Origin of the sequence: Chryseobacterium sp. 22532 (genome assembly GCF_052044665.1) — a bacterium.
In the GTDB taxonomy this organism is placed as follows: Bacteria; Bacteroidota; Bacteroidia; order Flavobacteriales; family Weeksellaceae; genus Chryseobacterium; species Chryseobacterium lathyri.
In genome coordinates this window covers 510207-740892 of sequence record NZ_JBQENJ010000003.1, presented here as the reverse complement: position 1 = coordinate 740892, position 230686 = coordinate 510207, and the positions used below count along the sequence as shown (strand labels likewise).

Genomic DNA, 230686 nt, shown 5'->3' with positions numbered 1-230686 from the left:
ATCACGCCGTCACAGAGATCGTTCATTTTTGTTTTTCTTTCGTGCATGGTTTCTACGAGGATGAGTTCGGTAAGTTTTTTATGGGCAATTTCTTTGGATTGCAGGAAGTGGGGAAGAACTCCAACGACTTTCCCCTTTTCATTTAAAGCTCCATCCGCAACGGCTCCCATCAAACCAACATCTGCACCGCCGTAAATCAGTTGAATGTCTTGTTTTGCCAATGTTTGTCCCAGAAGGAAAGCCTGTTCTTTAAAAATATCATCTGTGCCGAAACTTGAGCCGCAGAATACTGTTATACTTTTCATTATTGTAAATCTTGTTAAATGATTTTTGAACCATTAAGGCCAATGAAGTTATTAAGGAAAGTTAAGTAAAATATTAAAGATATTTTTAAGCCTAATATCTGTAAATTCTTAATGATCTTAACGACTTAAAAAACTTAATGGTTTAAATTAAAAATATCCAAAATCATACGACTTTGGATATTCAATATAATAATTTTATCTTCTTATTTTAAAGGAATATTCGCTAAAATTTCTTTAGTGAAACTCCAGAATTTCTGAGCAGAAGGAATATTAGCTTTCTCGTCCGGAGAATGTGCTCCTCTGATCGTAGGTCCAAAGCTTACCATTTCCATTTCAGGATAATTGGCCCCGATGATTCCGCATTCCAGTCCTGCGTGACAAGCTACCACATGAGGCTTTTCGCCAAATTTTTCTGTATAGATTTTTTCCATCAGCTGTACGATCTCAGAACCAGGTTTTGGCTTCCATCCAGGATAAGAACCACTGAATTCAACGTTCATTCCTGCTAATTCTGCTACAGATTTTAACTGTTCTGCTACCGAATATTTAGATGAATCCACAGATGATCTGGTTAAGTTTAAGATTTTAAGCTCACCGCCTTTTAATTCCACTCTGGCTACATTGTTGGATGCTTCTACAAGATCTTTTACGTCCGGGCTCATTCTGTAAACCCCATTGTGAAGAGATTTTAAAGCAAGGATAATCTTCCTGGAATCTTCTTCGGAAACAGCTTTGTCAGAAGTCGTAGAATTTTCAATATTGATATGGATACTAGGTTCTACTGTAGCAAATTCTTCTAAAATTTCTTTTTTAAGAGCTGTAGCCGTTTCAATAAATTCCTGAGCATTTCTCACAGAAATAAGTGCCGTAGCTTCTCTTGGAATAGCATTTCTCAAGCCGCCGCCGTCAACCGTTACCAACTGAATATTCTGGTTAGTTAAGCCACTGTAAAGAAGTCTTCCCAGAATAATATTGGAATTACCGAAACCTTTATGAATATCCATTCCTGAATGACCTCCCTGCAGGCCTTTTACTTCAATTCTTATAATCTGTCCTTTTGCTGCTTCTGTGTTGTAATTTTGTGTAATGGTTACATCTACACCCCCTGCACAACCGATATCGATCTCATCATCTTCTTCGGTATCAAGGTTTAACAGGATTTCTCCAGTCAACTGTCCAGGCTTTAAACCTAAGGCACCGGTCATTCCCGTCTCTTCATCAATGGTGAAGAGAGCTTCCATAGCCGGATGTGGAATATCTGAACTTTCAAGAATAGACATGATGGTTGCTACTCCTAAACCGTTATCAGCACCTAAAGTTGTTCCTTTTGCCTTTACCCAATCTCCATCAACCTCCATTTTGATACCTTCTGTATCGAAATCAAAATTTACATCACTGTTTTTCTGGCATACCATATCCAGATGTGACTGAAGAACGACGGATTTACGGTTTTCCATGCCCGGAGTTGCAGGTTTCTTGATAATAACATTTCCTACTTCATCTACCGTAGTTTCCAATCCTAAATTTTCACCAAATTCTTTGATGAAAGCAATGACTCTTTCTTCTTTTTTAGATGGTCTTGGAACTGCATTTAATTTGGAGAAATTTTTCCAGATAATTTGCGGTTCTATATTAGATAATTCCATGAAATTTTATTTTTATCAAAATTACAAAATAAAAAATGCTTCCGTGAATCCGGAAGCACTTTTTATGTGGAGACTAGAGGTAAATTTGTTTTTTACCTCTAGTGTTTTTTAACATCCGCATTCGCCGTAAATAGGTAATGTTTCTACAGTACCATCCGGTTTTTCAATCGTCAGGGTACCTTCGAATAATAAAGCTTCTTCGCTTTTTATTTTTTTTCCTTTTACAGAAATCTTGTAGTTGTCGCTTTCAATTTCTTTCGTCAGCTCCTCGTCAACTTCCATATCACTTGACGAGATAAGATTCATTGTCAATCTTTTACCGTCAAGTTTCATGTAGGCTGTTTTTCCTGCATCATCAGCATAGATGTATTTTTCTGCTTCAAAATCAGCCTTATTTCTTGCAAAATAGCATGAGCATTCTTTGATCTCTTTTGGAAAAGGGATAATGTCTACTAGAACTTTTCCTGGTGCCGTTTCTGTTTTTGCAGAATCTTTAACAAGGTTTAAAGAATCTGTTGAGGCACTATCCTTAATGACTTCCTTATCTTTTTTACAGGCGGTCAAAAGAAGTGCTGAAAAAAGAATGATTAAATATTTCATTGTCTGTGGTTTTTATGTTTAGCCTCTTGCTCTTTCCAGAAGAACCATCATCAGTAATGATAAGATCACTAAACTTTCGTCTTCGTCATCAATATCGATCATTCTGTCAAGCTGGAATCTTCTTCCGAAGAACGAAGGCATTTTTTTAAGTTTAAAATATTCCTTTCCGTCAATACCTCTTACGGTATAAGCGGGGTTAAGAAAATATCCTGTGAACATTCCTATAATTGGAATCTCACTCACCATTCCATCAAAGAATTTTGTCCATGCATTATCCTCTGCAACCGTGAATTTGGGTTGGTCATTTGAATCCAGGATGTCATAAGTAGATTTCCACAGAGAGCGCATCCCTTTTCTTGCCAGTCTTCCGTAATTTTTGTTGTCGGTAAGGTCATTTAAAGAATAAGAAGCATTGAAATCGATCCATTGATTGGCTTTGATCCTGAAAAGCTCTTTAGATTTGCTTTCGTCATTGAAAACAATAACATCTTCCTTCAGCTTGAACATTTTCTGACGGACATACGCTACATAGTTCCCGTTTCTGTCAGTAATATTGAAATCACTTGCCAGAGTGGAGATTTTAAATTTGAAATCCAGAGGATAATTTAGGTTTTTAAGTACCATTAGTTTATTTTTTTCATATTAGAACCCCAAAGATAGAGGTTTTTTTTAGAACTAAGAACCAAGAACCAAGAGTCAAGAACCAGGATTTTAGATATCAGATGCCAGATTTCAGACATGAGACTTTAGGGTAAGGCTGAGATTCAGGTTGGAAAATGCCAATGGTGAATTTTGCCTTGCAAGTGAATGGTGAGTGAGCGAACCACGATATAAGAGTCAAGAATCAAGATGCCAGATTTCAGATTATGAGTATTGGTGGCTTCGGTGCCTCAGCCTCCAGATATTGTTTTTTTTTATTTTATATTTCTGAACATGTCAGGTTTTAGTTTATTAAATACGGGCCTTAAATAATATAATCATCAACCCTTTTATACCTACATACTCTAAACCCCTCCAACGCTCAAACCCGCATCCCGGAATAGAGCCCCTGAAACTTATAATTCCACCATGTTAAAACCCTAAAAACTCTCCGACTCTCTAACTCTGAAACACACCCAATTCTCAACAATATTCCTTATTTTTGTAGTTATGGATTACCCTAGTAAAGTTTTAGCAAAAGCCGTAGACGAAATTTCAGGGCTGCCCGGAATCGGGAGAAAAACAGCGCTGAGATTGGCATTGCATCTGTTAAAACAACCCAGTTCCAGAGCAATAGGACTTGGAAACTCATTAATCAACCTTGTTAACGAAATAAAATACTGTAAAGAATGTCATAATTTTTCAGATTTTGACGTTTGTGAGATCTGCAGCAATGAGAAAAGAAACAGCGAGCTGATCTGTATCGTTGAAGATGTACGTGACGTAATTGCCATTGAAAATACAGGAAAGTTTACAGGGAAATACCTAATCTTGGGTGGGAAAATATCACCGATGGAAGGCGTTGGACCCAATCAGCTGAATATACCGAGTATTGAAAGAAAAGTGAATGAAGGCGGGGTAAAAGAATTTATTTTTGCGTTAAGTGCCACAATGGAAGGGGATACAACAGCCTATTATATTTACAAAAAATTTAAAAACTTTAAGGTTAGTTTTTCAAGCATTGCCAGAGGAATCTCAGTAGGAGACGAGCTGGAATATGCGGATGAAGTATCTTTGGGAAGATCCATTATTAACAGGTTGCCATACAACGAAAAGGACTAATATGAAGCTGTCGATAATCATTGTCAATTATAATGTAACCAGGCTGCTGAGAAATTGCCTTCTGTCTGTTCAGAAATATACAGAAGGAGAGGATTATGAAGTAATTGTTATAGATAATGCATCAACAGATACTTCCTGGGGAGATCTTATTCCGGAATTTCCCAAGGTACATTTTATATCTTCTGAGCATAATGAAGGTTTTGCTGTTGCCAATAACAAAGCGATAAAAACAGCAGCCGGAGAATATGTTCTTCTTTTAAATCCGGATACCGAACTGGAAGGATATTATATGAAAGATATTCTTGATTTTGCTGATTCTAAGCCGGATTTCGGATGTCTTGGAGTAAGAATGCATGATGCAGAGGGGAACTTTCTGCCTGAAAGTAAACGCTCAGTACCGGATATGTTCAATTCTTTTGAAAAACTGTTTACGAACTTTAAAAGAAGTAATTCAAAATCCTATTACAGAAGTGATATTGATGAAACTGCAGTTGCAGAAGCAGATGTGGTTACCGGAGCTTTTTTATTGATCAGAAAGGAGGTCTACGAAAAAATTGGTGGGCTGGATGAAACATATTTTATGTACGGGGAAGACATTGATCTGTGCTATACGCTGTTGAGAAACGGTTATAAAAACTATTATTATGGAAAGGCTTCCCTTCTCCATCATAAAGGAGAGAGTACTATTAAAGATGAGGTGTATCTTGACCGGTTTTATGGAGCTATGCAGATCTTTATTGATAAATATTACAGAGAATCTAAGCCTATGCAGTATTCATTCTTAAAAGCAGGACTAAGGCTTCGTCACAAGATCGAGAAGATCAAGCTAAAATAAAAAAGCAGTTCAATTTGAACTGCTTTTGTTATATATAAGATAAATCTGTTATTATTTTGCCGGAGCTACAGGTGTCTGAGCCGGAGTAGTGGTAGTAGCCGCTGGAGCAGATTGTTTAGCCGGAGCTGTAGTTTCTTTCTTCACTGGCTGCTGCTGTGTAGGAGCTGCTGTTGTAGGCTTACCTGTGATCACAACGCTTATAAGGATAAGAACGATGATTACTGCGCCCAGAGTCCATGTTGCTTTTTCCATGAAATCATTGGTTCTCTGTACTCCGAACTGTGCAGGTGATGCACCTCCGAAAGTACTGGAAAGGCCTCCTCCTTTAGGATTTTGAGCCATAACGATGATTACCAATAAGATGCTGGCAATCATAACAAGAACCATCAATAGTGTAAATATAGTATCCATTAATTCTGATATCTTTTTGAATGGGCAAATTTAATCTTTTTTTACCGAATGGCAAAGAAGATCAGGGTAAATGTTATTAAAAATAAAAACGGCAGCGCCAGCTGCCATTTTTTCTATAAAAAAGACTATTCTTTATTTAAAATCAGAATCTTTAGCCTGGTTCACTTCGTAAGATTTTACATTCATAACCATGTCCATGCCCATTTGATTTATTGAGATCGTATATGGCATTTTCACACCATTTACATCCTTGTAATTAGAGAAAGTGGTAGGGATGGTTACTTCCTGTCCCTGCGCTTTCGCAGTTCTGGTTTCTCCTGTTTTCAATCCCGTAGCTACACTATAGTAATACGTTACATTGTTCCCTTTTACAGCGTAGGAATCTTCACCGCCTATTTTTTCAATTCCAGCTACTTTGTAATCTGAAGATTTTGCGAAACCCAATTCTTCAAACAGTTCAGTATTTTTCTGTTTTTCAACAATTTGTTCCGGTTTCATAGGGGCTTTCTGTCCCATTTGCTCAGAATATCCTTGTTTTCCATCAAAAACCTGCTTTTGAACAACCTGTCCCATAGCAGTAACTGATGTCAGTTCCTTTCCACCCTGAGCTTTTATGATTTTAAAATCAATATTCTGTCCCTGCATAGACATCGAAGCGTTCATTGTATAAGAAGAAATTTTTGCAAGATTTGCTTTTCCTCCTATTGCATTGATGTATTTATCAGCAATAGAAGCGACACTTACACTGGCATCAGCTTTTTGTGCAGTCGGCTTTGCTACCGGATTGGCTTCTTTATCGTAATATTTTACAGGATAACCCAGTTTTTCAAGCCCTTCAGAAATATCAGAAGCCTTACCGGCTATGAAAATTCTGCTTTGGTTTGGTAAAATAGTAGCTTTTACAGCATTGGAAATATCTGCAGCAGTCACTTTATCAATCGACTTTAAATAATTGGTGTAGAAATCAGAAGGCAGATCCTGAACCTTTTGGTTTAAAGCAAATTTTGCAATTGTTTCCGGCTTTTCCAGAGACATGATGAAAGATCCTTTCAGCTTAGCCTTGGCATTTTCCAGTTCTTCGGGTTTTACGGTAGAAATAGCATTAAGCTCATTCATAAATTCCTTAACCGCTTTATCCGTAACCTCATTTCTTACACTGGCATCAGCAGAGAAATCAGAAGAATATTTACCGGCATTCATACTAGAATAAGCACCATAAGTGAATCCGTTCTTTTCACGAAGGTTCATGAAAAGTCTCGCTTCACCGCCTCCACCTAAGATATAATTGGCCATTGTAGCAGCAAAATAATTCGGATCTTTCATTTTAAGATTGTTCAGGTTATTCACCGAAACCACAGACTGTACAGCCGAAGGAACATCTACTACATTAATCTCTGTTTTAGCAAGATTGGAAGCCGGTTCCAGTGCAGTTGCCGGTGTGTTGGCCTTTTTCCATCCGCTGAAAGCTTTTTCTACCAGTGATTTTACCTTATCAAATTTCACATCACCTACAATCACTAAATAAGCATTGTCAGGAGCGTAATATTTTTTATAAACGTTTTGTACGTCAGCTAACTGGATCTTGTTGATCGTTTCCACGGTTTCAAATTCACCTCTGGCTGTATTTTTACCATACATTAATGCATTGGAAACTTTAGAAGCGATAGAAGAAGCATTTTTCTCTTCAGCTTTTAATCCTTCTACAGCTCTTTCTTTTGAATTTTGAATTTCTTCCGCAGAAAATTTAGGATTAATAATTGCATCGGCCATTAAACCCAATACCTCAGGGAAATATTTTGAAAGAGAGTTTGCAAAAGCACCGCTGGAAGAAAAGCTTAAGTTAGCTCCCAGATAATCTACTTTTTTATTAAAATCCTCTTTGCTCAGATTGGTTGTTCCGTTTTCAAACTGCTCAGCCATGATAGAGCTTACTCCGGTTACGCTTCCTTCGAGGAAAGGCGGTCTGTCCATAGAAAGAGTAGTGTTTACTCTTGGTAATTTATTGTTTTCCACAACCATTACCGTAAGACCATTGCTTAGCTGGAAAGTTTTTGGTTTTGCAATGTTGATCGCAGGAGTAGGTCCCGGTTTCGGCATTGCATTAAGGTCAATTTTTTGTGCTGAAACCGTTCCTGCGAATAAAAACGCTGCAGCTATATATGTTAATTGCTTTTTCATTTGTAAAAATTTAATTTTTAATAATCATATTTCAAACCTGAGTTTTAAATGATTACTTTTTTTCAGGAACGTAATTAATGATTACTCTTTGATTAGAATTCAGATACTTTTTAGCCGCATTCTGCAGATCCTGTCTCGTGATCGATCTGTAAATGTCGATTTCCTTATTGATCAGGTTGGTATTACCCATCAGAACATGATTGGTTGCCAATGAAGCTGCAATTCCCTGAATACTTGAGTTGGCATTTACGAACTGGTTCTCATACTGGTTCTGAAGCTTCTGATAATCTTCCTCGGAGATCAGGCCTGTCTGCAGTTTTTTGATTTCTGCATCAATATCAGACTGTAAAGTCTGCTTTGTGGTCTGCCCCATCGGGATTGCGAAGAATGCGAAAATACTGTAATCTTCAAGTCCTTGATTGAAGGCCTCTACAGCAAGCGCTTTTTTATCCTGGTCAACTAATTTTTTGTATAAAACTGAAGACTTACCATTGCTCAGATAAGATGAAAGCATATCAAGAACATAGGCATCTTTTTCTTTATTAGCCGGAGTTCTGTAAGCAAAAATATATGCCGGAAGCTGGATGTTCGGATCCGTAGCCGTTACTTCCTTTTCCTGAGTGATAGGAGCATCTTTCGGGAAATCTTTAGGATAAAGCGTTCCTTTTGGAATTCCCCCGTAATATTCCTGGATCCATTTTTTAGTCTGCTCAGGCTTGATGTCTCCTGCAACTACCAATGTAGCATTGTTCGGAACATAATATTTTTTATAGAATGCCTGGAACTCTTCCAGTTTTGCAGAGTTAAGATCTTCCATAGAACCAATTGTAGGCCAGTTGTACGGGTGATTCGTAAATAAATTCTTCTGAATGGTAGGGAAAAGGTTTCCATAAGGCTGGTTATCCATTCTTAATCTTTTCTCCTCTTTTACAACCTCTCTCTGAGTATCTACTCCCACCTGGTTAATGACAGCGTGACGCATTCTTTCAGCTTCCATCCAAAGACCAAGCTGCTCGTTGTTGGAAGGGAAAGTCTCATAATAATACGTTCGGTCATTCGTCGTGTTCGCATTATTTTGACCTCCGTTTGAAGAAACGATCTTGAACCAGTCCCCTCTTTTGATGTTGGGTGTTCCTTCAAATAAAAGATGTTCAAAGAAATGGGCAAAACCTGTTCTTCCCTTTACTTCATCCTTCGCACCTACATGGTACATTACCCCAGTAGTGACTACCGGTGCAGAATTGTCCTGATGAAGAATTACGTGAAGGCCGTTTGGCAGGTCATACTCTTCAAATTTAATTTGCTGTGCATTCAGTACCATTCCGAAGAAAGATGCTGCTGCCACAGAAAGAAGTCGCTTTTTCATAAAGTAGAAATTGTTTTGGATAGATTAGTAGAGAAAACAGAGTATTTGTTACATAATTACTCCACTTTTTTTAATTTTTTAATTTATTTGTAAAACTTTATAAATCCACAGTTTTGTCAACAAGAATATAATTTATACGGAACGAAAAATAGTTGGTGTGAAAAACCCTAACAATTAAAACTGTTCTGATGCCGAAGAAAACCCCGATTCAATTTTTTACTTTCTTTAAATTAAACTCATAATTTGAATTGTCCTTTGAATACATTAATTTTGTGTTCCCAAATTTTTTTGCAGTATGGATTATCTGAAAGGACTCAATGAATCACAATATGAAGCCGTTACCTCTCTACAGGGACCTTTGATGGTGCTTGCAGGCGCAGGTTCCGGAAAGACACGTGTGCTTACCATGCGTATTGCCCACCTGATCCACAACGGAATTGACCCTTTCAACATCCTGGCATTAACCTTTACCAACAAAGCGGCTCGCGAAATGAAAGACCGTATTGCAAAAGTAGTGGGAGACAGCAATGCAAGAAGTTTATGGATGGGAACTTTTCACTCTGTTTTTGCAAGAATCCTGAGAATTGAAGGGCATTACCTCGGATATCCTTCCAATTTTACGATCTATGATCAGCAGGATGCCTTAAATGTTATCAGAAAGGTACTCAAAGACATGAATATCGATGCCGATCTTTACAAACCTAAAAAAGTCCAGGCAAGAATTTCAACATACAAAAACAATCTGATTACGGTAAAAGCTTATTTCAACAATCCGGAACTGATGGAAGCTGATGAAAAAGCCAATATGAAATTCATCGGGAAGATCTACCAGAAGTATGTGGAAGCATGTTTCAAGAACGGGGCGATGGATTTTGATGACTTACTGCTAAAGACCAATGAATTACTGACCCGTTTTCCGGAAGTGCTAGCCAAATATCAGGACAGGTTCAGGTATATCATGGTAGATGAGTACCAGGATACCAACCATTCCCAATATCTTATTGTAAAAGCGCTGGCTTCAAAATTTGAAAATATCTGCGTAGTAGGGGATGATGCCCAGTCCATTTATTCTTTCCGTGGCGCAAACATTTATAACATCTTGAATTTTAAGAAAGATTATCCTGATGCGATAACCGTTTCCCTGGAGCAGAATTACCGTTCAACCCAGAATATTGTGAATGCGGCCAACGTTGTCATTGCGAAAAACTTACAGCAGTTCAAGAAGAATGTTTTCAGTGATAATGAAGAAGGGGATAAGATCAAAATATACCGTTCCCTTTCCGATGCTGATGAAGCGAATTTTGTAGCCGGAAACATCTGGGAACTCAGAAACACCGACCAGAGAAAGTACAGTGATTTTGCAATTTTATACAGGACCAATTCACAGACCAGAGCATTTGAAGACGCGCTGAGACGTAAAAATATCCCGTACAAAGTTTACGGAGGGCTTTCTTTCTACCAGAGAAAGGAGGTGAAAGATCTTATTGCCTATCTGCGTCTTCTGGTTAATGAAAATGACTCGGAGGCATTGATGAGGATCATCAATTATCCTACAAGAGGAATTGGAGAAACCACACAGAATAAGCTGATCGTTTTTGCAGATTCTCATAATGTGACTATTTCACAGGTACTGAGTAATCTGCCGATGTATGCTCCGCAGTTGGGCTTAAACAACGGTGTTTTAACCAAACTGAATGATTTCTGGTCCATGATCAAAGCCTTCCAGGTATTGCTGAAAACCGATACGGCTTACAGTGTTGCTATGGAAGTAGCCAAGCGAAGTGGACTGATTAAATTCTTAAAAGACGACCAGACCCCTGAAGGAATTTCCCGGGTAGAGAACGTACAGGAATTGATGAACTCTATGCAGGGATTCATTGAAGAGCAGATGCAGCTGGAAGACGGAGATCCGAGCCTTCCGAATTTCCTTGAAAATATTGCCCTTTCTGCGGATACTCAGGATAAAAATACAGATGAAGATATGGTTTCTTTAATGACCATTCACCTGTCCAAAGGTCTTGAATTCCCCGTAGTACACCTTGTGGGTCTTGAGGAAAACCTTTTCCCGAGCTTTATGAGCTCAGCAACAAGGGAAGATCTGGAAGAAGAAAGACGTTTATTTTATGTGGCACTGACAAGAGCTGAAAAACAGGTGTTTTTCTCCTATGCCGTTTCACGTTTTCAATGGGGAAAAATTACAGATGCAGAGCCTTCAAGATTCTTAAGTGAAATTGATGATGAATATATTGAATTCCTAAATCCGGCTCTGGAAAAGAGATTCATCAACAATACAGGGATAAAATCCAATATTTTTGATGAGCATCCTTCCGAACAAAAAGCATTTAGACGGGTTGAAAAGAAAACCATTGACAAAGGAGACAGCTCAAAACCTGCACCGGAAGTCAGAAAACTGAAGCCGGTAAGTACGGCGAAAATTATCAATCCAAGTGGAGCTTCTTCACAGGATATCGAAGTAGGAGACAAGGTAAGACACGACCGTTTCGGAATAGGGGAAGTTTCTTTTCTGGATGGTACAGATCCCCAGAATATTAAGGCCAAAGTAATTTTCATACATGAAGGAGAGAAAAACCTTATCCTGAAATATGCTAAGCTTACAAAAATATAACGTTTAATTTTCAGCATAGAAGCTGATGATAATATTTTTATAACGGGTTCCATCTTTGGATTCCGTTTTTTTTATTCAAACACAAATGGCAAGAGTGTACTTTGTGATCTTGGTAACATTTGTGAAAAATTAGTGTTATTCATATTTAAAGAACAATAGACCAGAACTATCTTAAATTTTCATAAAATTAAAGTCTATTAATTTTGTAGACTAATGAATTAGTTTTACATTTGCCACTCAAAAAAACATAAACTATAAATTGATGTAAGGGTATGAAAAATAAAAAGACTATTTTATCAGCTTCAGTTCTTTTTTTTCTCGGAACTTATGCTTTCGGGCAGGAAAAAGAAAAAGACAGCGTAAAAACCAATAATGTAGAAGAAGTCGTGGTGCTGGGTTCAAGAGCCGGCGCACGATCCAAAACAGACAGTCCGGTTCCTGTGGACGTCTTCAATATAAAAGAATCATCAGTAGTGCTTCCGCAATCCAGTATAGGACAGATTTTGAACGCAATAGCGCCCTCTTTCACCTCTACCATTCAAACCAATTCCGATGGAACAGACCATTTAGACCCTGCCCAGCTGAGAGGATTAGGCCCGGATCAGGTGCTGGTTTTGGTGAATGGAAAAAGAAGACATACTTCAGCATTGGTCAATGTGAACGGAACACCGGGAAGAGGAACAGTAGGAACCGATTTGAACTCCATTCCTTCGTTTGCTTTAAACAGGATTGAGGTGTTGCGTGACGGAGCTTCAGCCCAGTATGGATCAGATGCCATCGCAGGGGTAATCAATCTTGAACTGAAAAAGGATATCGGAAAACTAACCGGCCAGGTAAGTTATGGTGGAAATTTAACTCCGACAGCCAATGACCATACCGGGAATTTTGATGGACAGAATATTCAGGTAGATCTTAATTACGGAAATAAGATCGGGAATAAAGGTGGTTTTTATAATATTACATGGTCTTCACAATTTCGAAATCCAACCTTCAGAGCCGGCACCGAAAGCGGAACGATCTATAATGCGTATAATGCTATTGAAAAACGTGCTCTGAATGACGGGGTGAATCTTTCCTCACTTTTCTCCAATATTAACAATGTTCCCAATCCGCAGCAGCTTATTAATTATATTCATCAGTATGCACAGGGTGTAAGCTATTTTTCTCCTCAGTTTCAGAATCAGATTCAGACTGCCAATACGATCGGTGCTTTGCAAGGTTTATTAAAAGGAGATGTTACAGATCAGGAGCTGGCTTACAGAGGACTGGACAGAAAAGATTTCAATATGCAGGTAGGACAGTCGAAACTGAACAATCATCAGCTTTTTGCCAATATTGAAGTTCCTATTAATGATAACTGGAAAGTGTATACGTTCGGCGGATACAGTTTCAGGCACGGAAGCTCAGGTGGATTCTACAGAAGGCCTAACCAGAGCAGAACTTTTACAGGGCTGTACCCAGACGGTTACCTGCCGCAAATCGGAACGGATATCCAGGATCTGTCGCTTTCAGCAGGAATCAAGGGGAACTGGGACGGCTGGAATATTGATTTCAGTAATACATTCGGACAGAATTCATTCACCTATAATATCAGCGACACAGGAAATACATCTTTACGCTTTGCGTCTCCTAATGAGTTTGATGCAGGAGGTTTAAGATTTTCCCAGAATACCATCAATTTAGATTTTTCCAAAAAATACGATGTCTGGAATGGTATCAATGTGGCTTTCGGGGCAGAGCACCGGTATGAAAACTTTAAAATCACGCAGGGTGACGAAGCTTCATATACCACTTATGATGCGGCAGGAAATATATGGAATAATACCAGCCCGAGAGGTACGGATTTCTTTGGAAATACACTTCCCGGAGGGTCACAGGTTTTCAGCGGGTTTAAACCTGTCAATGCCGTAGACAAGAATAGACAGGCGGTAGCAGCGTATGCAGATGTTGAATTCAATTTTACCAACTGGTTATTGGTAGATGCAGCAGCGAGATATGAGAACTATTCAGATTTCGGATCTACATTCAATTATAAGCTGGCTTCAAGGATCAGAGTGGCTCCCAATTTTAATGTAAGACTGGCAGGTTCTACAGGGTTCAGAGCACCATCCATCCACCAGATTTATTATAATGTAACCTCTACTTTGTTTACAAACAGCCAGCTTCTGGAGGTAGGAACCTTCAGCAATGATTCAGACATTGCAGGATTGCTGGAAATGCCAAAACTAAAGCAGGAAACTTCCAAATCTGCCAGTGTAGGATTTACTTACAGGATTCCTTCCGCAAGCCTTACTTTTACAGCAGACGGTTATTTTACAAGAATCAACAACAGGATCATTCTTACGGATCAGTTCTTAAGAGCAGATGTACCTGCTGCTGCACAGGCTGCTTTTGATGCCCAGGGAGTTAATGCGGCTCAGTTCTTCACGAATGCTATAGATACGGAAACAAAAGGAATAGACCTTGTGATTTCTCATAACGTAAGATTTTCCGGCTTAAAACTCGATAACAGCTTTGCCGCCAATATCAGTGAGACCAGGAAAGTAGGGGATATTCATTCCTCAGGACTTCTACAGTCTCCGAATCTTGAGAAAATCTATTTCTCTGAAAAATCCAGAGTATATCTGGAAGAAGCGGTTCCAAGGGTAAAAGCAAGTTTGTCGCATACGCTGGCCTGGAAAAAAGCAAGTGTCTATCTTAGAAATACCTATTTCGGAAAAGTGACAGGTGCAGATATTATTGATGTTAATGGTGACGGAGTCGTAGGGTTCAATGAACATCAGCAGATCGGACATAAAATCATTACTGACCTTTCACTGGCCTATCAGTTTACAAAGAATGTAGGGCTTACACTGGGAGTAAACAACCTTTTTGATATTTATCCCGATAAAAATCTTACAGCATCTACCAACAATGACCAGTTTATCTATTCCCGTTCAACATCCCAGTTTGGCCAGAACGGAAGGTATGTGTTTACAAGGCTCAACTTCAATTTTTAAATAAATAATAATTAGTAAAAAACCAGTCCGGGACATCCGACTGGTTTTGTTTTTATGTTAGTTTTATTCTGGTTATCTTTCTACAAGCTCTTTTACAGGCTCTCCGTAATAATCTATCTCGGTGGTCTTAATCTGCAGAAGCTGGTACCATTTGATAAAAGCCCCAATGAACACAATAAGCATCAGTACCATCGCCGTAACTGCTAAAGTGGCCAGTAGATATTGTTCTTTGGGAAGATAGATTGCTGTGACCTGAATATAACCGGCCCAGAAAGTAATTCCAGCCATGAACACTCCGGGGATTGCAGAACACAGGGCATATTTGCCTCTTTTCATCCGGATCAACATCGTCGTACAGACAATCAGTCCGCAGGCTGCCAACAGCTGGTTACTGATCCCGAACAGCGGCCAGATACTGCTTACATTCCCCGTAAATACCAGATAGCCCCAGGCAAAAGTAAATAAAAGGCTGCTGATAATAATTCCGGGAACCCAGTTCTTATCATTGAATTTTGGAATGACTGAACCCAACATTTCCTGCAAAAAGAAACGGCCCACCCTTGTTCCTGCATCAATGGCAGTAAGAATAAATACAGCTTCAAACATAATGGCAAAATTATACCAGTATGCAGTCAGCTGGTCCATATATGGGATCTTATTAAAAATATGAGCCATTCCCACGGCTAGAGATACAGCCCCGCCGGTTCTTCCGTGAAGTTCGATGCCTATTTTCTGTGAATAATAATCGATATCTACACCATGGAGGGAAGGGTGTGCAGCAAGGAAAGCATCATAAGATTCCTTCGGAGTATTGATGGCGAAATAATCACCGGGCATTAATGTACAGGCAGCAATCAAAGCCATTAAAGCTACGAAACCTTCTACAAGCATGGCTCCATAACCTACAAATAGAATTTCCTTTTCTTTATTAAGCATCTTGGGAGTTGTCCCTGTTGCAATTACTGCATGAAAGCCGGAAATTGCTCCACATGCAATGACTATAAAGATAAAAGGAAGCACAGGACCTCCTATAACAGGACCTCCACCTTTTACAAATTCCGTAAGAGCAGGCATTTGAATTGTTGGATGAATGACAATCACACCCACTGCAAGCATAATGATGGTTCCTATTTTAAGATAGGTCGAAAGATAATCTCGAGGAACCAGAAGAAGCCATACAGGCAGTACGGAAGCGAGAAAACCATACAATGGAATGGCAATAGAAATGGTTTTAATATCCCACGAAAACAGATTATTCATTGTTGCGTTCTGCATCAAACTATGGCCGCCAATAATGCCTGCCACCAAAAGTATACCTCCTAAAATACTGGCGAAAAGAACACTGTTTTTTCTGTATCTCATGATAAGGCCCATGATCACTGCAATAGGCATAGTGATTACAACGGTAAAAAGAGACCATGAAGCCTCATGCATTGCATTGATACAGGCGAGTGACAAACCAGCCAGTGTAAGAATAAGGATAAATAAAATAGCAAAGCCAGCAACCGTTCCTGTTGCTTTACCTATTTCTTTGGAGGCAATAGTAGCCAGACTCTGTCCTTTATGCCGTACTGAAGCAAATAAAACCACCATATCATGTACGCCTCCGCCAAGTACACATCCAATCAGGATCCATAATGCACCGGGCAGATATCCAAACTGAGCAGCCAGTACAGGCCCAACCAAAGGGCCGGCAGCAGCAATCGCAGCAAAATGATGGCCGAAAAGTACATTCTTATTGGTAGCTACATAATCTTTACCGTCGGCAAATTCTACTGCAGGAGTAGTGTTTTTATCATTAAGTCTGAGCACTTTATTGGCAATGAAAATACCGTAAAAGCGATAAGCAATTGCAAAGACAAGTACTGATACAAAGATCAGGGTGAGTGCATTAGTGTTATTCAGAAAATCCATATCATCTGTTTTTTTTGGAGTGAATAATTAAAATATTGGATATTTTGTTAAGAATAATTTAAACAAAAGCCAAGTTAATTATTTTATGAGTAAAAAAGATGAAATATATATTAATCTTGCAATTTTTACGTTTGCTATGAATATTTATAATTTAATGTATTGATTTATAATATTTTATATTTTATTTTGTTTCAGGATATATATGTGTTATTTTCTTTGAGAAATGATAAAATCCACCATCTGGTCAGTAAGGCTGTCCATATAGCCCTTATCCGTTGTTCCGAAACCATGAATGCCATCTTCTACGATGACCAGGCTGTTCTGAATGTTTTCTCTTTTGAGCTTTCTGTGAAGCTTTTTAGACTGTTTCATAGGAACTACTTTGTCTTTATTTCCTTGGACGATTAAGGTAGGGACGCCACCTGAAGCATAGGTAACCGGAGAAATGGTTTTAAAGTATTCTATTGTTTTAGCTTTATCTTTTTTAATATCATACCCTGACAATCCTCTTACAAGATTGGTTCTGAGATCTACGATTTTCTTTGCTGCCAGCCCGAAAAAAAAGACAGGCACTTTTCCGAGTCGGGTATGAAGCAGCTTATTCATGTCTGAGGGACCATAATGATCCACCACATAATTTACCTTTGCAGAATAAGAAGAAAGTTCTGGGCTTCCGGCAAACTCGTTGTCTGGCGTATATGCCGCGAGCATTGAGAGATGTGCTCCAGATGAAGCCCCAAAAAAGCCAATATTGTTCGAGTCGAATTTATATTTTGCTGCATTTTTCCTTACCCATCTTACTGCATCTTTAGTATCTTCTACAGGAAGCGGGAAATGAATGCTGTCATTCAGAAGCGTATAATTGATACTGATTACCGCATATTTTTTATCCAGGAGCTTTGAAATGAATGTTTCAATATAGCTTTCATCTCTGATGGTTTTATCGCCTTTTACCCATGCACCTCCATGTACATAGACGACGACGGGCATTTTGTCGTCTGAAACAGTTTTGGGAGTATAGAGGTCTAGTGAAACAGGATTTCCTTTTGCATTGGTTTTATAAACAATATTTTCTGAGACTGATGATATTTCCGGCAGAAGACTGCTTTTTGTGGAATTTGATTCAGGTTGATTTTGTGAATAACTTAAATTAGATAAACCTAAGGAGAAAACAAAAAACAGGTTTATGAAAAACCTGTAGATTGATATGTTGTTTATTGATGATTTCATAGAATACTTTTTGTGGTGGAGTGTTATTTTACTAACTCCTCAAAAAGTTTACCAAACGTCTTTTCCAGGTCTTTGGATTTTCCCGGATGAGGTCTTGAAGTCTGAACCACAGAACTTCTTACAGCGGTCAGCCAGCGGAAACGTTCCGGAATATCCATCAGAGCGATAGGACCACCTTCCTTATCTCCATTAGCGATTTTTTGAAAGCTTTCAAGATTCTGGATGACGTCATCATAGTCCAGTTTGCTATGCATGAGTTTGAATTTATCGGGACATAAGTAAAACTCCACGCGGATGAATTTCTCCTTTTTGGAAAACATCACAAGGCCTATATTGAAAAATTCTTCTCTTTCAACTTTTGGTACCAGGCGTATAACAGCGTATTCGTATATTTTATCCTCTTGCATTTTTAGCTTCGTTTACAAAGATTTGAGAATTTTCTAACCTTGTTTTCAGGAACTGGAAGTAGATTTCACGGATCTCTTCAGGAGTTTCATCGGCGTCATCCCAGTGGAGCCAGTCCTCAGGAATTAAATTGACAATCTCCCTGAACAGTTTATCATTCAGTACCTCATGAGCAAATCGATCGGCTTCATCCAACATTTTTGCTTTCGGGAGCAGTACATGGTCCTTCACGTATTTGAACGGGGTCTTTGCAGCCGTATCAAAATTCTGCCACGAATGATGGAAATAAAAAGAAGCACCATTATCGATGACCCAAAGCTCTTTATGCCACATCAGGAGATTTGTATTCTTAAAAGTGCGGTCAATATTAGTAATGAACGCATCCAGCCAGACAATTTTTGAAGCCAGAAGAGGATCTATCTTTACCCCCGGATCATAAGTGATGGAACCCGAAAGATAATGCAGCCCCAAATTCAGGCCTTCTGAAAATTTCAGTAAATCCTGAATTTCCTCATCTGCTTCTGTTCTTCCAAAATCGGCATCCAGATTTACAAATACCAGCTCTGGAATCTTCAGTCCCAAAGCCTCCGTGATCTTGCCGCCCAGAAGTTCGGAGATCAGCATCTTTACTCCGTGGCCTGCACCCCGGAATTTCAGTACATATTTAAAATTATCATCAGCTTCTGCCAAAGCAGGAAGAGATCCGCCTTCTCTTAAAGGCAGAATGTAACGTGTGACGGTTACCGTTCTTAAATCCAGCATACTGCAAAAATAAGGTTATTTTGATAACTATTTAAGCATTTCCGGGGTTAACTTTTCTAGATGAATTTTTTTTATTATATTTAGATTAAAGGGAAATATTGCTGGTCCCTGTTGTTTAAGAATCGTAATCAAATTTTTTATATGGAATTGATAAAAAACCTTAATATAAAACTGGAAAATGCAGAAACCCGGGATTTTCTGGCTGACACAGTTTATCCTGAAACCAATGGAAAGCTGCCATTAGTGATCTTTGTTCATGGTTATAAAGGGTATAAAGACTGGGGAGCATGGAATCTAATGGCTGAAAAGTTTGCTGAAGCGGGTTTTTTCTTTGTGAAATTTAATTCATCCCATAACGGAACTACTGTTAAAGATCCTTACAATTTTGGTGATTTGGAAGCTTTCGGGAATAATAATTATTCAAAAGAGCTTTCGGACCTCGGTGTTGTAATCGATCATTTTGTGAAAGATCCCAACGTAGACGACCAGAGAATAATTCTGATCGGGCACAGTAGAGGAGGAGGGATTTCCATTATAAAAACATTTGAAGACGAAAGGATCAACGGACTTATCACTCTGGCAAGTGTAGATACTTTAGACCGTTTCCCTAAAGACGGAGCTCTGGAAAACTGGAAAAAAGAAGGTGTGTATTATGTGCTGAACGGAAGAACAAAACAGGAAATGCCTCACTATTACCAGTTTTATGAAGATTATGAAAAGAATGTTCACCGTTTTGATGTGGAAAGAGCGACAGAAATGGCCAAAGCTTATGTGCTGATCATTCACGGAACCCAGGACGAAAGTGTTAGTGTGAAAAATGCGGAACATCTTCATATCCTGAATCCGAATTCAGAATTGTTCCTGGTTGAAAATGCAGATCATACGTTCGGATCAAAAGAACCGTGGACTGAAAAAAATCTTCCCCATCACCTGAATATCGTTACAGAAAAATGCATTGATTTTCTGAATAAGAATATGAAGTAATGTTGAAGGAAACTTTTTTGAGATTGCTTCGTCACAGTGACATGAGGTATTTTTTATCGATTTTTTTGATGCAAAGTTTTAAAATAACAGAACATATATTTAAGAGAGCAAAGAAGAAATCTACAAGTTGATTTGATGAAGCGTGTCGTTTAACAATTTAATTTTATAGCTAATAAATAAAAAACCAGCCTTTGCAGACTGGTTTTTATTGTGTAGAATTATTGTATTATTAAAAGCGCCCAGGCTTCTTCAATTTTACTCTCAAGAAGAAGTTTCTGAGCATCCAGGTGAACGTTCTCATCTGCATGAAAATCTCCGGGAGGGAGAATTTCTACATTGGCGAGCATCCCCAGGTCGTTTCCTGTAAATACTTTACTGTACTTAATGGAATCCGGCAGAAGGTCAAACCCGATTCCTTTTGTAACCAATGGTTTCGGAACTTCAAAAAGACTTTTCTCATTGCTTCTGGAATACCAGTTACCTCCTAAACGGGCTACCATATCCAGCTTTTGCTGATCCAAATTTCCAGCCTCGTTCAGATATTCTTCCCTGATGTGGATTTTCTGCACCTCACAGATCACAAGATTTCCTGCACCGCCCTGATCTCCCAGAGACTTCACTTCTAAAACTTTACATTCAAAGTTAACAGGACATTCTTCAATAAGCTTGGGCTGTACAAGGTCTGCCTCTTTCATGGTCAGACCGGATTTAATGAATTCATTGACTCCGGTTTCATATTCTGTAGAAGCCAAAGAAATCTGCTGCACAATAGGAAAATTCACCGTTCCGATCACTACTTCCGGAACTTCCAAAATATTTTCCAGGGTATGTTTAGTGGTATTGTCTCGTACTCGTCTGGAAGGTGAAAAGATCAGCACAGGTGGAACCGTACTGAACATATTAAAAAAGCTGAATGGTGATAAATTAATATTTCCGTTTTTATCTACTGTAGAAGCTAATGCGATCGGACGCGGTGACACGGCAGTCTGCATGATGGTCTGGAGCTGTACGGGGGATAATTCGGAGGGTATTACTGTTTTCATATTCTGTTTTTTAACACTCAATTAAGCTTAAGTGTTCAAATTATGTAAAAAGATGCTTCGACTTCGCTCAGCATGACATTTTTAATACTAGCCGTTTTTATTAGCAATTAATTTTTAATGATGTCATGCTGAGCGAAGTCGAAGCATCCGGATTATTTATTTAAAATTGAATTAAATTGAAGGAATAATTTTACCAGAAACCTCACCAAAACCTACTCTCACGCCATCTTTTTCAGCCCAGGCTTTCATGGTAACTGTATCGTTATCTTCAATGAATTTTCTTTCCTGGCCATTGCTTAGCTGTAAAGGATTTTGTCCTCTCCAGGTCAGTTCCAGCATAGATCCGAAAGATTTCGGATCGCTTCCTGAAATGGTTCCGCTGGCGTATAAATCTCCAACTTCCACGTTACATCCGTTTATCGTATGATGTGCTAATTGCTGAGCCATATTCCAGTACATAAATTTATAATTACTTTCTGAAATCAGGTTTTCTTCACCGTTTTCAGGCTGTAAATACACTTCAAGATTGATATCGTAATTTTTATCACCCTCAAACTTTAAATAGTCTAAAACTTCAGGGTCCTGCTTTGGAGAGGCTGTTCTGAAAGGTTCTAAAGCTTCAAGGGTAACTACCCACGGAGAGATAGATGAGCCGAAATTTTTACCAAGGAAAGGTCCCAGCGGAACATACTCCCATGCCTGGATATCTCTTGCCGACCAATCGTTGAATACCACCATTCCAAAGATTGCTTCCTCAGCATCCTTTGTAGAAATGCTTTCACCCATTTCTGAGTTTCTGTTAAGAATGAAGGCCATTTCCAGTTCAAAGTCAAGCTGCTTGCTTGGTCCGAAAACCGGTTTTTCAGCGTCTGCAGGTTTTGTCTGACCTTTCGGACGGTTGATTTCTGTTCCTGAAACAACGATGGATGAAGCTCTTCCGTGATAACCTACCGGAAGGTGTTTCCAGTTCGGAAGCAGCGCATTGGCCGGGTCACGGAACATTTTTCCAACATTCGTTGCATGTTCAATGCTGCTGTAAAAATCCGTATAATTCGGAATGTGCACAGGCATCATCATTTTTACTTTATCAAGGTCGTAGAAAGCATCTGCAATAGTTTTTTCGTCCTTTGAAAGGATAGAACCTTCCTGTAGGAGCTCCTGAATTCTTGTGCGCACTACATTCGTTACAGGTTTCCCCAGTTCAATAAATTCGTTGATGGTGTAGGCTTCAAAAACATTATCATCCAGTCCTTCAATATTTTCAAAATATCCAAGATCATAAAGAGTGGCAAGATCGATGACCTGATCTCCGATCCTTGTGCAACATCCGATATATTCTTTGTTAAAAACTGCTACTCCGAAAGGAATATTATGTATAGAAAAGTCTGAATCTGAAGAATATTCTACAAATGATTTCATAATTTTTTGGAATTAAATTAAAAATGGTAAGATAGCGAATCCATAAAGATCCGTAATCATGATTCTGTGGGAATTATTTCTTTTTGGAATAAGAAGCCTCATCTATCCACCTGTCTTTGGTATTGACATCAATAAGATACAGGATATTATCCTGCTTAGTCAGCAGCAAAGTTTTGGTTACAGGCATTGGAACTTTTTTATTTTCAAGTTTATCTGCTCTCAGAGAAAGAATGTTTTTTTTCCTGATGATATCTCCTGTAAAAACATTTGAGCTGCTTTCGCCGGTAGCTTTATCATCAAAAACTTCTACATAGGTAGCATCTTTTCCTTTAATAACAATAAAATCTCTTTCTGTATGATCCTCTGCATCTTTAATGAAGATAAACTTCTTGTTGTCAATATTTACATTTTCAAGATGCTGATTGATGCCTTTTCTTTCTTCCAGACGATTAAGAATTTCATTAAGAGTTCCATACTGAGCATTTAGCCCTAATGTTCCGAAAAATAAAATCCCGATAAAAAATTTTCTCATAATGTGTTTTTTAAAAAAAAGTTTTGCCAAGACTCCTTCATCCTGACAAAACTTAGTATTCTATATTTAAATTAAAGATTTCCTCTTCTTTCTTGTTCTCTTTCTAATGCTTCAAATAACGCTTTGAAATTTCCGGCACCAAAACTCTGTGCACCATGTCTTTCAATGATTTCGAAGAATAGAGTAGGACGGTCTTCTACAGGCTTCGTAAAGATCTGAAGTAAGTATCCTTCTTCATCATGATCAATAAGGATGCCTAAGTCTTGTAATTTTTTAAGATCTTCATCAATATGGCCAACTCTTTCAGGAACCATATCGTAGTAAGCCTCTGGTGGAGCGGAAAGGAACTCTACCCCGCGTTTTTTTAATTCGGTTACTGTGTGGATAATATCTTTTGTAGCCACAGCGATGTGCTGTACCCCTTCACCTTCATAGAAATCAAGATATTCTTCTACCTGAGATTTCTTCTTACCTTCTGCCGGCTCATTGATCGGGAATTTTGCAAATCCGTTTCCATTGGACATTACTTTAGACATTAATGCAGAATATTCTGTATTGATCTGCTTGTCATCAAAAGAAAGGATGTTCACAAATCCCATTACTTTTTCGTACCATTCTACGGTAGGGATCATCCTGTTCCAATCTACGTTTCCTACACAATGGTCTACGTATAATAAACCTGTTTCTTCAGGCTTGTAATCGCTTTCCCATTTTTCATATCCGGGCATGAAAGCGCCTTTGTAGTTTTTTCTTTCAACAAACATATGGATTGTTTCTCCGTACGTATAAATTCCGGACATTCTTACCTCACCGTTCTCATCTGTTAAAGTTACAGGCTCCAGATATGGTTTTCCGCCTCTTTCAGTAGTTTCTTCAAAAGCTTTGTAAGCGTCATCTACCCAAAGTGCCAAAACTTTCACTCCATCACCATGTTTTTTTACGTGCTCGCTGACAGGTGAGTCGGATTTAAGCCCTGTTGTTAATACCAATCTTATTTTCCCCTGCTGAAGAACATAAGAAGCGCGGTCTCTTACTCCTGTTTCAGGACCAGCATATGCTACAGACTGAAAACCGAAAGCGGTTTTGTAATAATGGGCAGCCTGTTTAGCATTTCCTACATAAAACTCAATGTAATCTGTACCGTTGATAGGTAAAAAATTCTCAGCTTGAGCAATTTTTTCGGCAAATGTAAGTGTTGACATATTTCTATTTTTACTTTTATTTTTATGAATGCAAATTACAAAAATCTTAGAAATAGTGAAAGCATTGAAGTGGATTCCTTAAATATACTTAACATAATGTTAAAGAAGAGTTCATTTAAGTATATTTAAGTTTCTTTATAATAAAACTGGATATCTATCTTTGATACACCAATAAGTGAAAAAAAAATATTTTCGAAAAAAGAAAGCCGTAGAAATTTCTACGGCTTTCTCTATTTTTTATTTAGGCTTTTCTATTTAATCTGCCAGCATCGGGATTATAATTATCCCATATTTTCCATGTATTATTTATTTTACGGATAAAATAAATCTGGGTATTAAGCTGATTGACAAAATGTTCCTCTCCGGTTTCACCTACTTTGAACAGAAGATTCCAAAATTCCTGGGTTTCCAGTATTTTTTTGTCAGGTTCGTCAGTAACCAGGTGAATATCAAAAACCTCGTAGTTGGAACGGTTGTTTTTAGTCACCAGATGAAAGTCTCTTTCGCATAATTCTTTGCTAAACCCGGAAGCTCTTTCCAAAAACGGAGAACCGTCAAATACCAGATCTTTAAAAACTTCGGTTTTATGCTCGGGAAATTTTTTGTAAAATTCAAATGCTGTAGCACAATAATCATATACCATTTGGGTAAGAAATTCAAGGTCGCCTTCTACAGGTTCCTTTTCCGGACGTTTTAGCTTCATGGACTGTATATAGTCGTTAAGGTCTTTATAGCCCAGAAAAATACAGATTTTATCCAGTGTTTTCAGAAATCTGAGGTCATTATGCGTTTTGTCCTGATAATCGTTTTCAAAAAAACGCTGCAGGGTGACATGTGATATTGTATTTCCTATTTCAAATTTTTTCCCCCCTTTTAGTTCTTCAGCTTCAGATAATTCATCTTTTATAATTTCAGAAAGAATAATATAATGGCTCCTTTTCCATTCATTCACATTCCCCAAAACAGAATTTCTTACTTTTTCATGCTTTCCAACTTCTTCTCTTATCGAATTATATATAGTTTTCAATTTCCTTTGGTTTTGAATGAGTTTATCAAAAACATTGCCAAAATGTTAAAGTATTTCTAAGACCAGTTTTCGTTTTTAGTTATTAATATACTGATTATAATTTATGAAAAAATAGCCAGACAAAATAAAGCTGCGATCTTCTTAGTGTTTAAACCGTTCATAAGCAGCTCGTTCCAGCATTTCTCTATCATCAGGGTGTGCGATGCTGATAAGCTCCTGGGCCCGCTGGCGGAGATTTTTACCATATAAATAAGCTGTACCGTATTCTGTAACGACATAGTGGATATGCCCTCTTGTTGTTACAACACCGGCTCCCTGTTTAAGAAAAGGAACGATCCTGGAGACTCCTTTTTTTGTTCTTGAAGTGATGGCAATAATCGGCTTTCCGTCCTCACTTAGTGCTGCACCTCTCATAAAGTCCATCTGGCCTCCGATTCCGCTGTACTGCAATGTCCCGATGGAGTCTGCACATACCTGTCCGGTGAGGTCAATTTCAATGGCAGAATTGATGGCTACCATTTTTTTATTCCTCATGATATTGATCGGGAAGTTCACGTCGCTTACATCTTTGAATGCGAAAACAGTATTGTCATCCACATAATTGTAAAGCTTTCTGGTACCAAAACAGAAACTTGTGATGGTTTTATTATCGTTGTAGCCTTTGTATTTATTATTAATCACATCATTCTGGATCAGGTCTATAACACCGTCACTCAGCATTTCTGTATGAACACCAAGATCTTTATGATTGGTTAAACATTTCAGAACAGCATCTGGAATAGTTCCGATACCCATCTGTAATGTCGATCTGTCTTCGATAAGTTCTGCTACATTTTTTCCCACAAGCATTTCCTCAGGGCCTACTTTTGAGCCGTAATCCACAGTTGGGAGTTCTTCTTCGTGCCACACCAGCTTATGGATCCTGCTGATGTGAATCATTCCGTCTCCGTGTGTTCTTGGCATTAAAGGATTGACGATGGCCACAATAATTTTGGCGGTATCAACGGCTGCTCTTGCTACATCTACTGAAGTTCCCAAAGTACAGAAACCGTGTTTGTCCGGTGGAGAAACGGTTACCAAAGCCACATCCAGCGGAAGTATGTTTTTTCTGAATAGAATAGGAATCTCACTTAAGAATACCGGAACAAAATCCCCTCTGTCCGAATTCACTGCATCCCGAACGGGTGTTGATACGAATAGAGAATTAACAAAAAAACTATCCTTGTATTCCGGTTTTGCAATTTCAACGTTTCCCTGTTGGGTGATGGAAACCATCTCTACATTTTGCAGACGCTGAGATTGTCTCGCTAGTTCGTCAATAAGATAATTCGGAGTACAGGCACTTCCATGGAAAAATACGCGGTTTCCGCTTTTTATAGTATATATCGCTTCTTCTGCACTAATATAATTGTACATAATGAAATTTTTTATGGGTGAATTTTTTATTCCTGGGAACGGTCTTCCATGGTTTTATCTGATTCTTCCAGCCATGAAGTTTTATAGGAAGGGTCTTCTACTTTCAAAGCTTCTTCTGTAATTTTCAGTGGACGGAAAGGGTCTACCATTACGGCATATTCTTCTGTGAATTTTTTACCGATACTTCTTTCCATGGCTCCCGGGTGAGGCCCGTGTACGATTCCTCCGGGGTGGAGAGTGAAGTCCATCAGGTCGATGTGGTTACGGCTCATAAAATCCCCTTCCGTGTAGAATAAAACCTCATCAGAATCAATATTCGAATGGTTATAAGGAGCGGGAATAGCTAATGGATGATAGTCGTACATTCTGGCACAGAACGAGCATACAACGAAATTATGGCCTTCAAAATTCTGGTGTACCGGTGGCGGTTGGTGAATTCTTCCAGTGATTGGCTCAAAGTTTTTAATATTGAATTTATAAGGATAAAAGTATCCGTCCCATCCTACGACATCAAACGGATGTGTTGCGTAGATGAAATCTGTGATCTGGTTTTCTTTTTTTACTTTGATTAAAAATTCTCCTTTCTCATCTTTAGGCTCTTTAAAAACCGGAGGAATCATGTCTCTTTCGCAGAACGGAGAATGTTCCAATAGCTGCCCGAATTCATTTCTGTATCGTTTCGGAGTGTAAATAGGAGAGTGGCTTTCAAGCACAAAAAATACGGTGTCTTCTGATTTCAGTTCCACTTGATAAATGGTTCCTCTAGGAATAATAAGATAGTCTCCGGTAACAAATTCCAGGTCTCCTACAAAAGTTTTCAGAACCCCGGTTCCGTTGTGAACGTATAAAAGCTCATCACATTCAGCATTTTTGTAGAAATAATCCATAGATTTTCTGGGTTTTGACAATCCCATTTTCAGGTCATTGTTCATCAGAAGGATCTTTCTGCTGTCCATAAAATCGTCCTCAGGCGTTACATTCATCCCCTTAAACATTCTCGGAGCAACGTTTTTTTCCACCGCGATCTTTGGGGTTACATCTTTTGCAGGTCCAATTGATTTGATCTGTGTGGGTCGGTGCGTATGATAGAGCAATGAGGAAATTCCGTGAAAGCCTTCTGTTCCGAAAAGCTGTTCATAGTAAAATTTATCTTCCGGTGATTTGAAAATCGTATGTCTTTTTGGTGGGATATTACCCGCTTGATGATATCTCATTTTACTTTTTATATCTAGTTTCTCAAATTTAATCATTTTTCGTGAATTCATTCCAACAACATTTGTCATGGTGTTTTGTAATTCAAAAATAATTGTTAGATTTGTCTAACAATTTTAATTTCATGAAGCGAATACTATTTTCTGTTACTCTTTTATCTTCTTTTTGTTTTTCCCAGGAAACAGACAGCCTGAATATACAGGAAACTATAAAAACCGATTCAGCAACAATTCCAAAAGCAAAAATCAGAACGAGTACTATTGAAGATGTTGTCATTACCGGAACTATAAAACCTTTCAGCAGATCAAAAAGTCCTGTAGCCGTAGAGGTTTACAGTCAGAAGTTTTTCCAGAAAAATCCGACTCCGAGTATTTTTGAAGCCATTGCGATGGTCAATGGGGTAAAACCACAGCTCAATTGTTCAGTATGTAATACGGGTGATATCCATATCAACGGGCTCGAAGGACCTTATACGATGATCCTGATCGATGGAATGCCCATTGTAAGCTCACTTTCCACAGTATATGGGTTGAGTGGAATTCCCAACAGCCTTGTCGATAGAATTGAAGTCGTAAAAGGTCCTGCTTCTTCTATTTACGGTTCTGAAGCAATGGGTGGAGTGATCAACATTATTACCAAAAACGCACTGACCGCTCCAAAATTAAGTGTAGACCTGATGACGAGCACCTGGAGTGAAAATAATCTTGATGTTTCAACGAAATTTAATATTGGAAAGAATGCTGCATCTTTACTGAGTTTCAATTATTTCAGCTTTAAAGAGAAGATAGACCAGAACAAAGACAATTTCACGGATGCGGCATTGCAGAGCCGGATTTCTGTTTTCAATAAATGGAATTTTAAAAGAAAAGAAAACCGTCAGGCAAGTTTTGCGTTGAGATATTTATATGAAGACCGTTTTGGCGGGGAAATGCAGTGGGACAGATCTTACCGCGGAAGCGGAGATGTGTATGGAGAAAGTATTTATACCAACAGGGCGGAAGTGTTTGGACTGTATCAATGGCCTTTAAAAGAATATATCGTTACCCAGTTTTCTTATAATTATCACGACCAGAACTCTTTTTACGGGAGTAATCCCTATGATGCTCTTCAAAAAGTGGCTTTTGCACAGACCTATTGGAGTAAAAAAGTCGGACAGCACGATCTGACAGGAGGAATTACTTTTAAAAGAACATTTTATGATGATAACACACCCGGGACATTATCCGGAGACGGAATCACCAATGCACCGATGAAATCGCCGATCTGGGGAGCTTTTATACAGGACCAGTGGGAAATTAATGATAAACATACTTTGCTGGTTGGCTACCGTTTTGATTATGACAAAATTCATCATGAAGTACATTCACCAAGGTTGGCATGGAAATTTTCCCCGAATCCCTATCATACACTAAGATTCAATTTTGGAACTGGTTTTAGGGTAGTCAATCTCTTTACAGAGGATCATGCCGCACTTACCGGCTCCCGTGAAGTATTGATCAAATCAGATCTGAAACCCGAAAGATCAGTCAACGGAAACCTTAACTATATCTGGAAAATTCCGGTGGGAACCCGCATGCTGCAATTGGATGCTTCTGCATTTTATACCTATTTCAGCAATAAGATTGTAGGAGATTTTGATACCGATCCGGATAAAATTATTTATGACAATCTTAACGGATACGGAATTTCGAGGGGAGCTTCACTGAATGTAGATTTCAGCTTCAGTTTTCCTTTAAGTGTCGGCTTGGGAGTGACCTATCTGGATGTTTATCAGAAATTTGACGGAGACAATAAAAAATCGCAGCAATTACACGCACCGAAATGGAGCGGAACTTATAACCTTTCCTATAAGTTTCCGAATGATCTTAGTGTTGATTTCACAGGACAGTTCTACGGACCTATGAGACTTCCGGTATTGCCTAATGACTACCGTCCTGAATATTCACCTTTTTATTCTTTAGCCAATATTCAGGTGTCAAAAAGCTTCAGATCCGGATTCGAAGTGTATTGCGGGGTGAAGAACCTGTTCAATTTTACACCAAAAGATCCTTTGATGAGACCCTTTGACCCGTTTGATAAATATGTAAATGATCCGGTAAATAACCCGAACCATTATACTTTTGATACTGCTTATGGATATGCACCCATGCAGAAGATCAGAGGTTTCCTCGGGATAAAATATACTTTAAAATGAAAAATTTTATTCTATTTTTAATGTTAGTGCCCTGTTTTTATCTGTCTCAGATGAAGACAGGCACTTTTTCTGATCTTGAAACATTGATGAAAAAAGATCCGAAACCCACTATTATCCATCTATATACAGACTGGTGCTCGGTCTGTAAAATGGAAAAGCATGCGTTGAATAAAGACAGGGAAACCGTGGACTTAATCAATGAAAATTTTTATCTGGTCAATTTTGAAGCTGAAAAAATGAAAGAAAAAATACGGTTTCAGGGAAAAGAATTTGGGTATCTGCCGAATGGAAATTCCGGAATTCATGAATTGGCTCTTGCTTTGTCTAAAAATAAGAAACAGCCTGTTTATCCCTTGTGGATTGTTCTGGATAAGGATCAGAAGTTAGTATATTATCATGAAGGTCTTTGGATGCCGGAAAATATGAAGCAGAAACTTCTGGAAATTTCTGCTTTGTAGGTGTTTTTTCTCTCGCAGATTGTGCAGATTAAGCAGATTTTGCTTTTTGTAAAATATGTAATACAGAAAATCTTTAAATTGAATTATCAGCATCAATAAGTACCGCGAGCTGAATACATGGCTCATCCGACCGGTTGCTCCAGGCATGATTGGTTCCTCTCTGTATGACAATGTCTCCCGGTTTAAGCAAAGTCTCACCCTCTTCCATGATCAGGTAAAGTTCACCGGAAAGGATGATGATATAATCTAAAGTCTGCGTCTGATGCATCATGGGATGAGGTTCTCCAGCTTTAAATTCCATTCCGAGATCTTTATCGGGAGGAATGACAACGTAACGGAAATAAGTCCCGTTTTTTGGAGTTTGTGGAAATCCTGTGTTAGGAATTTTTGCTTCAAGATCCAGTGCTGCCGGCATTTTCTGCGTGTTCCAAATATCTGAAATGATAAGCCCCGGAAGATGTTCCACTACGTTTTCTGCCTGCTGGTCTTCTATAATAACTGATTTCCTGTTTTTGATTCCGGTGACAACGCGTCTGGGTATTTTATTCATGTTTCATGATAAGTTTGTGACCTTGGGTCTGGTTATTTTTAAGAATGGAATGGGCTTTCAAAACTGTTTCCAGAGAAAGATTACCGATTGTTTTGTATTGAGGCGGGCTGATAATTCCGGTCTCAATAAGGTTAGAGATTTCCTCCAGATTTCCTTTGTAATATTGATAATCCTTGCTCATGGTGTAGGAATAATTGGAAATATTCACGATTACAGTTCCTTTGTTAAAAAGGGTTTCATGGGCATCTTTTGTGATAAGGGCGGTAACATCGGCATAGGTACCATTAATTTTTAAGACATCTGCTGTGACCTCGGACATATAATTCCCGACGAGATCGATTCCAAAATCGAAAGGCTTATTGTTGTTGGCTTTTAAAAGATTAGCAACAAGATTTTCTTCTTTATAATTGATGATTTGATGATTTTGTAAACCAATTTTCAATAAAATCTGTCTGTTTTCCTCACTTCCAACAGTTGCCACAACATTGTGGAAATCATTTGCCGTTAAGTATTTCATCACAAAAGAACCGACTCCGCCCGTTGCTCCGGTTACTAAAATTGTATCATCAGTGTTTAATTTCAAACGTTTGAAGGTCTGCAGTGCGGTAAGTCCTGCCGAAGGAATGGCAGCGGCCTGCTCAAAAGAAATGCTTTTAGGCTTCAGTGCGACGATGGCTTCCGGAACGGCAATATATTCGGCATAAGAACCATTGCTTCCCATGGATCCGCTTCCACAGAATACTTCATCTCCGATATTGAACTGATGGGCGGCAGCTCCTTTCTCCACAACAATACCGGACAGCTCACGGCCTAAAATAGGTGAACTGACCAGCCTTCGTTCAAGTTCATTCTCAATCATCTGGTAGTCAATCGGGTTAAAACCGCTCGCTTTGATCTGAATTAAAATTTCGTGATCTTTTGGAGTTGGTTTTTCGAACACAGCATTTTCAAGCTGGAAATTTTTATTTAATGCAATAACTTTCATATCAGTAAATTTGATACACAAATGTAAAGTGAGAATGGTTTATATTTGCTACCAGTTAACTATTGGTAACTAGTTACCTTAATGAAACTATTATGGCAAAAATTATTGAAAACGGCATAGAAAGAGAAGCAAGCTGCACAGAAGAACTGTTTGCAATGCGTGACAGCCTGGATGTTTTGGGTGGAAAATGGAAGCTGATGATTTTACGCTATCTGACGAACAGGACAGACCAGCAGATTCATTTTAAAAAACTGCAACGGGGAATTGATGGAATTTCTGCCAAAATGCTCAGTAAAGAATTGAAAGAGCTGGAAATCAATCTTCTCATTACAAGAACAATCCAGGACACAAAACCCATTACAGTAGTGTATGCGGTTACAGAATACGGAAAATCAGTTCTACCGGTCACTGAAACGCTTGTGAATTGGGGGATTATTCACAGGGAAAAGATCAAAGAATCGATGAGTTAGTTGATTTAAAGATTAAGTATTTAAAAATTGAAAAATGATCCCACTACAGAAATATTCGGCAAATAAAGAAATCTACTCAATCTGCGAGATAAAAAATATTAAACAAAAAAGTTTATTTATCACTATACCTTAAGGTAAAAACAATCTCAAAATAGTATTTGTTTCTGAGATTGCTTCGTCGCGTTGCTCCTCGCAATGACAATTTTAAGACTATTTCAAAAGCACAGCAATAATAGCGAGTATCGCGGGTAAAGCCTGCACAAAAAATATCTTCTTTGTTGCAGAAATGGCTCCATAAATTCCGGCTACAGCTACACATCCTAAAAAGAATAATGCTATATTATCCTGCCACTTCGGATCATCTATTAAAAATGACCAGATTAATCCTGCGGCAAGAAAACCGTTATACAACCCCTGATTGGCAGCCAATCCTTTCGTAGGTTTAAACATTTCTGCCGGTAATGCAGCTTTGAATACTTCTTTCCCTTTGGTTTCCCAGGCGAACATTTCCATCCACAGGATATAAATATGTTCCAGCGCAACGATGGCGATCAGAATTTTAGCAACAAGTTCCATGATTTTAATGTTTTTGACATTGTAAAACTAAAAAAATAAAGTTAAGTTTGGTTACTTAATTGCAAACATGGACAGTTTCAAAGCACATTTAAACAAATTTATAAAGGTTACGGATGAGGAATTTGCTTCCATATTTTCTTTTTTTAAGGAAGTGGAAGTGAAGAAAAAGCAGAACCTGATGCTTAATGGGGAGATCTGTAAATCGATGTATTTTGTGTCTGTAGGCTGCCTGAGGAAATTTTTTATCAATGAAAAAGGGGCGGAGCAGACCACTGAATTTGCCATAGAAAACTGGTGGATCACGGATACTTTCGCCTATGAAAGACAGATCAAATCAGATTTTTGTATCCAGGCGGTGGAGCGTTCTACCATTCTTATGATAGACAATCAGCAGCAGGAGCTTCTGCTGAAAAAACATCCCGTTATGGAACGCTACTTCAGAATGATCTATCAAAGAGCTTATGCAGCTTCGGAAAGACGGATCCGTTATTTATATGAGATGTCCAGAGAAGAATTATATGTACATTTCAGTACGCTTTACCCTTGGTTTATCCAGAGAATTCCACAGTATTTAATAGCTTCTTTTTTAAACCTTACTCCGGAATACCTGAGCGAAATCAGAGCAAAATTACGTTCTTAAACCAGTTTAAGATTTTTACCGATTATAAGTCGGAGATTTGTCATGTTATTAAAAGCCAGTATCATGACAAACAAAAATATCAAGTTTCCACAGCTGTTTTTAAGACTTGCTCTTGCTGTAACCATGCTTTCTGCCGTGGCGGACAGGTTCGGTTTCTGGGGTGCCAATTCAGCCTGGGGAAACTGGGCAAATTTTGAGACATATACAAGAAAACTCACCTTTTTCCTTCCTGAATCTTTAAGTATTGTTTCGGCTTATGCTGCTACTTTTTTTGAAATTATTTTCCCTTTAATGCTTCTCGTGGGTTGGAAAATCAGGATTGCAGCCTATGGGGCGGGTTTCTTACTGCTGGTATTTGCACTGTCCATGACCATCGCACTGGGAGTTAAGGCACCGCTTGACTACTCTGTCTGGGTAGGAAGTACCGGAGCATTTTTACTGGCGGTTCAGCCAAAATATTTTTTTAGTATAGATCATTTAACCCATAAATAATAATAGTATGAGCGCAAGATTAAATATTGCCAACGTAGATTCAGCGGCTTACAAAGCTATGCTTGGACTGGAAGGATACCTTCAGACCATTTCACTCAACCACATCCAAAAGGAGTTAATTAAGATCAGGGCTTCACAGATCAACAAATGTGCTTTCTGCCTTGATATGCACACAAAAGATGCCCTTAAATATGGTGAAACAACTCAAAGAATTTTCATCCTTAACGGCTGGAGAGAAGCGAAAGATTTTTTCACAGAAGAAGAACAGGTTCTTTTGGCGATGACGGAGGAAATTACCCTGATCAGCGATAAAGGCCTTACAGAAGAAACATTTCAGAAGGCAAAACAGTACTTTGATGAGGCAGCCATTGCACAGATCATCATGGCTATTGTGACCATTAATGCATGGAACAGAATAGCGGTAAGTACACATCTGGAAGTTCCAAAATAATTTTTGGCAAAACTTATGATCAAAATAGCCTTTCAAAACTGAAAGGCTATTTTATTTTTATGGATCAGGATTCTAATAGACTGCAACAGGATTGATATTTACCTGTGTGGATCCCACATACAATGGCTGTCCCAGAACAAACAGAAACTCCCAGATCCTGTCTTTTACCAATGGACGGCTGTCAATCAGTTCAAGATTGTAAATTCCCTTTTTGGCCAGCATGAACTGGTTGATGGGAAATTCTTCCTTGGATTTCGGATTGGGATAGACTTCTGATGCCCAGGTATCTCCTCCGAAAGCAACAATTCCCTGCTCAGCAAGCCATTGCGCAGCTTCCATACCAATTCCCGGTTCGGTTTCTAAAAACTTCTGATTATCCTTTCCGATCAGTTCCAGCCATCCGGTATTGAACAGCACAATATCTCCTTTTCTGAGGGTAATTCCCTGTTTCTTTAAAACGGCTTTAATATCTGATGCTGTAAATTCCGTACCACCCGGAACTACTGCTTTTCCATAGTGAGCGGTCATATCTAAAACCACACCCCGGGTAACAAAAGGAGGCACTTTTTCAATACCAAGTTTCTTTACTCCTTCTACAGTTACAAAATCAGTGGCTTTATTTCCGTTATAATACGTATTATCAATTCCGATGTGGCCGATGCCGTTCAGCTGGGTTCCCACCCCGGTCCATCCATTCACAAGCTCATCATTGAAAGTGAATTTATTCGGTCCAAGGCTCTTTCCGCCCTGTTCACCAGGCTGGATATTGTATAAATTAAAACTTCTGTGTCTGAAAGCCGGAAGATTTTTATCAATAGCTACAGCCAAAGGAAGTGTTTTACCCTGTTTTACTAATCCTACGGCTTGTTTTACAACTTCCGGGGTCAGCAGATTGGCAGCTCCTATTTCGTCATGTGCCCCATAAACAGAAGGGTACCATGATGTATCGTCAGGATTGATGCTTTGGTTTTGCGCTTTTAAAGCGATGCTGGTAATGGTCAATAGAGTAACCAATCCGAACATTTTGATCAGATTCTTTTTCATTTTTTATCAGGTATGGGGTGAAAGAAAGAAAAGCAGCAAACTGTTTCATCTGAAAGAGTTCACTTGCTGTATCAGATTAAATTTCGCTCAATGCTGTATTGATGAAATTCAATTCGTCCTGAGAGAGCTCAATGGACATAGCCTGGGCATTTTCGATAGCCTGCTGAGCATTTCTGGCTCCTGCCAATACAACGGTAATTGCCGGCTGCATGGTAGTCCAGCGTAATACCAGCTGTGAAAGGGAGGTGTTTTTTTCCTTAGCAATAGGTTCTATTTTTTCCAGGAAAGTTTTCACTTTATTTAAATCAAACTGTGAAAAATAGCCGTTTCTGTGGTCGTTATCCTTTAATTTATCTTCTTTGAAATATTTTCCGGTCAAAAGACCTCTTTCCATCGGGCTGTAAACAATAATTCCTGAATTATTTTCTAAAGAATAAGGGACCAGATCGCCTTCAATAGCTCTGTTCAGCATACTGTAAGAAACCTGGTTGCTCGCCAGATGAAGAGTTCTGTTAGCTTCCTGCATTTGTGAAACGGTATAATTGCTGACTCCTGCTGCAAGAATTTTTCCCTGCTGGATAAGAAGTTCCATAGCTTCCATTGTTTCGCAGATCGGGGTGGTGCTGTCCGGCCAGTGAAGCTGTAAAAGATCGATATAATCTGTTCCCAGTCTTTTTAAACTTTCTTCTACTTCTTTTATTACATTGGCTTTTGAAGCATATTTATATACCGGGAAGGTTTTTCCTTCATCCTCAGCATCAAAGAAAAATTCTCCTTTTCCGTTGTTGCTCCCGTCCCATACCAGCCCGAATTTGGTCAGCAGCTGGATTTTTGTACGGTCTTTTCCTTTAATAGCTTCTCCGATCATCTCTTCGCTGAGTCCGAATCCATAGAAGGGTGCCGTGTCAATAGAAGTTACGCCGTGATCCAGAGAGGCATGAATTGAATTGATGGAATCCTGTTTTTCATTTCCGCCCCACATATTTCCCCCGATGGCAAATGCTCCGTGAGTAATAGCAGACAGTTCCAGTTCTGTATTTCCTAATTTTCTGTATTCCATTTTTTGTTTTTGGATAAGTTGTATTTAAAAATTTAACCACAAAAGAATAAAGCTTTTGTCTTTTGTGGTTAATGAATTGATTATTTAGTAAGTTCTTTTAAAATAGCTTCACCTACGCTTTTTGCAGACTGTGGATTTTGTCCGGTAATCACTCTCTGGTCCGTTACTACATGGTTCTGCCAAAGCCCTGATTTTTCAAATTTTGCCCCTCTTTCTTTCAGTTTTTCTTCCAGAAGGAAAGGAACTACATTGGTAAGCTTTACTTCAGCCTCTTCTTCATTGGTAAAGGCATTGATTTTTTTGCCGTCTACAAGGTATTTTCCATTGTTCAATTTAATGTTCACAAGACCGGCCGGACCGTGGCATACTGCCGATACAATACCGCCATTCTCATAAATTTTTGAAGCAATACCTGCCAATTCTGTATTATCTGCGAAATCCCACATGGCGCCATGACCTCCTGCGTAGAAAATTGCGCTGTAATTGTCTGGATTTACCTGAGAAGGCTGTAAAGAATGATCGATTTTGTTTTTGTATTCTGTATTTTCCCAGAATTCTTTGTTTACGGGATCTTTTAAATCAAATCCGTCTACCGGAGGAGTTCCGCCTTTTGGGCTTACAAAATCAATTTCATATCCTGCTTTGTGAAGCACTTCCCATGGATGGGAAACTTCGCCAAGATAATATCCGGTGTCCTCGCCGGTGCTTCCTTTTTTGTCATGACTTGTTACGACAAACAAAATTTTCTTTTTCATAAGTTTAGATTTTTGGTGTTGTGCCTGTATAAACCCCACAGTAAGTAAGGCTAAAAATAAAAATGCTAATTTTTTCATATTAAAGGATATGGGTGGTATAAATTTGCGGTTGTTCCTGTAGTTTCTCGTCAATAATAGCTCCAAAAGCCTGAATATAAGGCTGCTGGTTATGCTGTGCCAGCCCTTCTTCGCTTTTCCAGATCTCATAGAAAATAAACTGGTTTTTATCTTCAATTCCCTGGTGAAGGCTGTAAAGTTCACAGGCTTCTTCTTTTCTTGTTTCCTGAACCATATTCTGAAGGGTTTCCAGTACTTCCGCCTGATATTCTTGTTTGGCTTTGATAACTGCCGTAAGATAAATTTTCATATTAAATAAAATTTTCGATGGATTGATATTGGGGATTCCAGCCCAGTTCTGCTTTGGCCTTATCCGAATTACACAAACTGTTTGAGGCAAATCCAAAATACCCTCCCGCAGGACCAAATGTATTGACTGCCTCCTGTATGCTGACAGACTGTGCCGGTTGTAAATTGTATTGTCTGCTTATATTTTCTGCCAGATTTCTGATCGTGGAAGAACCGTTTTCTGCATAATAAAGAGAACCTGCTTTTGCCTTTTCCAATGCAAGTACATACAGATCTGCAAGGTCCTCGATATGAAGGTTCGACCAGATATTTTCGCCTTTCCCAAAGTAAGCTCCAAATCCTTTGCCTTTAGAAAAATTGATCAGAGCCGGAAGCTGAATGCTGTCTTTTTTTAAACCCAGTCCCTCGCCATAAACCATGGTAGGTACAATGACGATGCTTCTTATATTTTTCTTGGCAGATTGAAGTATGTATTGATTAATCAGCACTCTTGATGCCATTTCAAGCCTGGGATTCAGGGGAATATCTTCTGTGTAAACAAAATCATTTTTTTCTCCGTTCTCTTTTCCTCCGAAAATAGCTGAACCTGAAGTAAAAATAAACGTTTTACCGGTTCCTTCCAGCGCATTGATGAAACTGTCTGCTGCATAGGCATCATCCGCAGAATCTGCAGTATGGATAATGGCATCAGCATTGGAAATGGCGGCATTCAAAACAGCTTCGTCATGTATATTGCCTATAATGGATTCAATTCCTGCCTGCTTTAATTTTTCTGCTGCCTCTGCATTGCGGACAAGCCCTGTAACACTGTAGCTTCGTTCTGCCAGCTTTCTGGCTACGGAACCCCCGATATAACCGGTGATTCCAGTTATTAATATCTTTTTCATTAGGCTAATTGTGGTTTAAGTTCTTTTTCAAAAACCTGCTCAATATGGTCTCTGTAAAGTTTCATATCACGTTCTATATTGGCGTTTTTCTCTACGTCGTGGAAGTGAAAACTTCCCATTTTTTCCAAAGAAACAAAAGCATTCATTTTATGGAATCCAAATAGTGGTCCATTATCTACACTGGTCTCATTGAAGAATTCTCCGGGAAGTGTAAAGGCAGTTTCAGGCGCATTCCAGCTGGTGGTTACCATATATTTTCTTCCGCCCAGCATTCCTCCGGTCCCATAGTTGATTTCCGGGTTTTCAGCTTTTCTTCCGTCGCTCATGTAAATTCCTTTGGCATGACCGGCTGTGAAAACTTCATCAATATATTTCTTGAATCCGTTGGGAAGCTGGAACCACCAGATCGGAGTGTGGTAGATAATAAAATCTGCCCAGACAAATTTCTTTACTTCTTCATCCTTATCGAAACCATTTGCAATTTGAGTGGTTTTTACTTCTATATTTTCAAATTTCTTAAGTACTGCAAGTGTATTTTCTGCAATCGTGTCATTATATTTTCCTCCGGAATGTCCGAAATTTTGCCCTGCGTTAATGATCAATACTTTTTTCATTTTATGATTGTTTAAATTTTATGATGCAAAGTTACATTCAGGTGTTGTATAATAAAAATAGTATAAATTATAAGTAACTATTAGAATAATGATAGTTGGATGTCTCATTCATGGTTAAATATCATATAGCCGGTTGAACCTGTTGTCAGACTTCTCCTGTAATTTTGTTATGAAATAGAATGAATATGATACGGATTGCCATTTTTAGTGATGTACATGGAAACCTTCCCGCATTGGATGCTGTGCTCGGGGATATGGAGAAAAGAGGAATTACACAGAAATTCTGCCTGGGTGATCTGGTTGATTTTGCCCCCTGGGGAAATGAAGTGATTGAAAAGATCAGATATCTGAACATTCCTTGTCTTATGGGAAATCATGACGAAAGAATTGCTTTTGATATCCCTGTTGTCCCTTTACCTAAACATTCACCGGGAGAAACAGAAGCCAGATTTATAGCTATTGGTCACTCCAAAAAGCATATTACAGACAAGAATAAAACGTTTTTATCAGGATTACCTTTTCACATAAAATTAAACTATAAAGTAGGAAAGCGGCACTGGAATATTCAATTGGTACATTCAGGTCTCTTGAATAATGATATTTACCTGTATGAATCTGAGAATAATAAGGTTTTTCTAGATATGCTGGAAGAATCCCAGTCTGATATAGTTGTAATGGGACATACTCATTTATCATTTAAAAAATATTTTGAAACTAAAGGATGGGCTGTTAACTGTGGATCTGTAGGCCGTTCCAAAGAAGAAAACCGCCTGGCATCCTACCTGATTCTGACGATAGAAGAAGATTGTATGCTGCCGGAGATTATTCAAATTCCTTATCCTATTGAAGAAACTGCTTTTGCTATCGAAGAAAGCGGGATTCCCGATTATTATGCATCCTTTCTAAAGAATGAAAAAACATCAGTATTATAATTATTTTGTAATTTTGTATCAGAATATTTATAATTAAAGTTATGGTCAATTTAGAATGGTACCGCACTTTTAAAGCGATATACAAAACCGGAACCCTCACAGGAGCAGCAGATTCCCTGTTCATTTCACAACCTGGCGTGAGTCTCCATTTAAGCTCATTGGAAGCGTATGTAGGATATAAATTATTCGACAGAACCGGAAGGAAAATGATCCCTACCGAAAGAGGAAAAGTATTATTCAATGCTGTTTCTGAACCGATTTCCAGGCTGGAAGATGTAGAGAAAAACTTTCAGAAATCCACTGAAAAACTGACTCCTACCATCAGTGTGGGAATGTGTTTTGAGACCTTCCAGACTACACTGGAGCAGTATGTTTCTACTTTACCTTTTAATCTGATCATCAGCTTTGGAGAATATCCCGAAATGCTGGATCAGCTGGATAAAGGGATTCTGGACCTGATTATTACACCCAAAAAAGGAGTTTCACCTAATATCGAACATGAGGCATTTTCTTCCGAGCAGATCATTCTTGTAGGCGGAAAAGACATAGATACGGAAAGCTTCCGGAAAACACTCGATACCAAAGGAATAGAGCATGCCGAAGAATGGCTGAAACAGGAAAAATGGTACGGAACGACAGGTGATATGGAGCATCTTTTCCAGTTCTGGATCATGAATTTCGGGCATAAACCGAATTTCCGTCCCAATTATATAGTCCCGAATTTAAATTCCATCATCCGCTGTCTGAAAGGCGGAACAGGACTGGCTGTTATTCCTAATTTTCTGTGTAAAAATGAAATAGAGAACGGGGATGTCAAAATGATCTGGGAAGGTGAAAAAAAACTGGAAAATACGCTCTATTTCGGCTGCAGAAAAAAAACAAATTATCAGTCTGAAATCGATCATATTAAAGGCTTATTCAGAAAGGTCATGGGCAAGAACAACCATGTCGCGCATCTGTAATCCATTTTCATAAATAGGGAATGGGTAATGGTCTGTAAAGAAATCTTTACGTATTCCCTTTTTTATAAAGCCGTTCTTTTCGTAAAATTTAATCTGTTGGAAACCTGTATCTGAAGTTCCTACAGTTAAAATTGCATAGCTATTTTCTTTGGCTATTTCTTTCGCTTTATTAATAAGAATACTGCCAATTCCCTGGCTTTGGTAGCTTTCAATAACTGCTATGTTTTTGATTTCCAATTCTGTACTGCTGTTTGGATGCAGCGCCATTACAGCAATATTCTGAAAGCCGTCATTTAAAACATAAACGATACAATCAAAAATATACTGGTTAATGGCTTCAATAGTTTCATCAGCAAGTAACAGTAATTCATACGGAATATTCGTTCCCGGTTCTAGCTTATTAAAAACGAGATTTTTCATTACAGACTCATATGAATAAGTGGATAATCTTTTCCTGAGCCATCCTTCTCCGATCTTCCAACCCTTTTGAAACCCATTTTTTCATAAAACCCAATAGCTTTAGGATTCTGTTCGTTGACATCCACTTTGGTCAGGCCTGTAGTCTCCTTCATAAATTCGTAAAGTTTTTTGCCATATCCTTTTCCCCGTACATCATCATGAATAAAAAGCATTTCCAGATTATCCTCAACTACAGAGGCAAAACCTTTTGCTTCACCATCTTCCGAAATCAGATAAACATCAAGATGCGGGAGGTAGTCTCTTGGAATAGCTTCTTTAAAATAATTAAAATCTTCGTCAGTAAGGAAATCATGGGTTGCTTTTACAGCAGATTCCCAGATTTCCATAATTCTTGGATAATCTTCAGCTGTAGCCAGCCTGATTTGATGGGACATTGTTATGAGTTTCCTGCAAAAATAGGGAAATTAGGTTAGAAGTTAGAAAGAGTTGTGAAATGGAGAAATATTATCAACAGCCTCTAATTAGTTTAAAAACAGTAAAAATGGTAAGCAGGATTCCAATTTTTTATTGCAAATTTGTTAGGCTTTACATTAATATCAAAAATTAAATTAAAGAAATTATGCAAAAGAAAACATATGCAGGGCAGCCTGTAGTGACCTTAAATAACGGAGTGGATATTCCGGCTTTGGGCTTTGGAGTATGGCAGATGGAAAATCTGGATGAATGTGAAAAAGCAGTGGTAAAAGCCATTCACACAGGATACAGAATGATTGATACAGCAGCTATTTATCAGAACGAAACAGCAGTGGGCCAGGCGGTGAAAGACAGCGGAGTGAACAGAGATGAGTTGTTTATTACTTCAAAAGTCTGGGTTCAGGATCATGGTTATGAAAAGGCAAAGAAAGCCTTTCAAAGAACTTTGGACAGGCTGCAGATGGATTATCTGGATATGTACCTGATCCACTGGCCTTATGGGGATTTCCTGGGAACCTGGAAAGCTCTGGAGGAATTATATGCAGAAGGAAAGATCAAGGCTATCGGCGTATGTAACTTTACGGTAGAGAAGTTAGAAGAATTGAAAGCCAATTCAAAGGTTCATCCTGTAATCAATCAGATTGAGCTTCATCCGGTTTTTCAGCAAAAGGAGCTTCAGGTATATGACAGAGAAAACAATATCGTAACGCAGCCATGGAGCCCTCTTGGAAACGGAAATGCAGATCTTTTAAACAACTCCCAGCTAAAAGCGGTTGCTGAGAAATACAATAAAACTGTGGCTCAAGTGATCCTGAGATGGCACCTTCAGGAAGGCTTTGTTGTCATTCCGAAATCTGTAACGCCTTCAAGAATTGAAGAAAATTTCAATGTTTTTGATTTTGAACTGACTGAAGAGGAAATGAATATTGTCCGTTCTTTAGATACAGGCAAAAGATTGTTCTTTGATCCTAAAGACCCTGAATGGGAAGAAAAGATGTTGAAATCCGTAGCGGATATTTAATATAATATTACCCCATTTTCTCCCGCAGATCAAACGGAACACAGATTTAATACAACAATCTGCTGAATCAGTTTAATCTGCGGGTGTTTTTTTTTAATTAGATAAAATCATGACTGCAGCACAATTCATAGAAAAACTGTCCACTTTCAGAAATGAGAAAGAAATAGGCAAGGTTGAAAAATTTTTTAAAGGAAATGATGATAGTACAAAGCATTTTGGGGTTAAGTTCGGGGATGTTTTCAAAACGGCAGAAGAATTTTCTGCTTTGCCGCTGAAAGAAATTAACAAGCTTCTCGATAATGATTTCTACGAAGTAAGAATGGGTGCAGTGAGTATTATGAGTTTTCAGGCGGGGAATAAAAAAACACCGGAAGAAAAGAAAAAAGAACTATTTGATCTGTACTTACAGCGTCACGACCGTTTAAACAATTGGGATTTTGTAGACCGTGGAGCCAGGAATATTATCGGAAACTATCTGATTGATAAGTCAAGAAATATTTTGTACCAGCTGGCTGAATCTGAAAACCCTTGGGAAAGAAGGACGGCCGTTGTCAGTACGCATGCTTTTATCAGAAAAAATGATGTTGAAGATACCTTTAAGATTGCAGAAATCCTTATTCATGACCCTCATGAGCTGGTAAATAAAGCAGTTGGAAGCTGGATCAGGGAAGCCGGAAAGAAAAATCCCAAAAGACTGTATGATTTTCTTGATCAGTATGCGAAAGCAATGCCTGCTGCTACTTTTTCTTATGCTATAGAAAAACTCGATCCTGAAATGAAAGAGCAATATAAGGAACTGCGTAAGGAGAAGTAAAAGATTCATCTGTAGGTGTTTGTGAGCAATATCATGCTTTATAAACTTAACATATCATCAGATTTTTGTAAATTTTACATAAAAATAATTCTTATGTTTTGGCCGGATACACTCAATAAAATTTTTGATGTAAAATATCCTGTAATTCAGGCTCCGATGTTTGGGGTAAGTACTCCGCAGATGACTGCTGCAGCTTCAAAAGCCGGATGTCTGGGATCGCTTGCATTAGCAGATCTTTCTGCAGCTCAATCTGCTGAGCTCATCAGAGAGACCAAAAAACTGACAGATCAGCTGTTTGCTGTCAATATTTTTGTCCACCATATTCCTGAGCTGACAGATTCTTTGAAAGAAAAATTTGTTAAAACCAAACAGTTTATTACCCAGCTTGCAAAAGAAAATAATATAGAAGTTCAGCTTCCTGATCCTGAAGAGATCAGAGTGAATGGCTATCTTGAGCAGATAGATGCTATTATTGAAGAAGGCTGTAAGATTCTGAGTTTTACTTTCGGAAATCTGGATGGTAAAAGCATTCAGAAGCTAAAAGAACATGGAATAATCCTTATAGGAACCTGTACTTCTGTAGAAGAAGCTTTAGTCCTGGAGAAATCTGGAACTGATATCATTTGCGTGCAGGGAATTGAAGCCGGAGGTCACAGAGGATCTTTTGATGCCGATATTATTCCTGAAATTGGAGGAATGTCTTTATTTTCTAACGTATATAATCATGTGAAAGTTCCGCTCATTTATGCAGGCGGTATTTATAATGGAAAAACTTTAAGGGCAGCAAAAGAACTTGGAGCACAGGGGTTCCAGGTTGGAAGCATCTTGCTGGCATCAGAGGAAAGTGCTTTGCAGCCGTTTGAAAAAGGAAGACTGAAAAATGTAACAGAAAAGGACATTGTCCTGACAAAAAGCTTTTCGGGCCGGTATGCGAGAGGAATCAAAAATAAATACATCGAAACTCTTGAAAACTCAGCCTACATTCTGCCTTATCCCTATCAGAATAAGCTGACGAATGAGTTGCGCAGGGTTTCAAAAACATTGAATGATCCTGATTTTGTAGGCATCTGGGCTGGACAATCAATTCACGATTACAGTGAACTTTCTACTGAGGATATATTAGAAAAGCTTATTCATCAAGCTGAAATTATTTCCTAAAATTATTTACATATTTAAACACTGTAAATAATGAAGGAATACCCTGAATTGTTTTAAAAAAACCACCTTTAGGAATGTTCCAAAGATGGTTTTTGTATTTCTGATCAATAATAAGAGGTGATAGAGGCAAAAATAACCCTATATTCTGCTAAAATATTAATATTCTGCTGAAGCGGTAAGAATCTGTCCAATATCTATGCTTTTTTTTACCAAAACTCCATTTACATAAATCTCAACATTCAAAGTGGAAGTGTCATTAAGACCTATTGCCTTTGCTTTAATTTTTGTAGGGAGGCTAACGTTGCCAGGTGCCGGGGCTATTGTCTTATACTCAAATTCTGAACTCGTCCATGAAGTACTGTTAATTCCTGTAACTGAAATAGGCTCGACACCATTAGGGTTAGGATTCTGATAAATAATATTAGTTATAACAGAACCAGGAGATGCTTTTACTTTGTAATACCATTTAAAATTAAATTCTTTAAGCTCTGGATCATCATCTTGATGACATGAAGAAAGGACTGAAAATAACCCCATTATTATAAAAAAAATAATTCCTTTGCTCTGTCTTTGTGTGTTGTTTGTCATTTATATTTTCTTTGCATAATTGTGATGCAAGAATACTTGTTTTAGACAAAACAGTAATAAAAATAAAGTGTTACATAGATATGACATCTACTTAATAATATAATAATGTTCTGTAATTATTTTATTTTGAGGATGATATAAAATAAGTAGATTGTTTCCAAAGATAGGGAATACTAATAAAAATTAAAATAAAAAAACGTTCTTCAAATAAAGAACGTTTTTAATTGATGTGGAAAATATTATTTTGTAAGATCTAATCCTCCGAAGTTGCCGGAACTCATCATCAGGAAAACACCGTTTGTTTTATCCAGAGTTTCCCAATAGGCATGCAGTTCTTCGGCATTGGTAAATACCCTCAAGGCATCATTTTTGAATTTTTCTTTAATGAATTCCGGAGAGATAGGTTCCATTCTTTTGATCTTTAACGCATCTTCAGAATAGAAGACTATGGCTTCATCCAAGCCGTCCATAGCATGATCATATTGTTCAAGGAATAATGGATTTAAGCTTGAATAGGTGTGAAGCTCCAGGAATCCGTATTTTTTTTCTTTTTTAAACTGCTCACAGAAAGCTTTTACCGCAGCTTTTACTTTGCTTGGCGCATGGGCAAAATCTTTGTATAGAACTCCCTGATCTTCTCTTTCTACTTTTTCGAGACGTTTTGAAGCTCCTTTAAAACTCATAATGGCTTCGTAGAAATCTTCATCCATAATACCCAGCTGACGGCAGATATGCCTTGCCCCTTCCATGTTCAGCAAATTGTGAGCGCCAAAAACGGAAAGAGGAACGTCTCCCATTTCAGTTTTTAGATACACTTTTCCATTGCTGATCTCATATTCAGGAGTTTTGTAAGGGATTTTTCTGAAGTAGTTTTCGGCCGCTTCCACTACTTTTACCACTTCTGCATCTTCTTCATTGTAGACCAGAACACCGCCGGGAGTAATGCTTGCAACGAACTTTCTGAACTGATCTATATAATCGTCAAACGTTTTGAATACATTGATGTGGTCCCAAGCAATGCCGCTCATTAAAGCAATATTCGGCTGGTACAGAAGAAACTTTGAACGGAGATCAATAGGAGAGGAAAGGTATTCATCACCTTCCAGCACCATAAAATCATTCTCCTGTGTTAGCTTTACCATACAGTCAAAACCTTCCAGCTGTGCACCCACCATAAAATCTACATCTTTCCGGTGAAAGTTCAGCACATGAAGAATCATGGAAGTAATGGTTGTTTTACCGTGTGATCCGGCAATGACCACTCTTGTCTTATTTTTTGACTGTTCGTAAAGGAATTCAGGATATGAATAAATTTTTAAACCCAGCTCTTTTGCCTTTGCCAGCTCAGGGTTATCCTGATGCGCATGCATTCCAAGGATAACTGCATCAGTATCCGTAGTGATCTTTTCCGGGAACCAGCCCATTTCCTGTGGCAGAATTCCTTTCTTTTCCAGTCTGGATCTTGAAGGCTCAAAAATAGCATCATCCGAACCTGTTACCTGATATCCTTTGTCTTTTAATGCAATAGCAAGATTATGCATGGCGCTTCCGCCGACAGCAATGAAGTGGGTTTTCAACTTTATTTATTGTTTTTTTTAACATTATTATTAATGACCTCCTGGAAAGCATTCAGAATATTGTCCCAGTTTGTCGTAAAGTTCGGCATCATCATGCTGGCGTCAGACTTGCTGCCTTCATTTGGTCCTTTCTTTACATTGATGGAAGTGGTTACATGATCATACAGCTTTTTGTGGTCTTCCTGTATCCTTCTGAAATTGTTCTGGGAAAGGGTATGGTCCAGTTTCTTTAAATCTTCATCAGAAATTTTAAAGTCCTGTTTGTATTTTTTTCCCGACTCCTCTAGAGAGTAATGTGCATTATTACCTTTGATGAGTAAATTCTCGTATCTGGGAGCATAGCCTCCGCTTCTGGAATAGCTTATATCAAAATCTGAATATACTTTCTGACTGTTACACGAAACTAATACCAAGACCGTGAATAAGATCCCTAATATTTTGTTCATAATTTTCTACTTACTTTAATTATTTGAATCCTTTTGTTCTAATTTTTTAGCTTTAAGTTCTTCATCATAATTGTGTAGTACATTGAAATCTTCCGTCTGCTCAATAGCAGTCATGATCTTCAATAAAATTTCAGGCGCCTTTTCGTTGTCATAATCTATATCCAGAGGTGCTTTAAACTCCATGGTAGGTTTTACGCCTGTAACCTTAACACGGAGGCCCTTTTTGTCAAATGCCCTTCTGAACCCGTTGATCTTGATAGGAATCACAATCGGGCGCTGATTTTTGACCAGTTTGGCTGTACCTCTTCGTCCCTGAGCAAAAGCAGATGTAGTACCTTGAGGGAAAGTAGCTACCCAGCCGTTGTCCAGAGCTTTCATAATATTGTCAACTTCCGTAAGATCTACCATTCTGTTGACTGTTTTACCCTCCGCTCTCCAGGTTCTTTTTACCGTTACGGCCCCTGCAATTTTGAAAATTTTAGGAAGAATCCCTTTATTCATGGTTTCTTCTGCTGCTACATAGTAAAAATCGATCTTTGGGTTCAGCAGGTAGATGGGGTTTTTAATGGTGTCCAGATATCCGTTGTTCACAGCGCAGAATGCATGATACATGGCAGCTACATCTGCAAAATAAGTTTGATGGTTAGACACAAAAAGCACGTTGGAATCGGGAAGATCCACAAGGTGTTCCGTACCGGTTATCTTCAATTTATTAAAGCCGTTGAACCTTCTGTAGGATACAACTCCTAAAATAAAAATGATAAACCTTTTTAAAAAATAAGGTGTTCCGAATGCATCGGTGAAAATATTTTTCTTCGCCATCTCTTAATTAAACACGGTAGTGCAAAGTTACATTTTTTTCAACAACTGGCTAAACTCGCTCAATATCATTGCTGTAGCGCCCCAGATGATATATCCGTTGAAATTAATAACCGGCACTTCATGTCCGGCAGCACTTGGCAGGGCCATAATTTCAGGATTATCCGGCAGGCTGAGAAAAGAAGTGATAGGGAATTCTATAGTTTCTACCGCTTCACTCTGCTGAAGAACGAAAAGCGGGTTCTTTTTAGTATATGAAATGTAGGGATAAACATAAAAATTACTCGGTGGTATATAGATAGGAGACATCTCCCTGATTACCCTTATATAGTGCTTGTCTATACCAATCTCTTCCGAAGTTTCACGTACTGCGGTTTCAGCAAAATCCCTATCCATTTCCTCACGCTTGCCGCCGGGTAAAGAGATCTGTCCGCTGTGTCTGTCGTGCTCGTTAATGGTTCTTTGGATCAGCGGGAAATACCATTCATTATCTTTTAAGTAAAGTACAATATTAACAGCTGCAAATTTTGGATTTTTTGCCAATACTTCATCATACGTAAATACAGGACGGGAAGGGGGTGAGAATACTCCATGGGCATTTATTCCCGGGAGCTCTACATTTGTAATTTTCCTCAATAAATCTTTTCCAAAACTTTCCATACCTCAAATTTAGTAATATATAGTGAAGAAAAGAATAGGCATTAACATTAATTAACCATTGAAAAGGATTAAAAGATTTAATAATTCAGGAATTTTAAAATTAAGGGATTGATAAAATAAGTGTTTTTGTTATTCTGTATAATTAGAGTTATTTTATGTATTTATTTGAAAATCAGTATTATAATATACCGTGTTTTTACGTAACTGAAACACGTTACACAGAGAAAACGGTAAACAGTTACATCGGGAACGGTAAACCGTGATTTTGAAAATTTACACTTTAGCAGTGGTTTTTCATTTTGGTTTAGCATATACCTTTGTCATACTATTAACCAATTAATTTTTATCAAAATGAAAAACTTTATTACTGGTGTTTTTACGCTAATGGCCATGAGTTTCAACTTCGCACAATCAAACATTGATGTTACTGCCCAGATTGGAAACTTGAATACTGCTACTGTTGATCAGACAGGGCTTTTCAATATCAACTCTCTTGCACAGGATGGAAACCGGAATACGGCAGACATAGATCAGGTGGGTGTTCTGAACATCAATACTGCTGAAAGTATCGGGAACAGAAACTCAATCGACGTAGACCAAACAGGTCTTGGCAATACCAATGAAGTAAGCCAAATGGGAAACAGAAACTCTGCAGTTACCTGGCAGCTTGGTGCATTTAACTCTACAGAACAGACTCAGATCGGAAGAAGAAATGAAACATCTTCTACACAGCTGGGTTTAGGAAATGCTGTCGTACAATATCAGGATGGAAGAAGAAATGATGCATCTGCTATTCAGTTAGGTAATGGCAATGATGCTTACCAAATTCAGCTTGGAAGAAGAAATGACGCAAGTGGTCTTCAGGTAGGTAATGCTAACCTTTTAGTACAATATCAGGACGGAAATGATAACAGTGCCACAAACGATCAGGTAGGTAACAATAATATTGCTGCTGCAGTTCAGATTGGGGATGATAATATGTCTGTGGGAGTACAGGTTGGAAACAGCAACCAATTATATCAACTTCAGTTAGGGGATTCCAATACCGCAATCGATGTTCAGATGGGTAACAGTAACTTTAGCTGGGTAGCCCAAAGCGGAGATTCTCACATTCATGTAGGAACCCAGCTGGGCAACGGAAATTCAATGGTTATTAACCAATCCAATTAATATGTATTGTAATCTAAAATAAAAGGAGGGGCCGCAGTTCTCTCCTTTTTTAAGCTTTTCATGATAAACATACCCACAAACCGTTATTTTATATTTCTACCTGCTGGGCGTGTTTTTCCGGATACTCTATTCATATACCTTTATTAAAATTAATACCATGCTTAAACTGGGATGGGGTGCCTTTACACTTTTTGCGGTACTGTACATACAGGCACAGCAAGTAGACTGGGATAAACTCAACAGCAATACGGTTCTTTATCTTATCGCAAGACAGCAGACAGAGCAGCAGGGACTTTACGGTTCCAGTATTATCCAGATAGGAGATTACAACAATGCGGAATTTTCTCTTAATGCCAGAACATATGTTGCCGTATGGCAGATGGGGGATTTCAATACACTCTATTTTATCAATTCTTTTACAGATAAAGAGACCAAAACAGCAGTTACCACTCAGGGAAATAACAATATCATCGATATTACAGGAAGTAACACTGTTTCAGACGGAATGCAGATCAATGTAAAAGGTGACAACAAAACCATTTTCATGAGAAATTATTAAAACACAAGTGATGAAATTTTCGTATTCCTTAAGACTGTGCACTTTATTTATCTTCCTGTCTGTAATAATTAATGGGCAGGAAGATAGAAAAGTGAATGCAAAGATAGAAAGCAGTATCCTTGAAAATCAGATCAGGCTCAAAGCAGTTGTTACCAATAATACGGCAGTGTACAAAGAACTGAATTACCTGTTGATCTCCATTAAAAAAGGAAGTGCCGGAAACCTGTCCAATAATCAGCAAAGCGGAAAATTCTCCATTAATCCCAATGAAGTAAAAGTTTTATCCGAGATCAATGTTAATCTTGAAAAAAAAGATGCTCTGAAAGTTTTTCTTTATGTAAAAGATGAGGAAACCCAGAAACTGATTGCGAAAGACAGCCTGGAACTCAATAATGACCTTTTCAGAAAAAAAACGGCTAAAGTAGAAGAAGATGCAGTTTTTGAATTGAAAGGACTTACTATTGATGAGACTAAAACAAAGGTAGGAAAAGACTTTTATGATCTGTTTTATATTCAGTACAGCCAGCTTCCTGACAAAAGCAATGGTGCAGTTACCATTTCCGAACTTCCCCTTCGCGGTACCAGCGGGCAGATCAATATCCAGATCGATGATAAGGTAATTTACAGCTTTATGACCAATCCAAACGAAGATTACCTGAATGAACAGCTGGCAGCCAGCTTAAAATATATCAAAGAATTTAATGCAAAGAAAAATCTTATTAAAAATGAATTTATCTACTAAAAACGTCCGCCATGAAAACTTTTATCATTATTTTAATCTTTATTGCGGGTATTTTCTCCGGAAAATCTCAGCAGCTCGTTTATAAGCCTGTCAATCCGGCATTCGGAGGCGATACTTTCAATTATCAGTGGCTTTTAAGTTCAGCAAATGCTCAGAATCAGTTTGATGAAAAAAATGATTACAGCAGTTTGCTCGATAATGTTAATTCTCTCGACAGTTTCAGCCAGAGTCTGAATAGGCAGATACTGAGCGAGCTGTCCAGAAAATTATTTGAAGATCAGTTCGGGGAGGGTAGTTTAAAGCCCGGGAATTATCTTTTCGGATCACTTTATCTGCAGATTACTACTACAGCCCAGGGACTTTTGATCAATATTTTGGATACCAGTTCAGGCGATCAGTCCGAGATCGTAATTCCAAAATAAAAAATAACTAAAAAACCAAACTTACCATGAGAACTTACACTTACACCAGAATTTTTTTCTGGACACTCCTGCTATGCTTAATGCAGGCCTGCAGTTCTATCCTGGGACTTCCTTCCGATCCTGAAAGATCTACTATGGGAGAACTTACAGCTTCTACTGCAGAATTGAGGAACCTTCCTCTTCCCAAAGAAAAAATTGTCATCGGCGTGTACAAATTCAGGGACCAGACCGGCCAGTATAAACCCTCCGAAAACGGGAACAACTGGAGTACGGCTGTTCCACAGGGAACTACCACCATCCTGATCAAAGCACTAGAAGACAGCCGGTGGTTTATCCCCATTGAAAGAGAAAATATTGCCAATCTTTTAAACGAGAGACAGATCATCCGGTCCACAAGACAGGAATACATGAAAGATGCTGATAAAAACAGTCAGTCCCTTCCACCTCTTCTCTATGCAGGAATTCTCCTCGAAGGTGGCGTGATTTCTTATGACAGCAATGTCATGACCGGAGGGCTGGGTGCAAGATACTTCGGAATAGGAGCTTCTACACAGTATCGTCAGGATAGAATCACTATTTATCTGCGTGCCGTCTCAACCCTTAACGGTGAAATTCTTAAAACGGTTTATATTTCTAAAACCATTCTCTCCACCAGCGTGAACGGAAGCTTTTTCAGATATATTGATACGGAAAGGCTGCTGGAAGCAGAGGTTGGTCTTACACAGAACGAACCTGTACAGCTTGCAGTAACTGAAGCAATAGAAAAAGCAGTGAGATCTTTGATTGTTGAAGGCATCAGAGATAAAATATGGGGTAAATCATCTGAAAACTTAACGGGTTATCAGAATTTGATCAATGATTACAACAAAGAGCAGGAAGAAAATGTAGGAAGAACGGTTGGTAATAAATTTCCTGAGAATTACAGAAAGAAAATTTCGTTTTTTGCCAATATAGAAGCTCAGAAAATCAAAGATGATTATGTAAATCCTAAAATGAATGTCGGCGGAAAAGCAGGCGTAAAATATTTTATAAACCCTAATTTAAATATTGAAGCCAGTGGTAGCTATTTCACTTTAGAAAATCAAAATATTATTAAAAGAAATTATATCGTTCCTGAGCTTAATCTTGAATTTCTTCTGTTTCCGAAATACAGATTCAGCCCATACATTTACGGTGGAATGGGAGCTATGCTTTCAAAATACAAGCCTCAATACAAAGGCCAGGTTGGTGGCGGGCTGGAATATATGATAGGAAATAACACGGCAATCCGGGCTTCATCTCAATATGATATTGGTTTTAAAGATGACTGGGAGGGGATGGTAAACGGGAAAAGAAAAGATCAGGCACTTCGGTTTGCTCTTGGAATCAATTTTTACCTTGGAAACAAATAAAACATGAACTATGAAAACTTTAATTAAAATACTCAGCATATTCATCCTTACTTTTTGTCTGTTTTCATGTAATGAAGACCTTATAGAACAGGCTCAGACAGGATCATTGAAAGGAAAAGTTGTAAAAAGAGGTACCAATGTGCCTATTCCCAATGTGAAAATTTTTACAGCACCTACCACACAGACGGTTTTCAGCGGGACAGACGGCACATTTGAAATTGCCGCGATGCCTGTTGGGAATTATTCTGTGAAAGCAGAACTATCCGGCTATATCACCAATTTTCAGGGTGTTAATATACAAAACGAAAACCAGGTTGTCACCGTGGTTTTTGAAATGGACGATGATGAATCGCTCAACTCTCCTCCTTCTGCACCGCAGATGCTAAGTCCGGTAGACAATGCGGTGAATCAACCCTTAAATGTTGAGCTAACGTGGACCGCTACTGATCCCGACACAGCCGATGTTTTAAAATATAGTTTAACAATTAAAAATAACCTTGATACGAATGTAATCCAGGTTAATGATTGGGCTGCGAATCATTATTCGTTGTCCAATTTGAAGTTTGGTGTTAGTTACTTCTGGCAGGTGTCTGTTTCGGACGGCATTCACCCGCCAGTTTTAAGCTCTATCAGTAAATTTACCACCAATACGGTTCCGGCCAACCGGTATCATTATGTACAGAAGCAGAACGGAAATTTTGTAATTATGTCAAGCGATGCAACGGGGAACAGCTTCCAGTTTACCAACTCATCCTATAACAGCTGGAGACCAAGGAAAAATAACAATGCCGGACTGATTGCATTTCTGCGGACGGAAGGCGGAAGTACCCATATCTACACAGCGAATCCTGACGGATCGAATCCTTTTAAGGTTACTACAGTGCCTGCTGCAGGATTTAATAATTATGAAATGGATTTTGCCTGGAGTACAAACGGTCAGGAAATTCTTTATTCAAACTTCAATAAATTATACAGGATCAATAAGGATGGAAGTGGATTGACGCTAGTTTACACAACTCCTGACGGAAGCATGATCTCTGAATGCGACTGGAGCTATGATGGAAGCAGGATTGCCTTAAAAACGAATGACTACAGCGGCTACAATACAAAAATATATGTGATTGATATGACCGGAAGTATCTTGAAAACTATTGTGTCAGGATTATCCGGAGCTGCAGGCGGACTGAATTTTTCTGTGGACGGCCAAATGCTTGTGTACACCAGGGATATGTCAGGATATCAGGATGGTAGCGGAAATTACCGCCAGCTGGATTCCCATATCTTTATCTATAATCTGGTAAACGATACCGTTTATGATATTTCTGCGGAAAGCGAAAAACCGCTTGGAACCAATGACCTTGATCCGAGATTTTCTCCGAATAATGCCCAAGTGATCTTTATGAATACTTCCAATGACAATATCTCGCAGAAGAATGTAATGGTCATTGATCTCAACAGTTCCATGACCGATCTTTCAAGAACATCTCTTTTCACCAACGGCGAAATGCCGGATTATGAGTAGGGAAGAAGAGCAATTAAGTGTGAATTGTGAATGGTCAGCTGTCAATTAGTAGTTGGCCATTCATTTTCACGGTTCAGAATGTGAGGTTACGATATAGTGTTAAAGTATTGGAGAGGTTGAGAGCTCTTTATCTTGTGGTACATTGCTGAGAAAATCATAATATATGGCTATATCTTAAAATTTACTATTCACTTGCAAAGCAAAATTGAAGATTCACTTCACTTCACCCCGAAAAAATTCCAAACCTTCAGGTTTGGAATTTTTTCGGGGTGAAGTGAAATTGTTTTCATCAGTCGATAATGTGGTTTTCTAAGGCGTATTTTACAATTCCTACGGAATTTTTGGCATTTAATTTTAAGAGAATTCTTTTGCGGTGGGTTTCTACAGTATTGATACTTATAAAAAGCTTTTCAGAAATATCTTTACTGCTGAATCCGTCGCATATCAGTTTAAGGATTTCCATTTCTCTGCGCGTAAGGGGTTCTTTCATTTGCGGGTTCGGTTTTCCTTCCTCGCTGCTCATAAAGTTGATCATTCTTTCTTTGGCATTGTCACAGATGTAGATTTCGTTCAAAAGCAGAACATTAATAGATTTTAGAAATTCATTATATGTGCTGTTTTTGTCAAGGTAGCTTTTTATGCCTTTGTTAAAAAGCTTCCGGATGTCTGTCATATCGTAACTATTGCCTATGACAATAATTTTGATTTTTTTGTTTGTGGAGGTAATGTCTTCTACAAGTCTGAAAATATCTGTAAGCATCAGCATATTGGAGCTTATGACCAGAATTTCCGGAGGGTCTTCTTTTAATTGTTCAAATAAGCGTTCATAAGAATTACAAATGTCAATCGTGTTAAAAATTTTGCTCTGTGAGAGCAGTTTTGATAAACCTTCAGTATACAGTAGCGGCTCATCAAAAATGATTAGTCTCGGTTTCATCATGGTTAGTTTTATTTATATAAAAATATAAAAAAAACTTTACATTTTAAATAAAAATAACAATTAATTGTATTTTTTTACATATAAAATGATGATAAAATATAATTTTTATTGATTATTTGATAAATAATTCTCTTATTGTGGAATTTTGAACATTAATTTTAGAGTTATTGTAGTTAAAACTTAGTATTAATGGTGTTTTAATTGAATTTAAACCAGACTAAAAATTATTTAACTAACACGGTAGGGATATGTTGTACCAGAAAATTGACTGACTTAGCAATAAAGCAAAATTGTCCTGCCTTGTGATGGAGTTCTTTTGCTTTTTCGATCATTGATTCTTCCGCTACAATCACTGTAGGATGTAAGGTGACTGATGTAAAGTGGCCGCTTCCATCCGTCGTTTCAGTCATAGTTCCTGTGGCTTCATCCGTATAACTGGTAACGATAATACCTTCTTCTGAACAGAAATGAAGATACCATAGCATATGGCAGGAAGAAAGAGAGGAAAGGAAAAGATCTTCGGGATTATGTTTGGTTTTGTCTCCACGGAATGCAGGATCAGAAGAACCTTCAATGAGTGCCTTGTCTGCAATCTGAATCGTATGACTTCTTTCGTAGGTTCTATAGCTGCTGGTTCCTGTTCCCTTGTTGCCCGTCCAGACAATTGTTGTTTTGTAATGGTGTTCTTTGCTCATTTTAGTAGGGAGATAAAAAAAGTATCTGCTAAAATTAAGCAAATACTTTTTAATATATTTTATAAGATAGTTTGAATCCTAATCTTTAATAAGTTTCCTGGAAATAATTTTTCCATTTTCAAAACTGATTTTTGCAACATATACTCCTTTCGACAAATCTAAAACAGTTGAATTGTTTTCTTTTATGGTTTTTATAAGCCTTCCATCAACAGAATATATCTCTATTTTAAGCACTTTTTCTTTTGAAGAATAAACAAGGTTTTTCTTAACAGGATTTTCAAATGAAAAAGCTGAAGTATCCTTTGCTGTATTTGCGGTCGCCAACGAGTTATTTAGCAAGAATTTCAGTATACTATTTCCTCTTACTGCAAAAATATTAGTATCATTTATGATCATATCACCTATGAAAACCAATCCATTAGTTGTTTCAGAATAATAATTGAAAACAGGGTCAATGTTCCCGGTTGAAGTAAGTTTGGAAATAAAAAACTTTTCCATCATAGAACCAGTTATTCCTGAAATATAATAATTGCCATTTTTTTCGGTTATTGGTAAAGATAAGTTAGCACCCTCTGTACTGGTGAAGGGGAAAGCATTGATATCAAATATAAAAGAACTGTCATAAACTCCATTGGAATTTATCCTGAAAATTTCATTATCAATGTTTGAACAAATAATATTGTTACTGCTGTCCATAAAAACTGCATTAATGAGCCCTGGTGAAGAAGGAAAAGCTAGAACCCCATTGTTGCCAAAACTTGTAAAAGGCTGCCCGTTACTATTATATTTTTCTATTGCTCCAGTTGGGTTACTTTGGCCACTGATAAGACTTATAATATTCGATTGGTTGTCTAAGAAAACATTAGCTCCTGCAGTTTGGATAGCTCCGTTGTTACCAAAGGTATTATCAATAGTGCCATTTTCATTTAATCTATATACAAGAGAATAGCCTAAAAGTGATCCAAAATTATTAAAAGCTGCCCCATAAACAATTGGTTTATTGTTTTGTAAATATAAGCCGTATCCCAAAGTATTTGAATCCGATCCAATATAAGGGATAGTGCTTATTCCATTAGTACCGAAAGACGGGTCTAATTGCCCATTAGGGAGAATCTTTGCTACAGCGGTGCCATCATCATAAAGACATACTATAAAAAGTTTACCGTCGGTATGTTTTTTCAATTGGGTATCATATGAGTTGTATGGAATTATAGTTTCCCCGTTATTTCCAAAAGATAAGTCAACAATTCCGCTAGGCGTAAGCTTTGATAATGCAGTTTCGGGATTTCCTGAAATGTTGTCTTTGAGATAGGTGAAATAAATACTCCCGTCAGTGTTCTGAATAATCTGTGTGTTGGAAGAACTACTGGCGGTGGGAATTAAATATTTACCATTTAATGCAAAACTGCTGTCATACGAAATAATCTGTGCGGATACACTTTGAATTACCATAAGTAATCCCAGTAATAAAATTTTTTTCATTATTTATATTTAAGATTTTATATTAATCTACTGTAACCCAAATGACTTTTTTCAGTTCTGAAAGTTTTGCCCTTTAGTTTTGCAATTTTATCAAGAAAGTTGATTTAATGCAAAATAGCAGCTATGACATAAATATGACAAGAATTTAACTTACATGTAGTCAGATTTTTAATTTGATACAAAAACGTTGAGTCTTAAATATGTTTAATTGATTGTCTAAAAGTGTAGCATGTCTTAAATATAATTACTCCAATAGAATCAGAGGCCGTTTCTTATATTTATGAACGGAAATAATAAAAAAAACCTCCAGACAAGCTGGAGGTTTAGAATTTTGTGTTAATTAGAATATCCAACCAATTCTTCTTTTTTCGAATTGTAAATCTTGTATTCTAAATATTTGAAAGAATCCCGTGGAATGATGGTTACCCATTTTTTATACTTGATGAACCATTTCATCTGGATGCTTTTGATTCCTTTGGTAAGGTAGGCTTCAACGAAAGGGTGTACATGCAGGTAAAGTTTTCCTTTATCCTTCTGTATAATGTTTCTTATGGTTTCCTCCATTCTTTCCACGATTACAATCGGAGCTATAATTTCTCCGTCTTTGTTCGGGTTTTCTTCTTTGGTTTCGATCTGTTTTTCCGGGCGGTTTCTTTGTCTGGTAATCTGGATGAGTCCAAATTTGCTCGGTGGAAGAATCTTATGACGTGCTTTGTCGCGCTTCATTTCTTCTTTCAGATGTTCGTACAGATCCCTTCTGTGTTCAGGATTCTGCATATCGATGAAATCGATTACAATGATGCCTCCCATATCACGGAGACGAAGCTGTCTGGCAATCTCGGTGGCTGCCATTTTGTTTACCTTCAGAGCGTGCTCTTTGTTTACAGAGGCTCCGGTTGTGATATTATTTCCGGAGTTTACATCAATCACGTGAAGTGCTTCTGTATGCTCTATAACAAGGTAAGCACCTTTTGAACTTGGAATATTAACGTGTTTTCCAAAACTCTGTTTGAGTTGTTTTTCAACGTTGTAATATTCGAGAAGAGGAATGTGGGAACTATAAAACTGGACAATATTCTTTTTTTCCGGAGCTATGACCTCCACGTAGTTGGTCATTTCGTCTGCCATCTGTTCATCATCGCAAATGATGCTTACGAAATCCTGGTTGAAATTGTCTCTTAAAATAGCTGAAGCTTTGTCTTCTTCGCTTAAAACTCTGGCCGGAACCTTACTTTTCTGAATATTTTTGAATGTGCTTTCCCATTTTTGGATCAGCTGATTCATATCATTATGAAGGTCTGCTACTTTTTTTCCTTCCGCTACGGTTCTTATGATGACACCGAAACCTTCAGGCTTGATACTGTCAATAAGTGTTCTCAGTCTTTCTTTTTCCTCAGTAGTCCTGATTTTTTTAGAAATGGAAACTTTATTGTCGAAAGGGATCAGGACCAGAAAACGTCCTGTTAAAGAAACCTGGGTAGAGATCCTGGGACCTTTAGTGGAAATGGGTTCTTTAGTAATCTGAAGCAGAACAAGATCATCTTTTGCAATGACTTTGTCTACGGTTCCGTTTTTGTCTATTTCGGGTTGTATCTCGAAATTCTTTAAGCTTGAAGTGTTCTGTTTTTTAGAAATAGTATCTTTTAAAAACTTTCTGTAGGTGAGGTACTGTGGTCCCAGATCCTGATAATGCAAAAAAGCATCCTTATCGTACCCAATATTTACGAATGCGGCATTCAGGTTAGGTGCCAGTTTTTTTACTCTTCCTACAAACAGATCTCCAACTATAAATTCGCTTTTGTCCTCTTGCTCATGAAGTTCACATAGTCTTCCGTCTTCCAGTAGTGCAATCTTTGTAAGATCATCTTCATGCGAAACTATTAGTTCTTTCTTCATTTTGTATAAGATAAAAATTTATTAAGATTATAGGAAACTGGCGTATTTTTTAGCAAATAAATAATTTTAAATATAAGAATTTAGAATGAAATTGCTCTATCTTTTTAAAAATATCTGCAAAAGCCTTTTTTTCCTTGGGAATCTTATAGTTGCAAACAAAAATATAGTCGGTGAACTCTAAATAAATAAAACCACCAACTATATTATTATATTGTAAACCTCGAAAAAAAGAGATTATTTTTTCTTATGTCTGTTTGCTCTTCTTCTTTTCTTTCTTTTGTGAGTTGCAACCTTGTGTCTTTTTCTTTTCTTTCCGCTTGGCATAATTTTAATTTTTTAGTAACTAGTTAATATTCAGTTAATTTTTATTTTACTGCGACTTTTGTTTTTACTTTCTCTACAAAAGATTTTGAAGGTTTGAAAGCAGGAATGTTATGAGCAGGAATTTCAATTGCAGTGTTCTTAGAAATATTTCTTCCTGTTTTAGCAGCTCTTGTTTTAATGATAAAAGATCCAAAACCTCTCAGATAAACGTTATCCCCATTATACATAGAAGTCCTGATCTCCTGCATAAAAGCTTCTACAACTTTCTGTGTTTCATTCTTTTCTGTTCCCAACTTATTTGAGATGGTGTTTACCAATTCTGCCTTTGTCATTTCCTTTTTTAATTTTAAATTTTAGGTGTGCAAATTTAGTTAAAAAAATTGAATACTAGCAAATTAGTGGCAAAATATTTTTGCTTAAAGAGTTGGAGTTTTTATGTTTACTCTATATTAATATTACGTTAAATCTTTCTACATGCTGGAATTGTAGTAACCATTTTCCACGCAGAAACGGATAAGATGCAGCTTTGTTTTCAGCCCCAGCTTTTCCGTAAGCCTGTTAATATAAGTATCAATTGTACGCGTGCTAAGATTCAGTTTTTCAGCAATTTCCTTGTTGCTGTAGCCTTCGTAGCAGAATTTCATAAGCTGTATTTCGGTGGGGCTCAGTTCTTCCTGGCCCTTCTTCTGTCTTTCCATATAGTTCTGTACTGCCAGCGGCTGCTGTTCCCATTCCTTAGAATACTTTTCGTAATCAAAGCCGTCAGATGCAATACTTCCTTTAATGAGATCTTTTATAATAGTGCTCTTTTTCTGGCAATAATAGATATTCGGGATTTTGGAAAGGATTTCAGCCATATCCTCCTGGTAGGTGCTGGAATACGTTACAATAGGAGTTTCCGTATTGTTTTTCCTGATGTATTTTATAGCCTCTATCCCGCTTAATACCGGCATAAACAGTTCTATGATAAACACATCTTCCTGTCTCCTGTAAATCCTGTTCACAAGTTCATGGCCGTTATTACAGTCATTCAGAAGCATATAGAAAGGGTTTTCCATAAGTGTTTTGATCATGATCTTCTTAAAGTAGAAGTCACTGTCAGCTATAGAAAACCGGACTGTGTTTGATAATAATTTACTCACTTTTAATATCGATTTGGTATTTGATATTTAAAATTCAGAGGCCTAATTTAGGAAAAACTTATGAAAGGTAAAATTAATCTTAACTTAATTAGGGTTTTCACGAAATTACATTAGGGAAAATACGTATTGTGCATAAATTTTTTTTTTTATATTTTCACAGGCCAAACAAATCACAAACATATGTCTTCTAACAGGGAAAAAAAACTAAACAAATCTGATGTCAGAGCAGGCATTTGGAAGTTTATTCTGTCTTTCACCGTTTTGTCGGTGGTATCTTTTCTGTGTTTATTCTTCTTTTTTAAAAGCTACAGTATACAACGGGAAGGAATCGTGCGAGAAGCTGATGCCTATAAGGAACTTATGATGAGGGGTGACGTTCTCAGGGATCATGTAGATAAAATATATGACCAGATGAACCAGCTTAACATCAATAAGGTAGAAAATGATGTTTTCCTCAGAACCAGAATTATGGATGATGTGATGGAGGCGAAAAACATTATGGGCAAAGACAGTGCTGATAATTTCAAGCATTATGCCGTTCTGATGAAACAGATAGAGCCTATGCTGAAATTGAAGAATGATATTATAGGAGTAGAATCGCAGAAAAAGATTGTCCTCAGGGATCTTGAGGAATGTATAGCAAAAGTAGGAAGGGCCAACGGCCAGCTTAAAAAAGATCCTACAAGGAATTTTACAGGAGGAAGAAGAAGATAATAAAAAAATAAAGCATATGCAGGGATCTATTACATTATCTAAGAAAGAAAGGCATTATCAGTTTTTTTATTTAATACTGATGCTTTTAGCAGCTATGATATTCTTCGGAATTATCTTTTTAAAAGGTTACGATTCCCCATTTTCGGAAGAAGATGTAAGGGGAATACAAAGTCTGGAGCAGAAGGCAGCATTCGAAAGCCAGCAAAAAATCTTACAACCCGAAATGGACAGTACCTATGTTCTCATCAGTAGAATTGCAGACAAATCCCCGGAACCTTTCGCCGAAAACAATATTTTTAATGGAATTAACGGCCTTGCGAGTCATTTTCAAGGTAATAGCAATATCATGGATATCCGTAAAGATGCATATCCGCAGATTGCTAAATTCTACAAAATGTATTTTGAGGACAAAAAAGTTATTTCTACCACTACAGAAGATGTAAAAAAATTCGAAAAAGAAGTGGAAGACTGCAGAATCGGTTTTAAAGATAAACAAAACCGCCTTTATGAAAGAGAAAATGCGCTAAGGGCAAGAACCCAGTAAAAGAAATAAACATTAAAGGAATAAACACATCACAATCACTTAACTATGAATTATTTTCAAAAAAACAAAAAGAACATTATTATTGGTGTTATCGCAACGCTGCTTATTGCGGCACTCATTGCGTTATGGCTGCAGAAAAAGGTAATCCATTCTTCCGATGATATTGTAGGAGTAGTCTATCCTTCATCACTCTCTGTAGGAGATACCCTTTTATTTGAGGATAAAACCCAGTTCGCAAAAACCAAGAGATGGAATTTTGGGGACGGAACAACTTCAGACAAAAGTACCGGAATACACTTTTATAATAAACCGGGCTATTATTCGGTAAGCTTGATTATTGATAACAAATATAGCAAGACTTTCCCTGTAATGGTTTCGGCCAGATACCAGAAGCCACAAGACAGTGCGAAGATCAGTACCGTTATTGAAGCTCCTGCACAGGCAATGCAGAACGAAAATGTACAGTTCCGTGCCGTTTCGGAGGCTACACAGTTTGCTTGGAAGTTTGGCGAAACAGGCAATATAGATGCTAAAGAGAAGATGGCCATTTATTCTTATAAAAAACCGGGAGATTACCGTGTGGCATTATTCACAGAGGAAAGTCAGGAACCTATTTACCACCTTATCAAAATTCTTCCGGCTTACAACTCTTTGCAGGAAGATGAAATACCTGTAGAAGATTCCTATAAAAAGGTTGATGATGACTTCAAATATCACCTGCAGCAGATTGCCAACGGGAACAGTTTTAATATGCATTATAACTATCTGTTAAGAACCTATCTGTGCAACAACGAAAACACGGTAGTGAAAGTAAGCGACAGTAAAGCGAATAACTTCTATATGTACTGTGCAGGGCTTCAGTTTGACAAAAACGTTGTCATCCAAAGTGTAAAAGTGAACTTAGATGATAAGCAGAACTGTGTAACGAAGGTAGATATAAACCAAAGCAAATAATAGAGTCCGGCACCCGGATACACCAATCATTAAAATAAAATAGGATGAAAAATAAATTTCCTCTAGCAGCATATTACATAGGATTATCAGTATTGTTGGCAAGCTGCCAGGTCAAGCTGCCGTCTAAAAGAACTCCTGAGCCGTCGCAATACGGGCAGGTAGACAATTCGCCGGTAGTGAACGGATATCCAAAAAAGTCGGTCCCATGGATCGTTATTTCAGACAGGTCCAGAAATACGGCCTATCTTGATAAAAGTGACGAAAAATCTTACAAAGAAGTTAAGTTTCTTGAGCCTTTAATGGTTCTGAAACATAGAGACGGAATGGTAAAAGTAGCGGAATACGTTCCCGATGCCCTGATGAAAAAGGTTTCATCAAAATCCATTAAAACCTATGGCTGGATCCCGGAATCCGATCTTCTTTTATGGAACAATTCTTTGAAAAGCGAAAAAACAGGTTTCCCTGTAAGAGTCGCTGTAGTCCCGAATCACAGCGAAGTCATCAGAAGTGCAGAAAGATACTATAAGAATGATTCCATCATGGTATTCAATTCACCAAGCCTTATAGAAGAAGCCAAGGTCAAAATTCCAAACGGACAGATGGTATATGTTTACAAACAGGCCGAAAATAATAAACGTTTTCTGGTAGGTAAAAAGCCTTCTGTTGATATAGACAGTATCGGCACCAGTTTATACGGATGGGTAAATGCCAACGTAATCTCTGCATGGGGTGAACGTTCTGCCGTAAAACTCAAAAATGATACGCAAGTTACAGAGTCTGCGTTAGGAATACATGAAGGATATCCTGGTGCAGCAGACGCAGAAAGCAGAACCGCAATTCTTCTTACGGATACCAATAAGAGAACGCCTCTTGAGAATATTTATCCGGTAAATTTAGCATTAAATGAAGCTCCCACACCGGACTCCAAAACGAAATACTTCACCAATATTTTAGATTACAGTAAAAATTATGTATTCAATGTTTTGGGAGAAGAGATTTATTTTGACCGTTACAGAGAAATCACGGAAAGAGATAAAAATATCAACATCGTTTTTGCTCTGGATGTAAGTGCTCCAAATGCTCCGTATGCCCCGATCGTTAAATCTCTTCTTCAGGATCTGCAGCTTAGATTTGAAAAGCCGTCTTATTTCAATGGCGTAAAATACGGCGTTGTTTTATATAAGAACAATCCGTGTGGAGAAAATGTAATGACTTCTAATTTAAGTACAGATTACAGTAAAATTACAAAGTTCATTGACGAAAAAACCAATGAAATGAATTGTGCAAGCAACAGCGGATATCAGCCGGTTGGCGAAGCGCTTTCTGCTGCTGGAAACCTGCTCTCTAATGTTCCGGATGAAACCAATATTGTCGTAACAGTAGGAACCTCTGCCGATCAAAGTGGAAACATGTACAACGTGATCAGCTCCCTTACACAGGCACAGGCCAGGGTGATTATGTTTCAGACCAGTGCAAGATCATCTGATACCTACAACGATTTTGTATTGATGTCTGAAAATGTAGTGACCAATACTGCTAAAAATATTGCTGAACTGAAAAAACAGAAAATCATCAACCAGAGTGATGTTCTTACCAAAAATAACTTTAACCTTGTGGAAGGCGATGCCGGATTCTTCTCACTGGATTATCCTAAGCAGAGTATGTCCCAGGGATTCGTTATCTTCCCTAAAAAAGGCGATGTTGCAACACCTGGATACCTGAAAAAATCTGTGGACAGCCTTATTGCACAGGTAACTCTAGACAACGAAACGATTGATAAATCCCTGAATGAGTATTTCCACTCCTCGGTAGGAGCGGGAAGAACAGATGTAGATCTGAAATATAAATATCTCTTCCCAGGTCTTACCAATCCGGTTTCTGCAGGAATTGCAGCACAGCTGATCAATTATGGAAACCCGTTCCTTGTAAAAGGATATATCCCGAAAAATTTGAAAGAATACAAACCGGGCATAGAAAAAGGGATTCTTATCTCTGAAACGGAATATGATAACTTAAAGAACTTCTATACCGAAGTCTATCATAAGACCGAACCTGAAAGAGCGGATTTTAGCCAGTCAAGAGCCATTAAGGAATATATCAAACTTCTGAAAAAATATAATCCTACCTTAACATTCCTGGATAAATCTGAACTGTATGAAAAACCAATGGCTTATGCAGTCGGATTAAGTACCGGTTTTGATAATTCTGAAGATGAGCTGATGTCAAAATACAAGCTGAAAGGCTGGAAAAAATCTAAAATTGTTTTAAAAGAAACAGTAAGAGCATATTTCAAGAATTATAAGAATCTGGCAGAACATATGCTTTCCCACAGAAGCAATCCGGCAGTGAAAATCCAGCAGAACGGACAAACCTTCTACTGGCTTAATGAGTACTTTATGCCGACCACTCAGACCATTGAAGAGCCGGAATACACAAAACATTAATCATTATTAATAATATCATATCAAAAGCAGGAGTATAACTTCTGCTTTTTTTGTGTCTAAAAATTATATTTTCCTTAATTTTTTTAAACAACAGGTTCACAAACTCTCATTTTAGAACTCAAAAACAGAACCCGAAAACTTCTCTATTTCTCATTTAAGTGTAAAATCTCTCTTTTTTCTCTACAACCCAAAAGTTGTAAACAGTGTCCTGGTGACTTCTAACAGTGATTCTTAAATCCAAAGTCGTAGAATTACTACAAAATGTGAAATTTATATCGAAATATTTTTAGAATAGAAATAAGCTCTATATATTTGTTAAACAAACACCACATCACAAAAATATTAATAGTGAAAAAATTTACGGTTATGGCAGGGAATTCAGAGCTCATAATGTTCAATGACAAAAAATAACAGAAGTTGTTGAAATTACAATACAGATGATCACCGGGTTGCAGCCATATAACGAAGACACACTATTACACATCAACATTCATAAAAAAGATCGTCCTCTAAAGACGGTCTTTTTGCTTAAAGTATTAGCTGGTTACTTTTATATTGACAGGCATACAGCAATATGAATAAAACAGAATGTCGCAAAAAAAATAATTTCAACGAACATAAAATGTTAGCGGAATTTCAGAAATATTTGATTTCATCACCAGAAAACTTATTACATCTCTAATTAAAGAATTAACTATCTTTATCCAACATACATTTTATATAAAAAAGATATATTTGTAAAAGGTATATTTTGACAGATTGCACCAAATAATCTAAAAAATTAAAAGAAACACAACATATTAATATTAGAAAATTATAATGGGAGTACTAGTAACCAACGAAACAGTAAAACAGCTATTTCATATTGCTCAGTCAATAGCAAAGGAAAACTATAATGCTACATACGGCGGTCCGCACATTCTGCAGGCCTTGATGCATAAAGATATCGGCCTCAATGAATTCCTTAAAAGTATTGATAAAGATCCCGGCTACTTTTATGAATGGGCAGACGTCCGCATTGAAGATTATCCAAAAACAGCCCATCTTCCGGATGATGTACGTCAGGATGAAGCTGTAGATACCCTTACAGAAGAAGCAGACGATATACGCTTAAAATTGGGACTGGACGAGATCACGCCCATCTGTATTCTTACCGCTATCGTAAAACCTCAGGTCGTTTTTTCACTGCAGCAGCTGAAGTCGCTTCCCCTGAGAGAACATGAAATTTTCAACTTATATAGAAAAGATACCCCTTTCACTGTATCCGAAGACGGTGATTTTTCATCACTTTTTTCAAACGGGTCAGATTTTACAGACTCCTCATTCCCGTCAATCAAAAGCTACTGTGTAGACAGAACGGCACAGGCCAGAAAAGGCGACCTTGAAAACATCATAGGAAGAGATAAAGAGCTCAGAATGCTCGTTGAGATCCTTTGCCGAAGAAGCAAGCCGAATGTTATTATCATTGGCGAGCCGGGTGTAGGAAAAACAGCTTTAGTAGAAGGTTTTGCCATAGAAATCACCAAAGGAAATGTTCCTGAAATGTTGAAAAATGCAACCCTTCTCGAACTTGACACCGGAGCATTATTAGCCGGAACTTCTTATAAAGGTGAAATTGAAGACCGACTGAAAAAAGTCATCACTGAATGTAAAAAAATCGAAAAGGCCGTTCTTTTTATTGATGAAATTCATACCCTTCTTGATCCGAAAGGAAGCATTGGAAATGTGGCCAACCTCCTTAAGCCTGAACTGGCAAGAGGTGAAATTACCGTAATAGGAGCCACAACACAAGAAGAATACAGAAAGATCATTGAACCGGAACAGGCTTTCAACCGTCGTTTTGAAGTTCTGACAGTCAATGAGCCGGATGAGCAGACCTGTGTGAAAATGATAGATGTCCTTCTTGACGGCTACAAAAAACATCATGGCATCGAAGTAGAAAAAAACTCCATTCCTGAATGTGTACGCCTGGCAAAAAGATATGCAAAAGGCAAAAAACTGCCTGATGCAGCCATTGATTTGCTGGACCGTACCATGGCTGCCATTAAAATGCTGGATGAACTTTCAGAAAAAGAACTGGCAGACTGGAAAGAAACTTATGAGTCTATTTTAAAAGAAGAATTTACCGACAGCAAAGACCAGGCTAATGAGCTCATCTGGAATTATAACCTCCTGAGAGATAAAATAAGTCCTATTCTTTGGGGATCATTAAACGAACAGCCGGTTATTGACAATTCCATGCCTGTTGATCAGATCCACAAGATCATTGATGATACCTATGCAGAGCTTTTACAGCATGCAGCTGTAAAAAGAGAAAAAGTAGACCGTCTGGAACTGGCAGCAGTAATGGCGGCAAAAACAAATATTCCAATAGGGAAGATTCAGGCTCAGGAAAAAGAAAAGCTCCTGAATATGGAATCTCTTCTACTGAACAGGGTAGTAGGTCAGGATCATGCTTTAAAGATCCTGTCAGACGCCATTGTTGAAAACCGAAGCGGACTGAACAAGCCGGGACAGCCTATCGGGTCATTCTTCCTTCTGGGACCTACCGGTACAGGGAAAACCGAGCTGGCAAAATCTATGGCAGAGCTCCTCTTCAATGATGAGAAAGCCATGGTACGTTTTGATATGTCCGAATTTAAAGAAGAACATTCCGCAGCATTACTGTATGGAGCGCCTCCGGGTTATGTAGGGTATGAAGAAGGAGGAATGCTGGTTAATAAAATCAGACAGCAGCCTTATACCGTTGTCTTATTTGATGAAATTGAAAAAGCCCACCATTCCGTTTTTGATGTATTCCTACAGATCATGGATGAAGGAAAAGTTCACGATAAACTGGGAAAAGAAGGCGACTTCAGCAATGCCCTGATCCTTTTCACTTCAAACATCGGAAGCGAAGAGATTGTAAAACAGTTTGAAGAAGGAAAAGTTCCGGAATCTTCCACACTGATGCAGATTATGTCCAATTCAGGGAGGTTCAGACCGGAGTTCTTAGCCAGGATCACAGAGATTATTCCTTTTGCACCGATCACAGAATCTATTGCAGAAAGAATTTTCAATATCCAGCTGAAATCACTTCATACTTCACTGACAAGGTTGGGAATGACCTTAAAGATCAGCGACGAGGCTGTGAAGAACCTTGCATTGGGAGGCTTCAGCAGCAAATACGGGGCAAGACAGATCTCCGGAGTAATCCGTGCACAGCTGGCAAGACCGATTTCTAAAATGATCGTAAGAGAAGAAGTGAAATCCGGGCAGACCATCCATGTAGACTGGAATAATGAAGAAGAAAAGCTAAGCTGGAAAGTAGATTAAAAAATTATAAAGGAAGCCTGTTTGGATAAATAATTTGCCTGACAGCTTCTTTGTCAATAACCATAAGGAATTAAAATGAAAACTGTATTCAAAACCATTTTTACAGGACTGTTGCTTGCAGGGACTTTTGTAACAGTGAACGGACAGTTTCTTGCAGCTTCCGATACTTCTGAAAGCAGCGTGAAAAAGTACAATAATATTATCAATGCGAACAAGGAAATCGTTGAATTTATTGAATATTCATTGGTACAGAAAGGACTGCCCAGACATTTGAGAAACCTGGCCCTGATTGAGTCGCATTTCAACAGAAATATAACCTCAGGAGCCGGAGCAGTGGGCATATGGCAATTTATGACCTCCCATGCCAACCAGTACGGACTTACAGAACAAAACCGGACGGATGTGTATAAAAGTACAAAAACAGCTGTAATTTCCCTGGCCAATCTCTACAGAAAGTATGGCGACTGGATTACGGTTGTCGCAGCTTATAACTGTGGCGAAGGAAATATTGCCAAAGCGATGCAGAATGCAGGTTCAACACAATACCATGTGTTTTCTAAATACCTTCCCGGTGAAACAATCAATCACGTTAAAAAATACCTGAATGCCTGCTACGCAACCGGTGAGCTGGAAAGTGTTTTGAATAACTATAATTCTTCAAGACTCAACAAAATTTTCTTTACCGAAGGAGGAAGTGGCAGAAACAGTGCTGCACCTCTTCAGGAAACCGAAATTAATGCAGGATTCAATCTGGATGTCATTGCTGATGAGCTGGATGTAGAGATGAATGAAATTCTTGCCTGGAATCCCGGAATCGTTGAGGAACTGCAGAAAAAAGGGGAGAGTCCTCTTTATCTTCCTACCGACCTTATGCCGGATTTTCTTTTGAAAAAAAATAAAATTCTTTCCCGTTCTATAAAAGAAGGAAGCCGTGTACAGCAGCAATAAATCTGTGCACATTATAATTCTTAAAACCGTAACTTTTAGTAACGGTTTTTTTGTTAATAGATTAATTTAATCCTTATTAAACACCTGCTAATGTTCTTAAAAACTCTTAATATTTCTCTTTTAAGTGTAAAATTAATGTTGTGAGTGTTGTTTTTTATTTATTTTAAGTTGTTTTAAATCAGTTTTTTATGTTTTGTTTTAAGTCTATTATCGTAGAATTACTACAAAATTTCAGATTTATATCCAAAAGCTTTTTTATCAAAATAGGACGTTATATATTTGTTATACAATCAATCACCAAATCACAAAATATTAACGATTAAAATTTACAAATCATGGCAGCAAATTCAAGAGGAATCTTAAAATTCAACGGAGGAGAAGGTCAGAAGCTATTAAAGCTTAACTACAGCGTATCAAGATCTACGGACGTATCAGGACGTGTAGCATCAGACCCTTCCAATGCACTGATCAAAGTTACAGTAGAAGCTACTGAAAAATCGGACATCCTTGAAAGCTTACTGAACGGAAAGTATAAGCCTACTACAGGCGAAGTTACTTTCAACAAATCTCACGAAGAAGGTACATTAACTACATTGAAGTGGGAAAACGGATATGTGATCCAGCATGAAGTAGACTTCGACGCTGTAGACGAAAACAGTATGCTGATCAGCTTCGTCGTGAGTGCAGAAGTTATCACGTTAGGTAACTCCGAGTACCGCGGAATGTGGCCTGCATCAGGTCATTAATCCTGAACAATCATCTTAGTAAAAATAAATTGGTACAGAATAGTGTATTCGCAAGAATATACTATTCTGTTTTTGCCATATTTGGACAAATCACGTCCAAAATGGTCCTTCGGAACCTTATGATAAGCGTTACGTAAGGATTGGAAGCTGCCTCCGTATTGCTGGAAGCTATTCAGAATTTATTATAATTTAAACAAAACACTTATTATGTTTAAAGATGATCAACCGATAAAAGTACAGGGCCCGAAAGGAAGTATAGAAGATACAGCAGCAGAACAGCTTAACAATGCTGAAGATATTGCTGTACAAAAAGTAGATGCTAAGCTTCAGAAAGCAGATGAAGCCATCAAAAAATCTGCAAAAAACGCACAGAACATTTATTCAGGCCCTTCCCAGAGCACTAAAATGTTTATGAACCAGACTATGGTTCCCAATAATCCATCCGTCATCGAAAACAAGGTATGGTCCAAACAGCCCACTTCCAAAATACATAACGCACAGGCTATCCCGGAAAGCATTATTGCAGGAATTAACCGGGTTGTCATGCTTGATATTGTAGTGGAGGGGCAGGTAATCAGGCACTTCAAACATTTTAAACTGGTTCAGAGTGCTTCAAAGCACCACGAATTCAGCCTTATTCTCGCCCATGATACTTTAGGGGGTGCAGAAAACCATAATTTACAGGAAGCACAGGGCTTTTTAGGAAAAAGAATTACAGTAGTATTTAAATATAAAGATATCGAACAGGGACCTGAGCGTAACTTTGTGGGGGTTATTACAGAAGTAGGATTCAGTCAGGAAAAAGGAAGCCTTGGAAATATTGTCCTTAAAGGATTCAGTCCGACTGTGCTGTTGGATGCTGCACCCCACATTCAGAGCTTCGGGGGCGGGCAGGAAGTAAGCTTGAACAGTATTGCTGATCATGTCATCAAAGAGGGATTAGGACAGAACAAGTTCGATTTCAGGGTAGATGCCCAGCATGGAAACGTTCCTTACAGCTCTCAGTATGAAGAAACTCATTACAACTATCTGGCAAGAATTGCTGAAGCTTACGGCGAACAGTTTTATTATGATGGTGAAGTTCTGCATTTCGGAAAACTTCCACCACAGGAAAAACCTGTTAAACTTACCTACGGAAGCAGTGTAAGTGATATTGCGATAAGGATGAAAGCTCAGCATGTAAGCCCAAGTTTTTATGGCTATAACAGCAGTAAAAATGAGAAGCTCGTTACAGGAAGCTCGAAGATCAATCATACTTCGGATATTGCCAAACGTGCTTATGAAATATCAGAAAGAACCTTTAAAACACCTTCTTTACGGGTAGCGCCTATTAAAGCCACATCATTTATGGATATTGACGCCTCCCAGAAAGGAACAGCAGGCAGCAAGGCATCAGAGGTTTTCATTACTTCAGGATCTACAACGGTTCCGTTTTTATATCCCGGATGTACGGCAGATATTGAAATGCGTAAAACAGATACTAACGATACCTCTTATTTTACCAAATTAATGATCGTGGAAGTTACCCATGAAGTCAATGCAAGAGGCTATTATGATGGGAATTTTGAAGCTATTGCTGCAGATACTGGGTTTATTCCCCGTCCGGAATTTGAAACTCCGAAAGCAGAACCGCAATTTGCAAAGGTTATTTCCAATACCGATCCTTTAAACCAGGGAAGGGTAAAAGTTCAGTTTGACTGGCAGGGTGGCCCGGACACTACAGAATTTGTACGTGTGATGACTCCGGATGCAGGAAGCAGTGACAAAGTAAGTAAAAACAGAGGATTTATGGCTGTTCCGGAAATTGGGGACCAGGTTATTGTCAATTTTGTGCATCAGCACCCGGACCGTCCGTTTGTTATGGGAGGAATGTTCCATGGCGGAATCGGAGGCGGAGGCGGAACCGGTAATAACATAAAAAGTTTAAGCAGCAGAAGCGGAAATAAATTAGAATTGAATGATGGTGAAGGTTCTGTTTTTCTGACCGATCAGGGCGGTGCCAATATGAAATTTGATGGGGCAGGAAATGCGCAGACCAATGCTAATAATAATAAAACTGTCAACGTAGGGAACAATAATACGGTCAATGCCGGAAGTACGAGTTCTATTAATGTAGGTGGAAAAGACGGCGGAGCGGCTAATTCGGTTTTAAAAATGGATGCCAGTGGAAATATATCTGTAGAAGGAAAAACAAAAATTGAATTAAAAGTAGGCGAAAACAGCATAACCATCACCAAAGAAGGAATCACTATTTCTGCCAAAGAAGGAATGCTGGATTTGAATTCGTTACAGAATGCTTTACTAGTAACACAGGATAAGCTGAGCATTCACAGTAAATCGATCACTTCAATTAATGCAACAGGAGATCTTTTTATTACCGGAAGTAAAGTTGATATTAACTAGTGTTGGGGCAATTTATTCTAAAAACTTAGCAAAGCATGACATTGGAACCGAATAATGAAGAAAATAATGACTTATCAGGATTTAAATATGCCTGGTATAAAAAAGCAGAATATCATATCAATATAAAATCCTATCTTACATTAGGTACAGGAAAAGCCAACCAGACAGAAATAGAGCAGGACTGGACCCTATTACCGGGTGAATACAACCACATCACTGTGGAGTCTTCTACCCAGCGGTATATTCAGTCAGACGGGCAAATGCAGCCTTTTTATGAAATCCTTGAGAAAATAAATAAGGCAACAGAGGTAGTAGAATTATCTTTGAATACGGATAAAAGCATTAATGAAGTCACCAACAAAAATGAAATTTTAAGTAAATGGGAGGGGATAAAAAAAGACTTACATTTCTTTGAACTGGTAAAAGAGAGTTATAAAACTTTTATTCAGATTTATGATAAAGAGTTTAATAACATAGACCGTAATATTGGGCGGAATTTATTGTACCAGATTATGTTTTACCCTTTACCGGTATTCGCAGGAGGGAGTTTTACAGATGAGATTCCTGTAAGAACCACTTTATCAACGCTTTTTCCCGGAGAAGAACTGAATTACAGCTCTGCCTACAGAATTTACGGAAACGAAGAAGGAGGATATACGGTAAAGCTGGAAGGAAAAAGTAAGGAAAGCCAATCCCGGTTTGAAAATGTATACAAAGAAAAGTATCAGAAGACCTTGGTCAATGCTTTGGAATACAAGTATGCAATAGAAGGAGAATACATCTATAATCAGGATTCGGTACTGTCAGAAGTCATATTTCACGTGAAGGAAGAGCTTAATGAAAAAATGATATATGTCTGCAGATATCATATAAGGTTAAATAAAAAGTAACAATTAATTCACGATCACTATGAGTCAATTATATATCGCACAAGGCACTCCGCTTATCTGTAGTAAAGGCAGAAGGTTGATAGGAATTGGAGTCAGTTCCCAGTCTTCGGTAAACTTGAAAAAAGGGGCCAAACTAATGGCTACGGAGGATGACCGTTTTAAAGACAATTTTATTTGTCCTGAAATGATGATAGCCGGAGCTTTAGCTGGAGTTGCTGTAGCAGCAGCTTTTTCCGGTGGACTTTTGGTTTTGGCTGCAGCAGCCTGGGCAGGAAGTGCCCTTATTGATGACTGCCTGAATATCTGCTCATTTTTATGCAAAGGAAGCGATTGGAAAAATACCCATCCAAAAGTAAGAATTGAAAATAAAAAACCTTTACTGCAAAATTCCAGTTTACATTGTTTCATAGGAGGAGAGGTTACTTTTCATCTACCCATTGCTCAGCTTCAGGAAGCAAGTACAGCCAGCCAGATGGCACAAAATTCTTATGAAGATGGATATAAGGATAAAGACGGAAATAATACAACAATAGATGGATATACCCGCATTAATACAGATGATCAGGGTAAATTAGACGAATTGTTTGGACCGGGAGTATTGAAGAAAGAAGATTTTAATACAAATAATGACAATGGTTTTTATGCATCCTTATATCATAACAAAGAAACAGGAGATTTTTTTGTGGCGTTTAGAGGTTCAGAGCCGAAAGGGATGCAATTCTATCATGACTGGTTTATTGAAGATGGAGGACAGGCCTTTGGCTTTGCTACTCCTCAAATAGAAAAAACCAGAAGCCTTGCTGAGAAAATGGATTATGCAACCAATGGAAATGTGAAATTTACAGGACATTCTTTAGGAGGAGGAAACAGTGCAATGGCCTCCTACTATACAGGACTTCCGGGGTATACCTTTAATACAAGAGGTGTCCATCAAAATACCTTAAATTATCTTGATGAAAAAGGAGCTGTAAAGTCAACCTCAAATATTATTAATTATAGTACAAGTAATGACATTCTTAATGGATTGCAAAACAATAGAGAAGGCCTACTCTCCACATTAGCGTTTTCAGGAATTCCCGGATTGAATTTACTTGCAGGAGCCGGAGGCCTTACCGGAGGTGTTCCCCGTGCTTTAAATGAACAACATGAAATTTACGGATATATTGAAGACAATGAAGGGCTTGGTATAAAGACCATTGGAAGTGGCCACAGTGCTTATAATGATGCATTTCAGGCTATGATGAGCACAATCAATACAGACGTTGTAGCAAATAATATATAATATGAAAGCAATTATTTTAATACTTCTATCCATTATGACACTTAACAATTGTTCAGATTCTGTTCTTAGATCCCGTAAAAATGTAAATAGAAGAAATCTTCCGCCTGGAAAACTATTTGAGGGCCCACAGCTTAAAGCCGCACAAAGTATTTTTGATGAAAACAATGTTGAACTTACAAATGTCATTAAGGCTCATCCGGAAATAATTAACCAGTTGAGTGATAAAGAAGAAGATAATGGGTACACCTTATTGCATTATGCTGCATTACTTGAAAATATGAAAGCAATGGAATCCTTACTGCAAAATGGTGCTGATCCTAATATTATTATGCCTCAAGGTTTGCCGGTTAAGCATGCCGTAGCCCTTAATGATTATAATATGCTGGACTTATTATTAAAATACCATGCAACACTTAATCCTGCAGTTGGCGTGAATCCGCTTAGTGACGCGATGGTGCTGGGAGATGAAAATGTTGAAAGAAAAATGATCAACTATTTGCTTGAACATGGGGCAGATATTAACCATGTATCTTACAATGGAGGCAATATTATGGAAGATGCTACAAGAGATGATTTGGATTTGGCCAGCTATTTTCTGGAAAAAGGAGGGCAGCCGGTTATCGCCGGAACAAATCTTTCTCCAATGGCCAATTATATTCAATATAAGGAAAAGCAGAAAAATGAACGTAGTTTACCGGATTCTCCATATTATCAAAAATTATTTGTACTTAAAAAACAGCTGACTGAAAAATACAATGTTCAGTTTCCTTACCAAAAAGATACAATAGAAGAGGCGAAACTCAGGATCAAGCTTTATGAAAATCTGAGCCCTAAAGATAAAATATCAGTCAATTTTAAAAAGAATTACGGTGAAAACCGCTATCAGGAAGATTTGGCTATTGTAAAGGGAAAATAAAGACAACTGGAAACAATACTTTTAATAAATATAAAATCAGATCGGACAAGGTCTGATTTTATATTTCCCATAATAGTGTGAAATATAAAGAAATTAAACCTTCTTAAAAGCATCATTTCTACTTTAAACAGACATTTTCAGCGTTATGCTAAGTCAAAAGTCGTAGAATTACTACATCAAATCGTAGAATTACTACAATATTTCAGATTGGCACTCAAAAACTTTTTCTTTCCCCATATCGATTTTATCTTTGCTCTGTAATCAATCACTATTCACATTATATATAACAAATTAAAATTCACCAATCATGGCAGCAAATTCAAGAGGAATCTTAAAATTCAACGGAGGAGAAGGTCAGAAATTATTAAAGCTTAACTACAGCGTATCGAGATCTACAGATGTTTCAGGACGTGTAGCTTCAGATCCGTCAAATGCATTGATCAAAGTGACAGTAGAAGCTACTGAAAAATCTGATATCTTAGAAAGTTTATTGAACGGGAAATATAAGCCGACAACAGGAGAAGTTACTTTCAATAAATCTCATGAAGAAGGTACACTGACTACTTTGAAGTGGGAGAACGGATATGTGATCCAGCATGAAGTAGATTTCGATGCGGTTGACAGCAACAGCATGCTGATTAGCTTCGTAGTGAGCGCAGAAGTTATCACTCTTGGTAACTCCGAGTACCGCGGAATGTGGCCTTCATCAGGTCATTAATAAGACCCAAGTCTTTTAGTAAAAAAATAACATCAGGACAGAATAGCAGAAATGCTGTTCTGTTTTTTTATGATCTCTATAGAACACTTTGAGTATATATCATAAAAACTTATAACTCATAATTCATCGCTTATAACTCAAAAAAATATTCCTATTTTCTTATATTTGTTCATTATAGACATTATGGACGCAACACAAGATAAAAGACTCTTTCTCATCGATGCTTATGCGATGATATTCAGAGGATATTACGCATTGATCAGGAATCCCAGGCTCACAAGCAAAGGTGTGGACACCTCTGCTATTTTTGGGTTTACCAATTCCCTGATCGAACTGATCAGAAGAGAAAAGCCGACCCATCTGGCCGTTGTTTTTGATGTAGGGCAGGCAAGTGTAAGAACGGATGATTATTCAGATTACAAAGCCAACAGAAGCGAGACTCCTGAAGCGATCAAAATAGCTGTTCCATACATTCACCGGATATTAGAGGCGATGCATATTCCCATCTTAGGGGTAGAAGGTTATGAAGCAGATGATGTGATAGGCACCATTGCCTGCAAGGCAGAAAAAGAAGGGTATACCACTTTCATGGTAACACCGGATAAAGATTTTGCCCAGCTGGTTACAGATAAAATTAAAATTTATAAACCCGGTTTAAAAGGAGGGGATATAGAAATCCTTGGAGTAGAAGAAGTAAAAGCAAAATACGAGATTGAGGACCCTAAGCAGGTTATTGATTTCCTGGCAATGATGGGAGATGCCGTGGATAATATCCCCGGACTGGATGGAGTCGGAGAAAAAACTGCGATGAAATTCCTTAAAGAATTCGGTAATATCGAAACCCTGCTGGCCAATACAGATAAGCTGAAAGGAAAGCTGAAAGAAAAAGTGGAAGCTTCGGCAGAACGCGGAATTTTATCCAAAAAGCTGGCAACCATCATCTGCGATGCACCTATAGAATTTCATCAGGAACAATATGATCTTGATACCCCGGATTTCGAAAAAGTAAAAGAAGTTTTTGACGAAATAGAATTCAGGAGATTATACGAAAATCTTTACCGGGCATTTGCTTCTGCACCTACAGAAACTGTGATCGTAAGTGAGGTTGAAGTAACAAAGACTCCTGCCGGCACTGAAATAAAAGGACAGGTGATGCAGCTTGACCTGTTTGCCAATTTTGAAGAATTGGATCAGGCGACTTCTACCAAAACTTCCATCGACAAGAACGACCATCTATACCAGTTTGTGAATAATCCAAAAGCACAAAAAGTATTGGTCAGTAACCTGTTAAAGCAGAAAGCAGTCTGTTTTGATACAGAAACCACTTCACTGAACGAATTGGAGGCAGAGCTTGTAGGAATGAGTTTTTCCTATAAAAAAGGGCTGGCGTACTACATCCCGTTATCCGAAGATAAAGGAGAAGTGCTTCAGACACTGGAAATTTTCAGACCGTTCTTTGAGAAAGAAGACCTGTTGAAAATTGCTCACAATTTAAAATTCGATTATAAAATATTAAAGCAGTACGATATTACAGTAAAAGGGGCCATGTTTGATACCATGATTGCCCATTACCTGTTGAATCCGGACGGAAGACACGGAATGGATTACCTTTCCGAAGTCTATCTCAACTATAAACCGGTTTCCATTGAAACCATTATTGGGAAAAAAGGAAAGAACCAAGGAACTTTCAGAGATGCGGACCTGAGAACGCAAACCGATTATGCAGCAGAAGATGCTGACGTAACGTTCCAGCTGTACGAGCTTTTTGCCCCGCAACTGAAAAAAGAAAACCTGGAAGACCTTTTCTTTAAAATAGAAATGCCTCTGATGGAAGTCCTTGCCAAAATGGAGCTTGCCGGTATTTCACTCGACGAAAAATGGCTGGCCCAGGAAAGTATCGATCTTGAAAATGACCTGAGACAGCTGGAAACTAAGATTTTTGAACTTTCCGGAGAAGAATTCAACATGAATTCACCCAAACAGCTTGGAGAAATCCTCTTTGAAAAAATGCAGCTGGACCCCAAAGCAAAGAAAACAAAAACAGGACAGTATGCAACTTCAGAAGATGTTCTTCAAAAGCTGAGCTCAAAACATGAGATCATCAAGCATATCCTAGAATACAGGACCTATCAGAAATTAAAATCTACCTATGTAGATGCTTTGCCTTCCCAGATCGATAAACACGACAGCAGGGTACATACTAATTTTTCCCAGACTACGGCTGCTACAGGACGTCTGGCAAGTGTAAATCCCAATCTTCAGAATATCCCGATCAGGACACTGCGTGGGCAGCAGATCAGAGGAGCTTTTGTTTCAGGAGAAGGAAAAAAAATCATTTCTGCCGATTACTCTCAGATCGAACTTCGTTTGATTGCCGAGATATCAGGAGAAGAAAATATGATCAAAGCTTTCCAGGACGGAGAAGATATTCACGCTTCAACAGCGGCAAAACTGTTCAAAATTCCTCTGGAAGAAGTTTCCAAAACCCAGAGAAGCCAGGCGAAGACCGTGAATTTCGGAATTATTTACGGACAGGGAGCTTTTGCATTGGCAGAGCAAACTGGCCTTTCAAGAACCGAAGCCAAACAGATGATCGAAGCCTACTTTGAAACCTATCCGAAACTAAAAGAATATATGGCAGAGCAAGTCAGCAAAGCCCGTCAGATAGGATATGTGGAAACAATTTTAGGAAGAAAGCGTCATTTAAAAGATATTAATTCCAATAATTTCGTGGTGAGAGGCCATGCGGAAAGAAATGCTGTCAATGCACCGGTACAGGGAAGTGCAGCAGATGTTGTAAAGCTAGCCATGATCAAAATCGATAAGGAACTTAAAGCACAGCAGCTGCAGACTAAAATGCTTCTCCAGGTGCATGACGAACTTATATTTGAAGCTCCGGTAGACGAGATTGAAGCAGCTTCAAAACTGATCAGAACCGAGATGGAAAGTGCTTTGGAAACACAGGTACCTTTGCTGGTAGAAGTGGGAGTCGGGAATAACTGGCTGGAAGCACATTAATAAAAATAAAGAGAGAATTAAAAAAATAAGGTGAGCCAGTACTCACCTTATTTTTTTTAAATTAATTATAAGAGGTAATAATTTGGCTCTCTCCAAAGTAAAAACATGATGCATTATAATCATGCCAACATGCCTGATACTGAGTGCCATCTCCATAGTTTGATGTATTTATATTATCAGGTCGTCCACGTTCATAGATTAACATATCATAATGCATTCCAATCCATATCTTATTTTCAGAAATATTGATACAATCTTCTTTCGACCATTCAGGATGTTTTTTGTAGATTTTTCCAGCTTTTGATTTTAAAAATTTTTCTTCTTCAATTTTTATTTCCTTATTAATACTATCAATTTTTGCATGGTTTTTAATACTGTCCTCTTTTGAAAGTTTAGTATCAAGGCCTGAGGTGTGCTTTTCCTCTACCTGTGTTTTTGAGCATTGTCGAGATAAAAATCCAATAAACAGAAGTCCGAAAAATACTAATAAAATAATTGCACATCCATTATTTTGCTTCTTAGGCATAGGAGAATTTGGTGAACTTTTATTCACGGGTGCACCCGAACTGTTTTTTATCGAATAACCACATTCGGGGCAAAAACTTACAGTATTATTAATGTTGGTTTGGCAGTTTGGACATTTAGTTAGTGACATAATTATTATTTTTTGATATACAAAACTATTTTGAATTACGTAAAATAATTTACGGGTTTCCGTAGTATCAAATAATCAGTACAAACTGTAATGCCATTAAAATAAAAGAAGACTAAAAAAATTAGTCTTCTAAAACTTTCTGCATGTGCGGAAAATTTTGTGTAATCATTTTTCACCTCATTGATTTTACCTTCGTCTCGGTTTTTTTTAAGGTCTGTATGTCAAAAGAATGATGTTTCATTCAATTCAATACCAGATAAAGATAAGAAGTTTTCACTTCCTGTGAAATACTACTTTTGTATTAATTTAAGAAAGTATTGATTATTTTAGGATTCTTCATTTACATCTTTCATTTTGGTCAGGTTTTCAAGAATATTAGGGACGAATCTTTCAGCAAAACCAGCCAGAAATGACCAGACAAGAAGTTTTGCAAGAGCTGCGGGAATGTAAACGATATAATAAAATTTATCAGCATTGGGAAACAATGTGCCGCCGATCATTTCACCCATAAAAATCAGGGAAAGGATAAAGGCAAAAACCGCCCCTATGGTTTGTATAGAAATTAATTCCTTGATGGTTATTTTATGATCAAAAGAACCTGATCTTCTTGCTCTTGTGATAAGACTTACTGCTGCACCCAAAGCCCCAAAAGAGAAAGCAGCGCTAAAAATTGCGACTCTTGTAAGCAGTTTAAACTGTCTGGACTCCGCATTGTCTGTCCAGTCTTTTACAACGATGGTTTTTCCCTCTTCATCCATATTTTCAAAATTAGAGGAATGAGGCTGGCCTTTCAGATATAAAAAATAAATGAAAGGCAGACATAAGAGAATACTGTACAGGATAGCAGTAACGATAAAAGGACTTGTATTTTCCTTTCCTAAAAGTCCGAAATGTAGAGTTTTCATGATATTGCTGTTTTTAATTCTGTTGTTGTATCTACAAATTTCGAATTATTACAGGCCCTTATCAATTACCCTTTTTCGCTATTTTTCTAATGGAGGATGTTATTCATTATTTACAGATCCGTAAACTTTTTGCACAATATCTTCGGGAGAAGATTTTTCAAATATGTACCTTTCTTTTTTGAGATGAAAAGTTTTAGATTCTGATGGCATTTCCTCTTTCATGGTATTTACGGTTTCAAGGATCAGTTTTCCTTTCATAGGCTCATAATAAAGGGCAGAGTGAGAGCCGGCTCCCATATTGTAAGTCTCAATGTAGGTGAGGATGAGGTCTCCGTTCAGGTATTTAAATCTGCTGAACTGATTTCCATAGGGCCCGATATCATAAAGGTTAATATTCAGCTCTCCCTTTTCAATGGAAATATCCTCCGGGTCATGCATTTTATAGCCGGCTTCATTATATTCATCGGGGAGAACAGTATCTGAGATTTTATCAATTCTATATGTTGTATCAGCATTTTTTATCAGGATCATCATTTTTCTGGCAGCCAGCGTATCTTCTTTTTTCCTGATGACAAGAGCCATATCAGAAAGTCCGTCCAGATTAAGATCTCCTTCCGCATCGTACTGAATTTCATATCCTGCAGGAACAAAATCAGCCGGTTTGTTACTTTTAAAAGAGGCAGTTTGTTCTTCAGAAACCCGATGACTTGCTGTATCTGATTTAATCACTTTTTCTACAGCATTTTTTTTCTGATCGGTAACCGGCCTTTTCTCTTTTTTGCAGGAATAGAGCAGGAGAAGGGATAAAACGATCAGAAGGATGATTTTTTTCAATGGTTTTTGTTTTGTGAGTGTATTAGTTAAGCCTTCGTATTTTCTTCAAAGCTTTTATTATTTACAATATTCTCTAAGCTCTTTCAAAAGCTGAAGAGGAGCTGTAATCCATTCTGTATCTAAATTATAATTAAATTTTAAATTACTTACAGAAGCTAGAAATTCTTTAGCTTTAGCTTCTCCCTCATGCTGTTCAATAAATTTTGCCATTTGTATATTCCTGACTTTAGAAATTGCATTTTGATTTTCCAGCATTTTTCCTCAATTGATCATATGTTTCGCAAAGTTATTGGTTCCGTTAATAGTATCGAGATAAACAACAACTTCCATGACTCTTTCCTGATCGAAGTGAAGCTGAGGTTGTTGTAAATAGTAATCAAGATACTGATTCAGATAGCCAATTGTTTTCTCATTGTTATAAAATGCAAAAATAAGGGCATAAAGATCGCCCGAATAGCATAACTCGCTTTTAAGGAGATGTATTCCGATGATATCTATCTGGTTTTCATAATTTTTTATAGCAGAAAGATAAGCTCCTACAGTTCTTGTTCTCCAGTTAAAATCTCCCAAAAGTGTAGCGGTCACTTCTTCAGTAATTTCATCTTTGAGTTCCTTTATATCGGTAATCCATGAGCCTGAGGTATTCCATATTTTCATGTAAAATGGTAAAACCCATTTATCAATAAATTCTTGATCCAGCTGAAAATCATTTTGATGACTTTTTAGATGGTCAAAAGCAGACTGATGTCGTATTGTGGCGCCTGCTGAATGTAAATTAATTTCGTTCTGTAAATTTTCGTTCATCTTTTTTAAATATATCTGAGTACATTCCCATTCAATATTTAATAACAATTTAAACTTAATGAATGAGAAACGTAGGATATCAATTGAATTTTATTCGAGGTTTATTTTGTATAAACAACTTCGTTATCCGTCAAACCATAGATATTACAGTTTTCAGGAGTAAGGTCAATAAGGTCGAAAAACAGATGGAAACTATACGTTCTGCCATTCATAAGCTTAGCATATTGGATTGTTTCTTTGATCGGAATTGTATACCTGTAACTTTCTCCCGGTTTTAGCTTTACTGTTTTTTTTATACAGTCCGTGAAGCAGTCCACATCAGCTGTATAGTCTATTTTATTTTCCTTTTCCCTGATTTTTACAAGTTGTAGTCTGTAAGGAGAAAAAATTTTGTTGATCTTAATTTTTTTGTTTCCTGTATTCATTACAGACAGCTCTACGATTCCTTTTTCCTGCAGATGAGTGGTGCCGGATTCAAGTTTTAACGTACATTTATTCTGTCCAAATACGGTTGATGTATAAAATATCAGCAAAATAAATAGAATCTGTTTCATCAGTAATTTATTAAGCCTAAGATAATTAAAATTTTAAATTGCCGATAAAGTAATTTTGCTTTATGGTCTTAATTTTCAATAAGGGTAGTTCTTTTTACCGCTTCACGATACTGCAATAATATCTTTACTAATCATGTCATATTTCAGAAGGATCACAAAAATCTTCAGCAGATTCTCATGATCCTTTATTGAAACCCTTCTCACAGAAAGCTAGATATTGTATTCAATTTCACCGATATAATATAATGCATATTCCTCATCATTCACCGAAACCGGATTGGGAATAGCATGTTTGTTAGCGAAAATAATAGCATTTACCGGAGTTTCCAGGCCGAGCTCGTTGATCTTCTGTTCCACAACGGGAAGCCATTGATCAGCATAAGAATAATCGGTAAACTTTTCGTAGATGCCTAAACTTTCATCTTCAAAACCATATTCCAGAAAATCATAATCAAACCATTGGATATGTTGTGATTCTGCAAATTTTGAAACGTAAAGATCCTCCGTTTCCTCTTCTGTGTAATATTTCTCATCTTCTTCCGCAAAATCATTAAAGGCGTCCTCATTTTTAAAATATCCCAACCAAAAGTGTGAAATTTCTTTGTCCATAAATTATTTTTTAAGTATACTGTATGTTTATTTTAGTCTCTTTAATTGTTCACTTTCACCAATAGCCTTTTCCAATCTGGAAAGCCTTGTTTTTTCCTGTTTGGCGCTCATCAGCCAGTGAATGATCGTTCTTTGATAAGACGGGGCCTGTTTTTCAAAAAAAGCCCAGGCATTTTTATGGGTTTTAAATTGCTTTTCATACGCCGGATCAAGAATGATTTCCTCTTTCTCATGCGAGTAAACTCCCGTTTTATCTTCTTTTCTTGCTTCAAATGCTTTTTGCCCTTCTAAGGTCATAAGCCCGGCTTTCGTCAGCTCTTCCACTTTTTTTATATTGATGATACTCCAGATGCTATTCGGTTTTCTTGGTGTAAAACGGTTAGAATAGCTTTCTGAGTCCAAAGATCTTCTTACACTGTCTATCCATCCGAAGCACAAAGCCTGGTCCACAGCTTCAGACCAGTTCATAGAAGGTTTTCCACTGTCTTTTTTATAAAAGCCCACCAGAATCTCTTTTTCTTTTGTATGATGCTCCTCCAGCCACTTTCTGAATTCTTCCTTGGTTGCAAAAAAAGTAGGCGTCATCGTGAATCTTTTTATTGAATTAAAGTGTAATATTACAAAACTTTTCTTTTAAACAGTACAATACTGATTCATCAAAAGACATTAAAATACACTTTTTTATTGTAATTTTATTCAGGTAAAACTCAGTACAATGGAATTCCTTCAGGATCATTATGTCATACAAAATGAGCTGCTGCTGATACTGATCTCTGTTCTTCTGGGACTTTTGATTGGCGCAGAACGAGAATATCGTAACAAATCGGCAGGTCTTCGGACTTTTATTCTGGTATGTTTCGGTTCCTGCCTTTTTACCATTCTTTCCATAAAAATAGGCGTTGAAAATCCAGATCGCTTGGCAGCCAATATCATTACCGGAATCGGTTTTCTGGGAGCAGGCGTCATTTTTAAAGGGGATAATAAGATCGATGGAATTACTACGGCAACCACTATCTGGGCTACCGCTTCAATAGGAATGGCTGTAGGCTCGGGCTATGTTTACCTTTCACTTTTAGGAACAGTTTTGGTGCTTTTGATCCTGAGTGCACTGATCTTCCTTCAGAATTATATAGACAGTAGTCATAAAATAAGAGAATATAGAATAATGGTCACCAGATCAGAAGATATTGAGCACTGTGAAAAAATATTTGAAGAACATCATCTGAAACATTTTATGCTGAAAATGCAGTATACACAGGGAAACCTTTCTATCACATGGAGGCTCACGGGAAAACATACAAAACATGATGAAGTCGTAAAAAGCCTTATTAATGATCCTAAAATTACAGCTTATCAGTTTTAGATACAAGCAAAAAAATAAAGGTTTAAGCCCTTATTTTTTCTTGAAAACATACAGATCCTTGTTAGGTCCGGTTATTTCTTTTCCGTCCATATCCAGCTGTATAAGAACATTTTCACCTACTTTGTATTTATAGCCGGCACTTTTTCCTTTTAAGGTAATGACACTTCCTGCGGCATCCCATTCAAAAGTTCCCTTATCCTGGTTTTTGGAATTTCTCTCAATATATTCCTCAGTGATGCTGAACGTTTTATCATTGTTAATGGTAAGAGATGTTTTAATTCCCGGACAATCTGCACAAGGAACTACAGCCTCATACGTTCCCGGCCAGTCAAGAGCGTTTTCCGAAGTATCGCCTGGAGCAGAAGGAGTTACTTTTGCAATACTGTCAGAAGAAGGTGTTTGTACCGTTGCAGAATCTGTTGTCGTATCAACAGTTTCAGGAGTTTTTTCTTTAGGGTTACACGATGTTAAAAATGCAGCAGATGCAATCCCCAGAATGAACATTTTGCTATTTACCATGATGAAATAATTTAGATATATTAATAATTTAAGTGCTTTATTTGAAACAAAAACCAAGCCATAGAGGGGAATTGGAGAGTTGTAGAGTTTGAGAGTTTTAGGGTTTGAGCGTTTGATTTATGTTGCTAGTTGACAGTTAAATTATTGAAGAAACACTTTGAAATCTGAAATCTCACATCTGAAATCTTGATTCCTGGTTCTTCATTCTGGCACTCCAAAATTCACCACTCACTTATGAAGCAAAATTCACCATTGACATATTCCAGCTCGACCCTGTCTCAGGTCTCGTGTCTGAAATCTTGGCTCTTGACTCTTGATTCTCGGCTCTTCATTCCTGCCGCTATATTTCCTCGCCCTTGTAAGGCATATGTTTAATATTCTTTGTAAATTGGGACAAAATTTTGATTATGACAAAAAAGATACTTTTATCCGTATTTCTTTTGCCGGCTGCAATGGCATTTGCACAACAATATGGAGGAATGTGGATTCCTACAGAACTGAATGAAAAGGAAATGAAGGATTTGGGAATGAAAATCTCTGCCAAAGACATTTTCAATACTCAAAAGCCGAGCATAAAAGATGCAGTAGTACAGTTTAACGGCGGATGTACCGCTGAAATCATTTCACCGAAAGGTCTGTTATTGACCAACCATCACTGTGGATATGGGCAGATTCAGGCGCATTCTACAGTTCAGAATGATCTTCTTTCCAATGGTTTCTGGGCTAAAAATCCAGACGGGGAACTTCCGAATCCGGGGGTAAAAGTAGACTTCATTGTAGACATCAAAGAAGTAACAGATCAGATCCTGGAAGGGACAGACAACCTTGTAGAGCCAGAACTGACTAAAAAAGTTAATAAAAATATTGAGGTTTACAAAAACTCTCAAAAAATAGAATCTTACCAGTCGATCATTGTAAAATCAATGTACTACGGTAACAAATATTATGCTTTTACCACGGAAACATATAAGGATATCCGTCTGGTTGGAGCCCCGCCTCAAAGCATAGGGAAATTCGGGAGTGATACGGATAACTGGGTTTGGCCAAGGCATACCGGAGATTTCTCCATGTTCAGAATCTATGCAGGAAAAGACAATAAACCTGCAGAATATTCAAAAGACAACGTTCCTTACGTTCCGAAACACTATCTTCCTGTTTCTATAAAAGATAAAACTGAAAACGATTTTACATTCGTATTCGGGTTTCCGGGGAAAACAACAGAATATCTTCCTGCAGTAGCTGTAGAGAAGATCATGACAGATATAGATCCTGCAAGAATTGCCGTACGTGAGGTGGCGCTGAAAACATTGGACGAGAAAATGCGTACAGACAGCGAAACACGCATCAAATATGCTTCAAAATATGCTTCAGTAGCCAATTACTGGAAAAAGTGGATCGGTGAAGTAGAAGGCCTGAAAAAGTCTAATGCAGTGGAGAAAAAAGTCATGTACGAAGGTTCTTTGGTCGCTAAAAATCATGAGATCAAAACTACTTTAGATCAATTGAATAAACTGTACAATGATCAGGCTCCTTATGCATTAAACAATGCTTATTATACAGAAGTGGTAAGAAATGCCGAAACGCTGAAGCTTGCAGGCGATTACTACGACTATATTGCCTCTGTGGAAGCAGGAAAAATGGATGAAAAAGAGCTTGCCAAATTAAAAACAAAAGTAACTTCTTTTTACAAAGACTACAGCGCAGAGCTGGATGCTAAAGTGACGGCAAAATTACTGGCTTTGTATGCCAATAAAACCGCTCCTCAGTTCCTGCCTGTCGGATTCAATAAATATAAAGACGAGAACCAGAACATTCCGGTAGTGGAAGAGATGTCTAAAAACTCAATCATTACAGGAAGAGAGCAGGTAAACGGAGCAACTCTTACCGGAGATATTGAGAAAGTATTTTCCAACCAGGACAAGCTAATCAAAACTTTGAAAAAAGATCCAATTTATCAGCTGTATGCCTCTATGAAAGAGACCTATATGAAAAATGCTGATCCTCAGTTTACTTCTCTTCAGGGGAAAATTGACGACCTTCAGAAGAAATTCATGGCGCAGCAGATGGCAACGGATAAAGACAGAAAATTCTTCCCGGATGCGAATTCTACCCTTCGTGTAACCTATGGAAAAGTAAAGGGCTCTACCCCTAGAGATGCTGTTTCTTATGGTTATCAGACGCATTTGGCAGGAGTAATGGAAAAATATATTCCGGGAGATTATGAATTTGATGTTCCTAAAAAACTGATCGATCTTTACAACAAAAAAGACTACAGCATCTATAAAGACAAAACAGGAGATGTTCCTGTAGGATTCACTGCGACCAACCATACAACGGGAGGAAACTCAGGAAGTCCTGCTCTTGATGCCAACGGAAACCTTGTAGGCCTTAACTTCGACAGACAGTGGGAGGGAACAATGAGCGACATCAATTACGATCCGCGTTTCAGCCGAAACATCATGGTAGATACCAAATACATCCTTTTCATTATCGATAAATTTGCCGATTCCAAATGGCTTATCGACGAAATGAAGGTGATCAAATAATACATAAAAGTAATACCTTTAAGAATCTATTTAAATCCAATTTGAATAGATTCTTTTTATTTAATAGAGATGAAAGATAAGATCATCAATATACTCGCCGCCTTTGAAAAAGGAAATATTGGGAATTCTTTTCCGATGGATTACTGTTTGCCCGTCTATCACTGTGTTTCTGATGAAAATCTGCCACATATCAGGCACATTATTCAATATAAGAATACAAAACAATTCGAAGCAGATATAGACTGTCTTTCAAAGCATTTTCAGTTCGTCAGCTGGTCAGAATTCAAGGACTTTGTCAATGGTAACTTTAAACCTAAAAAAAAGATTGCTCTTCTGACTTTTGATGACGGTTTCAGGGAGTTTTACGATATTGTACTTCCTGTTCTGGAAAGAAAAGGAATATATGCCTGCAATTTTATAAATCCGGCTTTTATTGATAATCAGGAACTGATGTTCAGATGTAAGGCAAGTTTAATTATTGATGCTGTGGAAAAAACAAAAACAGCAGATCCGGAGATCTTTCAAATGCTTTCCCTGAAAAATACGTCAACAGAAGGTTTAAAACAAGAGGTTTTAAAGATCAGTTATCATAAAAGAGAACTGCTGGACAGGATTACTGAAAAACTGGAAATTGAATGCAATGCTTACCTTAAAGAGCACACTCCTTATCTTACAACAGAGCAGTTAAAAGTACTGACACAAAAAGGCTATGGAATTTCCTCCCACAGCTGGGATCATCCCAAGTATGGCGAACTGTCATTGAAGGAACAGATGGAAAGTACCGACCGGACTTTTCATTATTTGAAAGAAAATGGTTTTCTATACGAAAGCTTTGCATTTCCGTTCACGGACTTTGGAGTAAAAAAAGATTTCTTTGATGAGCTGTTTAAAAATAAAGATCTATTCTGTTGTTTTGGAAGTGCAGGCGCAAAATTGGACAGTGTAGAGCGGCTTTTTCACAGAATCCCGATGGAAATGGGAGAGAGCGGAGAAAACATATTAAAAAAAGAAACCGCTTATTTCAGATTGAAAAAAATAATCAACAAAAATAAAATAGTGAGAAGATGACGGAGCTGAAGACATTTAACAAAAAAGAACTTGAGGATTTCGTGTCATCAGGAGATTTCAGAAACTTTGATTTTCTTCCTATTTCAGAACATCGGGCAAAATCCCAGATCAAAAACCTGAAAGCTTTAGATAATCAGACACTTTTGGTTTTGGCTTTTTATGACGGAAAACTGGCCGGGTATGTAGGATGTTTCCCTGATAATTATTTAATTGACGGAGAAATATTCCACTATGCATGGTTAAGTACCCTGTTTGTAAGTGAAGAATTTCGTGGGAAAAGGATTGCAAAAGCATTACTGAATAAGATGTTTGAAGAATATGACGGCAATATCATCGCAACAGAATTTACCAAAGAAGCAGAAGCTCTTTATAACATGTTGGGCGTTTTTGAATATGTTTATCCAAAGGCAGGAAAAAGATATTATTTCCGTTCAGATGCAGCGCATATTATTCCTGAGAAAAAGCCTGAAACTAAAGCTGCAAAACCACTTTTTCAAATAACTGATGCTGTTGCCAATTCTTTAATTGCCTTAAAAAACTCTGCCATCAAAAAGCCCGGATTCAGATTTGAAATCCTTGATCATATCGATACCGAAAGCTCTGAATTCATGTCAGAATTCCGTAGCAGACGAAATGCCGATGAAATCAATGTATTTATAAAAAATCCGTGGGTATTGGAAGGTAAGAAGAAAGATGATCAATACTTGTTTTCAAGTTATGCTGAGGTTTTTAAATATGTTTGGGTGAAAATATATGATGACAACAGTAATTTAGCAGCCTGTTCACTGCTTCAGCTCAGGGACGGGAATCTTAAGATCCCCTATCTGTTTTCAGAAGCCTCTGATCTGGATCGCTTCATTGATTTCCTAAGCTATTATATTGTCAGCAATAAAGTAAAAACCTTAACCAGCTATCAGAAAGAACTCAATTCACGAATAGAGCAGTCGAAAATATTTCCAAAGATCTACGAACGTAATTTTGAAAGAAGATACTTATTCCACAAACAGCTCATACAGCATCTGCCAGAAGGATTCGATCCGGAATATCAGGACGGAGACGGAGATTGTATGATGACCTAGATGTAGCTTAAAATCAATATAAATTCTGTTTTTTTCAGTGCATTTATTTTTAGGTCCTTATACTTATACTCGGATTCAATTAATATAAAAAACCGCTTCAATCATGAAGCGGTTTAAATTTTTCTAATGTCCGAAAATTTCTTTCAGTGTTAGCTCTTTAAAGGTTCCCATCTGGTTTACGGCATCCATATCCAGATTTTCTTTCTTCCCAATAATCGCTGTATTAAAATGTATTGGCCTGATCTTCGTTTGGTAAAAATCCTTCAGATCTTCAAACTTCAGGTTTTCGATCTGTCTGTAAATGTCTTTTCTGAAATCATGGTGAATCCCGAGTTTTTTCAGTCGTAACGTATTGAAAAATATATTGTTTCGGGTAATTCTGGTTGAAGCGATCTGTTTCAGAGCGGCATTTTTGGCATTTTCAAACTGGATAGGAACTTCGGGAAGCTCATTCATCAGCTCGCTCATTGTGCTTACGGCAGTCTGGAGTTTATCCGGCTGCGTTCCGATGTAAGTAGTGATATAATCAGGATGCCCCAGCTCAGAATTGGCCGCGTAAGAAACATATGCAGAATAGGCTAAACTCTTACTTTCGCGGATCTCCTGGAAAACGATAGATGAAAGCCCTCTTCCGAAATATTCATTGAAAACGTTAATCTTTCCGAAGTTTGAAGTATCTACCTGATGTCCTCTTCCCACTTTACTCATTTCCATCTGAACCATATCATAATCTGTAAAATAGACATTTCCGTTGGTTTCAGGCTCAGGATATTGTTTAGGCTCAGGAATCCGGAAACTTTCATTTTCCACATACCTTCCAATATACTGTTTGAAATTTTCCACATTCTTTCCATAGAAAAATATCTCATAAGGATGTTTGAAAAGATTTTTCATTCTTTCTGTAAATACCTCTGCATTGCTGCCTTCAAGCTCCTCTTTGGAAATAATATCCGTGTAACGTGAGAAGCTCCCCAGTTTTGTATAATTGGTCAGGGCAGTCATAATACGGGTTTTATCTTTTTTTGTAGCCTGGCGGTTTTCCAGAACCGTTTCTACGAATTGCCTGTAAATCTCCTGATCCGGTTTTACACCATACATCCAGTGCTGAAGAAGAGAAATCCCTTTTTCAATATTTTCTTCCAGCCCGCTCAGTGAGATCAGAAGCTGGTCATTTGTTGTTTTAAAATCATTGCTGATTCCGATCTTAAAGAATTCCTTTTTCAAGTCTTCAGGAGAAAGCTCTTCCGTTCCAAGATACTGTAAAAGCTGGGTAGACATTCCAAGATCCCTGTCGTTATCACTTCCAAAAGGAAAAATAAAGTGCACCTGGGCAATATCATTATATTTATTGCGAACGAAGCTCAGCTTTTTATCCTTTACCTTATCTGTAAGGATTTCTTTCTCATAATCAATAAATTCCGGCTGTATATCTTCTGTTTTTTCAGCAGTAATTTCCTTTAAGAAGTCAGACTGCGCATCACGGTTGATTTTAATCGGTGTAATTCCGGGATTTTCAACTCTTACCAGCTGATCATTTATGCCTTTTTCTTTATAAACAATCGCATAGTTCTCTTTAAAAAATGCATTGGCAAAATTGACCACATCTTCTTTGGTAAAACTTTCATACTCATCCATTTCATTCAGTTCCTGTTCCCACGATCTTCCCTTGATATAGGTGTCATAAAGGTTTGTGGCCAGTCCATCTGCTGTTTCCAGGCCTTTCAGACGTTGAATTTTAAAATCATTGATGATAGCAGGAAGAATCCAATCCGGGAAATCTCCTTTTTTGATCAGCTCAAGCTGTTCCAGAACCATATCTTTTGCCTCATCCAAGGTCTGCGTTTCCTTCGGAACAGCCACGATAGAAAAATATCCGTATTGTTTTAATCCCACAGAAAAAGCCTGTGCCCAAAGCATTTTTTGCGTTTGGTTGATGTTCAGATCAAGAAGTCCGGCTTCCCCTCTGTTGCTGAGAATATTGGCAGTGATATCTGCAAGCATAGCCTCCTTTGAACCAAAACTGTCCGTTCTCCAAGCTAATTGAACCCTCGGAGTGGTAGGGCTTTTTACCGTCCTTTTTACAATTTCTGTTAATGGCTGTTCGGTAACAGGAGTTTTTTTAGGAAGCTCCCTGTAAGGAATTGTTCCAAAATACCGATCGACAAGCTGAATGGTTTCTTCAAAATCCAGATCACCGACTAAAATCATAGCATAATTATTCGGGACATAATATTCATCGAAATACTTATGAATAGCCTTCATTGAAGGATTCTTCAGATGTTCAGGTTTTCCTAGTGTCGTTTGCTGTCCGTTCGGATGAGTTGGAAAAAGAGCAGCCATCAGCTCATAGCTCACAAGCCTTGAATCATTATCCTGAGCCCTGTTAAATTCCTCATAGACCGATTCCAGTTCCGTATGGAAAAGACGAAGCACAATCTCTGAAAATCTTTCCTTCTCTATTTTAAGCCATTTTTCAAGCTCATTATTCGGAACATTATTTTTATAAACCGTCTCATCAAACCACGTGTGGGCATTGGTTCCGCTGGCTCCCAGGGATGAGATGGCTTTATCATACTCATTGGCAATGGCATATTGGCTGGCTTCCTGGGAAACTTCATCTATTTTTTTATAGATTTCCTTCTTTTTATCAGGATCTTGTTCTGCTTTATGTTCTTCATATAGCGCAGAAATCCGGTCAAGGAGTTCCTTTTCTTTTTCCCAGTTCTGGGTACCTATTTTTGAGGTCCCTTTAAACATCATATGTTCAAGGTAATGCGCCAAACCCGTATTGTCAGACGGATCATTATTACTTCCTGTTCTCACGGGAATGTACGTCTGAATTCTCGGAGCATCAAAATTTTGAGCAAGAAAAACCTTTAAACCATTTTTTAAAGTGTAAATTCTTACCTTGTTTTCGTCATTGGGAATGGTGATATATTCGTAGTTGTTTTTATCTGTATGAACTGTTTCTTTGTATCTTTTGTCAATCATAAGCTAACTCATTTCATTCCTAAAAATCAGAATGCATTACAAATGTAAGGATTCAGAAAAGAACAAACCGGAATTTCCGTATTATTGCATCTATAGTTTTAATTTATATCAGATAAAAACATTATTCACATTATCAGAGGTTAAAACTATCCTGTAATTATCATTTCACAAATTAAAATCATAATGAATATTCAGTACCGAAAACTTTTACCCGAAGAAAGTGCCGTTTACAGAACAATCAGGCTTGAAAGCTTAAAGGAATTCCCGGAATCTTTTTGCTCGGACTATGAGGAAGCGTTAAAAACTGAAAAATTCAGAATAGAATATGATATTGAAAATCAATTGACAGAAAGGTTTGTATTGGGAGCTTTCAATGAAGATCAATTAATTGGAATCTGTACTTTTGTTAAAGATGAAAATGACAGAGGAAATATTTACCAGATGTATGTTAAAGAAGAATATCAGGGTAGAAATATAGGTTTACATCTGATTCAGAAGGTTATAGAGGAGGTTTGTAGCCATTTTAAGAGCATTGAAATCTATCTTGAAGTTAAACATAATAATGCTAAAGCATTTAATCTTTACAAAAAGATTGGTTTTGTAGAAATTTCTGATGCGCAACAAAAGGAAATTAATCCGAGTGTACTGATGAAATATTCTCGTTAAATAAAATAATATTAATCAGACATCTTTATTTTCTTTGCTTCTTTCCAAAAGAAATTCTATAAGTTTGCAATAGTTTTCCAAAAACACACACCATGCACGGAAACATTCTGATCATCGATGACGAGATCAAGCTCCTGAAATTATTAGGAATGATTCTTTCCCAAGAAGATTTTAACGTAAAAGAAGCCTCAACAGCACGTTCTGCCATGACTATGCTCGAGCAGCATGAATTTGATGTTGTTCTATGCGATGTCCGGCTTCCCGATGCTTTCGGGATAGAGCTGGTAAGATCCATCAAAACCAAATATCCACATCTCGAAATTATTCTGATGACCGCCTTCGGAAATATTACCGATGCCGTTCAGGCGATGAGAAACGGAGCTTATGATTACTTAGTGAAAGGTGACGACAATGAGAAGATCATTCCGCTGGTATATAAAGCTTTGGAAAAAGTTAAAGACAATCGTTCTAAAATTGGTCAAAAAACTGCTGTATCAAAAGGATTCGGACAGATCATTGGAACTTCTCCTCTGATTCTTCAGTCTAAAAAACTGGCTGAAAAAGTCGCTTTGACGGATGCGGCTGTTCTTCTGACTGGAGAAACCGGAACCGGAAAAGAAGTTTTTGCCAATGCCATCCATGACGGAAGCGAAAGAAAGAAAAATAATTTTGTGGCCATCAACTGTTCAGCATTCAGCAAAGAAATACTGGAAAGCGAACTTTTTGGACATAAACAGGGTGCTTTTACGGGTGCTGTAAAAGATAAGAAAGGTCTCATAGAAGAAGCCAACGGCGGAACTTTATTTTTAGACGAAATAGGAGAAATGCCAATTGAACTTCAGGCAAAACTGCTGCGTGTTCTCGAAACCGGAGAATTCATCAAAATGGGAGAGACCAAAGTGTCCAGATCAGATTTCAGACTGATTGCTGCGACCAACAGGGATCTGGAGGACGAAATTAAACAGGGCAACTTCCGCGAAGATCTCTACTTCCGACTGAATGTTTTCGAAATTCATCTTCCGCCATTACGTGAAAGAAAGGAAGATCTGAAAATGCTGGCCAAAAACTTTATCGATATTTTCTCCCGCAAACTTCACCTTTCAAACCTTCAGGTAAATCCTGATTACTATAAAACCCTTGAAAAAAACGACTGGAAAGGAAATATCCGCGAGCTTAGAAATGCTGTGGAGAGAAGCCTTATTCTAATGGAGGATAATATTCTGGATGCTGAAAGTTTGCCCCATTATTCAGATAAAATCGTTCCTGAAAGTGATTCTTTAAGTATAAGATCCCTCGAAAAAATACACATCCAAAAAGTCCTGCAGTACACCAAAGGTAATAAAGCCGAAGCCGCCAGGCTGCTGGAAATCGGCATTGCTACACTGTACCGCAAGCTGGAGGAGTATGGATGGAGGTAAATGAGTTGCAGAGCTTGAGAGTCGGAAAGTTTTAGGGTTTGAGAGTTTCGGGATGCGTGTTTCCAAAGTTTGAATGTTTTAGAGTCATAGATTCTTTGCTCTTAGAATTCACTTTTCACTTGCGAAGCAAAATTCACCATTCACTACTCACAACCACCATTACAACTTCGACCAACCTTATTCCCTATTTCCCAATCCTTACAACCTAACACCTGACTCCTATCATTTCAATAAACGAGCCTATCAAAATGATAGGCTTTTGTGTTTTGGTACGGTTGAGTTATTTGATTTAATTAATTGATTATTAGTTGTTTGAATGTTTTTGTATCAGAGTGGGCCTTTATTTGGCCTATAGACCTGAATAAAATATTTTAAAAATGACAATTTCAAGAAAAACGTTCAAAAAACGTGAGCACGCAGGCTTCAGTCTGCTGATGGTATCGTACGTACTGCTGACCCTATTAACTTTAATAATAACGATATGATGCTGATAAGTTTGATCCTGCTTTTTGCAGTGATGTTCTGGCTTCTCTATAAATCCGTTGAATTTTTTGATAAAATATAAAACTATGTGGAGTTTATTTTTCCTTTCAATTCTGGCCTTTGTGTACATCTGCTACGTTTTGCTGAAACCTGAAAAATTTTAACCGGTCATGAATACAGAAATTTTAGGCGTTATTGCCATGTTTGTGATCACATTAGTCATTGGAATATTCCTTGGGAAATACATTGCTAATGTGTATGGGTACAAAAAGACCTTTTTAGATCCTGTTTTTGAACCTGTTGAAAAATTAATTTATAAAATATCCGGAATCAACCCGGTCCGCCAGATGACCTGGAAGCAGAATATGTATGCCATGCTGACGATCAATCTGGTCTGGTTCATGATAGGATTCCTGATCCTGCTGACCCAGGCGTGGCTTCCTCTGAATCCTGACGGAAACCCGAATATGTCACCAGATCTTGCTTTTAATACAGCTATTTCTTTTCTGGTGAACTGTAACCTTCAGCATTATTCAGGAGAAACCGGAGTGAGCTATTTAAGTCAGCTTTACCTGATGTTTCTGCAGTTTGTAACCGCAGCTACCGGAATGGCGGCTATGGCAGTTCTTTTCAAAGCTTTTAAAGATAAAACAACTACAGAACTAGGGAATTTCTACGATTTCTTTACTAAATCTGTGGTCAGAATACTTGTTCCGATCAGTATCCTTGTTGCTCTGATCCTTTCTGCCAACGGAAGTCCGATGATTTTTGAAGGAAAAGACCATATCACAACGCTGGAAGGACAGAAAGTTGATGTTTCCAGAGGGCCTGTAGCCGCTTTTGTGGCGATCAAGCATTTGGGAACCAATGGGGGAGGTTTCTTCGGAGCCAACTCAGCACACCCACTTGAAAATCCGAACTATGTAACGAATATGACCGAAATGGTCACTCAGATGATCATTCCGTTTGCATTGGTCTTTGCATTAGGATTTTATCTGAAAAAGAGAAAGCTATCATGGGTGATCTTTACCGTAATGACTGTTGGCTTCCTGGCACTTGCCGTTCCGAATATTGTGAATGAAACAAGTGGCAATCCTCTTATCACACAAATGGGTGCTGACAGTAAGCTTGGAGCTATGGAAGGTAAGGAAATCCGCTTCGGAAGCGCATCTTCAGGATATTGGAGCATTGCAACAACTGTGATTTCAACAGGCTCTGTGAATTCAATGCATGACAGTACGATGCCGCTTTCAGGAATGAATGAGCTGCTGGCCATGATGATCAACTGCTTCTACGGAGGCTGCGGTGTTGGAATCCTTAATTATTTCATCTTCATTATTCTCGCAGTATTCATCAGTGGTCTGATGGTGGGAAGGACGCCGGAATTCATGGGTAAGAAGATCGAAGCCAAGGAGATGAAGATCGCAATGATCGTGGCTCTGTTCCACCCGTTTTTAATACTTGTAGGAACAGCGTTAACCGCCTATCTGCCGGAATTTGGAGCCAAAACATTGAATAATCCTGGTTTCCACGGATTCAGCGAAATGTTGTACGAGTTCACCTCTTCTTCTGCGAACAACGGTTCCGGATTTGAAGGACTTGGCGACAATACTCCTTGGTGGAATATCTCAACAGGAATTGTATTGCTGCTATCAAGATTTATTCCGATCATCGGACCGATAGCGATTGCAGGATTATTGGCACAGAAAAAATTCATCCCTGAAAGTTCAGGAACTCTGAAAACGGATACAGCTACTTTCGGCTTTATGACGCTGGCGGTGATCCTTCTTATTGCAGCCCTGTCTTTCTTCCCGGCCCTTACATTGGGACCTATCGCAGAACAGATCCAGTATTTCTCTAAATAAAAATTAAATTAAAAAATTAGGAGATTGAGAAATTAAGAGATTAAGAAATCTGAAGATTTAGAACCTGTGTTTTTGATTTATTCAGGCCCGGCATCTTATTAACAACAGAGTTTTCTTAATCTCTAAATCACTTAATTTCTAAATTTTCAATTCCATTAGAATTTTATAATAAAATGAAAAATCAATCACAGACATTGTTTCAAAAAGATTTGGTGAACGAAGCGATCAAACAGTCCTTCGTGAAGCTGAATCCTAAAATCATGTTTAAAAATCCCGTGATGTTCCTGGTAGAGGTAGGAACTGTTGTGATGTTCATCGTAAGTCTTTTCAGTCTTACAGGAGACCAATCGCAGGGAAGCTTTGCTTATAATTTTACCGTATTCATTATCTTATTTTTCACCGTTCTTTTTGCCAATTTTGCAGAAGCAATAGCCGAAGCCAGAGGAAAAGCACAGGCAGATACCCTCAGAAAAACACGTGAAGAAACTCCCGCCAAAGTAATTTTGGAGAACAAACCGGGATTTCAGGTAGAAACCATTCTGAGAATGTCCGCCGAAATGAAACTGGGTGATATTTTCCTTTGCGAAACCGGAGATCAGATCCCGATGGACGGAGAAATTATCGAAGGACTTGCTACCATTGATGAATCTGCAATCACCGGAGAAAGTGCCCCCGTTATCCGTGAATCCGGAGGCGATAAAAGCTCAGTAACCGGAGGTACGAAAGTTCTTTCCGACAGAATAAAGGTAAAAGTGACCACCAAACCGGGAGAGTCCTTTTTAGATAAAATGATTGCCCTGGTAGAAGGAGCATCCAGACAGAAAACACCTAATGAAATTGCATTAACCATACTTTTGGCAGGATTTACCCTGACCTTTATTATCGTAACACTCACTTTAAAACCTTTTGCAGACTACGCGCAGACTCCCATTACCATTGCGGCCTTTATATCACTTTTCGTTTGCTTGATTCCCACAACCATTGGAGGTCTGCTTTCTGCAATCGGGATCGCCGGAATGGACAGAGCCCTGAGAGCGAATGTGATTACGAAAAGCGGTAAAGCAGTGGAAACTGCCGGAGATATTGATGTACTGCTTCTTGATAAAACAGGAACCATTACTATCGGAAACCGTAAAGCGACGGAATTTCACCCTGCAGACGGAATCAGGCTGCCCGATTTTATTAAAGCTTCTGCGCTAAGTTCAGTAGCCGATGAAACACCGGAAGGAAAATCCATTATAGAACTAAGCCAGCTGAAATCTGAAGACCTTCTTGTTCCCAACCCGGTCTATATTGATTTCTCCGCGGAAACCAGAACCTCAGGAATTGATTTTGAAGAAACAAGGATCAGAAAAGGGGCTTATGACACGATAAAAAAACTGACTGAAAAAGCCGGGAATATCTTCCCGAAAGAAACCCAGGATGCCGTCACCAAAATTTCTGAAAACGGAGGAACTCCTCTTGTTGTCAGCGTTAATGAGAAAGTATGGGGCGTCATCGAACTTCAGGATATCATTAAAACAGGAATTCAGGAACGTTTCCAGAGACTGAGAAAAATGGGGGTAAAAACGGTGATGGTAACCGGAGATAATCCTCTGACGGCAAAATTCATTGCAGAAAAGGCAGGCGTAGATGATTTCATTGCCGAAGCCAAGCCTGAAGACAAAATGAACTACATCAAAAAAGAACAGCAGGAAGGAAAGCTGGTCGCCATGATGGGAGACGGAACGAATGATGCGCCGGCACTGGCCCAGGCCGATGTGGGGGTAGCAATGAACAGCGGAACACAGGCTGCAAAAGAAGCCGGAAATATGGTAGATCTTGACAATGACCCTACGAAACTGATTGAGATCGTAGAGATTGGGAAACAGCTGCTGATGACCCGTGGAACATTGACGACTTTCAGCATTGCTAATGACGTTGCTAAATATTTTGCCATCATTCCTGCACTGTTTATTACTTTCATTCCTTCCCTTCAGAAATTGAATATCATGAATCTTCACAGCCCGGAAACAGCCATATTATCAGCCGTTATTTTCAATGCCGTGATCATTCCTTTCCTTATTCCGTTAGCGTTAAAAGGAGTTGCCTACAAACCGATTGGGGCCAGTGCACTCTTAAGAAGAAATCTTTTAATCTATGGCTTGGGTGGTGTTATTGTTCCGTTTATCGGGATTAAAATCATCGATTTAGTGATCAGTTTATTCTATTAAAATTAAAAAAAATGAAAAATCATATTGTTACAGCATTCAGACTAACTTTTGTAATGCTGGCTATCGTAGGAATTTATCTGCTTATCGTATACGGAGGTTCAAAAGTATTGCCTACAAAAGGGAATGCAGAGATCATTACGCAAAACGGACAGAAATTTTACACCAATATAGGGCAGGAATTTAAATCTGAAAAATACTTTCATGGACGTCCTTCAGCTGTTAACTATAACGCAGCAGGAAGTGCAGGAAGTAATAAAGGACCGAGCAATGAAGAATATCTGCAAACTGTACAGAAAAGAATAGATACCTTAAAGATAACGCATCCAGGAATGGGAAATACAAAAGTTCCTGTAGAACTGGTTACAGCAAGCGGAAGCGGTCTGGATCCTGATATTTCTGAAGAAGGGGCTCTGTATCAGGTAAAGAAAATTGCAGAATTGCGAAACCTTTCTGAAGAAAAAGTAAGAAATTTGATTAAAAATCAGACAGAGAAACCGTTTTTAGGACTTTTAGGACCTTCAAAAGTAAATGTACTGAAGCTTAATATCGCTTTGGATCAGTTAAAATAATCTAGCTATCACCGTGAAAAAATATATCATTACCAGTGCTGTATTATTCGGGATCTTTTTCCCGAAAGCACAATCATCAGATTCATTAAAAACAGAAAATAAAGTGACTTTTTCTGCCTATGCAGAACTTTTCTACTCGTATGATTTTAATGAACCTGCCAATCATCTCCGTCAGAATTTTTTATACTCCTACAACAGACATAACGAGCTCAATCTGAATTTAGGATTGGTAAAAGCAAATTATCAGAGTGAAAATCTCCGCGCAAATGTGGCTTTAATGGCCGGAACCTACGCGCAGGACAATATGGCTGCAGAACAGGAAGCATTGCGCTATGTAAATGAAGCAAACGTGGGAATTAAAATTTCAAAGACCAAAAACCTTTGGATTGATGCAGGGATTATGCCTTCCCACATCGGCTGGGAAAGTGCCATAGGAAAAGATAATGTTAATCTGACAAGAAGTTTTGCTGCTGAAAATTCACCGTATTTTGAAACCGGAGCAAAGGTTTCTTATACTTCAGACAATGGAAAATGGTTTTTAAGCGGATTAGTGCTTAATGGCTGGCAGCGTATCGCAAAACCGGAAGGTAACCAGACGATTTCTTTCGGGCACCAGGTAACCTATAAACCGACAGAAAAAATTACGCTGAACAGCAGTTCATTCATTGGAAACGATAAATCAAAAGCTGAAAAAAGAATGCGGTATTTTCATGATCTTTACGGGAATTTTCAGTTGACAGAACGATTCTCAGCGTTGCTTGGGTTTGATATCGGGGCAGAACAGAAAGAGAAAGGAAGCAACAGTTATAACATCTGGTACACTCCAAATGTCTTAATGAAATACCAGCTAGACAATAAATGGGCCCTGGCGGGAAGAGTTGAATATTACAATGATAAAAATGGGGTGATCATCAGCACCAAAACGGACAATGGTTTCCAGACCTTCGGATATTCCCTGAATGTAGATTATGCTATTCTGAAGAACGTAGTTTTCCGTACAGAAGCGAGAGGTTTTACATCTAAAGACGCCATTTTTATGAAAAATGATGAGATGAAGCAGGGAAATTTCTTTATCACAACAAGTCTGGCTGCATGGTTTTAGAAAGTGAAAAGTGAATAATGAAGAGTGAAAAATAATTAATCAGCCACAAAAGTCACAAAAGTTTTTAAAACTTAAGTTATTTAAAGTTTAGTATTTCGTAGATAAGAATTTCACATAAGTGCTCAAAAATCAAAGATTTTATAGTAAATAAACATGCATAAACATGCATAAACATCCGTGAAAATCTGTGAAATCCGTGGTTAAAAAACAACCACAAAAGTCACAAAAGTTTTTAAACACTTAAGTTATTTGAAGTTTAAATGCATTGTGAAAAGAAGTTCACATCAGTATAAAAATATTTGATTTTTATACTGATGTATACCACTTATAGAACCGGGGAAATTCCCTTCCACGGGAGGGGTGGAGAAAATTCAAAGAATTTTTGACGGGGTGGTTCGAGAAAAAATGTCTAAAATAATCGTAACTTACTTATATCGTCTAAAGTGTTGGAAAATAAACCTTTTGTGCCTTTTGTATTAAAAAAAATAAAGCAAAAAAAATCAATGTCATCAGCAAAACATTTTTTAGAACTCATTCAGAAATCTCGCAAAGGAAAATTCAAGATCTATATCGGGATGAGTGCAGGGGTGGGAAAAACTTTCCGTATGCTTCAGGAGGCACAGTCTCTGCTGCGTAACGGCATTGATGTGAAAATAGGCTATGTAGAAACCCATGACCGTGAAGAAACCGTAGCTCTTACTGACGGAATTCCCGAAATACCGAGAAGATCGGTTTTCTATAAAGGTAAAAACCTTGAAGAAATGGATCTTCAGACCATTATCAATGAACATCCGGAGGTGGTTCTCGTGGATGAATTGGCGCATACCAACGTAGAAGGTTCAAAAAATAAGAAAAGATGGCAGGATGTGCTGGAGATCCTTGATAACGGAATTAATGTCATCAGTGCCATGAATATTCAGCATATCGAAAGTCTGAATGAAGAAGTGAAGAACATTACGGGAATAGAAGTGGCTGAACGTGTTCCTGATAAAATTCTGGGTCTTGCGGATGAGGTGGTAAATATAGACCTTACCGCCGATGAACTGCTGACCCGCCTGAAAGAAGGGAAAATTTATAAAAAAGAGAAGATCCAGACTGCGCTTACCAATTTTTTTCAGAGCGGACATATCCTGCAGCTTCGGGAGCTTGCTTTGAAAGAGGTGGCTGCCCACGTGGAAAGAAAAGTGGAAACGGAAATAAAAACAGAAAACTTTAAACCGATAAAATTTCTCGCATGCATCAGCAGTAATGAAAAGATCGCTAAAAATATCATCAGGAAAACAGCCCGTCTGGCAAGTTATTACAACAGCCAGTGGACGGTTCTGTATGTACAGAAGCCATCGGAGAATCCCGAAAAAATTGCCCTCGATAAACAGCGGTATTTGATTAATAATTTTAATTTAGCACAGGAATTGGGAGCGAAGGTCGTCCGGGTAAAAGAAAACAGTGTCCACAAAGGAATTCTGGATTACGTGATTGCCCATAATATCACGACAGTCTGCATAGGAAAACCCCATGCAGAGCTCTGGCAGCGTCTTTCCGGCTACAGCTGGATTTATACGCTGATGAACAGGCTGAATGAGAGGCAGATAGATATTATTATTTTATCTTAGAAGTAATGAAACTTAAAACAAAACTCACCCTAGGCGTAGGTCTTTTATTTTTACTGATTGTACTCATGTCAGTGATCGGATCCGTCTATATCAATAAACTGAAATCGGATACGGAAAAGATCCTTACGGCCAATTACAACAGTCTGGAATTTTCTAAAAATATGTTGCTGGCACTGGATAAAATAAGCACGGACAGCGCTATTGCCGTCAATGATTTTCAGAAAAACAATAAGCTGCAGGAGAAAAACCTTACTGAGTTTGGCGAAAAAGAAGCTACCCAAAGCCTGAATCTTCATTTCAACAGTTATCTGAAACAATCTTCTCCGGAAAAAGAAAAATTGATCCGTGAAGACCTCGCGAAAATCATGTCTCTGAATATGAAAGGGATTGAAAGAAAAAGTGATATCGCCATCATCACCGCTGAAAACGCCACTTTCTGGATCGTCAGTCTGGGAACCGTATGTTTCCTGATTGCTTTTATCCTGCTTTTTAACCTGCCTCAGACCATTGCAGAGCCTATCAATCAGCTGACGTTCAGTATCCGGCAGATTGCAGCTAAAAATTATAACGAAAGGGTACATTTCAAAGGAAGTGAAGAATTTAACAGCCTTGCGGATTCTTTTAATACCATGGCGGAAAAGCTTCAGGAATACGAAAGCAGCAGCCTTTCCAAACAGCTGATGGATAAAAAACGTATTGAAACACTGGTGAATAATATGCATGATGCAGTGATCGGGCTGGATGAAAATCACTTTATCTACATGATTAACGATGAGGCATTAAAGATCACCAATCTACGTAAGGAAGAAATCATTGGCAAGACCGCCCATGAAGTGGCTGTCAATAATGATCTGATGCGGGAACTGCTTAAAAATATCGATCATCCGGTGAAAGAACCGATCAAGATTGTTCGTGATAATAAGGAAAACTATTTTGAGCAGGATATCATTCCCATCAATATTGTAAAAACGGGTGAAAAAGAAACCAGATATATCGGGAAAGTAATTCTTCTCCGCAACATTACCCCTTTCAAAGAACTTGATTTTGCTAAAACCAATTTTATAGCTACAATCTCTCACGAGCTTAAAACTCCGATTTCTGCAATAAAAATGGGAGTACAGTTACTCGGAAACCAAAAATTCGGAGCGCTGAATGACCAGCAGCAAGAATTGCTCAAAGGTATCAATGATGATGGCCAAAGGCTATTGAATATCACCGGAGAACTTCTGAACCTTTCACAGGTAGAAACCGGAAATATCAGACTGACCATTGAAAAATGCTCACCGAAAGAGATGGTACAGGCTGCTGTAAAGAATGTTGAAAAGCTGGCGGAACAAAAAAATATTCCAATCAATATCGAATATCTTGTAAGCGACAATGACTGGGTGAACGCAGATTTTGACAAGACGGTCTGGGTGATTAATAATTTTCTGACCAATGCAGTAAAACATTCCTTCCAGGATGAAAATATTGAGATCAGGGTAGAAAGGCTGGATTCAATGATTCAGTTCAGTATTACTGATACCGGAAGTGGGATAGATGAGAAATACCACCGCCAGATCTTCGACCGCTATTTTCAGGTTCCGGGAGAACATCAGAACGGGACAGGGTTGGGCCTGGCTATTTCTAAAAACTTCATTGAAAAACAAAATGGGGATATAGGCGTGAAAAGCGCTCCTAACCAGGGAAGCACTTTTTATTTCAGACTGCCGGTGGTATAATGTTTAAAGGTGTAATAAATTCTTTAAATTTACAAAACAACAAACCACAAAATTCTTTAATGAAAACATCTACTAATCTGCTGTTATTCCTGTTTTTTATCCTGTTTCAATCACAGGTGTCAGGTCAGGCTTTCAAACTGGAAGAGCTCGCCGGATTCAATAGGCTTGATATGGCTTCATTTAAAACAGAAATTAAAGAGCAGCATAAATATACTTTCTATGACAAAACAGAAAGTCCTGCATTTGTTCTGTTCGAGTATGACAGCCCGGGATATATCTATAAAATTGGAAAATTTGAATATACCGATGATAAATCTCAGGACAATATAGAGTTTCAGTTCAAAGACAAAAAAGAGCATGATGCCTACATAAAAACAATTCTTGCAGCAGGCTACAAACAAACTGAAAAAGGGAAAATACTTACCGGTGAAAATTATGTGGATTACCTTAAAGATAAAGCACAGATCAGAATGGTTTATCCTAAGACTGCAAAGGATAATTACACGATTATAGTTTTCAAATAAAATGATTTTTTATATACTTTGGTATCACTGGATTTTGTACGATAAAAAATAAGGGCTGTAAATTTTTTTTACAGCCCTTCAAATATAGATAAGGTTATTAGTTTATTTTTTAATGAACTTCTGGATCATCGTTTTGTCTTTTGTAAACAACTTGATGATGTAGTTTCCTTTAGCCAGTTCGGCTACATTTACAGAATTGGTTTTTACGCCTGTAGTATTCAGGATTCTTCCGGAAGCATCATAAATTTCAGCTTTGATGATCTCCTCACTGGATTTGATGTAAAGAATATCCTGTACCGGATTCGGATAAATGCTTACATTTTCCTTGCCTGTTTTAGTTTCAGAAACTGCCAGCACATTTCTTACCGTAGTCGTGTAAGTGTTGGTAATGATCGGGGCATTATAATCAAAATAAATATTTGCCGTATTGCTGAATGCATCTCCCATGGTCAAAGTAGATTTTGTTTTGATCTTGAAAGAAATGTATCCATCATTATTTGTATCGTCAAACGGAAGCTGTATATTTTCAAAAATAAATTCGGCCGTATTTCCGGTCATTCTCGTTACAAAACTATGGCTTGCATGTAAAGGGGTGAGAGTAGAGGTATCAAATTTTGAAGCATCAATTACATCTTTCACCACAATATTCCTTGCGTTGGCAGTTCCTTGATTTTCAAACCGGATCAGGTAATGAACGTAATCGCCCACCTGGGTCTGTGCAATCATTGTTCCTTCAAGACAGGTTTTATCATTCGGATCCAGAGAATTCACAACCGTTTGGTTCAGGGTAAATGTATTGTCTGTTGGCGTATCGTCAGGGGCTCCGTTGATCTGTGCTGTATAATGCAGGATATCACCATCGTTTACCGGAGGAGTATCGGTTGGTGTATTCAGTTCGAATTTTACCTTAACTTCTCTTGTTTCAAAAGGAAAAAGACCTGTGAAATTCCAGGTAAGGTTTCCGGTAGATTGAGCATCAGGAGTTACAGTAGAGCTTACGAAATCCATAATACTGTCATTATAGCTGAATCCAACAGTTCCGGATTGCATGGTCGTTCCCTTGTTTTTGAAAACAATTTTATAATCCGAATTGAATCCCGGTACTGCAGAATCCAATGGAATAATCACAATTTCAAGGTCCGGATGGGATCCGTTGGCTGTGATACAGAAATTCTGCGTCAGCGGGCTTGTCATCATAGGGAAATTAGCCGTGAAAGAAGAAGGTGAAATACTGAAATAAGCTGGGTTTTCAAGAACCGGAGTTATTGTGTGTGAGCCTGCCGGCACCGGAAGGGAATAGTCGCCAGAATTATTACTGATAACGCTTCCTGTAGTACCGCTACCTGCGATATTGAATTTCTGGAATGCCTTATTCAGATCCGCCGGGTCGCAGCCGTTTCCGTTAAGATCATATTTTGTATTTCCTTTGATGGTATAGAAAGTTCCGCCGGGAGTGAATGAACAGTAAGAATTTACCGTTACATTATTATAACCAAACGAAGTATTGTAGGCAATTGTCTGATTAATTTCAGATTCGTCACAGCAGATATAGCTTAAATTAGGATTGTTTTGATAGAGGCCAGAGTTAAGCCTGCCGTTTTTCATGAATATACTCTGCAAATTGTTATTGGGAGCATTAAATGAGTTCAAAATGGTATTATGGGTAATGTTAAGAGAAGTAAGCTGGTTGTTATTGAGGAAAAGCGTCTGCAACAAAGGAACTCCGGAAAGATCGATGCTGGTGAACTGGTTGTTGATGATCCTCAGATAATTTAAGATCGGACTCTGACTTAAATTAAGGGTTGACAGATTATTATAACTGGCCTCAAGTGATTTTAATTTGGGTGTATTCTGAAGAATGAGAGAGGTAAGCTGGTTAGCGGAGCATACTACGTCTTCAAGTTTTGTTAAGTTACTCAGATCAAGACTTGTCAGCAAATTTCCGGAAATATGAAATCTGTATAGATCAGTCAGTGAACTTACATCAATGCTGGAGATTTCATTGTCACTGCACAGAAGATATTTCATAGTCGTACTTCCGGCATAGTTGATCGTTTGTAGCTTTCCTCCGTTACACGTCAGGATATTCATTTTCGGGAGATTGGAAATATCCAGGTTGACAATTGCGGAATTGGATACATTAATATTTTCCAGTAAGGGACATCCCGTAAAGTTGGCAGAAGTCATATTCACGTTATTCGTAAAACTTACCAGTTTCAACGTTTGCATACCGCTGACATCTACGGAAAGAACGGTTGGACAGTCGGATACATCCAGATATTCCAGGTTGGTGAAAGACTTTATCCCTTCTATTGAGGAAATCTGGAATGAATTGCCATTGGAGCTGTAGATGTTTATATTTCTGATATTAGCGGCTTCGGAAACCTGTATTTCACCATCATTATTGAGATCCATAGGTATCCAGTTGCCTGCAAGATTTTGAGTAATGTGGTTGGTGGCAGTTCCGGAAAGAAGTTTGGCTTTAAATTGCAGATCCGGAATGTTGACAATCTGTGCGATGACAGATAAGTGTGCCAGAAAAAGCACAAAAAAATAGAGTTTTTTCATGGTCGAGTGATTATTTGTTTTGATAAATATATGAAAAATTGTATTACGAAAAATAATTACTTTTTAATTTTTATTATTTCATATAATGTTTATTTTGTTTGTTTTTGTTTAAATAATTTATTTAAATATTGTTTTTGTGTTAATTTTTTATTCTGTATAAATATTATGGAATTGTAGAAATATGAGGAAAAATATGGTTATTTAATAAACAGTTATGGCTTTTCCGAATAATTTAAATTTTGACTAAAGCCCATTCCCATTGAATATATTTGCCACCACTATAAAAATCTGCGTTATCCGAGCCATCTGCGAGAAATATTTTCCATGTTTTATGAATCTGTGTCATCTGTTTAGTCTATAATCACAATTCAATGCTATTAGGCTTGGACTTTACAAAAAAATAAGCCATTGAGATTGTATTTCAATGGCTTATTTATTATTTATTAAAGGTATTACTGTTTCTCTACCAGATCCAGAAATTCCTGTTCATCCAGAATGGTGATGGTACCAATGTCCTGCGCTTTTTTCAGCTTGCTTCCGGCCTTTTCGCCTACCACAAGGAAATTGAGGTTTTTAGAAACTGCAGAAATATTCTTTCCGCCGTGTTTTTCCACCATTTCTTCAGCCTGTTCTCTAGTGAACAAAGATAATTTTCCGGTAAAAAGGAAAGTTTTCCCTTCCAGAACATTAGAAAGAACCTCATTCGTACTTTCTCCCTTTTCAAGCTGTACTCCATAAGATTTCAGACGTTCGATCATCAGGATGTTTTCCGGGTTGCTGAAGAATTCCACGATGCTTACTGCAATCTTGGCACCAATGTCTTCCACCTGGCAAAGCTCTTCTACGGTAGCGGCTTTCAGCTCATCAATAGTAGCGAAATTTTTCACCAGTTTTTTGGCAACCGTTTCACCCACATGCTTGATCCCGATTCCGTACAAAACCTTTTCAAATGCAATTTCTTTCGACTTTTCAATCCCTGAAATAATATTCTGTGCAGATTTTTCTGCCATTCTTTCCAGCGGAAGGATTTGTTCTTTCGTTAAAGCATAAAAGTCAGCCGGATTTTCGATTAAGCGTTCTCTGTAAAGCTGTTCGATAGTTTCGCTTCCCAGGTTTTCGATATTCAAAGCCTTTCTGGAAACGTAATGGATCATTCTTCCCACTACCTGAGGCGGACAGTGAAGATCATTCGGGCAGAAATGGATGGCCTGGTCTTCTATTTTTACAAGCTCGGTACCACATTCAGGGCAGTGCTTGATGTATTCTATTTCTTTGCTTTCTTCAGTCCTTTTTTCAGTATTGACGCCTACAATCTTAGGAATAATTTCGCCGCCTTTTTCCACATAAACAAAATCATGTTCGTGCAGGTCAAGTTTTTTAATAATATCCTCATTGTGGAGAGAAGCTCTTTTTACGATCGTTCCAGCCAGTAAAACAGGTTTCAGATTAGCCACAGGGGTAATCGCACCGGTTCTTCCCACTTGATAAGATACGCTCTGAAGTTGGGTTTCTACCTTTTCAGCTTTAAACTTATAAGCCATGGCCCATCTTGGTGATTTTGCCGTGTAACCAAGCTGTCTCTGCTGTTGCAAAGAATTGACTTTTAAAACAATTCCGTCAATCTCAAAAGGAAGATTATGCCTTTCCGTATCCCAGAAACTGATGAACTCCTTCACCTCATCCATTGTTTTACAGAGCTTTGCCTGCTGTGAAGTTTTAAAGCCCCAGCTTTGAGCCTTCTGAAGCAGTTCCCAGTGACTCTGTGCAGGAACATCCTCAGAAATAAACTGGTAAAGTACCGATGACAGACCGCGTTTTCTTACCTCGCCACTGTCCTGCATTTTTAAACTTCCGCTGGCAGTATTCCTCGGATTCATGAAAGGATCCAGTCCTTCTTCTTCACGCAGTTTATTGATCTTGTCAAAATTTTTACGGGTCAGATAAATTTCACCTCTCATAAAAAAATGGGGAGGAAAATCTCCTTTTAAAGTAAGAGGAATATCTGAAATAGTTCGGACGTTTGCCGTAATTTCATCTCCCTGGAAACCATCACCGCGTGTTACAGCCTGAGCCAGTTTTCCGTTTTCATACAGGATAGAAATAGAAGCGCCGTCATACTTCAGTTCCGCAACGAATTCCACCGGATCATTGATCGTCTTGATAATTCTTTTCTCCCAGTCTTCAAGATCATCAAAATCATAAGAATTATCCAAAGAATACATTCTGAATTTATGCTGAATCGTTGGAAAAACTTTAGTAATACCACCTCCTACACGAACGGTAGGCGAATTTTCATCATAAAATTCCGGGTGCTTTGCTTCCAGGTCCCGAAGCTCTTCCAGAAGCATATCAAACTCAAAATCAGAGATGGTAGCGGCATCCAGGAGGTAGTAATTTTCATTATGTTGGTGAAGTTCCTTGCGGAGCTGTTCTATTTTTTGCTCTATGTTTTCAGGCATTGCATTCTATCTTTTGAGCAAAAATAGCTAAACTAATTTCATTAAAAAATACCATAATTAAATATTATAGAAATATTAAAAAGCTGTAATATCATTTAAAGTGTTAATAATCATTATTTTAAAACGTTTGTTTAAATTAATTTAACATAATGTTATGATTTAGTTGAAAATTTGTTAAAGCTCCCTTAAACAGATGGTCCGGAAAGTCAAAATACCTTTGCACATCTAATTTGAAGAGATGAGAAAAGTAAAGATTGTACTAGGATTATTGTTTTTGGGATTTGGAACACTGGCTTATGCGCAGACTACGCAGGCTTCTATTGTGGGAAAAATAACCGGGCTGGGCAGTACTGCTCAGGAAAAAGTGAAAGTAACGATCGTGAACGAGTCTACAGGGTTCAGGACGGAAACGGAGACCAATTCGAAAGGAGAATATATTTTTAAAGAAATTCCTTTGGGCGGGCCTTATACGGTTATTGTGAACGAGGAGAAAAAAGAAGGATATAACGTCAACTTTGGAGATCAGGTGACCGTCAATATGAGCTTGGGCGGCAGCGAAAAGCAGATAGAAGAGGTGGTTGTTACCGGAAATCTGAAAAATAAGATCGGAAACCTTGGAGCGGCTACAGCTATTTCAGCAAAGAATATCAGCATGCTGCCGGTAAACGGAAGGAATTTCACTAATCTTACCGAACTGTCCCCGTTAAGCGGAAAAGGAGGGAATCTTTCCGGCCAGCTGGGATCTTCAACCAACTTTACGATTGATGGAATGACGGCTAAAAACCCAACCTCAGCAGGATCCACAACCAGCAGAAGTGGTGCCCCGTTTTCTATTTCTATTGAGGCTGTCCGTGAGTTTAAAATCACAACCAACCAGTACGATGTAACACTGGGAAGAAGTGGTGGTGGAACTGTAAGCGCCGTTACCAAATCCGGTACGAATAAATTTTCTGGAAGTGCCTGGGAATATTTAAGGACAAACTGGTTATCCAGTCCGTATGACATCAGGGGAAACAAAAGAGAAAATGATTTCTCTACTTCCCAGTTCGGGTTTTCATTGGGCGGACCGATTATTAAAAATAAACTGCACTTCTTCGTGGCATGGGATCATCAGCTGGATTCAAGACCGTTGATTATTGCGGATATCAAATCTAAAGACGACGAGAAGAGATTTAATACAACAACTGAGACGCTGAACCAGTTCCTTGATATTGCAAGGAAAAAATACGGAGTTGGAAATACTCCACAGTTCGGAAGCTTTGATAAAGTAAGAAATTCTGACGCAGGATTCCTTCGTTTGGATTGGCAGATCAATGAAAAAAACCTATTGACGTTAAGAAATAATTTCACCTACGATCTTAATAAAAACGGATTGGGAGATAATACCGCGATCAACTTCTTTGAATCTTACGGGAATGATAAAAACCTGGATAACAGCTTACTTTTGACTTTGAGAACAAACGTAAAGCCGAATATCACGAATGAATTAAAAGCACAGTATCTATATACTTTCCAGGACAGTTACCAAAACAATGAGTTGGGACATCCGGTTCCGAGAGCTGTTGTGGAAGGAGTTGCCTCCAGTGTTGGATCTACCAATATCCAGATTGGAGGACATCGTTTTGCCCAGGAAGGTTTCCGGAATAATGTATTCCAGATTGTGGATAACTTATACTACAACACGGATAAGATTAAATATACCTTTGGGGCAGATCTGATGTATACCAGATCGAAATCCATCTACGGAAGTGAAGTGAACGGAAGATTCCAGTTCCAGGGAATGACAAATTTTGCCAATCTTACTCCTTACAGGTTCTACAGAGAAGTACCGTTGATGGACGATCCTTCTGTAAAATCCAGTATCTGGAATGCAGGAATATACGGACAGATCCAGACCAAAATAGCAACAGGTCTTGATTTTATGGCCGGATTAAGATTCGATTACGGAGGATACCCGAAAGCTGAATTCAATCAAAAGCTTTTTGACGAAATGGGAATCAGAACGGATAACCAGATCAAGTCTTTTGTTATTCAGCCAAGATTTCAGTTTGACTGGAATATCAACGAAGAGAATAAGGATTTCTTAAAATTTGGTGCGGGAATCTTCTCTTCCGATATCAACAACTATATGGTGATCAATAACCTTGTTTTTGACGGAAAACATTTGGCAACAGTAGATGTGAATCCAGGAACTGTTGGCCTGACTCCTGATTTTCCAGGATATAGAAATGACTACGGAACGGTTCCTTCACTTTCACAGTATCAGATCCCAACAATCAATTATACAGGAGAAGACGCAAAAATTCCAATCGTTTATAAAGCGAATATTTCCTATACACACTTCTTTAATGAAAGATTCAGAGCAGGAATTGCCGGATATATGGCGCTGGGAAGAAACAATTACTTCTATTATGACAGAAACATGATGGCCAATCCATTCTTCACTTTAGCTAATGAAGGGGGAAGAGGAGTATATGTGCCTGCATCTACTATCATCAATAATGATAATAAAAGTGTGAGTATCGACTGGAAAGAAGGAAGAATCAATAAAAAATTCGGAAGAGTGCTTGAGCTTGTAAGCGATGGAAAAGTAAACCAGTTCTCGTTCGTGGTAGATACCAGCTACCGTTACTGGAAAGATGGGGAGATCACTGCAAGTTATACATGGTCCGACATCAAAGATAATACCTCATATAACGGAAATGTGGCGAATTCTGCAACATTATCTACTCCGGTTCAGGGTGATCCGAGAGATTTAAGAATGGGCTATTCTGACAACCAGTTCAGAAACAAGATCGTGGTTTATGGTAACTCACCTACCATTGCAGGCTTTACTTTGGGAGTAAGGTATTCAGGAATCGGAGGAACGCGTTTCTCAGTGACTGCAGGAGGAAACATTAATGGAGATTTCGTGGATTCCAATGATCTTGCCTATATTTTCCCGGAAATTATTACCCAGCCGCTTCTTAATGATCCGGAAGTAGGACAGGCACTGAAAGATTATGTTGAAAAATACAACAATGCCATTGCAGAACGTAACGGAGGTAAAAACGGTTTCTACGGGGTATGGGATGTTCGTGTTGCGAAGAAATTTAAATTTGAAAAGATCGGTGCATTTGAGCTTTCTGTAGATATCTTCAACCTGGCGAACCTTCTTAATAAAGAATGGGGTGTGAATAAATCTTATGGTAATATGTCGTTGTACAGGGTAACCAAATTCAACCAAGCTACAAGGCAGTTTGAGTACGTTAAAAATACCAGCGGTTTGGCGCCTCTTTCCGGGAATCCTTACCAGATCCAGATCGGAGCCAAATACAGCTTTTAACATTTAAATAGTACCTTTAACAAACATTTTAAGTTTTTTATTTAATTATCCAATTGTATTATGAAAAAATTTATCTTAGGGTTAGCAGTTTTAAGCACAGTCGTAATGAAGGCACAAACCCAGATTATTGCACACAGAGGCTATTTCCAGGCTCAGCCGCCTACAACGGAAAATTCTATTAAATCTTTAGAAAATGCCCAGAAATTAAAGATATACGGATCGGAATTCGATGTAAGAATGACCAAAGATGGTGTTCTTGTGATCAATCATGACGAACATCATGGTGAAATGGAAATTTCTGAAACCAATTTCAAAGAGCTGGAAGCATTGAAGCTGTCGAATGGCGAAAAGTTTCCAACACTAAAAGATTATCTGAAGCAGGGCAAAAAAGATCCTTCTTTAAAGCTGATCGTTGAGATCAAGCCTGCAAAAACTCCGGAAATAGAAAATGAGATCACTCAGAAAACCCTTAAAATGATCAGGGATATGAAACTGGAAGGGCAGAGTGAATATATTTCTTTCAGCCTGAACATCTGCAAACAGATCAAAAAGCTGGAACCGAAATTCAAGGTTCAGTATCTGAACGGTGAGCTTTCTCCGGAGCAGATCAAAAAAGAAGGTCTTGACGGAATGGATTATCATTACAGCGTTTTCCAGAAAAATCCAACATGGATTTCTGAGGCGAAAGCATTGGGATTGATCACAAACTCCTGGACAGTAAATGATCCGGCAATTTATCAGGATCTAAAAAATCAGGGAATAGGTTTTGTAACCACTAATATTCCTGATCAGTTAAAGAATAAATAACAGATTTTGGCTTAAAGAATAAAGCCGGATAGTAAATTTTACAGCCTGTTTCATTTTAGAAACAGGCTGTTTATATCTGTGTTTGAATGATTTATTGATTGAAAGCAGTATGGTATATTTATTTTTTCAGAGAAAGACAATAAAGGTATACTAATGAAGATGTAAAACAGTATTAAAAATTATTAATTATTTAAATAACTGAATATCAAGTACATGTGTGATGTGTTAAACTTAAGTTCATGATTTGTTTAATAATATTTTAATAAATGTTAAAGTGGCGTTAAAAGCATAGCCATAATGTCGTTTTAATTTTGCGCAAACAAAAAGGATATGCGTAAAGAGACACAAAAACTGCTGGTTTTCTCGCTGTTAGGATTAGTCAGCGTCAATCTGGCGGCTCAGCAGAAAGCGAAAAAAGATACTGTTAAAGGCATTGATGAGGTGGTGGTAACTGCTTTGGGGATCAAAAGGCAGGATAAGTCTTTAGGATACTCTACCCAAACTATTAAATCAGAAGAAATCCTCAAAACCCAGAATAACAACTGGGCCCAGTCACTGGAAGGTAAAGTAGCCGGACTGAAAGTTCAGACCGCAGGGGCAGGGCCATTGGGAACCAGCCGTATCACACTCCGTGGAGACGTTTCTATGAACATGGGAAATAACGGGGCGCTGATCGTTGTAGATGGTGTTCCTTTAAGTGACAGGAAAACAGGAACCGGAACTTCGGCATACGGCGCTGGTTCGGGAGGTGACTTACCTATTGATTACGGGGACAGTTTCAACAGCATCAACCCGGAAGATATCGAATCTGTTACCGTTTTGAAAGGTCCAAGTGCATCTGCATTGTACGGTTCCAGAGGTTCCAGGGGAGCTATTATGATCACCACCAAATCCGGTAAAACGAAAAAAGGAAAAATTCAGATCACACTGAACTCCTATACCAGTTTTGACAGTGTCCTTAAATGGCCGGATTATCAGTATGAATATGGACAGGGAACCATGCAGAAAGACAAAGGCGGAAATTATTACTACTCTTACGGAGCTTCCGCAGACGGAGTGAATACCGGATCTACCAGCAGTGCTTTCGGACCGAAATTTGACGGGCAGTATTATTTCCAGTATGATCCTTCAGTAGAGGGACAGAGTAAGGAAAGACAGCTCTGGAGACCCTATAAAAATAACATCAAAGATTTCTGGCAGACAGGAACCACCTATTCAAACAGTTTATCATTAGAACATTCCAATGAAACGACTGCCTTCAGATCATCTCTTTCTTACCTTAAAAATGAATGGATGATGCCGAATACAGGCTTTAACAGATTGAACGCAGCAGTATCTGTTGACCATAAAATGAGCAGTAAACTAAGGGTAGGAACCAAATTGAATTTCAGCCAGACCAAAAGTGATAATCTTCCGGCTACAGGATATAACAACCAGTCGATTTCATACTTTATGATCTTTCAGAATCCAAACGTAGATCTGGCGTGGTACAGACCTATCTGGAAGAGCGGACAGGAGCAGGTAGATCAGATTCATCCTTTCAGCTCATATATTGATAACCCATATGTTATTGCTTATGAAAACCTGAATTCTACAGATAAAAAGATCATTACCGGAAATATTAACGTAAACTATCAGTTTGCGAAAAATTTTGATGTGGCCTTCAAATCCGGACTGGAATGGAGCAATGAGTTCCGGACACAAAGAAGACCGTGGAGCTCTGCCAACTATCTGAAAGGCTATTACAGAGAGCAGTACATCAGATATTTAGATCTGAATAATGACATTCTATTTACCTATAAAAATAAATTTGGAGACTTTGGTGTAACTGCTTCTGCCGGAGGAAACATAAGGTATTATGAGCAGAGCATGAGCGATTATAGGGCGATAGGGCTTAATAAAGCAGGGGTATACCAGCTGACCAACGCCATCGCACTGGATAATAAGCTTCCGAAGCCTAATGACAACCAGGTGAACAGTATGTATGCACTGGCGAATTTCAGCTATAAAGATCTTGTTTTTGTGGATGTTACGGCCAGGAATGACTGGAGCAGTACGCTTCCTAAACACAACAGATCTTATTTCTACCCGTCGGTGTCATCATCCTTTATCCTGTCTGATATTTTTAAAATGAAATCAGACCAGTTTAATTTCTGGAAACTGAGACTTTCATGGTCAAAAGTAGGAAACGATACCTACAATTATATGCTTGATAAATACTATGAAAACAGTTCGTTTACTGGTTCCGTGGAATCTCCCTTGCTGTATCCCAATCCTGATCTGAAACCTGAAATGATCACCAATATTGAAGGCGGGATGGATTTTACGATCCTTAAAAACAGATTAAGCTATAATATCACAGCTTATCAGAACAATTCCAATAATCAGACTATTGTAATCCCGGTACTGTATGAGGTAGGCTATAACAAAAGGATTATTAATGCCGGTGAGATCAGAAACAGAGGAATTGAAATGACCTTAAATGCTTATCCGGTCAAGAATAAAAACTTCTCCTGGAATGTAAGCGCCAACTGGTCTATGAACAGAAATAAAATCCTTTCCCTTCCTGAAGAATTTCACGGCGAACCTTACACCATTGGAAGTGTAGGCGGCGTGGTGTATTACAATGCTGTAGTAGGCGGTTCGCTGGGAGATATGTACGGTTATGGCCTGATGTATTCTCCGGACGGGCAGGTAATTTACGGAAGCGACGGATTGACGGCAAAGCCTACAGAAATGAAAAAGATAGGAAATGCTTACCCAAAATGGAGAGCAGGTCTTCAAAATGAATTTAAATATAAAAATATTACATTAAGCTTCTCATTTGACGGTCAGTATAAAGGAATTGCCTATTCCCAGTCCCATCACAAAATGTCCGAGCAGGGAAAACTCGAGCATACGCTTTGGGGAAGAGATAATCCGAATGGCCTGATCGTAGGGCAGGGGGTAGTTCAGAACCCGGATGGCAGCTTCTCACCGAACACGAAAGGAGTTCCCGTTCCTACCTATTACGGTGATTATTACAGAAGAGCCAATGTGGAAACGAATTCATTCGATACCTCGTTCATCAAGCTTAGAGATGCCAGGATTTCTTATTCATTCCCGAAATCAATTGTTGATCCTTTGAAGGTTACGGATATTACCCTTGCCTTATTTGGAAGAAACCTGTGGATGTGGACAAAATTCCCATTGTTTGATCCCGAAGCTGCAACCCTTGATGATTCTACCATTACTCCGGGGATAGAAATGGGGCAGCTGCCTTCTTCAAGAACAGTCGGGATACAGTTAAACGTTAAATTTTAAAAATCAGAACAATGAAAAAACTTATCTATATATCTTCATTTCTCATGCTTTTGGGAACTGCTGTGTCATGTGACAGAAGCCTTGATGAGATCAATAAAGACCAGAGCCGGATCAATAAACCAGTGGCCAGCTCACTGCTGGTTCCTATCCAGTATAATATGGCTGCAATAGGCTATAACAGGGCTAATGACTTTACTTTCGACCTTATGCAGGTATCTCTGGACTTCCCGAATGAAGGAAACTCGCTGAGCCGTTACTACATCACTGAAAATACCGGAGCCGGGTTCTGGAATAATTCCTACCGGTGGCTGAAGCAGGTAGATGACCTGAAAAGAGCTGCTGTTGAAGAAGGGGATAAAAACTATGAAGCTATTGCTTTGGTACTGAATGCATGGATCTATTCCAACCTTACCGATACGTATGGTGATGTTCCTTTCTCTGAAGCTTCCAAGCTGGATGAAGGAATTTTACAGCCCAAATTCGACAGACAGAAAGATATTTATGTAAAACTGCTGGATGATCTGAAAACAGCCAATTCCCTTTTTATCACCAATAAAGTGCTTGCGGGAAATGACCTTTTTTACAAAGCTGAATCAGATGCAAACGGAATCACCAACTGGAAAAAGTTCTGTAATTCACTTTCTTTAAGATTGCTGACAAGAATTCTAAGCAAGAATGGTGAAGTGAATGTTCATGCAAGAATCCAGGAGATCATCGGTAATCCTTCTGTATACCCAATTTTTCAAAGCAATGCCGATGGAGCGAAACTAGATATCACGGGAGTTTCCCCTCTGATGCCGCCTATTGCCAGACCCCAGGATTTTACTACCGGAAGAGCTGCTTCCGAATTTTTTGTTACAACGCTGAAAGCAAATAATGATCCGCGTTTGGCGATGTTCTTCTCCCAGGCCAAAGATCTGAACAATGTTAGTATAGGGTACAAAGGAGCACCTTCCGGGTATGCCTTTGGAACCACATTCGATTATCAGCCTTCAAATCTTAATCAGAACCTAGCCAAAGCCCCTCTGAAAATCCTTATGTATCCTTATGCTGAGCTGCAGTTCATATTGTCCGAGCTTGCCTTTAAAGGAATTGTTCAGGGGAGTGCGCAAACTTATTATGAGAATGGAGTAAAAGCAGCGATAGAACAGTGGGGAGCAGTAATGCCTGCCAACTACTTCAGCAATCCCAATGTGGCTTATAAGCCTGAAATGGAAAGAATCATGCTTCAGAAATATGTGGCGCTTTTCTTTGTAGATCAGCAGCAGTGGTTTGAAAAAAGAAGAACGGGTTTTCCTGTACTTCCCAATAATGGAGGTCTTCTGAACGGTGGTGCCATGCCTAGTAGGTTAATGTATCCGCCAAACCCTAAAGTTTTGAACACCGCCAATTACCAGGCTGCGATTCAGCAGATGGGTGGAGATGATATCAATGTAAAAATGTGGTGGAATAAGTAGTCAAGAATTAATAGATAAAAATTAAGAATAAGATATGAATATCAGGATAAAATTTCTAATGCCTTGCGTATTGGTTTCGGCAATGGCATTTTCACAGGATTCCGTTTCAGGATATGTGTTTGAAGATAGTAATAAGAACCAGAAGAAAGAAAACAGGGAAAAAGGAATTGAAGGCGTTTCGGTATCCAATGGAGTTCAGGTTGTGCTTACTGATAAAAGCGGTAGGTACAGCTTACCTGTTCAGGAAAACCAAACCATCTTTGTGATCAAACCTTCAGGATATCAGACGGCTCTGAACAGCAATAATCTACCGCAGTTTTATTACCATCACAAGCCAAAAGGCTCACCGGCTGATTTTAAATATAAAGGAACAGCGCCAACAGGAGATCTTCCGAAAGAGCTGAACTTCCCGCTTTATAAAAAAGACGAAAGCAAAAATTTTGATATTCTTGTTTTCGGGGATCCTCAGCCTTACACAGAAAAAGAGCTTGATTATTTTAAAAGAGCTATCGTGAATGAAGTGAAAGGTACTAAGAAAAATGCAGTATTGGGAATTAGTTTAGGAGATTTGGTGGGCGATAATCTGAGCCTTCAGAAACCTTACGCGGATGTAATGAAAGAGATTGGCCTTCCATGGTACAATGTGATGGGAAATCATGATATGAACTACGACACCAAAGAAGATCAATTTTCAGATGAAACCTTTGAAAATAATTTTGGTCCGGCTAATTATTCTTTCAATTACGGAAATGTACACTTTATTATTTTAGATGATATTCTATATCCAGATCCGAGGGACGGAAAAGGCTATTGGGGCGGATTCCGTGAGGACCAGCTGAAATTCATTGAAAACGATCTGAAACTGGTTGATAAAAACAAACTGATCGTTGTTTCTTTCCATATTCCTTTAGAGCATAAGAACGAAGATAATTTCAGAAACTCAGACCGCCAGAAATTATTTGATTACCTGACTCCTTTTCAAAATGCTTTGATTTTATCGGCTCACACACACATTCAGCAACAGATATTCTATGGAAAACAAGCGGGTTGGAACGGTTCAAAAGACCTGCATGAATACAATGTGGGAACTACCTGTGGCGACTGGTGGTCAGGAACGTCTGATGAGATAGGATTGCCTACTTCAACCATGAGAGACGGAACTGCAAAAGGATATTCGTTCATCAGCTTTAATGATAATCAGTATAAAGTTAAATATAAAACAGCCGGAAAACCGGAGGACTATCAGATCAAATTGTATGTTCCGAAAGTGATTCCTTACCCGTCAAAAACCTCAGCAAAGATCCTTGCCAACTTTTTCATGGGAAGCAAAAAGGACAAAGTAGAATACAGGATAGACAATGGAGCCTGGGAAGAAATGGATTATGACGAAACAGTAGATCCGAATTTTGCCCTTTCCGTATTTAAATGGGATTCTACACAGAATTTATTCCCCGGAAGAAGACCTTCCAACCCTGAAATGTCAAAACATATCTGGACTGCAGGTTTTCCTAAGAAGCTTGCGTTAGGAAAACATAAACTTGAAGTGAAAGCTGCAGATATGTACGGAAATCAGTTTACCGCTTCCGAAGAATTCGAGGTACAGAACCCTGTTCTTATTCCATAGTTTTTCATTTTTTACTATACTTTCAACAGAAACCGGTTTATGATTAAGCCGGTTTTGTTTTTTTGGTAACTTGAAATGATTGTGCTGTAAACCACCCCGTCAAAAATTCTTTGATTTTTCGCCACCCCTCCATGGGAGGGGAATTTTGATCCGATGAATTTTTTGTTGGTAAAGATCTCCGGTTTCTTAGAACTTAAGTGAACTTTTTATCTTTAAAGCATTAAACTTTAAACATTAAACTTTAAAATAACTTAAGGATTCAAAATCTTTGTCCCTTTGTATAAAAATCAGAGGTTACTATTAAAATTCGGTTAAATCCGGATTCTATCGGTCCTTTAAAAATGTTCTTTCGTAAATTTGTCTGACGAAACAATAATATTATGAATATAAGCGGAAAAAATGCCATCGTAACTGGTGGTGGAAGAGGATTGGGAAAAGCGGTTGCTTTAGCTTTGGCTAAGGAAGGAGTGAATGTTGCTGTTACTGGTAGAAATGCAGAAAATCTTAAAAGTACGGCTGAAGAAATTAAAGCGCTTGGTGTAAACTCGGCCTATGCTGTTTTCAGTATTGATAACGAATCTGAAGTGAAAACCGGAATCGAATCCCTTGCAAAACAGCTGGGAAGCGTAGATATTCTGATTAATAATGCCGGAATCGGGGATTTTGGAAGCATTGAAGATATGCCTTCCGAAACCTGGGAACAGGTCATTAAAACCAATCTGTTTGGAGTGTACTATGCTGCCAAGGCGGTGTATCCGTTCTTAAAAGCAAATGGTGAGGGAGATATTGTCAATGTGGCTTCTACAGCGGGTTTGAAAGGCGGTCCGAATATGTCAGCTTATGCAGCATCCAAAGCAGCGGTAGTTTCCTTATCACAATCGATGATGGCAGAATGGAGAAAGCAGAACATCCGTGTGATCACTTTAACGCCGAGCACTATTGCTTCCGATATGAGTATTCAGGGGGGATTAACAGACGGAAATCCTGATAAAGTACTTCAGCCGGAAGACTTTGCAGAATGGGTAAGAGATATTTTGAAAATGAACAGAAGAGCATTGATTGCTAACGGTTCTATTTTTTCTACAAATCCATAGATTGGCTATGAGTTTCGAAATTTGGGTTTGTGTGATGTCCCAGGAACTAACTTATGTTTAAAATATTCAATAGGAGCGGGCTTTAGCCCGCTTTCTCTTTTTAATAATCTCATCCGGCTTTAGCCAAAATAAAAAAACTCTTACTGGCCTTTGCCATAAAACAAAGACATTATTCTCAAAATATACAAGACTCATGGCACTTCAATTTTTTTAACAATAATAACATCCTTATTTTTGCACTAAATTATTCACTCACATGCAAAATTATTTAGAATTCAATTTCAGGATTTCTCCATTGCAGCCATGGAACGAGATATTAATGGCGGAGCTTATCGAAATAGGTTTTGACAGCTTTACGGAAGAAATCGACGGAATTTTAGGATATATCCAGAAAGAACAGTTTAAAGAAGAAGATCTTAAAGCACTTCCGCTTTTTGAAAATGAAAATGTACAGATCACTTATTCTTTCGAAGAAATGCCCAATATCAACTGGAATGAAGAATGGGAAAAGAATTTTTCGCCGATCAATATTGATGATAAAGTGCTCATCAGAGCAGAATTCCATGAATCTGTCCCGGGAATGCATGAAATCATCATTCAGCCAAAAATGTCTTTCGGAACAGGGCATCATCCTACAACGCACCTGATGATTCAGCAGATGATGGATATTGATTTCAATGGTAAAAAAGTGCTTGATATGGGATGTGGAACCTCGGTTTTGGCAATTTATGCAAAGCAGATAGGTGCAGGGGATACAAAAGCGATTGATATAGACGAATGGTCTGTGGAAAACTCAAAAGAAAATGCTGCCAGAAACGGGGTTGAACTTGATATTGAACTGGGAACCGCAGAAAATTTAGGAAAAGAAAACTTTGATATCATTCTGGCTAATATCAATAGAAATATCCTGATCTCCGATATTCCTACCTATGTTTCTGTTATGAATGAAGGGGGAAAACTGCTGCTTTCCGGACTGTGCTTCTTTGACGTGGATGATATCCTGGAAGTATGCAATGAAAGCGGACTGGAACTTAAAAAGAAACTTCAGCGTGAAGAATGGGTAAGCCTTTTGCTGGAAAAATAATGAAACACAATAGTCATATGAAATCTTTATTGACGGTTTTATGCCTGCTGTTCCTGCAGTTTTTTTCTGCACAGGAAGAAAATGGCGTTTATCCTGACGGAGTTTTCAGCTTTGAAGAAAACAAACCCCAGAAAATTTTTACAGACTGGACCAGAGTAAGAAAAGAACCGGATGTAAAAGCTGAAGTAACAGATTCTCTGCAAACCAACCAGCAGGTGCTGATCCTTAAAAAAGAAGAAGCAATACTTAAGTTAGGCGAAAGAGGGGCTAATTGGTACAAAGTTTCTTATCAGAAAGGAGATTTGGTTTCGGAAGGGTATGTCTGGGGAGGTAATCTTTCCGTTGGTTACCGCAATAAGAACGGCTACGATTTCCTTTTTGGACTTTCAAAAACGGTAGACCGGAAAAATAAAGAATATAATGAAACTGTAAAGCAAAACATTGCCGGGATAAAAGTCATCGAAGGAACCAATTTAGTTGATGAGGTGTACTTCGACACCGGAAGAGGAGAGGAACTAAGCTATGCTACATTTACCATTGAAAGCGGACATAAGCTGCAGAGTGTGGAACTCACCCTTAAAGCTATGGTTTCCGGTGAAGCCTGCGGAATTGCAAGCTATACTCAGTATGTTCTTTTTAAAGACAAAAAGCTGGTTCCACTGCCACAACTGATGAATGTAGGGGATGCCGATGTATACTACCATTCCGAAGAATTTGTATTTCCCAATGATAAAGGCGGAATTCCCAATGCATTTATCTTTAAAACAGAGGAAATGGAAAGAGATGACAAAGACAGAGAAAAGAAAAAACATTCTTCCAAAACGTATCTCTGGAACGGAAATTCTTATAAGCTTAAATAAAGTTCAAAACTAAAAATAAAGCAGCTGCCGTATAAATTACGGTGGCTTTTGTATATCCTTTAGCGAATAATAGAATCTGTTTTATTAAAATACAAAAAGACTTAACATTTTCTGCAGGGTCTTTCTCAGTAAGCCTGAATCATTTTGAATTGCATTGTGTTGGCTTTAATGATTTAAGTTAGAAATCTTTCTAAATCATTCAGATGGATGAGGCATGGACAAATAAATGTACCTTTAATTAAAATATAATAAATTAACAATTAATACGTTATATATGTAAACAATCCGGTAATGTACCGGAAAGCTTAATACGCTCCTCATTCCAACACCCGATTTAGCACATCTGTTTGTTCGCGTTAGGTAGATCAAACAAGATATCTTATGTCACAAAAAGTAAAATTCTCATCAGTTTCTGGTTCTCATTTTTATGCAACTCTTAGGAGCAGAGTAGATCAATTTTTCAGTCAGCATCAATTAAGTCAACATGCCAATGGCCATATGTGGGGCAAAACTGTATTTTTCCTTACAGGGTTTATTGGAATTTACCTTGTAATCATTTCAGGTCTGCTTCCGACCTGGATGCTCTTACCACTTGCAGTGGTTCTGGGTATGTTTAGTGCCTTTGTAGGCTTCAATGTATGCCACGATGCTATACATGGTGCACTTTCCGGTAATAAAAAAGTGAATAAACTGTTCGGGTTTATTTTTAATCTGATCGGCGCCAATCCATACGTTTGGAGTATCACTCACAATGTGGTTCACCACACCTATACCAATATCCCCGGACATGATGAGGACATTGAAGTCGCGCCGGGATTGATCCGGATTGCTGAGGAAGACGAAGTGAATCGAATTCAACGGTACCAGCATTGGTATGCCTTTCCGCTTTACAGCTTAGCTTCCCTGTCATGGGTGTTCCGTAAGGATTTTGTAAAGTTTTTCCAGAAAAAAATTGGGGCACATCAGAATAAGCACCCTAAGCTGGAATATTTCAATTTGTTTTTCTATAAAGCGCTTTATTACTTCCTTTTTATCATATTGCCGCTATTGGTACTGGATGTGAGCTGGTGGCAGTTTCTGATCGGTTTTCTGTTCTTACATATTGCCGAAGGCTTGACGATGGGACTGGTATTTCAGCTGGCCCACGTTGTTGAGGGTACCAATTTCCCTGTGCCTAACGAAACCGGGCAGATAGAAGAAGCCTGGGCGGAGCACCAGATGCGTACAACTGCAAATTTTGCAACGCACAATAAGCTCGCGGCATTTTTCCTTGGCGGACTAAACAGGCAGATAGAGCACCATCTGTTTCCTAAAGTCTGCCACATACATTATGGGAAGATCTCTGTTATTGTGAAGAAGACAGCGATGGAGTTCAACTTGCCTTACATTGAAAATAAGAGCTTTTTATCGGCACTGTACTCGCATTTTCTAACACTGAAAAAATTTGGCAAAGAGGCGGCCGTTAATTAACCAAATAGGGTAGCTAGCCTTTGTATCCCCGAACTCTTTGGCTACTGATCTTAATCGGATTTCATAAGTATTTTGTTGATTTATAATATTTTATAATTTATTAAATGTATTTTTGATTGTTAAACTTATATTTATACATACATTCATTATATTCTAATATTATTGTTTTATAAATTTATCCTGAAAATTCATCAAGCATGTCTAAACTTGGAACAAAAAATAATGTTCCTGTTTGTGCAGTACTGAAATCAAGAATTCGGTCATAATTTCCCGGCGGGTTACCGATGAACATATTGGTCAACATTTTTTCAACCGTGCTGAATGTACTTGCATAGCAGATAAAATAAGTTCCCATTTCATGAGTTGCTACGTTTCCGAAAGGCATGTTATCACGCACAACTTTAAAGTCATCACCAATATTAGCCAATGCAATATGTGAATTTTTAGGTTTTACATCATCATCCATTTCAATATCAAGGTCTTTGGATCTGCCTATTACTTTTTCCTGTTCTTCCACAGAAAGCGATTTCCAGGCATTAATATTGTGGATGTATTTCTGTACAAAAAGATAGCTTCCTCCTTCATATTGTAAATCAGAATCATCAATGATGGCAAAATGATCCCGGTCTTTGCCGTGTGGGTTTTCAGTACCGTCAACAAATCCTAAAATAGATCTGCTATCCCAATAACGGAATCCTTGTACCTCAACTACACAATCTGCTATTTCCTTCATATATCCGGAAATTATAGAAGCCATATCATAAGCAAAGCTTTTTTCATCGGCCCGGATGTGAAAATGCAAATCTCCTTTTGTACTTACTGCCGTATGTTTACTGCCTTTTATTTCCTGGAATTTCTTAAATTCTTTAGGCAGTGGTTGAGGCAATTCAAGTTGTTGCCATGCTTCATATCCAATCCCCATTACACAGCTGGCTTTGGAATCCGGAAAACGGTCAAGTGCCGAATTATTCAAATTAATTACCAAAGCACAAACTCTTTGGAAAACTGATTTGATCTTATCGGGATCAATGTTGTCCTTAAAATTCCATATTAAAAAATAGGTGTTATTATTCGGATAATCTGTAACATTCTGAGCATTATAATCAGTAGAAAAAGTATTATTCATTGAGATGGGTATATTGGTTTTTATTTATCAAATTTAATAAATGCTGTTGGGATAATGAGGTTGGTTTTATAAAATAAACAATTCAGAATATTCTTCTCACAAATTACGGTAGAAACTTTTTATTATACCTTCGTATGACGCCCTAAAAATGAGTATTATTGTAAGAAAATTAATTCTCAAAATATATGGGGCATTGGGAAATCTTTTTGTTTTTTTTAATCATCGCTTTCATTTATTCTTCTGTGGGATTTGGTGGAGGATCCAGTTACCTTGCTGTTCTGGCAATGTATAGTCTTCCTTATCAGGAAATACGGTTAACAGCGCTTATCTGTAATGTTATTGTGGTAATAGGAGGCGTATTTATTTATATCAAAAATAAGCAGACTGACTGGAAGAAAATACTTCCGCTTACGATTATAAGTGTTCCTATGGCGTATCTGGGAGCTGTTTTAAAAATAAGCCAGGAAACTTTTTTCCTGATCTTAGGCATTACTTTAATCATTGCTGCATTGTTGCTTTGGATCAAGACAGAAACAAAAAATGGCGAAAACCCCTCAGAATATACAGAAACCTCTCTGTTCAAAAACGGATTTTTAGGAGGGGGAATCGGATTTTTATCAGGATTGGTGGGAATTGGCGGCGGAATTTTTCTTTCCCCTCTATTAAACCTCATGAAATGGGATACCTCACGAAAAGTTGCAGCAGCATCAAGTGTTTTCATATTGGTAAATTCAGTATCAGGGATTTTCGGACAATTATCCAAATTATCTGCAGACATGGATTATTTCAGAATTCTCAGTTTGTGTTTTGCCGTATTCATTGGCGGACAGATAGGTTCCAGGATGTCACTGAAATGGAATCCCTTGGTCATCAAAAGAATGACAGCTGTCCTGGTTTTGGTAGCCGGGATAAATGTTTTAATAAAATATTGGTAATAAGCTAAATTTAAAAATGATACTTAAAATATTAGCATTCGGAATAACGAAAGATATTTTCGGAACTTCAGAGAAAGAAATAGAAATAAATGAAGGTGCAAATGTTAATGCGCTAAAAGAGCTTCTGGAAAAAGATTTTCCTAAACTGAAAAAACTGAAATCTTATTTTATTGCCGTTGATGATGAATATGCAGAAGACTATCAGGTATTAACGGTTTCTAACGAAATAGCAATAATTCCACCGGTGAGTGGTGGATAAAAGATATGGTTGATATTAAAATAACAGAAAATATACTGGATCTTACGGATTGCTTTAGCCTTGCATCCGATCCTGCATGCGGAGGAATGGCATCATTCGTAGGAACAGTACGAAATCAGACCAAAGGTAAATCTGTCACTCGTTTGGAATATGAGTGCTACGAATCTATGGCAGTTAAGGAAATACAAAAAATAGTGGGTAAAGCCATTTCTTTATTTTCGGTAAAAAATATTGTAGTTCATCACCGTACCGGAATTTTATTTCCAGGCGATGCTGCTGTGATTATCGTGGTGAGTGACGGGCATAGAAATGCTGTTTTTGATGCGTGCAGCTATATGATCGAGAATATTAAAAAAACCGTTCCCATCTGGAAAAAAGAAATTTTTGAAGATGGAGAAGAATGGGTTTCCGCACATCCGTAATTTGAGGAACAAAATTTTGTACCTTTATTAAAACCAGTTATTAAATTATGAAAGCCCATCTGCTATCAAATAAGTCAGTAAAACAGATAGAAATCGTCAAAGTTAAGGACAACAGCAGTTTTCCTTATACGGATGATGTTTCTGTAGAAGAACCTTTGGAAATCAGGGTTTCTTATTATTATGCAGAAGATAAAAAAGAGTCCAGAAATATATCTGTAACGATGCGGACTCCAGGAAATGATGCAGAACTGGCAATCGGTTTTCTGTTTACGGAAGGAATTATTTCCAGCCATCAACAGGTTAAAAGCACCTATTTTCCGGAAGCAGAATGTTCCAGAAACAGTGAAAATATTGTCATTGTTGAGCTTACAGAAGGTTGTATTCCCGAGCTTATGAAAGCCGACAGAAATTTTTATACCACTTCCAGCTGTGGTGTATGTGGAAAAGGTTCCATAGAATCCATAAGAACAGTAAGCACTTTCCATAATCATACAAAACAAAACACAGAAGTTTCCCTGGAAACTCTGTATCAACTATCCGAAAAGCTGCAGTCGTTTCAGAATAATTTCAGTGCTACAGGCGGTATACACGCTTCCGGCATTTTTGACCTGGAAGGCAATCTTTTGGCACTGCGTGAAGATGTAGGAAGGCATAACGCACTGGACAAACTCATAGGATATGCATTATCAGCAGATTTACTTCCTCTCGACGATAAAATTTTGGTTCTAAGCGGAAGAGCCAGTTTCGAGCTCATCCAGAAAGCAGCAATGGCAGGAATTACGATTGTTGCAGCAATAGGGGCGCCATCCAGCCTTGCAGTAGATCTGGCAAAAGAATTTGATATCACTTTATTAGGCTTTCTCCGGGATAATAGGTTTAATATTTACCATTCAGGCAGCCATTTTAAAATTGAAAATTTGTTATGAAAATAAGAATTAAAGACAACTCAATACGATTCCGTTTGACCCAGTCTGAAGTTGCAGAATTAGGACAAAACGGAAGCATCTCAAGCTTTACAGAATTTGTAGACCGTCCGTTTATTTATTCTATTGAAAAAACAGAGGACGAAGAACTTTCAGCCGCTTTCATCGAAAACAGAATTGTACTGAAAATGCCATCAACAATGATAGCAGAGTGGATTTCTACAGACAGGGTAGGTTTTGACGGACAATCAGGATTGGTAAAGCTTTTAGTAGAAAAAGATTTTGTATGTATTGATAATACGCTGGAAGACCAAAGCGACAATTACCCCAACCCGAATATAAAATGCTAATTTTTTCATTTTTTAAAATTTAGAGATCATGGAAAACAAAGATTCATTCGATAAAATAAAAGAGGGTAGTAGATTACCTTCTGCAGAACCTCCATATAAATTGCTGGATTTGAAATTGAAACCTCCAAAAGCTTGGGCAGCTGGTGTTCCTGCTGTTATCCATTCATTGGACCAGTTGGTTCTCAATGCCTCTGTTCTTCGTGGAGGAAGGGCTCTTTTCAGTATGAATCAGTTTGATGGTTTCGATTGCCCAAGCTGTGCATGGCCCGACCCGGATGATGAACGTTCCAGATTGGGTGAATACTGTGAAAACGGAGCAAAAGCTCTGGCGGAAGAAGCTACCTCAAAAAAAATCGGTGCAGAGTTTTTCAGAGAAAATTCGGTTTATGATTTAGCAAAACTGACGGATTTTGAAATCAGCCAGTTAGGAAGAATCGTGGAGCCTATGTATTTACCGAAAGGAGGAACCCATTATCAGCCGATAAGTTGGGATAATGCCTTTACAAAAATTTCCGAAAAATTAAACGCTTTGAATTCGCCTAACGAAGCCATATTTTATACTTCAGGAAGAACCAGCAACGAAGCAACCTGGGTATATCAGTTGTTCGCCCGTGAATTCGGAACCAACAATTTCCCGGACTGCTCCAATATGTGCCACGAGACTTCCGGTTATGCGCTTTCAAGAAGCATAGGTATCGGAAAAGGAACCGTAAAGCTGGAAGACTTTTATGATACAGACCTCATCATTATCATCGGTCAGAATCCGGGAACCAATTCGCCGAGAATGCTTTCCGCATTAACTAAAGGAAAGAAAAACGGAGCAAAAATTATGGCAATCAATCCGCTTCCTGAAGCCGGATTAAAAGGTTTCAGAAATCCTCAGGAAGTTCGTGCTTTGCTCAATAAACCTTATGAATTGTCGGATTTATATCTTCCTGTAAAAATTAACGGAGATATGGCACTTTTAAAGGCACTTCAAATTCTGGTATTGGAAGAAGAGGCTAAAAATCCGGGAAAAGTTCTTGACCACGATTTTATCATTAATAAAACTGCGGGCTTCAATGAATTGGTTGAAGAATTAAAATTGTATGACCTCAATTTTTTATCCGAGGAATGTGGAATTCCGATTGAAAATCTAAGGGAAGCCGCACAAATGATTGCCTCAAAAAAACGTATTATCATTTGTTGGGGAATGGGAATCACACAACAGCACAATGGGGTAGAAATGATTTATAATATCGTGAACCTCCTGCTGATGAAAGGAAGCATAGGAATTCAGGGAGGAGGAGTCTGCCCTGTTCGAGGTCACAGTAATGTACAGGGAAACAGAACGCTACTTATTAACCATCATCCTACGACCGAGCAATTGGACAGATTACAGGAATATTATGGCTTTAAAGTTCCGAGAGAAGGAGGCTATGATGTTGTGAATGCACTGAAAGCGATGCACGAAGAAAAGGTGAAATTTATGTTCTGCATGGGAGGTAATTTCCTTTCTGCAGCACCGGACACAACCTTTACAGCAGAAGCAATGCGAAAGCTGGAAATGTCTGTAATCGTTTCTATAAAATTAAACAGAAATCATCTTATCCATGGGAAAGAAGCTCTTATTTTGCCGGTAATTTCCAGGAGTGAGAAAGATATGGTCAATGGAGAACTTCAGCACGTAAGTACAGAAAACTCAATGGGTGTTGTGGAATGGTCAAGAGGTGTTCTGGAGCCGATTTCTGAAAATCTGATCAATGAAACACACGTCGCCTGCAGAATGGCAAAAACAGTTTTAGGTGAACGTTCTGTTGTAGATTGGGACAAATTTATCAACAGCTATGATGCCGTTCGTAATGATATCGAACAATGTATTCCCGGATTTGAAAACTATAACGAAAGGGTTGTTCAGAAAGGCGGTTTTTATCTTCCGAACGGACCAAGGGATGGTATTTTCAACAGTGAATTTTACCCGGGAAAAGCTGCTTTCAATATAACAGCAGTGCCGGATAATTCGCTTGCAGATGACGAATACCTGATGGGAACCACCAGAACACATGATCAGTTTAATACAGTTGTGTATGGTCTGAATGACCGTTACCGTGGGATTTTCAATGAAAGAAGAGTTGTCATGATGAATGAAAAAGATATAGAGAAAGCCGGTCTCAAAGAAGGTGACCATGTAGACCTTTTCAATTATGATGACGGAATTGAAAGAATTGCTCCTCTTTTTATTGTTGTAAAATATCCCATCCCGCAGAAAAGTACAATGACCTATTTCCCGGAAACCAATGTATTGGTATCCATCAATAATGTGGTTAATGGAGCTAATATGCCTGCTTCCAAATATGTCCGTATCAAAATCCGAAAGCATAGTCCCGAAATTTTTAAAAGGATTGATGATCATGTCATTGCTGCAGCCGGAACAAGCCTCGAACAACCATAAAATATATTACTTAAGTAAATTATCATTTAGTAATGATCATAAGAAAAAAAGAACACTGGTTCAGAATGCTTTTTGTGTGGCACGGTTCTGTTTTGCCTGCCTTGCTTCCCCGTTTGGGATTGCTTTTAATCCTTTCTTTATTGGTGACCTATTTTCATGGAATAATACTCTCATTTAAAGTTCCGTTAAATCCTGCGCCGCTTACGCTGTTTGGTTTTGTACTGGCCTTATTCCTCGGGTTTAGAAATAATGCCAGTTATGACAGATTTTGGGAAGGAAGAAAATTATGGGGCGCCTTGTTGAATACTACACGTGCATTGACCCGGCAAGCAATGACTCTGAGCAATATAAAGAACGATACAATTTCTGTCCATAGCTTTGTTAACTTACTTAGTTCCTTTGTTTTTGCGCTGAAACATCAACTTAGAGGAACAGATGCTTATGAAGATTTAAAATCAAGGCTTAATGAAGACCAACTGAAAATTGTTGCAGGATCAAAATATAAGCCGGCAGTTATTATGCGGTTGCTTGCAGAATGGGTTCAGAAAGCGAAAGATCAAGGTTACTTAGATTCTATCCAACAGGCGCGTTTTGATGAGAATTTTGATAAGCTTTCTGATATTTTAGGAGGTTGTGAAAGATTGGTTTCTACCCCGATTCCTTACAGTTACCGTGTTCTGTTGCATCGAACGGTGTATATTTATTGTTTTTTGCTGCCTTTCGGTCTTGTAGATTCGCTGGGATGGTTTACACCTCTTATTGTTGTATTTGTAGCTTATACATTTGTTGCATTTGAAGCGATTGCAGATGAAATTGAGGAGCCTTTTGGAACGGATGCGAATGATTTAGCCTTGAACAGTATGTGTATCATGATTGATGAGACCATTCATGAGATGGTAGGAGAACATATTGCTGTTTCTCAGAAAATGACTCAGAATATTATTGATTGATGCTTAAAAAAGAAGATGATTATTACTTCTGAATGATTTTAAATTAAGAAGTATTTATTATATTTTTTGGATGCCGTCTTTTAAAGAAAATACTTCCTTTTCAGGAAAGCTCTTTTTTATTTTTCTTACCGCTTCTGTACTTCGCTTCCCGGATTGACAATAAACCAAAATAGGTTTTGAACAACTTAAAATATAATCTGAATGATTCTGTAATTCTTCTGCAGGAAGATTGATTCCTCCTATATTAAACTGTTCATGTTCTTGCGATGTACGGACATCTATGATTTCAAAATGATCTTTCTTCTGCATCAGCTGCTCAAACGTAATGGTCTCGACAGCCTGAGGTAAAGCTGTAATCTGCACAGAAGTTTTTCTTAATTTAATAATCTGTGTTTTGCCATTCAGAACATTCATCATCCAGAGTTTTCCTGCCAATGAATCCTCGGGATTTGTAAAATATTTTATGGCTTCATTAGCCTGCATACATCCTACAATGCCTGCCAGCGTAGGAAGCACGCCGCCTTCTCTGCAGTTCGGAACCTGTGATTCTTCCGCATTCGGAAAAACATCACGGTAATTGGGGGAGTAAGTACCGTCTTTCTGTATAACATTCCAAATGCTTACCTGGCCTTCATATTGATAAATTGCTCCGTAAACCAACGGTTTTCCAGATAAAACACATGCATCATTCAGCAAACATTTTGTTTCAAAATTATCAGTTCCTTCAATGATTAAATCAAATTCAGAAATCAAATCCATTACATTTTCAGAAGTTACCCGAAAATTGAAAGGAATGATTTTTACCGATGGATTTTGTTGTTGTAATTTTGTAGCGGCAATGTCAACTTTTGATTTTCCAATATCTTCCGGAGCATATAAAATCTGGCGGTGCAGATTGCTTTCGGAGACTGTATCATCATCCGCAAGACCAATTGTCCCTAGACCTGAAGAAGCAAGATATTGTGCCGAAGGACAGCCCAATCCGCCCATACCTACTATCAGAATTTTGGCATTTTTAAGTAATTCCTGAGAAGAAACACCAAATCCGGGTAAAGCCATCTGGCAATGATAACGTTCAAGCGGGTTACTCATATGCTTTTTATCTTCGGTTAAATCTATTTTCTTAAAATTTCCTTTGCCTTTGCCATATCTTCGGGTGTGTTCACATTCATTAAAGCTTCTGGGTTACCAGGTTTCAGGATTAATGTATCACTGTTGATCAGAACTTTTCTTGGACAGGTATTTCCTGATCCTAAAAAATTGAGGAGCAGAGGATAACTTTTAGGTTCCCAAATGGTAATCAACGGTTCTGGAAGCCCATCAAACGGGCTTTCATAAGTAGTTGCTACTTTTTCGGTATTTCTGTTTTCAATTAAAAATTCTAAAGATTTTTTATCCAATAAAGGTAAGTCGCAGGCAACGACTAACCATGCTTTATCTCTTTGAGAGCGCAACGCCGAAAGTATGCCGCCGAAAGGTCCCATGTTCAGAAAAGTATCGGTAAGAGCCTTGTAATCTGTGTCAAAATTTTCCAGTTGGTCTTGTCTGCAGGAAATAAAAACCTCCTCACAAAATGGAGCTAAAAGATCAGCCGCAAAATACCGCTGCTCTTTGCCATGCCAATTGATTTTATCTTTAGGATTTCCCATTCGCTGGCTTTTTCCTCCTGCCAGTATCAGTCCGTTTAATTTGGGGAAATCAGTCTCTTTTGAAATCATTTTTTCCTCCTGTTTTTTCGATGAGTTGTATTTCTTTTATCACAATGTCATGGCTCATTGCTTTGCACATATCGTAAATGGTGAGTGCAGCAACAGAAGCTCCTGTCAGTGCTTCCATTTCGATACCTGTTTTTGCTTCAATCTCTGCAGTACAATAGATTTCAATTTCATTTTGAGAGTTGATTTCAATATCTATTTCACAGTTATCCATGCCGATCGGATGGCAGAGAGGAATCAGATCACCGGTTTTTTTTGCTGCCATTATTCCTGCAATGATGGCGGTCTGGAAAACAGAACCTTTTTTAGTTTTAAAATCATCCTTTTGAAGCGCTTCCAGAATGTTTTCAGGAAGTACCACAATGGCTTTGGCAGTTGCTTTCCGGTGGGTAATTTTTTTACCGCCTACATTCACCATACCCGGCTGTTCCTTTTTATTAAGATGTGAAAAATTTGTCATAAATACATTAAAAATTATATTTCCAGATTTTATACACTTCGCCTTTCTTAAACTCAGTTTTTTCCAGGGGAAGTTCTATGAATGCATTCGTCTCTGTGAGATGGGAAAAGTCTCCGGAACCATTGGTATTTACTGATTCGGCGATTAATTGTCCCGATGGGTTCACACTGAGTTTTACCTGCGCAAAATACTGAAGTGGAGATGGAAAATCTATATCATTTTGCAAAACGGCATATTGTGCTGTTTCCAGGATCTCCAAAGATTTTTCCAACCAGGGAATAAAATACCGGTGCAGACACATAAATACGGAAACCGGATTTCCCGGAAATGCAAAAATCAATTTTTCGTTTTGGCTTTTTCCAAACCAGAACGGTTTTCCTGGTCTTTGTTTTATTTTGTGAAAAAGCTTTTCTACTCCCAGTTTTTCACAGGCTTTGGGCAGATAATCGAATTTTCCCATAGAAACCCCGCCGCTCATCAGCAAAATATCACAATTTTCGATACATTGGGAAAGTTCCTTTTTTATGAATTCAAAATCATCATTCCAATGCAGCCAGTCAGCATTTATTCTGTATTTTTCCAAAACGGATTTTATGGTAATTCCGTTGGAGCGTCTTAACTGAAATGGAGTAGGGATCGTTTCAGGTGGTACCATTTCGTCCCCTGTGGAAATAATGGCTACTTTGGGAAGTCTTTTCACTGTTAGAAATGTTTTTCCCACTGACGCAGCAATCCCGAGAATAGATGGAGTTATCACTTGATTGGCTTTTACCAATATTTCTCCTGCCTTTTTATCTCTTCCTTTCAGATGGATATTCTGTCCTTTTTTAACATCGATAGTAATGCTTGCAAAATTGTTGTTTATCGAAATATCTTCATAACGAATGACAGTGTCCATTGAAGAATCCAAAGCTGCTCCGGTCATAATTTCTATGCATTCGTTTTCATCATCAATAGAAACTGGTACTTCTCCCGCTGCCTGTACAGCTTTGATGGTAAAGGTGCGAATTCCTTTTTCAAACGAATTAAAACTGATGGCAATTCCGTCTACTGTTGACCTGTCAAATGGCGGCAAATCGCGATCTGCCAAAATATTTTCTGCTAAAATTCTTCCTGAGGCATTTTCATAGAAAATCTCCTCGGTTCCGAAGTCTTTGATTTGGGAAAGTATAATCTCTTCTGCCTGCTGTACGCTAATCATTTCCATAGTTATCCTCCTATTGTTGCCATTGACTGATGGATTTGTGAGGCGGTTAAACTCAGTTTCTGAGCTTCCCAGCCGTCTTTCGGTTTTTTGTGTATGCTGCTGATAATGATGTTTTTCAACTCTTCATCTGTTTTTCCTATACGGATTTCATCTTTTAGGTTGACACCGGTTCCTTCATATAAACAGGTTCTGAGAATACCGGAAGGGGTGATTCTTATTCTGTTGCAGTCTCCGCAAAATGAACGGGTATAAGCTGCAATGATTCCAATATTTCCTGCAAAGCCTGGGATCTTATAACTGTAAGACGTTGAGCTTTTAGGATCATCTGTCTTTTGGATTTCTGGGAAATGATCTTTAATATAGCTGTAAATTTGTGTAAAATTCCATTTCAGGGAAATATCAGTATCACTTCCGTTAAAAGGCATTTCTTCAATAAAGCGGACATCTACCAGAAGGTCTTTTGTAAGCGTTACCAATGGAATGATATCCTCAATATTTTCCCCTTCCATGACTACCGTATTGATTTTTACTTTTATATGATGTTGTAACAAGCTGTCTAAAGTTTTCATCACCTGATCAAAACTATTTCTTCTGGTGATTCGGAAAAAGCGTTCCTTATCGAGTGTATCAAGGCTTAAGTTGACAGATTTGATCCCGAATTTTTTAAGCTGCGGAATATACTGTTCAGTAAGAAGACCGTTGGTTGTTATACTGAGATCGGTAAGTCCATCTAATTGCGATATATTTTGGATGAGTTCAATACTGTTTTTTCTGACAAAAGGCTCTCCTCCTGTTATCCTGATTTTATCTACTCCCAATTCTGTAAATACCGAACAGATTCTGAGCATTTCTTCGTCAGTCATTAATTCCTTTTGCTTAATCCAGGTAAGACCGTTTTCCGGCATACAGTAGGTGCAGCGGAGATTACACCGGTCTACGATAGCAAGCCGAAGATAGTTTATGCTCCTTCCAAATTGATCTGTCAACATTTAAATATAATAAGTCTTATTACAAATATACTGAATGTTTTTCTTCGAAAACGGTTATTCTATACTTGCAGATAATAGACAATATTTATTTCACAATTCCGGATATTAATGAGTATTATCGAATTTAAGTAACTTTATCGGACATAAATAAGGGATGCAACAAAAGAATAATTCAGCTATATTGAAAAAAGAGGATAAAAAAGATATTGATGTTATTTATCAGGGCGAAATAAGTTCTTCCGAGCTTAACCGTTTTCCTGACAATTCTTTCACAATTATTATTTTAGATGAATGCATTGAAGGTAATTGTATTACGGATATTGATACGTATATCTTAAATTCCCGGCAACTATTTGTTCATCTCCCTAAAAGAAAATATATATGGAACCTGCCTTTGCATGCGAGTGGCAGAAGGCTGATCATTAATGATTCTATTCTTGAAACATTTTCTCCCACATTAAAGCATACTTTTTCGCCTCACAGTACATACGAAATGATCCAGTCTAACGAAGAAGCTTATGAAAAATTCAGTATGGAGTTTGATGCGATTCGTAAAGAAATACATTCGGAAGTTGTATTTCCGGAACTTATTAATGCCAGGGTAAGACTTTTAGCGCTGATGATTAACCTTTGGATAGAGCAGATGCATGGAAAATCTGCATTGAGTGATTACAATAATCCTGCTTTCCGGTTCCATGAACTTGTCGAAACCTATTACAAAACGCAAAAAGGTGTCGCCTTTTATGCTGAAGAGCTATGCATTACTCCCAATTATCTAGGAGTTCTGTGCCGGAAACAATATAAAATATCTCCATTGGAATTTATAAGACAAAGGATATTATTGGAAGCAAAGAAATTATTACACAGTTCAAATAAGTCAATTAAAGAAATAGCTTTTGAGCTTGGATTTAATAATTTCTCTCATTTTTCCTATTTTTTCAGAAAACAAACAGGCTGGACTCCCAAGAGTTACAGAATGGCTATGGGAAAAAGTTAAATTTAATCAACATAGAAATAAAGATATTAAAGGTAGATACGGCAGAAAAACTGATGTGCAGATTGAAATTTTGTCAATTCTAACGTTAAAATTGAATTCTACATATCCCAATTGTAAAAGGTTGGGTCACATATTCTTATGGGTATAAAAAAGGGGACAACTATCAAATAGTGTCTCCTTAAGTGACTTGACAGGATTATCCCCGAACTCTTTGGCTGCTGATCTTAATTGGATTTCATGGGTATTTTGTTGATTTATAATGTTTTATTTTTTTGGGAATATTCAAGTATTCTTTAAGGTGGTCAATGACTTTTTAAAGTAGAATAATATATAATAGCAGAAGTATAGAATTACTTCTACAACGGGCAAGAGTAAATCGTACGTCTTATCTATCAGTTAGTTACATGAATAAAATATCTTTGTCTTAGAGTTTTATTCTCGGATTCCCTACGATAATAGAATTTTTATATCGCTTCTAAAAGCACAAAATTTTGATTAGTTTCCTTGACTTTGGGCTCTTCTTCTCAACAGAAGAAGAGAACGAGTCACAGACTGAGCAGCCATTTGAAGGGTGAAAATCAAAAGATAGCTTTTAATGTATAGGCGATGATAATGATTAAACACAATAAAATAATAAAAAAAGCAAAAGATTATGAAAAAAAATGTTTCGCCACTGATACTTGTACTGTCAGGTTTCTTATCATTTGGCAATGCTCAGGTTGGCGTAAGTACTTCAAACCCTCAGGGTACCTTCCATATTGATGGAGCTAAAGATAACCCTGCTGTGGGAGCCCCTTCAGTTACCCAACAGGCTAATGATATGGTTGTAACCAACACCGGATCCTTAGGTGTAGGTATTACTGTTCCTACGACTAAGATGCATATAGTTACCACCGCAGCTAATTTGAACAGGTATACCTTAATTGATGCTCCAGCTGGTGGTAATAATCTGTCTATTTTAGCATTGAGAAATACGTCTCCATTGGCTGCCGGAAATTTTTCACTTCTAGGTTTTACAAACAGTGGACCTACATCGGGAGGTGCAAATTGGGGAATTGGAAGTATACGTACCAGTACAGATGAAGACTTTTATATGGGAAATTCTCTTGGTGGAGGTTATCTGGAACGTCTTAGGATCACCTCTGCTGGAAATGTAGGAATCGGAACCTCTGCACCGACAGAATTATTGGATGTAGCAGGTCATACGAGAATTAGAACGATGGATATTGTAGCAGGAACTAATGCTGTAACTCCTGTTTATGCGGATTCTAATGGAGTATTGGTTAAAGCTTCTCCTTCTACAACTTTTGGGGCCGTTCTCTCATCTGCTCTCAACAATCTCGCAAGTGGAGCTACCGGACAATTGATTACGGGTTTATCTGATGGTGGTTTTTATAAAGCTGTGGTCATAGTTGGAGATGGGTGTGGTAATGTAGCAATTGCAGAATATTACGTAATAAATAGCACTGCAAGCAGCTTATATTCGATCAATGGATTAGGGGGAAATCAAGGGAGTGGAAATACAGCAAAGTCACCTATCTTTAATGAGATCAGCAGATACAGCATTTCAACTGCCTGGACAGATGTGGTTGGTTGTGCGGATGGTGGAAATCCGAGTGCTTTAAACTATACGCTAACCATGCCGGCGGCAGGAACAATAAATATTACTAATAATGGAAACGTCGCAAGAGGGTATAGGATAATTCTTACGAGGTATTAAATCTAAACTTAATAACGCTTTAAAATAAGTCTGCCATAACATATAGCAGACTTATTTTTTATTCTTAATTGTAGGCATTTGTAGGCATTTAGTATTGTATTTTTCGCCCAGCTTAAAGTGTATACTCTTTTTTCCACTTAGCAACAGAATTTCTGCTTAATTTAAAGTGAGTAGCCAGCTGAGTATTATTCAGTTTATTAACTTGTTGATGCACGAGCATATCGATGATAGCATTTTTATCGTATGATTTATGTTGTTGGTTAAATCTTGTTACCTCTTTATCTGTATCATTGAAAATGATTTCATTAAGATTAATAATATCCAGAGTTGTAAGTTCTTCCTTACCTAAAATAAATGAGCACTCTTCCCATTTTTCAGGATTTTTATGGCTAATAATATCCGTATATAGTTTCTTATAGTTAGGCATAAGGTGTTATCTTTTATATTTTTTGATCCAGGTATAGAAGGTGGCTTTCGGGATATCATAATCATCCATTATCTGCTGTTTTGTTTTTTCTCCCTTTTCAGTCAGTTCCAGGACGAAGTCAATGATTTCTTTTGTATAAATATTTTTTCTAAACTGAGGCATTGCCGTTTTTTTATTTTCTGTTACTTTATGTAAAGCTTTGGAGGGAGAATATAAAATTAAATGTTGGGAGTAAATCCTAAAGAAGTCATATTTTAAGAGCTTCGACCACCTCAGGAGGATTTCTGAATCTAAGGATTTACTGAGGTACATTTTTTCTGCCTCTTCCTGTGTACATTTTAGAAAATTGCATATTCGAGAGATTTCTGTGTTTGTTTCTCTTACTTTTTGTTGGATTAATACCCCAATATTAAGTTGCTTGAAGTTATTTGTTATTGTCTCCATAAATTTCTGGAATTTAAGAACTGACATTTTAGATACACTAGATAATTATCTTTAAACAGATGGAGGTCGTTGCAAAGAGTAAATTAATGATTACTTGTATTACCGTCCAGCTGCCTGCCATGAACCAGTTTTTGTCTTTTACAAAGATATTTGTTGTGTAGCACTTTCCTGAAAATTTATCCTGCGACTTTGTCTTATTGTATGTAGAACATATTCTACAAAATTGTACTGTATAATAGACTAATTTTGCAGAATTACCAATTGTACTATGAGAATATCTATATTGATTATTTTTTTATTTCACTTTCAGCAATCATATGGTCAATATGTTTCTTCATGGTATAATACAGAGAATGGCCTTCCACAGAATAGTGTCAAAGCTATTGTAAAAGATAAGTATGGTTTTATATGGCTGTCTACAGACAATGGAATAGTGCAATATGATGGTTCGGTATTTACAATACATAATAAATTAGCAGTTACCAACTTACATTTTGAAAATTTCTATGGAAATGTGTTGAATGACAGTATTGTAATTTATAACAATAATGACGAGAATAAAATTCTTATAAGAAAAAGAAAAGTCCATTCTATTACAAAAAGCACTTTCACAAGAACATTTACTAAGGAGAAGTTTAATTTTTTAAAAAGGATATCGAAAAATTCTCCGGAATCCAAATACGGCTCTAATACCAAATACTATATAAAGACCAGCTCCGGAAAATATAGTTTTTATAATAACAGGATTATATATACCGATGAAAAAAATAGGCAGACCAAAGTTCCAATCGGTACTACCGATTTATCTACCATATTTCTTAATGACAACATTCTTTTTCTCACTGATCCAAAAAACAGAAAAACTTACCGAGTTGATAAGGGAAAGTTAACAACTCTTACAAAGGCAACTCTTCTTAATGATCCTGAAACGAAAATATACTGGCAGCAGATTATCGGTCAGACTTTCATCATCAATAATGATAACATCTATCTTTTGCAGGGTTATAAGAATGATGATTTGCAATTAAAATTTTTGATAACCTATAAGAATTTTGGAAACCAATTCTTTAATTCTATGTTTTATGATAAAGATTTTGAAAGATTATATCTGGGAAGCGTAACCAAAGGATTAAATATTGTACAGCTAACCCAATTTTTCACAGCTCAGAAAAAAATTCATTTTGTGGATGAAGTAAGCAGTTCTTCCATACCATTTAATAAAAATACAATTATAGACCCCTATGGATATGAAGTTAATAAACATGGGCTCGTAAAGAATCATCATTTCGGTGTTAATGACAAGCATTTTATGTTTTACGATGATTCAGGGAATATTTTGTACAAGAATGACGATGATGTGGTTAGAAGATATAAATCCACCCAATATACTACCACTCATAGCATTCATTTTCCGGGCTTAATAGGTTTTTTTAAAAGTGCAGACCAGTTTGCTGTTTCTACAACAGATCTTACCCATTCCTACCTACATCTATTTGAAGACGAACAATTAAAGACTATAAATACTACGTTGGAGTTTACTGGATTTGTGAATTCATTTCTACAATATAACAACGACGAATTTTTGATTGGATGTAGCGATGGTTTGTACTTAGGACGGCTAAAACAGAAAATTGCTGCCCAAGTAGCCAAAGAGATAAATGTGAAAAATATTATCAGAACCTCGGACGGACAGATATGGATAACCACCAACAAAGATGGTTTCTTCTTGTTTAGAGATAAGAAGCTTTTCAAAATGCCTTTAGACCAGAATTCATATTTAAATTCCGCACACTATATTTTGGGGGATACGCATGGATATTACTGGATATCTTCCAATAACGGGTTGTTCAGGGTGGCTAAAAAACAGCTTTTAAAATATTCTGAAAACAATAAGACTCCTGTATTTTATTACCGTTTTACGAAAAATGATGGCTTACTAACCGCTGAATTTAACGGTGGCTCTATGCCTGATGCCTATTCCTTGAAAAATGGTGAATTTGTATTTCCCTCAATGGAAGGGTTTGTATTTTTTGATCCGAAAGATATCAAAGCGTATTATCCGGATAAGAAAAGCATATATGTTGAAAGAGTGAGAATTAATGATTCAGATATTACTTATTTTTCAAAGGATCTTATTTTAGAGAATAATTATAAGAGTGCAGATGTTTTTATTGATATTCCTTACTATTCAAATTCCTATAACTTAAGAATTGAAGCAAAGATAGAAGGGCATGATACTGACTGGAAACAAATTGAAATTAAAAATGATAGAAAATATACGATAAGCAATCTAAAGCCAGGTAATTATATACTACATTTAAGAGTTCAGGTTTCTCCGGAGGGCAGTTATGAATACAGAACCGTAAAAATTAAAATCAAACCACTTTTTTACCAAACTACAGCTTTTAAATTAGCAGTTACTATTTTATTTTTATTCATATTTATAGTAATCATCTACACAAGAACTAAATTTTTACAGATAAGAAATCGATTGCTCAAAAAAAAGGTATCTAGTATTAAAATAGCGCTTAAAGAAAGTGCACAACATCTTGAAGCCGTAAAAAATGATATGCAGAAAGAATCGGAGTATCAGAAAAAGCTGATAGAGGCTATCAGCCATGATATCAGTACCCCTGTTAAATTTATTGCTATGATGTCACAAAAATTAATTGATGTCCGTGAAGTTGATCTTCAGAAAGAATATTTCGACAGCATTCATCAATCTTCGGAAGAGCTGTATAATTTTACCATGCATCTTAAAGAATACAGTGATTTATTTGGAACTTACGATGTATACGAAAAGGATGAATATCCTATTAGTGAGATATTGGTGGCCAAACAAAAACTATTTAATGAAGTTAGTAAATCACAAAATAGCAGAATTGAAATTATTGAAAAGGGCAACATTTATTGTCAGTTTAATAAAAGTATCCTATCGTGTATTGTCCATAATCTGGTTGATAATGCTGTGAAAAATACATCTGAGGGCATCATTTATATTATTCCTGAAGATAATCAGGAGAAGATCACTCTGAAAATAGCGGATACCGGCAAAGGGATGTCGCAGGAGCAATTGACTTATTACAATGGATTGTACCAAATGTCAATGAATGATGATGTTATAAAATTTAGAAATTACGGTCTTGGTCTACATATGGTTATTTACCTTGTAAAAAAAATGTATGCAGATATATCATTTTACGAAAATTATCCTGGTGGAACTGCTGTTGAAGTCAATATTTATAAAAATAAAATGAATGGAAAAACGAATTTTAATAGCTGATGACCATTTTGTAGTAAGGGCCGGAACAGCCCTGATTTTAAGATCGGCATATCCCGGGCTTACAATAGATTCAGCAGAAAATTATGGACGTGTAAAAGAATTTCTCAAAACTAATCATTATAATCTTCTCCTTTTAGATATTGATATGCCGGGAACAAAATATACCGAAATGATTTCTGAGCTAAAAAATATTCAGAAAGACCTGAAGATTTTAATATTTTCCGCCTACGATCAAAACATTGCCATACAGTATATTCGCAAAGGAGCAGATGGCTATTTAAATAAGTTGGGAACAGAAGAGGATATAAAAAACGCTATAAAAATTATTTTAGAAACCGGATATTTCTACCCGCCTGAGCTTATTCCTTTTATCATAAAGAATTTGGATGGAGGGAATAGGATAAAAGAACTTTCTTCCCGTGAATATCAGGTGTTTGAACTATTAGCTAAGGGAAATGGAAATTTAGAAATTTCGAACCATTTGGGTCTACGAATAAATACAATAAGCACCTTTAAAAAGAGAATTTTTCAAAAATTAAAAATTAACAATATAGCAGAACTCATAGAATTATATAAAAATTTACATTAGATGCAGCCTATTTGTTATTTCGCAACAATTTAAAACCCTTATTATCTGTCAAAATAGAATCTATAATTTATATTATAGATTTTTGTTTTTCCAGCTTGCGCCCGGGTACATAAAGTTCTGCCGGTTTGTAGATTTAGTTCTATAAATAAGCAGAACAAGCTGTATGTGTTATATTTCAACACGCCATATAAATCAAATACCTTTACGATATAAAAATTGTAATCGGAATCTTTACAGTACGAAGTCTCTTAAAAAAAAACAAATCTTTACAGCTTTAAAATGAAGTACTTTCTACTGATGGAGAGGGGATTTACTATGATGATTCCTATAATCTAAGAGCAAATATAATTAAGAAAATAAATATTTAGACACTAAAACGAAATAATGATAAAAGTATTAACTAATCCCATGAACGATGAAAAAAATTAAGCACTATTGTTATGTCTTTGCTCTCATAACAGGAATTGCCGCGCAGGGTCAGGTAGGAGTTGGCACAGCTACTCCCCACCCATCTTCCATATTAGATTTAAATGCTTCTAACAAAGGATTGCTGTTACCAAGAGTAGCTTTAACGTCAACGTCAGATATTACAACGGTCCCCAATCCTGCAAAGGGACTGCTTGTGTATGCCACTCAAAATTCAGGAACCGGCATTACGGCAATACAAAGAGATACATTGTATAGGTTTGATGGCACCAGGTGGAGAGCCCTTACTACCAGAGAAAAATTTATTTCCAATGAGATTCCCAAAATTGTTGCTGTAGGACGAAAAACTACGGAAGAGGGATGTGTTGGCGATACTAATGGATCATTTAACCTAAACGAAAGGAGCAGTACTTTAATAACTGCAACAGGAGCTTTTACTCCTCCCCAGACTGGATACTATATGTTTTCGGTAGGGTTAGTTCAGTTAATGAATTCTAACCCCAGTCAGAATTTCAATATAAGTCCATACATACAGGCTCCAAACTTAGCTACTTATTCTTATACGTATAGAGGGACGGCAGGTGGAGCTCGGAGTCAGCGTGCATCTGTTTTAGGAGTTGTTTATTTAACACAAGGAGTACCTACTCAAGGTTTCAAATGGTTTTTCGGAACTAATACCTGTCCTGCTGATGGTAGAATTCAGGGACAGGAAGTGATCTGGGAATATTTGGGTAATCCTTTATAACTATAATTTAATTAAAAACATGAGAAAAGTATATTTTTTAATACTCTGTCTTTTTCTTTCTACTGAACAGTTAATAAGCCAGATTGGTATAGGTACTGCCGCTCCCGCACAATCATCGATCCTGGAGATGTCTTCTGCAAATAAAGGTTTTTTACTTACCAGGATACCCTTGATATCAAAAACTGATATCACTACAGTTGCCAATCCATCTATGGGAATGCTGGTTCTAGCATCGCAAAGCTCAGGGGTTGGTGAAAACGCGATTTATGAAGGGCGATTGTATAAATTCAATGGAACCGGTTGGGATGAAATGGTGGAAGAGGGAGAAATCGCTTCGGGAAGTTTATACCCAGAACTGGTAGCAGTAGGAAAGAAAACGACCAATACGAGTTGTACAAATGCCTCTAGCGGTAACTTCCAGTTAACAGCTCTTACGAATATTAAAACGACGATCAAAGCCGACGGTTCGATAACAGCTTATAAAACGGGGTATTACATATGGAGTGTCAGTCTTAGGCAATTCATGCTGCAATCGGCTTACAGCCCTTTCCTGCTTCCGGGAATGCTCAATTATTCATTCAAGGATGGTACGGCAACAACAAGAGCCTGGCAGACTACCGTGTTTACAGGGTCGGTTTATTTACAGTTGGGGCAAGAATCAAAACCTTTCCAATGGAATTTGGGAGGAACCTGCGTAGCACTGGATCAGATAGGAGCACAATTAGTTACTTGGCAATATATAGGACAATAGATAATATAGATTACAATGAAAAAACAGATATTTTGTTTACTAATAGTTTTTTTTACCATAACGATTGATGGGCAAATGGGAATAGGAACGGCTACACCTGCTCCCTCTTCAATATTGGAATTATCATCATCCGATAAGGCATTGTTGCTTCCCAGGATATCGCTTACCTCGACTACAGATATTACCACGATAACCAATCCGGTTAAAGGATTGTTGGTGTATAACCTTTCCACCTCAGGTACAGGAACGGGTATGGTATACAAGGATTTAATTTATTTATATGATGGGGTTTCATGGCAGGCATTAATGGATTATAAGTTGGCAACGAGTACAATCAATTTACCAGTGTTATATTCAAGAGGTCAGAAAACAACTCTCAATACTTCTTGTACAGGATTGTCATCAGGACTATTTGATCTTGATTTTAGAGATGATAATTTGAATGCAAACGGAAGCATCGTAGCGGACAGGGATGGATTTTATAAATTTACAGCACATATTGTTCAATACTTTCAATTGGAATTCTTACCCTTATTGATTACCCCTTCTAATTTATTCAGCTATGCTTTTCGGGGAGCTGCGGGATATCAAGACAGAGAAATCGCGACTTCCGGAGTAATATATTTACAAAAAGGACAGGCGAGTGCAGGTTTTACCTGGGTATTAGGTGGAACTTTTGTATGCAACAGTACTCACAGAATCAGGGAACAAGGGGTTATCTGGACCTATCTGGGAGATTTATAATGTATATAGAAAACAGGTAGTTCCTATAGCCTACAAAAGCCTGTGGAGTTAATATTGAATAAGGTTATTGCGATTGCCAGGTTAAAATTATTACTAGTGGTAGTAAATGCAATAATAGTAATATTGAAAGGGCATCGAGGTTCGCTATGACTCTTTCCAAATAGTTTAAGGAGACGTTTATTTATTAACGTCTCCATTTTTTTGTATTCTGTGCCTTGATTTTCTGATTCATAAAGAATGTAAAAGTTCGGGTCACAAATTTTATGGGCATAAAAAAGGAGACAACTATTAAATAGTGTCTCCTTAAGTGAGCGCGAAAGGATTCGAACCTTTGACCGTCTGCTTAGAAGGCAGATGCTCTATCCAGCTGAGCTACGCACCCATTAAATAATTTTGAGAAAATTACTAAAACAGTCGGGGCGGCAGGATTCGAACCTGCGACCTCCTGGTCCCAAACCAGGCGCGATGACCGGACTACGCTACGCCCCGATTGATGGTCATCTAAGCGAATATTACTTCGTTTTAGCGAGTGCAAAGATAGTAACTTTTTTCAAATAAAAAAGAGAAATGTGAAAAAAATATTGAATAGTAATTAACAACATTAAAATCTATACAAGTCAAAAAAAGCAATATTCTTATGTAATAAAATATTTAGGATTTATATATCAATGCTTTAGATGCAGATTCTTTTTTGAATTTTAAATTTTACAGTGAATTTTTATAAATTTTTGAAATGAAAAAAAACCTCCGGAAAAAAGTCCGAAGGTTTATTACAATTAAGAAAACTGCAGTTTTAGATTTAATTTATTTTTTTATAAATTTTACACTTTCTGTTTTCTTGTCATTTTTGAATGTAATGAAATAGGTTCCTTTTGTCAATTCCACTACTCGTATTTTCTGATCTTCAATGGCACCGCTTTTTACAATCTGCCCAACAGCATTGTAAATTTCATATTTAGTATTGTTAGCTATGTTCGTAACGTTAAGAACATCATTTACAGGATTCGGGTAAATTCCGGCTGTATTTTTGTCTTTTGTTACTTCGCTTGTAGCTAATGCTCCTACTACTTTGAATTGTTTTTGTTGTATGTCTGTAAACTCTTGTCCGGCAACTATGATAGCTCCGGCTGAGTTTTTAATTCTATAGAAGCCTTCATCTATATAGATACCGTCACCATAGCTATCATTGATGGTGAAAGTATAACAATCATTAAGAGGTAAGGTCCAGTTTTCAGTAAGAAGGGCAGGGAAGTTAGGATCAGTATCAGGATAATTTCCTCCACTATATAATATAGTTCCCGCACTGTTTTTTAGATCCCATGTTGTTTCTGAGCCATAATAATCAAGCTGTAATTCGAATGTAAAATTTGTACTTGATACCGGTACTGTATTTCCAAGAACTACAGAAGCAGAATTATTAGTGGCTCTTTGGTCAGTAGTTCCGTTTACTGATGTAATATTAGCTGAAATACTGCCAGCTCCTGAACCTGAAGGAATGCTGATTATGGCATACTTGTCTTGAGCTAAGTTTCCGTTCCAGTTTGTTGTCTGCTGAGGTCCACCATTCACAGAGTAAGTGATAACAGCAGCCGTAAGCGGGCTTGTTCCTCTATTGTATAGTGAGAATTGGGCAGTGACAGCAGTCGGAGCATCAGCGCATGATGTTTCATTACAGTTTCTTTCTCCTTTTAGTTCACCATCATTGGCAAATAAAGGGATAGCAATGTCTGCAGTTGAAGCTTTTAATTCCATTCTTCTTGGAGAATTGTTCATTACTGCAACCATTCTGTCCTTTTGATTGATTGTAAAAATATTCATACATGTATCAAAGGTGTAATCCATGTAGTTTTCAAACATTTCATCAGTAGTACCACAGCTGTTTGATTTTGGATGTACGGGGCATCCTCCATTAGATGTTCTGTGTACTGGAGTGTCTGCAACATAATCGGTTCCACAGTTTGAGTCTCCCCAAATATGTCTCAATCCTAAGAAATGCCCTACTTCATGAGTCATTGTTCTTCCACGGTCATACGGAGCGCTTAATAAAAATGTTCCATCGTTATAAGTACTGCTTCCAAAAGTTGCATAATTAGCTACCACTCCGTCAGTATCTGCATAACCGCCATTCACGGCCAGTCCTTGTAAAGAAGAATTAGAAGGGAATTGTGCGTAACCAAGTAGATCTGGATCAGAGAAGTTTACACTCCACATATTCATGTATTTTGTAGGGTCCCAGATGGTGACAGGTTTTACATAGCTGTCAATAACAGAAGTAGACCATGAAGGTTGACATAGGTTTACACGGTCTATACCGTTTGTAGGGTTTCCTTTAGGATCTACTTTTGCCAGTGCAAATTGTATCATCGTGTCTGCTCCTACGGGGTTGGTGTTTGCTCCTGGAGTTCCAGCCATCTTTCTGTAGTCATTATTCATTACAGTAATCTGAGACTGAACTTGTGTGTCGGTAATATTAGGTGCGGTACCTAAAGCCTGCCCGCTGTGAATAACGTGTACTACAACAGGAATTGTAATGATTCCTCCGTTTTGAGATTTGTTATTTTGTGCATTGGCAATCAATGGCCCAATCCAGTCTTCAAACTGTTGTTCGGTCATCCTTTTAGGGTTCTTTTGCTGCAGCATAGCTTCATATTCCGTAGAAGCGCATCTCACAAACCCATTTGTTTTTCTGAGCTCTTCAAGTGTATAAGTTTTCCCAAAAACAATCTTATCTGTAGGATCATTTTTCTGTCCGAAAACTAAACAAAAGAGTGTTAAAAAAAGTAAAAATGGTAATTTAAAAGTAGTTTTACCTTTCATGTGTATATAATTTAATTAATTTTACAAATGTATTTATTTTTATTAATAAACTGGTTTGAAACTTTAAAATACATAAAATGAATCCTAGACTGACAATTGTGTTAATTTCCCTTATGTTATGTAATGTGAACTGTACTTCCCAACAAAAAGGAAATCCGGATGCATTTACATCAAATGCTGTACAAAAATCCAAGATTGAAAAAATAGAGATCAAAGAACAGACAAGAGGTACAGACAGACTGATAACATTTATCCCAAATTCTAAAACGATATCTCTGAACGGAAGTGTTTCAGTGTCTGCATTATCACCTCTGGATTGGGCAAACATTGTAAAACAGATTGAAGTAATAGATCTTGATAAAATTGCATCACTAAAATCTCCTTCTGAAGGGAGGTTTACAGATAGGGCCTTAATTTCCAGTGTATTAATTACAGTTGATGGCAAAACATACGAATCGTCAAGCTTTGATGCAGGAATACCCCCGAAAGAATTAGAAAATCTTTATAAAGAACTTTTCAAGGATATAAAAACCAAGCAAAAGCCTTCTACAAGAAATTTGCATTAGCAAGATTTCTAAAATTTTTAAGATTCAAGTTTTATAAACGTATCTTAACTTCTTTTCCTTCTCACAAACAGATAAAAGCTTACCACAATAAAAATAAACACCGCAGCTATATTGCAGTAATCGAGTCTTTCAAAAAGAATATTTTCATTCAGAAAATTTTCTAAGGATTTATAACCTCCGGTATAAACCAAAAAATCTGAAAATTCCTTGTCTTTGACCATTGCTGTGAACAGAAGCATGAACATGCCAAACCCAATGGGATAAATAAAGTTTCTGAATACCAGACTTAATGCCAGCTGTACCATCGCAATAGCAGAAAGTGTGATATAGAACTTTAAGAAAACATAAAATATAACTTCCCTGTAATCATAATTCTGATAACCCAGGGCAGGAAAAATGACTGAAAGGAGATAACCGCTTCCTAAAAATACAATGTACGACAGCAATATGGATAACAGAACCGTGACCAGAATAAACAAAGCCTTAGAAAAAAAGATTTTCGACTTCGAAACGGGAATGGTAAACAGAATTTTATAATTGTTATTCCGGTATTCCACGTCACAGCATGCATGAACAAAAAGACAGACCAGAACAGGATACAGCAAATAGAAAAACATAAATACATACCTTCCCAGTGCATATTTCCACGGATTGGCATTGCTTTCTGCTACTCCTGAGCTGATAACATCATAGGCAATATAAAAAGTAATAGCTAAAATGACAAAAGCAGGAATCAGGAATACCCCAAAGATTTCTTTATTTTTAGAGAGTTTATACTGTTCAGACGAAAAAGCTTTATAGAAAGTATTGGTCATGGTTTTTTAGAAATTAGGTTAATAAAAATCTGTTCAAGATTGGCGCTTTGAGATTCTATATCATAAATTTCAATACCGTTCCCGATCATAGTTTTCAGAAGAAGATTGAATTCCAGGTCGTCATTAATTTTTACTGAAATTTTATCCGGTTCATTTTGAGATGCAGAAAAAGTTCCCTTCAGCACAGATATCGCTTTTTCTCCATTGTTAACTTTTAAAATGATCTCCCTTTCAACTTGGCTCAGGAGTTCATTTTTTGTACCCTGAAAAATCATTTTTCCGCCCTCAATGATCCCGATGTGGGTGGCGGTTTTTTCCAGTTCACTCAGAATGTGACTCGAAAGGAAGATCGTTTTACCTTGGTCATTCAGATTCTGAAAAAGTTTTCGCATTTCAAAAATACCCTGTGGGTCAAGCCCGTTCAGAGGTTCATCCAGAATCAGCAACTTCGGATCATGAAAAATAGCCATGGCAATTCCAAGACGCTGTTTCATTCCCATTGATAAGGCGCTGGCTTTCTTTTTTTTCTCTTTATGCAGATCTACCAGCTCCAGGACTTCATCAATTCTTTTAGTTCCTTTTCCGTAAATAATATCCAGGTATTTTAAATTTTCAAAAACAGTCAGCTTTGTATAAAAACAGGGCGCTTCTATAAGGTTTCCGGTTGAGGCAAGGATCTCTGTACGGTTTTGCTTTAAACTTTTATTCTGAATAAATATTTTATCATTGGATTCCTCCAGAAGTCCTAAAAGAAGTTTTATTGTGGTCGATTTTCCGGCTCCGTTCCTTCCCAGATAACCATAAATGCTGCCTTCCGGAACATTCAGGCTGATATTGTTTAAAATAGTTTTGGAGCCTATGACATAACTCAGGTCCTGCGTTCTTATGTTTTCCATTATTTATTGATTGGTGTTAATAAAGTATTGGTGTCTATATAAAATATTCCGTCAAAAGAGCGGCTCCAGATCCTCTTTTGGTCAATTCCCTGATTGACAGTTGATACGAATTCCTTTCTCAAAAGTGAATTTTCCGGAATATCCCTCAGGTTCATAAAAAAGTAGAGAGTTTTTGTCTCATGAAATGCATTTTCAATAGCAAACTTCCCCGGTTTATTAATAAGAATACCCTTATCGCTCTTTTTGGCGTATGAGGAAAAATCTATCATATAAGAAGCTTTGCCGTATTTATTCTTGATATAGGCTCCCAATGGAAGATAATCCTTATCATACCTTTCCGCGAAAGTATGGATATTGGCACACCATACGATGACCTTTTTGTCTTTGTACACAGAATCAATCTGATGGATAAGATTTCTGGCCATAAGAGAATCTCTGAACTGCATGCTCGGCATTGATCCTGGTTTGTATTTCCATGACTTATGAAAATTATTTTTCATATCATGCAGATATTGAGCATACATTATATTTTCCGGTGTTTTCTCCAGCTTTAAAACTGTCTGTTCGAGTTTATTGATTTCACGGAGGAATTCATTTTTTTCATTTCCTTTAAAGATCTTATTGGCATAGTGATCGAAGGTAAGGTTATCAAAATTATTGATATTCTTATTAAAAACAGGAAACCTGTTAATATTGATCTTGTTTTTGCTTAGAAATTCTTCTAGGAACTTACCTCGTCTGTCGGAAAGCACGTTTCCGGAAAACTGAATATCAAAACCACCAAGCTCAATAGGAGTAGCTGAGGCTTTAGTCTTCTGGTAATATTGGATAAGCGGTCTTGTTTCGGTGCTTGCCCACCAGAACCAGAAAAGGCCGAGACCAGCTATGGAATCTGCAGGAATCTTCATGCTGTGGCTGTTCATTTCCCTGTTCATCATCCAGGTATCATATTGTCCTGCTTCATACAAAACTACATCATAGTCCAGGTTTTCATGAAGATATTTGATCAGCCTGCTTTTTGCCTTCGAAGTGGCACCGTCAAAATGCGTATTTTCTCCCAACATCAAAATTTTATTGTCCTTTAGTACAGAATCAAGTACCTTCAGATCGCTGTTGTCACGGTATTCCATAGAAATACTCTTAATGGGGTGCTGATAATGCTGAACTTCAGAAAGAAGCTTCTGTTGTTGTTTTTGGGGAACGTCCTGATACACCAACTTATTCAGAACAAAAATTGCAATAACAGAAAGTATGAAAGCATATAGTATTTTCTTCATAAATTGACTTTACATAGTTATAGATTACTGTCAGTTTCCCTTAATAGGTGTTGATTTAGTAAATAATGTTACTCTTCAGGGTGAATTATTTGGATAAATGATAAAAATGATGCCGTGGAAAAAGGAATAACGAATTGTCATCAGGTTGTTTTAACAGAGGTGTTATTTGCGAAAAGATAAAGAAGAATTAAGGGAAAAATGTCCCATCAGTTAAGGAACATGTCATCATTTATCTGATGCAAAAAAGGGCCTAACAGAGAAATAATTGTTAGTTTTGAATATATAATAATTGTTAGATTTGGATGTTGGATTTGGTATGTATCCATACACAGTTAAAAAAAATAAAAAGGACGAAAAGACTGCGAAATGACTGACGTATTTGAAAATTATCTATCCTCAACAGGAGGACTATCGGCTGAGGAAATCAACTTTTCTGCGCAGTTCTTCAAACCGGTCCGCTTAAAAAAAGGTGATTTTTTTATTCGTGAGGATGAGTCCTGCCGTCATATTGGGTTTATTGCTAGTGGCGCTGTAAAAGCATACGCTATTGACAAAGAGGGAAATGAAAATATAACCTGCTTCAAGTTTGAAAATGAATTTGTCACCTCGTTTTCAGAGTTTGTGAGGCAGGAAAAATCCAGAAGAAGCATCAGGGCTATAGAAGATAGCGTGATCTATCGGATAAACTACCCCGATTATCGGCATCTGCTTGACCAGGTAACCGCTTGGAACGAGGTTATAAAATCGGTGATGGAGAAGGAGTATAACCAAAAGGAACGTTATCTGCTGAATTACAATAATAAGTCGGCTGTGGATAAATACCGTCATGTCCTGTCTAGTGAACCGATACTCGTTCAGCGCATAGCGACGCAGGATCTGGCGTCATACCTGGGCATTACGCAACGATCGCTTACACGGGCCAAGGGACAAATACATAGACCCAATGTATTATAGGACAAATGTCCTTATTTAGGCCTGATCAGAGATGTAGGTTTGCACAAAAAACCTATGCTACGTCAAATTGCTCCCGAAGTGTTCCAGATTTCACTGATGCCGCGAAACAGTATCAACTGCTATATTATTGAAGGTGTATTGGTAGATTCCGGAATACGGAGTTCGTATACCACTGTAAAGAAGGCTCTCCAGAAAATTCCCGTTGATCAACATATATTGACGCACGCGCATGCAGACCACCAGGGCTGTAGCGATCAGATATGCGCTGAGTTCGCAATACCCTTACTCTGTCATCCTAACGAAGTTTTTAGGACCGAAACAGGTATGGTAACCAGCGACTATCCAACTCCGCAACATTGGGTAGCAAAGCTTCAACAAAAGTACTGGGCAGGTCAGGGGCATAAAGTCGAACGGACAATTGTTGAAAACGATATGATCGGGAATTTTCGGGTAATAGAGACACCCGGACATTCGGCAGGTCATATTTCTTTATTCCGTGAGCGGGATGGTATACTGATAATCGGAGATGTAGCAACAAATATGAACCTGCTCACGACAGCGACCGGTCTGCGGCTTCCGCCGAACATATTCACGTCCGATCAGCAGCTCAACATCAAATCGCTCCAGAAGTTAGCAAAACTGAACCCTGCAATTATCTGCTTCGGTCACGGACCGGTCATGCGAAATACAGATCGGAAGTTTGAGCAATTTGTGGCTAAATGCAGTGCGGCTATTTAAAGATAGACCGTGCTGTAATTATGGTTTAAAAGAAGAAATATTTTAGACATCTTCTTTTATTACGTTATGCAACTGAGTTAACTAATTAGGATACTTTCCATCATTTCAAAAAGTAGTATTAAATTATCTCAGTTGATACTGTTGATGAAAAGGGGAAACATAACCAGCAATAAAGTTATCCAAGCTTTATAGAAATTCTGGAAACTAAAAACACACTCTTAAGATGTGGGTTTAAAACTGTTGGTTGTTCAAATTTACCACTTTAGATGTTCAAAAATTGAATAAAACAACAAAAATACAGTGCCATATAAGATTTTTTATAGGTATTCATGGCTATTTATCTTAATCAGTCTAAAAGGTAAATTGAATTTTGAGGGGCTAAGACTATTAAAAATTTGTATTGATTCTCACTTGAATTACTCCAATTCTAGTGGATTTTCATATTTTAGGTTTTCTTCTCTTTCTTTTTCTCTTTGTCTTACCATTTCCTGGCCTTTTATGATTGTGGTTCCATAGCTTGCAAGTATGGCAGCGGTATTGGCATCAGCATTTCTTAATGCTTGTTTAAGTTTCGGTTGTGTTGTTTCTATTGCTTCGGTAAATCTACTTCTCTTAATGTTAATTAGTTTTCCTTTCAATTTAGAATCAGGAACAGATTTTACAAGCTCAAAACTATAATCTCCTTTGTCATCTGTTATCTTAATTATTAATCCTGGTAATCCGCTAAATTTATAAGGACCGTAAGGTAAAGGAATTTCGGGGGAATACCATGCAACCCAATTTCTTCCTTTAAATGTAACTTCTGCTTTTTTACAATTAATTGTGTTAATTACTTTTGTTTCATCAATAAGTTTCCAATTCTTTATTACTGGTTCTTTATAGGTGAGTAATGACATGCCAACCGACCTAAAGTATTGGATATTTTCATTTGATTGTATAATGGTAAATGATAAATTTGTTTTTGGAATCACTACCCCTTTTTTGAAACCAAGAGTTATACTTCCATCGGGATTAGTTGCTGATGTTCTTGAATTTGCCATTACTGAATCTCCTTTCAGTGATTGGGTACTCACAAAAAATGAACGATTATTCCCTATTTGCAATGAAAATAGTTCTTCATGTCTATAATCAGTTCGTGTATCGAATTTAGCTTTTAATTGATAAGTAAACTCACCACGCAAAGCATCTGGTTTGTATGATTGGGCATGAGATAAAATACTATAAAGTAGAATGAATAGTTGGAGTAGTTTTTTATAGTAATACATAAATGGTATTTTCATTACAAAATTGCATTTTATGGTGAAATAATTTCCATTATAAGTGCATTAATTGGCACTATGCCAAATTATTACTAGGGCCACTATGTATTGCTGGCTTACAGTAATTTGCTTCAAGAGCCTCCATCCAAGCATTTGCTTGTTCAGCAGTCCAATCTTGAGTTGTAGTAGCTTGTACACCACAAGATGTTTCTGCATACCAAACTTGACCTCCTTTTACTGTTTTAAGGTCTTCTCGAGATAATTTTTTTAGCTTTTTCATTTTTAAAATATTTAAAATTAGATAGCTAATATAGTATTATAAATCATTCGTAAGAGAGAAATTTTATTATGTTAAGTCATTGTTAATAAATGATTTATACCAACTTGTGCAAATTATACTTTACGAAATTTTAATTAAAATGATATTGATGGAATCTTAGTTTTTTCTATGACTTGTGAGGAAAACTAATTTTGAAATTTTTAAGTAAATTTTGTTTAAAATGTTTGAAAGAGTAGGAGAGTTTAAATTTTTAAGATAATTTAAGATTCTTCTTACTATTATTTACTAAATTACCTGAACCTACTCTGACCTGAACAAAAATAAAAAAGTCTTTACAGTACTGTAAAGACTTGATTTTAAATAAGTGAACTTGGAAGGATTATCTTCGAACCGGTTGTTAGTTGATTTAAACTGGATTTTACGTATATTTACTTGAAATACAATGTTTTACAAAATTTCAAAAACAGTTCGAATCCTGTTGAGATAAGGTGAAAGGTATGAGTTTTCGAACCTTTTCATTTTAATATTATTTTCTTTAGAAGATATCTCGTTGCTAATTAGCTATTTAGGTAACAGGTGATCCAGTTCGAATCCTGTAACCATAAGCATTAGCTTCCTAATCACTTTATAAAAGTTACAATTTTTGAATAAAATAGAGTTGGCAATTAACCAACTCTATTTTGTTTTATTGAATTTGTTTGAAATATTTGTGATAGGGAGGGATTCGAACTAACCCTCTTAACTTTCAAAAAACCTAAATTTCAAGTAATATAACAAAAGGCTGCCATGAATCTGCCATAGAATCTAATTCCAACAATCCTTACATAACTATAGCACTTTTTAACCATTTACATTATGAAAAAGAGCAATATAATTCTTTTAAATTATTAACAAATATAACTAAAAATATTAGTTATCTAGTATTGATTAGAACTTATTAAAAAAAATATTGGATTTACTTCTTTCTTAAGGAAATCCAACAGTAATGAGTAAAATGTTATCATTAAATAACAAATTTACTATATTGCATAGAAAATATGTTTGTTTATCCTTAGTGTAGGCTATTCCATCAAATTAACGTCCTTCATTGAAATACTGACATTGAAGTTGGCTAGTCCTAATTTACCGGGCAGTATATTGATAAATAACCATACAAAGAGGCTATAAGTAAAGACAAGTAATGAAATCACTTCTTCCTTACTTTTGATGGTTAGGTTGTAAATTAACAATTTTATTTTAGCCTTACTGAGCCAGTTTAGTGATGGAAATACCTCCGTAGTCTACAATATTATTGGTAGTAGCATTACAGCTGAAACGAACCCTTACTCTGTCTCCGGAATTTAAAAATCCTGTCCAGTATAAAGTATTGCCATTGTCTACAATAGTACCAGCAAGATCAGAATAAGTATGTTTTATCATTGTACTCCAGCTTGTTCCTCCATCAGTACTTCTTTCATAATACGCCGCTGTATGCCATGTAGGTGTTGCTGTTCCCGTACTTGTATGTCTATTAGAATTTTGCATGACTATTATGTAGACTCCATCCATACCAGATGGAACTGTAAAAACGTTATTCGTCCATGCATTATGAATATCGAGGCCTTCGTTTGTAAACTGACCAATGGCAGCATTAGGAATAAATTGCCCTTGCACATTCTGTGTTCCTGGTGCATTTGCAAGTACAAGTACTTTTGATGTTCCTGCATCTGTTGGCACTCCTTCAACATATCCAAGCACACCATTTGCATCTGCAACTACTGTTCTGGCAGCAGTAAAAGTTTGGTTTTGGGTAGTAGATGCTGTACCTCCAGGGGTTGTATAGATAGCATTTGCAGCACCATTTAGTGGAAGGCTTCTAAACCGGGCAATGCCACTAACATCAAATCTTTCTGTAGGGGTATTACTGCTTATACCCACATTTCCCCCTCCTGTAATAATCATCTTTTCATTCCCCGCAGCACCTCCTCCTGCGCTTGTGATAAATCGAATCGGCGCTGCCGATCCAGAATTTAAATGTGTTCCTATATTAAGTGCAGTAGAAGCACCCAAAGCATACATCTGCGTAGCGCTATTGGTGTCGGAATACAACTGAAATTGACTAGCTCCATTATTTGTTAACCCTATTGAAGCCCTACTTCCACTTCCTGAGCTTTGAACTAATCCACCAGACCCATTATTGAAAGTTGTATTCTGTATGTTTGAAAATCTCAAAAATTTTCCGTCCTGTGTGACAGTCCGATCCGATGTCAGTGTGCCATTGTCTTTATAGATATTTATGTCTGGTGTACTAGACGGCCCCGATCCAGTGAATACCCGCCACACTGATCCATCAAAGTAGTAATAGCCCGCTGCATCTACATTTACTACCTGTCCAGAAAGGGAAGCTGCTGATGCTGTAGCATAGATAATGGCCCCTGTTTGAGCTGTGGTATACGTTTTGGCAGCCAACTCATCACCTGTAAGCCTTGGTGCAAGGATGCCATCTAGGGCAGTAGGTTCTGTTGGTTTTCCCACTACATCAAGTGTGGCTTTTGGAGTTTCAGTATTAATGCCTACTTGAGAGAAGAGAGGCATTGAGAAGCTTAAAGCTCCTAAGAACAAATAAATTTTCATGTTTGATTTGGGTTTTAAGGGTTGATCTATATTGATTGTGTTTTTGTTTTTTTTTTAAAGCAGGGAAGTTATGATCTCCCTGCTTAATCAAATCTTATAGTCACTTATGAAAGTTGTAGTAAAACCTGAATGAGAGGTAAGGGTTAAAGGTAATAGACTAAGTTCTTTCTCATGATTTATGACGCAAATGTAATTGAGGTTTCCTAGTTGTTGCAAAACAATTATGGAAGCAATATTTAATTTATGCCAAGTAATTTGGTTTAAATTGATAGAAATATGTGTGAAGTGTATTTTATGGCGTAAATAGTGACTAATCAGACAGTTATTGCTTTTGAATATTGGAATAAATAATTAAAATATTCTATTAAAAATATGACTTAAAGAGAAAGGAATCTATACATTTGTATTGCCAAATGAAATAACTTCAACTTACTAATTTATTTTTCATGAAATTATTTTTCTATGTATTCCCTGTCTTTTTTTCTTTTTACGCCAAGTCTGCAATCAGTACAGCAAGAAAATGGATCTGCTTAAGAAATGTTTTCCAGAATTATGAAAACATTTACTCTTTGTAGATAAAATTGAAAAAAAAATTAAATTGTATTAAACAGATTTAAGAATTATGTCTAAAAACTTTTATTTTCTATTGTTACTGATTTTCGGAATTTCTTGCTCTAATACTAATAAAGAACAATTGAAAGCGGAATATAGCTTTCGAAAAAAAGAAATCCGCGAACTTAGCCAATTAGAGTTCTCCGGAAATACTCCATTGCTCATTAAAGAGGCGCAAAAAGCGAAGCAAAAAGCAAAAAAAATTGACTATGATTATGGTGTATTCCGCTGCAATATATTTCTGATGTTAGCTTTTAACGGAAGCGGAAAATACAAAGAGGCGACTTTATTAGGTCAAGAAAATGAGGAATTGGTCAAGAATATAAAAGATGAGTTTTTTATTTCTGCAAACTATTCAAATCTAGCATCTTCGTATTCATATTTAGGTCTTCTCGATGAATCTGAAAATTGCTTGAATAAAGCATTAAAACACAGCCTAAAGATTGAAGATAAAGACAAAAGATATTACACGTTGAGTGCAATATATGACGGGTTGGCATATGTTGAAACAATGAAAGGGGAATCTGCTCCCAATTTGGATAAGGTAAAAAAATATTACCTAAAGCAATTATGGGCAATCCAACAATTAAGTGAGGCAAATAAGAATATTGCGATGAGAAAAAATGCGCAGTTATCTAATATTTATGTAAACTTAGGAGCTACAAGTTCCCGGCAGAAAAAAACAGAGGAAGCACAGAACTATTTCTATAAAGCTTTAGCGATTTGTAAAAAGTATAAATTTAATAATCCTGTTCCGCTTATGGCGCACACTTCAATTGCCAAGCTTTTCCTTAGTCAGAAAAAATATGACAGCAGTATGGTATATGCCCAAAGAGGGATTGTACTTGAAAAAGAAGGTCATTTACCAGAAGTAAGAAGAGATCTTTTTGAAATCTTATATAGAGCTAGCGAAGCAAAAGGTGATAAACAAAATGCTAAGAAATATACCGATTTTTATATGAAACTCAATGACAGTATAATAAATGCTGAAAAAAGAGGGATTAATACTCCTGTAAAAATAATCATAGAGAATAAAGAAAAAGAAAAAACGAATACCGTGAGGAGTATATTTATAGTTTCTGCGGTGATCCTTCTTGTATTCACTTTGACGGGTTGGACATACTGGAGAAGAAAAAGTAAACTCTCCCACAAAAAATATGATGAACTGATCACTAAAATAAGAGAAGAAAACACTCAGAAAGCCGAGCGTAAAGAGTTTCAGAAATTGAGTAACGAGAATGGAAGCAAATCACTTGTAAGCATTACCGATGAGACAGCAAAATCCATTCTACAAAAGCTGGATAAGTTTGAGATGTCAGGTAAATTTCTGAAGAAGAATATCAACCTGCCTTATCTGGCAGGGCAACTGAACACTAATACTACATATCTTTCAGAGATCATTAAAATCCACAGAGAAAAAAGTTTCAATGATTACATAAATGGGTTAAGGATCAGCTATATCACCCATAAGCTCGTAGAAGACCCACGTTACAGGGAATATAAGATTACCTACCTTGCAGAGGAATGTGGCTTTGCTTCCAGCCAGGTCTTTGTAATCCATTTCAAAAAGATAACAGGTTTCACTCCTTCCTATTTTATTGGAAACCTGAAGAAGGATAAAAACATTTGAGCGTTGTCTTTTCAATAAATTATTATTGAGTAATTTGATTGAGACTTTACTTTGTGTCGTCCTGAAATTACCTTACATTAGGTCTAATACGGTTCTTACTTTACAGTTTTGGTGGGTGAATTGATATTATGAATTTAATTGTTTTTTTGTAAACTTTTGTATTTTTTTCTACAGTTTTTCCAACGCTTGATTAATGATACATCTGTTGTATGTGCTACCGCAGGTGTTAGAAAATCACAACTCATATGCGGACGCAAATGATTATATGATTCTATACTTTTAGTCACTTCCAACAGAGCTTCACTCCTTGAATAAAATACCCTTTTGAGTTTAAATTCTGTTTTTAATATGCCATTAATTCTTTCTGCAATAGGATTTTCATAGGCCTCTCCGTTTTCTGTCATACTGATTTTTACACCCGCTTTTTTCAACCTTAATATATAGTCGAAGGAACAGTACTGCACACCTCGATCCGAATGATGAATCAGGGTATTTGGAGCCGGTTTTTCCTTCAGTGCCATTTGGAGAGCTTTAATTGCCCCTTGAGCGGGGGTGAAGGCAGTAGCCCATAATTTTTCTGGAATAAGCATCGGTAATGAGTGAAAGATAATTAAAATCATAGCCTACTGAGATATATGTAATATCTGAAACCCATAGTTCATTGCTACGTGTAGGTGCCAATTCTTTGATTAGATTGGGATATTTCAGATAGGAGTGATTAGAGTTCGTAGTAGCAGGTCCACGTTTCTTTTTCCTATCTATTCTGCCTTGAAGCGTTCAAAGTCAAATGGGTCTTTCTCTTTCATGACCGTGTCGTTTGAATAATTGAATATAAATAATCTTATTGAATTATTCCTCTGACACAGTTTACGTCACAGTCTCACTTGATGAAATTTTGAAGAATTTCTCTGAATTTTGGGTGTTTCGCACTGTCAAGCCACTCAAAAGCCAGCATTTCATTGGTAATAATTTCGGCTCCGTTTTGTCTCATTCTCTCTATTGCCAGTATTTTGTCGCTTTCCTTCCTCGATCCAATTCCTGATTCCAGTACAAAAACGGTGTATTTTTTCTCAAGTAAATCAAGTACTGTTTGCAGCAAACAAACATGGGCTTCGGTACCTGCGACAATTATTTGATTTCTGTTGTTTCCTAACTTTTCGATCAAAATACCTTCTGGAATTCCTGAAAAATAAACTTTTGAAATAATACTTTCTTGGGTAAGTTTATCTCGTAAAATGTCAGGCATAAATCCTATTTTTTCTGGGCAGTGTTCAGTTGCAAATACGGGAACCCCCATGAGTAATGCTAAATCCACCGTCCAAAGAATAGATGATAAGACTTTCTCATTTTCATGGATTGCGGGTTGCAGTTTTTCCTGTATATCGATAATAAGTAGTGAAGAGTTCTGTAATTGTATATTCATCTGTTGAATTTTTAATGAAATTAATAACAAATCATCTATCCAAAAATATCGGTTTTGGTAATTCCCAATTTCTTTATCTTTGAATGCAGTGTTGTATGTGGAATTCCTAAAACTAAAGCAGCTCCGGATACTCCGGAAATTCTACCATTGCACTGCTTCAAGATCTTAATGATATATTTTTTTTCAAATTCAGCTATCGTATTGGATTCTGATTCCTTTTTATTTTCGCCGGAAATATCTTTTAGTGATAAAAATACATCTTTGATTAAATTTCCTTCAGTCATCAAAATACTGCGTTCAATAACATGTTCTAGTTCTCTGACATTTCCTGGCCAGTCGTATTGCAAAAGCTCTGACATTGCTTTTTTTGAGATTCCCTTAAGCTCCTTTCCAACTGTTTTTGAAAATTTTGAAATAAAATAGGTTACCAATTCAGGAATATCCTCTTTTCTGCTTTTCAACGACGGCATGTGAATTGGAAACACATTCAACCTATAATATAGGTCACTCCTGAATTTTCCTACTTGTACTTCCGAAATCAGATTTCTGTTGGTTGCGGCAATTATTCTAACATCTGTTTTTAGCGAACTCTTGCCTCCAATACGTTCAATTTCTTTTTCCTGAATGGCCCTTAATAATTTTACCTGTAACTCGATAGGCATTTCACCAATTTCATCTAAAAATAAAGTGCCTTTGTTCGCCAATTCAAATTTACCAATTCTTCTTTCGAAAGCTCCTGTAAAACTTCCTTTTTCGTGACCAAATAATTCGCTCTCAATCAAATTTGCCGGTAATGCTGCACAGTTTACTTTCACCAATAAATTGTTTCTTCTTGGCGAAGCATTATGGATTGCTCTGGCAATAAGTTCTTTTCCAGTACCAGTTTCTCCTAAAATAAGAACTGTACTGTTTGTTGGTGCTACTTGTGAAATCAGATGGAAAACGCTTTTCATCTGTGTGCCCGAACCGATAATCTCTCCATATCTGTTTTCAGAAGTAATTTCCTCCTGAAGATAAGCCTTTTCATTTTCCAGCTGTTCTTTGTATTTTAGAATTTCTTTTAACTGACTTTGATTCTTCTCATTATAAATAATATTTGATAATGATATTGCTATTTGTGAACTTACTCCATTGAGTAATTCCATCTTCGATTGGATAGCAAATTGATCTTCAATTCTCAAAAGCAAACAGCCTATATCATCATTGGCCACGCGAAGGGGACTTCCAATAACCGATGGGACATTTATTTTTTTCCAAAATTCCCCATACAGAGGTAAGCTTCCCTCTAATTTTTCTATTTCTAAAACTATTGATGAATCAGAATTTAGAATGTCGTTAAATATTCTGTCGGAGGTAGTGTCATATTGATGATTGATGATATTGTTAAATTCAGGATTGCTTTTTGTTGTATCATCAACTTCGAACATAAAAAAACGGTGCGTTTTAGTATCATTGTCCTTGACAATAATTCCGAAACTTGCGATAGAAAATAATTCTTTAAGTTTTATACTGATTACCGAAAAAAGCTCCTCTTTGTTTTTCACTTTAGCAATCTCATTACTTAAAGACAGTAGAATGCTTTTTTCTTTATCTCTTGTTTGAATGTCTTCATTGGCGATGATATTTGCGACAGCAGATGATATGTAATTGGCAATCTTCTCCAGAAGTTTTCGCTGCTGAACAGTAAAAAAGCCTATCTCTTCAGAAAGAAGTACCATACTTCCAAAAACTTCTCCGTTTTGTAATAACCGGATGCCTATTATCTCTTTGATACCAGCATCCTTTAAAAAAATAAGATGTTTCTGACCACTGTCTATCATGCTCTCAACAGATAGAATAACCGTCGTGTCAGATTCCATTATTTTATCATGTAGACCATCTTTTATAGCGTATTCTTCGTAAGCAATTGAATTAAAATCGGGGTGTTGATTTACTTTATCACAGTGTTCAAGAAAGACCTTAAAAGTACCTTTGGTAATATTAAATCTTGTAATTGCAAGATCAGAGAACGGGAAAATATTTTTTAGTTTAAGCTGGATAAAACTTACTAGATCATTTTTATTTCTAATTGAAACGGTGGCCTCACTTATTGAAACAAATAAATTAATCTCTTCACTCTTACGTAGATTGCCTGTATTGTCCATAAGAAGGTTAATTTTAAAGGTTTACAATAACTCCATATAAATTTATTAATAAATTACTTTATATCGTGAATATTTTCGAAAAAATACGATATAAAGTGGTTTTTGTATTCAATAGAATATATAATACACTAATAATAAGTGTATTATTAATTGGCATATAATTAGAAAGTTAATAATGATTTAAAGTAGGATAGTTGGTTCAGAATACCGGATATAATCTGTTGTAATCAGGATCTTACTTTGATTTCGACAATGCTAATTATTAATTATTAAGCATTTAAAATCATGAGTTTGTATCAACTTCAAAAAACAGCGATTGTTCTTATCGATCCTTTTAATGATTTTCTTTCTGAGGGTGGAAACTTTATTCCATGGCAAAAGAAACAGTGGAAGGAAACGAAGTCGTTAAGAATATAAAAAAAACTGGATTGCAGCGTGAGAGAAAAAGATTCAAATCGTTTCCGATCTTGAACCTATCCGAAAGAGTATGAGCAATAACCTTAAAGAGCATAATCTGGAAGAGACTCCTCTGTTTGCAAAAAACATAGAAAATAAGGCTTTAATGGAAATTTGGAGCCGGTAAGGTTAAATTTAATAAACTAATAATAATCAAAACCCTAAATTTATGTCAAAATCAAAATCTATAATTCTTATACACGGAAACTTCGTGAATGAAAAAACATGGGCGAACTGGAAAAAAAGATATGAAGAGCGCGGCTATATAGTTTATACCCCTGTTAATCCTGGACATGAAGGAATTCCATCTGAGTTGAGGAGACAGGTTCATCCCGACCTTACCAAAACAGGTTTTAAAGATATTGTTAACAATATTGCGAGGCTTATTGATACTTTACCTGAAAAACCGTTTGTAATTGGGCATTCTATGGCAGGAATGGTAGTATTAAAATTGACCGAAATGGGTAAAGTTGTTGCAGCAGCAAGCATTGATGGAGCACCACCTAAAAATGTATTTCCACCATTCACGACTTTAAAAGCTGTTTTACCGGCATTTGGTTTTTTCACGTCTAAAAAATACTTTATGGGGAGCAGAGACTGGTATGACAGATGTTTTTTCAACACAACTCCCGAAAATGAGAGAGCAGCTGCATTTGATAAGTTTGCAGTACCGGAAAGCTTTAAAGTTAGCCGACAATTAGTGTTGGACTCCTTTTCAAATATTGATTTTAAAAAGCCTCATGATCCGATTTTGTTTATTGGTGGCGGTAGTGACAACATTTTTCCTGCTTCCCTCACAAAAACTGTGGCCGGGAAATATTCAGACAAAAGCAGCAAAGTCGATGTAAAGGTTTTTCCAAACAAAAGCCACTTTATTTGTGGAGAGGCTGGTTGGGAGATTGTAGCTGATTATATTTTAGATTGGTATGAGAAATTGTAGACTCCACACTGGGAATGTATATATTTTTTAATGAAACCCTAGCGAGATTGATATTATTAATCTCTAACATGGCTTTTATACGATGCACGCATATGCTGAATACTCAACATTAAAATTTAACTATTTAATACCAATATACCATGAAAAAGCTATTAAACATCCTTAAACCTATATTCTTTATTCTAATTATTATGGAACCAACATTAAACAAAGCTCAAGGTGACTATGCAACAGATCCACATCTTAGTCCTGCCACCAAAGAATTCCTTAAACCTCTTAATTCAGGCGGGAAACCTCTAGAATCTTTGCCGGTAGAAGAAGCACGTAACGTACTCGTAGGTGCCCAAAAAGCATTTAAAGTAGATCTTTCGGGAATTGAAGAATCAGAAAAAGAAATCTCTCAAAATGGGATGACTATAAAGTTGAATATTGTAAGACCAAAAGGAGTGAAGGGTATACTCCCTGTATTCATGTTCATACATGGTGGGGGATGGGTTTTGGGTGATTATCCAACTCATAAAAGAATGGTAAGGGACCTCGCTGTCTTAACACAATATGCAGGGGTATTTGTTGAATACAAACGTGCTCCCGAACACAAATATCCATATCAGGTAAACGAGGTTTATGCAGCCGCAAAGTGGCTGGTGGCTCATGGAAAGGAAATTAACATTGATGGAAACAATATGGCTATTGTCGGAAATAGCGCGGGAGGAAATTTGGCTACTGCAACAGCATTAATGGCTAAGGAGAAAGGCGATGTGAATTTTAAAGCACAAATTTTATTCTGGCCGGTAACTGATGCCAATTTCGAAAGAGAATCCTGGAATTTATATGGTAAACAACGTTTTCTTACCGCATCTTTGATGAAATGGATGTGGGACCAGTATATTCCAGCAGACAAAAGGAAGGAAATTTATGCTTCACCTCTCCAAGCTACTATAGAACAACTGAAAGGTCTTCCTCCTACTTTAATACAGGTGGCTGAAAATGATATTTTACGGGATGAAGGCGAAGCTTATGGACGCAAATTGTTGGAGGCCGGGGTACCAACAACTACTATTCGCTACAATGATGTGATTCACGACTGGGGGCTGCTTAATGGACTTGCCGAAATACCTCAGACGAAGAGTTTATTTCTACAAGCTGCTGCTGAATTGAAAAAACATCTTGAATAATTAATGATTTGTTTTACAAAATAGATCTTTTGCGGTTTTAAATTTCTTGATTCCAGTATTGATCTTTTATTGATAAATAAACAGCACCCAAGTATTAAGGAAAATAACTATGAAATTGTCTTGATGTTACATAGCTCCAATAAAAACAATAAGATTACTATATAAAAATAGTAGTCTTATTGTTTTTATTTTCCTTTACAATGCTCCATTTTCCTTAGCTCCGATAGGTAAGGGTAATCTCCTTAATTTTGCGGGTTCAGTTAAATATCCCGGATACAATTCTCTGGCATGCTGAGCTATTGGAGAGGACCAGTCCTTGAACCATTCCGCGGTAAGGGCAATTGTAGAAGTGGGATCAGCACTTGCTTGGATTAGCCTTCTAACAGCATTTTCGTGTTCTTCAACTATTCGGTCTAATATCGCATCAGCGATGGTTTTAACTCCAATCACGTCATACCAGGCTCTAATTGGTAGCTGAGATGTGATGATCAGGGAGGGATTCGAACTAATTCGTTCCATCCACTTTAAAACCATATTTTCAAGTATATTTTAATTTACTGCCATGATTTCGCCACAAAAAAATATGACTAAATCAACATTATAATTATTCTATAACGACTTCAAAGAACATCCATAATTCTTTAACTTCAAATGTACAAATTTATTTTTTTCTGATTGAGCTTTAACACTGTTTTACTAACTTTTAATGTGGTCACTGGATTGAGTGTGATTTTTCATTTTTATTTCATTTACCAATGAGATGTATGCATAGAATGTTATCTTTAAAAGTAAGTTTAGCAACCACAAATTTGCTATATTGCATCTATTAAGGAATCTTAAAGCAATAGTCAATGATTGTCTGCCAAATTTTATTTTTTATAGTTTTATATAAAATATTTATAGAAAATTATTTATGGTTCTGATCTCTAAAAAGTTCAGAACCCTTTTTTTCTAGACGGTATAAAACCTCTTCTTATTAGTTTTCAATTTAATGCCATGATTCTGATACTAAATATAATTGTTTTGAAGGGACTTCATATCAGCAAATTTTTAGAAATGTATATTCTGTCTGAACTTGTGCTAAGTATTGCTCAAGATCAAGTTCAACTAAATAGGTTTACTGATCGGTAAAATGACCTGATCCGTTTATAAGCAAAATTTCTAAGATGCTAACAGAAATTTGCCTTACTAATTCATTTTGATCACTTTCTGGTATAAAAATATTGTTTTCGATATATCCTAGCTGACCTTCCTTCCCTTTATATCCGATGATATAGACCAGAGCAGAAGTGTTGTCAAAAATTTTAAGATTAATGTTTGGGTTACTCATAAGTGATACATTGAAAATAAATTCCTTGTCTTTTTCTAAGTCCATATTTTCAATATTTATATCATCCTCACATTCAAATGAGGATATTATACCTTTAACTGCATAAGGCTTTTCATCTATTTTATAATGAAACTCAAAAGTTTTATTGGTCTCTTCCATATGGCTTATTTTTTAACAAATTACAAAAAAAGCGCTTTGAAAAAAAATGAATGTTTCTAGAATTTTCGAAATGTTGAACAAAAGATTTAATGAATAAGGCATTTATTTGACCGATTCAATTTTCCTGTTTAATGATAATTCTGAGAAAACCATTTCATATTGAACTATGACACTGAACACAACATTGGAAAGCCTATCGTAAGGTATGTAAATATTTAAAAAGAAAGTGGCGCTCACACTTAACACGGTTTGGCACCTTTATAAACGATAAATGTAAATAACCGTGGTAATTAATCCTCAGTTTTTTTATGCACATGCTTAATCATTAAAGCTCATATACTTCCTGAAGCACAAGGCGAAGATTATGAAGAACAGGATTTTGCCAATAAAATGAAGAAAAAACGCAAACACCAAAGAGGTCAGAAGTAGATATAATAAGGCAATCGGACTTTATAAAATCAGTTAGTTGAATGAATTTCTGAACTCCAAAGGTGAAACGTTTGTCTTTGTCTTGAAAAGTTTGCTGAACGATTGTGAATGTTCAAAGCCCAATTCATAAGCAATTTCCGAAACGGATAGATTTGTCATTGATAATTTTTCTTTGGCTTTTTCTATGATTGCATTCTGAATGTATTGTTGTGTGTTTAGTCCTGTCAATGAACTCAACATATCACTCAGGTAACGTTGCGATAGCTTTAATTCTGTGCTGATATATTTCACGGACGGCAAACCATTTTTCAGACTTTTTTCTTCTTCAAAATAGTTGTCTAAAAGTTTGTCCAAAGAAGTGATGATGTTGTGATTGACTGCTTTCCTAGTGATGAATTGCCTATTGTAAAAGCGGTTGCTGTAATTCAATAACAATTCTATCTGCGACACCAGAACATCCTGACTGAAACCATCAATATTGTTGTCCAATTCATTCGCTATTGTAGCAAATAAATTAGCTATAATTTCTTTTTCCTTTGCCGATAAAAACAAGGCTTCAGAGACATCGTAGGAAAAAAAGCCATACTGATTAATCGTTTTTCCCAGCGGATAGTTGCGGATAAAGTCCGGGTGGAAATACAAAGCAATCCCTTCATAGCTTTCCGTTTCTTCGGGTGAAATAACAATTTGTTTCGGCTTCAGAAACGCCAGTCCACCTTCTTCAAAATCATAATAGCCCTGTCCGTACTTTATGTGTCCTTTGAAGGTAGGCTTAAAGGAGATCTTGTAAAAATCCAGACTAACCTTTTGCCCTTTCGGAAACATATCAATTGAAACAGCATTGTAGTTAACCAATGCGATCAACGGGTGCAATGGCGCAGGAAATCCCAATACCCGCACCAATTGCGATATACTTTTAATTTGATTGATGTCAGATTGTTGTTGCATTTCATTTACGAATTTAATCAATTTTGTTTTGAGGGACGAATTACAATATCACCAACTTCAACATCTGCAGGTTGGCTTATGGCGTAAATAACAGCATTAGCAATGGCATCCGGGCTAATGGCCAAATTTTCCATATTATCCTTGATGATGGTTTTCATTTCCTTGTTTTTTATATTTTCAGCAAAGTTGGTTTTTACAACACCTGGCGAAATTCCGGTAATCCTGATTGTTCCGTCTGATTCTTGTCTAAATACTTCAGCGATAGTTCTTACCGCATTTTTGGTTCCTGCGTAAACACCCTGCATGGGTACAATCTTGATTCCTGACGTTGAAATGATATTGACGATATGACCCGATTGCTGTTGCTTGAAAACAGGAATTGCAGCCGCCATTCCATACAAAACACCTTTGAGGTTAATGTCGATCATTTCTTCCCAACCGTCAACATCCAGCTCGTCAATGCGGCTTAACTGACTGACTCCGGCATTGTTCACAATGACATCTAATTTTCCGTATTCCTCAACTGCTGTATTGACCAGTCTTACAAGATCGGATTTATTCTTCACATCAATTTGAGTACAGGCGGCGTAACCACCTTTGCTTTTAATTTCTTCAACAATCTGTTGTAATTGTTCTGTTCGTCTTGCACCCAAAACGACCTTCGCACCGTTTTTAGCTAATTTTAAGGCGATAACCTTCCCCATTCCACTGCTTGCGCCTGTAATGGCAACTACTTTTCCTTTGATATTCTGCATTGCTATTTGTTTTTATCTGTCAATTTGTTTTTCTAAAAATTCGGGATAACGGTCGCCCACCAGTGTAATTCCATTGACCGTTTCGTCAATTTTTGCCAGTTCATCGGTTGTCAATACAATATTTGTACTGGCGATGTTTTCTTCCAAACGATGCAGTTTTGTAGTCCCCGGGATGGGTGCAATCCAGGGCTTTTGGGCTAAGAGCCAGGCCAATGCCAATTGTCCGGTTGAAATATTTTTTTGTTGGGCAATGTCAGATAGTGCTTCCACTAAAACCAGATTTGCTTTGATATTTTCTTCGGTAAAACGTGGAATAACGTTTCTACGGTCTACAGCCTCTAATTTTTTCTTAATGATACCGGTTAGGAAACCTTTCCCCAACGGGCTGAACGGCACGAAACCAATTGCTAACTCTTCCAAAGTCGGGATAATCTCATTTTCAGGTTCACGCCAAAATAAAGAGTATTCGCTTTGCAATGCTGATACAGGCTGAATGGAATGCGCTTTCCGAATCGTTTTAGCACTGGCTTCCGATAAACCGAAATATTTCACTTTGCCTTCCTGTATCAGATCTTTTACTGTTCCTGCAACATCTTCTATCGGAACATTCGGATCAACTCTGTGCTGATAGAGCAAGTCGATGTAATCTGTCTTTAATCTTTTTAAAGACGCTTCGGTAACTGCCCTGATCGTTTCAGGTCTGCTGTCTAAACCAACTGCCGGGCTGGCATCTTTACAGCCGAATTTTGTGGCGATGACAACGTCTTTTCTGAACGGCTTCAATCCTTCACCTACGAGCTCTTCATTGGTATAAGGTCCGTAAGCCTCTGCGGTATCAAAAAATGTGACTCCTCTTTCAACCGCCTGTTGCAGCAGCATCATGGCATCTTTCTTATCAAGACCTTTGCCATCCAGAAAGTTTAAACCCATACAGCCAAAGCCTAATGCGGAAACTTCTAATCCGCTATTTCCTAATTTTCTTTTTTGCATAATTCTTTTTTTAATTGTTTCTAAAACTAATTGTAATCTCAAGTACAAAATTCTGGATAGTCGTTCTATAAAAAGTAGCCCAATTGGTAATTGTTGTAGTCAGATTTTCAAACGTTTTTTAAACACTGTAAATGAGTTCGCTACCTTTATCTACTTTTTCTCGAACTGCCATATTTAAATTTACCGTTAGACTCTTTTTTTAGCCATGTGAAATTTCCTGCCAGGATTCTGACAAAGAATGTAAGTATGAAAGATTAAAATTAGTTAAGAAGCTACTGCCGGTAAATCCTTGTCAGGCCTTATAGTTATAAATCCACATTTATTTAGACAAACGACAGAACTTATTAAATTGGACATCCTAGCACAATAAATTTGGACTTTACAGCAAAACAGGTTAGGGGTTTTACAGGCGATCTTTGTATTATAAATTTAAAGAAGATGTCAGATACAAATCGTGGAGTACGAGTGCTAGTAACAGGCGGCTCCGGTTTCATTGCTGTTCATTGTATAATAAAATTACTTGAACAAGGGTACAAAGTCAGAACAACACTGCGTTCGCTTAACAGGCAGAATGAGGTGAAGGATATGCTGAAAAAAGGGGGTATAAGCTCTTTTGAAGAGCTTACTTTTATTGAGGCTGACCTTTCGAAAGATAGCAACTGGGATGAGGCTGTACAAGGCTGCACCTATGTGTTGCATATAGCATCCCCGACACCAATTGTTAACTTTAACCATGAGGATGAAATGATCATCCCGGCAAAAGAAGGCGTGTTAAGGGTACTGAAAGCAGCGAGGGCAGCCCGTGTTAAACGGGTAGTGCTGACATCGGCCTATGGAGCAGTTGCTATGGGAAATATAAACCGTACAACGCCGTACACTGAAAAAGACTGGTCGAATCTTAAGGCAAATCTTCATCCTTATCAAAAATCAAAAACAATTGCAGAAAAAACCGCGTGGGAATTTATCAGTAATGAAGGAGGAGGTCTTGAACTTTCAACGGTCAATCCGGTGGCAGTAATGGGACCTGTTCTCGGTACAGATTACTCCCATTCCAATCAGGTAGTGAAGAAAATGCTTGAAGGTGAGATAAAAGCATGTCCAAAAGTATATTGCTGCCATGTGGATGTGCGTGATGTTGCTGATCTGCATCTCCTTGCCATGACCCATCCGAAAGCAGCAGGGGAGAGGTTTCTTGCTACCACGGGTAATGCACTTTCAATGCTTGATATTGCTAAAATATTGAAGAGAAATCTAGGGGAGGTAGCAGCAAAGGTTCCTACCAAAGAAATGCCCAATTGGATTGTCAGAACAGCGGCAATATTCAATCCATCGTTAAGGATGCTGGCCACATTACTTGGTAAATATGCGGAAACGAGCGGTGACAAAGCAAAGCAATTACTAAACTGGTCGCCTCGCTCCAGTGAGGAAGCGGTAATGGCCACGGCAAATTCTATGTTGGAGCTAGGTCTGATAAAAAAATAAAAAGTTATGCATCGCGGTAATCTTATTTTGAAGGGACCACAGGTAAAGCAATAATTGTTAAATTTATACTATGAAAGAATCAAGTATTGCTTCCTGTTATATGAGTCCTTCTCTCGGTACAGAGCAGTTTATCCCGGACCATTGTTTTATGTACCTGGTTTCAGGCTCAATGCTTGTTTATGATGGACATAAGGAATATAAAATCCAGTCAGGTGATTATGGTATAGGTAGAAGGAACCATCTGGCAAAATATATTAAACAACCGGAGGATGGAGCCTTCAAAAAGATATTTATTTTATTCCAACAGGATTTTTTAAAGACTTTTAAGGATACCTATGGATTCAGAGCTGAAGGTAGTAAAACAGTAGGTGCGATTATTCCCTTAGCTAAAGATAGGCTGGTCAAAAATTTTATGGAATCGATAATTCCCTATTTTAATGAGGACGGAGTTATGGAAGAACAGTTTTTGGATATCAAGAGGACCGAACTTTTACTTGTGCTCCTCAAGGTAAATCCTGAACTTGCCAATGTTTTTTTTGACTTTACCAGTCCTGAGAAAATAAATCTTGAGGAGTTTATGAACCGCAATTACCGGTTCAATGTGAGTATCGAACGTTTTGCCTATCTGACAGGCAGAAGCCTATCCGCTTTCAAACGTGATTTTGAAAAGATATTCCATACTACTCCAAGGCATTGGCTTGTACAGAAACGATTGGAAGAAGCGTATCATCTTATCGATAAAAATGGCAAAAAACCTTCTGAGATTTATCTCGATCTTGGTTTTGAAAATTTCTCCCATTTCTCCTTTGCATTTAAAAAACTGTTTGGACATCCGCCAACCCAATTGATCGGAAGAAGGAAAATACATGAAGAATCCAAAAAAGATGAAGCTTAATTCTGATGTTTATATAATAATTTAGTCAAAACAAAAGCGACGAAAGAGGGGTAGAGTTAGGTATCCCTTGTAAAACTTGATTTACGGAAAGGCATCGATCTTAACAAGAGTTTTTCCCTTTATGTAAATAGTTGATTAAATCAGAAAACGATTAGATTACCGACAGACAAGAAAGAAATTTTTAAAAAAAACATTAATTTAACACCAACCCTCAATTCCCAGACGAGAGGAGGACGCGGTTTAATGTCGATTCATTAACAGGTTTATATTAAGTTCACAATCCTTTCCGCACCCGGGTCAATGTTTCGCGGGTGATGCCAAGGTATGAGGCAATTTGGCTAGTGGGAAATCTTTCAACAAGCTGAGGATACAAAAACGAAAAGATTTCATACCGTTTTTGTGCACTGAGATGTTTAGCATGATCCCTGCGCCTTTGTGCGGCAATATGATGGTTCTGATTAATATGCCAGAACATTTCCTTAAAAGCGGGGATCTCTAGGATTGTCTCGAACTTACTTCTCGGTACCGCAAGGAGTTCAGTATTTTCATGAGCCTCAATAAAAAAATCGGAAGGTTTCAAACTCATATAGCTCTTCATGTCGACTGCCCACCAGTCTTCAATATACAACTGATGAATACAATCATTACCATTCTCATCTATACTGAACATACGTAATGCCCCCTTGACTACAAATCCGGCATATTCACTGACCTGACTTTCTTTAAGAAAATAGTGTTTCTTTTTTATCTTAATCGGCACCATTAAGCCCTCTATTTCCAACTTTTCTTCATTAGAGAGCTTGCTTATACTATGGCGTTCAATATAATCAAAAATCGTCTTATACATATTATCATTAATTTAAACACATTTACCCTGGACTTTTTACTGTCTTTAAAAGCTCGACTATCTTTTTACTGATGTCAACAGCAACAGGGCGATGTCCAGCCTCGAGGGCCACGATGGATATGGAGGCATTCAATTGAGGAATATAAACAAGGTCTGTTCCTAGTCCTCCTCCATGATTGTACCCTAAAAGCCCTGCATATTTGATTTTGCGGATTCCAAGGCAATAATTTACCTCTAAATTAGGAGGAACATCTTGTGTCATTAAAGCGAGTACTTCTTTATTTTTAATAATCTTTCTATTGAACAGTTGCTGAAAATAATTTGACATTTCTTTTACATTGGTAATTATGCCACCACCCCCATATAGGTCCCATGATGGATCAAGATTATAAGTATCCCATCCAAATTCATCCCAATATTGGTGAGCCTGTTCAGGAGTATTTTTTCTTTCTTTTTCAAACTTGGCAAAGCGTGTAATCAGCAGTCCATTATTTTTGTAGCTGAGCAGCCTTCTGATCGAAAGATAATAGGGGTGATGGGTAATATTTTCAATTATTTCGGTTAGAAGAACGTAGTTGATATCTGCATATTTAAAACCTTCCCCTGGTTGTGCAAGCGGTTTTCCAAGCCTAGTAGCCCTAGCGACCTGTTCGTCCCTTGTCCATGCGTATTTTGGGTGCTCACCAATAAATTTGAAATATTCGGCGTCGACATAATCCCTGATGCCTGAAGTATGTGAGAGTAGATTCTTTATCGTTATACGGGATGTATTATAACCTGCCTGGGTAAGTTCTGTTTCTGATCGCTGGTTCAGATAATCTTTGATGGGTTGGTCGATGTCAAGTTTTCCTTTTTCAACAAGTCTTAGTATGGATGCCGCCACATAGGGCTTGGTTGTACTTGCTATCAGTACAGGCTGATCTGTGGAGAGTTTATGTTTGGTATCTCTGTTTTCATAACCTGTGGCATAGCCAAAAGATAACTTTTGGTCCGGCGCTTCAACATAGAGTGCAAAACCAACTGCTTTTGGATTAGCAGCGTAAGTGGAATCAACAATATTTTTTATTTTTTGCTGGATATTCTGGGCACACACATTTGCACTGGTCACTATGATCAGAAATACGGTCTGAAGGTTTTTTAAGATGCGCATATATTATTTTAATATTTTTGGACGGAATAAAAATTAGCAGAGAATAAATACAAGAGCACATTTTAATCCCTGTATAATCATAATTTTTTTTAGTTCATGGATAACCTAATTGAGCCGTTCCCTAAATTGCAATGGAGTCAATCCCGTCTTATTTTTGAAGAGTTTATTAAATGATTGAGGATACTCGAACCCCAGGTCATATGCAATTTCAGCTGCAGTAAGTTCTGATGTAGAAAGCTTCTGCTTGGCAACTTCGATCAGTTTGGCATGGATGTGCTGCTGCGTATTCATTCCGGTCATATTTCTTAACAGATCACCCAGATAGCCATATGATACATTGAGCAAAGCCGAAAAATAACTAACTGATGGAATACCATTCTGTATGGACTGTTCATCTTCGTAATAATTTTTGAGCAGTGTTTCAAAACGCTCTATTAAAGGGCTACTTATTGCCTTTCTGGTTATAAACTGCCGCTTATAATAGCGGTTGCTGTAATTAAGCAAAACTTCCAGGTATGAAATAATCAGTTCCTGGCTTGTATCGTCTATTGCCGTTTCGATTTCTTCCTTGATATTATCAAAAATGTTCAGCACTTTATTTCTTTCTTTTTCTGAAAGATGAAGCGCTTCATTTATATTGTAGCTGAAAAATCCGAATTTTGTTATTAACCTCGCAAGTGGGTGTCCAGCAAAAAAATCTGGATGGACGAATAGGCTACGTCCACTACACACGTCATCATCAACAACGGAAAGAGCCTGTCCCGGGGCTACAAATATCAGTCCCCCTTCATCAAAATCATAGTAGCTCTGCCCATATTTCAATTTGCCCTTCAAGTTACTTTTATAGGATACCATATAAAAATCGTGAACAAGGTATCGTACTTCCGATTCCGAAGAAATGTCAGCATGATTGACAGAAACGATAAGGGGATGTAGAGGGCTGGCAACACCCAGCCCTCTACATAAATCACTAATTGACTTATAATAATGCAGTTCCTTTTTTTTAACTGATTTATCGATCATGATTAATTTATGAATTTTATTAAATAGGAATTGATAGTGTAAAATTAGCTATTTTTAACTACAGCGGACTTAGCCAGCTAATCCTTTTGCAATGAGTTTTCTGAATTTTTCCGGACCAATATCCAATCTTTTCTGATACGTCGATATGGCATCATTGCCTGCAAGATAGCGGAGTTGATCTTTAGCATCGGTTATTGCTTCGTAAACTATGGCGGCAATAGATTCAGCAGTTGAAAATTGAAGCGGGCTTTCATTATTTTCAAAGCTTGCTAAAAACTTGTCAAACTGCTCTGCATAGGCCTCATGCTTACCAAAATCTAAAGACCTGCTCATAAAATCAGTGGCAATTCCGCCAGGAGAAATGGTCTTTATCTGAATATTATGTGCAGCTAGCTCAAAAGATAGGCTTTCACTCCAACCTTCAATAGCCCATTTTGTCGCATGGTAAATAGAAGCAAATGGGAAGGCTACAAGTCCGCCTATAGAGGTCGTACTGATAATTAAGCCACTACGTTTTTCCCTTAAATGAGGAAGAAATGCCTCTGTCACCCTGATTACGCCCAAAACATTCGTATCGAACTGTCGTGTAATCTGGTCATCTCGGTATCCTTCCAATGGGCCTGTCAGACCGTATCCTGCATTATTGAAAACAACGTCTACAGGCCCAATTTGAACAGCAGCCATTACCGCCTTTTCAATAGATGAAAGATCTGTCACATCTAACTGTAAAAGATGGATATTTTTGATTACATTCAGTTCAGTTTCTTTTTCAGGATGCCTCATCGTTGCAATTACATTCCATCCTTTGGATGCCAACAACTTTGCTGTTGCTTTTCCCAAACCGGAAGATGCCCCTGTTATAAATATTGTTTTCATTGATCTGCTTATTTGGATAGAAAAATATTGTTTGTAAACGCCTGATATTCTTCTTCAGAGGTATTTCTTCGTGCATCCAGGATAAGCTTGATGTCGTTAGTAGGAGAATAACGCAAGCGGTCAGTTCCGTCAGTAGCAGCTTCGTAAATGGCTTGTACCACTTTTTCTACCGCGTCAGCATCTGCTGCTCCTGCCATTCCACCATAAACTTTACTAATTTGCTCTAAAAAAGGAAGATAATCTTCGATCAATTGTAGGCCTAAACCTTCATCACCCGTACGGTTCATAAAGCCGGTCTGCGGAGCTCCCCCCGGTTCAATGATTTTTGCAGCAATACCTAATGACGCCAGCTCATATCGTAATCCTTCAGTCCATCCTTCCAAAGCAAATTTTGATGAACTGTAAATCGAAGCCATAGGGAAACCGATGGCACCAGCACCTGAACTAACATTGATAATAGTGCCTGATTTTTGAGAACGAAAATGAGGTAAAACCGCTCTTGTTACGTCCATTGCCCCAAATACATTCACGTCAAATTGGGTTTGGATGGCTTCACGGGATGCACTTTCAAAAATTCCAAAAAGACCATATCCCGCATTATTTACAACGACATCAATATTTCCGAAGTGGTTTATTCCCTCACTGATTGCTCTATCAATAGAATCCTTATCCTGAACATCCAATTGAGTAATAAAGATATTTTCTGACTTGTCAAGATTTCCATCTTTACTGGTATCTCTCATAGTTGCGATGACGTTCCAGTCTTTAGCAGCGAAATAATTTGCAGTTGCGGCTCCAAAGCCGGATGATGTGCCAGTGATCAATACTGTTTTGTTCATTTTTTTGATATTTAATTTGTTTAACACTTTTGATACTGCAAATATCTACTGTATAGCGGCCAACGAATAAACCAGATTAAGGGATTGATAATCCAAAATGAGGATTATGGTTTTTTCCAGAAAAGCCCGTCATTATTAGTGTGAAAATTAATGACGTTGACGCCTGTTTTAGCATTCGTATTTGTTTCAAATCCATCAACGACCGGATCTTTACTGGCTACAGGCAGGAGTTCTACATATTGTATTGTTCTTCCTTTTGCACGTGTCTGCGAGCCAAACTCACTTTTCAGCGGGCAGATCAACCTATAAAGGTTTTTGGCCATAAAGGTGTAGAGGTAATCGTTAATATCGTCAGCCTTTCCATGATAGTTTGCGTCTGCGTTCAGTTTTAACACGCCTCCGTTTATTAAGCGTCCACGTACTTCTGCAATACTGAGCAGATTATCATTTTCATCCATAATGTAAGCATTATCCTGTGGATCCATATAGATCCATTTTTTTAGGGAAGGGATATACACAGAATTGATTACATGTCCTCCTTCCGGGCTAGGATATCTCCCTGAAAAGCAGATCACGGTTCTGGACTGGAATCCCATGGCCAGGAACACTTCATTCATCGCAATGGAAAGCGGATAGCATCCATGCGCCTGCTTTTTACTGCGGTAGCTATCGATAATGCTTATGGCGTTTAGGGATTCGATATTCGGGGCATCATTGTGAGGGACCTCCTCATGGAACCACTTCAACAGCCTTTTTGCTCTTTGAATATCACTTCCTTTTCCGGCAATGGCATCAAGACCGTATTTCGTTCGGATCTGCATGGTTAGAAGACTGATAAGAGAAATCAGGAAATGTCTGCTTCTGAGAAATATTATATTCCTTTCCCTGACGAAGTTCTTGGAGTTCGGGTGTTTCGATTTGCGCAGATGCCCAACCCGTTGTAAAAAGGCCTAATAAGGCTAACATATAGTTTTTTTTATCAATCATTATTTAAATATCAATTATCAATACATTCATAATTTTGTTGGAAAAATTTCTTTATTCAGGCAACTTTATAAGCTGATTATTCTTGATAAAACTGGAATTTCGGATACTCGGTATATCCTTTTTTACCTCCGGTATAATAGGTCGCCGGATCGGAAGCAGCAAGCGGCCAGCCATTTATAAATCTTTCGGGCAGATCGGGGTTAGCGATAAATAATGTACCAAATGATACCAGGTCAGCTTTTCCTGATGCCAGGATTTCATTGGCACTTTTTTGGTCAAAACCAAGGTTGACCATGAGGACACCATTGAAATGAGTTCTGAAAAAGCCAAAATAGTCTGAACCTATTTCTGCCAGAGGTGTATCTGATAAATCTCTTGCAGGACCAACGATGTGGAGGTAAGCGAGGCGATGCTCGTTTAATCGCTGCATCAGGTATCCGTAATCATTTAGTGTCTCACTATCAGGTCGGATAATGCCTGGATTGTAAGCCGCAGGAGTGAATTTTAATCCTATTCTGCCTTCACCCCACACCTGGCTTACAGCAGCCAGTATCTCAAAAAGAATCCTTGAACGGTTTTCGATGTCCCCTCCATATAAATCTTTTCTCTGGTTAGTAGCCTTGCTGAGAAACTGAGGGATCAAGGTAAAAAGCTGTGCATGGATTTCAATGCCGTCAAATCCAGCCTTAAATGCATTTTCCGCCGCAGACCTGTAATCACTGACTATTTTACGGATGTCCGCGAGAGATAATTCCTCCGGTGTTTCCGTATCTTTAAACCCGTTAGGTGTAAAAGATTTTTCCTGTGGATTGATTTCAGACGGGCCCTTCGGCAGCTTTCCGTTAAAAAAATCAGAATGTGATACCGATCCGCTATGCGCTAGTTGCAGAAAAATTTTCCCACCGTTCATGTGTACTGCTTCGGTAACATTTTTCCATCCGTTTATTTGCTCCTGTGTGTAAATACCGGGAATATTAATATAGCCCATTGCATCCTGACTGACCCATGCACTTTCTGTAATTATCAGGCCGGCGGAAGCTCTCTGGGCATAATATTCTGCATGAAGTTCTGTTGGTGCCAACGCTGCATTCTCAGTTCTGCTGCGTGTCAATGAAGACATCACGATACGGTTTTGCAGGGCTAAACCTTTATGGTCAAAGGGTGTAAATAAATTTGTCAATTCCATTTTAAAAAAAATTATGGTACAAAATTGCATACTAGATCGCGGCTTGGCAATAGGAGGCATTCTTGACCTATGGGGACAATTTTGTCCCTATTAACCCTAAAGGTTAAATTAGTAGATTTGCACTTATGAGCTATGAGAGAAAAATACCGGTACCCACTGATTGCGGACTGCACCTGACCAAAGAAATTATTGGCGGTAAATGGAAAATGTCGCTTATATATGCCATCTATTCAGATATCAAACGTCCTTCACAGCTGGAAAAAGCATTTCCTGCATTGACAAAAAGGGTTTTGAGCAGACAGCTCAAAGAGCTTGAGGAACATGGCGTGATCAGTAAAAAGATATTCCACCAGTTACCTCCCAAAGTCGAATATTCCCTGACATCCCTGGGTGAATCCCTCCTTCCTATCATCGATATGATGGATAATTGGGGGAATGAACACCGTCCTTTTCTTGAAAAAGTAATTGAAGACACACATCCAATGGTAAACATTGAAAATCTTAGACCTTAAGTTAGGCTTTTTCGACTTGTTGTTCAGCATGACTTTTTCTTTCGTTCTCTTCTTTATAAAAATCTCCCCAATTATTAATAGTGGGCAGAAACATTCTGGGTATCCTTGCCTTATTTGCAGAAGAAGGAACCATCGAGGACCCTGTTGGCTCTATCACTGAAAAGGCTTCTGTCGGACTTCCACGCCTTGTAAGCGCTTTACCAGAAAATGCTTCATTTACATTAGATACGCCGATACGCACTTCGCATGATTTGTCAGGAGCAGCTTTTGCGATGACAGTGGAATTGATATGGGATGGGAAACCGATGAAAATCCATTCCATTGATGTGATGCAGTTTAACAAACAGGGCCTTATTACAGAAATGAAAGCCTATTACGGCCCGTCCAATAATCATATTTCTCCAATCACTTTAGATTCCAATTGCGCTGTTAAACCGAAATTACTGTCTTTTCTGCTTATCCCTGATTATTTAAGTCTGTGAAAAACCTCAAGATTAACATTGTGAAAACTCATTTTTTTAAACCAATACCGCTCCTCCGTCAATGATCAATGACTGTCCCGTTATATATTCCTGCTTCATAAGGAATACAAACGTATCTGCAACATCTATTGGCTGTCCCACTCGTTTTAGCAGAAGTGTTTTTTCCAAATGACTGAAAAAGCTTTCTTTGTCCTCTTGGTTTAGGTTACCCCATAGGTTTGTGTCTATGATACCGGCGGCAACATTGTTTACCCGTATCGGAGCCAGTTCTACTGCCATTGCTTTGGTAAAAGCGTCCATAGCACCACAAATCGTAGCACCCAAACTATACCCGGCAGCAGGGCGTTGCCCAAAATTGCCACTCATTAAGTTAATACTTCCACCTTCATTGATATATTGTTTACTGTATTTAATTGCTGCAAACGCACCCCAAAAACGAATGGTGAAAAAGTCCTTTCCTTTTTCTATTTCCGTATCATCAACCATGCTCATGGAAATGTTTTCTCCAGCGGTATAGACCAAATGATCAAAGTTGCCGATATTGTTGAAAAAAGACTTTATATTTTCTTCTTTATCCAAACTCACAGCAAATCCTTTACTGTTGTAGGGTAAGGTTACTAGTGCCTTATCGATACGCTGCTGATTGCTTGAAACAATGATTACTTCAGCACCGTCAGCTGCTGCTGCCTGCGCTGTTGCCAATCCAAGCCCAGAGCTGCCGCCAAGAATAATTACCCTTTTGTTTTCTAATGTTTTCATATTGAATTTTTTTTATGTTAAAATTATATCCTCCGGAAATTTATCCGGCTATACTAATAGTTTGCTTGTCCGATCAGCAACTGGTCGAACTTTCCGTCTGCACCCATCCTGAATTTGAAGTAGGTTTTAAAATCACCCCAGGTATCACTATGGAATTTCCCATAAATATCGATACTGCTGTTTTCAACCTTATCTATTGAGGTAAAATGTTCTTTTCCGATTGCTTCTGTTGAAAATTTCATGAAATCCCTGGGATGGCCATCGTCTAAAAGTGTGGCATTGTTACTAAAATGTGAAAGCCATTTTGCACTGTCACCTTTCTGCCAGTCTTCGATGGCGGCAAGGACTTTCTGGTTGTTAATCTTACTGTATTCCATCTTATTGATTGTTTTGTGGTTATGACTACCAATCTGCCCACATGCATTAATACTACACAGGAGTAGGACCGGTATTAAAGACCTGAAGATTTTCATTTGCTTATTGATTTGCTCCACCATTGACCAATAGGTGCTGTCCGTTAACGAATGAGGATAGGCCGCTTGCAAAAAATTCTGCTGCATTGGCAACATCCTCCACTTCTGCAAGTCTGCCCATCGGACAGCTGTCAAGTAGTGATTTTCTCAGATCCGGGTAACTGCCTTCTTCGGCAAAAATACCCGAGTGGTCCACGGCGAATGGTATAATCGAATTGACAGTTACCCCGCGGTGTCCGATCTCTTTTGATAATACGTCAACCAAATATCTAGGGGTTGTTTTACTTCCCCCATATACCGCCATTCCCGGTACAGGAAACGCTGTAGTACTGGACGCAATGTAGATAATACGCCCATTATCTTCGACATGTAATGTAGCCTGCTGCATGGTGAAATAAGCCCCCTTGGTATTGATTGAAAACAGACGGTCAAACTGTTCTTCCGTAAATTGCGTTACAGGCGTTTCCACCATTTCTATCCCAGCATTTGCCACGACAATATCAATTTTACCAAACACTTTTTTAGCTTCTTCAAAGAGACGTTTGATATCTGCAACTTTACTGACGTCAGCCTGGATCGAGATCACTTTTACTCCCATAGCTCTGATATTGCTTTCTACCTGAGCAGTGGACGATTTATCTTTTGAGTAATTCAGTACGATGTTTGCGCCTAATGCGGCATAACGCTCTGCAATGGCTTTACCCAAGCCCCTTCCGGAGCCTGTAATCAAGGCTACTTTATTTTCTAACGTATTCATTTTTTTTAGATTTGATTTATTCATATGTTTAGGCCATTCCGCCATTTGCACCAATATTCTGTCCTGAGATCCATTTTGCCTGGTCAGATGCAAGAAATGCAACGACCTCAGCTATATCCTCCGGGGTTCCCAGACGACCAAATGCATTGGATGAACCAAGCTGTTTGATCTGTTCTTCTGATTTTCCATTAAGGAATAAATCAGTTCCTGTGGGACCGGGCAGTACGCAGTTGACATTAATACCCCTTGCACCAATTTCCTTAGCAAATATGCGGCTCATCTGTTCTACAGCAGCTTTAGTGGCTGCATATACTCCATAGGTCGGAAATAAAGTTCGGGTCACCGTTGAAGAAAGGTTAATTATACTTCCATTATCAGAAAGTTTGGTTGCAGCTTGTTGAAGAGAGTAGAAGACACCCTTCACATTAATATCCAGCTGTTTTTCCAACTGTTCTTCTGAAAGGTCCTTGATCAGTGCGTTGAGCATCACCCCGGCGTTGTTTACCCAGATATCTACTTTTCCAAAATGCACAATGCTTTCATCAAAAAGACGTATAACTTCTTCTTTGCGGCTCACATCGGCTTTGATAGCAATGGCCTGCCCACCGCTTGAAGTAATGCGGTATACAGTCTCATCTGCCGCGGCCTGGTTGCCGCTGTAATTGACAATTACGCTGGCACCTTCCTGTGCCAATCTTAGTGCAATGGCAGCTCCGATTCCTTTTGATGAACCAGTTATTACTGCCGCTTTTTCTGCTAAATTTTTCATTTTATTATTTTTTGTTTGATCAAACCTTCCTGCTCCCTTTTAGTGGGATTAATGGCAGTCCAGTTTTTTGTTGGGTTAGATTTCTATTTCCTTAAATCAAAAGTACAATCAGCAATGGGCTGCCTTGTTACGAATATTAAAGCATGAGTTGCAAATTTTAAAGAATTCCAACACAGAGGCGAGTATCTCTTATTCAGGTAGTTCTATGCCCGAGATTTCGGCACATTTATCGATGAACATCTCCTGTATTTCCGTATTTCTAGCACCATGATGTACAGCCTGTGGCTTTTTATGATAATAATATCCTCCTGATTTTAGTGCCATAGCATCTATTGAAGAGGCAAGCCAAACCTGTGTTAGTGGTGCATCTGCAAGGCTATCGGGGGCCCCGGATCCGCCCATTTTAGTCGCTACCCAGCCTGGTTCCAATGCATTCGAAGCGACATCTTTCCATCTTCCGGCAACAGCAAAAGCAAGAAGTACATTGTGCAATTTAGAATCTGCGTAAGCTTGAAAGCCGTTCCAGTTCCTTTGTTCCCACAAAAGGTCGTTCAAACTGTTATCTCCATCACGATGAAGCCCGCTGCTCATATAGATAAGTCTTTGTGGTTTTTCAATAAGGGCGGTGAGGATGTATGGCGAAAGGCTATTTATGGCAAATACATGCGGTAAGCCGTCTACAGTCATAATTTTTCGTGGCTCCCTGTAACCAGCTGCAGCATTATGAATAATAGCATCAAACTTTCCAAGTTTGTTTACTTCTCTGGCAAGATCAATTGTCTCTGAAATACTGGCGAGATCACCAGTCAGCACCGTTTCTGCTTTGGGGTTGGCTTCAAGTGCTTCCTCGGCTCTGTCCTCATTTCTCGCATGAAGCACTACCTGATGCCCTTGTTGGATCAATAACTTTGCGGCCATCATGCCAAGGCCGTCAGAAGATCCTGTAATGAATATTCGTCCCATTTTTTCTAATTTTTATTTGGCGTTTAATTGGCTGCTCATTTCGCTATCGAGACTTTTTCCTTCATCCATCTTTAATTAAAGATCTAGCGAGTATGGGTAACCGAATTTGTATTTATACGTAATTTTCTGATTCAAAGGTATAAAGAGTGTTGCCTCCGAATGTTGCGAATATTAAAGCATATATTGCAAAATTTAAAGAACTGGGAATAGTGAATATTAGGAATGAAAAATGCGATGGTTTTAACCGGGATTTTTCTATAATAACTGAAAGATTATTGAATATAAATCCCATTAAACAGGTGTATTGCAATTTTATTCAGTTATATTAAAATTGTATTATCGTTTTCAATAATGTGGGAAAGTGAGGCATCTAATATACCTTCGAAATATAATATATAGCTCTATTTTTAATATCGATCTATATCCTATTATCAAAATACGTAATGCAAAAATTATGAATGATGAGATTTTCTATACACTATTGGAGATACTCCTTCATACCTTTTAAAAAAGTTGCTGAAATGGGCAGTTTCTGTAAATCCTAATCTGTAGGTAATTTCCTTAATAGGAATATTTGCATTTTGTAATAATGATTTTGCTTCTGTCAGTGTTTTCTCGGCAATCCAGGCAGTTAAATTTTTCCCTGTTTTGCTTTTGATAACACTGCTAAGATAATTGGGATGCAGGTTGAGGGCATCGGCATAATCTTGGACACGAAAAACCATATCCGCTTTCCCGGAACTTAGATCACGATAATGATGCTCTAAAATTCTTTTAAAAGATATAACAATCTGGGAACTGCGATTCCCTTCATATATCGGATTATAATCTATCCAGATATGCTCTTTGATCTTGAAAAGAAGTATCGCCAATAAATGACCGATAATTTTGTATTTGTTAGATGTGTTCTTTTTGTACTCATCTAATATCTGGATATTTATAGCACCAACTTCATTAAAAAAGCTATCTGTTACCACTTTTGGCCGAACAATTTCAGTAAGAAGAAATGGAAAATCGGTGTAAACATCTTCTCCGATGTACTTTTTCAAAAAGGTTTCGTCAAAAGTTATTAATAAAATATCTTCTATCTGTGTCCAGCTAAATGTTCGGTAATTACTTGGGTTGGTAAAATAGATGGAATGGGGTTCAACTTCAAAAGTCTGCTCATCAATAGTATATCGTCCGCTTCCATGCTTCACGAATAAAAAAGAGAAAAAATTGGGGCGGTAAGAAGTAGATTGATAAGGTAGTTTGAACGGAATCGCGTTTAAATTAAAAATAGTGAAGCCCTCTGTAACATCGAACAGATCTACAGGAAGTTCCAATGCTTTATAAAGCTGAAATAGAGAATTTGATTCGATATTATTTTTTTGTTCCACTTTTTTTGCAACTCAAATTGGATTCCCAAATTTAATAAATTGAGATTTAAATTGGTGAAAAAAAAGGAAGAGCAATTGCCTTTGTGTGATGAGGAATTTTTCAAGATCTTATGTTTAATAATTTAGCGAAAGGTCCCCAACATGAAGAAGCGGAGATTTGTTTTATAATAACTAATGCCTTAACTGCAATCTAGATGCTTGACAAGGAAGCTGGGTATTCCATATGATAAACCACAATTTGTCGCTTTTGTAGGTGGTGTTTTCTACACAGATCCGAACCATCCTCTTCAGAATAGCATAAAATTCCACTATTTTAATCCTTTTCAAATTACTGCCATGATTCTGCAATAAATATAAATCATGCTATTATCCAGTAAGACAGAATATGATCGAAGCGTAAAAGCTATTTGTCAGAACATGTATATAACCTCGTCAAATAAATTGTTCTGTTTTTCGTTTAAATATATAAGATTTTTTTAAATACAATAAAGGATTTTATAATAATACCCACGCCATGCAAGCCATTTATCTGTACATACGAGTCAGTACTGATGAACAGGCTGTAAAAGGATATTCCCAACGCAGCCAGTTGGATCGGCTTGTGCATTATTGTAAAGATCACAATCTTATTGTTACCAAAACTATTTTCGAAGACTATCCGGCAAAAACATTTAACCGACCGGAGTGGAACAAGCTGTTCGCTGAACTTAAGCTCATTAAGAACCAATCTTCACTTATTCTCTTTACTTATTGGGATCGATTCAGCCGCAATATTATGGACGCTTACAAGATGTTAGAAAGATTGCAGAATATGAAAGTCTCCATTCAGGCAATTGAACAGCAGATAGACTTCTCAATCCCGGAAAGTAAAATTATGTTGGCAATGTACTGGGCTACTTCTGAAGTAGAAAACGATAAAAGAAGCCGTAATGTACGTTTGGGAATGCAAAAAGCAAGACTGGAAGGAAGGTGGATCAATAAAGCTCCTCTAGGATATAGAAATAAAATCACATCTGATGGGAAAAAATATATAGCCATCTACGAACCGGAAGCATATATTATCCGTGAGGCTTTTACAGCTATAGTGAGACAAAATAAATATTGTTTAACTGAAATATACAAGGATGCGGTATCAAATGGGCTTAATTGTAGTAGAAGTGCTTTTTATCGGTTGGTAAGAAATCCTATTTATTGTGGTAAAATAAAAATTCCGGCATTTGAAGATAAACCTGAAAAAATTGTTGAGGGTACTCATGAGCGTCTTATACCTGTCGTTTTATTTGATCATGTTCAAAGAATAATAAAAGACGCAGATTTAAACCATCCTAAAAAATTAGCTTCAAAAAGGATAGCTAATGAAAATTTAATTTTTAGAGGTGTCCTACAATGTCCTAATTGTGGAAATACGCTTACAGGAAGTGGATCGCAGGGACATACTAAAAAATATTATTATTACCACTGTATGGGACGTTGTTCATACCGGGTAAGAGCTGACGTTATCAATTTGAGTTTTCTTTCATTCCTTAAGAATAATAGAGTGGTAGAACCATTTTTAGAACTTGCCAATAGTATTTCAAAGGAAATTTATGGTGAAGAACATCATGATTATATTCAGAAAAAAGAGGAGATAAAGAAAGAAATGGAAAAATTGATTGATAGGGGATTCAATGCACAAAAGCTATTTTCAAATGGGGATATTGACTATGATGATTATATATTAATAAGAAGTCGTTGTCAGGAATCTTTAAAAGATAATACTGATAAATTGAGACAGCAGGCTTTAAAAATAGTGGCTGAAAAACATACAGAAAAGGGAACTGATTATATTATTAACCACTTAGGGGAGTTTTATGAAAATTCAGATACTATAACCAAACAGAGAATTATCAGATTATTTTTTCCGGAGAAAGTTAAAGTAATAGAAGGGAATATTGAAAAAATGTTATCAGAAAGTGTTAAGAACATATTTGGATTAACTCCTTCATTTTCTAGAATAAAAGAAATCCATGGTCAGCAGACAGAGCAAGAAATAGTTGAGTTTTTTAAAGAATTATATTTTTTAGGGTATGAACAAAACTTAAAAAATATCTAAAAATTGATTGATTAGTTTTTGATTTTTCAGAGTAAAGCTGATATTTTAAATTGTATTTATATAAAACGCTGAAAAACAGTTTTTTGCGGAGCGTTAAAGTGTTCGAGATCCTGTATAGATAACTTGATGGGCTTGACTTTTCGAACTTTTTGTTCTACATAAAAAAACCATTTTTAGTATTTGATTGATTTTCAGTTGTTTATTTTTCTTGAAAAGGTTCGAATCCTGTCAGGTTCGTAACAATAATATGGAGCTTTAATCGAAAAATCGTCTAAAAAAGATAAAATATTGGTTTTTTAAGAAAAAATTTTTGCTTTAGAAAATAAGGTAAAAGGGTGAAAAATACTCTAAATAGACTGAATAACAAGTATTTATAAATAAAGTGACACCATTTGGCCTAAATTGTCCTAATGGTGTCATTAAGTGAGCGCGTCAGGATTCGAACCTGAGACCGTCTGCTTAGAAGGCAGATGCTCTATCCAGCTGAGCTACGCACCCATTAAATAATTTTGAGAAAATTACTAAAACAGTCGGGGCGGCAGGATTCGAACCTGCGACCTCCTGGTCCCAAACCAGGCGCGATGACCGGACTACGCTACGCCCCGAAAAATATAGTTAGTAAGAAAAAAATGCGGAGGGTAAGGGATTCGAACCCTTGCGACGCTTGCACGTCGACAGTTTAGCAAACTGCTCCATTAACCACTCTGGCAACCCTCCTTTTTTCTTGTTTTTTAATGATCGTTGTTCCGTTATTGCGAGTGCAAATATAGAATAGATTTCTTTATTTACCAAATAAAATTCAAGAAAAATTTGTGTATTTTTGAGGAGATAAATGATTAAAAAATTAAACTGATGCGTAAGACATTATATATCATCGGATTAAGTACTTTTGTTTTTTCATGTACTTCCCAGCAAAATGTTAAAAAAAATACCTACAAGCCAAAAGCCCCGGTATCACAGGCGAAACCTGCTGTTAAGACTCCGGTAGCCGAGACTGCAAAACCTAAAATTACCAATGACCGCGGAGTAGAATTTTTTACAACCAATCTTGCTGATCCTACAAAAAATGACAATACGGCAAGTTACGGTTCTATCGTTTCAGCAAAGCCGGCAGGATATAAAGTTGTAAAGACTTATTTCCCTGCCATAGGACAGAACTTTAGACAGCGTTACCTTATATTACATTATACAGCGCTTCCTGATGATAAGTCCATTACGGTTCTTACCCAACAGGGGGTAAGTGCCCATTATCTGGTGAATAATACCGGAGACAATGAGATCTATCAGCTGGTGGACGAGAACAAACGTTCTTATCATGCCGGAGTAAGTAACTGGAGAAATGATAAAAACCTTAATGATACTTCTATAGGAATTGAGATTGTCAATACCGGATATACATCAGATGCCGAAGGAAAAAAAGTATTTGCTCCATTCAGTGATGAACAGGTAAAAAAAGTGGCTGCTTTGGCTAAAGATATTGTCAACAGATACCAAATCCCGGCAACCAATGTCCTAGCTCATTCAGATATTGCCCCAACAAGAAAGCAGGATCCCGGACCTATGTTTCCATGGAAAAAGCTGTATGATGAATACCAGCTTGGAATGTGGTACGATGAAGCCGTAAAACAGAATTTCTTAGCTCTGGCACAGGAAGAAGTACCCCTAAAGTATAATGATCCTTCCTTTATCTTTGCTATCCAGACGGCATTGCAGAAATTCGGATATTATGTGGATCTGAGCGGAAAGTGGGATGATGCAACAAAAAGAACCATCGAAGCTTTACAATACCATTTCCGTCCGCAGAATTATGACGGAATTATGGATGCTGAAACATGGGCAATCCTTCAGGCTTTAAATCAAAAATATCCAGCGAAATAACAATTAAAACGCATCGGTTAAGATGCGTTTTTGCTATATTTAAAAATAAAAACAGCTAAAATATCTGTAATGGAAAATTTCAGAAAAGAAAGCGATCTGTTGGGCGAACTCAATGTGCCTGCAGATGCGTATTACGGGGTGCAGACGCAGAGAGCGATCGATAACTTCAAAATCTCGGGACAGCTTCTGTCTTCATATCCGGATTTTATCAAAGGTCTGGCCTTTGTGAAAAAAGCAGCGGCAAAAACCAATTATGAATTGGGTCTGCTTGATGAAAACCTGTATTTCAAAATAGCGGAAGCATGCGATGAAATTATAGCCGGAAAATACCATGAGCAGTTCCCTGTGGATATGATCCAGGGAGGAGCCGGGACTTCAATCAACATGAACGCGAATGAAGTGATCGCCAACATTGTTTTAGAAAAATTAGGAAAAAATAAAGGTGAATATGAATTCTGTTCACCAAATGACCATATCAATCTTTCTCAGTCCACCAATGATGCCTATCCTACAGCTATCAAGATGGGACTGCTGCATATGAATATCGGACTTGTTGAAAGGCTTGAAAAAATCGTCGAAGCTTTTCGTGCCAAAGGAAAAGAGTTTCATGACGTAATCAAAATGGGCCGTACCCAGCTTCAGGATGCTGTTCCAATGACTTTAGGACAGGAGTTTGAAGCATATGCAGCTACTCTGGAAGAAGATATTTCTAAATTAAACAACAATGCCAGCCTTTTTGTAGAAGTGAATATGGGAGCGACCGCCATTGGTACAGGGCTGAATGCTCCGGTAGGCTATGCAACACTTTGTGCGAAAAACCTTGCTCAGATTACTGGTTTTCCGGTTATTTCCGCACCGGATCTGGTTGAGGCAACACCGGATACAGGTTCTTATGTAATTTATTCTTCTGCTACAAAACGTCTTGCCGTGAAGCTTTCAAAGATCTGTAATGATCTGAGACTGCTCTCTTCAGGCCCAAGAGCCGGATTATTTGAGATCAATCTTCCTCCGATGCAGCCTGGATCATCCATTATGCCTGGAAAAGTGAATCCTGTTATCCCGGAAGTGGTAAACCAGGTTTGCTTTAAGGTATTTGGGAATGATCTAACCGTAACTTTTGCTGCAGAAGCAGGGCAGTTGCAGCTTAACGTAATGGAGCCTGTACTTTCCCATGCGATCATGGAAAACATTAATTTCCTTTGCAATGCTTTAGATACGCTTCGTGAAAAATGTGTTGTAGGAATTACTGCTAACAAGGAAATCTGCCTGAATATGGTAAAGCACAGCATTGGTATTGTAACAGCACTTAACCCATATATTGGATACAAGAAATCTACGGAGATTGCTAAAGAAGCTCTTGAAACAGGGAATAGTGTTTACAATCTGGTTTTAGAGAAAGGAATTCTTTCCCAAGAGAAGCTCGATGAGATCCTTGATCCTAAAAACATGCTGAAACCGCATAACAAATAAAATAATTTAAGCGATAAATGATAATTCATTAGGATCATTTATCGCTTATCATTTATAAATTCAAAAGCTTGAGGTTTTTAATCATAATTCCTGCACATAACGAAGAAGGAAATCTTTCATTCACACTGGATTCTTTACAGCAGCAGAGCTTTAAGGATTTCCAAACTGTGGTGGTTAATGACGGTTCTACAGACGGAACGGCCGAAATAATCAGAAAATATACAGAAAATGATTCCCGTTTTGAAACGGTGAATCTTCAGAAATCTGCCCATCAGCCAGGTTCTAAAGTGGTGAGTGCGTTCAAAAACGGACTGAAAACCCAAAATACGGATGAATTTGATATTATCTGTAAATTTGATGCCGACATTATTCTTCCCGGAAATTATCTGGAAACAGTAGGGGATGCATTCAAAAACAATCCTGAATATGGACTTGTTGGTGGTTTGTTATATGTGGAAAAAGATGGAGGCTGGGTATATGAAGGGAATTCGAATAAGCATCATGTAAGAGGCCCTATGAAAGCGTATCGCAAAGAATCTTTCGTTCAAATCGGAGGATTGAGAGAAACGCTGGGCTGGGACAATATTGATTCTATTCTTTTGGAAAACCTGGGTTGGAAAGAAGTTGTTATTCCTGAGCTGCAGGTAAAACTGATCAAGGTAAAAGGTGCAGATTATACAATCAGACCGGCAGACTATTACGGCAGATATTTTTACTTTTTAGGTCTGAACAGGTTTCTTACCTATATTGCATCTTCAAAGGAAGCTGCGAAAAGCAGATCTGTTTCCTTTTTCTTTAAGATCATTAAAGCTTATGAAGCCTGCAAAACAGCCAAGCTGGAACTCAAGATCTCCAAAGAAGAGCAAAAAGCCATCAACGATAAACGATGGGCAATGCTGAAGAAAAAATGGCTGAAAATATAATCACAATTATAAAACTGCAAAAGATAAATTGACATTAAGTCAAACATTTTACCTTTGCTAACCTCTAACCTCTAACCTCTAACCTCTAACCTCTAACCTCTAATTCCAATTGAAAAAAATCGCTTACATAGAAATAGATACCCACGCAGAAATTGCGCAGGCTTTCATGGATATCATGAAGGATTCTTCGGATTTCAGTGTAGATTACTATTTTTCGAAAAAGATTAAAGATTTGATTGTGGAGGACGGCGAAACAATATTTTTATCTGACAGTTCCATGATCATGGAGCAGTTGAAATTAAAGAAATATGATCTGGTCATCATTGGAACGGTTCATCGATATTTTAACACCTTTCATGCATTGGCTCAGAAATATAATGTATCTGTTATTGTTCATAATATGAATTTTTCTGTAGCTTCAAAAGGTGCTTTGATGAAAAGTATTTTTAAGGGGGATATTATTTACCGGCTGAAGCTTTGGTGGAAAGAAGGTCTTTTTTATACCTCAAAAGCGTACAGGAATGCTAAGAATTTATTGGTACTGGATGAAGAGCTTGCATCTGATATTTATAAATTTCTGCCTCTTTTTTATAGCAAGAATTTCGAAAAAAAGGGAAATAATGATCTTAAAGTTGTGATTCCGGGGGGTGTTTCACAAAAAAGAAGAGATTACCATCATGTTTTTAAAACCATTCAAAATTTAAAAGCTGAAGAGAAATATGAATTCATATTTCTTGGAAAAGCCAAAGACAGTGAGCTGAGCCAGTTGGAAAAACTGTCTCAAAAACTTCCGGAAAATATTTCTATACAGTATTTTTCAGACCGGGTTTCCCATGAAGATTTTGAAAAATGGATGCAGAATGCAGATGTTTTGTGGTGTCCGATTCAGCAGAAAACAGAATTTTTCAGCAGGGAAGAAATCTATGGGCTGACCAAAATGACCGGGAACTTGGGTGATGCTATCAAATATGGCAAAATGGCTGTTTTTCCTAAAGATTATCCTTCGAAATTAGAATTTATTGTTCCTGAGTCGGATAATATTCTGGAGCAGTTTAAAACGCTTAAAAATATGCGCTTTGATTTCCAGAAAAACTACAGCAAAAAGTTAGTTTTAAAAAAATTGGAAGATGTTCTCTCCGGTTTAATTTCTATTTAAATTTAAAAATACTTTTGATAAAATTTGCATTCAGATAATCCTCGAGTGGGAATACTTTGGTGAAATAATTTCCGATGTAGATCAATACCAGAACAACAGCTGGTTTGTACATCAGGTTGATGAAATTATTATGGAAAGTTGGTAAAACAATCGCCACAGTGATCGCTAAAGTACATATGATAGAAACAAATATCATTTCAATCGTCAACGGAGACACTTTAAAAACAAAATAGTTGAAAGCGATCTTGATGACATTGTAAGTTGTGAGTGAAATAGCGGTAGATAAAGCAATCCCAATCAGTTTCAGATCCGTATTTTTAATGAAATAATAATTCAGTCCAACCGTGAGTCCAGCCAGAAGAAGCATAATCAGGATATTGAATCTGTAATATTTGGAAAGCGAGATGATATTCCCGTTAAAGCCTGTCGCAAGATCAATTAAAACTGCAGAACCCCAAATCCATACTACGGGCTCATATTCTCTAAGCATCGTTCCGTTTTTAGGCATAAATTCCGTCAGATAAGGAAAACCAACCATGATGCATGAAAATAAAACCGCGCCTAAAAAATATAAGGATAATGATGTCTTTTTGTGAAACCTGTCCAGTTCCTCCATGTCACCCTCAACCAGTGTTTTATTGATGATTGGGGCAGAGATGTTGAACAGTCCCAGCTGTGGAATTGAAATCAGAGAAATCAGAGCATAAAGAACAGAATAGATCCCCACTTCCTCCATTCCCAGGAACTCGCCGATCATGAAACTGTTGATCGCCAGATAATTTCCGAAAGTTCCCAGAAATCCAAAAAAACTGTAATTGAAAAATTCTTTCCAGAAATTATCCTTCTTAAAATAATCCGTATTAAAGTCCAGTCTTATCTTTTCAAGCTTGTTCGTATAATAAACGTATCCGAAAAGCATCAGGGCAAACATTCCGAAAAAGAAAGCAAACGCTACTTTCTGCGAGAGTAAAAAATAAGCGAACAGGCAGAAAGCTCCCAGGTTGGCAATCTTAGGGAAAAGATTGTCAAAAATATTGGATACTACAATTCTCTTATAATTGGAGGTATATTTATTAAAAATTGCACAGAAAGAAAGGATGAGAATGAGGGGAAGAATCATTTCCTTTAATTTCCATGCTTCCGAATGTCTGAATTTTGGGAAAAGATAGGGCAGTACAAAAAATACACCCGTAAAAATGATAAAATTAACAAACACGGTAAGCAGCGACAGTGACAGCATATTCTGTTTCTTGCCGTCTTTTTCTACCCTGTGGAAAAATTTCACGTTGGAATAAGAGATTCCCAATACTACAGCAGGAACCAGCATCTCGGCAGTAGGCAGGATATAACGGAGCTTTCCATAAAATTCAAAATTGTACGGAAAGATAAAAATGGCGGATATGGTACCCAGCAGAAAACCAATATAACCTATGATGGAATATTTGAAGCCCTGTCTCGCTACTACACTCATAATGTTTTTTTAATGGTTTTTTGGCGTAAAAATAATGTTGTTTATATAGCTGGTCTTGTTTTTTTCATCGTTGGTGTTGTGTATTAAGATCTCTTCCGTCAGGAGTTCCAGCTTAAAACTTTCACGGTTAAGATATTGTGCTTCGTATCCCCAGCTTTTTACTTCGGAAATATCATTCCAGATCGGGTTTTTGTGATGTCTCTGCTCCATTTCGACCATCAGTGTCGGAAGGAACCGCATGATGGTTTTTTTAGCACCGGACAGGGTTTTCATTTCATTTCCTTCCACATCTATCTTAATGAAATCCAGTCTGTCAAAATGTTCTATTGCGGCCCATTCGTCCAGCTTGATCACTTTTACTTTTTCCGTATAGCTTTTTTCCTCACCTTTCTCTTTGTAAGAGGTGTTTAAAGTTCCCCGGGAAGCAATCAGCTTGCCATTAATAATAGGAACCTTAAATTCGGCAATTGTATTTTCGTCAGAAAGAGCTAAAGGGAATATTCTCATTCTTGGGAAAAGTCTTTTCAGGCGGCGGTAAAGCTTCTTGTTGGGTTCAAAACCATAAATATGTTCATGGTTCAGCTTATGTTCCAACTGATAAAGAAAAGTTCCGACATTAGCCCCGATGTCCAGTATTACAGCATTTTTGGGAAGGTATTCCTTAATCCATACCAGTTCCGGTTCTACGTTGCGTGCCGAAAAATTATTCTTAGTAAGATTGTTTAAATTCTTAAAATATCTTTTTTTATAAAAACTCGGACTTATATATTGTAGTTTTTCTGCAATTTTTTGGTATAAAGACATTCTTAGTTATTTGACGAAAAGCAAAGATAAACAAAAATGTTAAACTAATGTTAAAAAATAACAAATATAACCTCTTGATTATCAAATTGTAGCTTTTGAATATGGCTTATAAAAAATTGAATTTAAACAGGTTGGCATTGTTCTAAAAACGTTTCTGTAAAACCATTCAGCAGTGTTTCTATTAAAAACAAAATTCCCACAGATCATAGAAGTTCAAAAAAGCTATAAGCAACTTTGAATCTATATATCTGCAGGAACTTAAAAAAAACTGCTTATTTAATTTTGTGCATATTTTGCATAAGCTTTCGCAAGCTTCTCATCGTACTTGTTTTCCCTGTAGCCTGCTCCGTTGTAAAGCTTCGCAAAACCTGCCCAGTTTTTATTTCTGAGATGAACAAGGCAGTTATTCTTCTCTAAAAATTTTCCGAATGCTCTCAAATGTTCACCTTCATTGAGTTCCATTTTCGAAACAAAATCATCTACATTGCTGTAACCCAGGTTTTTGGCATGATAACCCATGATCTGAAAACTTCCCCACGAAGCAGAAGACAATGCAGCCTCTTTAAAGTTAGGGTTGCCACCCAGGCTGATGGCCTCATTTAATCTGTCATACTCTTTCACACCGCCCTGGTAATAGGCTCTTGTCCATTTCGGATAAAGAATGTTCTGGCTGTCTGAATTGTAGTAAGAAGTAGGATCAATGCCTCTTTTCTTAAGCTCACTCCAGAAAACATGACCTTCAAACAGAATTTTTGGCTTATTGTTGATCAAAAATCCTTTTCCGCTGCTTTCAATTTCGTTCACGGCCTTCACGGCAGCTAGCTCCAGATTGTATTCATTTGCGAAATGGATAAGATCTTCTTCTTTCAAAAATTTATCGGTCCGGCTCAGGGGTTTTTCGTCTTTTTCAAGAAGAACGGCCCAGGTTTTTACACCTACGATTCCGTCTACAACCAAAGAATTTTTACTTTGGAAATCTTTCACGGCTGCATCCACTTCCAGAGTAAATGAATCTGAGATCTTAATGCTGTATCCAAGTTGATAAAGGATCTCGCATAATGTAAGCACTTCCGGTGCTTTTGTATAATATTTTAAAAGTTTCATGACGATAGTTTTATAAATGATGAATGATGAATGATGAATGATGAATGATGAATATTTTTAGATAAAGTATGATGGCCAGGTATTCAATCCGGCATCTCATGTATAAAGTATAAAGTATAAAGTATAAAGTATAAAATCTCAAGTCTGATATCTTGATTCTTGATTCTTGATTCTTGGCTCTTTCCTCTTTTCTCAATTACTGATTAACCGGTATCTGTGGCATCCTCTCACAGATCATTCCAATCAGGAAAAAGGATTTAAATTTCACTTCCTCCCGTTGAAGCTTATATTCAAGGTTAAGAGGCATCGAGCTGGTAACACTGAAATTCTGATTCAAAACTGCATAATCATCAATTCTTAGCTCAATGCTGTATTCCCCAAGAGAAATCAGTTGATTGATCATGCCTGCTTCATTGCTTTCGATCTCAAAAATCCTGTTGTTATTAGTGCCTTTAATAGAAATAGCACATTTATAGATAGGTTCATTATTGACCTTATCAGAGATCCGGAACTGTACAAGAGCATCTGTAGGCGGTGGCGGAACAGGGATAGGAATTGGTGTTGGGGCCGGGGTAGGTACCGGGGTTGGAGTAGGAATAGTCGGGAACTTCGGACCCCATGATCCCCATGGAGTTTTAATTGGGTTGGTAGGCTGAGGTGTGGGCTGTACCGGGCTGGCTCCGTGTGGAGCCGGGTTGAGAGGGCTTAAATTCTTAATGTTATTCAGGATATTTCCCATATTAGTTTTTCCTGCAAATGAGGCGTTGACTGCGGCTTTCATATTTTCTACCGGTTCCGGATCTAAGGCTGTTCTGGCAGAAAAATTATTAATGACGTTTACTTTTTGCGCTTCGACAATAGCTGTTTTCTTAGCCAGATAATTAAGCTGGTCAGATTTGATGGTTTTCACGTTGGTGATCGCTTTCAGGAACTTCTGGTTATTGGTTTTATTGATGAAAACCTGCTGTTTCATTACCATAGGCCCGAAATAAACCAGCTGTTCCGCATTGCTTACACTGGTGCTGATAATAGACGGATCAAGGATCACTTTCAGGTTTTTAATCAGGATCATGGTTTTTGGAAATGCCGGAAGCTTGAAATCATTGGATATCGTCTGCCCGTCTGATATTTTTTTAGGCTCCTTCCATTCAAAATAATTGGAAAGCATAAAATTTTTATTGAACCAGTTTCTTTTTAAATGCACAAAAGAATAATCCATTTCCACGGCCTGGATCATGCTTTCGTCATAATCTATAGATAAAATCTCAGAAGGAATGTTTTCATTGCTGTTTTTTGCCTCGGAGTGAAGTCCTTCAAGTTCAGATTTTTCAATACGCATGCTGTTCCAACCCGATTCATTTTCCATAAAATCATACGGGATAAAATTAATGTCGTGAATTGAGGAATTGCTGATCACATCAGTTTTTTCTGCGGCCTCAAAAGTATGTTTTGCATTTTGCGCCATAGCAAGATAAAGATCAGCATCAGAAGATCTGTTGATCCTTGCCAGTTCCTTTTCAATATGATCTTTGTTGCCTTTTACTTTCCATTCAGAAAAAGCCAGTTCTTTCAGGTTGTTTAAGTTGACAAGCCGGTCATTCCAGTTTCTTTTTTCCTCATCAGTTTCCAGCCCGTCAAACAGCAACAGGTGATCAGTTACTTTATTGACGGTGTCTTCATACAGTATTCTGTATTTTTTATAAGCTTTAAACTCCTTGGTGTCGCTGTTTTTAGCATCAAAAAGAAGGGTGCTTTTGTTTTCAAGGACCTTATCGAGATTTTCTTCCAGGTTTTTCAGGTTATTTTTATCCAAGATGTCCCTGTAAATATCAAATAAAGAATTATTGGGGTTAAGATCCCAAAAATTGGGTGAGATAGGCACAGAGTTCAGTTCATACGCTACATTTTGTTTTTTAATGATCGAAAGCGCTTTTTTCTGTTCATCATTCAGCAGGCTTTGTGGTTTCAGAAGTTCCAGTTCCTCATTGTCATAAATGCGCAGAGAAGGGCAGATCATAGGCAGATCATTTTCCATCGAGCTTTGTGACATATAAATGTTCTTAAGTTTCTGGTAAACAGCTACAAAATATTTCATGGTTATCGTTTTTAGTTTAGGTGAATAACCGGCAGAAAAATTTCTGCCGGCCATTCTATTGAGAAGGATATATTATGGTGTAAGATGGGAAGAGAGAAGAAGGGAGGCTGGAAGTTAGTAGGGTACATACATCTTTTAATAATTCTCAAAAAAATTAATTAAAACTATACCGTGACTGCATCTTGGTACTCAATAACTTCCTTCTTCCGGCTTCAGACTTCCTTTCTGCTTATGATTTTCCGTCCGCCCATTTTTTGATCTCAGGGTTCGGATTTGGAGACTTCGGTACGATGTGGCATTTGTAACCGATAATGTAAATTCCTTTTGAGGTCAGTTTTTTACCATCCCAGTCATAGCTGGATTTTACATTCTGATTGTCGTAGCTATAGTTTCCGCCAATTACGAAAGGTCCTATTCCTACAGCACCTCCTGCAGATATAGAATTTTTAGCATCAGTATAAGCAGAGCTGCTGTCTTTGAAATCCAGGGAAACATCTTTGGCGATAATCAGCTCGGTGATGAGGGATGGCATTAGCCCTTTTCCATTTCCATCGCTGATCATATCCCCATTTAATGTCTGTGGAGACTGCTCGTGAAGTTTCCAGTATTTGGATTCTATGAACTGCTGATTGAACCAGCCTCTTTCTACTTTTACCTTTCCGATTTTAAAAGAGATATTCATACTGGAATAATCAGAGTTGATCTGGGTTTTCTCATTTTTTCCTCCTCCTTTTGCCCCAATAGAGAATAGTCCCATGCTGAAACCTCCTGCAGCTCCCCAGTTATGAATCGATTTAGAATAATCGTAATTGCTTTTCCCTTGTGAAATAGAGATTTCAGGCCATCCTTTTGATTCTCTCAAGGCATTGGCTGCTACCGGAATACATGGAGAGTAATTTGTATAATCTAAAATTCTTGTTCTCTGGCTGTTCCTGAATTCTGCCTGTATTCTCTTCTTGATCACAAGCATATGCTTTTCCTCAATCTCACTCAGGTAATTTTGAATTCTTTCTACAGCCTCTTTGTAGCCTAAAGATTGCCAGGCCTTCAAGGCAGCATCTTCACGCTTTTTCATGTTTTTTCCGTCAATGGATATTTTGGCCATTGCGTTGGTATCCCCATTGTCAGCAGCAATTCTGATTTCGTTATTGGCATCCACGATATCATAATATTTCATCTGATACTCTACATATTTTGCATAAGTAGGCGCTACAAACGTATGGATCAGTTCAGGCTTGTTCAGGTCATCTATCGGTGCATTCTCATCAAAATCAGGATTCTTCACCTTTTTTATTTTGAATAATTTGTCTCTCAGAGAACCCAGTTTTTTCTCTACTTTCTGATCAAAATCTGTGTCCACTACTACAGACCACTGCAAAAGATCCTCATATACTTTGGAAACTCTTTTTTCAGAATCAGTCATAATGGTAATGGCTCTTCCTTTTCCATCTTCAGTAAGTGGTGGTAAATGAGAAGGTACTGAATCTACCATTGCGGCAAATTGTTCCATCTGCAGATACTTTTTGAATTTGCTGTTAGATAAGGCGGTCTGGTAAGCTTCCATATCTATTTTTGGATTCCCGTTGGCATCCAGGATAGGTTTTCCTGTTCCGTCCAGCATAGGTTTGGGTGAGGGAGCATCTCCGAAAAGACCGTTTAGTGCATAATCAAAAGTATCTTCCGAAAGTGTAATCCCTACCGGATCAAAGGCAATAAAATCATCTGTTCCCAAATGTTCCGGATTTCCTCCGTTGGTTACTGTGTCGTAGACCTGCTTTAAAAGCATGCTCATTAATGAATTTGTTTTTGCGTCTTGAGTTAAAGTTGGCATAATTATAAGTTTTTTAAAAATTGCTTACTCTTTTTGGTTTTCAGCTTCCCCGATTTTCTATGGTACAAATGTATTTCAGTATTGCAATTGATTCATCAGTGTTTTTCCTGTTTTTTAATGTGGTTTTCACTGTTTTTAATTTTATGATATGTATTTTGTAAATAATGACTGGTTTTTTACGAATAATAAAATGAATTGAGGTTGAATTTTGAGTATTTTTGATTGATTGGAATGTTAAATTTTGCATATTGTTATAATGTTTTTTAAAATATTGATGTTTTGATAAAAAATTGGCAGATGTTTTGATATCGAAACAATACTTATCGATAAGAACACTAAAACTAATAATCACTAATTTTTTAACAGTTTAAATATTTAATAGTGATGAAACACCAAAACCAAAACCAGGAATTTCGTTTTAACGAGGTTCTTTTTGAGCACCGAAACAAAGAATATGGTGCCTATGCGTTAAGAAATGAATCAGATAGATTATTAACCAAAGCGCTTTTTGTGGGCGTGAGTTTATTGGCTGCTATTTCCATAACGCCGTTTGTAATCTCGGCATTTCAGACTGATGTACAGTCGGAAGGCCCAGGCGGAATAGAAATCGAATTAGTAGATCCGTTTGTTCCACCTGATGTACAAGTTAAACCACCTGTACAGATTCAGAAGCCAGAGACTCAACCTGAAAAGGTTAAAACATACGATGCAACCATTCCTGAGCCTACGGCGAATGTAAAGACTGAAAAAGTGGTAGAGAAAATTGAAGGAGCAGTTGCCGGACCGAAAAGTAATCCGGAAGGAACTATTGCAACAACAAACTATCATCCTGTACCTCCTCAGGCAGGAACAGGCCCGGCGGTACCTTATATTCCACCGACTCCGCCAGCAAAAGTTCCAGATAACCATATTGCAAGTGGTGATGAACTTGCTTCCGAAGCGGCATTTTCCGGAGGAATTGATGCATTCAGAAATAAGGTCATTAACAATTTTGACAGTTCAGGCTTTGAAGGCAATGGAGATACTATGAAAACAGTGATAACCTTTATCGTAGAAAAAGACGGAACCATTTCCGGATTAAAGGCGAATGGTAAAGACGTTGAATTTAATAATGAAGCGATCAGAACCATTAAAAATGTAAAGGGATTATGGAAGCCTGCTAAAAACAAACAAGGTGAAGCCGTAAGAAGTTATTTCAAATTTCCAATTACCATGAACTTCGAATAATTGACATAAAAACAAATCTTAAAATAGTTATCCACAAAGAATTTTTTTTGTGGATAATTTTTTTAATTGTTAAAGCGTTTATTAACAATACTTTAACTCAATTTTGAATTTCTCCATTCATACAGAGCAAAGAAAAAAGTGTATTTTTGAATCCTAAAGTTCTAATAATGGCAAAAATCATAGGTATCGCTAATCAAAAAGGAGGAGTAGGAAAAACTACAACAGCTGTAAATCTGGCGGCAGCATTAGGGGTATTGGAAAAAAGAATATTGATCATTGATGCTGATCCACAGGCTAATGCAACCTCTGGGCTTGGTGTAGAAGATGTTCAGTATTCTACATATAATCTATTGGAGCACAGTGCAGATACAAGAACCTGTATCAAAAGAACTGCCTCTCCCAATCTGGATATCATCCCATCACATATTGACCTGGTAGCAGCTGAAATTGAGCTCGTGGATAAAGAAAACCGGGAGTATATGCTTAAAAAAGCATTGGCAGAAGTGAGAGAAGATTATGATTATATCATTATAGACTGTGCACCGAGTTTAGGGCTTATTACAGTTAATGCCCTTACTGCGGCAGATTCTGTGATCATTCCGATCCAGTGCGAATATTTTGCATTGGAAGGATTGGGTAAGCTTTTGAATACCATTAAAAATGTACAGAAGATCCATAATAAAGATCTTGGTATTGAAGGACTTCTTCTCACCATGTACGACAGCAGATTAAGATTATCTAACCAAGTTGTTGAAGAAGTGAATTCACATTTTCCTGACATGGTTTTTGAAACCATCATCAGCAGAAACGTAAGATTGAGTGAAGCGCCGAGCTTTGGAGAAAGTATTCTGAATTACGATGCAGAAAGTAAAGGGGCTATACAATACATTCAGCTGGCAGAAGAAGTTCTGCTGAAGAATGAAAATTTAGTGAAAAATTAATTTAATAATAAATGGACCCTATAAGTGAATGAGGACCATCACTTATCAATCATCATTTATAGATTATATATATGAAGGACAAAAAAAGAGCTATGGGACGTGGTTTGGGCGCCATTTTGAGCGCTGAATCCAAAGCAAGTATCAACTCCGCGACCGATGAAGGAGCAGATAAGTTTGTAGGGAATATCGTAGAGGTCGCCCTTGAGGATATTTATCCGAATCCGACCCAGCCGAGAACTTATTTTGACGAAAAAGCATTAAACGAACTTGCCCTGTCGATTAAAAACTTAGGGGTAATCCAGCCGGTTACCTTAAGAAAAGACGGTGAAAAATTCGAAATCATATCAGGGGAAAGACGTTACCGCGCCAGTAAAATTGCCGGGCTTCCGACAATTCCTGCTTATATCCGTTTGGTAAACGATCAGGAGCTTTTGGAAATGGCTCTTGTTGAAAATATCCAGAGAGAAGATCTTGATGCCATTGAGATTGCTTTAACCTATCAGAGACTTTTGGATGAGATTGGCCTTACCCAGGAAAATCTTAGCCAGAGAGTAGGAAAGGACAGAAGTACCATTACCAATTCCATCAGACTTCTAAGATTGAATCCAGATATTCAGAATGCAATCAGAAGCGGAGAAATCTCTGCAGGGCACGGAAGAGCCATCATCAGTCTTGAAAGTGAAGAACATCAGCAGATTCTATTTGACCTGATCATCAAAGAAAAACTCAATGTACGTCAGGCTGAGCAGGCTGCTACCGCATTGAAGAATCCTAAATCACCGGCAGCAAAAAAAGTCAATACTGAACTCTCCAACAATTATAAAAGAGCACAGAAGACCATTGCCGATATTTTAGACGTAAAAGTAGAAATCAAAACCTCCGGCAACGGAAAAAAAGGTAAAATTCTTCTGGACTTCAAAAATGAAGAAGAACTGGAATATATTTTATCCCATATTAAATAAATGAAGAAATTATTTTTCACATTCTTTTTGGGCATTTTTGCTTTCGCTTATTCGCAGGTAGCTCCCAGCGACACAGTTCGTGTAGGTCCTCTTCCGAAAGACAGTGTAGTTGTTACTAAAACTGTGAAACCCGCAAAAACAGTAAAATCAGAAGCTAAGATCATTGAAGATCTTGAAAATGCAAATGGGCCTACAAAGAAAACCATTAAGCTGAATCCTACAAGAGCCGGGCTGTATTCTGCAGTTCTTCCGGGATTAGGACAGTATTATAATAAAAAATACATCAAAATCCCTATTGTCTGGGGAGCCGTAGGAGCCGGAATCGGATATACAATCTGGAGTAATAATCAGTACAAAAAGTACAGAGAATATTATGTGGCAAAACTTAACGGAACACCTAATGAATTTGTAGACAGTCATCCTTGGCTGGATAAAAAAGCTTTCGGAAACGCTCAGGACAGATACAAAAGACAAAGAGATTACGCTATAGCCATTACAGGTCTTATCTACATCCTGAACATTGTAGATGCCGTGGTGGATGCGCATCTTTACGAGAGCCGCCATGATCCGGATCTGAGCTTCAATCCTACGGTGATTCAGGATCAGTATGGATTTTCAAACCCGAAAACAGGCTTAAGTTTAAGCTATAGATTTTAAATTTAAATTTTAAATAAAGCTCATCAGGACTGTATAAAGTTCCTTGAGACCATAATAAAATAAGATATCACATGAGAATAGCATTAGTTGGATACGGTAAAATGGGGAAGATCATTGATGAGATTGCACAGAAGAGAGGTCATGAAATAGTGGCCCGCCTTAAAGAAACTCCAACAGCTGAAAATCTTAATAATCCTGACGTTGCCATCGAATTTTCATTGCCGGAAGCAGCTTATGAGAACATCAAAGCCTGTCTTGAAAATAAAGTGCCCGTGATCTGCGGTACTACAGGCTGGCTGGAGAAAAAAGAAGAAATTGAAAAAATTGCTGTAGACAACGATAGTGCATTCTTATACGGTTCTAATTTTAGCTTGGGTGTGAATTTATTTTTTGCCCTCAACGAAAAAATAGCCGATATCATGAAAAATGTGGATGAATACTCCTGCCAGCTGGAAGAAATTCACCATGTTCACAAAAAAGATGCTCCCAGCGGAACCGCAATTTCCATTGCTGAAGGAATTATCAAAAATAATCCTAAATTTAATGCCTGGAAACTGGAAGAAACCCAAGGACAAGAACTGGGAATCTTTGCCATCCGTGAAGATGAGGTTCCCGGTACCCATAGCGTTTATTATAAAAGTGAAGTTGACGAAATTGAAATAAAACATACAGCCTTCAACAGAAACGGGTTCGCACTCGGAGCTGTTGTCGCTGCAGAATGGATTAAAGACAAAAAAGGAAACTTCACCATGAAAGACGTTTTAGGACTTTAATTTGTAACAAATTCTTTAAATTGCATACCAATAAAAAAATGATGAATAGTAAATTAAAAATAGCAGAACGCTGTAATCATTTATTACTCATCATTTATCATTTATATACTTAGAATAGGCACAAAAAAACTATGAATTATTTTTTAACTTATACAGTATACGTTCTCATTTTGTCTGTACTGATGGGGATTTCCACTTGGAAACTGTTCAAAAAAATGGGGTATAGCCCATTATTGGCATTTATACCTTTCTATAATTACTTCATTATATTAAAAGAAACAAAACACCCGAAATGGTGGGCTATCCTGTCCTATCTTCCGATAGTGGGACCTATTATGATGTCTGTTTTCCATATTTATTTAATGAAAAAATTTGGGAAAACCCTTTTTCAGCATCAATTGCTTACAGTGATCCTGCCATTTATCTATATGGCAACGGTAAACTATTCTAAAGATATAGAAATAGAAGATGAAAATGCCAACGATCTGTTCATGACAGACGAAGATAAAAATGCAAAAAAGAAAGATACTTTCCTAGGATCTATTACTTTTGCAGTGGTTTTTGCAACCATTATTCACGTTTTTGTAACCCAGCCGTTCGGAATTCCTACAGGATCTATGGAAAGAACACTTCTGGTAGGTGATTTCCTTTTCGTGAACAAATGGAGCTATGGATACAGAATGCCGATGCGCCCTGTAGCCATACCATTCCTTCAGGGGACCATTATGGATACAGGACAGAAAGGAAATCCAAAAGATGATCCCAAATCCTACGTAGAAGCAATAAAATTGCCTTATGGGAGAATTTTTCAATTTAATAAACCGCAGAAAAATGATATCGTTGTTTTCAATTATCCTCGTGATTCTGTGCATGTCTCTTTAGACAGGGCGGATCCATATGTAAAAAGATGTGTGGCTGTAGCTGGTGATATTTTTGAAGTGAGAAATGGTAAACTGTTTGTAAATGGTAAACCTGAAACTGTTCTTGGAGATCAAAAAGTGCAACATAGGTACACTGTGAAAACTAGTGATCTATTGGATATGAATAGTCTTAATGCAAAATATGGATATTTTTGGCTTGATGAAATTGATAGGGATAATCATTTACAGTATTTAAAGATAAATAATGGATATATTTATTCATTTCAGGGATTAGATAAAGAAAGATATAATATTATTAAATCTCTTCCTGAAGTTACAGAGATAAAAGAAGATATATTAGCAAAAGATATTAGTGGGATTTCATACAAGGATGATAATAAAACAAAGATTGATACTACTAATTCTATTTTTCCTATAAATAGCGGATGGAATCAAGATCAGTATGGCCCAATCAGAATACCTAAGAAAGGGGATGTAATTACCATAAATGATAAAACGCTTCCGGAATTCCAATGGATTATTAAAAATTATGAACATAATTCTTTAGAGAAAAGAAATGGAAAAATTTTTATTAATGGAAACGAAACTAATCAATATGTTCTTAAACAAGATTACTATATGATGGTAGGAGATAACAGGGATGCTTCACTCGATGCAAGATTCTTTGGTTTCGTTCCGGAAGAAAACATAGTAGGTAAACCGATGTTTACTTGGATGAGTGTACAGGGATTATTTGAAGATAAAAATGTAGAATACAAAGCGCCATATAAAGTTCGTTGGGAGAGAATGTTCAAAGCAACAAACACTGGTGAAGCCAACAAAACATCTTACTGGTGGATCGCTGCAATGATTCTTATCCTTTTCTTCGGATGGGAGTATTTTGTGAAATTGTTCAGAAAGAAAAACACAGAAGAATAGTGTTTAAAAATAAAATATTTAATACAATACTTCTTACAGGAAGTGTCATTGTAACTCTTTTCATTATTGCAAAACTCACAGGAGTTTTGCAATATGCTTTTGTACCCGAAGCTGGAAGTGAACCAACGGTTAAAAAAAGATCATTTGTTGTGATCACTAATATCCTCCCTTATGATAAAAATAAACTACTGGTCTATTATCAGAACAATACCTATGGCAAAGGAATGTATATACAACGACTGGTAGGAGTATACAAAGATAAGATTCAGATTAAGAATGGAGAATTGTATGTTAATGATATTTCAGTAGATATTCATTTAAACCTGAAGCATTCCTATAAAATAGATCGGGCTTTTGTGAATGAATTAATGATGAAGGGATTTTCAGAAAATGACTTTTTCCCATTTGATCAAAATCATTTCATTACCAATTTAAGCGATAACGAGCTTGATAATAATTTTTTTTATGAAAGATTTATCAATACTGGCTCGGACCGTGATATTTTCAAAGTATATGGTAAAGACTGGAGTGCTGATAATTTTGGTCCTATTGTTATTCCAAAGGGAAAGGTTTTTTTTCTTGGCGATAATCGGAATGCCAGCTTAGATTCTCGATATACAGGATTGATTAATGAAGAAGAAATAAAAGGAAGAGTTATTTATCCAAAAAATTAAAAATTATGCAGAATGTATTATTGCCGGTATTTTATATGCCACCGATTTCATGGTTTTCAGTGTTTTTAAATCCTGAGAACAAGATTATATTTGAACAGTTTGAAAATTTCCCTAAACAGACCTATAGAAACAGAACCAATATCTATGGGGCAAACGGAAAGCTCTCTCTAATAATTCCTATCAATCATAATGGGAAAAGAGAATTTAAAGATATTGAAATCTCTTACAGAGAAGACTGGAAAAATCTGCATTGGAAATCCATTAAGACAGCCTACCAAAGTTCTCCTTATTTTGAATATTATGAAGATAAATTCAGGAAAATATATGAACTGAAAGAGAAATTCCTCATCGATTTCAACCTTAAAGGATTAGAAGTCATACAGCAGATTCTTAAAACAGAAAAGGCACAGTCTTTGAATGAAGAATATATCAAAAATCCTGAAAGCATTAATTTTAGAGAGAAATTTTCGGCTAAACATCCTTCAGAATTTCAAATGGACGAATATTACCAGACCTTCTCTGATAAGCTGGGATTTTTGGAAGATTTATCAGTTCTGGATCTTATTTGTAACAAAGGCCCTGAATCTCTGACTTATATAAAAAATATTAAACAATTATAATAACATGAAATCGCCGTTAACAAAATTCTATGAAAATAAAACAAAGTAAATGGCGATTGCATATGACTTAAGAAAAAATAATTATCAACATATGAAAAAGGTATTATTAGCTGCTGTTTTTCTGGCAGGCTTTAGTTTCTCATATGCTCAGGAAGCACAGGCTAAGAGCATTGACCCGAAAGAGGATAAAGATCTGATGACTTGGTATCATAAAGATTTTTCTGCAACAAAAGTATATGGAGTAAATACGGCAAACGCATATAAATATTTAGAATCCAAAGGTCTTAAGCCTAAAACTGTTGTTGTAGGAGTTTTAGACAGTGGTGTTCAGGTTGACCATCCGGGCCTTGTAAAAAATGTATGGTCTAATCCTAATGAAGTTCCCGGAAACGGAAAAGATGATGACGGAAATGGATATATTGATGACATACACGGCTGGAATTTTATCGGCGGCAAAAATGGTGACATCGATATAGACAATATGGAAGTAACAAGAGTTGTTGCTAAATATAAACCTGTTTTCGAAAGTGATGATTCTGCAAAAAACAAAGCGAACCAGGCAAAAATGCCCGAAGAGTTTGCTATGTATATGAAGTCTAAAGAGCTGTTCAGCAAAAAAAGCATAGAAGCAAAACAAAACCTGCAGACCTACACTATGATCAACAGTATTATTCCAAACATGGTAAAATTGTTGGGAGGTAAGCCTGTTACTGCAGAAACTTTACAGGGAATTAAACCTCCTACCGATCAGAAAGATGCTATTGCTCTTAATGTTTTAGGTCAGGTTTCTCAAAGCCCTGAATTCAAAGGAAAATCTTCTGCAGAGTTCGAAAAACTAATGAAAGAGCAGATGAAGGAAGCTATCGATCATTTTACTCCACAATCCAAGCAATATGACCTGAGCTATGACCCAAGAAAAGAAATCGTTGGAGATAATTACGACGATTATTCTGAGAAAAACTATGGGAATAATGACTATGAGGGACCAGATGCGGAACACGGAACACATGTGGCGGGAATTATTGCCGGCCTTCCTCAAGGAAAAGAAATACAGTATGGTGTAGCTTCCAAAGTAGCTAAGATCATGTCTGTAAGAACCGTTCCAAACGGAGACGAAAGAGATAAAGACGTTGCAAACGCTATCAGATATGCAGTAGATAACGGAGCAAAAGTGTTAAACATGAGTTTCGGAAAACCGGTGTCTCCAGGTAAAAATGTAGTGTGGGATGCCTTCAAATATGCTGAAGACAAGGGTGTTCTTTTAGTAAAAGCAGCGGGTAATGAAAACGAAGATGTAGCCGAACACCTTGCTTTCCCTACCAATTTTAAAAATGTTGCAGATGAAAAACCGTTTGTGAACAACGTGCTGGTTGTGGGAGCAAGTACCAACAGAAATAACGAACTTAGAGCAGATTTCTCTAACTACAATAAGAAAATGGTAAATGTTTTCGCACCGGGTGAAGAAATTTATTCTACAGTTCCTAAAAACGAATACAAATATCTTCAGGGAACCTCTATGGCATCCCCGGTAGTAGCCGGAGCTGCAGCAGTATTACTTGCCTATATGCCTAATCTGAAGCCATACCAGATAATTGAAGCATTGGTAAAAAGCAGTAATCCTAATGCGGATAACAAATTTCCTGAATATTCTCAAGCCGGAGGTGTTATAGATCTTCAAAAGGCCGCAGAATATGCCTATACCAATTTCTACAACGGAAAATCTTCAAGCAGCAATAAGCCTACGAAATCCGTAAAAAAGGCTGTTAAAAAATAGTATATCTTCCTGTATATAAGGAGAAAACATTTAAAGTCCGAAAATTTCGGACTTTTTTTATTTTTATCTTTCAATTTGGCACGGTTTTTTGTAACTTTATAAATAACAAAATAATAAACAACAAAATGAAAAAGTTACTACTTGCAGGGATGATTGGAACATCACTTTTTGCAGTGTCTTGTTCCTCAGTGAAAAAAGCAGAAACATCACAAAACCAGAGAGTCGAATACTTAAAATTAAAAGGCGACTGGCAGATTGTTAGCGTGGACTATGAAAAAGGGTTTAAAATCAAACCTTTTGACGAAGGTGCAGATGCCCAGTGTTTTGTAGGAAGTCATTGGAGATTAATTCCCAATAACTACACCGGTGCCTATACTTTAAACGGAGGTGGAGCTTGTCCAAGCCTTACACGTCCAATTAAATTTGAAGTAAAAGACGGCAATACTTTCTTGTTTAAAAAAATCGCTGAGGGAACTAAAGCTAAAGAAAATACTGTAGGATACTCTTTAACGATTACTAACCAGTCTACAGATCAGTTTTCACTTGTACAAAGCGTTCCGTTTGATGGAAGCACAGTACAGGTTGTTTACAACTTCCAGAGAACAGGAATGAAATAATTATCAATATAAAAGATTAAAAAAATGAAATTTAATAAAACATATATAGGAGCTCTTTTCTTATCATCAGCATTATTGCTAACAAGCTGTGAAGCTGTTCAGAATTCTAATCATCAGCAGAGAGGTACAGCAGTAGGTGCTGCTTCAGGAGCTGTGATCGGAGGTATTCTGGGAAATAATGTGGGAAGTGGTAAAAACTCGGCATTAGGAGCAGTATTAGGAGGTATTATCGGTGGTGTTGCTGGTAACGTAATCGGTAATAAAATGGATAAGCAGGCTAAGCAGATTAAGGAAACTTTACCTGGAGCTGAAGTAGAAAGAGTAGGTGACGGTATTAAAATTACCATGAATGAAAGCATTGTTAACTTTGCTTTTGACTCTTCAAATTTAACTTCTATTGCTCAGGCCAACCTTGATAAGCTAGCTACAGTTCTTGTAGATAATCCAGATACTAATATCAATATCTACGGTCACACAGACAGCAAAGGTGCAGATGCTTACAACCTTTCTCTTTCTCAAAGAAGAGCAGACGCTGTAAAAGCTTATTTGTCAGGAAAAGGAATTGCTTCCAGCAGAATGTTTACAAAAGGTGAAGGAGAGTCTATGCCGGTGGCTACCAACGATACAGACGAAGGAAGAGCTAAAAACAGAAGAGTGGAGTTTGCCATTACAGCTAACGAGAAAATGATTAATGATGCCAAGCAAGGGCAGTAATTAATTTAATTATATAAATATTTTCGTAAAAGACCGCCTCGGCGGTTTTTTTTGTATTTTTATGGTGTAAATTTTGAAATCACTATTTTTGTAACCGAAATAGCATAAATGAAGAAATACTTTAAACTTCTCCGTGTAGAACAATGGGTGAAAAACCTGTTTGTTTTCGTCCCTCTGTTTTTTTCCGGAAATATTACCAATTTAGACCTACTTAATAAAAGTATTTTTGCATTTATTATTTTTTCCCTTGCAGCAAGTGTTGTCTATATTCTGAATGACTATAATGATATTGAGGCAGACAGAAAGCATCCTGAGAAAAGAAGGCGGCCTCTGGCAAGCGGAGCTGTTTCTAAAGCCAAAGCTTTGGCAATCCTTGCAGCCCTTATGATCGTTGATATTGCTCTTGTGTTTCTTGCAAGGTTTTACTTCCACGAACCCCTATGGAAATTCGCTATAATCATTGGACTTTATATTGCAGTCAATCTTGCCTATACCTTTAAACTTAAGCATGTTCCGATCATTGATATTTTTATTATCGCTTTAGGCTTTGTGCTGAGGGTTTTAGCTGGCGGTTATATTACAGAAATAGGTATTTCCCAGTGGGCGATCTTACTAACTTTTGTCTTGGCATTGGTTTTAGCGATTGGAAAAAGAAGAGGAGAACTTATTAATGCTCAGGTTTCCGGAAAAACAAGGAAAGCACTGGACGGGTATAATGTACAGTTTGCAGATATTGCGCTGTCCATTTCAGTTACATTAGCCATTGTCTGCTATCTCATGTTTACCCTTTCGCCTGAAGTTCAGGCACGGTTTCATGAGAGAGTTTTTTATACCGTCATATTTGTAGTCTTTGCTTTTTTAAGATATCTTCAGCAGACATTAGTATATAACAGAACAGAATCTCCTACAAAAATTGTGTACAGAGACCGATATATCCAGATCACTTTAATACTTTGGGTAGCAGCATTCTTAATCCAGATTTATTTTAAAAAATGAAGCCGAATTTCATACAGAAAGTTACAAACTGGGGCAACTTCCCGGTAGTAGAAAAAGAAATGAGATCTGAGGACAGCTTCAAAAAGATAAAAGAATTTGTACTCAATCATAACGAAATTATTGCAAGAGGAAACGGAAGATGCTATGGTGATGCATCTTTGGGAGAAACCATATTTTCTACCAAAAAATTAAATAAATTTATCAGTTTCGACCGTCTTAACGGTATTATAGAATGTGAATCCGGAGTATTGCTTTCAGATGTGCTTGAAATTTCGGTGCCGCAGGGATATTTTCTTTATGTAACTCCTGGCACGAAATTTATTTCAGTGGGAGGAGCTATTGCCTCCGATGTTCATGGTAAAAACCATCATGCGGAAGGCTGTTTTTCAGAATATGTCACCGAATTTAAACTGATGACGGAAAACGGAAACATCATTACGTGTTCCAGAGAGGAAAACCCAGATAAATTTTGGGCTACTATTGGAGGGATGGGACTTACCGGAATCATTCTTACTGTAAAATTCAAACTTAAAAATATAGAATCTGCCTATATCCGTCAGGAGAGCATAAAAGCAGAGAATCTGGACGAAATCTTCAGACTCTTTGAAGAAAGCGAAAACTGGACGTATACAGTTGCATGGATCGACTGTCTCCAGAAAGGTAAAAATTTAGGAAGAAGCATTTTAATGAGAGGCGAACACGCTTTTCAGCACGAGCTTCCACAAAATATGGCAAAACAGCCACTAAGACTTAAGAAAAAATTACAGCCCACAGTTCCCTTTTATTTTCCGGGCTTTGTGCTGAATGCATTAACCGTGAAGATCTTCAATCTCCTGTATTACAAAAAACAGGCAAAAAAAGAAGTTAAATCATTCGTTGATTATGAAACATTTTTTTATCCTCTGGATGCTATCAACGATTGGAATAAAATCTACGGAAAAGCCGGCTTCATCCAGTACCAGATGGTGATTCCGAAAGAAACAGGTAAAGAAGGAATGAAACAGATCCTTGAAACTATTGCAGCAAGCGGGAATGGGTCTTTTCTGGCTGTCTTGAAGCTTTTCGGGAAAAACAATCCGAAGGCTTATAATTCATTTCCGTTTGAAGGCTATACGCTGGCCCTGGACTTTAAGGTCAATTCAAAGCTGGAAAAACTTGTTGAGAAATTAGATAATATTGTGCAGCAGTTCGGAGGAAGGATTTATCTGACAAAAGACAGCATGAGCAGATCTTCACTCACGAATTATCTTAAAAACATTCAAAGTTCAAAATTTGTGTCATTACAGCACAAACGAATCATAAACAACAATTCATAATGATAGTTCTGGGAAGTACATCTGAGGTGGCACAGGCTTTTGTTGAAAAGGCCCTGCAGGAAGGGGAAAAATTTGAAAAAATATATCTTTTCACTTCAAACAAAGAAACTACTGAAAGATTCGCGAGGCATATTGATGTAAAGTTTCTGCAGCAGTCCGAAGTAATTGAAATTGATCTGATGAAAGAGATTGATTATAATACATTTGATCATGTCAGTTCAAATGTATTATTTTGTGCTGCAGGATATTTAGGAGATGGGACCGAAGAAGGTCTTTATGATAACAGGAATACGGAAAGGATCATTAACATTAATTATTCAAAGCTGGTTCCCGTTATGAACTACTTTGCACAGAAATTTGAAAGCAGAAGATCAGGAACCATCATCGGGCTGTCATCAGTGGCAGGAGACCGTGGGAGGCAGAGTAATTTCATCTATGGAAGTGCAAAAGCGGCTTTTACAGCGTATCTTAGTGGACTCCGTAACTATCTTTTCGAGAAAAAAGTACATGTTCTTACCATAAAACCTGGATTTATGGCTACAAAAATGACCGAAGGACTGCCTTTGAATCCGAAACTGACCGCAACACCAAAACAGGCTGCAGACTGCATTTACAATGCGTTTAAAAAGCAGAAGAATGTGGCATATGTTTTGCCGATATGGAGTATTATAATGATGATTATCAGGAATATACCTGAATTTATATTTAAAAAATTAAAGCTTTAGTAAAAATGAAAAAATTGTATTGTTTTGATTTTGACGGAACCCTGACGTATAAGGATACCATGTTCATGTATCTTAAATTCTATGATTCTACAAAATTCAGGATGCAATTTTTAAGACACATTCCTCTTTTCATCCTCTTGAAACTGAAGCTTGCCGAGACCGAAAAAGTAAAGAAAAGCTTTATAGGATCTATTCTGAAAGGACAGACACAGGAAAAGATTGAGATGAAGTCCAAACAGTTTTTTGAACAGCATTATCCAAAGATTGTGAGGGAAAATGCTCTTGACTTTATAAAAAATATCGATAGGGATAATACACAGAGTTTATTGGTAACTGCTTCTCTGGATATATGGGTAAAACCTTTTGCTGAAGAACTGAAAATGGAGCTTGTATCCACCCGTGCAGAGTTTAAAAATGGTATTTTTACGGGAAATTTCATTGGCAAAAACTGCAATGGAAAGGAAAAACTTCTAAGAATAAAAGCTGAGATAAGCGATTCTAAATACGATAAAATTATCGCTTTCGGAGATACTTCCGGGGATCGGCAGATGCTGAAATGGGCAAATGAAGGTCATTACCAATTTTTTCACTAATTTTGGATGATAAAAAATGTAAAAATGAAAGGACTGCTTATTTTATGTACTGCAATCATTATGAGCTGTGCAGCTACGCCGTCTCAAAAACCATCAGGAATGCAGAAAAGTACTGAACTGCTTGTTTCCGAGGCACAAGGCGGCGCGGACAAAGCCGGATTTAAGATCATTAAGGATGAACAGGAATTCCGTAATGTTATCAAAGGAAGTTTCGGTCTTGTTGAGTTGGGCAAAGAACCATCCATAAACTATCCGAAATTTCCAAAAAACAAAAAAGTGGTTCTGTATAATATGGGTAGCTTCCGATCGGGAAGCCACACGATTGGTACGATTAAAAGTACCACTGTGAAAAACAATATCCTTTATGTGGAGGTTCCCGAAACACCGTCAGGCGGAATGGAAATTCAGATGCTTTCAAACCCTTGGTTTATCTTTGCTGTTCCTTCAGATTACCAGTTTACCTCAGTAGAATTAAAATATTCAAAATAAAAATGAACAAAATATATTTAGATAACGCGGCAACAACTCCTCTTTCAGAAGAAGTCATAGATGCCATGGTTAACACCATGAAAATGAATTTCGGAAATCCTTCTTCTACCCATAGTTTTGGCCAGGAAGCAAAGATCCTTATTGAAAATGTGAGAAGGCAGGTTGCGGATTATCTTCATGTAACTCCTGCAGAGATCATCTTTACTTCTTGCGGAACAGAATCAAACAATATGATCATCAAATCCAGCGTTGAACACCTTGGAGTGGAAAGGATCATCAGTACTCCGCTGGAACACAAATGTGTTTCTGAGACTATTCTGGATATGAAAAGCAGAAAGGGAGTAGAGGTAAACTATATCCGTCCTAACGAAAAAGGGGATATCGACCTTAATAAACTGGAAGAGCTGTTAAAAGCTTCGGATAAAAAGACCCTGGTAAGCTTAATGCACGCCAACAACGAAATAGGAAATATTGCAGATATCAAAAAAATCGCTGAGCTCTGCAAAGCCAATAATGCGCTTTTCCACTCAGATACGGTACAGACAATGGCGCATATGAATCTGGACTTTTCAGATATCATGGTGGATTTTGCTTCATGCAGTGCCCACAAATTCCATGGACCGAAAGGAGTAGGTTTTGCTTTTATCAGGAAAGCGACCGGAATGCGGGGAATTATTACAGGAGGACCTCAGGAAAGAAGCTTAAGAGCCGGAACAGAGAATGTAAGTGGTATTGTAGGCCTTGGCAAAGCCTTGGAGCTTTCTTTGAAGCATATGGAAGAATATACCAATCATATGCAGGAGATTAAAGACTATGCGATAGAAAGGCTTTCTGCTGTAATTCCGGGGATTAAATTCAATGGAAGAAGCGCAGAGAAGGAAAACAGTCTTTACACGGTTTTAAGTGCTTTACTTCCATATAAAAACCCTTTAATTGGACTTCAGCTCGATATGAAAGGAATTGCTATTTCTCAGGGCAGTGCCTGCTCTTCGGGAGCATCAAAGCCTTCCATGGTCATGATGATGGTCCTTACTGAAGATGAGATGGATCATTGTACGCCATTACGTATTTCATTCAGCCATATGACAACAAAAGCAGAGATAGATGCGCTGGTAGAAGCTTTGAAAGATATTTCAAAAGACTTTGCTATAGAAAAAACAAATGTTGAGCATAGATAGTCTTATTGCTTAAAAAGCGTAATTTTGAATATCCAATTAAGGATAGAAATAGAAATATAATATTAATTTAAATAAAAGAAACAAAATGGCTTTAGAAATTACGGACAGCTCATTTCAGGACACAGTTTTAAAATCAGATAAGCCGGTATTGGTAGACTTCTGGGCTGTATGGTGTGGACCATGCAGAACTTTGGGGCCAATCATCGAAGAAGTAGCATCAGATTTTGAAGGAAAAGCAGTGGTAGGAAAAGTTGATGTAGACAACAACCAGGAAATTTCAATGCAGTATGGCATCAGAAATATCCCTACAGTTCTGATTTTTAAGAACGGTGAAGTGGTTGATAAATTAGTAGGTGTGACTCCAAAAGAAGTAATCGCTGAAAAATTAAGCGCACACTTGTAAAAAAATAACTTTGATAATGAATGCCTTCCGTTTTCGGGAGGCTTTTTTTTAACAAATAATTTGCAGGGAATGAAAAAAGGTGTAATTTTGCAATCACAAAAAAGAAACAACGTTCTTTACAACAACAGAAAATGATCCGGTAGTTCAGCTGGTTAGAATGCCGCCCTGTCACGGCGGAGGTCGCGGGTTCGAGTCCCGTCCGGATCGCAAGATCTTTTAAAATCCCTTCAATTATTTGAAGGGATTTTTTCTTGTATGAATTTTATTGGTATAAGAAAAGCTATTTTACGAAACAATATACTCTACAATAGCTTCACAGTGTATTTTTGTAGTATCAAAAACAGGAATTGCAAAATCATCCTGGCTGATCAGCAGCGGGATTTCCGTGCAGCCGAGAATAATACATTCTGCACCACAGCTGATAAGGTCTTCTACAATGGAAATATAATTGGTCTTGGTTTCAGGATTAATAAATCCTACTCCCAGTTCTTCCTTGACCGTATGCTGAATATAATCTCTTGTTTCCTGGTTTTCCGGGATCAGTACTTCAAGCCCATATTCCTGAAGTTTATTTTTGTAAAAATCCATTTCCATGGTAAATTTTGTTCCCAGCAGTCCGACCTTTGTAAATCCGGCTTTACGTATTGCTTTTGCCGTTTCTGTCCCAATATGGAGAATGGGCAGTTGTACGGTATCCTGAAGCTCGTCTGCAAATAAGTGGGCTGTATTTGCACATAGAACAATGCTGTCTGCTCCGGTGTTTTTAAGGTGTTCACAGGCTCTCCGTAATAATTCAAAGGAATTGGTCCATCCTTTTGCCTGAATGTCTCCGAAATTTAAGGAATACATCATACATTCAGCAGCATTCAGCCCTCCCAGTCTGGCATTGACTCCTTCATTGATGAATTTATAATAGTCCAACGTAGAGACCCAGCTAATTCCGCCTACCAAGCCTATTTTTTTCATAAGATTCTGTTGTTTGTAATTGAAAACAAATCTAGATAAAAGTTTTCAATGTATCCCGCATATCGGTTGGATATTAATGACTTTAAGAATGGGTACAGACATTGAAAAATTTATTTTTTATCCCTATTTTTGTTAGATAACCCATCAAGCTCAAAATATGATTATAGAGAATAGCAATCGACAGGATATTGAAGAGATTTTCAGGCTATATCGTTTGGCAACTGATTTCCAAAGAACAAAAAATATTGTTCTGTGGCCGGAATTTGAAAGAAGTCTGATAGAAACTGAAATTGATGAAAAAAGACAATGGAAGATTGTAATAAATAATGAAATAGCCTGTATTTGGGCAGTTGCTTTCAGTGACCCGCAGATTTGGGCAGAAAAAAATGCTGACCCGGCAATGTATATTCATCGTATCGCTACCAATCCGGAATTTAGAGGCCAAAATCTGGTAGCTGAGATAGTAGACTGGGCAAAAAAATATTCGAAAGAGCATAATAAACAGTTCATAAGGATGGATACGGTTGGAGAGAATACTCCTCTGATCAATCATTATAAAAAATGCGGCTTTGCTTTTCTAGGATTGGTACAACTTAAAGATACTGATGGCCTTCCCGGGCATTATCATAACGCTGAACTCAGTTTGTTTGAAATTGATTTATCAGGCACAAATTAAACATATTCCATGTCGCAAAGAAAATGCATTTAAAGATATTATCCCTGATAATGTCCGTAAATTTCATAATAACGAATATGAGATCCTCCAAAAAATATATAAACACAACGCTTTATATTCTTAAATCAAAGATGAAAACCAACCGGATACAGATTATTTTCTGAGTGTAACCGTCAAAAATATAATCGCTAAGCTCTTATTTATGCTAAAACCAATAAGCTATTGTAAATAATATACTTTAATACCGTTTTTTTACGGTATTTTTTATAATGTCTTTTGGGATTCAAATTAAGGTCTGATATTTGCAATGGGTAACCCAACTAAATGACCTGTTTTATTTATGAAAAACATATCTGTGAAAAAATCATTTTTATATGCTCTTTTTTGTGCTGCAATGCTGATTTCTTGTAAGAAAGAAATTGAAAAAATAAGCGATACTTTTAAAGATACGGTTTCTTCGTCAGAAACTTCTGCTGTAGAAAAAGATTCCATTAAGAAAGATTCTGTTGTAAAAAAAGAATCTGTACCGCCGGCAATGCAGGAAAACGGTTTTTATAATGCCCTTGTACTTCCCAAAGATAAAAAACTAAGAGATTCCATTTATGCAGAATTCAGTAAAAAATACAGTGAGAAAGAGCGTTATGCGATTCTTGCATTAAACAGACTTGATTCTAAAAATAGATGGAATGCCGATACGTTGGTCGTTCCTGCAAAAATAGACACGACACTTATGGAATATTCACCTTTTCCAATGCAGCTTGATATACTGAGCGGGGTGAAAAAATTCGTCATCTTTTCCTATCCAATACAGGCTTACGGTGTTTATTCCAATGGTAGCCTTGTCAAATGGGGCCCAACAAGTATGGGAAAAAAAGCTGCGCAGACAACACGTGGACTTACTTTTGCCAACTGGAAAAAGAAACTTTCGATTTCAACGGTAAGCAGTGAGTGGAAGCTTCCTTATAATTTTAATATTCACAATGTCGGAGGTATTGGATGGCACCAGTATGATCTTCCCGGTTATCCGGCATCACATTCATGCTTACGTTTATTGATGAAAGATGCCCAGTGGCTGTATTCTTATGCAGATACCTGGATTCTGAATCCCGGAGGTGCCACAACCAAAGCAAAAGGAACACCTGTAATGGTATTCGGAGATTACAAATGGGGTGGCAGAAAGCCGTGGAGAAAGCTTCTGGATGATCCCAATGCCAATAATATTTCAGTGGAAGAAATGACTAAGCTACTGGAGCCTCATATTGATAAAATGATCAAGGAACAGGACAACAGAGAAAAAGTATCAGATTCCATTAAAACAGCTAAAGCTATGGCAGCTCCAATCCAGGAAGAAAAACCTGCAGAAGTTCCTGCTAACTGATTTTCTTTTCAAACTGTGAAGTAGATTCTTCCGCAAACCTTCTAAGCTTAAGCATTTCTTCTTTGCCTTTGTATTGCCCGAATCTGGCAGCTGCATAGGTAAGAAAGATGCAGAACAACATAACAAATGAAGCGCTCAGGGCCCACGGGAACTCAGCGCTTTTTATCTGATTTTCCACGTAATACATTGTAAAGAAAGTCATCCACAGGATAGAAAAGAAAAAATAGAGGAACATAAAGAAAGTCCATACAGCAGAGCTGGGGCCGAATACTCCTCGTATGACAGTTTCGTCATCTTCAATTTCTATCCGTAAAGACAGCCTGGGTTTCCAGTAATTGTCATATTCAGTTTCAACGCAGATCGTGGCCATTTCCTTGTTGATATTTCCGGAAAATTCATCCTTATGGTCAGCAAGATACTTTTTCAGATTTTCCGCATATTCTTCTTTGGTAAGATGCGTAAACATCTTGAATCTTGGACGGGTTCTTATTTTATCTATTGTGCTTTCTTCGGTTTTCATATTTTAATCTTGATAGGGTATAGGGTCTTCTAACACAAAACTAAATGTCATTTCCTTATTTTTTCTCTGAATCACCATTGTGATATTTTTTCCTTCATCAGATTTCATCAGCTCCATAATCTTTTCCATGGTCATATCGGAAGTCCGGCTTCCGTTGATCGTGATTATGCGGTCATCTTTTTTGAGCCCTGCTATAAATGCCGGTGAATCTTTTCTTACTCCAGCAACGGAAAAAATAGGTTTCAATGTAAACTTATACTGAAAATTATTGACCACGGAAATCTCACTGCTTGCTTCCGATATTTTTTTTGGTTCTATTTTTACCCGGTCTTCCTGCCATTCCAGTCCGTCCTGTTTAAAATCCAGTCCGCTCATATTGAAATGAAAAGGCTCATCAAAATTCCTGTTTTTTCTAAGATACAATTTCTCACCTTTATAATCGAAAACGACAGAAAATCTACGCATTATTTCAGCCCCGACGGATCCCTTTCTATCCTTTACCAGATTAACATGCTGAATAGAATACTCGTCAGGCATTGCTGTGAGCGGTTTTTCAAATTTAAAATCTCCGAGATAGAAATTATGGATACGGCTTCTTTTACCGTAAATATCTCCATTGAAGCCACGGCCCAGATAATCATCAATGTTGGGTCTGTTGTACACAAAATCTTTAATAAGGGTAGGGAATAGCCAAATAGCATCACTGTTACCGAGATCTATCAGCAGTTTTGAGCTTTTCTTTTCCCTGGTCATTTCTATATCAGCATTAATGTAAGGTTTGTCCTTTTCCACACTCATAGGAAACTCATCAAACTTTCGGACTTTCTTTTTGAATGCATCTGTATCCTGATAGACCGTTATTTTTTTGGTTGTATAATCTATCAAAATAGGATTATTCTTAAAAAAATGATACCCGATTACTCCGTTCACAGGAATTCCTATATGAGGTGAAATATTGAATTCTTCATCAATGACAATATACAGAAGCATAGAAGAATTGATGATGTTATCACCTATTTTTGCAATATTACGATCAGATTTAAGACCGTCTATACTTACATTTCCTCCAAGCCCTGAAAATTTGATCTTTTCAATATTCTGCAGCCTGATCTCTTTATTGTCAAAGCTGAAAAGAATGGTTTCCGCAACTCCGGTATCAAGCATAAAGGTAAGCTCTGCACCATTAACATTGATGGGAATGAAGATAAGGTTATTGATAAGCTTAAAAGGAATAACCGCTTTTTTAACTTTAACCAGTTCAAAAGTATTCTGTGCACTTATAAAAATGCTTAAGAATAATGTCAGTAAAGAAAGCAGAAGTTTCATTTACTGAATTTACTGAAATTATCCTTACTATCTATAAAAAAACATTCCAAAAACAGGAATGTTTATATAAACTTCAACAAAGAAGTAATATTAGTTGAAGAAAAATGAAATGGGTTGGGTTTTATTTTGAGAAAAAATCCATCAGGTCCATATAGTTCTTCTGATTCACACCATGTCCGCTCATATACTCTCTGAACGTAAAGTAACAGCTCAGGTCATACAGAAGGTCTGCTGCTTTTCTTCCCCATTCCATTGGGATAACAGCATCATCTGTTCCGTGAGATACGAAGAAACGGAGTCTTTCCAGCTTCTTTTTGTCTTTTACGATGCCATCCAGAAGCTTTTCCTCAGGATAGCTGCTTAAACATGCCACATAATTGAAAAGATCAGGGTGCTTTAAAGCTAAAGCGTAACAAAGTATTCCGCCCTGGCTGAATCCGCACAAATGTACCTTACCTTCAATAAGTCCGTAATGATTCACAATTTTCAGAATATTTTCTAGTACTGCATTTAAAGATTCCTTGGCCTGGGAAATGTCAATGAAGTTTTCAGGATTGTTAAAATCAATATCAAACCAGGAATATCCTTCAAACTGGGTATCTCTGGGTGCCCTGAAGCTTACAATAAGCCAGTCGGCGGGAAGAGTTTCCCTGAAACTGAAAAGATCCTGCTCATTGCTGCCATAGCCATGAAGCATGAAAAGGACGGTAGTATTTGAGGTGATATGTTCCGGTTCTCTTACTATATAATCTAAATTCATACAGCAAATATAATTAATAAATCATATTGTAAATCTAAAATACAAACCTGGTTTTTATACTTAATAATTTAGGGAAGCACACGCTCAAATATAGGCTGCTGCTGTACTTGTGCTTTTTTATTGATTTGATATTATTTAGAAAACTTTATTGGAAATTTTTCATAAAAGTTATTTTTATATTAATAAAAAACTTATATTTGAAACATTAAAAATCTATTTGGAGAAATGAAGCAATTTTACAAATCAAAAAGTTTACTTAGACTTTCTTTTTTATTCGTTTTATTATTTTCGGTAATTACTGTGGTGAATTCTTGTAAAAAGGATAACGACGAAGAAGAATTCGCAGATCATGTTGTTCAGTTTGAAGTGAAAACAACTACCGGAGGAGTTATCAGAGCTATCGTAACACAGGTAGGAACATCTAAAACTGACATTTTCGATCCTGTAGGAACTGTTTGGACAAGTGGCGAATTTTTTGTGAATTCCAGCCAGGCGCAGTTAAACCTTGATGCGAAAGCCGATCTTCCGGATGCCGATTCAGAATTGGTCATTAATCTTTGGATAGACGGCGAGATCGTAAGAACAGATAAGAAAAAAGGAGCAGGGCCTATGGTAGCTTCTATTGATTACAGCTTCTTAGAATTATAGAATAACTTACTTATATATAAAAAACCGCTTTTATAAAAGCGGTTTTTTTGTTTTATAAATTGATTTTTCTGTTCAAAAGTTTTCATTAAAATTTTATCAGCATTTATTCCTCGATTAATTGGAGCTGTATGGCACGGTTAATAAGCTCCGTAGAATTTTTTGCTTGAAATTTTTGTAATAAATTTTTACGATGTGTATCTACAGTAAGAGGGCTGAGGAAAAGTTCTTCGGCAATCATGGCACTTGTTTTTCCTTCCGCTACCATCCGGAGGATCTGTTTTTCCCGTTTTGTAATCCTTGGCACAGGAAGATCGTTCTGTGAAGGTCTGCTGATGATCTGCTTTGTTTCCTCACAAAAAACAATATTTCCCGAAAGAGCCCCTTTGATGCACATTACCAGTTCATCTATTGATGTGTTTTTAAGGATATACCCGCTGGCCCCATTCTGGATAGCCTGCATGATAATGCTTCGTTCCGAACGGTTGCTGAACATGATCACGGAAGTTTTTGGCGATATTTTTTTGATTTCCAGGCAAAGTTCTATTCCGTTGGCATCCGGCAGTGTGATATCCAGAAGAACTATATCTATTTCATTGGACCGGAGAAAACTGATGAGGTCCGAACCGGATGTAAAAGTTTCCGAAACAGTAAGAAATGATTGGCTTTTCAGCATCATTTTTAATCCTTCTATAACGATAGGGTGGTCATCTACGATAACGATATTTATTTTATGAGACTGCATGGGTATTTAATTCAATATTAATAGTTGTTCCTTCGTTATCCGAATTGATCTCCATTTTGCCTTTAAGATAATCTACTCTGTTTTTAAGATTATGAAGGCCCATACTTTGAGACTTCCTGTAATCCTCTTCTTTAAATCCTTTTCCGTTATCTTCTACAGTGATCATGAAGTTTTCATCAGATTGTGAGCATTGAAGCAGTATATTGGTTGCTTCCGAATGTTTAACGGAGTTGGCCAATAATTCCTGTGCAATTCTGTAAATATTAAGCTGTATGGATAAAGGAGTACTTTTGCTAATGTTAATAGGCTGAAAGTCTACCTTAAGATCTTTTCGGATATAGAACTCGCACAGATCTTTAAGAGCGGTCTCCAGTCCGAAGCTCAAAAGGGATTCCGGCATCAGGTTTCTAGCCACATGTCGCAGTTCGGTAACTGAATTATCCAGTTGGTTTAGGATTTTGTAGAAATCTTTATGCCGTCCTGCTTCAAGGTGGGTTGAAGACCAAGTAGAAAAATTTATTTTAACTCCGGCAAGCATTCCGCCCAAGCCGTCATGAAGATCTTTGGCAATACGGGCTCTTTCTCTTTCTTCTCCTTCCAGAATAGCTTTTGTAAGGGCCAGTTCTTCTCTTTGCTGAATTTCTTTTATTTCCTGTTGAAGATTTATTTCGCGCTGTTCCGAAATTTTTTTGTTCTTTTTAAAATTTAAAAGACCTAAAATGATAAAGCCGGCTGATAACAGGGAGGCAAGTCCCAGAATCCACATGTATTTGTTTTTCTTGCTGATTTCCAGCTGCTTTTGTACTAATTCTTTATCTCTTTCGGATTTTCTGTATTTTGCTTCAAGAATGGCAATGTTTTTATGGATAGAAACCGTATTCAGGCTGTCAAAAGAATCTATATATCGTTCAGCATACAGGTTGGCTTTAGTTGTATCCTTAAGTGCGGTGTAATTTTTAGAAAGTTCTTTTAAAACTTCCTGCCTGTTTTTTTGATAGGGAGTGCTGGCATAAACTTCTTTAAAAATCTTATTGGATTTTCCATAGTCTTTCAGCTCACTGTTGAGCTGCCCTTCAAACAGCTTTATTCTTTCTGCAATAACTGTATTTTTATATTTTTCTGCATTGCTCAACCCTTTGGCAAAAAGCTTTACCGCTTCCGGGTAATTTTTTTGCTTCATATGATAATATCCTAAAGTGCAGTAATAGAGTGAATAAAAATTGGATTCAGGATAATCTTTGATGATGGAATAGGTTTTCTCTAATTCTGTATTTGCCTGCGGCATTTTGTTTTCTCTCATCAGAGCATCTGCCTTAAACAAAACAGCTTCTCCCTTAATAGCTTTGGACTGTGCTGTTTGTCTTTTCAGTTTGTTGATAGAATTTTCAGCCAAGTTCATGTATTCTATTGCTTTGGGATAGTCCTTGGAGTTATAGAACAAGACTCCGATACTTTTATATAAAGCTCCTGTAAGCTCATAATCTTTCAGGGATTTAGCCAGGGGTATTGCTTTATTCGTGATGATGTTCATAGACTCTACTTCCTTATTCTGAATGATCTTGAATAACGCTTTATTCTGGAACATGATGATCCTTATTTTTTTGGCTTCATTACTGTTGTATTTTTTCAAAAGCGATTCAATGTTTGTGAAATCTTTTTCCAGAAGATTAACGGCATCTGTCTTTGTATAGTTTATAATGGACTGATAATAAAGTCCTATATCTCTGTACACCGGACTGTTGGAAGAGCTTTCCAGACCTTGTTTCAGGTACTTCTGATAATTTTCAATATCCTGCTTGGTAAAATAGGTTGCAGCAATCTGGTAAGACTTAATGGCTTTTACCGTATCCACAGCTTCATTGTTGGCAGCTAGAACCAGACTGTCAAAATTACTATTCTTTTTCTCTAAAGAATAGAAATAAAGAGATTGTGCCTCAATATTGAGTATGCCGAAAAACGAGATTAATAATGCAAGTAATTCTTTTCTCATGCTTTCTGTGTAATCATGATTTATATTATGAATTTATTAAAAAAAACAATATGCACCTGTAGTGTACTTCATTTTCTTAAGATAGCTACTTGGAGATAAGCATGAAATACCTAAAAATAGGTAGATGTAAATACTGTTTTTTATGTATTGTTCCTTCCGGACATACAGAATAGTTTTGTGATACATATCTGAATCAACTTTAAAGCATGAATAATAAAGACATTGAAAGGTTTGATGAAAAAACATAGAAATAAATGCAGATAAGAATTAGTTTAAAAATTAAAATATGAGAATTATGAAAAAAATCAATTTACACAGAACATTCAGAAATGCAGTTGCTTTTTTGATGACAGCGCTTCTCTTAGGCTTTGTATCTTCATGCAGCAAAGATGATGACGATGTTGATGCAGGGGGAGAAGTTGTAGGTGGAGGCGCCAATTATAAAATAACAGTTACTTTGAACGGGGTAAATTCTACCGATGATTATGTTTCGGTAGTTGCTTCAGGAAGTGATCATCAAAACAGCACTTCCATATGGAAAATTAATGGGGTCATTCAAAACGGACAAACAGCTGTAGGATTAAACGACAATAGTTTTACCGGTTCTACCAAAACCTATATTATTGAGACCAATTCCCCTATTGCAGGCTTGTCAGCTTCCATTCAGGTGGTGAACTTTAACTCTTCCATTACGGGAACTTATAAAATAGAAAAAAACGGAACCGCAGTAGTTGATGAAAATATTAATTTAACAACCAACGGGGCCGATTTTACGAAGCATTATTCATTCAATTAAATGATTATTTATATACAGGAAAGCTTTAATAATTTTATCTCTAACTCTCTTCAAAGATGGAGTAACTTTTCAGGTTAAATTTTGTATTAAAAAAGAGAGACTCTGTAACCTGAGTCTCTCTTTTTTTGAATAATATTATTGAAAATTTTTACAGTACCTTCACAATAAAGTAGCTTTTCTTACCCTTTTGAAGCAGTAAAAATTTACCATCAATAAGATCACTTTCATTGGCGGTATAAGTATCGTTTACCTTTTCTTTGTTGACGGAAATTGCATTTCCTTTGATCTCCCTTTGAGCCTCACTTTTAGACTTTAAAAATCCTGATTTTTCAGAAAGAAGATCAACAATACTAATTCCCAGGACATCAGCTTTGGCAACTTCTTTTTGCGGTACACCGTCAAAAACCTCAAGGAATGTTTCTTCATCCAGGCTTACCAGATCTTCAGCTGTAGAGCGTCCGAACAGAATTTCCGAAGCTTTTACTGCCTTTTCATATTCGTCTCTGCCG

At 37.5% G+C, this 230686-nt stretch carries 209 protein-coding genes, 6 tRNA genes and 1 pseudogene (2 of these 216 only partly in view); 110 read left to right on the top strand and 106 right to left on the bottom strand.

Annotation, left to right across the window (positions count from 1 at the left end; genetic code table 11):
- From ACTJIV_RS11235 to ACTJIV_RS11220, 4 genes are all read right to left on the bottom strand, one after another.
- A protein-coding gene (locus ACTJIV_RS11235; protein ID WP_440627497.1) for a TIGR00730 family Rossman fold protein crosses the window boundary here: on the bottom strand, positions 1 to 305 show its 5' portion. Its footprint begins 277 nt before the window's first position; the window shows 305 of its 582 coding nt (coding positions 1-305); its start codon is at positions 303 to 305; its stop codon lies beyond the left edge, outside the window.
- Positions 306 to 508: 203 nt separating this feature from the next.
- The gene (locus ACTJIV_RS11230) at positions 509 to 1951 is read right to left on the bottom strand and encodes an aminoacyl-histidine dipeptidase (protein ID WP_440627495.1); all 1443 of its coding nucleotides are present in this window, start codon (positions 1949 to 1951) and stop codon (positions 509 to 511) included.
- Positions 1952 to 2059: 108 nt separating this feature from the next.
- Positions 2060 to 2551 (bottom strand): hypothetical protein, encoded by a 492-nt coding sequence (locus ACTJIV_RS11225; protein WP_440627493.1) that lies wholly within the window; start codon positions 2549 to 2551, stop codon positions 2060 to 2062.
- Positions 2552 to 2569: 18 nt separating this feature from the next.
- Positions 2570 to 3175: a hypothetical protein gene (locus tag ACTJIV_RS11220; RefSeq protein WP_111955684.1), complete on the bottom strand. Its 606-nt coding sequence runs from the start codon at positions 3173 to 3175 to the stop codon at positions 2570 to 2572.
- 525 nt (positions 3176 to 3700) lie between these two features.
- On the opposite strand from ACTJIV_RS11220, the gene recR reads away from it, so the two are divergent.
- Together recR and ACTJIV_RS11210 are read left to right on the top strand one after the other, a co-directional pair.
- The gene (gene recR / locus ACTJIV_RS11215; protein WP_111955686.1) at positions 3701 to 4312 is read left to right on the top strand and encodes a recombination mediator RecR; all 612 of its coding nucleotides are present in this window, start codon (positions 3701 to 3703) and stop codon (positions 4310 to 4312) included.
- 1 nt (position 4313) lies between these two features.
- Positions 4314 to 5147 (top strand): glycosyltransferase family 2 protein, encoded by an 834-nt coding sequence (locus ACTJIV_RS11210; RefSeq protein WP_440627491.1) that lies wholly within the window; start codon positions 4314 to 4316, stop codon positions 5145 to 5147.
- A gap of 51 nt (positions 5148 to 5198) precedes the next feature.
- On the opposite strand, the gene secG is transcribed toward ACTJIV_RS11210, so the two are convergent.
- From secG to ACTJIV_RS11195, 3 genes are all read right to left on the bottom strand, one after another.
- Positions 5199 to 5558, bottom strand: coding sequence for a preprotein translocase subunit SecG (gene secG, locus ACTJIV_RS11205; RefSeq protein ID WP_111955690.1), 360 nt, complete (start codon positions 5556 to 5558; stop codon positions 5199 to 5201).
- Between the two features lie 132 nt (positions 5559 to 5690).
- Positions 5691 to 7736 carry a M16 family metallopeptidase gene (locus tag ACTJIV_RS11200; protein WP_440627488.1) on the bottom strand — a complete coding sequence of 682 codons (2046 nt, stop codon included), beginning with the start codon at positions 7734 to 7736 and terminating at the stop codon, positions 5691 to 5693.
- A gap of 52 nt (positions 7737 to 7788) precedes the next feature.
- Positions 7789 to 9102, bottom strand: a complete 1314-nt coding sequence (locus tag ACTJIV_RS11195) for a M16 family metallopeptidase (protein ID WP_440627486.1) — start codon at positions 9100 to 9102, stop codon at positions 7789 to 7791.
- A 295-nt stretch (positions 9103 to 9397) separates the two neighbouring features.
- Between ACTJIV_RS11195 and ACTJIV_RS11190 the strand changes: the two genes are divergently transcribed.
- Together ACTJIV_RS11190 and ACTJIV_RS11185 are read left to right on the top strand one after the other, a co-directional pair.
- Entirely contained in the window at positions 9398 to 11728 is a 2331-nt protein-coding gene (locus ACTJIV_RS11190) for an ATP-dependent helicase (protein ID WP_223558465.1), read from the top strand.
- Between the two features lie 272 nt (positions 11729 to 12000).
- On the top strand, positions 12001 to 14727 hold the full coding sequence (locus tag ACTJIV_RS11185; protein WP_440627484.1) for a TonB-dependent receptor plug domain-containing protein: 2727 nt from the start codon (positions 12001 to 12003) through the stop codon (positions 14725 to 14727).
- A gap of 72 nt (positions 14728 to 14799) precedes the next feature.
- Here ACTJIV_RS11185 and ACTJIV_RS11180 read toward each other — a convergent pair whose 3' ends face one another.
- The 4 genes from ACTJIV_RS11180 to ACTJIV_RS11165 form a co-directional block, all read right to left on the bottom strand.
- Positions 14800 to 16641, bottom strand: a complete 1842-nt coding sequence (locus ACTJIV_RS11180; protein ID WP_440627482.1) for a carbon starvation CstA family protein — start codon at positions 16639 to 16641, stop codon at positions 14800 to 14802.
- A 207-nt stretch (positions 16642 to 16848) separates the two neighbouring features.
- Complete coding sequence (locus ACTJIV_RS11175) at positions 16849 to 17871, bottom strand: alpha/beta hydrolase fold domain-containing protein (RefSeq protein WP_440627480.1); 1023 nt, start codon at positions 17869 to 17871, stop codon at positions 16849 to 16851.
- Between the two features lie 23 nt (positions 17872 to 17894).
- The gene (locus tag ACTJIV_RS11170) at positions 17895 to 18278 is read right to left on the bottom strand and encodes a DUF3037 domain-containing protein (protein ID WP_111955704.1); all 384 of its coding nucleotides are present in this window, start codon (positions 18276 to 18278) and stop codon (positions 17895 to 17897) included.
- Positions 18265 to 19038 (bottom strand): HipA family kinase, encoded by a 774-nt coding sequence (locus ACTJIV_RS11165; protein WP_111955706.1) that lies wholly within the window; start codon positions 19036 to 19038, stop codon positions 18265 to 18267. Before ACTJIV_RS11165 ends, ACTJIV_RS11170 begins: the two co-directional genes overlap by 14 nt.
- 141 nt (positions 19039 to 19179) lie before the next feature.
- On the opposite strand from ACTJIV_RS11165, the gene ACTJIV_RS11160 reads away from it, so the two are divergent.
- Positions 19180 to 20022 carry an alpha/beta hydrolase family protein gene (locus ACTJIV_RS11160; protein WP_440627477.1) on the top strand — a complete coding sequence of 281 codons (843 nt, stop codon included), beginning with the start codon at positions 19180 to 19182 and terminating at the stop codon, positions 20020 to 20022.
- Between the two features lie 218 nt (positions 20023 to 20240).
- Here the strand turns inward: ACTJIV_RS11160 and ACTJIV_RS11155 are convergent, their stop codons facing one another.
- The 7 genes from ACTJIV_RS11155 to ACTJIV_RS11125 all read right to left on the bottom strand — a co-directional run bounded on the left by ACTJIV_RS11155 (position 20241) and on the right by ACTJIV_RS11125 (position 27875).
- Positions 20241 to 21065: a flavin reductase family protein gene (locus ACTJIV_RS11155; RefSeq protein WP_440627475.1), complete on the bottom strand. Its 825-nt coding sequence runs from the start codon at positions 21063 to 21065 to the stop codon at positions 20241 to 20243.
- 171 nt (positions 21066 to 21236) lie between these two features.
- Entirely contained in the window at positions 21237 to 22484 is a 1248-nt protein-coding gene (fahA, locus tag ACTJIV_RS11150) for a fumarylacetoacetase (protein ID WP_440627473.1), read from the bottom strand.
- A 73-nt stretch (positions 22485 to 22557) separates the two neighbouring features.
- On the bottom strand, positions 22558 to 23016 hold the full coding sequence (locus ACTJIV_RS11145) for a hypothetical protein (protein WP_111955714.1): 459 nt from the start codon (positions 23014 to 23016) through the stop codon (positions 22558 to 22560).
- 71 nt (positions 23017 to 23087) lie between these two features.
- Entirely contained in the window at positions 23088 to 24218 is a 1131-nt protein-coding gene (gene hppD / locus ACTJIV_RS11140) for a 4-hydroxyphenylpyruvate dioxygenase (protein ID WP_111955716.1), read from the bottom strand.
- A gap of 241 nt (positions 24219 to 24459) precedes the next feature.
- A complete protein-coding gene (locus ACTJIV_RS11135; protein ID WP_111955718.1) occupies positions 24460 to 25245 on the bottom strand; it encodes a hypothetical protein in 786 nt (261 codons plus the stop codon).
- 141 nt (positions 25246 to 25386) lie between these two features.
- Positions 25387 to 26661 (bottom strand): acetyl-CoA hydrolase/transferase family protein, encoded by a 1275-nt coding sequence (locus ACTJIV_RS11130; protein ID WP_440627470.1) that lies wholly within the window; start codon positions 26659 to 26661, stop codon positions 25387 to 25389.
- A 26-nt stretch (positions 26662 to 26687) separates the two neighbouring features.
- Positions 26688 to 27875 (bottom strand): homogentisate 1,2-dioxygenase, encoded by a 1188-nt coding sequence (locus ACTJIV_RS11125; protein WP_223558475.1) that lies wholly within the window; start codon positions 27873 to 27875, stop codon positions 26688 to 26690.
- Between the two features lie 122 nt (positions 27876 to 27997).
- On the opposite strand from ACTJIV_RS11125, the gene ACTJIV_RS11120 reads away from it, so the two are divergent.
- Together ACTJIV_RS11120 and ACTJIV_RS11115 are read left to right on the top strand one after the other, a co-directional pair.
- On the top strand, positions 27998 to 30067 hold the full coding sequence (locus ACTJIV_RS11120; protein WP_440627468.1) for a TonB-dependent receptor plug domain-containing protein: 2070 nt from the start codon (positions 27998 to 28000) through the stop codon (positions 30065 to 30067).
- Positions 30068 to 30117: 50 nt separating this feature from the next.
- A complete protein-coding gene (locus ACTJIV_RS11115; RefSeq protein WP_440627466.1) occupies positions 30118 to 30525 on the top strand; it encodes a thioredoxin family protein in 408 nt (135 codons plus the stop codon).
- A 73-nt stretch (positions 30526 to 30598) separates the two neighbouring features.
- On the opposite strand, the gene ACTJIV_RS11110 is transcribed toward ACTJIV_RS11115, so the two are convergent.
- Complete coding sequence (locus ACTJIV_RS11110) at positions 30599 to 31075, bottom strand: cupin domain-containing protein (RefSeq protein ID WP_440627464.1); 477 nt, start codon at positions 31073 to 31075, stop codon at positions 30599 to 30601.
- Positions 31068 to 32060 (bottom strand): NADP-dependent oxidoreductase, encoded by a 993-nt coding sequence (locus ACTJIV_RS11105; RefSeq protein ID WP_440627462.1) that lies wholly within the window; start codon positions 32058 to 32060, stop codon positions 31068 to 31070. Before ACTJIV_RS11105 ends, ACTJIV_RS11110 begins: the two co-directional genes overlap by 8 nt.
- A gap of 92 nt (positions 32061 to 32152) precedes the next feature.
- Here ACTJIV_RS11105 and ACTJIV_RS11100 point away from each other — a divergent pair, with 92 nt between their 5' ends.
- Complete coding sequence (locus ACTJIV_RS11100; RefSeq protein ID WP_111955730.1) at positions 32153 to 32530, top strand: winged helix-turn-helix transcriptional regulator; 378 nt, start codon at positions 32153 to 32155, stop codon at positions 32528 to 32530.
- Positions 32531 to 32740: 210 nt separating this feature from the next.
- On the opposite strand, the gene ACTJIV_RS11095 is transcribed toward ACTJIV_RS11100, so the two are convergent.
- A complete protein-coding gene (locus ACTJIV_RS11095) occupies positions 32741 to 33106 on the bottom strand; it encodes a DUF1304 domain-containing protein (RefSeq protein WP_111955732.1) in 366 nt (121 codons plus the stop codon).
- A 67-nt stretch (positions 33107 to 33173) separates the two neighbouring features.
- On the opposite strand from ACTJIV_RS11095, the gene ACTJIV_RS11090 reads away from it, so the two are divergent.
- The 3 genes from ACTJIV_RS11090 (at position 33174) to ACTJIV_RS11080 (ending at position 34689) form a co-directional block, all read left to right on the top strand.
- Positions 33174 to 33746 carry a Crp/Fnr family transcriptional regulator gene (locus ACTJIV_RS11090; RefSeq protein ID WP_440627459.1) on the top strand — a complete coding sequence of 191 codons (573 nt, stop codon included), beginning with the start codon at positions 33174 to 33176 and terminating at the stop codon, positions 33744 to 33746.
- 63 nt (positions 33747 to 33809) lie between these two features.
- Complete coding sequence (locus ACTJIV_RS11085) at positions 33810 to 34238, top strand: DoxX family membrane protein (protein WP_440627457.1); 429 nt, start codon at positions 33810 to 33812, stop codon at positions 34236 to 34238.
- 7 nt (positions 34239 to 34245) lie between these two features.
- The gene (locus tag ACTJIV_RS11080) at positions 34246 to 34689 is read left to right on the top strand and encodes a carboxymuconolactone decarboxylase family protein (RefSeq protein ID WP_111955738.1); all 444 of its coding nucleotides are present in this window, start codon (positions 34246 to 34248) and stop codon (positions 34687 to 34689) included.
- Positions 34690 to 34761: 72 nt separating this feature from the next.
- Here ACTJIV_RS11080 and ACTJIV_RS11075 read toward each other — a convergent pair whose 3' ends face one another.
- From ACTJIV_RS11075 to ACTJIV_RS11050, 6 genes are all read right to left on the bottom strand, one after another.
- The gene (locus ACTJIV_RS11075; RefSeq protein WP_440627455.1) at positions 34762 to 35733 is read right to left on the bottom strand and encodes a cyclase family protein; all 972 of its coding nucleotides are present in this window, start codon (positions 35731 to 35733) and stop codon (positions 34762 to 34764) included.
- A gap of 76 nt (positions 35734 to 35809) precedes the next feature.
- Positions 35810 to 36793 (bottom strand): aldo/keto reductase, encoded by a 984-nt coding sequence (locus tag ACTJIV_RS11070; protein WP_440627453.1) that lies wholly within the window; start codon positions 36791 to 36793, stop codon positions 35810 to 35812.
- Positions 36794 to 36873: 80 nt separating this feature from the next.
- Entirely contained in the window at positions 36874 to 37548 is a 675-nt protein-coding gene (locus ACTJIV_RS11065) for a type 1 glutamine amidotransferase domain-containing protein (RefSeq protein ID WP_440627451.1), read from the bottom strand.
- A 79-nt stretch (positions 37549 to 37627) separates the two neighbouring features.
- Positions 37628 to 37915, bottom strand: a complete 288-nt coding sequence (locus ACTJIV_RS11060; RefSeq protein ID WP_223558487.1) for a putative quinol monooxygenase — start codon at positions 37913 to 37915, stop codon at positions 37628 to 37630.
- 1 nt (position 37916) lies between these two features.
- On the bottom strand, positions 37917 to 38801 hold the full coding sequence (locus tag ACTJIV_RS11055; RefSeq protein WP_440627449.1) for an NAD-dependent epimerase/dehydratase family protein: 885 nt from the start codon (positions 38799 to 38801) through the stop codon (positions 37917 to 37919).
- Entirely contained in the window at positions 38801 to 39415 is a 615-nt protein-coding gene (locus ACTJIV_RS11050; RefSeq protein ID WP_111955748.1) for an NAD(P)H-dependent oxidoreductase, read from the bottom strand. The genes ACTJIV_RS11055 and ACTJIV_RS11050 overlap by 1 nt, the downstream gene beginning before the upstream one ends.
- Positions 39416 to 39594: 179 nt before the next feature.
- Between ACTJIV_RS11050 and ACTJIV_RS11045 the strand changes: the two genes are divergently transcribed.
- Entirely contained in the window at positions 39595 to 40347 is a 753-nt protein-coding gene (locus ACTJIV_RS11045) for a metallophosphoesterase family protein (protein WP_440627447.1), read from the top strand.
- 41 nt (positions 40348 to 40388) lie between these two features.
- The gene (locus tag ACTJIV_RS11040) at positions 40389 to 41309 is read left to right on the top strand and encodes a LysR family transcriptional regulator (RefSeq protein WP_111955750.1); all 921 of its coding nucleotides are present in this window, start codon (positions 40389 to 40391) and stop codon (positions 41307 to 41309) included.
- Here the strand turns inward: ACTJIV_RS11040 and ACTJIV_RS11035 are convergent.
- Positions 41262 to 41729, bottom strand: coding sequence for a GNAT family N-acetyltransferase (locus tag ACTJIV_RS11035; protein ID WP_440627444.1), 468 nt, complete (start codon positions 41727 to 41729; stop codon positions 41262 to 41264). The two genes, ACTJIV_RS11040 and ACTJIV_RS11035, sit on opposite strands and share 48 nt — an antisense overlap.
- A complete protein-coding gene (locus ACTJIV_RS11030; protein WP_440627442.1) occupies positions 41729 to 42163 on the bottom strand; it encodes a GNAT family N-acetyltransferase in 435 nt (144 codons plus the stop codon). The genes ACTJIV_RS11035 and ACTJIV_RS11030 overlap by 1 nt, the downstream gene beginning before the upstream one ends.
- Before the next feature lie 185 nt (positions 42164 to 42348).
- Here ACTJIV_RS11030 and ACTJIV_RS11025 point away from each other — a divergent pair, with 185 nt between their 5' ends.
- The 3 genes from ACTJIV_RS11025 to ACTJIV_RS11015 all read left to right on the top strand — a co-directional run bounded on the left by ACTJIV_RS11025 (position 42349) and on the right by ACTJIV_RS11015 (position 45196).
- Positions 42349 to 43224, top strand: a complete 876-nt coding sequence (locus tag ACTJIV_RS11025) for an aldo/keto reductase (protein ID WP_440627441.1) — start codon at positions 42349 to 42351, stop codon at positions 43222 to 43224.
- 109 nt (positions 43225 to 43333) lie between these two features.
- Positions 43334 to 44038, top strand: coding sequence for a DNA alkylation repair protein (locus ACTJIV_RS11020; RefSeq protein ID WP_440627439.1), 705 nt, complete (start codon positions 43334 to 43336; stop codon positions 44036 to 44038).
- A 93-nt stretch (positions 44039 to 44131) separates the two neighbouring features.
- Positions 44132 to 45196: an NAD(P)H-dependent flavin oxidoreductase gene (locus ACTJIV_RS11015; protein WP_440627437.1), complete on the top strand. Its 1065-nt coding sequence runs from the start codon at positions 44132 to 44134 to the stop codon at positions 45194 to 45196.
- 156 nt (positions 45197 to 45352) lie between these two features.
- On the opposite strand, the gene ACTJIV_RS11010 is transcribed toward ACTJIV_RS11015, so the two are convergent.
- From ACTJIV_RS11010 to ACTJIV_RS10990, 5 genes are all read right to left on the bottom strand, one after another.
- Positions 45353 to 45733, bottom strand: a complete 381-nt coding sequence (locus ACTJIV_RS11010; RefSeq protein WP_146896883.1) for a hypothetical protein — start codon at positions 45731 to 45733, stop codon at positions 45353 to 45355.
- A gap of 290 nt (positions 45734 to 46023) precedes the next feature.
- On the bottom strand, positions 46024 to 47361 hold the full coding sequence (locus tag ACTJIV_RS11005) for a UDP-N-acetylmuramate--L-alanine ligase (protein ID WP_440627434.1): 1338 nt from the start codon (positions 47359 to 47361) through the stop codon (positions 46024 to 46026).
- Positions 47362 to 47363: 2 nt separating this feature from the next.
- Positions 47364 to 47807: a hypothetical protein gene (locus ACTJIV_RS11000; protein ID WP_111955766.1), complete on the bottom strand. Its 444-nt coding sequence runs from the start codon at positions 47805 to 47807 to the stop codon at positions 47364 to 47366.
- Positions 47808 to 47822: 15 nt separating this feature from the next.
- Positions 47823 to 48629 (bottom strand): lysophospholipid acyltransferase family protein, encoded by an 807-nt coding sequence (locus tag ACTJIV_RS10995; RefSeq protein WP_111955768.1) that lies wholly within the window; start codon positions 48627 to 48629, stop codon positions 47823 to 47825.
- A gap of 27 nt (positions 48630 to 48656) precedes the next feature.
- Positions 48657 to 49286 (bottom strand): NUDIX hydrolase, encoded by a 630-nt coding sequence (locus ACTJIV_RS10990; RefSeq protein WP_111955770.1) that lies wholly within the window; start codon positions 49284 to 49286, stop codon positions 48657 to 48659.
- A gap of 351 nt (positions 49287 to 49637) precedes the next feature.
- Here ACTJIV_RS10990 and ACTJIV_RS10985 point away from each other — a divergent pair, with 351 nt between their 5' ends.
- The 6 genes from ACTJIV_RS10985 (at position 49638) to ACTJIV_RS10960 (ending at position 55092) form a co-directional block, all read left to right on the top strand.
- Positions 49638 to 50456, top strand: a complete 819-nt coding sequence (locus ACTJIV_RS10985) for a hypothetical protein (RefSeq protein ID WP_440627431.1) — start codon at positions 49638 to 49640, stop codon at positions 50454 to 50456.
- Positions 50457 to 50613: 157 nt separating this feature from the next.
- Positions 50614 to 51015, top strand: a complete 402-nt coding sequence (locus ACTJIV_RS10980; protein WP_223558499.1) for a hypothetical protein — start codon at positions 50614 to 50616, stop codon at positions 51013 to 51015.
- A gap of 10 nt (positions 51016 to 51025) precedes the next feature.
- Entirely contained in the window at positions 51026 to 51757 is a 732-nt protein-coding gene (gene csgH, locus ACTJIV_RS10975; protein WP_111955776.1) for a curli-like amyloid fiber formation chaperone CsgH, read from the top strand.
- Positions 51758 to 51768: 11 nt separating this feature from the next.
- Entirely contained in the window at positions 51769 to 52179 is a 411-nt protein-coding gene (locus ACTJIV_RS10970; RefSeq protein WP_111955778.1) for a curli production assembly/transport component CsgF, read from the top strand.
- 26 nt (positions 52180 to 52205) lie between these two features.
- Entirely contained in the window at positions 52206 to 53570 is a 1365-nt protein-coding gene (locus ACTJIV_RS10965; RefSeq protein ID WP_440627428.1) for a CsgG/HfaB family protein, read from the top strand.
- Positions 53571 to 53580: 10 nt separating this feature from the next.
- On the top strand, positions 53581 to 55092 hold the full coding sequence (locus ACTJIV_RS10960) for a carboxypeptidase-like regulatory domain-containing protein (protein WP_440627426.1): 1512 nt from the start codon (positions 53581 to 53583) through the stop codon (positions 55090 to 55092).
- Between the two features lie 289 nt (positions 55093 to 55381).
- Here the strand turns inward: ACTJIV_RS10960 and ACTJIV_RS10955 are convergent, their stop codons facing one another.
- The 6 genes from ACTJIV_RS10955 to ACTJIV_RS10930 all read right to left on the bottom strand — a co-directional run bounded on the left by ACTJIV_RS10955 (position 55382) and on the right by ACTJIV_RS10930 (position 61571).
- A complete protein-coding gene (locus ACTJIV_RS10955; RefSeq protein WP_228452512.1) occupies positions 55382 to 56032 on the bottom strand; it encodes a response regulator transcription factor in 651 nt (216 codons plus the stop codon).
- 224 nt (positions 56033 to 56256) lie between these two features.
- Positions 56257 to 56727, bottom strand: a complete 471-nt coding sequence (locus ACTJIV_RS10950) for an OsmC family protein (protein ID WP_440627424.1) — start codon at positions 56725 to 56727, stop codon at positions 56257 to 56259.
- A gap of 78 nt (positions 56728 to 56805) precedes the next feature.
- Positions 56806 to 58209, bottom strand: coding sequence for a T9SS type A sorting domain-containing protein (locus tag ACTJIV_RS10945; RefSeq protein ID WP_440627422.1), 1404 nt, complete (start codon positions 58207 to 58209; stop codon positions 56806 to 56808).
- Between the two features lie 336 nt (positions 58210 to 58545).
- The gene (locus ACTJIV_RS10940; RefSeq protein ID WP_440627419.1) at positions 58546 to 60105 is read right to left on the bottom strand and encodes an Rne/Rng family ribonuclease; all 1560 of its coding nucleotides are present in this window, start codon (positions 60103 to 60105) and stop codon (positions 58546 to 58548) included.
- 365 nt (positions 60106 to 60470) lie between these two features.
- Entirely contained in the window at positions 60471 to 60761 is a 291-nt protein-coding gene (locus ACTJIV_RS10935) for an HU family DNA-binding protein (protein ID WP_002984212.1), read from the bottom strand.
- A gap of 138 nt (positions 60762 to 60899) precedes the next feature.
- Positions 60900 to 61571 carry a response regulator transcription factor gene (locus ACTJIV_RS10930; protein ID WP_111955790.1) on the bottom strand — a complete coding sequence of 224 codons (672 nt, stop codon included), beginning with the start codon at positions 61569 to 61571 and terminating at the stop codon, positions 60900 to 60902.
- Between the two features lie 180 nt (positions 61572 to 61751).
- On the opposite strand from ACTJIV_RS10930, the gene tssO reads away from it, so the two are divergent.
- The 13 genes from tssO (at position 61752) to polA (ending at position 80463) form a co-directional block, all read left to right on the top strand.
- Positions 61752 to 62285 (top strand): type VI secretion system TssO, encoded by a 534-nt coding sequence (gene tssO, locus ACTJIV_RS10925; protein ID WP_223558503.1) that lies wholly within the window; start codon positions 61752 to 61754, stop codon positions 62283 to 62285.
- Between the two features lie 16 nt (positions 62286 to 62301).
- Positions 62302 to 62829 carry a type VI secretion system transmembrane protein TssO gene (locus ACTJIV_RS10920; RefSeq protein ID WP_111955794.1) on the top strand — a complete coding sequence of 176 codons (528 nt, stop codon included), beginning with the start codon at positions 62302 to 62304 and terminating at the stop codon, positions 62827 to 62829.
- A 45-nt stretch (positions 62830 to 62874) separates the two neighbouring features.
- Positions 62875 to 63783 (top strand): PKD domain-containing protein, encoded by a 909-nt coding sequence (locus ACTJIV_RS10915; RefSeq protein ID WP_111955796.1) that lies wholly within the window; start codon positions 62875 to 62877, stop codon positions 63781 to 63783.
- A gap of 44 nt (positions 63784 to 63827) precedes the next feature.
- A complete protein-coding gene (gene tssR, locus ACTJIV_RS10910; protein WP_111955798.1) occupies positions 63828 to 66227 on the top strand; it encodes a type VI secretion system protein TssR domain-containing protein in 2400 nt (799 codons plus the stop codon).
- Positions 66228 to 67046: 819 nt separating this feature from the next.
- Positions 67047 to 69542 carry an ATP-dependent Clp protease ATP-binding subunit gene (locus tag ACTJIV_RS10905; protein ID WP_440627414.1) on the top strand — a complete coding sequence of 832 codons (2496 nt, stop codon included), beginning with the start codon at positions 67047 to 67049 and terminating at the stop codon, positions 69540 to 69542.
- Positions 69543 to 69617: 75 nt separating this feature from the next.
- A complete protein-coding gene (locus ACTJIV_RS10900) occupies positions 69618 to 70490 on the top strand; it encodes a lytic transglycosylase domain-containing protein (RefSeq protein WP_336379658.1) in 873 nt (290 codons plus the stop codon).
- A gap of 335 nt (positions 70491 to 70825) precedes the next feature.
- On the top strand, positions 70826 to 71236 hold the full coding sequence (tssD, locus tag ACTJIV_RS10895) for a type VI secretion system tube protein TssD (RefSeq protein ID WP_174772299.1): 411 nt from the start codon (positions 70826 to 70828) through the stop codon (positions 71234 to 71236).
- A gap of 207 nt (positions 71237 to 71443) precedes the next feature.
- Positions 71444 to 73639 (top strand): type VI secretion system Vgr family protein, encoded by a 2196-nt coding sequence (locus ACTJIV_RS10890; protein WP_440627412.1) that lies wholly within the window; start codon positions 71444 to 71446, stop codon positions 73637 to 73639.
- A gap of 35 nt (positions 73640 to 73674) precedes the next feature.
- The gene (locus tag ACTJIV_RS10885; protein ID WP_223558508.1) at positions 73675 to 74529 is read left to right on the top strand and encodes a hypothetical protein; all 855 of its coding nucleotides are present in this window, start codon (positions 73675 to 73677) and stop codon (positions 74527 to 74529) included.
- A gap of 19 nt (positions 74530 to 74548) precedes the next feature.
- On the top strand, positions 74549 to 75811 hold the full coding sequence (locus tag ACTJIV_RS10880) for a PAAR-like protein (protein ID WP_111955810.1): 1263 nt from the start codon (positions 74549 to 74551) through the stop codon (positions 75809 to 75811).
- 1 nt (position 75812) lies between these two features.
- Complete coding sequence (locus ACTJIV_RS10875; protein WP_440627409.1) at positions 75813 to 76727, top strand: ankyrin repeat domain-containing protein; 915 nt, start codon at positions 75813 to 75815, stop codon at positions 76725 to 76727.
- Positions 76728 to 77034: 307 nt separating this feature from the next.
- A complete protein-coding gene (tssD, locus tag ACTJIV_RS10870; RefSeq protein WP_174772298.1) occupies positions 77035 to 77445 on the top strand; it encodes a type VI secretion system tube protein TssD in 411 nt (136 codons plus the stop codon).
- A gap of 183 nt (positions 77446 to 77628) precedes the next feature.
- Complete coding sequence (gene polA, locus ACTJIV_RS10865; protein ID WP_440627407.1) at positions 77629 to 80463, top strand: DNA polymerase I; 2835 nt, start codon at positions 77629 to 77631, stop codon at positions 80461 to 80463.
- Between the two features lie 61 nt (positions 80464 to 80524).
- On the opposite strand, the gene ACTJIV_RS10860 is transcribed toward polA, so the two are convergent.
- The 8 genes from ACTJIV_RS10860 to ACTJIV_RS10825 all read right to left on the bottom strand — a co-directional run bounded on the left by ACTJIV_RS10860 (position 80525) and on the right by ACTJIV_RS10825 (position 85409).
- Positions 80525 to 81118: a hypothetical protein gene (locus ACTJIV_RS10860; protein WP_440627405.1), complete on the bottom strand. Its 594-nt coding sequence runs from the start codon at positions 81116 to 81118 to the stop codon at positions 80525 to 80527.
- A 326-nt stretch (positions 81119 to 81444) separates the two neighbouring features.
- A complete protein-coding gene (locus ACTJIV_RS10855) occupies positions 81445 to 82023 on the bottom strand; it encodes a hypothetical protein (protein ID WP_111955821.1) in 579 nt (192 codons plus the stop codon).
- Between the two features lie 99 nt (positions 82024 to 82122).
- Entirely contained in the window at positions 82123 to 82857 is a 735-nt protein-coding gene (locus ACTJIV_RS10850; RefSeq protein WP_440627403.1) for a hypothetical protein, read from the bottom strand.
- Between the two features lie 57 nt (positions 82858 to 82914).
- Positions 82915 to 83112, bottom strand: a complete 198-nt coding sequence (locus ACTJIV_RS10845) for a hypothetical protein (protein ID WP_440627401.1) — start codon at positions 83110 to 83112, stop codon at positions 82915 to 82917.
- A gap of 6 nt (positions 83113 to 83118) precedes the next feature.
- Entirely contained in the window at positions 83119 to 83661 is a 543-nt protein-coding gene (locus tag ACTJIV_RS10840; RefSeq protein ID WP_440627399.1) for a DUF6000 family protein, read from the bottom strand.
- A gap of 101 nt (positions 83662 to 83762) precedes the next feature.
- Positions 83763 to 84215: a hypothetical protein gene (locus ACTJIV_RS10835; RefSeq protein WP_223558514.1), complete on the bottom strand. Its 453-nt coding sequence runs from the start codon at positions 84213 to 84215 to the stop codon at positions 83763 to 83765.
- Positions 84216 to 84425: 210 nt separating this feature from the next.
- Positions 84426 to 84824 carry an immunity 22 family protein gene (locus tag ACTJIV_RS10830; RefSeq protein WP_440627396.1) on the bottom strand — a complete coding sequence of 133 codons (399 nt, stop codon included), beginning with the start codon at positions 84822 to 84824 and terminating at the stop codon, positions 84426 to 84428.
- Positions 84825 to 84851: 27 nt separating this feature from the next.
- A complete protein-coding gene (locus ACTJIV_RS10825; RefSeq protein WP_440627395.1) occupies positions 84852 to 85409 on the bottom strand; it encodes a YdeI/OmpD-associated family protein in 558 nt (185 codons plus the stop codon).
- Positions 85410 to 85539: 130 nt separating this feature from the next.
- Between ACTJIV_RS10825 and ACTJIV_RS10820 the strand changes: the two genes are divergently transcribed.
- Positions 85540 to 86187: an MgtC/SapB family protein gene (locus ACTJIV_RS10820; RefSeq protein WP_440627393.1), complete on the top strand. Its 648-nt coding sequence runs from the start codon at positions 85540 to 85542 to the stop codon at positions 86185 to 86187.
- 30 nt (positions 86188 to 86217) lie between these two features.
- On the opposite strand, the gene ACTJIV_RS10815 is transcribed toward ACTJIV_RS10820, so the two are convergent.
- Positions 86218 to 86706: a copper resistance protein NlpE gene (locus ACTJIV_RS10815; protein WP_228452508.1), complete on the bottom strand. Its 489-nt coding sequence runs from the start codon at positions 86704 to 86706 to the stop codon at positions 86218 to 86220.
- Between the two features lie 407 nt (positions 86707 to 87113).
- Between ACTJIV_RS10815 and ACTJIV_RS10810 the strand changes: the two genes are divergently transcribed.
- The 3 genes from ACTJIV_RS10810 (at position 87114) to ACTJIV_RS10800 (ending at position 91399) form a co-directional block, all read left to right on the top strand.
- Positions 87114 to 89252 (top strand): S46 family peptidase, encoded by a 2139-nt coding sequence (locus ACTJIV_RS10810; protein ID WP_440627391.1) that lies wholly within the window; start codon positions 87114 to 87116, stop codon positions 89250 to 89252.
- Positions 89253 to 89321: 69 nt separating this feature from the next.
- Entirely contained in the window at positions 89322 to 90320 is a 999-nt protein-coding gene (locus ACTJIV_RS10805; protein ID WP_440627389.1) for a polysaccharide deacetylase family protein, read from the top strand.
- Complete coding sequence (locus ACTJIV_RS10800; RefSeq protein WP_440627387.1) at positions 90317 to 91399, top strand: GNAT family N-acetyltransferase; 1083 nt, start codon at positions 90317 to 90319, stop codon at positions 91397 to 91399. Before ACTJIV_RS10805 ends, ACTJIV_RS10800 begins: the two co-directional genes overlap by 4 nt.
- Before the next feature lie 123 nt (positions 91400 to 91522).
- On the opposite strand, the gene ACTJIV_RS10795 is transcribed toward ACTJIV_RS10800, so the two are convergent.
- Positions 91523 to 94390: a M16 family metallopeptidase gene (locus ACTJIV_RS10795; RefSeq protein WP_440627385.1), complete on the bottom strand. Its 2868-nt coding sequence runs from the start codon at positions 94388 to 94390 to the stop codon at positions 91523 to 91525.
- A gap of 183 nt (positions 94391 to 94573) precedes the next feature.
- Between ACTJIV_RS10795 and ACTJIV_RS10790 the strand changes: the two genes are divergently transcribed.
- The 9 genes from ACTJIV_RS10790 (at position 94574) to ACTJIV_RS10750 (ending at position 106564) form a co-directional block, all read left to right on the top strand.
- Positions 94574 to 95056, top strand: coding sequence for a GNAT family N-acetyltransferase (locus tag ACTJIV_RS10790; protein WP_440627383.1), 483 nt, complete (start codon positions 94574 to 94576; stop codon positions 95054 to 95056).
- Positions 95057 to 95148: 92 nt separating this feature from the next.
- On the top strand, positions 95149 to 96474 hold the full coding sequence (locus tag ACTJIV_RS10785) for a sigma-54-dependent transcriptional regulator (RefSeq protein ID WP_440627382.1): 1326 nt from the start codon (positions 95149 to 95151) through the stop codon (positions 96472 to 96474).
- A gap of 653 nt (positions 96475 to 97127) precedes the next feature.
- Entirely contained in the window at positions 97128 to 98822 is a 1695-nt protein-coding gene (gene kdpA / locus ACTJIV_RS10780; protein ID WP_440627380.1) for a potassium-transporting ATPase subunit KdpA, read from the top strand.
- Between the two features lie 173 nt (positions 98823 to 98995).
- Entirely contained in the window at positions 98996 to 101035 is a 2040-nt protein-coding gene (gene kdpB / locus ACTJIV_RS10775) for a potassium-transporting ATPase subunit KdpB (protein WP_111955851.1), read from the top strand.
- A gap of 11 nt (positions 101036 to 101046) precedes the next feature.
- Positions 101047 to 101604, top strand: coding sequence for a K(+)-transporting ATPase subunit C (locus tag ACTJIV_RS10770; protein ID WP_440627377.1), 558 nt, complete (start codon positions 101047 to 101049; stop codon positions 101602 to 101604).
- Positions 101605 to 101617: 13 nt separating this feature from the next.
- On the top strand, positions 101618 to 102706 hold the full coding sequence (locus ACTJIV_RS10765) for a porin (RefSeq protein ID WP_440627375.1): 1089 nt from the start codon (positions 101618 to 101620) through the stop codon (positions 102704 to 102706).
- A gap of 503 nt (positions 102707 to 103209) precedes the next feature.
- The gene (locus ACTJIV_RS10760) at positions 103210 to 104319 is read left to right on the top strand and encodes a sensor protein KdpD (protein WP_336379636.1); all 1110 of its coding nucleotides are present in this window, start codon (positions 103210 to 103212) and stop codon (positions 104317 to 104319) included.
- A gap of 5 nt (positions 104320 to 104324) precedes the next feature.
- Positions 104325 to 106040 (top strand): ATP-binding protein, encoded by a 1716-nt coding sequence (locus tag ACTJIV_RS10755; RefSeq protein WP_440627373.1) that lies wholly within the window; start codon positions 104325 to 104327, stop codon positions 106038 to 106040.
- Between the two features lie 59 nt (positions 106041 to 106099).
- Complete coding sequence (locus ACTJIV_RS10750; RefSeq protein WP_440627371.1) at positions 106100 to 106564, top strand: hypothetical protein; 465 nt, start codon at positions 106100 to 106102, stop codon at positions 106562 to 106564.
- A gap of 102 nt (positions 106565 to 106666) precedes the next feature.
- Here ACTJIV_RS10750 and ACTJIV_RS10745 read toward each other — a convergent pair whose 3' ends face one another.
- Both ACTJIV_RS10745 and ligA read right to left on the bottom strand, forming a co-directional pair.
- Positions 106667 to 109132, bottom strand: coding sequence for a DUF7619 domain-containing protein (locus ACTJIV_RS10745; RefSeq protein ID WP_440627369.1), 2466 nt, complete (start codon positions 109130 to 109132; stop codon positions 106667 to 106669).
- A gap of 452 nt (positions 109133 to 109584) precedes the next feature.
- Entirely contained in the window at positions 109585 to 111591 is a 2007-nt protein-coding gene (gene ligA / locus ACTJIV_RS10740; protein WP_440627367.1) for an NAD-dependent DNA ligase LigA, read from the bottom strand.
- Positions 111592 to 111829: 238 nt separating this feature from the next.
- Between ligA and ACTJIV_RS10735 the strand changes: the two genes are divergently transcribed.
- The 9 genes from ACTJIV_RS10735 (at position 111830) to ACTJIV_RS10695 (ending at position 126615) form a co-directional block, all read left to right on the top strand.
- Positions 111830 to 114916, top strand: coding sequence for a TonB-dependent receptor (locus ACTJIV_RS10735; protein ID WP_440627365.1), 3087 nt, complete (start codon positions 111830 to 111832; stop codon positions 114914 to 114916).
- 60 nt (positions 114917 to 114976) lie between these two features.
- A complete protein-coding gene (locus tag ACTJIV_RS10730; protein ID WP_223558535.1) occupies positions 114977 to 115723 on the top strand; it encodes a glycerophosphodiester phosphodiesterase family protein in 747 nt (248 codons plus the stop codon).
- Positions 115724 to 116053: 330 nt separating this feature from the next.
- Positions 116054 to 119026: a SusC/RagA family TonB-linked outer membrane protein gene (locus ACTJIV_RS10725; RefSeq protein ID WP_440627362.1), complete on the top strand. Its 2973-nt coding sequence runs from the start codon at positions 116054 to 116056 to the stop codon at positions 119024 to 119026.
- An 11-nt stretch (positions 119027 to 119037) separates the two neighbouring features.
- On the top strand, positions 119038 to 120483 hold the full coding sequence (locus ACTJIV_RS10720; RefSeq protein WP_440627360.1) for a SusD/RagB family nutrient-binding outer membrane lipoprotein: 1446 nt from the start codon (positions 119038 to 119040) through the stop codon (positions 120481 to 120483).
- Positions 120484 to 120541: 58 nt separating this feature from the next.
- Positions 120542 to 122107 carry a calcineurin-like phosphoesterase C-terminal domain-containing protein gene (locus ACTJIV_RS10715; protein ID WP_440627562.1) on the top strand — a complete coding sequence of 522 codons (1566 nt, stop codon included), beginning with the start codon at positions 120542 to 120544 and terminating at the stop codon, positions 122105 to 122107.
- A gap of 380 nt (positions 122108 to 122487) precedes the next feature.
- Entirely contained in the window at positions 122488 to 123201 is a 714-nt protein-coding gene (locus ACTJIV_RS10710; protein WP_111955875.1) for a 3-ketoacyl-ACP reductase, read from the top strand.
- Positions 123202 to 123457: 256 nt separating this feature from the next.
- A complete protein-coding gene (prmA, locus tag ACTJIV_RS10705; RefSeq protein ID WP_440627358.1) occupies positions 123458 to 124285 on the top strand; it encodes a 50S ribosomal protein L11 methyltransferase in 828 nt (275 codons plus the stop codon).
- Positions 124285 to 125145 carry an SH3 domain-containing protein gene (locus ACTJIV_RS10700; protein WP_440627356.1) on the top strand — a complete coding sequence of 287 codons (861 nt, stop codon included), beginning with the start codon at positions 124285 to 124287 and terminating at the stop codon, positions 125143 to 125145. The genes prmA and ACTJIV_RS10700 overlap by 1 nt, the downstream gene beginning before the upstream one ends.
- A gap of 381 nt (positions 125146 to 125526) precedes the next feature.
- Positions 125527 to 126615, top strand: coding sequence for a fatty acid desaturase family protein (locus tag ACTJIV_RS10695; protein WP_116012115.1), 1089 nt, complete (start codon positions 125527 to 125529; stop codon positions 126613 to 126615).
- Positions 126616 to 126790: 175 nt separating this feature from the next.
- On the opposite strand, the gene ACTJIV_RS10690 is transcribed toward ACTJIV_RS10695, so the two are convergent.
- Entirely contained in the window at positions 126791 to 127741 is a 951-nt protein-coding gene (locus ACTJIV_RS10690) for a Dyp-type peroxidase (RefSeq protein WP_440627354.1), read from the bottom strand.
- Positions 127742 to 127926: 185 nt separating this feature from the next.
- Between ACTJIV_RS10690 and ACTJIV_RS10685 the strand changes: the two genes are divergently transcribed.
- From ACTJIV_RS10685 to ACTJIV_RS10655, 7 genes are read left to right on the top strand one after another with little or no spacing between them, the layout of a single operon-like run.
- Positions 127927 to 128676, top strand: a complete 750-nt coding sequence (locus ACTJIV_RS10685; protein WP_440627352.1) for a sulfite exporter TauE/SafE family protein — start codon at positions 127927 to 127929, stop codon at positions 128674 to 128676.
- A gap of 16 nt (positions 128677 to 128692) precedes the next feature.
- Positions 128693 to 128935, top strand: coding sequence for a MoaD/ThiS family protein (locus ACTJIV_RS10680; protein WP_440627350.1), 243 nt, complete (start codon positions 128693 to 128695; stop codon positions 128933 to 128935).
- A 5-nt stretch (positions 128936 to 128940) separates the two neighbouring features.
- Positions 128941 to 129357, top strand: coding sequence for a molybdenum cofactor biosynthesis protein MoaE (locus ACTJIV_RS10675; RefSeq protein WP_336379624.1), 417 nt, complete (start codon positions 128941 to 128943; stop codon positions 129355 to 129357).
- A 47-nt stretch (positions 129358 to 129404) separates the two neighbouring features.
- Positions 129405 to 130283, top strand: a complete 879-nt coding sequence (gene fdhD / locus ACTJIV_RS10670; RefSeq protein ID WP_440627348.1) for a formate dehydrogenase accessory sulfurtransferase FdhD — start codon at positions 129405 to 129407, stop codon at positions 130281 to 130283.
- The gene (locus tag ACTJIV_RS10665; protein ID WP_440627346.1) at positions 130280 to 130630 is read left to right on the top strand and encodes a DUF7009 family protein; all 351 of its coding nucleotides are present in this window, start codon (positions 130280 to 130282) and stop codon (positions 130628 to 130630) included. The genes fdhD and ACTJIV_RS10665 overlap by 4 nt, the downstream gene beginning before the upstream one ends.
- Positions 130631 to 130658: 28 nt before the next feature.
- Positions 130659 to 133061, top strand: coding sequence for an FdhF/YdeP family oxidoreductase (locus ACTJIV_RS10660; RefSeq protein WP_440627344.1), 2403 nt, complete (start codon positions 130659 to 130661; stop codon positions 133059 to 133061).
- A gap of 32 nt (positions 133062 to 133093) precedes the next feature.
- Positions 133094 to 134011 carry a bestrophin family protein gene (locus ACTJIV_RS10655; protein WP_440627342.1) on the top strand — a complete coding sequence of 306 codons (918 nt, stop codon included), beginning with the start codon at positions 133094 to 133096 and terminating at the stop codon, positions 134009 to 134011.
- A 57-nt stretch (positions 134012 to 134068) separates the two neighbouring features.
- On the opposite strand, the gene ACTJIV_RS10650 is transcribed toward ACTJIV_RS10655, so the two are convergent.
- Genes ACTJIV_RS10650 through moaA form a run of 5 tightly spaced genes read right to left on the bottom strand, consistent with a single transcriptional unit; the run spans position 134069 to position 138382 of the window.
- Positions 134069 to 135103, bottom strand: a complete 1035-nt coding sequence (locus tag ACTJIV_RS10650) for a ThiF family adenylyltransferase (protein WP_440627340.1) — start codon at positions 135101 to 135103, stop codon at positions 134069 to 134071.
- A gap of 23 nt (positions 135104 to 135126) precedes the next feature.
- Positions 135127 to 135729 carry an NTP transferase domain-containing protein gene (locus ACTJIV_RS10645; RefSeq protein ID WP_440627338.1) on the bottom strand — a complete coding sequence of 201 codons (603 nt, stop codon included), beginning with the start codon at positions 135727 to 135729 and terminating at the stop codon, positions 135127 to 135129.
- On the bottom strand, positions 135710 to 136186 hold the full coding sequence (gene moaC, locus ACTJIV_RS10640) for a cyclic pyranopterin monophosphate synthase MoaC (protein WP_440627336.1): 477 nt from the start codon (positions 136184 to 136186) through the stop codon (positions 135710 to 135712). Before moaC ends, ACTJIV_RS10645 begins: the two co-directional genes overlap by 20 nt.
- Before the next feature lie 7 nt (positions 136187 to 136193).
- Positions 136194 to 137393, bottom strand: coding sequence for a molybdopterin molybdotransferase MoeA (locus tag ACTJIV_RS10635; RefSeq protein WP_440627334.1), 1200 nt, complete (start codon positions 137391 to 137393; stop codon positions 136194 to 136196).
- Positions 137394 to 137395: 2 nt separating this feature from the next.
- Positions 137396 to 138382: a GTP 3',8-cyclase MoaA gene (moaA, locus tag ACTJIV_RS10630; RefSeq protein WP_440627332.1), complete on the bottom strand. Its 987-nt coding sequence runs from the start codon at positions 138380 to 138382 to the stop codon at positions 137396 to 137398.
- A 154-nt stretch (positions 138383 to 138536) separates the two neighbouring features.
- Here moaA and ACTJIV_RS10625 point away from each other — a divergent pair, with 154 nt between their 5' ends.
- Both ACTJIV_RS10625 and ACTJIV_RS10620 read left to right on the top strand, forming a co-directional pair.
- Positions 138537 to 139379, top strand: a complete 843-nt coding sequence (locus tag ACTJIV_RS10625) for a helix-turn-helix domain-containing protein (RefSeq protein ID WP_440627330.1) — start codon at positions 138537 to 138539, stop codon at positions 139377 to 139379.
- A gap of 652 nt (positions 139380 to 140031) precedes the next feature.
- The gene (locus ACTJIV_RS10620) at positions 140032 to 141099 is read left to right on the top strand and encodes a hypothetical protein (RefSeq protein WP_336379615.1); all 1068 of its coding nucleotides are present in this window, start codon (positions 140032 to 140034) and stop codon (positions 141097 to 141099) included.
- Between the two features lie 112 nt (positions 141100 to 141211).
- Here ACTJIV_RS10620 and ACTJIV_RS10615 read toward each other — a convergent pair whose 3' ends face one another.
- Both ACTJIV_RS10615 and ACTJIV_RS10610 read right to left on the bottom strand, forming a co-directional pair.
- Positions 141212 to 141526 (bottom strand): helix-turn-helix domain-containing protein, encoded by a 315-nt coding sequence (locus tag ACTJIV_RS10615; protein WP_440627328.1) that lies wholly within the window; start codon positions 141524 to 141526, stop codon positions 141212 to 141214.
- Positions 141527 to 141532: 6 nt separating this feature from the next.
- Complete coding sequence (locus ACTJIV_RS10610) at positions 141533 to 141688, bottom strand: hypothetical protein (RefSeq protein ID WP_440627326.1); 156 nt, start codon at positions 141686 to 141688, stop codon at positions 141533 to 141535.
- Positions 141689 to 142238: 550 nt separating this feature from the next.
- Between ACTJIV_RS10610 and ACTJIV_RS10605 the strand changes: the two genes are divergently transcribed.
- The 5 genes from ACTJIV_RS10605 to ACTJIV_RS10585 all read left to right on the top strand — a co-directional run bounded on the left by ACTJIV_RS10605 (position 142239) and on the right by ACTJIV_RS10585 (position 148508).
- Positions 142239 to 145253: an ATP-binding protein gene (locus ACTJIV_RS10605; RefSeq protein WP_440627324.1), complete on the top strand. Its 3015-nt coding sequence runs from the start codon at positions 142239 to 142241 to the stop codon at positions 145251 to 145253.
- Positions 145228 to 145842 carry a response regulator transcription factor gene (locus ACTJIV_RS10600; RefSeq protein WP_336379612.1) on the top strand — a complete coding sequence of 205 codons (615 nt, stop codon included), beginning with the start codon at positions 145228 to 145230 and terminating at the stop codon, positions 145840 to 145842. Before ACTJIV_RS10605 ends, ACTJIV_RS10600 begins: the two co-directional genes overlap by 26 nt.
- A 415-nt stretch (positions 145843 to 146257) precedes the next feature.
- Positions 146258 to 147013, top strand: a complete 756-nt coding sequence (locus ACTJIV_RS10595; RefSeq protein WP_336379611.1) for a hypothetical protein — start codon at positions 146258 to 146260, stop codon at positions 147011 to 147013.
- A gap of 19 nt (positions 147014 to 147032) precedes the next feature.
- Positions 147033 to 147764, top strand: a complete 732-nt coding sequence (locus ACTJIV_RS10590) for a hypothetical protein (RefSeq protein WP_336379610.1) — start codon at positions 147033 to 147035, stop codon at positions 147762 to 147764.
- Positions 147765 to 147779: 15 nt separating this feature from the next.
- Positions 147780 to 148508 (top strand): hypothetical protein, encoded by a 729-nt coding sequence (locus ACTJIV_RS10585; protein WP_336379609.1) that lies wholly within the window; start codon positions 147780 to 147782, stop codon positions 148506 to 148508.
- A 308-nt stretch (positions 148509 to 148816) separates the two neighbouring features.
- On the opposite strand, the gene ACTJIV_RS10580 is transcribed toward ACTJIV_RS10585, so the two are convergent.
- The 3 genes from ACTJIV_RS10580 to ACTJIV_RS10570 all read right to left on the bottom strand — a co-directional run bounded on the left by ACTJIV_RS10580 (position 148817) and on the right by ACTJIV_RS10570 (position 151325).
- A tRNA-Arg gene (locus ACTJIV_RS10580) sits at positions 148817 to 148890 on the bottom strand.
- 32 nt (positions 148891 to 148922) lie between these two features.
- Positions 148923 to 148997, bottom strand: a tRNA-Pro gene (locus tag ACTJIV_RS10575).
- A gap of 315 nt (positions 148998 to 149312) precedes the next feature.
- On the bottom strand, positions 149313 to 151325 hold the full coding sequence (locus ACTJIV_RS10570; RefSeq protein WP_223558561.1) for a M43 family zinc metalloprotease: 2013 nt from the start codon (positions 151323 to 151325) through the stop codon (positions 149313 to 149315).
- Between the two features lie 77 nt (positions 151326 to 151402).
- Between ACTJIV_RS10570 and ACTJIV_RS10565 the strand changes: the two genes are divergently transcribed.
- Positions 151403 to 151891, top strand: a complete 489-nt coding sequence (locus tag ACTJIV_RS10565; protein ID WP_336379572.1) for a hypothetical protein — start codon at positions 151403 to 151405, stop codon at positions 151889 to 151891.
- Between the two features lie 44 nt (positions 151892 to 151935).
- Here ACTJIV_RS10565 and ACTJIV_RS10560 read toward each other — a convergent pair whose 3' ends face one another.
- From ACTJIV_RS10560 to ACTJIV_RS10550, 3 genes are read right to left on the bottom strand one after another with little or no spacing between them, the layout of a single operon-like run.
- On the bottom strand, positions 151936 to 152706 hold the full coding sequence (locus tag ACTJIV_RS10560) for an ABC transporter permease (RefSeq protein ID WP_336379571.1): 771 nt from the start codon (positions 152704 to 152706) through the stop codon (positions 151936 to 151938).
- On the bottom strand, positions 152703 to 153602 hold the full coding sequence (locus ACTJIV_RS10555; RefSeq protein WP_336379570.1) for an ABC transporter ATP-binding protein: 900 nt from the start codon (positions 153600 to 153602) through the stop codon (positions 152703 to 152705). The genes ACTJIV_RS10560 and ACTJIV_RS10555 overlap by 4 nt, the downstream gene beginning before the upstream one ends.
- The gene (locus ACTJIV_RS10550) at positions 153602 to 154879 is read right to left on the bottom strand and encodes an erythromycin esterase family protein (RefSeq protein WP_440627319.1); all 1278 of its coding nucleotides are present in this window, start codon (positions 154877 to 154879) and stop codon (positions 153602 to 153604) included. Before ACTJIV_RS10550 ends, ACTJIV_RS10555 begins: the two co-directional genes overlap by 1 nt.
- A gap of 366 nt (positions 154880 to 155245) precedes the next feature.
- Here ACTJIV_RS10550 and ACTJIV_RS10545 point away from each other — a divergent pair, with 366 nt between their 5' ends.
- Positions 155246 to 155833 carry a Crp/Fnr family transcriptional regulator gene (locus ACTJIV_RS10545; RefSeq protein ID WP_440627317.1) on the top strand — a complete coding sequence of 196 codons (588 nt, stop codon included), beginning with the start codon at positions 155246 to 155248 and terminating at the stop codon, positions 155831 to 155833.
- 54 nt (positions 155834 to 155887) lie between these two features.
- Positions 155888 to 156571: an MBL fold metallo-hydrolase gene (locus ACTJIV_RS10540; RefSeq protein ID WP_336379567.1), complete on the top strand. Its 684-nt coding sequence runs from the start codon at positions 155888 to 155890 to the stop codon at positions 156569 to 156571.
- A 416-nt stretch (positions 156572 to 156987) separates the two neighbouring features.
- Here the strand turns inward: ACTJIV_RS10540 and ACTJIV_RS10535 are convergent, their stop codons facing one another.
- The 3 genes from ACTJIV_RS10535 to ACTJIV_RS10525 all read right to left on the bottom strand — a co-directional run bounded on the left by ACTJIV_RS10535 (position 156988) and on the right by ACTJIV_RS10525 (position 160723).
- Positions 156988 to 157851: a GLPGLI family protein gene (locus tag ACTJIV_RS10535; RefSeq protein WP_440627314.1), complete on the bottom strand. Its 864-nt coding sequence runs from the start codon at positions 157849 to 157851 to the stop codon at positions 156988 to 156990.
- 55 nt (positions 157852 to 157906) lie between these two features.
- On the bottom strand, positions 157907 to 158110 hold the full coding sequence (locus tag ACTJIV_RS10530; RefSeq protein ID WP_440627313.1) for a bacteriocin-like protein: 204 nt from the start codon (positions 158108 to 158110) through the stop codon (positions 157907 to 157909).
- Between the two features lie 1242 nt (positions 158111 to 159352).
- Complete coding sequence (locus ACTJIV_RS10525) at positions 159353 to 160723, bottom strand: hypothetical protein (RefSeq protein ID WP_440627312.1); 1371 nt, start codon at positions 160721 to 160723, stop codon at positions 159353 to 159355.
- A gap of 622 nt (positions 160724 to 161345) precedes the next feature.
- On the opposite strand from ACTJIV_RS10525, the gene ACTJIV_RS10520 reads away from it, so the two are divergent.
- A complete protein-coding gene (locus tag ACTJIV_RS10520) occupies positions 161346 to 162965 on the top strand; it encodes a helix-turn-helix domain-containing protein (protein ID WP_440627311.1) in 1620 nt (539 codons plus the stop codon).
- Positions 162966 to 163099: 134 nt separating this feature from the next.
- Here ACTJIV_RS10520 and ACTJIV_RS10515 read toward each other — a convergent pair whose 3' ends face one another.
- The 3 genes from ACTJIV_RS10515 to ACTJIV_RS10505 form a co-directional block, all read right to left on the bottom strand.
- A complete protein-coding gene (locus ACTJIV_RS10515; RefSeq protein ID WP_440627310.1) occupies positions 163100 to 163585 on the bottom strand; it encodes a transposase in 486 nt (161 codons plus the stop codon).
- Positions 163586 to 163845: 260 nt separating this feature from the next.
- A complete protein-coding gene (locus ACTJIV_RS10510) occupies positions 163846 to 164388 on the bottom strand; it encodes an isochorismatase family protein (protein ID WP_440627309.1) in 543 nt (180 codons plus the stop codon).
- Between the two features lie 35 nt (positions 164389 to 164423).
- On the bottom strand, positions 164424 to 166532 hold the full coding sequence (locus ACTJIV_RS10505; protein ID WP_440627308.1) for a sigma 54-interacting transcriptional regulator: 2109 nt from the start codon (positions 166530 to 166532) through the stop codon (positions 164424 to 164426).
- A 285-nt stretch (positions 166533 to 166817) separates the two neighbouring features.
- Between ACTJIV_RS10505 and ACTJIV_RS10500 the strand changes: the two genes are divergently transcribed.
- From ACTJIV_RS10500 to ACTJIV_RS10490, 3 genes are all read left to right on the top strand, one after another.
- Positions 166818 to 166949 (top strand): hypothetical protein, encoded by a 132-nt coding sequence (locus ACTJIV_RS10500; protein WP_440627307.1) that lies wholly within the window; start codon positions 166818 to 166820, stop codon positions 166947 to 166949.
- A gap of 208 nt (positions 166950 to 167157) precedes the next feature.
- A complete protein-coding gene (locus tag ACTJIV_RS10495; RefSeq protein WP_440627306.1) occupies positions 167158 to 167928 on the top strand; it encodes an alpha/beta hydrolase in 771 nt (256 codons plus the stop codon).
- Between the two features lie 140 nt (positions 167929 to 168068).
- Complete coding sequence (locus ACTJIV_RS10490; RefSeq protein ID WP_440627304.1) at positions 168069 to 169103, top strand: alpha/beta hydrolase; 1035 nt, start codon at positions 168069 to 168071, stop codon at positions 169101 to 169103.
- A 402-nt stretch (positions 169104 to 169505) separates the two neighbouring features.
- On the opposite strand, the pseudogene ACTJIV_RS10485 reads toward ACTJIV_RS10490, so the two are convergent.
- The 5 genes and pseudogenes from ACTJIV_RS10485 to ACTJIV_RS10465 all read right to left on the bottom strand — a co-directional run.
- Positions 169506 to 169637, bottom strand: a pseudogene (locus ACTJIV_RS10485) (ATP-binding protein); the annotation flags it as partial.
- A 583-nt stretch (positions 169638 to 170220) separates the two neighbouring features.
- A complete protein-coding gene (locus ACTJIV_RS10480) occupies positions 170221 to 170592 on the bottom strand; it encodes a hypothetical protein (RefSeq protein ID WP_440627302.1) in 372 nt (123 codons plus the stop codon).
- Positions 170593 to 171054: 462 nt separating this feature from the next.
- Positions 171055 to 171969, bottom strand: coding sequence for a helix-turn-helix domain-containing protein (locus ACTJIV_RS10475; protein WP_440627300.1), 915 nt, complete (start codon positions 171967 to 171969; stop codon positions 171055 to 171057).
- A gap of 17 nt (positions 171970 to 171986) precedes the next feature.
- Entirely contained in the window at positions 171987 to 172724 is a 738-nt protein-coding gene (locus ACTJIV_RS10470; protein ID WP_440627298.1) for an SDR family oxidoreductase, read from the bottom strand.
- A gap of 12 nt (positions 172725 to 172736) precedes the next feature.
- Entirely contained in the window at positions 172737 to 173714 is a 978-nt protein-coding gene (locus tag ACTJIV_RS10465) for an aldo/keto reductase (protein ID WP_440627296.1), read from the bottom strand.
- A gap of 438 nt (positions 173715 to 174152) precedes the next feature.
- Between ACTJIV_RS10465 and ACTJIV_RS10460 the strand changes: the two genes are divergently transcribed.
- Positions 174153 to 175196 carry an SDR family oxidoreductase gene (locus tag ACTJIV_RS10460; protein WP_440627294.1) on the top strand — a complete coding sequence of 348 codons (1044 nt, stop codon included), beginning with the start codon at positions 174153 to 174155 and terminating at the stop codon, positions 175194 to 175196.
- 70 nt (positions 175197 to 175266) lie between these two features.
- The gene (locus ACTJIV_RS10455) at positions 175267 to 176091 is read left to right on the top strand and encodes a helix-turn-helix domain-containing protein (protein ID WP_440627292.1); all 825 of its coding nucleotides are present in this window, start codon (positions 175267 to 175269) and stop codon (positions 176089 to 176091) included.
- 274 nt (positions 176092 to 176365) lie between these two features.
- Here ACTJIV_RS10455 and ACTJIV_RS10450 read toward each other — a convergent pair whose 3' ends face one another.
- From ACTJIV_RS10450 to ACTJIV_RS10415, 8 genes are all read right to left on the bottom strand, one after another.
- Complete coding sequence (locus ACTJIV_RS10450) at positions 176366 to 176938, bottom strand: Crp/Fnr family transcriptional regulator (RefSeq protein ID WP_440627290.1); 573 nt, start codon at positions 176936 to 176938, stop codon at positions 176366 to 176368.
- Positions 176939 to 176960: 22 nt separating this feature from the next.
- A complete protein-coding gene (locus ACTJIV_RS10445) occupies positions 176961 to 178088 on the bottom strand; it encodes a serine hydrolase domain-containing protein (protein WP_440627288.1) in 1128 nt (375 codons plus the stop codon).
- Positions 178089 to 178193: 105 nt separating this feature from the next.
- Entirely contained in the window at positions 178194 to 179111 is a 918-nt protein-coding gene (locus ACTJIV_RS10440) for a helix-turn-helix domain-containing protein (protein ID WP_440627286.1), read from the bottom strand.
- Positions 179112 to 179180: 69 nt separating this feature from the next.
- Entirely contained in the window at positions 179181 to 179987 is an 807-nt protein-coding gene (locus ACTJIV_RS10435) for an SDR family oxidoreductase (RefSeq protein WP_440627284.1), read from the bottom strand.
- Between the two features lie 8 nt (positions 179988 to 179995).
- Entirely contained in the window at positions 179996 to 180811 is an 816-nt protein-coding gene (locus ACTJIV_RS10430) for an SDR family oxidoreductase (protein ID WP_440627282.1), read from the bottom strand.
- Positions 180812 to 180930: 119 nt separating this feature from the next.
- On the bottom strand, positions 180931 to 181647 hold the full coding sequence (locus tag ACTJIV_RS10425; RefSeq protein ID WP_440627280.1) for a transglutaminase domain-containing protein: 717 nt from the start codon (positions 181645 to 181647) through the stop codon (positions 180931 to 180933).
- On the bottom strand, positions 181619 to 181792 hold the full coding sequence (locus ACTJIV_RS10420; RefSeq protein ID WP_440627278.1) for a hypothetical protein: 174 nt from the start codon (positions 181790 to 181792) through the stop codon (positions 181619 to 181621). The genes ACTJIV_RS10425 and ACTJIV_RS10420 overlap by 29 nt, the downstream gene beginning before the upstream one ends.
- A gap of 97 nt (positions 181793 to 181889) precedes the next feature.
- On the bottom strand, positions 181890 to 182999 hold the full coding sequence (locus ACTJIV_RS10415) for an alkene reductase (protein ID WP_440627276.1): 1110 nt from the start codon (positions 182997 to 182999) through the stop codon (positions 181890 to 181892).
- A 125-nt stretch (positions 183000 to 183124) separates the two neighbouring features.
- Between ACTJIV_RS10415 and ACTJIV_RS10410 the strand changes: the two genes are divergently transcribed.
- Positions 183125 to 183511, top strand: coding sequence for a winged helix-turn-helix transcriptional regulator (locus ACTJIV_RS10410; RefSeq protein ID WP_440627274.1), 387 nt, complete (start codon positions 183125 to 183127; stop codon positions 183509 to 183511).
- 80 nt (positions 183512 to 183591) lie between these two features.
- Positions 183592 to 183993, top strand: a complete 402-nt coding sequence (locus ACTJIV_RS10405) for a hypothetical protein (protein WP_440627272.1) — start codon at positions 183592 to 183594, stop codon at positions 183991 to 183993.
- A 36-nt stretch (positions 183994 to 184029) separates the two neighbouring features.
- Here the strand turns inward: ACTJIV_RS10405 and ACTJIV_RS10400 are convergent, their stop codons facing one another.
- The 6 genes from ACTJIV_RS10400 to ACTJIV_RS10375 form a co-directional block, all read right to left on the bottom strand.
- Positions 184030 to 184752 (bottom strand): SDR family oxidoreductase, encoded by a 723-nt coding sequence (locus ACTJIV_RS10400; RefSeq protein ID WP_440627270.1) that lies wholly within the window; start codon positions 184750 to 184752, stop codon positions 184030 to 184032.
- Between the two features lie 53 nt (positions 184753 to 184805).
- The gene (locus tag ACTJIV_RS10395; RefSeq protein ID WP_440627268.1) at positions 184806 to 185129 is read right to left on the bottom strand and encodes a hypothetical protein; all 324 of its coding nucleotides are present in this window, start codon (positions 185127 to 185129) and stop codon (positions 184806 to 184808) included.
- A 100-nt stretch (positions 185130 to 185229) separates the two neighbouring features.
- Positions 185230 to 185955, bottom strand: coding sequence for an SDR family oxidoreductase (locus ACTJIV_RS10390; protein ID WP_440627266.1), 726 nt, complete (start codon positions 185953 to 185955; stop codon positions 185230 to 185232).
- Between the two features lie 55 nt (positions 185956 to 186010).
- Entirely contained in the window at positions 186011 to 186751 is a 741-nt protein-coding gene (locus ACTJIV_RS10385) for an SDR family oxidoreductase (RefSeq protein WP_440627264.1), read from the bottom strand.
- 189 nt (positions 186752 to 186940) lie between these two features.
- On the bottom strand, positions 186941 to 187714 hold the full coding sequence (locus ACTJIV_RS10380; protein ID WP_440627262.1) for an SDR family NAD(P)-dependent oxidoreductase: 774 nt from the start codon (positions 187712 to 187714) through the stop codon (positions 186941 to 186943).
- A gap of 452 nt (positions 187715 to 188166) precedes the next feature.
- Complete coding sequence (locus ACTJIV_RS10375; RefSeq protein WP_440627260.1) at positions 188167 to 189093, bottom strand: helix-turn-helix domain-containing protein; 927 nt, start codon at positions 189091 to 189093, stop codon at positions 188167 to 188169.
- A 514-nt stretch (positions 189094 to 189607) separates the two neighbouring features.
- On the opposite strand from ACTJIV_RS10375, the gene ACTJIV_RS10370 reads away from it, so the two are divergent.
- Positions 189608 to 191185 carry a recombinase family protein gene (locus ACTJIV_RS10370; protein ID WP_440627258.1) on the top strand — a complete coding sequence of 526 codons (1578 nt, stop codon included), beginning with the start codon at positions 189608 to 189610 and terminating at the stop codon, positions 191183 to 191185.
- Positions 191186 to 191609: 424 nt separating this feature from the next.
- Here ACTJIV_RS10370 and ACTJIV_RS10365 read toward each other — a convergent pair.
- The 3 genes from ACTJIV_RS10365 to ACTJIV_RS10355 form a co-directional block, all read right to left on the bottom strand.
- Positions 191610 to 191683, bottom strand: a tRNA-Arg gene (locus ACTJIV_RS10365).
- Between the two features lie 32 nt (positions 191684 to 191715).
- Positions 191716 to 191790, bottom strand: a tRNA-Pro gene (locus tag ACTJIV_RS10360).
- 27 nt (positions 191791 to 191817) lie between these two features.
- A tRNA-Ser gene (locus tag ACTJIV_RS10355) sits at positions 191818 to 191902 on the bottom strand.
- A 135-nt stretch (positions 191903 to 192037) separates the two neighbouring features.
- Here ACTJIV_RS10355 and ACTJIV_RS10350 point away from each other — a divergent pair.
- The 4 genes from ACTJIV_RS10350 to ACTJIV_RS10335 all read left to right on the top strand — a co-directional run bounded on the left by ACTJIV_RS10350 (position 192038) and on the right by ACTJIV_RS10335 (position 196612).
- Complete coding sequence (locus ACTJIV_RS10350; protein WP_223558570.1) at positions 192038 to 193063, top strand: N-acetylmuramoyl-L-alanine amidase; 1026 nt, start codon at positions 192038 to 192040, stop codon at positions 193061 to 193063.
- Positions 193064 to 193132: 69 nt separating this feature from the next.
- Positions 193133 to 194533, top strand: a complete 1401-nt coding sequence (aspA, locus tag ACTJIV_RS10345; RefSeq protein ID WP_223558571.1) for an aspartate ammonia-lyase — start codon at positions 193133 to 193135, stop codon at positions 194531 to 194533.
- Between the two features lie 68 nt (positions 194534 to 194601).
- Positions 194602 to 195456 carry a glycosyltransferase family 2 protein gene (locus tag ACTJIV_RS10340; RefSeq protein WP_440627256.1) on the top strand — a complete coding sequence of 285 codons (855 nt, stop codon included), beginning with the start codon at positions 194602 to 194604 and terminating at the stop codon, positions 195454 to 195456.
- A gap of 109 nt (positions 195457 to 195565) precedes the next feature.
- Positions 195566 to 196612 carry a hypothetical protein gene (locus ACTJIV_RS10335; protein WP_440627255.1) on the top strand — a complete coding sequence of 349 codons (1047 nt, stop codon included), beginning with the start codon at positions 195566 to 195568 and terminating at the stop codon, positions 196610 to 196612.
- Here ACTJIV_RS10335 and ACTJIV_RS10330 read toward each other — a convergent pair.
- From ACTJIV_RS10330 to ACTJIV_RS10310, 5 genes are all read right to left on the bottom strand, one after another.
- Entirely contained in the window at positions 196605 to 198083 is a 1479-nt protein-coding gene (locus ACTJIV_RS10330) for a lipopolysaccharide biosynthesis protein (RefSeq protein ID WP_440627253.1), read from the bottom strand. The genes ACTJIV_RS10335 and ACTJIV_RS10330 overlap by 8 nt on opposite strands.
- A gap of 9 nt (positions 198084 to 198092) precedes the next feature.
- On the bottom strand, positions 198093 to 198887 hold the full coding sequence (locus ACTJIV_RS10325; RefSeq protein WP_111955950.1) for an FkbM family methyltransferase: 795 nt from the start codon (positions 198885 to 198887) through the stop codon (positions 198093 to 198095).
- A 276-nt stretch (positions 198888 to 199163) separates the two neighbouring features.
- A complete protein-coding gene (locus ACTJIV_RS10320) occupies positions 199164 to 199991 on the bottom strand; it encodes an N-acetylmuramidase domain-containing protein (RefSeq protein ID WP_440627251.1) in 828 nt (275 codons plus the stop codon).
- Between the two features lie 196 nt (positions 199992 to 200187).
- Positions 200188 to 202086: a hypothetical protein gene (locus ACTJIV_RS10315; protein ID WP_440627249.1), complete on the bottom strand. Its 1899-nt coding sequence runs from the start codon at positions 202084 to 202086 to the stop codon at positions 200188 to 200190.
- A gap of 229 nt (positions 202087 to 202315) precedes the next feature.
- Positions 202316 to 203917, bottom strand: a complete 1602-nt coding sequence (locus tag ACTJIV_RS10310; protein WP_440627247.1) for a hypothetical protein — start codon at positions 203915 to 203917, stop codon at positions 202316 to 202318.
- 384 nt (positions 203918 to 204301) lie between these two features.
- Here ACTJIV_RS10310 and ACTJIV_RS10305 point away from each other — a divergent pair, with 384 nt between their 5' ends.
- From ACTJIV_RS10305 to ACTJIV_RS10215, 19 genes are all read left to right on the top strand, one after another.
- Positions 204302 to 205144: an energy transducer TonB gene (locus ACTJIV_RS10305; protein WP_440627246.1), complete on the top strand. Its 843-nt coding sequence runs from the start codon at positions 204302 to 204304 to the stop codon at positions 205142 to 205144.
- A gap of 167 nt (positions 205145 to 205311) precedes the next feature.
- Entirely contained in the window at positions 205312 to 206085 is a 774-nt protein-coding gene (locus ACTJIV_RS10300) for a ParA family protein (RefSeq protein WP_223558579.1), read from the top strand.
- A gap of 71 nt (positions 206086 to 206156) precedes the next feature.
- The gene (locus ACTJIV_RS10295) at positions 206157 to 207047 is read left to right on the top strand and encodes a ParB/RepB/Spo0J family partition protein (RefSeq protein ID WP_111955962.1); all 891 of its coding nucleotides are present in this window, start codon (positions 206157 to 206159) and stop codon (positions 207045 to 207047) included.
- A complete protein-coding gene (locus tag ACTJIV_RS10290; protein WP_111955964.1) occupies positions 207048 to 207704 on the top strand; it encodes a DUF5683 domain-containing protein in 657 nt (218 codons plus the stop codon).
- A gap of 71 nt (positions 207705 to 207775) precedes the next feature.
- Positions 207776 to 208477: a 4-hydroxy-tetrahydrodipicolinate reductase gene (gene dapB, locus ACTJIV_RS10285; protein WP_440627243.1), complete on the top strand. Its 702-nt coding sequence runs from the start codon at positions 207776 to 207778 to the stop codon at positions 208475 to 208477.
- A gap of 131 nt (positions 208478 to 208608) precedes the next feature.
- Positions 208609 to 210276, top strand: coding sequence for a signal peptidase I (gene lepB / locus ACTJIV_RS10280; RefSeq protein WP_440627242.1), 1668 nt, complete (start codon positions 208609 to 208611; stop codon positions 210274 to 210276).
- Positions 210276 to 210950 (top strand): signal peptidase I, encoded by a 675-nt coding sequence (gene lepB, locus ACTJIV_RS10275; RefSeq protein WP_440627240.1) that lies wholly within the window; start codon positions 210276 to 210278, stop codon positions 210948 to 210950. The genes lepB (ACTJIV_RS10280) and lepB (ACTJIV_RS10275) overlap by 1 nt, the downstream gene beginning before the upstream one ends.
- A 5-nt stretch (positions 210951 to 210955) precedes the next feature.
- Positions 210956 to 211570, top strand: a complete 615-nt coding sequence (locus tag ACTJIV_RS10270; RefSeq protein WP_440627238.1) for a WbqC family protein — start codon at positions 210956 to 210958, stop codon at positions 211568 to 211570.
- A gap of 91 nt (positions 211571 to 211661) precedes the next feature.
- Positions 211662 to 213344, top strand: coding sequence for a S8 family serine peptidase (locus tag ACTJIV_RS10265; RefSeq protein ID WP_111956231.1), 1683 nt, complete (start codon positions 211662 to 211664; stop codon positions 213342 to 213344).
- Between the two features lie 125 nt (positions 213345 to 213469).
- Positions 213470 to 213961 carry a lipocalin family protein gene (locus tag ACTJIV_RS10260; RefSeq protein WP_111955974.1) on the top strand — a complete coding sequence of 164 codons (492 nt, stop codon included), beginning with the start codon at positions 213470 to 213472 and terminating at the stop codon, positions 213959 to 213961.
- A gap of 24 nt (positions 213962 to 213985) precedes the next feature.
- Complete coding sequence (locus ACTJIV_RS10255) at positions 213986 to 214675, top strand: OmpA family protein (RefSeq protein WP_111955976.1); 690 nt, start codon at positions 213986 to 213988, stop codon at positions 214673 to 214675.
- Between the two features lie 108 nt (positions 214676 to 214783).
- Positions 214784 to 215671 carry a decaprenyl-phosphate phosphoribosyltransferase gene (locus ACTJIV_RS10250; protein WP_223558584.1) on the top strand — a complete coding sequence of 296 codons (888 nt, stop codon included), beginning with the start codon at positions 214784 to 214786 and terminating at the stop codon, positions 215669 to 215671.
- Positions 215668 to 216987, top strand: coding sequence for an FAD-binding protein (locus ACTJIV_RS10245; protein ID WP_440627235.1), 1320 nt, complete (start codon positions 215668 to 215670; stop codon positions 216985 to 216987). Before ACTJIV_RS10250 ends, ACTJIV_RS10245 begins: the two co-directional genes overlap by 4 nt.
- Positions 216987 to 217712, top strand: a complete 726-nt coding sequence (locus tag ACTJIV_RS10240; RefSeq protein ID WP_111955982.1) for an SDR family NAD(P)-dependent oxidoreductase — start codon at positions 216987 to 216989, stop codon at positions 217710 to 217712. Before ACTJIV_RS10245 ends, ACTJIV_RS10240 begins: the two co-directional genes overlap by 1 nt.
- 5 nt (positions 217713 to 217717) lie before the next feature.
- Positions 217718 to 218305, top strand: coding sequence for an HAD family hydrolase (locus tag ACTJIV_RS10235; RefSeq protein ID WP_111955984.1), 588 nt, complete (start codon positions 217718 to 217720; stop codon positions 218303 to 218305).
- Between the two features lie 24 nt (positions 218306 to 218329).
- Entirely contained in the window at positions 218330 to 218794 is a 465-nt protein-coding gene (locus tag ACTJIV_RS10230; RefSeq protein WP_111956233.1) for a hypothetical protein, read from the top strand.
- 2 nt (positions 218795 to 218796) lie between these two features.
- A complete protein-coding gene (locus ACTJIV_RS10225; RefSeq protein ID WP_440627232.1) occupies positions 218797 to 219972 on the top strand; it encodes a cysteine desulfurase family protein in 1176 nt (391 codons plus the stop codon).
- A gap of 85 nt (positions 219973 to 220057) precedes the next feature.
- The gene (gene trxA, locus ACTJIV_RS10220) at positions 220058 to 220375 is read left to right on the top strand and encodes a thioredoxin (RefSeq protein WP_047099031.1); all 318 of its coding nucleotides are present in this window, start codon (positions 220058 to 220060) and stop codon (positions 220373 to 220375) included.
- Between the two features lie 133 nt (positions 220376 to 220508).
- Positions 220509 to 220582 (top strand) — tRNA-Asp (locus ACTJIV_RS10215).
- Between the two features lie 78 nt (positions 220583 to 220660).
- On the opposite strand, the gene ACTJIV_RS10210 is transcribed toward ACTJIV_RS10215, so the two are convergent.
- Positions 220661 to 221341: an aspartate/glutamate racemase family protein gene (locus tag ACTJIV_RS10210; protein ID WP_440627230.1), complete on the bottom strand. Its 681-nt coding sequence runs from the start codon at positions 221339 to 221341 to the stop codon at positions 220661 to 220663.
- Between the two features lie 157 nt (positions 221342 to 221498).
- Here ACTJIV_RS10210 and ACTJIV_RS10205 point away from each other — a divergent pair, with 157 nt between their 5' ends.
- Together ACTJIV_RS10205 and ACTJIV_RS10200 are read left to right on the top strand one after the other, a co-directional pair.
- Complete coding sequence (locus ACTJIV_RS10205; RefSeq protein WP_440627228.1) at positions 221499 to 222017, top strand: GNAT family N-acetyltransferase; 519 nt, start codon at positions 221499 to 221501, stop codon at positions 222015 to 222017.
- A gap of 340 nt (positions 222018 to 222357) precedes the next feature.
- On the top strand, positions 222358 to 223395 hold the full coding sequence (locus ACTJIV_RS10200; RefSeq protein WP_336380205.1) for a L,D-transpeptidase: 1038 nt from the start codon (positions 222358 to 222360) through the stop codon (positions 223393 to 223395).
- Here ACTJIV_RS10200 and ACTJIV_RS10195 read toward each other — a convergent pair.
- The 3 genes from ACTJIV_RS10195 to ACTJIV_RS10185 all read right to left on the bottom strand — a co-directional run bounded on the left by ACTJIV_RS10195 (position 223388) and on the right by ACTJIV_RS10185 (position 226001).
- Positions 223388 to 223915, bottom strand: a complete 528-nt coding sequence (locus ACTJIV_RS10195) for a hypothetical protein (RefSeq protein WP_111955994.1) — start codon at positions 223913 to 223915, stop codon at positions 223388 to 223390. The two genes, ACTJIV_RS10200 and ACTJIV_RS10195, sit on opposite strands and share 8 nt — an antisense overlap.
- Positions 223916 to 223918: 3 nt before the next feature.
- Complete coding sequence (locus ACTJIV_RS10190; protein WP_440627225.1) at positions 223919 to 225241, bottom strand: PDZ domain-containing protein; 1323 nt, start codon at positions 225239 to 225241, stop codon at positions 223919 to 223921.
- 121 nt (positions 225242 to 225362) lie between these two features.
- Positions 225363 to 226001, bottom strand: a complete 639-nt coding sequence (locus ACTJIV_RS10185; RefSeq protein ID WP_111955998.1) for an alpha/beta hydrolase — start codon at positions 225999 to 226001, stop codon at positions 225363 to 225365.
- A gap of 225 nt (positions 226002 to 226226) precedes the next feature.
- On the opposite strand from ACTJIV_RS10185, the gene ACTJIV_RS10180 reads away from it, so the two are divergent.
- Positions 226227 to 226649, top strand: coding sequence for a hypothetical protein (locus ACTJIV_RS10180; protein WP_111956000.1), 423 nt, complete (start codon positions 226227 to 226229; stop codon positions 226647 to 226649).
- Between the two features lie 103 nt (positions 226650 to 226752).
- On the opposite strand, the gene ACTJIV_RS10175 is transcribed toward ACTJIV_RS10180, so the two are convergent.
- A complete protein-coding gene (locus ACTJIV_RS10175; protein WP_111956002.1) occupies positions 226753 to 227391 on the bottom strand; it encodes a response regulator in 639 nt (212 codons plus the stop codon).
- Positions 227378 to 229381 carry a tetratricopeptide repeat-containing sensor histidine kinase gene (locus ACTJIV_RS10170; RefSeq protein WP_336380087.1) on the bottom strand — a complete coding sequence of 668 codons (2004 nt, stop codon included), beginning with the start codon at positions 229379 to 229381 and terminating at the stop codon, positions 227378 to 227380. The genes ACTJIV_RS10175 and ACTJIV_RS10170 overlap by 14 nt, the downstream gene beginning before the upstream one ends.
- Positions 229382 to 229676: 295 nt before the next feature.
- On the opposite strand from ACTJIV_RS10170, the gene ACTJIV_RS10165 reads away from it, so the two are divergent.
- Positions 229677 to 230177, top strand: coding sequence for a hypothetical protein (locus ACTJIV_RS10165; protein WP_440627222.1), 501 nt, complete (start codon positions 229677 to 229679; stop codon positions 230175 to 230177).
- 148 nt (positions 230178 to 230325) lie between these two features.
- Here ACTJIV_RS10165 and tyrS read toward each other — a convergent pair whose 3' ends face one another.
- Positions 230326 to 230686, bottom strand: partial view of a tyrosine--tRNA ligase gene (gene tyrS, locus ACTJIV_RS10160; RefSeq protein ID WP_111956008.1) — the end only. It continues 935 nt past the right edge of the window; 361 of the gene's 1296 nt are visible here — the last part of the coding sequence; its start codon lies off the right edge, out of view; the stop codon is at positions 230326 to 230328.

Bases quoted from the DNA above. Each gene is read 5' to 3' on its own strand.
- ACTJIV_RS11115 (WP_440627466.1), top strand. From the start codon at position 30,118: ATGAAGACAGGCACTTTTTCTGATCTTGAAACATTGATGAAAAAAGAT.
- ACTJIV_RS11190 (WP_223558465.1), top strand. From the start codon at position 9,398: ATGGATTATCTGAAAGGACTCAATGAATCACAATATGAAGCCGTTACC.
- ACTJIV_RS10690 (WP_440627354.1), bottom strand. From the start codon at position 127,741: ATGAATAATACTTTTTCTACTGATTATAATGCTCAGAATGTTACAGAT.
- ACTJIV_RS11110 (WP_440627464.1), bottom strand. From the start codon at position 31,075: ATGAATAAAATACCCAGACGCGTTGTCACCGGAATCAAAAACAGGAAA.
- ACTJIV_RS10860 (WP_440627405.1), bottom strand. From the start codon at position 81,118: ATGTCACTAACTAAATGTCCAAACTGCCAAACCAACATTAATAATACT.
- ACTJIV_RS11050 (WP_111955748.1), bottom strand. From the start codon at position 39,415: ATGAAAAAAGTATTGATCATTAACGCAGGGCAAAATTTCGGACATTCC.
- ACTJIV_RS11025 (WP_440627441.1), top strand. From the start codon at position 42,349: ATGCAAAAGAAAACATATGCAGGGCAGCCTGTAGTGACCTTAAATAAC.
- ACTJIV_RS10500 (WP_440627307.1), top strand. From the start codon at position 166,818: ATGAGTTTGTATCAACTTCAAAAAACAGCGATTGTTCTTATCGATCCT.
- ACTJIV_RS10555 (WP_336379570.1), bottom strand. From the start codon at position 153,602: ATGGAAAACATAAGAACGCAGGACCTGAGTTATGTCATAGGCTCCAAA.
- ACTJIV_RS10905 (WP_440627414.1), top strand. From the start codon at position 67,047: ATGGGAGTACTAGTAACCAACGAAACAGTAAAACAGCTATTTCATATT.
- ACTJIV_RS10620 (WP_336379615.1), top strand. From the start codon at position 140,032: ATGAAAAAAAATGTTTCGCCACTGATACTTGTACTGTCAGGTTTCTTA.
- ACTJIV_RS10835 (WP_223558514.1), bottom strand. From the start codon at position 84,215: ATGAAACAGATTCTATTTATTTTGCTGATATTTTATACATCAACCGTA.
- ACTJIV_RS10330 (WP_440627253.1), bottom strand. From the start codon at position 198,083: ATGAGTGTAGTAGCGAGACAGGGCTTCAAATATTCCATCATAGGTTAT.
- trxA (WP_047099031.1), top strand. From the start codon at position 220,058: ATGGCTTTAGAAATTACGGACAGCTCATTTCAGGACACAGTTTTAAAA.
- fdhD (WP_440627348.1), top strand. From the start codon at position 129,405: ATGAAAGCCCATCTGCTATCAAATAAGTCAGTAAAACAGATAGAAATC.
- ACTJIV_RS11040 (WP_111955750.1), top strand. From the start codon at position 40,389: ATGGTCAATTTAGAATGGTACCGCACTTTTAAAGCGATATACAAAACC.
- ACTJIV_RS11105 (WP_440627462.1), bottom strand. From the start codon at position 32,060: ATGAAAGTTATTGCATTAAATAAAAATTTCCAGCTTGAAAATGCTGTG.
- hppD (WP_111955716.1), bottom strand. From the start codon at position 24,218: ATGTCAACACTTACATTTGCCGAAAAAATTGCTCAAGCTGAGAATTTT.
- aspA (WP_223558571.1), top strand. From the start codon at position 193,133: ATGGAAAATTTCAGAAAAGAAAGCGATCTGTTGGGCGAACTCAATGTG.
- ACTJIV_RS10730 (WP_223558535.1), top strand. From the start codon at position 114,977: ATGAAAAAATTTATCTTAGGGTTAGCAGTTTTAAGCACAGTCGTAATG.
- ACTJIV_RS10795 (WP_440627385.1), bottom strand. From the start codon at position 94,390: ATGATTGACAAAAGATACAAAGAAACAGTTCATACAGATAAAAACAAC.
- ACTJIV_RS11090 (WP_440627459.1), top strand. From the start codon at position 33,174: ATGGACAGTTTCAAAGCACATTTAAACAAATTTATAAAGGTTACGGAT.
- ACTJIV_RS10755 (WP_440627373.1), top strand. From the start codon at position 104,325: ATGAAACTTAAAACAAAACTCACCCTAGGCGTAGGTCTTTTATTTTTA.
- ACTJIV_RS10435 (WP_440627284.1), bottom strand. From the start codon at position 179,987: ATGAAAACAATATTTATAACAGGGGCATCTTCCGGTTTGGGAAAAGCA.
- ACTJIV_RS10660 (WP_440627344.1), top strand. From the start codon at position 130,659: ATGGAAAACAAAGATTCATTCGATAAAATAAAAGAGGGTAGTAGATTA.
- ACTJIV_RS10270 (WP_440627238.1), top strand. From the start codon at position 210,956: ATGCAGAATGTATTATTGCCGGTATTTTATATGCCACCGATTTCATGG.
- ACTJIV_RS10965 (WP_440627428.1), top strand. From the start codon at position 52,206: ATGAGAACTTACACTTACACCAGAATTTTTTTCTGGACACTCCTGCTA.
- ACTJIV_RS10400 (WP_440627270.1), bottom strand. From the start codon at position 184,752: ATGAAAACATTAGAAAACAAAAGGGTAATTATTCTTGGCGGCAGCTCT.
- ACTJIV_RS10880 (WP_111955810.1), top strand. From the start codon at position 74,549: ATGAGTCAATTATATATCGCACAAGGCACTCCGCTTATCTGTAGTAAA.
- ACTJIV_RS10350 (WP_223558570.1), top strand. From the start codon at position 192,038: ATGCGTAAGACATTATATATCATCGGATTAAGTACTTTTGTTTTTTCA.
- ACTJIV_RS10650 (WP_440627340.1), bottom strand. From the start codon at position 135,103: ATGAGTAACCCGCTTGAACGTTATCATTGCCAGATGGCTTTACCCGGA.
- ACTJIV_RS11080 (WP_111955738.1), top strand. From the start codon at position 34,246: ATGAGCGCAAGATTAAATATTGCCAACGTAGATTCAGCGGCTTACAAA.
- kdpB (WP_111955851.1), top strand. From the start codon at position 98,996: ATGAAAAATCAATCACAGACATTGTTTCAAAAAGATTTGGTGAACGAA.
- prmA (WP_440627358.1), top strand. From the start codon at position 123,458: ATGCAAAATTATTTAGAATTCAATTTCAGGATTTCTCCATTGCAGCCA.
- ACTJIV_RS10210 (WP_440627230.1), bottom strand. From the start codon at position 221,341: ATGAAAAAAATAGGCTTGGTAGGCGGAATTAGCTGGGTCTCTACGTTG.
- ACTJIV_RS10945 (WP_440627422.1), bottom strand. From the start codon at position 58,209: ATGAAAAAAATTTTATTACTGGGATTACTTATGGTAATTCAAAGTGTA.
- ACTJIV_RS10750 (WP_440627371.1), top strand. From the start codon at position 106,100: ATGAAAACATCTACTAATCTGCTGTTATTCCTGTTTTTTATCCTGTTT.
- ACTJIV_RS10190 (WP_440627225.1), bottom strand. From the start codon at position 225,241: ATGAAACTTCTGCTTTCTTTACTGACATTATTCTTAAGCATTTTTATA.
- ACTJIV_RS10625 (WP_440627330.1), top strand. From the start codon at position 138,537: ATGCAACAAAAGAATAATTCAGCTATATTGAAAAAAGAGGATAAAAAA.
- ACTJIV_RS11035 (WP_440627444.1), bottom strand. From the start codon at position 41,729: ATGAAAAATCTCGTTTTTAATAAGCTAGAACCGGGAACGAATATTCCG.
- ACTJIV_RS10465 (WP_440627296.1), bottom strand. From the start codon at position 173,714: ATGCAAAAAAGAAAATTAGGAAATAGCGGATTAGAAGTTTCCGCATTA.
- ACTJIV_RS10790 (WP_440627383.1), top strand. From the start codon at position 94,574: ATGAATATTCAGTACCGAAAACTTTTACCCGAAGAAAGTGCCGTTTAC.
- ACTJIV_RS10410 (WP_440627274.1), top strand. From the start codon at position 183,125: ATGAGCTATGAGAGAAAAATACCGGTACCCACTGATTGCGGACTGCAC.
- ACTJIV_RS10855 (WP_111955821.1), bottom strand. From the start codon at position 82,023: ATGAAAACTCTACATTTCGGACTTTTAGGAAAGGAAAATACAAGTCCT.
- ACTJIV_RS10940 (WP_440627419.1), bottom strand. From the start codon at position 60,105: ATGAAGAAAGAACTAATAGTTTCGCATGAAGATGATCTTACAAAGATT.
- tssO (WP_223558503.1), top strand. From the start codon at position 61,752: ATGTCTTCTAACAGGGAAAAAAAACTAAACAAATCTGATGTCAGAGCA.
- ACTJIV_RS10290 (WP_111955964.1), top strand. From the start codon at position 207,048: ATGAAGAAATTATTTTTCACATTCTTTTTGGGCATTTTTGCTTTCGCT.
- ACTJIV_RS11095 (WP_111955732.1), bottom strand. From the start codon at position 33,106: ATGGAACTTGTTGCTAAAATTCTGATCGCCATCGTTGCGCTGGAACAT.
- ACTJIV_RS10585 (WP_336379609.1), top strand. From the start codon at position 147,780: ATGAAAAAACAGATATTTTGTTTACTAATAGTTTTTTTTACCATAACG.
- ACTJIV_RS10255 (WP_111955976.1), top strand. From the start codon at position 213,986: ATGAAATTTAATAAAACATATATAGGAGCTCTTTTCTTATCATCAGCA.
- fahA (WP_440627473.1), bottom strand. From the start codon at position 22,484: ATGAAATCATTTGTAGAATATTCTTCAGATTCAGACTTTTCTATACAT.
- ACTJIV_RS10760 (WP_336379636.1), top strand. From the start codon at position 103,210: ATGTCATCAGCAAAACATTTTTTAGAACTCATTCAGAAATCTCGCAAA.
- ACTJIV_RS10615 (WP_440627328.1), bottom strand. From the start codon at position 141,526: ATGCCTAACTATAAGAAACTATATACGGATATTATTAGCCATAAAAAT.
- ACTJIV_RS10695 (WP_116012115.1), top strand. From the start codon at position 125,527: ATGTCACAAAAAGTAAAATTCTCATCAGTTTCTGGTTCTCATTTTTAT.
- ACTJIV_RS10450 (WP_440627290.1), bottom strand. From the start codon at position 176,938: ATGTATAAGACGATTTTTGATTATATTGAACGCCATAGTATAAGCAAG.
- ACTJIV_RS10890 (WP_440627412.1), top strand. From the start codon at position 71,444: ATGTTTAAAGATGATCAACCGATAAAAGTACAGGGCCCGAAAGGAAGT.
- ACTJIV_RS10540 (WP_336379567.1), top strand. From the start codon at position 155,888: ATGCTACGTCAAATTGCTCCCGAAGTGTTCCAGATTTCACTGATGCCG.
- ACTJIV_RS10505 (WP_440627308.1), bottom strand. From the start codon at position 166,532: ATGGACAATACAGGCAATCTACGTAAGAGTGAAGAGATTAATTTATTT.
- ACTJIV_RS10530 (WP_440627313.1), bottom strand. From the start codon at position 158,110: ATGAAAAAGCTAAAAAAATTATCTCGAGAAGACCTTAAAACAGTAAAA.
- ACTJIV_RS10970 (WP_111955778.1), top strand. From the start codon at position 51,769: ATGAAAACTTTTATCATTATTTTAATCTTTATTGCGGGTATTTTCTCC.
- ACTJIV_RS11075 (WP_440627455.1), bottom strand. From the start codon at position 35,733: ATGAAAAAGAATCTGATCAAAATGTTCGGATTGGTTACTCTATTGACC.
- ACTJIV_RS10315 (WP_440627249.1), bottom strand. From the start codon at position 202,086: ATGAAATATTTTGTAGCTGTTTACCAGAAACTTAAGAACATTTATATG.
- ACTJIV_RS10495 (WP_440627306.1), top strand. From the start codon at position 167,158: ATGTCAAAATCAAAATCTATAATTCTTATACACGGAAACTTCGTGAAT.
- ACTJIV_RS10725 (WP_440627362.1), top strand. From the start codon at position 116,054: ATGCGTAAAGAGACACAAAAACTGCTGGTTTTCTCGCTGTTAGGATTA.
- ACTJIV_RS10445 (WP_440627288.1), bottom strand. From the start codon at position 178,088: ATGCGCATCTTAAAAAACCTTCAGACCGTATTTCTGATCATAGTGACC.
- ACTJIV_RS10675 (WP_336379624.1), top strand. From the start codon at position 128,941: ATGGTTGATATTAAAATAACAGAAAATATACTGGATCTTACGGATTGC.
- ACTJIV_RS11165 (WP_111955706.1), bottom strand. From the start codon at position 19,038: ATGCTGGATTTAAGAACGGTAACCGTCACACGTTACATTCTGCCTTTA.
- ACTJIV_RS10900 (WP_336379658.1), top strand. From the start codon at position 69,618: ATGAAAACTGTATTCAAAACCATTTTTACAGGACTGTTGCTTGCAGGG.
- ACTJIV_RS10300 (WP_223558579.1), top strand. From the start codon at position 205,312: ATGGCAAAAATCATAGGTATCGCTAATCAAAAAGGAGGAGTAGGAAAA.
- ACTJIV_RS11145 (WP_111955714.1), bottom strand. From the start codon at position 23,016: ATGAGAAAATTTTTTATCGGGATTTTATTTTTCGGAACATTAGGGCTA.
- ACTJIV_RS10805 (WP_440627389.1), top strand. From the start codon at position 89,322: ATGAAAGATAAGATCATCAATATACTCGCCGCCTTTGAAAAAGGAAAT.
- ACTJIV_RS11230 (WP_440627495.1), bottom strand. From the start codon at position 1,951: ATGGAATTATCTAATATAGAACCGCAAATTATCTGGAAAAATTTCTCC.
- ACTJIV_RS11200 (WP_440627488.1), bottom strand. From the start codon at position 7,736: ATGAAAAAGCAATTAACATATATAGCTGCAGCGTTTTTATTCGCAGGA.
- ACTJIV_RS10550 (WP_440627319.1), bottom strand. From the start codon at position 154,879: ATGAAGAAAATACTATATGCTTTCATACTTTCTGTTATTGCAATTTTT.
- ACTJIV_RS10525 (WP_440627312.1), bottom strand. From the start codon at position 160,723: ATGAAAATTTATTTGTTCTTAGGAGCTTTAAGCTTCTCAATGCCTCTC.
- ACTJIV_RS11120 (WP_440627468.1), top strand. From the start codon at position 27,998: ATGAAGCGAATACTATTTTCTGTTACTCTTTTATCTTCTTTTTGTTTT.
- ACTJIV_RS11000 (WP_111955766.1), bottom strand. From the start codon at position 47,807: ATGAACAAAATATTAGGGATCTTATTCACGGTCTTGGTATTAGTTTCG.
- ACTJIV_RS10810 (WP_440627391.1), top strand. From the start codon at position 87,114: ATGACAAAAAAGATACTTTTATCCGTATTTCTTTTGCCGGCTGCAATG.
- ACTJIV_RS10240 (WP_111955982.1), top strand. From the start codon at position 216,987: ATGATAGTTCTGGGAAGTACATCTGAGGTGGCACAGGCTTTTGTTGAA.
- csgH (WP_111955776.1), top strand. From the start codon at position 51,026: ATGAAATTTTCGTATTCCTTAAGACTGTGCACTTTATTTATCTTCCTG.
- ACTJIV_RS10845 (WP_440627401.1), bottom strand. From the start codon at position 83,112: ATGCTGGAAAATCAAAATGCAATTTCTAAAGTCAGGAATATACAAATG.
- ACTJIV_RS10235 (WP_111955984.1), top strand. From the start codon at position 217,718: ATGAAAAAATTGTATTGTTTTGATTTTGACGGAACCCTGACGTATAAG.
- ACTJIV_RS10460 (WP_440627294.1), top strand. From the start codon at position 174,153: ATGTCAGATACAAATCGTGGAGTACGAGTGCTAGTAACAGGCGGCTCC.
- ACTJIV_RS10600 (WP_336379612.1), top strand. From the start codon at position 145,228: ATGGAAAAACGAATTTTAATAGCTGATGACCATTTTGTAGTAAGGGCC.
- ACTJIV_RS10480 (WP_440627302.1), bottom strand. From the start codon at position 170,592: ATGGAAGAGACCAATAAAACTTTTGAGTTTCATTATAAAATAGATGAA.
- ACTJIV_RS10165 (WP_440627222.1), top strand. From the start codon at position 229,677: ATGAAAAAAATCAATTTACACAGAACATTCAGAAATGCAGTTGCTTTT.
- ACTJIV_RS10830 (WP_440627396.1), bottom strand. From the start codon at position 84,824: ATGGACAAAGAAATTTCACACTTTTGGTTGGGATATTTTAAAAATGAG.
- ACTJIV_RS10665 (WP_440627346.1), top strand. From the start codon at position 130,280: ATGAAAATAAGAATTAAAGACAACTCAATACGATTCCGTTTGACCCAG.
- ACTJIV_RS10425 (WP_440627280.1), bottom strand. From the start codon at position 181,647: ATGCAGATCCGAACGAAATACGGTCTTGATGCCATTGCCGGAAAAGGA.
- ACTJIV_RS11220 (WP_111955684.1), bottom strand. From the start codon at position 3,175: ATGGTACTTAAAAACCTAAATTATCCTCTGGATTTCAAATTTAAAATC.
- ACTJIV_RS10305 (WP_440627246.1), top strand. From the start codon at position 204,302: ATGAAACACCAAAACCAAAACCAGGAATTTCGTTTTAACGAGGTTCTT.
- ACTJIV_RS10225 (WP_440627232.1), top strand. From the start codon at position 218,797: ATGAACAAAATATATTTAGATAACGCGGCAACAACTCCTCTTTCAGAA.
- ACTJIV_RS10800 (WP_440627387.1), top strand. From the start codon at position 90,317: ATGACGGAGCTGAAGACATTTAACAAAAAAGAACTTGAGGATTTCGTG.
- ACTJIV_RS10320 (WP_440627251.1), bottom strand. From the start codon at position 199,991: ATGAAACTTTTAAAATATTATACAAAAGCACCGGAAGTGCTTACATTA.
- tssD (WP_174772299.1), top strand. From the start codon at position 70,826: ATGGCAGCAAATTCAAGAGGAATCTTAAAATTCAACGGAGGAGAAGGT.
- ACTJIV_RS11225 (WP_440627493.1), bottom strand. From the start codon at position 2,551: ATGAAATATTTAATCATTCTTTTTTCAGCACTTCTTTTGACCGCCTGT.
- dapB (WP_440627243.1), top strand. From the start codon at position 207,776: ATGAGAATAGCATTAGTTGGATACGGTAAAATGGGGAAGATCATTGAT.
- ACTJIV_RS10195 (WP_111955994.1), bottom strand. From the start codon at position 223,915: ATGAAAACCGAAGAAAGCACAATAGATAAAATAAGAACCCGTCCAAGA.
- ACTJIV_RS10295 (WP_111955962.1), top strand. From the start codon at position 206,157: ATGAAGGACAAAAAAAGAGCTATGGGACGTGGTTTGGGCGCCATTTTG.
- ACTJIV_RS11060 (WP_223558487.1), bottom strand. From the start codon at position 37,915: ATGAAAATTTATCTTACGGCAGTTATCAAAGCCAAACAAGAATATCAG.
- polA (WP_440627407.1), top strand. From the start codon at position 77,629: ATGGACGCAACACAAGATAAAAGACTCTTTCTCATCGATGCTTATGCG.
- ACTJIV_RS10535 (WP_440627314.1), bottom strand. From the start codon at position 157,851: ATGAAAATACCATTTATGTATTACTATAAAAAACTACTCCAACTATTC.
- ACTJIV_RS10310 (WP_440627247.1), bottom strand. From the start codon at position 203,917: ATGCCAACTTTAACTCAAGACGCAAAAACAAATTCATTAATGAGCATG.
- ACTJIV_RS10770 (WP_440627377.1), top strand. From the start codon at position 101,047: ATGAAAAATCATATTGTTACAGCATTCAGACTAACTTTTGTAATGCTG.
- ACTJIV_RS10715 (WP_440627562.1), top strand. From the start codon at position 120,542: ATGCCTTGCGTATTGGTTTCGGCAATGGCATTTTCACAGGATTCCGTT.
- ACTJIV_RS11100 (WP_111955730.1), top strand. From the start codon at position 32,153: ATGGCAAAAATTATTGAAAACGGCATAGAAAGAGAAGCAAGCTGCACA.
- ACTJIV_RS10385 (WP_440627264.1), bottom strand. From the start codon at position 186,751: ATGAAAAATTTAGCAGAAAAAGCGGCAGTAATAACTGGTTCATCAAAA.
- ACTJIV_RS10745 (WP_440627369.1), bottom strand. From the start codon at position 109,132: ATGAAAAAACTCTATTTTTTTGTGCTTTTTCTGGCACACTTATCTGTC.
- ACTJIV_RS11195 (WP_440627486.1), bottom strand. From the start codon at position 9,102: ATGAAAAAGCGACTTCTTTCTGTGGCAGCAGCATCTTTCTTCGGAATG.
- ACTJIV_RS10980 (WP_223558499.1), top strand. From the start codon at position 50,614: ATGCTTAAACTGGGATGGGGTGCCTTTACACTTTTTGCGGTACTGTAC.
- ACTJIV_RS10935 (WP_002984212.1), bottom strand. From the start codon at position 60,761: ATGACAAAGGCAGAATTGGTAAACACCATCTCAAATAAGTTGGGAACA.
- ACTJIV_RS11085 (WP_440627457.1), top strand. From the start codon at position 33,810: ATGACAAACAAAAATATCAAGTTTCCACAGCTGTTTTTAAGACTTGCT.
- ACTJIV_RS10570 (WP_223558561.1), bottom strand. From the start codon at position 151,325: ATGAAAGGTAAAACTACTTTTAAATTACCATTTTTACTTTTTTTAACA.
- ACTJIV_RS11210 (WP_440627491.1), top strand. From the start codon at position 4,314: ATGAAGCTGTCGATAATCATTGTCAATTATAATGTAACCAGGCTGCTG.
- recR (WP_111955686.1), top strand. From the start codon at position 3,701: ATGGATTACCCTAGTAAAGTTTTAGCAAAAGCCGTAGACGAAATTTCA.
- ACTJIV_RS11020 (WP_440627439.1), top strand. From the start codon at position 43,334: ATGACTGCAGCACAATTCATAGAAAAACTGTCCACTTTCAGAAATGAG.
- ACTJIV_RS10915 (WP_111955796.1), top strand. From the start codon at position 62,875: ATGAATTATTTTCAAAAAAACAAAAAGAACATTATTATTGGTGTTATC.
- ACTJIV_RS10420 (WP_440627278.1), bottom strand. From the start codon at position 181,792: ATGTTAGCCTTATTAGGCCTTTTTACAACGGGTTGGGCATCTGCGCAA.
- ACTJIV_RS10605 (WP_440627324.1), top strand. From the start codon at position 142,239: ATGAGAATATCTATATTGATTATTTTTTTATTTCACTTTCAGCAATCA.
- ACTJIV_RS11070 (WP_440627453.1), bottom strand. From the start codon at position 36,793: ATGGAATACAGAAAATTAGGAAATACAGAACTGGAACTGTCTGCTATT.
- ligA (WP_440627367.1), bottom strand. From the start codon at position 111,591: ATGCCTGAAAACATAGAGCAAAAAATAGAACAGCTCCGCAAGGAACTT.
- ACTJIV_RS11125 (WP_223558475.1), bottom strand. From the start codon at position 27,875: ATGAGATATCATCAAGCGGGTAATATCCCACCAAAAAGACATACGATT.
- ACTJIV_RS11170 (WP_111955704.1), bottom strand. From the start codon at position 18,278: ATGCAAGAGGATAAAATATACGAATACGCTGTTATACGCCTGGTACCA.
- ACTJIV_RS11065 (WP_440627451.1), bottom strand. From the start codon at position 37,548: ATGAAAAAGAAAATTTTGTTTGTCGTAACAAGTCATGACAAAAAAGGA.
- ACTJIV_RS10510 (WP_440627309.1), bottom strand. From the start codon at position 164,388: ATGAATATACAATTACAGAACTCTTCACTACTTATTATCGATATACAG.
- ACTJIV_RS11155 (WP_440627475.1), bottom strand. From the start codon at position 21,065: ATGAAAACAGTAATACCCTCCGAATTATCCCCCGTACAGCTCCAGACC.
- tssR (WP_111955798.1), top strand. From the start codon at position 63,828: ATGAAAAATAAATTTCCTCTAGCAGCATATTACATAGGATTATCAGTA.
- ACTJIV_RS10655 (WP_440627342.1), top strand. From the start codon at position 133,094: ATGATCATAAGAAAAAAAGAACACTGGTTCAGAATGCTTTTTGTGTGG.
- ACTJIV_RS10490 (WP_440627304.1), top strand. From the start codon at position 168,069: ATGAAAAAGCTATTAAACATCCTTAAACCTATATTCTTTATTCTAATT.
- lepB (WP_440627242.1), top strand. From the start codon at position 208,609: ATGAATTATTTTTTAACTTATACAGTATACGTTCTCATTTTGTCTGTA.
- ACTJIV_RS10680 (WP_440627350.1), top strand. From the start codon at position 128,693: ATGATACTTAAAATATTAGCATTCGGAATAACGAAAGATATTTTCGGA.
- ACTJIV_RS10475 (WP_440627300.1), bottom strand. From the start codon at position 171,969: ATGCAACAACAATCTGACATCAATCAAATTAAAAGTATATCGCAATTG.
- ACTJIV_RS10590 (WP_336379610.1), top strand. From the start codon at position 147,033: ATGAGAAAAGTATATTTTTTAATACTCTGTCTTTTTCTTTCTACTGAA.
- ACTJIV_RS10455 (WP_440627292.1), top strand. From the start codon at position 175,267: ATGAAAGAATCAAGTATTGCTTCCTGTTATATGAGTCCTTCTCTCGGT.
- ACTJIV_RS10200 (WP_336380205.1), top strand. From the start codon at position 222,358: ATGAAAAACATATCTGTGAAAAAATCATTTTTATATGCTCTTTTTTGT.
- ACTJIV_RS10950 (WP_440627424.1), bottom strand. From the start codon at position 56,727: ATGAGCAAAGAACACCATTACAAAACAACAATTGTCTGGACGGGCAAC.
- ACTJIV_RS11185 (WP_440627484.1), top strand. From the start codon at position 12,001: ATGAAAAATAAAAAGACTATTTTATCAGCTTCAGTTCTTTTTTTTCTC.
- ACTJIV_RS10920 (WP_111955794.1), top strand. From the start codon at position 62,302: ATGCAGGGATCTATTACATTATCTAAGAAAGAAAGGCATTATCAGTTT.
- ACTJIV_RS10260 (WP_111955974.1), top strand. From the start codon at position 213,470: ATGAAAAAGTTACTACTTGCAGGGATGATTGGAACATCACTTTTTGCA.
- ACTJIV_RS10960 (WP_440627426.1), top strand. From the start codon at position 53,581: ATGAAAACTTTAATTAAAATACTCAGCATATTCATCCTTACTTTTTGT.
- secG (WP_111955690.1), bottom strand. From the start codon at position 5,558: ATGGATACTATATTTACACTATTGATGGTTCTTGTTATGATTGCCAGC.
- ACTJIV_RS10245 (WP_440627235.1), top strand. From the start codon at position 215,668: ATGAAGCCGAATTTCATACAGAAAGTTACAAACTGGGGCAACTTCCCG.
- ACTJIV_RS10515 (WP_440627310.1), bottom strand. From the start codon at position 163,585: ATGATTTTAATTATCTTTCACTCATTACCGATGCTTATTCCAGAAAAA.
- ACTJIV_RS10170 (WP_336380087.1), bottom strand. From the start codon at position 229,381: ATGAGAAAAGAATTACTTGCATTATTAATCTCGTTTTTCGGCATACTC.
- ACTJIV_RS10180 (WP_111956000.1), top strand. From the start codon at position 226,227: ATGAAGCAATTTTACAAATCAAAAAGTTTACTTAGACTTTCTTTTTTA.
- ACTJIV_RS10595 (WP_336379611.1), top strand. From the start codon at position 146,258: ATGAAAAAAATTAAGCACTATTGTTATGTCTTTGCTCTCATAACAGGA.
- ACTJIV_RS10185 (WP_111955998.1), bottom strand. From the start codon at position 226,001: ATGAATTTAGATTATATAGTAAGAGAACCGGAACATATCACCTCAAAT.
- ACTJIV_RS10325 (WP_111955950.1), bottom strand. From the start codon at position 198,887: ATGTCTTTATACCAAAAAATTGCAGAAAAACTACAATATATAAGTCCG.
- moaA (WP_440627332.1), bottom strand. From the start codon at position 138,382: ATGTTGACAGATCAATTTGGAAGGAGCATAAACTATCTTCGGCTTGCT.
- ACTJIV_RS10370 (WP_440627258.1), top strand. From the start codon at position 189,608: ATGCAAGCCATTTATCTGTACATACGAGTCAGTACTGATGAACAGGCT.
- ACTJIV_RS11130 (WP_440627470.1), bottom strand. From the start codon at position 26,661: ATGTACAATTATATTAGTGCAGAAGAAGCGATATATACTATAAAAAGC.
- ACTJIV_RS11160 (WP_440627477.1), top strand. From the start codon at position 19,180: ATGGAATTGATAAAAAACCTTAATATAAAACTGGAAAATGCAGAAACC.
- ACTJIV_RS10685 (WP_440627352.1), top strand. From the start codon at position 127,927: ATGGGGCATTGGGAAATCTTTTTGTTTTTTTTAATCATCGCTTTCATT.
- kdpA (WP_440627380.1), top strand. From the start codon at position 97,128: ATGAATACAGAAATTTTAGGCGTTATTGCCATGTTTGTGATCACATTA.
- ACTJIV_RS10720 (WP_440627360.1), top strand. From the start codon at position 119,038: ATGAAAAAACTTATCTATATATCTTCATTTCTCATGCTTTTGGGAACT.
- ACTJIV_RS10230 (WP_111956233.1), top strand. From the start codon at position 218,330: ATGAAAGGACTGCTTATTTTATGTACTGCAATCATTATGAGCTGTGCA.
- ACTJIV_RS11045 (WP_440627447.1), top strand. From the start codon at position 39,595: ATGAATATGATACGGATTGCCATTTTTAGTGATGTACATGGAAACCTT.
- ACTJIV_RS10735 (WP_440627365.1), top strand. From the start codon at position 111,830: ATGAGAAAAGTAAAGATTGTACTAGGATTATTGTTTTTGGGATTTGGA.
- ACTJIV_RS10205 (WP_440627228.1), top strand. From the start codon at position 221,499: ATGATTATAGAGAATAGCAATCGACAGGATATTGAAGAGATTTTCAGG.
- ACTJIV_RS10875 (WP_440627409.1), top strand. From the start codon at position 75,813: ATGAAAGCAATTATTTTAATACTTCTATCCATTATGACACTTAACAAT.
- ACTJIV_RS10520 (WP_440627311.1), top strand. From the start codon at position 161,346: ATGTCTAAAAACTTTTATTTTCTATTGTTACTGATTTTCGGAATTTCT.
- ACTJIV_RS10815 (WP_228452508.1), bottom strand. From the start codon at position 86,706: ATGGTAAATAGCAAAATGTTCATTCTGGGGATTGCATCTGCTGCATTT.
- ACTJIV_RS10820 (WP_440627393.1), top strand. From the start codon at position 85,540: ATGGAATTCCTTCAGGATCATTATGTCATACAAAATGAGCTGCTGCTG.
- ACTJIV_RS10265 (WP_111956231.1), top strand. From the start codon at position 211,662: ATGAAAAAGGTATTATTAGCTGCTGTTTTTCTGGCAGGCTTTAGTTTC.
- ACTJIV_RS11175 (WP_440627480.1), bottom strand. From the start codon at position 17,871: ATGAAATCATCAATAAACAACATATCAATCTACAGGTTTTTCATAAAC.
- ACTJIV_RS10645 (WP_440627338.1), bottom strand. From the start codon at position 135,729: ATGATTTCAAAAGAGACTGATTTCCCCAAATTAAACGGACTGATACTG.
- ACTJIV_RS11055 (WP_440627449.1), bottom strand. From the start codon at position 38,801: ATGAAAAAGATATTAATAACTGGAATCACCGGTTATATCGGGGGTTCC.
- ACTJIV_RS11180 (WP_440627482.1), bottom strand. From the start codon at position 16,641: ATGGATTTTCTGAATAACACTAATGCACTCACCCTGATCTTTGTATCA.
- ACTJIV_RS10610 (WP_440627326.1), bottom strand. From the start codon at position 141,688: ATGCCTCAGTTTAGAAAAAATATTTATACAAAAGAAATCATTGACTTC.
- moaC (WP_440627336.1), bottom strand. From the start codon at position 136,186: ATGACAAATTTTTCACATCTTAATAAAAAGGAACAGCCGGGTATGGTG.
- ACTJIV_RS10825 (WP_440627395.1), bottom strand. From the start codon at position 85,409: ATGACGCCTACTTTTTTTGCAACCAAGGAAGAATTCAGAAAGTGGCTG.
- ACTJIV_RS11010 (WP_146896883.1), bottom strand. From the start codon at position 45,733: ATGGGGTTATTTTCAGTCCTTTCTTCATGTCATCAAGATGATGATCCA.
- ACTJIV_RS11030 (WP_440627442.1), bottom strand. From the start codon at position 42,163: ATGTCCCATCAAATCAGGCTGGCTACAGCTGAAGATTATCCAAGAATT.
- ACTJIV_RS10635 (WP_440627334.1), bottom strand. From the start codon at position 137,393: ATGGAAATGATTAGCGTACAGCAGGCAGAAGAGATTATACTTTCCCAA.
- ACTJIV_RS10545 (WP_440627317.1), top strand. From the start codon at position 155,246: ATGACTGACGTATTTGAAAATTATCTATCCTCAACAGGAGGACTATCG.
- ACTJIV_RS10785 (WP_440627382.1), top strand. From the start codon at position 95,149: ATGCACGGAAACATTCTGATCATCGATGACGAGATCAAGCTCCTGAAA.
- ACTJIV_RS10395 (WP_440627268.1), bottom strand. From the start codon at position 185,129: ATGGAATACAGTAAGATTAACAACCAGAAAGTCCTTGCCGCCATCGAA.
- ACTJIV_RS10175 (WP_111956002.1), bottom strand. From the start codon at position 227,391: ATGCAGTCTCATAAAATAAATATCGTTATCGTAGATGACCACCCTATC.
- ACTJIV_RS10560 (WP_336379571.1), bottom strand. From the start codon at position 152,706: ATGACCAATACTTTCTATAAAGCTTTTTCGTCTGAACAGTATAAACTC.
- ACTJIV_RS10700 (WP_440627356.1), top strand. From the start codon at position 124,285: ATGAAACACAATAGTCATATGAAATCTTTATTGACGGTTTTATGCCTG.
- ACTJIV_RS10565 (WP_336379572.1), top strand. From the start codon at position 151,403: ATGAATCCTAGACTGACAATTGTGTTAATTTCCCTTATGTTATGTAAT.
- ACTJIV_RS10885 (WP_223558508.1), top strand. From the start codon at position 73,675: ATGACATTGGAACCGAATAATGAAGAAAATAATGACTTATCAGGATTT.
- ACTJIV_RS10955 (WP_228452512.1), bottom strand. From the start codon at position 56,032: ATGATGAAACCGAGACTAATCATTTTTGATGAGCCGCTACTGTATACT.
- ACTJIV_RS10380 (WP_440627262.1), bottom strand. From the start codon at position 187,714: ATGGGACGAATATTCATTACAGGATCTTCTGACGGCCTTGGCATGATG.
- ACTJIV_RS10985 (WP_440627431.1), top strand. From the start codon at position 49,638: ATGAAAAACTTTATTACTGGTGTTTTTACGCTAATGGCCATGAGTTTC.
- ACTJIV_RS10840 (WP_440627399.1), bottom strand. From the start codon at position 83,661: ATGAACGAAAATTTACAGAACGAAATTAATTTACATTCAGCAGGCGCC.
- ACTJIV_RS11015 (WP_440627437.1), top strand. From the start codon at position 44,132: ATGTTTTGGCCGGATACACTCAATAAAATTTTTGATGTAAAATATCCT.
- ACTJIV_RS10710 (WP_111955875.1), top strand. From the start codon at position 122,488: ATGAATATAAGCGGAAAAAATGCCATCGTAACTGGTGGTGGAAGAGGA.
- ACTJIV_RS10440 (WP_440627286.1), bottom strand. From the start codon at position 179,111: ATGATCGATAAATCAGTTAAAAAAAAGGAACTGCATTATTATAAGTCA.
- ACTJIV_RS10415 (WP_440627276.1), bottom strand. From the start codon at position 182,999: ATGGAATTGACAAATTTATTTACACCCTTTGACCATAAAGGTTTAGCC.
- ACTJIV_RS10995 (WP_111955768.1), bottom strand. From the start codon at position 48,629: ATGGCGAAGAAAAATATTTTCACCGATGCATTCGGAACACCTTATTTT.
- ACTJIV_RS10990 (WP_111955770.1), bottom strand. From the start codon at position 49,286: ATGGAAAGTTTTGGAAAAGATTTATTGAGGAAAATTACAAATGTAGAG.
- tssD (WP_174772298.1), top strand. From the start codon at position 77,035: ATGGCAGCAAATTCAAGAGGAATCTTAAAATTCAACGGAGGAGAAGGT.
- ACTJIV_RS10470 (WP_440627298.1), bottom strand. From the start codon at position 172,724: ATGCAGAATATCAAAGGAAAAGTAGTTGCCATTACAGGCGCAAGCAGT.
- ACTJIV_RS10250 (WP_223558584.1), top strand. From the start codon at position 214,784: ATGAAGAAATACTTTAAACTTCTCCGTGTAGAACAATGGGTGAAAAAC.